The organism is Stenotrophomonas sp. 86156_Sma, from assembly GCF_056481625.1.
Genome location: NZ_CM151157.1, coordinates 2,885,170 through 3,112,442, shown reverse-complemented (window position 1 = coordinate 3,112,442; position 227,273 = coordinate 2,885,170). Strand labels below are relative to the sequence as shown.

Genomic DNA, 227,273 nt, shown 5'->3' with positions numbered 1-227,273 from the left:
GCAGAAGCGGGTCGCGCGCTGCGCTTGCTCGCGAGCCGAGCCTGCGGTCGGCTTCGCGGACTGGTCTGAAAGCAGCCGAGCGTGGGCTCGGCTCTACAAAAAGCGGCCAGCCAGGCTGCTTTTGCTTTTGATCTTCTTTTTTCTTCTCCGTGGGTAGTAGACGCAGCAGAAATCTGTCAACGGCCGGGTGGGTGGGGCTGGCGGGGTATCCGCGGCATGGATGCCGCGGCTAAGCCCCCAGGGACGGGTTCACGGCGTCCCCGCCAGCCCCACCCACCCGGGCAGCCCACAGGAAACCGGCTTTCCGCGATCATCCCAAACCACCCACGAGGGGCTGCGCCGTTGGCTGGAAACCCCCGATTCGTTAGCCGGAAGTTAAAGATCCGTAAGCATTCTGCTGCGATCCCGCAGTCATCTGCATGCAACCGATCGTCATTAGCCTTCGTGACGTTCCAGTCAGGTTCGACGCGGTAAGCTCTCCCTCGATGAGCTCGCAGCATCGCTCATCGAGTGCAGTACGCAGTAGCAATTTGGAGGAATACATCACATGGCAATCGTTCTTTATGTCGGTGGTAGCAAGGATGGCGAGAAGGGCGTGGTGCCCTACGGCTTCAGCAAATCCCGCGCCGACACCGCGCTGGGGCCGGAGTTCTACACGGAGCGGTTCATGGAACTGCAGGGTGTCGGCAAGGTCCGCCTGATGGCCCTGGAAGGCATGCGTGACGAGATCGTCATGCAGCGCGCCGCCCGCCACTACCGCTGACCTCCGCAACACGCGGCAGGGCGCGCCCACCATCGCGCGCCCGCGCCGGCATCCCAGCCCAGGGCCAGTCCGAGCCCTCTTTTCGCCAGGATGCCGGCGTCCACTCCGGCCTCACCGCTGAACCTCGCCCCCTGTCAATGCCTTGTCCGGCTCCGTCGTGGATTGCCAGAATGGGGTCTTCCCGTAACGCGGCACAGACCTGAAGCAATGCACGACGCCAAGAACGCCCAGAGCGCGCTCGCCCAGCAGATCGCCCAGACCATCGCCGACGAGATCGGTGCCCAGTCCGCCCAGGTACGTGCCGCCGTCGGCCTGCTCGACGAGGGCGCCAGCGTTCCGTTCATCGCGCGCTACCGCAAGGAAGTGACCGGGGGCCTGGACGACACCCAGCTGCGCAACCTGGAAGTGCGCCTGACCTACCTGCGCGAACTGGAAGACCGCCGCGCGGCGGTGCTGGCCAGCATCGGCGAGCAGGGCAAGCTCAGCGACGAACTGCGCAACGACATCCTGGCAGCCGATACCAAGAGCCGGCTGGAAGACCTGTACCTGCCGTACAAGCCCAAGCGCCGTACCCGCGCCCAGATCGCCCGCGAGGCCGGTCTGGAGCCGCTGGCCGATGGCCTGCTGGCCGACCCGACGCAGGACCCGCAGGTCTTTGCCGCCGGTTTCGTCGACACCGACAAGGGCGTGGCCGACACCAAGGCCGCGCTGGAAGGTGCACGCGCGATCCTGATGGAGCGCTGGGGCGAAGATGCCGCGCTGGTCGGTGAGCTGCGGACCTGGCTGGGCGAGACCGGCGTGATCCGCGCGCGCGTGGCCGAGGGCAAGGAAACCGAAGGCGCCAAGTACCGTGACTATTTCGAACACGCCGAGGCACTGGCGAAGATTCCCTCGCACCGCTTGCTGGCGCTGTTCCGTGCGCGCCGCGAGGAGATCCTGTTCCTGGAGCTGGACCCGGGCAACGAGGCCGAGGCCGGCCACCAGTACGCCGAAGGACGCGTGGCGCGCAAGGCCGGCATCGCCGATCAGGGCCGCGCCGCCGACCGCTGGCTGCTGGATGCCTGCCGCCTGACCTGGCGTGCCAAGCTGCACACCCATCTGCTGCTGGACCTGTTCAACCAGGCTCGCGAAAAGGCCGAGGCCGAAGCCATCGCGGTGTTCGGCGACAACCTGAAGGACCTGCTGCTGGCCGCGCCGGCGGGCCCGAAGACTGTACTCGGGCTGGACCCGGGCATCCGCACCGGCTGCAAGATTGCCGTGGTCGATGCCACCGGCAAGCTGGTCGCCACCGACACCATCTACCCGCACGAGCCGCGCCGCCAGTGGGAGCAGTCGCTGCAGACGATCAAGCAGCTGTGCGCCAAGCACAACGTGGAACTGATCGCGATCGGCAACGGCACCGCCAGCCGCGAAACCGACAAGCTGGCCGGCGAAGCGATCAAGGCGGCCGCGAACCCGAAGCTGCAGAAGGTAGTGGTCAGCGAGGCGGGTGCGTCGGTGTACTCGGCGTCCGAGTTCGCGGCCAAGGAATTCCCGGGGCTGGACGTGTCGCTGCGTGGCGCGGTGTCCATCGCGCGCCGCCTGCAGGATCCGCTGGCCGAACTGGTCAAGATCGAACCCAAGGCGATCGGTGTCGGCCAGTACCAGCACGACGTGGACCAGTACCGCCTGGCGCGGGCACTGGATGCGCGGGTCGAGGACTGCGTGAATGCCGTGGGCGTGTACGTGAACACTGCCTCGGCCGCGCTGCTGTCGCGCGTGTCCGGCCTGTCGTCCACGGTGGCCGAGAACATCGTGCGCCATCGTGACGACAATGGCCCGTTCAAGCGCCGCAAGGACCTGCTGAAGGTCGCGCGCCTGGGCGAGAAGACCTTCGAGCAGTGCGCCGGCTTCCTGCGTATCGCCGATGGTGACCAGCCGCTGGACGCCTCGGCGGTGCACCCGGAAGCCTACCCGGTGGTCGAGCGCATCGTGGCCAGCACCGCGCGCCCGATCAAGGCGCTGATCGGTGATGGCAGCTTCCTGCGCGGCCTGAAGGCAGAACAGTTCACCGACGACACCTTCGGCGTGCCGACCGTGCGCGACATCCTGAAGGAACTGGAAAAGCCGGGCCGTGACCCGCGTCCGGAGTTCAAGGCCGCGCGCTTCGCCGAGGGCGTCGAGGACATCAAGGACCTGCGCGAGGGCATGGTGCTGGAAGGTGTGGTCAGCAACGTGGCCGCCTTCGGCGCCTTCGTCGATATCGGCGTGCACCAGGATGGCCTGATCCACATCTCGGCGCTCTCCGATACCTTCGTGAAGGACCCGCGCGACGTCGTCAAGGCCGGCGATATCGTCAAGGTCAAAGTGCTGGAGGTGGACGTGGCGCGCAAGCGCATCGCCCTGACCCGGCGCCTGGACGACACCCACGGGCAGGCCACCAGCCGCCCGGGCCAGCGTGATGAGCGCGGCCAGGGGCAGGGGCCGCGCCGCGACGCAGGCGGCCAGAACCGCGGGCCAAACCGGGGCCAGGGCAATGGCGGCCGTCCCGCTCAGTCCGCGCCCCCGGCCAACAACGCCCTGGCCGAGGCCTTCGCCCGCGCCAAGCGCAGCTGAGGATCGTGCCTCCCGTCACGCTTGATTCGTGGCGGGGGACTTGTCGGTTTTCCCCGTGATTGCGCACACTTGCGCCTGAGGGGGGCGTTTGGCCTCCCCGCTGTCGCTGGGGAGGGCCATGACGCCAGCACGACCCGCCGTCTTCGTTGCAGGCCGCAGCGCTCCGCTGCGGCCGGCGCCTGCCCGTGCCGGCAGGGGACCGGATTGATGCCGGGCCAGGGCACCCACGGCAATGGACTGCTGGAGCGCCGCCTGCAGGAGTTGGCGGAAGAGCGTCGCCGCTTGGCGATGATCATCGACGGTACCGCTGCGGGAACCTGGGAGTGGAACGTGCAGACCGGCGAGATGCGGGTCAATGCGCGCTGGGCCGAGATTGTCGGTTACCGCCTGGAAGAGCTGGAACCGATCTGCCAGAAGACGTTCCTGAAGCTGGTGCATCCCGATGACATCGCGCTGTCCGATGCGGCGCTGGATGAGCATTTCGAAGGACGCAGCGACAACTACGCCTGCCTGCTGCGCATGCGCCACAAGAACGGCCAGTGGATCTGGATCCAGGACCGCGGGCGGGTCTTCGAGTGGGACAGGCAGGGCAAGCCGTTGTGGATGGCCGGCGCGCATGCCGATGTCACCGAGCTGCAGCAGGCGAGGCAGGACGCGGCCGAGACCCGGCAACGCCTGCAGGCCGTGGTCGATGCGTCCGACGAGGTAGCGGTGATCGCCACCGATACCGATGGCACCATCACCTTGTTCAACACGGGGGCGGAGCGTCTGCTGGGCTACAGCGCGGCGGAGGTGGTCGGCCAACGGCGGCTCGATGCCTTCCACGATCCGGATGAGCTGAAGGCATGGATGCGACCGCTGGCCGATGTCCATGGCAATCTTCCTGACGTGTTCGAAGCGCTCAGTGCACGCGCCGACGGACAGACCTATTCGCGGCAGTGGATGTTGCTGCGCAAGGACGGCCAGCCACGGCAGGTGCGCCTGTCGATCAGCCGCATGGATGGCGCCGAAGGCGCGCGCATCGGCTATGTCGGCATGGCCATCGACATCACCGAGATCCTGCAGGCGCGCGCCGAAGCACGCCTGTCGGCAGAGAAATTCGCCGGTGCGTTCACGTCGGCGGCGCTGGGCATGGCGCTGGTGTCGCTGGAAGGACGCTGGCTGGACGTCAATGACGCACTGTGCCGGATCCTGGGCTACCCCCGCGAAGAACTGCTGCAGGTTGATTTCCAGCGCCTGACCCACCCCGATGACCTGCAGACCGACCTGGCCCTGGTGCAGGATCTGCTGGCCGGGCGGCGCAGCCACTACCACCTGGAAAAGCGCTATCTCGATCGAGACGGCAAGGTGATCTGGGCGCGGCTGTCGGTGTCGCTGGTGCGCACCGAGCACGGTGAACCGCTGCATTTCGTGTCGCAGATCCAGGACATCAGCGCCCAGCGCAGCAGCGAGCAGCGCCTGTTCGAGAGCGAGCAGCGCAGCCGTATCACGCTTGATGCGGTGGCTGACCTGGTGCTCAGCGTCAGCCTTGATGGCCGCATCGACTACGCCAACGCGGCCGCCGTGCGTACCCTGGCCGGGGATGGCGCGTTGTCGCTGGCCGGACACAAGGTGCAGGACGTGCTGGCGTTGACCACCGAGTACGCGCCCGGTTCGGTATTGGATGTGTCAGTGCTGCTGGACCCGGAGAGCAATGCGGTGGACCTGCACGCCGACCTGCTGCTGCGGCTGGGCACGGCAACGGTACCGGTGGACCTGACCCGCGCCTGGCTGCGCGATGATGAAGGCCATGTGCGCGGTGCAGTCTGGGTGCTGCGCGACGACACCCAGCAGCGCGCGCGCCAGCGCGAAGCCCGGCACCTGGCCGAGATCGATCCGTTGACCGAGCTGAGCAACCGCCGCGGCTTCGAGGTGCACCTGCAGCAGGCGATCACCCGCGTCGAGCGCACCGGCCAGGCAGCCTCGCTGATGTACATCGATCTGGACCGCTTCAAGCCGGTCAACGATACCTGGGGCCATCTGGCCGGCGATGCCGTGCTATGGGCGGTGGCCAGCGTGCTGCGCCATGGCGTGCGCGATTCGGACGTGGTGGCGCGGCTGGGGGGGGACGAATTCGCGGTGATCCTGTCCGGTTGTACGCCACGTCGTGCGGCCCGTATCGGTGGTGAACTGCTGCACACGCTGGCCTCCCTGTCGATTCCGTGGGACCAGGACCGGCTGCATGTGGGTGCCAGCATCGGTATCGCGCCATTGGCGGGTGGGATGAGCGTGGACCAGGCCGTGGCAGCGGCTGATGCCCAGTGTTACCGGGCCAAGGCAATGGGTCGCAACAACGTACAGGTGCAGGGCGAGGCCAGTGAGCTGCCCGGCGATGATTCCGAAGCCGCCGAAGGCTGATCTCAGCCTGTGAGAGGGCGTGCGCGAATACTGCGCGCACATCCACTCATGCAGGTGATCCCATGAAGGTCTGGAACCCGGTTGCGATGCGGGCCTACGCCCCGGCGATGGTTGGCTGGTGCCTCGCGCTGGCCGCCTGCCTGCGTGCGGAACAGCTGCGCGGCGACCTTCACGCGCAGGCCCTGCTGCCGGTACTGCAGGGCGGCGCGGTCGCCCTGCTGGTGTTCACGCTGTCCTGTATCGGTGCCGCCAGCATCGTGCTGTGGCGGACGGGCAGGAACGCGGTGGAGTGATGCGGTGGATGGTCACCGCATCCTCCACGTCATGTTGCGTCAGCGCAGTACTTCATCCGAACTGACCAGCTGCACGTCGTGCATCAGATCGAGGTAAGCCTCGTAGTAGCCCTTGTGCGAGGCACCGACGATCGTCAGCATGCGGGTGCCTGGATGCTGGCCCAGGATGTCGCGCATGTTGGCGACCATGCGCAGGTTGCGGGTTTCCCAGTAGCCCACGTAGTTGCGGCCGAAGCCTTCCGGCGAGGGCTCGACGAGGGTCGCGCCGAAATCGCTGTTGAAGGCCACCATCGCGGCCTCGGGCGTGTTGTAGGCGCGATACATTGCGAGCAATCCATCCGGTTGAGCAAGATTGGCCTCCAGTCGTTCATCGGCCGCCCTGCGCGCTTTGACGAAGGAATTGTCCCAGGCACCGCGTATGGCGGCAGCGTAGGCCTTCTGCTGCGATTCCGGTGTTGGCGAATCTGCAGTGTGGTCGTCGACCGACCACAGGCGCTCCAGCCCCAGGCGTGCCGCAAGTACGCCGGCCACCAGTCCGGCCTCGTTGCGGCGGGCCATGCGCGTGTCGAGGAACTGCACCAGTTCCGGTGTCAGGCTGTCCGAAGCACGTCGCTCTTCCCTGGGCAGCCGCAGCCATTGGACGACTGCCGAGCTGCTTTCGCCCGCGGCCAGGAACACGGCGGCCAATCGGCGCCGCTGGGCAGCGGTTGGCGCCTTCGGCCAATCCGCAAGCAGGCGTTCCATCTCCACGTTGGCGCTGGGCACGTCCAGGCCGGTGGCGGCCTGCGCCGGTGCCGGATCGACGCAGTAGTCCGCTACGCTCTCCGCGTATCGGGCCGGATTGCGGCGCATGAAGTCACACTGCAGGCCGGACAGGTTCTCCACCGCGATCGCGGTGGGCCGCCAGGCTTCCAGGCGCTGCAGCAGAGGTTCCAGCATCGCCGGCGTGAAGGTCTCCGGCAGGCTGGACAGGTGCGGGCTGCCCAGCACCAGCACTTCGTTCGGGCGTCCTGCGGGTGGTCCCTTCAGCTGGTCGGGGTGGAAGGCGGGTCGATAGGCGGCGTCGTTGGCCAGCGCGCTGCTGCTGCACAGGGCCAGGAAGAGAAGGCTGGCAAAGCGAGGGAACATGCGATCTCCATGTCGATAAGCATCCTGCGGGACCTTCATGCTGGTCATTTTCTCCTGCTGGGGAATCCCGCATTGGTCATGTAAACCTTTCTGCCTTGAGCTGCATCCTTCTGCTGAGCGATGCTGCACGCAATGCCCAGGCGATGCAGAAGATGACATTGGACGACTGGACCATCGACAGTCCGCGGCTGCACCTCCGGCCATTCACGCCCGGTGACGCCGACGAGGCATTTGTGGCAATCACACCCGGGCTGACCCGCTATATGGCGTTTGAGCCGCCACCCTCGAAGGAGGCGTTTGCTGCCGTCTGGCGGACGTGGCTGCTTACCATCGCCGACGGGACCGACATCACGTTGGTGATCCGCAGGCGCGGGGATGGGGTATTCCTTGGCCTGGCAGGCCTGCATCGAGCCCGTGAAGCAGAACCCGAACTGGGCATCTGGATCGCAGAAGTGATGCATGGGCACGGCTATGGCCGCGAGGCAGTGGCGGCGGTGTGGTCGGCGGCCTCCGGGCGCCTTCGCTGTGCTGCGTTCCGCTACCCGGTGGCGGAACGGAACCGGTCCAGCCGTGCATTGGCTGAGTCCCTTGGTGGGCAGGCTGTGGCACGTGAGCAGGGCGTGAAGTACACGGCAATCGTCTACCGCATTCCGGCTGCAATGCACAGAGTTGCGACGGACGTCGCGGAATCCCGCTAAAGCGGCCGACGGCGTCGCCGATACTCCCTCTGGATCCCGCTCCAGTCACCCGCCGCAGGACCCCAGGCTGCCCCCGACGGGCGGTCCGCGCAGTGTGTTCCGCCGCTTCCAGATGCCGATCGCACCCGCAGCAGACGTTCTTGGCAGTCGCTCGAGAGGTGCCCGTTGGCACCTGTAGTCCCTGGCAACTGATGTTGCCGCCGGGCATCCCGCCCGTCGGGTCACAACCGCTTACCGGACACCGAGGATCAGACAATGCTCATTCCAGGCTTCACGGCAGGCGCGCAGGCGCCGGCCGAGCTGCATACCCGTTGGTCGCCGTGGCGTGCGCTGCTTGGCGTGCTGGCGCCGCAGCAACGCACCAGCACAGAGGCGGCGATGACCGACCGCGCCGAGCTGGAAGCGCAGGTGGCCGCGCTGCATCGCGTGCAGGCCGTCATCGAGTTCGCGCTCGACGGCACCATCCTGCGGGCCAATGACAATTTCCTGCAGGCGATGGGTTACCGGCTGGAGGAGATCCAGGGCAAGCATCACTCCCTGTTCGTCGACCCCGAGCAGGCGCGCAGCGCGGAATACCGCGACTTCTGGGTGCGCCTGGGGCGTGGCGAATATGACGCCGGACAGTACCGCCGCTTCGGCAAAGGTCTGCGCGAGATCTGGATCCAGGCTTCGTACAACCCGGTGCTGGACCGCCAGGGGCGGCCGTACAAGGTGGTCAAGTTCGCGACCGACATCACCGCGCAGAAGCTGCAGGCGGCCGACTCGGCGGGGCAACTGGCCGCGATCGCCAAATCGCAGGCGGTGATCGAGTTCAGCATGGATGGCCGCATCCTGTCGGCCAATGACAATTTCCTGGCCGCTACCGGCTACAGCCTGGACGAAGTGCGCGGGCAGCACCATTCGTTGTTTGTCGAGCCTGAGCATCGCAGCAGCGTCGAGTATCGCCAGTTCTGGGAGAAGCTCGGGCGCGGCGAATATGACGCCGGCCAGTATCGGCGCCTGGGCAAGGGCGGGCGCGAGGTCTGGATCCAGGCATCCTACAACCCGATCCTGGACCTCAATGGCAAGCCGTTCAAGGTCGTCAAGTACGCCACCGACATCACCGCGCAGGTGCACGAGAACCAGGCCATGCAGCGCGCCGTGGCGCAGACCCGCGAGGTGGTGGCTGCCGCCAAGCAGGGCGATCTGACCCAGCGCGTGGCCACCGCCGACAAGAACGGGTCGATCGCCGAACTGTGCGAAGGCGTGAATTCGCTGGTCGAGGCGATGGCCGCGATCATCGGCCAGATCAAGTTCGCCGCGGACACCATCGCAGTCGGCGCGACCGAAATCGCACAGGGCAACAGCGACCTCTCGCAGCGTACCGAGCAGCAGGCGGCCTCGCTGGAGGAAACCGCTGTGTCGATGAAAGGCCTGGCCGAGACCGTGCAGCGCACGGCCACCAACGCGCGCCAGGCCAGCCAGCTGGCCGGCGGAGCGGCCGACGTCGCCGCACGAGGCGGCACTGTGGTGCATGAGGTGGTCGAGACGATGGCGGTGATCAATGCCTCGTCGCGGCGCATCGTCGACATCATCGGAGTGATCGACGGCATCGCCTTCCAGACCAACATTCTCGCGCTGAACGCAGCGGTGGAGGCTGCGCGTGCCGGTGAACATGGCCGCGGCTTTGCCGTGGTTGCCACTGAGATCCGCGAGCTGTCGCAGCGTTCGGCCAGCGCAGCCAAGGAGATCAAGCACCTGATCGATGAGTCGGTTGCCAATGTGGGCGCCGGCACGGCGCAGGTTGAGAGCGCGGGCCGTACCATGGATGAAATCGTGACCAACGTGCGCCGGGTCAGTGACCTGATGACTGAAATCAGCACGGCCTCGCAGCAGCAGAGCGACGATATCCAGCAGATGAATCATGCGGTCGACCTGATCGATCAGGGCACCCAGCAGAACGCGGCCCTGGTCGAGGAGGCGTCGGCGGCGGCGCGCAGCATGGAAGAGCAGTCGGCGCAGCTGCTGCAGACCGTGGCCAGTTTCCGCGTGCAGGGCGGGGCCGGGCACCGGCACCGAACAGCGGGGCTGCACGCGGTCTAGGCGCGGCGACCGGACGGGTTTTCCTTGCTATCGGTGTCGCCGCGTACGCAGTTGCGACCGGCATGTTTGGCGCGATACAGGGCCTGGTCGGCGCGTTCGACCAGGTCGCGCGGATCGCGGTCTTCGCCGGGTGCCTGCCAGGCCACGCCGATGCTGATGGTGACGGTGGCCTCGGGGGCGGGCAGGGCTGCGGCTTCGACCGAAGCGCGCAGCCGTTCGCCCAGGCCAAGTGCGTGGGCGGCATCGGGCGAGGGCAGGGCGGCGATGAACTCTTCGCCGCCATAGCGCGCCAGCAGATCGTCACCTCGCTGCAGGCAGCCATCAAGAATGGCGGCGACCGACTGCAGGCGACGATCGCCCTCCGGATGGCCATAGGTGTCATTGAGCCGTTTGAAGTGGTCGATGTCGATCATCAGTACCGCCAGCCCGAGTCCCTGGCGGCGTGCGCGGCCACGGGCATTGCCAAGAGATTCGTCGAAGCTGCGGCGGTTGCCCAGCCCAGTCAGCGGATCGCGCCGCGCCAGCGTTTCCAGCTCATCGCGCTGGCGCTGGATCTCCACCTGGCTCAGCACGCTGCGCAGGGCATAACCGAGCATGGCACCAATGAAGCCCACCGTGGCCAGGGTGGGCTGCAGGCGCGCGACCAGCAGCGCCACCATCATCAGCAGCAAGGGCAGCATCAACGGCACGCCGGCGTCGACGATGCGGCGCAGGCTGCGCGATACATCCACCGCCGGATAGCGGCGCTTGCTGGCGGCCATGACGGCCAGCACCACGAACAGTCCGCTGATCAGCAGGTCCCCCCAGTTGCCGTCAGGCAGCTGCGGCTGGCAGGTGTTGATGTAGAACGCCAGCAGGAAGTAGCCCAGCGCGTAGATCGCAAGTGTCCGGAAAAAATCGCGGCGGTCGGGATTGTCCTCGGCCAGGAAGCGGATCAGCGCGAAGCAGAACACCAGGCTGTTCTGTAGGTTGCTCATGGCGTTCAGGCACTGCGTCCACAATGCGGCGTTGAAATGCGCCATCGCCCGCGTGTGCCCGAAGTGCAGCAGCCACAGCAGTGCGATGATCAGCAGGTCCACCGCGCGGATGCAGCGGTTGCCGCCGCCCGGGCTGGCGGCTACGTAGGTCAGGGGGATGCGGTAGAACACGTACAGGATCAGCGAAGACACGGTCATCTGCGCAGGATCGAGGCCGGCCACATTGCGGTACAGCAGGGCGAGCAGGGCCAGCGAGAACAGGCCCACGGCAGCGCCCAGCGTCCGCCATTTGCAGGCCGCCTGGCGGCTGTCACGTGCACGCCGCACGCAGGCCAGTGCAGCCAGCAACGGGGCGGTGATCAGCATCAGGTAGGAGCCGACCGGGTCCTGCGGGCCAACAAAGGCAATGACGAGCGCGTGCGTGACCAGAAAAAACAGTGCCGCACGCAACGTCATGCATTCCCCCGCCCCCAGCTCCGGCTGGGATCACGATAGGCAGAAGCACGTGTGGCTTGCAAGAAAAGTGTGCGCTGCGTCTATTTCGAAGCTTGCCGGAAGTCGCAGTTGTGTTTCAGCATGGTGACGCGGAGCCTTCGACGCGGGCGTACATCCAGAAGTCACGGGGCTGTCCTCGAACCCGCCGGTAAGCGCGCAGCAGGCCTTCGCGCTGCATGCCGAGGCGTTCCAGCACGGCGATCGAGCGGGCGTTGCTGTCCAGGACAGTCGCCTGGATTCGGACCAGAGCGAGTGCGGCATGGCCCCATTCGAGCACCGCGCGCGCTGCGTGCGTGGCCAGTCCCTGACCCTGCCAGCGCGGATCGAGATCATAGGCAAGTTCGCCGCGGCCATGCGACAGGTCGATTCCGTTCAGGCCAACGGTGCCGATCAGCTGGCTGTCGGCGCCCACCAGCGCCCAGCGCTGGTCCGTTGCCGTGGGCAGGTAACCGGCGATCTGGCAGCGCAGTGCTCTTTCGGAAACGTCGCCCCAGCTGGTGTGCTCGGTCACGCCCGGCAGCGAGAGATAGCGGGCCCAGGCGGCAGCATCATCCACGTGCAGTGGACGCAGCCGTGCGGACAGGGTGGCAGGGAGCGTGGGCAGGGCGGGCGTTGGCATCGTCGCCAGTGTCGGCGCCCGGGCCCTGAAAATGCAAAAGGCCAGGTCGGTGACCTGGCCTTTGATGCAGTGGTGCCGGTGAAAGGACTCGAACCTTCATGGGGTCACCCCCGGCTGATTTTGAGTCAGCTGCGTATACCATTCCGCCACACCGGCAGGCAGCGTGCGAGTGTAACCGAGGTCGGCACGGCTTTCATAGTGGGGAGGCCGATCGGGGCGCCTCCTGTCGGCTTCGGCCCTGTCATGGCTATACTGCGGCGGCTTGAATGCCTCCAGGAGCGGTAGCCGATGACAGTGTTGCAGGACCTGAGGGTGCTGGTGGTCGAGAACGACGAGATGAGTGCCGCACTGCTGCAGATGCAGCTGGTGCATGCCGGTGCGACGGTGGTGGGGCTGGCCGCGAGCGTGGCTGAAGCGCTGCGCCTGCTGCAGGCGTCGACCCCGGACGTGGCCCTGCTCGATTACCGCCTGGCCCGCAATGAGACCAGCGAGCCGGTGGCTGCGGCACTGTCGGCGCGCGGAGTGCCGTTCGTGCTGGCCACCGGGATGCAGGCCGAGCAGCTGCCCGAGCCGATGCTGGCCGGCGTGCTGCTGGTGAAGCCCTATCTCTCGGCAGATCTGAGCCAGGCGCTGGTACGCGCAGTGGGCCGCGCCAGCGCCAGCGCCTGATTGGCGCGTGCTGAAGCGGTGGGCGTATCCTGCCCGGGCCTGAATGCTCAGGCCTACAAGGAGAGTGGCATGAAGAGGTGGATCAAGCGCATGGTAGCTGCGGGTGTCCTTTCGATGGCGGTCTTCGGTGGTACGGCCTCTGCTGCGTGGTGTGGCCAGCCCTGTTTCCAGCTCTACAAGAGCTGCATCGCGCGGGGTGGAGAGGTCGAACAATGCCTGCAGGAACAGGCCTTCTGCGAAGAGGCGATGTGCGGCGGCAATCCCTGATCCATGAACCCCGCCCAGGCGGGGTTTTTCATCTGTGCGCGGTGTTCAGCCCGCTTCTTCGTATACGTAGCGGATCTCCTCGCGGTCGTCGAGGATGCGGTACTGCCGCGCCAGGTCATCCGGATCGGGATTGAGCCAGGCATCGAGGTGTTCCTTGCGGATGGGAACGACGCCGCGGTCATGGCCCGCAGCGGCGACGTCGTGCGGAGGCGTGTCGGTGATCGTGGCAAATGACAGGAGGCGACCTTCCGGTCCTTCCCATTCCGCCCACAGGCAGGCCAGCAGCAGGTCGCGCGGGGGATCGGGCCGGAACTCCAGCACCACGTCCTGATCCTTCTCATCGGCACCCAGCGTACGGTCGGCGATGGCATGGCGTGGCACGTGCTCATAGAACGCCTGCACCACCACCACGCCGTGGCGCAGCCCGAACGCACCGCGCCAATAGCCTTCCAGGCTGTCGCGCCGCGCGTTGTAGGTGCCCGGATATAGCACGTCGTTGCGCGCAGGCTTGTCCGGCAGCCGGCACTGGTAGCGCATCGGCTTGATCACGCGTTTGCCGCTCTCGCTGACCATCACCGGTGCGTAGGTACCGGGGAAAATGCGGTTGTCGCGCGGCAGCAGCTGCACCCGGTGCAGGTCTTCCAGCCGAGCCTGCGCACGATCGATGCGGTTGCCGGCCACGCGCAGGTCGTTGCGTGCCTTCTGGGTGGGGCGGGTCGCCAGCGTGGCATTGGCAATATCGCGTCGCTCGCGCTGGCGGGCCAGCTCCGCTTCCAGATCCTGGCGTTCCTGCGCATGCCACTGCTGGATTTTCGCGACGATGTCGCGGCCCTGCTCGGTGCGCGCGCCGGCGAAGCCGTCATCCATCGCCTTGGGAGTTCTGGGGCGCTTCTTGCCAGGATCGTGCGCGTACAGCTCCGCGAATTCTTCCAGCGACAGGATGGCGCCGAACTCGCGCACCAGCTTGGCGTAGTCGGCGCGGATGAGGGCGGAATAGCACATGGGAACTCTGCGGGCGTGGGTCGCAGCAGATGCGACATGGATGAGGCAGGATAGCCCGACCTACAGGGAGATAGCGCATGAATGATTCCGTCGCCTGCCAGTTCCGCGACGCCGTGCCCACGGTCGAAGACTATTGCCAGCTGCGTGTGCTGGCGGGCCTCAGTGCCAAGAGCCAGGAGGCGGCGGCACGCGCGCTGCCCAATACCCTGTATGGCGTGTGTGCCTACCAGGGTAACGAGCTAGTGGCGATGGGGCGCATCGTCGGCGATGGGGGCTGCCACCTGCAGGTCTGCGATATCGCTGTGTTGCCGCGCCTGCAGGGTCAGGGCCTGGGCAAGGAAGTGATGCGTCGCCTGGAGGGCTGGATGCAGGCGAACCTGCCGCCGTCGGCATACGTCAGCCTTCTGGCGGATGGTGAAGCGCACCGGTTGTACGCGCAGTTTGGTTTCGCACCCACCGCACCTGCATCGATCGGGATGTATCGCCGGTTCTGAGGTGTGGCCGAGTTGAAGCCATCCACGCATGGTGTGGATCTACTGGGCCAACCGGCCGCCGGATCCATCCCGGCCCTGCAGTAGATCCGCGCCATGCGTGGATAGGGCCTTCCCAGGAATCACAGGCAAAGAAAAACCCCGGCCGAAGCCGGGGTTTTAAAGAATTGGCGTCCCCACGGGGATTCGAACCCCGGTCGCCACCGTGAAAGGGTGATGTCCTAGGCCTCTAGACGATGGGGACGCACGAAAACTTCAAGTTGTAGATCCTTCGACGGCCTAATGTCGAAGTGGTGGAGCCAAGCGGGATCGAACCGCTGACCTCCTGCATGCCATGCAGGCGCTCTCCCAGCTGAGCTATGGCCCCAATAAAACTCCGGATGATCTGCCGGGAGCAGAGTCCGTTTTGAAACTGGCGTCCCCACGGGGATTCGAACCCCGGTCGCCACCGTGAAAGGGTGATGTCCTAGGCCTCTAGACGATGGGGACGCACGAAAAACTTCAAGTTGTAGAACTTTCGACGGCCTAATGTCGAAAGTGGTGGAGCCAAGCGGGATCGAACCGCTGACCTCCTGCATGCCATGCAGGCGCTCTCCCAGCTGAGCTATGGCCCCGTTTTACCGAGCCGCCTATCATACCTGCGTGTTCACGTTTGTGGAAGCTTTTTTTGAGCTTTTTTCGTTCCGGTTCAACCGCGACCACGAGGGCAGGGGAATCGCAACGCCACAACCTGAATGCCGGTAGGCGGTGAACAAAAAAGACCCGGTTATCGGCCGGGTCCTCGTTGTTCGTGATGAGTGGCGTCCCCACGGGGATTCGAACCCCGGTCGCCACCGTGAAAGGGTGATGTCCTAGGCCTCTAGACGATGGGGACGCAATTCTCATCAATGTTCTTTAGCGACCTTTCGACGGCCTAATGCCGAAAGATTGGTGGAGCCAAGCGGGATCGAACCGCTGACCTCCTGCATGCCATGCAGGCGCTCTCCCAGCTGAGCTATGGCCCCACGTCGCTGAGGAGCGAAATAATAGCCTTGCCCCAGGGGGTTGGCAAGCATTTGTTGCACTTTTCTTCACGTGCGTTGCGAAGCCGATGTCAGTCGCCTTTCGCCGGTGCAGCGTCGTCGGTCAGTGCCGCCAGGATCGGGCACTGGTCCAGCGCGCCGTGACCTGGGCAGGCGTCGACCAGCAGCGAAAGTGCAGAGTGCATGCGTTGCAGCTCCGCCATCCGCTGTGCGATGTCCTGCAGGCGTGCCTGCGCGGTGTCGCGCACGCTGCCCATGTCCTGCGAATGGCGATCGCTCAATGCGAGCAGTTCGCCGATCTCTTCCAGGCTGAAGCCCAGCGCCTTGGCGCGGCGGATGAATCGCAGCCGGCGCAGGTCCTGCTCGCCGAAGATGCGGTAGCCACCCGCCGAGCGGGCCGCGGTCGGCAGCAGCTGCTGTCGTTCGTAGTAGCGCACCGTATCGATCGGTACGCCCGCCTGGCGGGCCAGTTGTCCAATGTTCATGGCAGGATTCCTGCAGGGGCTGCCGACCATTGTGAAGCCTGGAGTCTGGTCGAGAGTCAAGGCTTGGCCCGGGTGCGCGCATTCAGCGCACTTTGCAACTTTCTTCATAGCCCCGCCGATGGACCAGTTCCTACCCTTCGCCTGAACCGGCCGTTCGATGGCCTGCAACGAACCGAGGAGGTGGTCTGTGGAAGGATTCAGGAACGAAGGATTCGTCGAGATCGCGGTGGTTGAATACCCGGGAGGTGATCCGTCTGCCGCCTCCGTACTGGCCGAAATGGCGCACGTTGCCAATCGCCTTGCCCAGCAGCAGCGTCGGCCGTTCAAGCGGGTGCTGGTCACCCGCTGGATCGTGCCGGCCAGCCAGACCGGGGTGCATCGTATTGCGGGTGCGGAAATGCTCGATGCGGCCATCCCGGCTGTGATCGCGGTTCCCGGCCAGATCAGTGCCGGCGCGTGCCTGCGCGCGGACGAGGTCCTGCTGGACTGGCTGCGCGCGCACTATGACGGCGGCAGCCTGCTGGCCGCCGCCAGTGATGGCGTCAGCGTGCTGGCACGCGCCGGGTTGCTGGCCGGGCGTACGGTCAGTGGCCCCGATCTCGGGCGCCATCCAGGCCTGCAGGCGCAGGCCGCGAGCTGGGTGCCGAGCGAGCGGGCGCTGGTGGATGACGGTGACCTGCTGACGGTCGGCGGGGCCCAGGCCTGGCGCTTCCTTGGCCTGCGACTGTTGTACCGGCTGCACGGGCAGGGCGTGGCCAGTGCGGTCGCACAGCAACTGGGCATCACCGTGCCCGCCACGATCCAGCAGGACCTGGAGCGCTTCAGCGCCAACTTCGCACATGGCGATCGTGATGTGCTGAAGGCACAGCGCTGGCTGCACACCACAGCGGCACGCGGCGCCACCCTTGCCGCGATCTGCGAGGTCTCCGGGCTGGAGCCGCGCACACTGCAGCGGCGGTTCCTCAAGGCCACCGGCCTGCGGCCGATCGAATACTGCCAACGGCTGCGCATCGCCAAGGCGCAGACCCTGCTGCAGCAGGGGGCGGGTATCGATGAGGTGGCGTGGGGTGTCGGCTACGCTGATCAGAGTGCTTTCCGCCGGTTGTTCCTGCGCATCGTTGGCATGACGCCGGCCAACTATCGGCGTCACGTCAGCAGCAAGCGTCGTGAGCGGCCCTTGATGCCGTCGGTGGCAGGCAGCCTGCGCGGGCTGCAATCGCCGTCGGTGATGCAACTGGGGCGCAGCGCGGCCTGATGTCGGCGGCATCGTCGCGCTTGCAACCGGAGCGCGACACTTCGACCATGCAGTCAGTGGACGATTGAACAGGTGGTCTGATGTCGAGCGTTGGGCCGGTGCCGATGCCGGTGGTGTTGATTCTCGTGTGCGTAGTGATTGCCATGGCCGTGGCGCGTCTGTGGCCACGCAGGAAGGACGGCATGCCGCTGCCTTCCGCACCCAGCATGGTTCTGGACATGCTGCTGGTGGGCCTGCTGTGTGGTCGCATCAGCTTCGTGGCCTTGAACTTCGCCCTGTATCGCGAGGCGCCGTGGAGCATTCTGCAGATTGCCGATGGTGGCTACCACCTGGTGGTTGTCCTGGTTGCGGGGGCGGCATGGGGGCTGTGGCGGGTGCGCCCATGGCGGGCGTTGCGCGCCCCGGTGCTGGGCGCAGCGTTGGCGGGTGTGCTGCTATGGGCGGGCGGTAGTCAACTGCTGTCCGCATGGCAGGAGCGGCAGATGCCCTTGCCGGTACTGCAGGTTGCTGATCTGCAGGGGGGCAGGGTTGATCTGCAGCAGTTCCGGGGAAAACCGCTGGTGCTGAATCTCTGGGCGACCTGGTGCGGGCCCTGCCGGCGCGAGATGCCGGTCCTGGCTGCGGCGCAGCAGGCGCATGCGGACGTGCAGTTCGTGTTCCTCAACCAGGGTGAAACCCTTGAGGAGGTCCAGGGTTTCGTTGCGCGCGAACGGCTCCTGCTGCACAACGTATTGCTCGATGATGACGCTGCGGCATCCACGGTGCTGGGCGTGCAGGCCTATCCCTCGACCCTGTTCTTCGACGCCGAAGGGCGCCTGCGTGAACTGCACCTGGGCGAACTGACGGCAGCCGGTCTTGAACACAAACTGCGCCGGCTGCGGTAGCCTGCGCGGGCATCTCACTACGGAGTTCCCATGTTGTCGACTTCCCTGCGCACCGCCCCGGCGGTGCTGTTGCTGCCGGTCCTGCTGGCATTGGCCGCCTGCAGCCAGGCACAGACGCCACCGGGCAAGACCGCCGCGGCACCAGCAGCGAGCGCCACAGCCACGGCCAACAAGGGCGATCGCCCTGCGGTGCTGAAGGGCATCGAGAAGCATGGTTTCGAGGTCGTCGCAGAATTCGATGCCCCCGGTGGCCTGCGGGGCTTCGCTGGCGTGGTCGGCGGCCAGCAGCCGGCAGCGGCCTATGTCACCGCTGATGGCAAGCACGTACTGGTCGGCAGCCTGTTCGATGCGGAGGGCAACGATGTAGCCGCTGAGGCCGTTGAAAAGCTGGTGGCTTCGCCGATGTCGGCCAAGATGTGGACCAAGCTGGAAGCCAGCGCCTGGGTGCGTGATGGCAAGGCCGATGCGCCGCGCGTGGTCTACACCTTCAGCGATGCCAACTGCCCGTACTGCCACAAGTTCTGGGAAGCGGCACGGCCGTGGGTCGATGCCGGCAAGGTGCAGCTGCGTCACATCATGGTCGGCGTGATCCGCGAGGACAGCCCGGCCAAGGCCGCGGCGATCCTTGCCGCGCGTGACCCGAGCGCAGCGCTGCTGCAGAACGAGCACGATTTTGATCGCGGTGGCATCAAGGCGCTGCCGAACATCAGCCGCGAGATCGCTGGCAAGCTCGACGCCAATCAGGTGCTGATGATCGAGATGGGCTTCCAGGGCACACCGGGCATCCTGTTCCAGGACGCACAGGGCCAGGTGCAGCGTCGTGCGGGTCTGCCGCAGGGTGCCGATCTGCAGACGGTGCTTGGCCCGCGCTGAGTGGCGCCAGCCCCATGAACACTGCGCAGGCCCGCATGGCAGCATGCGGGCCTGTCGCATTCCATGGCGGGCATTGCGGTTGCGGGCCCGCGCAACAGTGGTTCATCGTCACGTATGAATCGTGACTGACATCAAGCATCCCGCCTTGATTCCAATCAAGGCCAAAAACGACAGGCGGATTAGCCTGTGACGCATGGAATACAGCGTCAATGCGCGATGGATGCCGCGCTCGCCACGCCCTGATCAGGGTCGGCTGGCACAGCCATTCACGACACTCTCACTCTGTGCTTGTTACCCAGACCGCTGCGGTCGCCACCTCTCTGGCAGCGCGGCCTTGATGGCGTCGACATCGGTGCGGGCAGGGCAGTGTCATCGTCCTGTTGCCTGCCATGCGCAGGCTGGCCGGTGTCGTCGACGCAGTATCCGCATTTCCAGCAACGGCAGCACGAGGCCGGAGTGGCGCATGCGTGCGTCCCTTCTGCGTGCTGCGAACAGGGGTCGTCCAGGGAGGATGCAATGCGCGTGGCGGTACTGAGCCTGGCCTGTGTGACAGCACTGGCGATCACGCCGGCGTATGCACAGGTGGATGACAAGGAGGACGCGCAGGCGCTGCGTCGTGAGATTGCGGCCATGCGGCAGGCACTGGAGGGCATGCAGCAGCGCTTGGACCGCCTTGAGCAGCGCGACGCAACCGTTGCGCCTGCTACAGCACAGGCACCCGCCGCCGTGGTCGCGCCTGCCAGCACTGCCAACCTGCTGCACCCCACCCAGGTACCGGGCGTGGCACAGCCGGTGCTGCCGCAGCGCGAATCGGTGGCCGATCCGTCCACCGCCGCGTCGCGACCGGACAGTGCGGCCGGCCCGACCGATCCGGATCTGAAGGGCTTCTTCGCCATTCCGGGTACTGACACGGTGATCCGTATCGGCGGCTACGCCAAGCTGGATGTCATCGCCGATTCGCGTGCAGCGGGGGATGAGGATCAGTTCATTCCCTCGTCGATGCCGGTGGGCGGCAGCCACCGCGATGTCTCCAACTTCAACATCCACGCCAAGCAGACCCGCTTCAGCTTCGAGGCGCGGCGTCCGACCACGCACGGCAACCTGCGCTTCTATCTGGAGAACGACTTCTTCGGCAGTAGTGACGGCTACGAATTCCGGCTGCGCCATGCCTATGGCCAGCTCGGCAATACCTACGCCGGCTATGGCTATTCCAGTTTCATGGATCCGGACAGCCTGCCCGACACATTGGATTTCGCAGGTCCCGGCGGTGCCGGCTACCTGCTGGTGGCAGGCATCCACCACAGCTTTGCGATGGGCAAGGGCAACACCCTGACCGTCGCCGCCGAAGATCCGAAGACCGAACTTGCCGGCGCCAGCGATGAGCGAGCGGCAGTGAACCGCCTGCCCGACGTGACGGTGACCGCGCGCATGGAGCGCGACTGGGGCCACCTGCAGCTGGGCGCGGTGGCACGCAGCCTGGCCTATGACGGCGATGGCGAGCACGACCGGCGAATGGCCGGCGGCCTGCAGCTGAGTGGCTCGGCCTCGGTGGGCGAGCGCGACCTGCTGCTGTTCGGTGCGCTGGGAGGACGCGGCCTCAGCCGCTATACCGCCGACCTGACCGGCTCCGGGCTGGACGCGGTGGTCGGTGCCGATGGCCGCCTCGACGCGTTGGACCTGCACGGCGGCTTCGTCGGCTATACCCACTACTGGTCCGAGTTGTGGCGATCGAACCTGATCTTCGGCCAGCTGACCCTGGAGCGGAACGCCGCACTGGCGGCCGATGCCTTCCGGCAGAGCCGGTACGGCGTATTCAACCTGATCTGGAGCCCCGCGCCGTCCTGGACGATGGGCATGGAGCTGTTGTACGGCCGCCTGGAACAGCAGGGCGGCGCACGCGGCGACACGGTCCGGGTGCAGGGCAGCCTGCAATACAACTTCATCAAATAGGCGCCAGCGGTCGTACGCCAGCGCAACCGTCCCCACGCCCGGTGCTGCCGGGCTCATGCCAGTACCGGAGATCGTCATGGCAGAAGCAAAGAAAATCGGGGTGGTCGGAGCCACCTTCCTCGTCGCCGGCAACATGATGGGCTCAGGCGTGTTCCTGCTGCCATCGAGCCTGGCCAAGATTGGTACCGCCTCGATCTGGGGCTGGTTGATCACCACCGCCGGTGCGCTGCTGCTGGCCTTCGTATTCGCCAAGCTGGGCAAGCTGGCACCGAAGGCCGGCGGTCCCTATGCCTATGCGCGTGACTGGTTCGGGCCCTACATGGGCTTCCAGACCAATACCATCTACTGGTTCGCCAACTGGATCGGCAACGTCGCCATCCCGATCGCGGCGGTGGGCTACTTCAGTTACTTCTTCCCGATCCTGTCCGAGCCGCTGGTGCGCTGCATCGCGGTGCTTGTGCTGGTGTGGGCGCTGAGCTTCGCCAACATGATCGGCCCGGCCTTCGTCAGCCGCGTGCAGACGGTTACCACCAGCTTCGCGCTGGTGCCGATCCTGGGTATCGCCATCTTCGGCTGGTTCTTCTTCGATGCCGACATCTTCAAGGGCGCCTACAACGTGTCCGGTGAATCCAACTTCGGCGCGATCTCCAGTGCCGCGGCACTGACCCTGTGGGCCTTCATCGGCGTCGAATCCGCCTCGGTCACTGCCGGCGTGGTGGAGAATCCGGAAAAGAACGTGGCCCGCGCCACCCTGGCGGGCGTGTTCCTGGCTGCCATCGCCTACATCGCCAGTTCGTCGGTGATCATGGGCATGGTGCCCAATGGCGAACTACAGACCTCCGATGCGCCGTTCGCGCTGGCCGCGGCCAAGGCCGTCGGTGGCTGGGGCGGTGCGCTGGTCAGCCTGTGTGCCTTCATCGGCGCTGCCGGTTCGCTGGGCGGCTGGATCCTGCTGACCGCACAGAGCGCCAAGGCAGCCTCCGATGACGGCCTGTTCCCGAGCATCTTCAGCAAGACCAACAAGGACGACGTACCGGTCAAGGGCGTGCTGATCGTGGCCGTGCTGATGACCCTGGCGGTGCTGGTCACTTCCACCTCGGAAACCGCGTCGGCACAGTTCGACGTGATCACATCGGCGGCGGTGGTGCTGACCCTGCTGCCCTACATCTACTCGTGCGTGGCCTGCTACTTCGTGGTCGAGCGCTCGCACACCCTGGTCCACACCGGTGCGTTCTGGACCCTGACCAGCCTGACCGTCGTGTACTGCCTGTGGGCGATCTACGGCTCGTCGGGAACCATCGTGCAGTACGCGTTCCTGTTCGTGCTGTTCATCACCGTGTTCTATCCCTTCTTCAGCGAGGAGCGCCGCCAGCAGCGGCAGCGCGCCCGCGAGGCCTCGGCGATCAGCGCCGGCGCCCAGCGTTCCTGAGTTAGACAAGGAGAATCAACGTGTACTTCAAGTCCCTGGACTACCCGGTCATTGTCATCGACAACGACTACGAGTCGCCGCGCATCGGTGGCATCCTGATCCGCGCCCTGGTGGAAGAGCTGCGCAGCAACGACCAGCGCGTGCTGTGCGGCCTGAACCTGGATGATGCCCGCGCCGGTGCCCGCACCTACGTGGCGGCCTCGGCGGTGCTGATCTCGATCGACGGCAGTGAAGAGGTGGATGGCGAGTTCCAGCGCCTGACCGCCTTCCTGCGCGAGCAGAGCGCGCGCCGCGCCAACCTGCCGGTGTTCCTGTACGGCGAGCGCCGCACCATCGAGAAGGTGCCGAGCAAGCTGCTCAAGTACATCCACGGTTTCATCTTCCTGTTCGAAGATACCAAGAGCTTCATCTCGCGGCAGGTGATGCGCGCGGCCGAAGACTACATGAAGAACCTGCTGCCGCCGTTCTTCAAGGCATTGATCCACCATGCGGCCGAGTCGAACTATTCCTGGCATACGCCGGGCCATGCCGGCGGCGTGGCGTTCACCAAGTCGCCGGTCGGCCGCGCATTCCATCAGTTCTACGGCGAGAACACCCTGCGCAGCGATCTGTCGATCTCGGTGCCGGAGCTGGGCTCGCTGCTCGACCACACCGGCCCGATCAAGGATGCCGAGAACGAGGCGGCGCGCAACTTCGGTGCCGACCATACCTTCTTCGTCACCAATGGAACCTCCACCGCCAACAAGATCGTCTGGCATGGCACGGTGGCCCGTGGCGATGTGGTGTTCGTCGACCGCAACTGCCACAAATCGCTGCTGCACGCGCTGATCATGACTGGTGCGGTGCCGGTGTACTTCACTCCCAGCCGCAACGCGCATGGCATCATCGGCCCGATCAGCCTGGACCAGTTCACGCCCGAGTCGCTGCAGCAGCGTATCGCCGCCAACCCGCTGGCCAGCAAGGCCTACAAGGCCGGCTCCAAGCCGCGCATCGCGGTGGTCACCAACTCCACCTACGATGGCCTGTGCTACAACGCCGAGAAGATCGCCGACGAGATCGGCAGCGCGGTGGACTTCCTGCATTTCGACGAAGCCTGGTACGCCTACGCTGCGTTCCATCCGTTCTACGAGAACCACTACGGCATGGCCAAGGGCAAGCCGCGCGAGCAGGATGCGATCATCTTCACCACGCATTCCACGCACAAGCTGCTGGCCGCGTTCTCGCAGGCCTCGATGATCCACGTGCGCAACTCGGCGCAGCGCGACCTGGATGCCGAGCGCTTCAACGAGTCGTTCATGATGCACACCTCGACCAGCCCGCATTACGGAGTGATCGCGGCCTGTGATGTGGCCTCGAAGATGATGGAAGGCGATGCCGGCCGTTCGCTGGTGCAGGAAATGCATGACGAGGCGATCGCCTTCCGCCGCGCGATGCTGCATGTCCGCGATGATCTCGGCCGCGACGACTGGTGGTTCAGCGTGTGGCAGCCGACCCAGGTCGAGCGCAGCCTGGACAAGGGCGATACGCCGGCACCGATGGTGGCCAAGCGCGAGGAGTGGTACCTGCAGCCGGATGCGCACTGGCACGGCTTCGAGAACCTGGTGGATGACTATGTTCTGATCGACCCGATCAAGGTGACCCTGCTGACCCCGGGCCTGGCGATGGACGGCAGCATGGGCAAGCTGGGCATTCCGGCGGCGGTGCTGAGCAAGTTCCTGTGGGGCCGCGGCATCACCGTGGAGAAGACCAACCTGTACTCGGTGCTGTTCCTGTTCTCGATGGGCATCACCAAGGGCAAGTGGAGCACCCTGGTCACCGAGCTGATGGCGTTCAAGGAACTCTACGACCGAAACGCACCGCTGAGCCAGGCACTGCCGACGCTGGCTGCTGACTATCCGAATGCCTACGCCGGCTGGGGCCTGCGTGACCTGTGCGACGCGCTGCACGCGTTCAACCAGGAATTCGCCGTGGCCAAGGTGATGCGCGAGATGTACGTGGATCTGCCGACGCCGGTGATGACCCCGGCCGATGCCTACAACCACCTTGTGAAGGGCGAGATCGAACGGGTCGACATCGAGCAGATCAGTGGCCGCATTGCGGCGACCATGCTGGTGCCGTACCCGCCGGGCATCCCGACCATCATGCCGGGTGAGCGTTTCGGTGACAGCGACGAGCCGATCATCCAGTCGCTGCGCATCGCCCGCGAGCAGAATGCGCGTTTCCCGGGCTTCGAGTCGGACGTGCACGGGCTCATCATCGAGAACGACGGCGATGTGACCTCGTACAAGGTGGAGGTACTGAAGGCCTGACCGGCGACGGTCGGCCCTTCGGCGAACGATGGATACCGCGCGCGAGCAACGCATCCTGAAGTTCTCGATCGGGGTCACCATCGCGGTCAGCGTGGTCGGCTTCAGCGGTGGCCTGCTGGTGGGATCGCAGGCCATCCTGTTCGACGGTGTGTACAGCCTGGTCGACGTTGCCCTGACCCTGGTGTCGTTGTCGGTGCTGCGGCTGGTGGCGCGGGAACAGAGCCCGCGCTTCCAGTACGGCTACTGGCACCTGGAGCCGATGGTCGAGGCGCTGGGCGGTGTGATCCTGTCGCTGGCTTGCGTGTATGCGCTGGCCAACGCGGTGATCGGTTTGACCACGGGCGGACACGAGGTGAAATTCGGGCCCGCGCTGTGGTGGGCGGCGCTGCTGAGTGCCAGCAACCTGGCGATGGCGGCGTTCGTCGCCCAGCGGGCGCGGCGCCTGCGCTCGGCGCTGTTGTGGCTGGATGTACGGGGCTGGCTGCTGGGTGGGTTGATGAGCCTGGCGGTAGTGCTGGCCTTCGTACTGGCCCTGGTCCTGCATGGCGGTGAGTGGCACCACTGGGTGCCGTACCTGGATTCGATCGTGCTGGCATTGATCAGCCTGGCGGTACTGCCGGTACCGGCGCGCAGTGCGTGGAAGGCCATGCGCGAAGTACTGCAGGTGGCGCCGGATGATCTGGACCGGCGCGTGCAGCGGGTGATGCAGGCGTTCGTCGCCGAGCGTGGCTATGCCGGTTTCACCAGCCATGTGGCGAAGATGGGGCGGATGCGCTTCATCGAGATCCACGTGCTGGCCGACCCGGCCACGCCGCTGGGTTCAGTGGGCGAGGTCGATGCGATGCGTGACGAGATTGCGGTGCGGCTGGATGCGCGGGGCAGCACGTTCTGGTTGACCATTGATTTCACCGCAGACCCAGCGTGGACGTGACCACGCTTCTGTAGAGTCGAGCTTGCTCGACTGCTTCTGGTCGGTGGAAGTCGAGCAGGCTCGAGTCCACGGGAACGCGCGATCGTTGCGCATGGCGGACTACTCTGTTGCACAGGACCCATTTGACCTCAACCGGAGTTGAGGTCACAGACTGCCGGCATCCCCCACGAGGCGCGCGGCATGAACCTGCTGACCACACCGGACCTCAGCCATGGCCTGCTGGAACTGTTCAATCCACCGGGTCTCTACGATCCTTCGGCCAACGGCTACTCACACGTGGCGGTGGTGCGCCTGCCGGCGCGGGTGATCCATGTCGCAGGGCAGGGCGGCGAGGATGCCCAGGGCCGCCTCTCGCCCAGCTTCGAAGAACAGGTCGGGCAGGCGCTGGACAACCTGCAGACCGCGCTGCGATCGGCGCAGGCAACCCTGGCCGATGTGGCGCGGCTGCGCATCCTGGTGGTCGACCACGATGAGGACCGGCTGGGCATCATTGCCCACCAGGTGCGACGGCGCTGGCCGAACCGCGCGGCGCCCACCTGCACGCTGATCCCGGTGCCGCGACTGGCGTTGGACGGCATGCTGTTCGAGATCGAGGCGGAGGCCTACGCCGCCTAGCGCAGGTAGTACTCCACCGGCACCACCAGTTCCTGCGGTGCCTTCAGTTCATCGGGAATGGGCGGCAGCGGCTGCGCGCGACGGAAGGTCTGCAGTGCAGCGTCATCGAGCATCGGCTGGCCACTGGACTGCTCCAGCCGCAGCGCCAGCAGGCGACCTTCGCGGTCGATGCTGGCCCTGACCCAGGCAGTGCCCTGCTGCCGGCGCGAGCGCGCGGCGGCAGGGTAATAGCGGTAACGCTCCAGCCGCGCCATCAGGCGGGCTTCCCACTGGTCGCTGGCGGCGCCGGCCTGGAAGTCCGCCGGTGGCGCGTCTGGAGCGGGCGGCGCGGCCGTGATCGATGCCGGTGCGGGACTTGCATCGGTCGCGGCCGCAGGCGGGGCGACCGGCAGCGGCTTTCGACCCGTCCCGCCCGTTTCGCTGGCGGCCAACTCGCCCTCGCGCGCGGCGGTGGGCTTCGGTGGCGGGGGCGACTTTGTCGGTTGCGATGCACGCGCCTGCTGCGCCTGGCTGGGGGTATCGGCCTGGCGCTCCTCTACGGGCTGTGGCGGCGTGGCCGGTGCCAGCAGGCGCAGGCTGATGCGCACGTCCTGCTCCGGCGGTGGCAGCATCGGCGGCATTGCAACCCAGTGCACCAACAGCAGCAGGGGCAGCAGGTGCAGGACGACGGTGATCACGATCGCCTGCCAGTGTTGGCCGCGCTCACTCATCGTCCAGCACCCACAGCAGATCGGCATCAGCAGCACCGACGGTTTCACCCGGCGAGGCCAATGCGATCACCAGCGCAGGCGTATCCGGTGGCAGGTAGCCCGGCACCCCGGTGCCGCGCAGCACATGCCAGCGACCGGCTACCAGCAGCGCGGGTGCGGGTGCTGCGGTCAGCACCTGTGCCATGCGCGTGTCGCGGGCCTGTTGCACGGCCAGCATCCCTTCCAGCATCGGTGCCGCGTCTGCGTGCTGGGCCAGAACCACATCCGACAGGCGTTGGCGGGCGGCGGGCACCGGGAACCGCACTGCATCAGCGGACGCCAGGTGGGCGTTGACCTCGACGCGCGCGAGATTGCCGCCGAACAAGGGGATGCCGGCAGCGGTGGCGTCCTGCACCAGCCCGCCGTAGGCGGTCCACGGCCATCGTGTATCCCAGCCCAGCAGCTCCTGCAGGCGTGCACCGTCGGCATGGTTGCCCTTGGCCAGCCAGCGCTGCACCCGCTGCAGGCGCGGCTGGCGTTCGCTGGCAATCATCTCCAGCACCAGCGCGCCTTGTGGACGCTGCTGCTGCAGCGCGTGCAGCAGCCAGCGCTGGGCAGCGTGGTCACCGGCCAGGTCGTGGCGTTCGCCCAGCAGCAGTCGCGGGGCGTTCGCTGCGCGCTTCACGAACGCAGCTTCGTCCAGGGTCTGGCCGCTCGCGAGGTCGAGCACCTTGCCGGGCATCGGCTGCGCGCTGGCCATTGACGCGAGCGCGAGCAGGCACAGCGGCAGCCAGCGACGGCTAGAACGCCACATTGACGCCCATCGAGACGGTACGGCCACGGCCGTTGCCGCGGTCCAGGATCGGGCTGAAGATGCTGTCGATCGAGGCATTGTTGTCATAGGCCTTGTTCTGCAGGTTTTCGATGTTCAGCCACAGGGTGGTGTTGGCCTGGGGCTTGAAGCTGGCGTAGAAGTCCAGCAGCACGCCGGTGCCGCCGGTCTTGCGGGTCTGGAAGAAGTCGTAGCCTTCCTCGGTCGGACCGGAGTACTCGGCGCGCAGGCCGGCCTGCACGCGCTGCTGCCACCAGCGGCCGCCCACGTCCAGCGTCCAGTAGCGGTCGGGCAGGGCGGTGATGTCTTCCAGGTTGACGAACTCGATGGCCGGCGCGCTGGTGCGCGAGCGGGTCCAGCTCAGCGTGGCGTGGTAGTGCTCGCTGGCGTAATGGGCTTCCAGTTCGATGCCGCGCATGCGCACCACGCCGGGGTGGTTCATCCAGCGCGTGGTGGTGCTGAAGTCGTCCACGTCCAGCGCATCGGTCCAGGCAGTGAGTTGCGGATCGCTGTCGATCGGCACCACGAACGGTTCCACTTCCGGCGGATGCACGATCAGCAGGTACTGCGGCTTGATGTAGTCGCGGATGCGGTTGTCGAAGCGGGTGACCCGCAGTTGTGCCAGGTCACCGTCGACCAGCAGCGAGTCGGTGCTGAGGTTGGCGCCGAACTGCAGGTTGCGCGAGCGCTCGCGGCGCAGGAACGGATTGGCGCCGATGCCGTCGGCGACGCTGGCGTCCTCCAGCGGGATCTTCTCGAAGAACATTTCCTGCACGCGCGGCGGCCGCGACGTGCGCGAGACCTCGGCGAACAGCTGCAGCCAGTCGGTGGCCTGCAGTGAAACCGCCAGGCTCGGGCTGAGTGCGCGCTCTGTGCGACGCACGTCGATGTCGCCGCCATTGATCTCCGCGCACTGGCCGGGCACATCCGAGCACACCGGGATGTGACCACGGATGCCGAAGCGGTCCTGGCGCAGTCCTGCGGTCAGGGCATAGATGTCGTACTGCAGCTCCAGCGTGCTGAACACACTGTCCAGCTGGCTGCGACCCTGCGGGTTGGCACCGCGCAGGATGGGCGTATCGGCCACATAGATGTCCGATTGGTGCTTGATGCCGGTGTTCCAGCGCGCCTGCAGTGCACCGATGTCGAAGCGGCTGGTGTTGTCCACGGTCCAGCTGCTCAGGCTGCTGTGGGTGCGGCGGCCGATGTAGCTGGAGTCCTCCACCGGCGGGTAGAACAGCCGGGTCTTGTTGCTGGCGAAGGTCGCACGCAGGTCGATCCACGGCGAATAGGGTGTGTAGTGGTAACTGGCGCGCTGGTTGCGCGCGGAAATCTGCCACGGATAGTTGTGGTAGAAGTCGTTTTCGTAACGCATGTGGCTCAGGTCCAGCCGATGCTGGTCGCTGGGCTGCAGGCGCGCCTTCAACAGCCAGCTGCTGGGCTGCTGGCTGCCCGGATCGGCGTTGTTCTTCTGCCCGCGTGCGGTCGCGTATTCGCTGCTGCGGCTGCTGCTGGCGGCGGCCAGCAGGCCGAACTGGCGGTCGCCTCCCTCTTCGCTGTGGCGCCAGGCACCGGCGAAGGTACGGCCACTGCCGTAGCCGTTGTTGCCGTGGCGGTAGCCCGCACGCAGGCCCCAGTCGCGCCCCTCGCCGAGCAGATCGTCGATGTCCAGCGTGCGGAAGTTGGCACTGCCGGCCAGCGTGCCGGCGCCATCACCACCGGCGACCGCACCGCGCTGCACGTCCACACCGGCCAGCAGGAAGGGATCGACATAGGCGAACGGGCCGCCCGAGCCGTGCCCGGCATTGTTGCGGAAGGTCTGGGTGACACCGTCGATCATGGTGTTGACCCGGCCGGCACCGGTCATGCCGCGGATGTTGACCTGCAGGCCCGGCTGGCTGCGCGAATGGAAGCTGTGGGTGCCGGGCATCGAGCGCAGCAGGCTGTTGCCTTCCTGGCGTTCGGCCATCGCCACGCGCTCGCTGCCCACCGGGGGCGCAAAGCCATCGCGGGTGGCCGGTACATATTGACTGGCGCCGGCACCCGGTGCCTGACCGTGTGCGGTAGTACCCTGCACCCGCAGCGGGCCAGTGCGACGGCTGCCATCGGCGCGTTCAGCCGGCGCCGGCTCCAGGGCGGCACGACGCGCATCGACGAAGCGCGGGCGCAGGCCGCTGCCTGCCAACAGGCGCGACAGGGCCTGCGCATCGTCGAAGTCACCGCGCAGCGCAGGCGCCGAATGGCCCGCGGGCAGCGCTGCGCCGATCACCAGATCGACGCCGGTCAGCCGGCTGTAGGCGTCCAGCGCGGCCGCCAGCGGTTGTGCGGGCAGATTGTAGGTACGGGTGGCGGTCTGTGCGTGGGCACTGCCGGGCAGCAGCGGAAGGGCACTGGTACAGGCCAGCGACAGGGCGAGGACAAGGGGGCGGGGGCACAGCATCGGGGGCTCCAGGGGCTGACGCAGAGCGTCGTCATCCTGGGTAGACGCAGCCGCAGGCCGGATGTCAGGGTCCATCACGCTGTTCCCTGCGTGGCGGCAGCCACACCTGTATGCCCGCGCCGAGGCGCAGCACGCGCACCTGCAACTGAGTGGCCAACTGGTCGCGGTTGCTGGCCGCACCGTCGGCACTGCCAAGCAGGGTGACCGGCTGCTGGCGCAGCTGCTCGCCGACGACCCACGTGTGCCCGCCATGCCAGCGGTCCAGGCCCTGCGTGACGTCGGCCAGTGGGGCCGAGACCCAATGCAGGCGCCGCTCGCGCCAGGCCAATGCTCCGGGGGCGGTCGTTGTTGCATGGGCTGTTGCCTGCCCATCGAAGCGCAGCTGTTCGCCGTGGTCAGCCAGCATGCTGACGTTGCCGCTGTCCACGCGCACGCGATGCTCGGTAACGGTGACCACGCTGCTGTTGCCCTGCACGGCAAGATCGAATGCGGTCCCCAGTGCAGTGACGGTGCCCTGTGGGGTATGCACCTGGAAGGGCCGGTCGGCATCGGCGGCGACCTGGAACCAGGCCTGGCCGCGCTGCAGCTGGAGCTGGCGGCGCTGCCCATCGATGCGCACCTTCACTTCGCTGCCGGGTGACAGCAGGACATGCGAGCCATCCCGAAGGGTCTCCTCGCGGATCTCGCCAGCGGCCGTTCGCAGGACCTGCGCTACGGGCGGCGACACATGGCGGCTGTAGAGACCCAGCGCGCACAGCAACAGAACCGCAATGCCGGCTTCGCGCAGGCGACGGCGTTGCCTGCGCTGCTGTTGCCGCTGCAGGCTGGGCAGCGTCGCACCGGCCTGCCACAGGTGTTGCAGATGCTGGTACTGCGCAGCATGGCGGGGGTCGGCCTGGTACCACTGGTCGAACGCGTTCTCGTCGCGGCCACCGTCGTGCCCGTCCAGCCACCAGCGTGCGGCTTCGCGCGCGATCGCGTCCTGGCTCATGCGCCGGGCACCTGCTGCAGGGCGACCAGTGCGCGCAGCAGATGGCCGTGCGCGGTCTGCCGGCTGATGCCGAGCTGGCGCCCGATCTCGGCCAGCGCCAACTGTTCAACCCGCGCCAGCAGGAACACCTGGCGCGAGCGCGGTGGCAGCGCGGCGATGATCGCGTCGAGGTGGCGCAGCTGTTCGGCGTCGAGCAGTCGCTGCTCGGGCAGCGGCGCAGGATCGGCGATGGCATGCAACTGCGTGTCATCCAGCGCTTCTTCGCGACGGCGCTGGCGTTGCCGGTAATGGTCGGCAATCAGGTTGTGGGCAACACGGTACAGGTACGCGCGGCCGTTGCTCAGCAGGCCACTGGCGGCGGCCTTGACGACACGCAGCCAGGTTTCCTGGACGACGTCATCGGCGTCGCTGCGTTGCGGGAGTTTGCGGCGGACATGGGCGTGCAGCGGCCGGTAATGGGCCGCGCACAGCTGCGCGACATCCGTCGGTTCGACAGGCGTGGACACGGGGCGGGCGACAACTGGGAAAGGGAACAGCCCGCGGCGGCAAGGGCAGCGGCTGCACCTTACAGCAAAAGAGAATCATTTGCATCAACGAGGCGAGCGGCGGACGATGCGCAGCCAGCCGCGGGGGTCATCGTGGGGGGGAATCGCAGTGGATCTGCAGCGCTTCGGTGGGGTTGTGATGCAGCTCGAAGCCGCAGTGCTGCAGGCTGCGCTTCGCTCGTGCGACCGGCTCGGCATACCGGGCGATGCGGCGGTGCTGCCAGCGCGGCGGGGTGAACACGCCCAGGGGCAGCAGCCGCAGCCGCTTGCCGTGCAGTACCAGTGAGACATCGACATGACGGCCATCGATGTCGTGGCCGTTGGCACCGAAGATGGCGTCGACTTCATCCTGGCGCTGCGGATAACAGGCACGGAAGAGGGTGATGCCGAGCCCACGCACCAGGCGGCGGAAGCCACCGAGACGGCTGTGGCTGGGTTCGAAGCCACGGGTGAGCAGTAGCCGCAGCCCCACAGGCAGCATTGCCTGCGCGTCGAGCAGGCGTTGCAGTACCTCTTCTTCCAGTTGGATGCGGGTGGAGGGCCAGCGCGGGGCGATGAGCAGTCCGTGGTGGTTGCCGCGTTGCAGGGTCAGCATCGGTGAAGCTTCGCACGCGGCCGAACAGCCGGGGTAGTGCCGGCCGCTGGCCGGTAGATTCGAATGCCGGCCAGCGGCCGGCACTACCGTGACGATCGTCAGAGGTCGCGGTACTGGATCTGCGAAGCCAGTACGCGCAGGCCGTCGGCATTGCTGGACAGGATGCGCTCTTCGCCAACACCTTTCTGCCGTTTCAGCTGGAAGCCCTGATCCGCAGGCAGTTGTGCGGCGATGGCGTCCATGCGCTGCAGGGCATCAGGGCCGCTGCAGTCGAAGTGGCCCCAATAGACGCCATCGTGGTGGATCTGCAATCGATAGTTCATCGCGGTGTCTCCGGCAGGTCCTGCAGCCAATGGTCGAACATCGCGGTGGCGGCCGCGGCCAGTGGTGCGCCATAGCGACGCGCCTGCGCGCGCAGATCATTCGGATCGATGCCGGCCTGGGCCAGCTCCAGCGTGTGGCCGACCAGCCAACGCTCGAACTGGCGGGCGTCCAGTTCCGGATGGCATTGCAGGGCCAGTGCGTGGTTGCCGATGGCGAAGGCCTGGTGGCGGCAGGGCGGAGTGCTGGCCAGGCGGCGTGCACCGGCCGGAAGTTCGAAGGCCTCACCATGCCAATGCAGCACGGGAATGCCCTGCAGGGCCTGCAGCGGCGAGCGCTGGCCTTCATCGGTCAGCAGCAGTGGCGCAAAGCCGATCTCCTTGCCGCCACTGGGAGCGACACTGGCACCGAGTGCACGCGCCATCAGCTGTGCACCCAGGCAGATGCCCAGGGTCGGCCGCTGTTGTTGCAGCCGGCGCTGCAGCAGGGCGATGCTGTCGGTGACGAAGGGATAGGTCTCTGTGTCATTGGCACTGATGGGGCCGCCCAGCACCACCAGCAGGTCGGCCACTTCGGCCGGATTGAGCGCATCGACGCCGGCCTGCAGCACCTGCAGCTGCCAGCCTTGTGCCAACAGCAAAGGCTGCAGGGTGCCGAGGTCTTCGAAGGCGACGTGTTGCAGAACGACTGCGTGCTTCATGCCGGGGCTCCGCTGTTCGGCCAGTAGAAGCTGTCCGGGGTGGCGCGGGCGCCGAAGATGGCCTGGCCGACGCGGACCACGGTGGCACCTTCCTCGATGGCCACTTCGAAATCACCGGACATGCCCATCGACAGCTGCGACAGGTCAAGGCCGGGCGGGGCGGTGCGTTGCAGCTGGTCGCGCAGTTCGCGCAGGCGCACGAAGCAGGCGCGCACGCGCTCGACGTCGGGGGTGAAGATGGCCAGGGTCATCAGGCCGCGCACACGCAGGCGATCGAAGGCCGGCAGCTGCTGCACGAAGGCCTCGACTGCGTCGGGCTCCAGTCCGTACTTGCTCGGTTCGGCCGAGGTGTTGACCTGCACGAACACATCCAGCGTGCGGTCTTCCAGTTGCAGGCGCTGCTGCAGGGCCTCGGCCACGCGCAGGCTGTCCAGCGCCTGGAACTCGCTGGCGAAGCGTGCCACGTAGCGCGCCTTGTTGGTCTGCAGATGGCCGATCACCGACCAGTGCACGCCCAGGTCGGCCATTGTTTCGGCCTTGCGCTGCGCCTCCTGCACCTTGTTCTCGCCCAGTTCGTGACAGCCTGCGGCCACCGCCATGCGGATGCGGGCGTCATCGACGGTCTTGCTGACCGGCAGCAGGCGCACGCTGGCTGGGTCACGGCCGACACGTGCGCAGGCATCGGCGATGCGTTGGCGCACCGTGACGAGGTTGGCGGCGATCTGTTCAACGGACTGGGCGACGGGCCAGTCGGCAGCGGCAAGGGGCATGCGGGCACCTCCAATGCAGGGTGGCCAGGGTGGGATACACTGGCACAGGACAAGATATATTTTGGCATAGGACAAAATGAAAATCACCGGGCATAGCGCCGAGTCGATCTTCGACAGCATCCGCGACGGCATCGGCAAGGGCCGCTTGCCGGCCGGCAGCGTGCTGCCGCCGGTGCGTGAACTGGCCGAGCAGCTGGGGGTGAACCGCAACACCGTGGCCGCTGCCTACAAGCGATTGGATGCGGCGGGCCTGGCCAGCACGGCGGGCCGTCGTGGCACGGTGGTGCGCGGATTGCCGCCGACGCTGGCGCGCGAGGGCAGCACGCCAGGGCTGGCCCTGCAGGACCTCGCCGGTGGCAACCCGGACCCGCGCCTGCTGCCGAACCTGCGCCTGGCCCCGGCCGCGCCGCGTTTGTACGGCGTAGGCACGGTCGACCCGAGGTTGCAGGCGCTGGCGCGCGCCTCGCTGGATGCGGACTGCCCGGAGGGCTATGCGCTGGAGCTGACCCATGGCGCGGTTGATGGCATCGAGCGCCTGCTGGCGGCGTGGTTGCTGCCAGGAGACCGCATCGCGGTGGAGGATCCATGCTTCCTCGGTAGCCTCAATGTGCTCAATGCTGTGGGCCACGCGCCGTTGCCGGTGGCGGTGGACGCGCATGGCATGCAGGTCGATTCGCTGCGGCAGGCGCTGGAGGCCGGCGCACGCGCGGTGCTGCTGACCCCGCGGGCACACAACCCGACCGGGGCCAGCCTGGATGCGAAGCGGGCACGGGCGTTGCGGCAGTTGCTGGCGGCCTACCCGCAGGTGGCGGTGCTGATCGACGATCACTACGCACTGCTCTCGCAGCAGGCCTATCACTCAGTGCTGCCGCTGGATGGCCGGCGCTGGGCGCTGCTGCGTTCGTTGTCCAAACCACTGGGTCCGGACCTGCGGCTGGCCTGGCTGGCCTGCGATGAGGAGACCGCATCGCGGTTGCGGCTGCGATTGGCGTCCGGCACCGGCTGGGTCAGCCACCTGCTGCAGGATGCAGCGACTTCGGTGCTGGCGTCGGCAACGCAGCGGGCGAAGATCGCCTCGGCGGGTGAGCGCTACCAGCAGCGCCTGCAGTCGCTACAGGAGCTGCTGCGCGCGCATGGCATGCCGACGCCGCAGCCGATGGAAGGATTGAACCTGTGGCTGCCGTTGCCGGCCGACAGCCACCCACAGGTGCTGGCACTGGCTTCGCGCGGATGGCATGTGCGCGCAGGCGAAGTGTTCGCGGTGGCAGCGCCGGGACATGGCCTGCGCATTACGTGTGCGGCGCTGGGATCGGCGCAGCTGCGGCAGCTGGCCGATGATCTGGCGGCGGTTTGTGGACTGTAGAGTCGAGCTTGCTCGACTGCTCGTGCCAACAACAGTCGAGCAAGCTCGACTCTACAAAGGTGAAGCAAAGTCGAGCAAGCTCGACTCTACAAAGGTGAAGCAAAGTCGAGCAAGCTCGACTCTACAAAGGTGAAGCAAAGTCGAGCAAGCTCGACTCTACAAAGGTGAAGCAAAGTCGAGCATGGCTCGACGCTACAAAAGCAGATCAGGGCGCGGCGTTGGCACCCGGGCGCACGTAGTAGGACTGGCCGCTGTCATCGACGAACATCAGCTCCGGCTTGCCCTGCCAGGAGGTGAGCATGGCGCCGGTGTTGTTCTGGTGCTTGACCATCAGGCTGGCGCCACGGTCCGGATTGGCGACGACCTTGAACACTTCGGTGGTGCCGGTGGCATCGTCCAGGGTCAGCAGGGCTTCGCCGCCGCGGTCGCTGGTGCCGTAGCCGCCGCGTTCGGAGCCGTCGGGGCCGAGCAGGATCAGGCCGGACAGGGCGGTGGCGCGCGGCCCCTGGGTGCGGCCCTGGCTGAGCGGATCGGGAACCGGTGCGCCGAGGATCACCCGCGGCTGGCCGCTTGCATCGTGGATGATCAGCCCGCGTGCCTCGATGATGCGCTGTGGCGATTGGCTGCGATGCAGGCTCCAGGCGGTCCAGCCGGAAACAAGCAGGGCGAGGGTCGAGACCACCAGGGTGGTCAGCAGCAGCGCACGGGACATCGGGTCGTCCTTCCTTGGATGTGCCGACGATAGCGGATGCGGACCGGCAATGGCCAGTTCGTTGTGTGACGTTGTGTATCGTCAGTGGAAATCGCGACTGTGGCTGCGCAGTCCCTGCAGCAGTTCATCCAGGCAGTGCATGCGCTGCACGATGACGTGCTGCACGCCATCGACGCGTTCCAGGCGGCCATCGATCTGCATCAGCTGGGTATCGACCAGCACCCGGTGCTGGCGATCAGCCAGGTGCCGCCAGACCACGGCGTTGACCATGCCGGTCTCGTCTTCAAGGGTGAGGAAGGTGACGCCACTGGCGGTCTGCGGGCGCTGGCGCATGCGCACCAGGCCGGCGATGCGCACGCGCCGGCCATGGCCGTGGGCAGCCAGTTGTGCGGCATCCAGGCAGCCACGGCTGCGCAGTTGCGCGCGCAGGAACGAGATCGGATGGCGGCCCAGCGTGGTGCCGGTGCTGCGGTAATCGGCCTGCATGTCTTCCCAGGCGCTGGGCAGGGGCAGTGGCACGCGGGCTTCGGTGGTGGCGCGGGCCTGGTCGAACAGCGGCAACCGGTTTTCCACACCGGAGATATCCCAGCGCGCACGATGGCGATGGCCGCTGAGCCCACGCAGCGCCCCGGCATCGGCCAGCAGGCCCTGCTGGCGGCGGTCCAGAGCGGTACGCTGGCACAGGTCACCCACATCGTCGAACGGGCGCCGCGCACGTTCACGCATGATGGCCTGCACGGCGGGCTCGTTGCAGCCATCGACCAGGCGCAGGCCGAGCCGGATCGCGGCCGGCCCCTTGCTGAAATCCAGCGTGCAGTCCCAGTCGCTGTGGCGCACGTCCACCGGCAACACGCGGATGCCATGCCGGCGCGCATCCTGCAGCAGCTGGTCGGGGCTGTAGAAACCCAATGGCTGGCTGTTGATCAGGCTGGCGGTGAACGCGGCCGGGTGATGGCACTTCAGCCAGCAACTGTTATAGGTCAGCAGGGCGAAACTGGCGGCGTGACTTTCCGGAAAACCGTAGTCACCGAAGCCCTTGATCTGTTCGAACAGGTGCTCGCCGTACTCGCGGCTGAAGCCGTTCTTGAGCATGCCGGCCAGCAGCCTCTCGCGATGCGGTTCCAGGCCGCCACGGCGCTTCCACGCCGCCATCGAGCGGCGCAGGGCATCGGCCTGGCCCGGCGTGTAGCCGGCCGCTTCCACCGCCAACTGCATGACCTGTTCCTGGAACAGTGGCACGCCGAGGGTGCGCGCGAACACGCGTTCCAGCCGCGCTGGATAGAGTGGATTGTCCGGGTCGTTCAACGCGTCAGGACCCTGCTCGCGCAGGATCCTTCGCCGTTCCAGGTAGGGGTGCACCATGTCACCCTGGATCGGGCCAGGGCGCACGATCGCCACTTCGATCACCAGGTCGTAGAAGGTGCGCGGCTGCAGGCGCGGCAGCATCGCCATCTGCGCGCGCGACTCGATCTGGAACACGCCGATGGTGTCGGCGGCGCAGATCATGTCGTAGGTCTTCGTATCCTTGGGAGGAATCGCATCCATGCGTCCTTCGTGCAGGCCATGCTGCTGCAGCATCGCCAGGCATTTGCGGATGGCGGTGAGCATGCCCAGCGCCAGGCAGTCGACCTTCATCAGGCCGGTGGCATCCAGATCGTCCTTGTCCCACTGGATGACGGTGCGGTCGGCCATCGCCGCGTTCTCCACCGGCACCAGCGTCGACAGCGGATGCTCGGAAATCACGAAGCCGCCCGGGTGCTGCGATAGGTGGCGGGGGAAGTCGATCAGTTCGGTGGTCAGCGCCAGCAACCGCCGCATCAGCGGGGTTTCCGGATCGAAGCCGCGCTCGCGCAGGGTCTCCGGCAGCGGCACATGGCCGCCCCAGTGGTCCATCGCCGCGCCCAGTTCGTTGACCTGGTCCATCGGCAGGCCGAGTGCACGGGCCACGTCGCGGATCGCGCTGCGGCCACGGTAGCTGATCGCCACCGCGGTCAACGCCGCGCGCTCGCGGCCATAGCGCTTGAACACGTACTGCAGCACTTCCTCGCGGCGCTCGTGTTCGAAGTCGATGTCGATATCCGGTGGTTCGTCGCGCTCGGCGGAGATGAAGCGCTCGAACAGCAGGTTGCTGCGTGCCGGGTCGATCTCGGTCACGCCCAACACGAAGCACACTGCCGAGTTGGCCGCCGAGCCGCGCCCCTGGCAGAGGATGTCCTGGCTGCGTGCGAAGCGCACGATGTCCTGCACGGTGAGGAAGTACGAGGCGTAGTTCTTTTCCCGGATCAATGCCAGTTCGTGCTCGATCTGTTTGCGTTGTGCCGGTTCGATGCCGCCTTTCCAGCGCCACGGGATGCCGCGCTCGACCAGCACGCGCAGCCAGCTGTCCGGGTCGTGGCCCTCGGGTACCAGTTCACGTGGATAGGTGTACTGCAGCTGCTCCAGGGTGAAGTGGCAGCGCTCGGCGATGCGCAGGGTCTCGGCCAGCAGTTCGGGCGGATACAGCTGGGCCAGCGCGGTACGCGGGCGCAGGTGGCGCTCGCCGTTGGGAAACAGGCGCCAGCCGGCCTCGGCCACGCTGCAGCGGTGGCGGATGGCGGTCAGTGTGTCCTGCAGGGCGCGGCGGCGGCGCACGTGCATGTGCACATCACCACTGGCGACCAGCGGCAGGCGGTGGCGTTCGCCGAAGGCCTGCAGCTGCTGCAGGCGGCGTGCGTCGTCGTGTTCGTGGTGCAGTTCCACCGCCAACCACAGCCGATCATCGAAGCCGGCGCGCAACAGTTCCAGATCGGTGGCGGCCGGTTGCCGGTCCAGCCACAGGCAGAGCAGGCCCTCGGGCAGGCCGAGCAGGTCCTCGCGCAGGCAGCGGTATTCGCCCTTGGCCGCGCGCCGCCGGCAGGTGGTGATCAACTGGCAGAGGCCGGCATAGGCGGCCTGGTCGGTGCACAACAGGGCCAGCTTCGGCCCGTCCTCGACCTGGAATTCGGCGCCGACGATCAGCGCCACGCCATGCGTCTTCGCCGCCTGCCAGGCGCGCACGATGCCGGCCAGCGAGCATTCGTCGGTGATCGCCAACGCGCGGTAGCCCTGGCCAGCGGCGCGCGCGAACAGTTCTTCGGCGATCGAGGCGCCACGCTGGAAACTGAAGGCCGACAGGCAGTGCAGTTCGGCGTAGCCGGGCAGTTCGCTGTGCATGGCGGCTCAGCCGAACCAGCCGTGCAGCATCCACGGCGCATGTGGATCGTTGCGGTCACGGAAGGCCCAGCCGCGCTGGCCATGCGCGGTTTCCACCACGTAGTAATCGCGGCGCGCATCGGCCTGGTCCCACCAGCCCGATTCGATCCGCTCCGGCCCGGTGACGATGCGCAGGCGCGGATCACGCAGCGGTTGCGGCGTGTCCAGCAGCCAGCCCGGACGCAGTGGCCAGTACGACGGAGGCTTGACCGCGGGCTGGGTGCCACTGGCGCGTTCGGGGCGATGGTCGGCCTGCACCGCCAGCGGCTGCACGGCGTCATCGCCGAGCCGCGCACGCAGGCGCTCGCGCAGCTGCGTCCATGGCATCGCCTGTGCCGGTCGGGTATCGAACAGATCCCGCGCAGCGGGCACGAACGGTGGCAGCTGTTCGGCCTGCAGGCGCAGTGCGCGGCTGCCGGCCGGCAGGGCGAACGCTTCCATGCGGTTGCGTGCGATCTCGAACAACAGCGCGGGATCGCGCTCGGGTGCCAGCAGGCCGATGGTCAGCACGCTGGCCGGCAGCAGGTCATGCTCGAAATGCAGGTCGAAGCGCTGCACGCCGCCATCGCGCGAACACAGGAACGCGGCCAGGTCCAGCAGCAGGCGACGCAGCGGGAACAGCAGGGCCTGGCTGGATTCGATCTCGTATTCGAATTCGATGCGCGCATCGAAACGGTCCGGTGGCTGGTAGTAACGCAGTGGCGCGGTGGGCAGGCCGCGCAGCGCATCCAGCTGCTGCAGCACCTCGGGTGAGAAGCGCCGGGCCAGGCTGTCGCGAGGGAGTTCGAGCACCGCACCCAGCGTGCGCAGCCCGGAACGACCGAGCACGGTCACCGCTTCGCTGGGCAGGCCGCAGCGCGGCAACGGCAGCTGCGCCAGTGCCGCTGGCAGCTGCTCCGCATCGATGCCGAGGCCGTCGTGGACGTTGGCCAGCACGCGCGCGGCATGCGCCGTGGGTGCGGCCACCAGGCGGTGGCGGAAACCGAGTTCATGCAGTTCGCCGCGCAGGCGCTTTTCGATCGTCAGCCAGTCACCGAACAGGGCGCGACTGGCGCCGATCTCCATGACCAGCGCGTGCGGAAAATCGAGGCTGACCTGCGAGCTGTAGGCGTAGGCCCAACTGGCCAGCAGCTGCCGGGTGTGCTGTTCGGCGTTCGGGTCGTAATCGTGCAGATGCAGGTCCTGCACCAGTACCTGCGCAGCCGACAGCAGCATGCCCGGGCGCAGCCCCGCTGCGCGTGCAGACGGGCTGACCGCACGCAGTACGCGACGCTGCGCCGGCCCCTGCAGCAGCACCAGTGGCCGCTGCGGATCCGGCTGCAGGCGCAGCACGCTGTCCAGCGCCAGCTGCGGCAACAACAGGCAGGCCCAGTGCATGGCGCGGCCTCAGTGGGCGATGGCCAGCGGCAACGGCTGCGCCGGCGGCAGGCCGCCACGGCACTTCAGCACCCGCACCTGGCCGTGGTCGAGCTGCAGGCGCAGGCTGGCCGGGGAGGGGTTGCGCGCTGCCTGCGCCTCGCGGAACACGAAGCCCAGGCACTGGCCGCTGTCGGCAGCCACCTGCAGGCGGCGCAGTGAGCGGTCGTCGGCCTGGTGTGGCCAGCACAGCACCGCCGCGCAGGCGGCCGAGCGCAGGCACTGCTCGGTGGCCCACAGCGCTTGTTTCGGCGCGGCGTGGATGATCTGCAGCTGGGCCAGGTCCAGCCCGGCCGCCGCCCAGGCCGGGGCATGCGGGCGGTAGGGCGGGGCGACCAGCACGATCGGGCGGTCGCGCTGGCTCAGCTTCGCCAGCGCCGGCCAGACCAGGGCCAGCTCGCCGACGCCGGGCGCGGCCTGCAGCACCTCGCACAGCCCGCTGGCCGGCCAGCCACCGCCGGGCAGGCGTGCGTCCAGCGCCGGATGGCCACTGGCCAGGTGGTCGCTGGCCGGCCCCTGGCGAGCCGGGCCGCGCCACAGCTGGCGCCCGTCCAGCAGCCGGTCGAGGGCGACGACGGCACCCATCAGCCGGTCCTCCAAGGGAGGCGCCGAGCGGGCTGGAAGCGGCAGGAACGGGCGGAAACGGCGGGCATGGCGCGAGTATCGACGAGCCGGTATCAGGGGCTGAGACCGGACATGCTACTCGCCTTGTGAGTAGAATTACTAATGAAATCGGAAGGTTGGGTTTCAGGTTGCTGAAGGGCTAAAGCATCCACGCATGGCGTGGATCTACCAGGGTTCTCTCCAGTAGATCCACGCCATGCGTGGATGGGAAAACGGTGCCGACCAGGGTCGGCACCTACAGGCACGGGCACTCCCGGTTACGGGCGCACCGGCAGCGCGACCGGGCGCAGCGGCGCGGCATCGCCGCCGCGGATCTTCAGCGGGCCGCCGATGAAGGCGAACTCATAGACCTTGTCGCGGGCCAGTTCGTCCAGCGCCACCAGCTCGATGATCGGCGCGCCCTGCTGGGCCAGCAGGTAGGTGTGCAGCGGCACGTAGTCGTCGGACACCTCCGAGGGGAAGGTCTCGAAGCTGAGGTTGTCGGCGCCGACAATCATCGCGCCGCTGTCCTCGACCAGGAAGCGCGCGGCGTCCAGGCCCATGCCCGGCGGGTTGGCCATGTAGGCCTTGGGCTGCTCGAACAGGCGCATGCGGCCGGTGCGGATCAGCACGATGTCACCCTGCTGCAGCTTCACCTGCTGGCGTGCCAGCGCATCCTTCAGGTCCTGGCGGGTGACGCGGTAGCTGTCCGGCAGCATGTCCACGCCCTTGGCGCCGGCCACGTCGATCAGCACGCCACGCGCGATCAGCGGCGGGAATTTCTCGATGCCGGTGACGTTCCAGCCACGGTCGCCGAGGTGCTTGTCGGCCTCGAAGCCGTTCCAGATCTTTCCGTGGATGCCGAAGTGGTTCAGCGCATCGATGTGGGTGCCGGTGTGGCTGTACATCGAGAACGCGGTGCCGGTGTAGCTGCGGGTGAGGTTCATGGTTTCACCCACGCCCATCGGATCATCCATCACCGTGCCGCGCGGGGTGTGGGTCATCCAGAACTGGTAGTGCGGGTCGCCGGCATCCTGCCAGCTGGGCATGCCAACGTAGTATTCGGTGGCCAGATCATAGGCCTTGCCGCCGCTCACCCGCGACAGGATCGCCGCACGCGAGGCCTCGGTGATCAGGTTGAGACGGCCGATCTCGTCCTTCGGCCCCCAGGGGCTGGTGCCGACCTGTTGGCCGGAGGGAACGCGTTCGTGCGCGGACACGGTGGTGGAAGCGGCGGTGCCGGCCAGCAGCAGGGCCAGCGCGGTGGCCAGGGTACGTGAGGTCATGGGGAATCTCCTTGCAGGGTGGGGGACGGTGCGGCTCAGGCCGCGACCAGGTGCGCCAGGGCCTGGCGCAGTTGCGGCAGCGGCAGGGTCTGCAGGCGCAGGCCGTTGCCGCCGATCACGGTGGGAATGGAGCGGATGCCGAGGGTCGCGGCTTCGGCACGGTCAGCCTGCACACGCCGGGCTGCTGCGTCGCTGCGCATGTGGTCAGCGAAGGCGCCACGCGGGTGGCCCAGTGCTTCGGCGATATCCAGCAGTACTTCGGCGTCGCCGATGTTGCGGTGCTGGTGCAGGTGCGCCCACTGCACGGCATCGAACATCGCGCCATGGGCGTCGTTGCCACCGAGCATGCCGGCGGCCTGGCAGGCCAGTGCGCCGAGCCAGCCGGACGGATACTCGAAGTCCTGTGCACGCATGCCTTCGATATCGATGCGCGCGGTGTCTTCATGCGCGGCGCAGTCGGTCCAGTGGCGCAGGATGATCGCCTTGGCGCGCTCCATCGAGCCGAACACCTCGATCATCTGCGCGCGCGAGTCCTGCAGCACGAAGCTGCGGTGACGCACCTGGATGCCGAGTTCGGCGGAGACCTGCTGCAGGCGCGGGGCCAGCACGAAGCACCAGCCGCAGACCACGTCGTGGAAGAAATCGACCACCGGCGCGGCGGTGGCGGGGGAAGGAACGGAAGACATCTGCCTGCCATCGGTGAGAGGGGAGGCGGCAGATTAGGCAGCGCGGCGTGGCTGAAACAGCACGCCGCGGGCAGCTCAGTTTTCGCTGGCGGTTACGAATCCAGGCCAGCGCAGCCGGGCAGCTCGGCGTGCAGGAAATCGATGAAGGCACGCACCTTGGGCTGCAGGTGGCGCGAGGTGGGGTAGACCGCATGCACGAAGCGCGGCGGATAGCGGTGGTCGGGCAGCACCTGCTGCAGTTCGCCACGGGCCAGCGCCGGTGCCGCCAGGAACGAGGGCAGGGCGCCGATGCCCATGCCGGCCACCAGCAGGTCGCGCAGCAGCAGGCTGTTGTTGACGGTGACGCGCGCCGGCAGGGTGATCGTTACCTGCCCATCAGGGCCGAGCAGCGGCCAGCTGCCGGGCGAGTCGGACAGGCTGTAGGCCAGCACGCTGTGCGCCTGCAGATCGTCCACCGCCTGCGGTGCCGGATGCTGCCGCAGGTAGGACGGGGCCGCGCACAGCACCTGCTGCAGCGAGGCCAGGCGGCGCGCCACCAGCCGCGAGTCATCCAGCTCGGCACGCAACCGCAGCGACACATCGAAACCTTCGCCCACCGCATCGAGCAGGCGGTCTTCCATCACAAGGTCCAGCGACAGTTGCGGATGCTGCTGCAGGAAGCGTGGCAGCAGCGGCGACAGCGTGCTCAGCGCGAATGATTGTGGTGCATTGACGCGCAGGCGCCCGGCCACGTCGCCGCGCTGTTCGGCGATGCCACGCTCCAATGCATCCAGCTCGTCGAGCAGCCGGCAGCATTCGCGGTAATAGGCGTGGCCGGTCTCAGTCAGGCTCATGCGCCGCGTGGTCCGCTGCAGCAGCACCACGCCCAGGTGCGCTTCCAGGGTGCGCAGCTGCTTGCTCAGCCCGGCCGGTGACATGCCCAGGTCTTCGGCGGCGCGGGCCAGCCCGCCGCGTTCGACGATGCGGCGGAAGGCACGCATCAGGTTGAAGGAATCCATGCCGGTCCCGGGCGCGATGAGGGCGCCATTGTAGATCCACGCCATGCGTGATGCGTGGATGTGGCAAGTGCGGTGCCCACCAAGGTGGGCATCTACCAGGGGCACGGGTTGCGCCGTTTGTTCAAGCCGGCGCCCCATACGCGGCGCCAGCATGCAGGCCCCTTACTTTCCGGATTGCCCATGAAGCACTGGATGCTCCGCCTGTATGCCCCGTTGTTCCTGCTGGGGTTCGTTGCCGCCGCCGTCGCCTGGGTCGGCCACCTCCACGGCGACCCGCTATGGCTGCTGGCCTTGCTGGCGGTTGCCATCGCGGTCTCGTTCGCTGCCGAACGTGCTTGGCCGTATGACCCCGCGTTCAACCACGATCACGGCGACAGCCTGCGTGACACCCTGCATGCGCTGGTCAACGAGAGCCTGAACCTGCTGTCGATCGCGGCGGTACCACTGCTGGCAGCCATCATTCCGTGGCAGCTGTGGCCGCTGCAGTGGCCGTTCGCGCTGCAGGTGCTGCTGGCCATCATCGCCGCCGACCTCGGCATCACCCTGGTGCACTACGCCAGCCATCGCATCGGCTGGCTGTGGCGGCTGCATGCGGTGCACCACAGCGTGACCCGCATGTATGGTTTCAACGGTCTGATGAAACACCCGCTGCACCAGGCGGCCGAAGCGGTGGGCGGCGTGCTGCCGCTGCTGCTGTTGGGCCTGCCGATGCCGGTAGCCGCGGTGTTGGCGTTCGCCATTGCCATCCAGCTGCTGCTGCAGCATTCCAACGTGGACATGCGTCCCGGCGTGCTGGGCCGGGTGATGGCCTGGGCGCCGCTGCACCGCTTCCACCACATGCGTTACGGCACCGCCGGCGATGTCAATTTCGGTTTGTTCCTGACCGTGTGGGATCACCTGCTGGGGACCGCGTTCGATGCGCCGGGCTATCGCCTGGGCCGGCGTGACCTGGGTATCGGCAGCCAGCCGGACTATCCGCGCGATTATTCCGGACAGCTGCTGGCGCCGTTCCGCGAACTGCCGCATGGCGAGGTGCCGGAGCTGCCGGAAGGTCTACGCAGGCGCGGATGATGGGGCGTGTCAGGCCGCGTGCAGCTGCAGGCCCTGCAGCTGCGCGGCACCGATGCCGAACATGCGGCGCAGGCTGCGTGACAGATGGGCCAGGTCAGCGAATCCGGCCGCATGCGCGCTGTCGGTCAGGCTGTGCCCGCGCAGATGATGCATCAGTGCGCTGCGCAGCCGTTGCCACAGCACCCAGCCGCGCAGGGTCACCGCCAGATCGGACTGGAAGCGTCGATGCAGCTGGCTGGTCGACAGATGTGCCGCCTCGGCGATATCGGTGGCTGGCACCGGCCCGGGCAGGTGCTCGGCGATACGGGACAGCGCGGCCTGCACGCGGCGGTCCAGTGGTTGCGGGCGACTCAGCCGTGCCAGCCAGTCGTGCAGCGCCAGCGCGTTGCCCGGCAGCGCGTGCAGGTGCTGCTGGATCTGCCCGGGATCGGCATGCGCGGGTTCGAGGAACACCGTGCAGCCCGCTTCCGGCGCCGACAGGATTGCGTGCGGCTGGAATGACGGCAGCCACAGCCGTTGGCCCTGCTGCCGTACGCCATCGACTTCGACCTGCCAGGGCGCGGCTTCGCTCAGCAACAGTTGATGGGCGTAGTGCGCGTGCGTATCGCTGCCACCGGCGTGGCCCTGCAGCACGGCCACGTGAGCATCCAGCAGCAGCGTGCCATTCCAGGGCAGGGCGGGAGAGGACATGGAGGAATTGTAGATCCACGCCATGCGTGGATGAACCTCCACCGGAATCGAATATCTCGTGTTGATTTGAAAAGCATCCACGCATGGCGTGGATCTACTGGCCACCAGCCAGCTGTCGAAGGCGGGGCACTGTGGGTTTGCGGGGTGTGAGCCGCATGGATGCGGCGACCAAGGCTACATGGACGTACTTGCGCCGTCCCCGCAGACCCACAGTGCCCCGCCATCCCACGGGATGCGGCATTTGATTCTGCTGTAGCGTTGGCCGTTGCCTCTGCGGGTGCCGGGCGCAGCCCGGCCGTCACCTCACCGCCCCTGCGGATCCGGCCGGTGATGTACGTACTCGACCACGGTGCCATCGGGATGCACCGCATTGAACGCCGCCCCGGTCGGTACCACCTGCAGCGGGAAGATGATTTCAGCGCCAGCCGCCACCAGCTTGTCGTGATAGGGCCGAACGTCATCGACCAGCAGCGTCCCCGTGGTCGAAGTGAACGGCGCCAGCGCCGCCTTGCTGCCCTCGATCAACAGGAACGCACCGACCATCGCCAGACGCAGGCCGGCCTCCGGAAACGGGAACCCGGCATCGGCCACCACGCCCTGCAACTGCTCGTAGAACGCCACGCTGCGCTCCAGCTCACCGGGGGCCACGAACACCCGGATCAGCACGCGCGGCGCGCGCTGGCTGGAGGTATCACAGCGGTCGCGCCAGAGATGATCGAAGTCGCGGTGTACGGTCATGGGCTCGATTCGTGGCCAGGGATCTCCATTATCAGCAGCCTCGCGCGGCGCGCTGATGACCGCCGGTGATGGCCTGATAACCAGTGGCTGGGGTCGGCCTGTGACTTAGGTCCTGTTGACAGGTGTGAACGCCCTCGCACAATCTTCACATGATTGGGTCGCCCTGCGCGGCCCGGACAGGCAGGTTGTCACGCCGGGAGGAGGGTCCCAGGCGCAGACCGGCCCGTCCTTCGGCCTGCGGGACGTTGCCTGGCAACCCCTGCGCGGCATGAACGCTGCACCCTTCGGCGGCACTTTCCCTGGACCGATTGCCTTGGCAACGGAATTACGCCTGCCGATGAAAACGTTTACAAAGCCGCTTGCACTGTCCCTGGCGCTGTCAGCCGCACTGGCCGCCCCGGCCTGGGCCGACCCCGCCGCGTTCACTGTGCTGACCCTGGAACAGGCCCCGACCGCCGAGGCCATGCCGGCCCTGGCCGCCCAGCTGAAGACCCTGCAGGTGGACGCGGTGAGCGTGCGCCAGGTGCAGCGCGGCATCGGCCAGGTTGATCCGCTGCAGGTGCTGGCCGATGGGCTGGGCTACGCGTACCGCTTCATTGCGGCGGGCAAGGACGATGGCCAGACCCAGCGTGGCCAGGCCGTGCTGACCCGGCTGCCGATTGCCGCTGAGTCCGGCCCGGACCAGCCGGGCCTGAACTACCTGCGCCTGGACGATGGTCGCCACACCGTGGCGGTCTACACCGATGCTGGTGCAGGTGCCGCGCAGCTGCCGGCGCTGGTCACGCGCTCGCGGCTGGGCGCACCGGCGGTGCTGCTTGGCGCGGTGGCCGGTGAATCGGCCAAGGCCGCAGGCTTTGATCCGGCGCGTGTGGCGCTGGAAGCGGATGCCAGCTATTTCAGCGACGGCTTCCAGGCCGCCAGCAGTGCACCGTTCAAGGTGGAAGGCAGCGCCCTGCGTGCCACGCTGCTGACCCTGGCCTATGCCGCCGATAAACATGGCGACAGGCCATGGATGGACACCACCCTCAACGCCGATGCGCGCGCTGCGCTGCTGCTGAAGGCGATGACCGAGGATGAGAAGTTCCAGATGCTGCACAGCTACTTCGGGCTGGGCAAGGATGGTGGCCCGCTGCCGGAAGGCGCGGTCGGGTCGGCCGGTTTCGTGCCGGGCGTGGCGCGGCTGGGCATTCCGTCGCAGCAGTCGGCCGATGCCGGCGTTGGCGTGACCAATCCAGGCGGCATCCGCCCGGGCGATTTCGCCACGGCGATGCCGTCGGGCCCGTCCACCGCCTCCAGCTGGAACCGTGCGGTCGCCTTCGCTGGTGGCGCAACGATGGGCCGCGAGGCGTGGCAGCAGCGTTTCAACATCCTGCTGTCGGGCAGCGTCAACCTGCAGCGCGACCCGCGCAACGGCCGCAATTTCGAGTACGCCGGCGAAGACCCGCTGCTGGCCGGTTCGATGGTCGGCGCGCTGATCCAGGGCGTGCAGAGCCAGCACGTGATCTCCTCGATGAAGCACTTCGCGCTGAACGACATGGAGACCCGCCGCAACTTCCACGACGTGCGCATCGGCGAACAGGCCATGCACGAGTCCGACCTGCTGGCCTTCGAGATCGCGCTGGACGCCGGCCGCCCGGGCGTGGCGATGTGCTCGTACAACAAGATCAACGGTACCTACGGCTGCGAGAACGGCTACCTGATGAACCAGGTGCTGAAGCAGGAATGGAAGTTCCCCGGTTTCGTGATGTCCGACTGGGGCGGCGTGCACAGCGGTTCCAAGGCAGCGCTGGCCGGCCTGGACCAGCAGTCTGCCGGTGAAGTATTCGATGCGGCGGTGTTTTTTGATGAGCCGCTGCGCCTGGCCGTGCATGGCGGCGTGGTGCCGCAGGCGCGCCTGAACGACATGGTGGCGCGCATCCTGCGCACGATGTTCCTGCACGGCAACTTCGACAACCCGCCGCAGCACCAGAAGGTCGATGCCGAGGCTGGCTTCGCCGTCGCCCAGCGCACGGTGGAAGAAGGCAGCGTGCTGCTGCGCAATGAAGGCAACCTGCTGCCGCTGGCCGACAGCGTGAAGCGCATCGTCATCATCGGTGGCCACGCCGACAAGGGCGTGATCGGTGGCGGTGGTTCGTCGATGGTGGGCGTGACCGCCAAGGGCACCAACGCGGTGCCGGGCGTGCTGCCGACCACCTGGCCGGGCCCGGTGATCTTCCACCCGTCCTCGCCGCTGGAGTCGCTGCGTGCGGCGCGTCCGGATGCGACCATCGAGTATGTGGACGGCAGCAATGCCGCCGCTGCCGCCAAGGCCGCCGCGCAGGCCGATGTTGCCATCGTGTTCGCCACCCAGTGGGCCGCCGAATCGGTGGACCTGCCGGACATGCAGCTGCCGGACAATCAGGACGCACTGATTTCGGCGGTGGCCAAGGCCAACCCGAAGACCGTGCTGGTGCTGGAAACCAACGGCCCGGTGCGCACGCCGTGGCTGGCGCAGGTGCCGGCGATGCTGCAGGCCTGGTACCCGGGTATCCGCGGTGGCGAAGGCATTGCCGCACTGCTGACCGGCCAGGTCAATCCGTCCGGGCGCCTGCCGGTGACCTGGGTGGTGGACGAATCGCAGCTGCCGCGCCCGCACATCGACGGCCTCGGCTTCAAGCCGGCCAAGCCGTTCGGTGATGTGTTCGATTTCGATATCGAAGGCGCCAACGTCGGCTACAAGTGGATGGCGGCCAAGGGCCTGACCCCGACCTTCGCCTTCGGCCACGGCCTGTCCTACACCTCGTTCGCTTACGAGAATCTGAAGGTGAGCGTGGAAGGATCGCGCCTGGTCGCCAGCGTCGACATCCGCAACACCGGCAAGCGCGCCGGTGCCGATGTGGCCCAGCTGTACCTGAAGCTTCCGGCTGGCAGCACCACGCCGATCCGCCTGATCGGCTACGACAAGGTGACCCTGCAGCCGGGCGAACAGCGCCGCATCCGCATCGAAGCCGAGCCGAAGACCCTGGCTCACTACGATGCGCAGGCCCGCCAGTGGAAGATCGATGGCGGCACCTACCAGGTGCAGCTGTCGCGCAACGCTGCCGAGCCGCTGCAGACGGTGGATGTGCAGCTGGTGGAGCAGGTGCTGCGCTGATGCCTGAAGGCATGGCCCCGCAAGGGGCCATGCAAAAAAGGGACGGAGGGGGATTAAGTCGTTTATGCATAAACGACTTAATCCCCTCCGTCCCCTTTTTTCAGGTGACAAACCACCCGCGCAGGAAATCAATCAGCTGCCGCACCTTCGGTGAGGGCTGCGTGCTGTGCGGGTAGACCGCGTACACGCTCTGCTGCGGGAACCGGTGCTGGCGCAGCACCGGGCGCAGCCGGTCTTGGGCCAGGTCGTCATCGATCAGCCAGCGTGGCAGCACGGTGACCCCGGCGCCGGCCACGGCGAAGGCGCGCAGGCTGCTGGCACCATCCACGCGCACCACTGCGTTGCCCGGGTTGGTGGCAAACAAGGCGTCGCTGCCATCAGCCGCGACGACCGGCACATCGGCCAGGCGCGGATAGCCCAGGCGGGGCAGGGTGCCGAGCTGTGCCGGGTCATCGACAGCCTCGGCAGAGGGCAGGCGTGCCAGCAGGGACGGAGCCGCCACCGCGCACAGTGGATGGCGTTCCAGCTCGCTGGCGTGCAGGCCCGAATCGGGCAGGCGGCCGAGGCGGATGGCCAGGTCGAAGCGTTCGGGAATCAGGTCGGCCGGCGCGGGTGACGTCGACAGGTGCAGCTGCAGAGCCGGATGCCGCGCACGGAAGGCTTCCAGTGCGGGAATCAGGCGCAGCTGGGCGTACTCCGGGGTGGTGGTCAGGCGCAGCACGCCCTGCAGCTGGTGCTGGTCGCGGCGGGCAGCATCGATCGCCGCCTGCGCGGCGTCCAGCGCCTGCACGCAGTGCTGCAGGAACTGTTCGCCGGCCTCGGTCAGGGCCAGGTGGCGGGTACTGCGCAGCAGCAGGGTCACGCCCAGCTCCTGCTCCAGCCGCTTCAGGTTGAAGCTGACCACCGCACGGCTCAGGCCCAGGCGATCGGCGGCAGCGGTCAGGCTGCCGGCCTCGACCACTGCACGGAAGATATCGAAGCGATCGAGGCTGACCATGGCAATTCATTGTCAAAGAAGATTTGACAGTGTTGCAGTTGCTGTCGTGTTTTTCCAACAAGGCCCGCACGGCATGCTGGCCGCTTCCCTGCTGGAGCGTCGCCGATGCCGTCCCCCCGCCTGCGCCATGAGGCCATCTTCCTGCTGGTGTTCGCTCTGGATCTGGTCAACATGTTCATCGCCACGGTGGCCTATCCGGCGCTGGCGGCGGAACTGCATGCCGACGTCGGTACCCTGGCCTGGGTCGGCACCGCCTACATGCTGGGCCTGAGCGTGGTGATTCCGCTGGCGCCCTGGCTGGCCGCACGCTGCGGTGAGCGTCGCCTGCTGCTGGTGGCGTTGCTGCTGTTCGCCGCCTCCGCAGTGTTGGCCGGGGCTGCACCGGGTATTGGCTGGCTGTTGGGCTGGCGCCTGCTGCAGGGCCTGGCTGGTGGCCTGCTGATTCCGGTGGCACAAGCGGCAGCGTACCGACAGTGCACGCCTGACCAGCGTGGCGCGCTGACCCGCCGCATCCTGCTGGTGGCGCTGCTGGTGCCGGCACTGGCGCCTGCGCTCGGTGGGCTGCTGGTGCAGTGGTTGTCCTGGCGCGGTGTGCTCTGGGCCAGCCTGCCGCTGGCCGTGGTGGCGATTGGACTGGTGCTGGCGTGGATGCCGGCCGATGGCGCGCGTAGTGCGCCACGCCTGCAGGCCTATGCGCTGTCCACCGCGATGGCGGCGCTGGGCGCGCTGCTGCTGGCGTTGACTTGGCTGGGCGAGCCCGGACATCGGACCGCCGGTGCCGTACTGCTGTTGATCGCAATGCTGTTGGCGGCGGCTCACCTGCGGCATGCACGGCAGCAGGCGCAGCCACTGCTGCGCTGGTCGCTGCTGTCCCATCGCGGGCTGCGTCTGGCGATGCTGATCTATCTGGCCGTACCCGGTGTGTTCATCGGCAGCCAGCTGGTCAGTACCCTGCAGTTGCACCAGGCCGGCTATAGTGCCGCGCACATCGGCGCGCTGATGCTGCCGTGGGCGCTGGCCTCGGCCATTGCGATCACGGCCAGCAAGCGCCTGCTGGCTCGCTTCGGACCAGCCACGGTACTGCGTACGGGCATGCTTCTGCAGGCCAGCGGCCTGCTGTTGATGGCGCTGCTGCCACACCCGGTCTTTGCCATTGCAGCATGGCTGTTTGCCTTGATGGGCGCCGGCGGCAGCCTGTGCAGCAGCACGGCGCAGACGCTGGCCTTCCATGGGGTCGAGGGCGAAGCATTGGGCGATGCCAGTGCGCTCTGGAACCTCAATCGCCAGCTCAGCTTCTGCTTGGGCACCGCGGCCATCGCGCTGCTGCTGGCCTTGGCCATGCAGTGGCTGCCGGCCCGCGCCACCGGCGTGGCGCTGGGTCTGGCCGCTCTACTTACCCTGCTGCCGATGGCGTTGCTGCGCCGGCCGCAGTTGCTCACCCTTTCGCAACCGGAGAACACCTGATGGATACCACCGCAGAACACGAAGTCCACCACCTGCACGACAAGCTGCAGGCCTGGTTCCGCGCCGACGCCGGCACCGACGCGCTGGAGGACCTGATGGCGCATTTCTGCGCGGACTTCAGCATGGTCGGTATCGCTGGACAAAGGCTGGATCGGAATGCCTTGCAGGCACTGTTCGCGGGTGGCCATGGCGCGCGTCCAGGGCTGCAGATTTCCATCGACGCCGTGCAGGCGGTGGAGGCGCCATCACCGCTGGCGGTGCTGCGCTATCGCGAAGGGCATGCGATCGATGGCGGCGAGCCCGTATGGCGGGAATCGCTGGCGGTGCTGCGGCGGGAAGAGGGGCGTTGGCGCTGGCTGGCGCTGCATGAGGTAACGGCAGCCTGATCGGTAGTGCCGGCCGCTGGCCGGCAACCGCGTACCGTGCCCGAGGTGGATGAAGTTGCCGGCCAGCGGCCGGCACTACCGGTTGCCGACGAACGCAGCAGCTGGTCGCACATGTGCCATCAGTCCTGCCTGCATCCACCGCAGAATGCAAAGCACGCACACACTTCACGGCACGAGGCAGGAGTAGGCTTGAGGCTTTCCTGCCGGGAGGGGTTGTCCATGCGTGTGCGTGCCGTCGCTGTAGCCATTGCCCTTTGCCTGTCCAGCACCGTGCTGGCCGCCGAAACCCCGCCGATGACCCCGGACATCAGCGGCAAGCCCTTCGTTGCCCCTGATGTCGGTCGTGACTACGACAAGCGCGTGGTGATGGTGCCGATGCGCGATGGCACCAAGCTGTATACGGTGATCGTGGTGCCCAAGGGCGCGCGCAATGCCCCGATCCTGCTCACCCGCACGCCTTACGATGCTGCCGGCCGCGCCAGCCGCAGTGATTCGCCGCGCATGCGCGACCTGCTGCCGCAGGGCGACGAGGTATTTGTCGATGGCGGTTACATCCGCGTATTCCAGGACATCCGCGGCAAGTATGGCTCCGAGGGCGATTACGTGATGACCCGGCCGCTGCGCGGACCGTTGAACAACACCAAGGTGGACCACTCTACCGACGCCTGGGACACCATCGACTGGCTGGTGAAGAACGTGCCGGAGAGCAACGGCAAGGTCGGTATGCTCGGCTCGTCGTACGAGGGCTTCACCGTGGTGATGGCGCTGACCGATCCGCACCCGGCGCTGAAGGTGGCCGCGCCGCAGAGCCCGATGGTGGATGGCTGGATGGGCGACGACTGGCTCAACTACGGCGCGTTCCGCCAGGTCAATTTCAACTACTTCGCGATGCAGACCGAGAAGCGCGGCAAGGGCACGCCGCTGCCCAGCCTCGGCTACGATGACTACAGCACCTTCCTGCGTATCGGTTCGGCCGGCGACTACGCGCGTTTCACCGGCGTGGACCAGCTGACCTGGTGGAAGAAACTGGTGGAGCACCCGGCCTATGACGGCTTCTGGCAGGGCCAGGCGCTGGACGCGGTGATGGCGAAAACACCGTTGAAGGTGCCGACCATGTGGCTGCAGGGCCTGTGGGATCAGGAGGACATGTGGGGTGCCAACCACGCCTACCAGGCAATGGAAGGGCGCGACAGCGGCAACAACCGCAACTACCTGGTGATGGGGCCGTGGCGGCACAGCCAGGTGAACTACAGTGGCAGCGAGCTGGGCGCGCTGAAGTTCGATGGTGATACCGCGCTGCAGTTCCGCCGTGATGTGCTCAAGCCGTTCTTTGACCAGTACCTGGTGGACGGTGCGCCGAAGGCGGATACGCCGCCGGTGCTGATCTACAACACCGGCGAGAACCACTGGGATCGCCTGAAGGGCTGGCCACGCAGCTGCGACAAGGGTTGTGCTGCCAGCAGCAAGCCGCTGTACCTGCGTGCTGGCGGCAAGCTGGCGTTCCAGGCACCGGCGGCGGGCGAGGGCGACTTCGAGGAATACGTGTCCGACCCGGCCAAGCCGGTGCCGTTCGTGCCGCGCCCGGTCCGTTTCGGTGACCGCGACATGTGGACCACCTGGCTGGTCAAGGATCAGCGTTTCGTTGATGGTCGCCCGGACGTGCTGACCTTCATCACCGAACCTCTGACCGCGCCGCTGCGCATCGGCGGCGCACCGGTGGTGCACCTGCAGGCGTCGACCAGTGGCACCGACAGCGACTGGGTGGTGAAGCTGATCGACGTGTATCCGGACCAGGAAGCGTCGACGCCGGAGATGGGCGGCTACGAGCTGCCGGTGTCGCTGGCGATCTTCCGTGGCCGCTATCGCGAGAGCTTCAGCGATCCGAAGCCGCTGGCCGCCAACGAGGTGCTGCCGTACCGCTTCGACCTGCCCAACGCCAACCACACCTTCCAGAAGGGGCACCGGGTGATGGTGCAGGTGCAGTCCAGTCTGTTCCCGCTGTATGACCGCAACCCGCAGACCTACGTGCCGAACGTCTACCTGGCCAAGCCCGGCGATTACCAGAAGGCCACGCAGCGGGTCTGGCACAGCGCGGCGCAGGCCAGTTACATCGATCTGCCGGTGTATTGAGGTTGATGAGGTGCGCCGGGTGCGCGATACCCGGCGGTGCGCGATCGTGCCGGCCGCTGGCCGGCATCCGTGATGGTGTGAGAGCGTGTCGACCAAGGTCGACACCTACCAGAGCGGAGCCATTGCAGGTCGATTAGGCGGCTGCGGTCGTGCCGGCCGCTGGCCGGCATCCGTGATGGTGTGAAAGCGTGTCGACCAAGGTCGACACCTACCAGAGCGAAGCCATTGCAGGTCGATTCAGGCGGCCGCGGTAGTGCCGGCCGCTGGCCGGCATCCGCGATGGCGTGAAGCAGAAGCTGCTATCCGACCTTTGAGGGTCCGGTGCGCCAGCGGCTGGGTACCAGGCCGAAACGCTTGCGGAACGCAGCCGCGAAGTTGCTGGGGTGACGGTAGCCACTGGCGGCCGCAGCCTGCTCGACAGTCCAGCCGTCTTCGCGCAGGCCCTGCTCGGCGTGGCGCATGCGTTGTTCGTGCAGGTAGTCGAACACCGAGCAGCCGTACTGCTGGGCGAAATGACGGCGCAGCGAACTTGGGCTCATGCAGGCCAGCTGGGCCAGTTCGATCAGACTATGCGCGTGGCTGGGATCGTCATGCAGGTAGGCACGCACGCGCTCCAGGCGCTCGCGCTGGCCAGCCCGCAGCGTTCGCACATGATCGGTCTGCAGATCCTCGGCCTTCAGCCCAACGGCCAGCAGCTGCAGTGCGACGCCTTCGCGCCACAACGCGTCGATGCCGTCCTCCCATGGGCTTTCGAACAGCTGGCCCAGCACCGGCAGCAGGGTATGCGGAATGGCCCAGTGGCGGCATTCCAGGTGGGTGTTGAGCGCGGTCTCCAACTGTGGCAGCTGGAACAGGTCCGGATCGATCTGGCCGGGCACCATCACGCTGACGCCGCGCATGCGCGTTTCGCCAGGATGCGCACCCGTCATCTCAACCTGTTCGCGGTGGTGCGCGGTCATCGCCGTACCAGCACGCAGGGTGAAACCACCACGTCGCGGAATGCGCACATCAACCTGGCCCTGCAGCATCACGCGGATGGCCAGGCCGGGACTCTGCTGGGCGGTGGCGACATAAGGGAAGCGATTATGGACGTCGGAGGCGATCAGGCTCATGCCGCCGCGCAGGAACTGCTCGTTGACCTCGCCATGGCCGGCCCACTGGTCGTCACGCAGGTGTTCCGGATCGGCGCGGTAATCGAAGCCATGGCGGTGGCCGAAGCGGCGGTAATCAGCAAAAGTGAAATATCGGGACATCGCTCGGCACGTGCTTTGGAGGTGGACGCTGGCATTACCTCGCCCACGCGTTCTGCAATGCAGATGCAGATCCCGTCGTTACCCGTGCAGACATGCTGGGAAGCAGGGGCGTGGGCACTCTGGATAGTGGGGGAACACCAGGTTGAATGGAATGTGTCGAAGAAACTGGAAACGTTTCCCATTGTCGCCTTGATTCGCGCGCTTTTGATTTCAATATGGTCAAAACGATTGACGATTACGGCCAAAGTGAAAATGCCGCCGAACATACGCCAGCGTTTTGCATGCATATCCGTACGCAATTCCATACATCAACTTGAGTTGAGGTTTCATGGCTGGAACGATCACCCGTAGACGCGATGTCGGCCGGGCCATCACGAGCGGGCGCGTAGGGTGGGGCGGTTGGCCATTGCAGGTCACATCGATACCCCCACTGATGGAGAACGCAGATGATTGACTACCAGCTCACCGGCAAGACCGCGATCGTGACCGGCGGCGTGTCCGGTATCGGCCTGGCCGTGGCGCAGACGCTGGCCGCATCCGGTGCCCGTATTTCGGTCTGGGACCTGAAGCAGGATGCAGTCGATGCCACCGTGACGCAGCTGCGCAGTGCCGGTGCACAGGCCATCGGCATTGCGCTGGACGTTACAGACGACGCGGCCGTGGAGGCGGCGGTGCAGCGCACGATCAAGGAACTCGACGGCCTGCATGTGGCAGTCAACAACGCCGGTATCGGCGGGCCGGCCGCAAGCAGCGGTGACTATCCGATCGATGGCTGGCAGCGGGTAATCGACGTCAACCTCACCAGTGTGTTCCTGTGCCAGCGTGCGCAGATCCAGGCGATGCGCACGGCCGGAACCGGTGGCAGCATCATCAACATGGCCTCGATCCTAGGCCAGGTGGGCTATGCCGGTTCCACCGCGTACGTGGCGGCCAAGCACGGCGTGGTCGGGCTGACCCAGACCGCCGCCTGGGAGCATGCGGCCGACGGCATCCGTGTCAACGCGGTCGGCCCGGGCTTCATCAGCACGCCGCTGCTGGAGAAGATGGACCCGAAGGTGCGCGCCACGCTGGAAGGCCGCCACGCGTTGAAGCGGCTGGGCACGGCCGAGGAAGTGGCGGCGCTGGTTGCCTGGCTGGCCAGCGACGACGCCTCGTTCGCGACCGGCACATACTATGCGATCGATGGTGGTTATCTGGCGCAATGATCGAGTGCGTGAAGGTTACGCATGGCGATGGCCAGTAGATCCAGGCCACGCGTGGACGAACGCATGCGGTGAAGAGGGCGTGCCATCGTCTTCACCGCCATCCCACGGCTGCCGAGCAACGCTCCGGGAAACGCCCGGAGCCTGCCCATGGAACTCACCCAGGATGTCTCGATCCTGCTGCGCGTGGCCGCAGCAATGCTGTTCGGCGGCGTGCTCGGTGTCGAGCGCGAGATGGGCAAGCACGCTGCGGGCCTGCGCACCCACATGCTGATTGCCGGCGCTGCTGCGCTGATTGTTGGACTCGGCGATTCAGTGGCAGAGCATTTCCAGCAGGAGCGTTACCGCGACCTGCTGCAGGTCGACCCGGTGCGCCTGATCGAAGCCGTGGTCGCCTGCGTCGGCTTCGTTGCCGCCGGCACCATTCTGCGTGGGTCACGCGAGGATCAGGTCAGCGGCCTGACCACGGCCAGCTCGCTGATCATGGCGGCGGCCATCGGCATCGCCGTGGGCATAGGAAAGTACGTGATTGCCATCGGGGTGAGCGTGCTGTGCGTGCTGGTGCTGGCGGTGATGCGGCGGTTGGAGAAGCGGATTTCGTAGGGAATCTCGAGTTGCCGGCAAGCGGCCGGCACTATCACGGGAGCTAAATGGTCGGACCAATATGGCATCTAGCCCTATGGTCTAATAGGCGCTTCGTCGGAGCGGCGGTTAAATCCGCTGCAAGTGGTCTGATCGAAATCATTATTGGTAATACCAAGAATCGACGACCACGGCGACCCACCGCCTGCGGTGGAGCACATCCCGCCCCAGTCGAGAGCCCTCATGCAGCCCTGGCAACACCTGTACGACCCCGCCGGCAACCTGTGGTTGTCCAGCCTGATCGCGCTGTTGCCGATCGCGTTCTTCTTCGTCGCCCTGGCCGTGCTGCGCATGAAGGGCTGGCTGGCCGGCACGATCACCGTGGCCATCGCGCTCGGCGTCGCCCTGCTGTTCTACCGCATGCCGCTGAGCCAGGCGCTGGGCGCGGCCGGTTTCGGCTTCGTCTACGGCCTGTGGCCGATCGCCTGGATCATCATCGGCGCGGTGTTTCTCTACAAGGTTTCGGTCAAGACCGGGCAGTTCGACATCATCCGCGCCTCGATCCTGTCGGTCACCGAGGACCAGCGCCTGCAGATGCTGATGGTTGGCTTCGCCTTCGGTGCCTTCCTGGAGGGTGCAGCCGGTTTTGGTGCACCGGTGGCGATCACCGCGGCACTGCTGGTCGGGTTGGGCTTCAAACCGCTGTATGCCGCCGGCCTGTGCCTGATCGTCAACACCGCGCCGGTGGCGTTCGGTGCAATGGGCATTCCGATCATCGTGGCCGGGCAGGTCACCGGCCTGGATGCATTCGAGATCGGCCAGATGGCTGGGCGCCAGCTGCCGTTCCTTACGATCATCGTGCTGTTCTGGATCATGGCGATCATGGATGGCTGGCGCGGCATCAAGGAAACCTGGCCGGCAGTGCTGGTGGCCGGTGGTTCGTTCGCCATCGCGCAGTACCTGACCTCCAACTTCATCGGCCCGGAGCTGCCGGACATCACCGCGTCGCTGGCCTCGCTGGTCTGCCTGACGCTGTTCCTGCGCCGCTGGAAGCCGGTGCGGATCTTCCGTTTCGATACCGAAACCAGCGCCGAGGCGGCCGCACAGGCGCTGGAGGCGCCGCGCTACAGCGTCGGCCAGATCGCCAAGGCATGGTCGCCGTTCCTGATCCTCACCGCGATGGTCACGCTGTGGAGCATCAAACCGTTCAAGTCGCTGTTCGCGGCGGACGGCCCGCTGGAAAGCTGGGTGCTGAAGATCCCGGTGCCGGGCCTGGACCAGATGGTGCAGAAGATGCCGCCGATCGTGGATGCACCGCTCAGCTACGAGGCGATCTACAAGTTCGATTGGTTCTCGGCCACCGGCACCTCGATCATCCTCGCCGCGGTGATCGCCATCATCGCGCTGCGCATGCCGGCCCGTTCGGCGCTGCAGGCCTTCGGTGAGACCGTGCGTGAGCTGCGCATGCCGATCTACTCGATCGGCATGGTGCTGGCCTTCGCCTTCATCGCCAATTACTCGGGCCTTTCGGCCACACTTGCCCTGGCACTGGCGCACACCGGTGATGCGTTCCCGTTCTTCTCGCCGTTCCTGGGCTGGTTGGGCGTGTTCCTGACCGGCTCGGATACTTCATCCAACGCCTTGTTCTCGGCACTGCAGGCGACCACCGCGCAGCAGATCGGCGTGTCCGACGTGCTGCTGGTGGCGGCCAACACCACCGGTGGCGTTACCGGCAAGATGATCTCGCCGCAGTCGATCGCCATTGCCTGCGCGGCGGTCGGCCTGGCCGGCAAGGAATCGGACCTGTTCCGTTTCACGGTCAAGCACAGCCTGATCTTCACCACGATGGTCGGCCTGATCACCCTGGCCCAGGCCTACTGGCTGACCTGGATGATTCCCTGAGCCATGCACGGTCAGCCGACCACCCGCTGCGCGCTTCGGGCCACAATGACGCCATGAGCATGCAACGTATTTCGGACAAGGTGGCCGCGCAGCTGCGCGGCCTGGTGCAGGAACATCGGCTGCAGCCGGGTGACCGGCTGCCGGCCGAACGCACCCTGGCGGTACAGCTGGGGGTCTCGCGAACGGCGTTGCGCGAGGCCATCGCGCAGTTGGCCAGCCAGGGCCTGCTGACCGCACGGGTCGGTGGCGGCACCTACGTGGCCGAACCCGCGGCACGCGCGCGGCAGGCGCTGGATGAACCGCTGGCGCCGTACCTGCCGCTGTTCCAGGGCGACCCGGAATACCGCTTCGACGTGCTGGAGATCCGCCACGCGCTGGAAGGTGCCACCGCCTGGCATGCAGCGTTGCGCGCCACCGATGAGGATCGTACGCGCATCGCGCAGGCGTTCCAGACCATGATGGACGCGCACGGCAAGGATGACCCCACCGGCGAAGCGGAGGCCGACGCGGCCTTCCACCTGTCCATCGCGGAGGCCTCGCACAACCTCGTGCTGCTGCAGGTGATGCGCGGGCTGTTCGAACTGCTGCAGACCAACATCTCGCAGAGCCGCGAAAAGCTCTACACCTCGGCGAGGACCTTCTCGCCGTTGTCCGACCAGCACCGCGAGATGATGGACGCGGTGCTGGCCGGCGACCCCGAACGCGCGCGCGCCGCCGCGCATGCCCACCTCGAGTTCGTGCACACCACGCTGCGCACCCTCGATGACAACGAAGCCCGGCGTGCGCGGGCCTCGCGTCTACCTTCCCCACACGGTTGACCCCATGATCATCTCCGCCTCCACCGATTACCGTGCCGCAGCGCAACGCCGGCTGCCGCCGTTCCTGTTCCACTACATCGATGGCGGCGCGTATGCCGAGCACACGCTGAAGCGCAACGTTTCCGACCTGTCCGACATCGCGCTGCGCCAGCGCATCCTGCGCAACATGTCCGACCTGAGCCTGGAAACCGAACTGTTCGGCGAAACGCTGGCAATGCCGGTGGCGCTCGCCCCGGTCGGCCTGACCGGCATGTATGCCCGGCGCGGCGAGGTGCAGGCGGCGCGCGCCGCCGACAGCCACGGCATCCCGTTCACCCTGTCCACCGTATCGGTGTGCCCGATCGAGGAAGTGGCGCCGGCGATCCAGCGGCCGATGTGGTTCCAGCTGTATGTGCTGCGCGATCGGGGCTTCATGCGCAACGCGCTGGAGCGGGCGCAGGCCGCGGGCGTGACCACCCTGGTGTTCACCGTGGATATGCCGGTGCCGGGCGCGCGCTACCGTGACGCGCACTCGGGCATGAGCGGACCGAATGCCTCGCTGCGCCGCATCGGCCAGGCCATCACCCACCCGCACTGGGCGTGGGACGTGGGCCTGTTCGGCCGCCCGCATGATCTGGGCAACATCTCCACCTATCGTGGCAACCCGACCGGGCTGGAGGACTATATCGGCTGGCTCGGCAGCAACTTCGATCCCTCCATCTCGTGGAAGGACCTGGAATGGATCCGCGAATTCTGGAAGGGCCCGATGGTGATCAAGGGCATCCTCGACCCGGATGACGCACGTGATGCGGTCAAGTTCGGCGCCGATGGCATCGTGGTCTCCAACCACGGTGGCCGCCAGCTCGACGGCGTGCTGTCCACCGCGCGTGCATTGCCGGCGATTGCCGATGCGGTGCAGGGCGACCTGAAGATCCTCGCCGATTCCGGCATCCGCACCGGCCTGGACGTGGTGCGCATGCTGGCGTTGGGTGCCGATACCGTGCTGCTGGGCCGTGCCTTCGTCTATGCACTTGCAGCGCAGGGCGAGGCGGGCGTGGCCAACCTGCTGGACCTGATCGCCAAGGAAATGCGCGTGGCGATGACACTGACCGGTGCGCGCCGCATCGCTGACATCGGCCGCGATTCGCTGGTCAGCCTGCCATGAGTGGCCACGATGCCGTGCTGGTGCAGTTGCGCGATGCGGTCGGCAACCGCCATGTACTGACAGGCGACAAGGCCACCCGCCGTTTTCGTCGTGGCTACCGTTTCGGCGACGGCCCGGTGCTGGCGGTGGTGCGCCCGGGGACGCTGCTGGAGCTGTGGCGTGTGCTGCAGGCGGCGGTGCAGGGCGGGGCAGCGATCATCCTGCAGGCGGCCAACACCGGCCTGACCGGTGGCTCGACCCCGGATGGCAACGACTATGGGCGTCCGATCGTGCTGGTCAGCACGCTGCGCCTGACCGGCATCCAGCTGTTGAACGAGGGCCGCCAGGTGCTGTGCCTGCCTGGCGCGACGCTGGACCGCCTGGAGCAGACGCTGGCACCGCTCGGCCGCGAACCGCATTCGGTGATCGGCTCGTCCTGCATCGGTGCGTCGGTACTCGGTGGCATCTGCAACAACTCCGGCGGCGCGCTGGTGCGCCGTGGCCCGGCCTATACCGAACTGGCACTGTACGCGCAGGTCGATGCGCAGGGCCAGCTGCAGCTGGTCAACCATCTGGGCATCGCGCTGGGTGATACGCCCGAGCAGATCCTGCAGCGCCTGCAGGCGGGTGACTACCGTGCTGCAGACGTTGGGGACGGCGATGGCCGCGCCGCCTCCGATCCACGCTACGCCGAGGAAGTGCGCCGGGTCGATGCCGATACGCCGGCACGCTTCAATGCCGACCCCAGCCGCCACTTCGAGGCAGCGGGGTCTGCCGGCAAGCTGGCAGTATTCGCGGTGCGCCTGGATACCTTCGAGAAGGAGGCCGCCGAAGTCTTCTACATCGGCAGCAACCGCACCGACAGCCTCACCGCGATCCGGCGCCAGCTGCTGACCGGCTTCGAACGCTTGCCGATTGCCGGCGAATACATCCACCGCGATGCCTATGACATCGGCGAGCGCTACGGCAAGGACAGTTTCCTGCTGATCGACCGCCTCGGCACCGCCCGCGTGCCGGCCGCCTTCGCACTGAAGAGCCGCGTCGATGGCTGGTTCGAGCGGTTGGGCCTGCGCGGGGTGACCGACCGGGTGATGCAGGTGCTGACCGGCCTGCTGCCCTCGCACCTGCCCAAGCGCATGGGCGAGTTCCGCCAGCGCTATGAGCATCACCTGTTGCTGAAGGTCTCCGCGCAGGATGCAGCGGAAACCGAGGCCTGGCTGCGCGGCTTCTTCGCCGACCATGAGGGCGGCTACTTCCACTGCACGGCCGATGAGGGGCGCAAGGCGTTCCTGCATCGCTTCGCTGTGGCCGGCGCCGCGGTGCGCTACCGCGAGGTACACCGCGACCAGGTGCAGGACATCGTCGCGCTGGACATCGCCCTGCGCCGCGATGATGCCGACTGGTTCGAGCAGTTGCCGGTCGATATCGATGGCCGCCTGCTGCACAAGCTGTATTACGGCCACTTCCTGTGCCACGTGTTCCACCAGGACTACATCGCGCGCAAAGGCGAAGACCCGATGGCGATCGAGCATGCGATGTGGGCGTTGCTGGACCAGCGTGGCGCCGAGTATCCAGCCGAGCACAACGTCGGCCACCTGTACCCGGCCAAGCCGGCGCTGGCCGGGTTCTACAGGCAGCTGGACCCGAGCAATACCTTCAACCCGGGTATCGGCCAGACGTCGAAGGCGAAGGGGTGGGGTGGCTGCGACTGTAGTGGGCATTAGCGGCGCACTCTCTGAAAATTCGGATCTCTTGCATTCATCACTGATCGGGTTCGCACTAGGCTGAGGTCTTGGCTGAAACGGATACAGAACCAATGCAGAGTGCGGATCAGATATGGGCGTCCATCAAAGCGTTGCTTCACGAGAAGAATTGTCTGGATGAAGTGCAGTTGCGACCGGGAGCTTCCGAAAGCGAGCTGGTTGAACTGGAAGCTCAGCTTGGAGTCGCTTTGCCAGATCTGCTCAGGCAGCTGCTGATGATTCACGACGGGCAGGATGGGGCCGGGCTTCTGTTCGGCACTCAGATGCTCTCGTCCATGGAGATCAGGCGGCAGTGGCAGGGTTGGCGTGAGATCGAGGCCGACGGCATGAACGAGGACTGCGCGGAGTTCATGAAGTCCAGTCCTGCGGGGGTGGTGAAGCCGATGTATACCAATGCACGTTGGATACCGCTGACTCACGATGGTGGCGGCAATCACATGGGATTGGATTTCGACCCCGACATTGACGGTGCTGAAGGACAGATGATTGCCTTTGGTGCGGATGAAGACACCAAGTACCTTCTTGCTCCCACTTTCGCTGACTTCGCTGAGAAGGCTGTGGAGTGGATCACTCAGGCAAGCTGGGATGGTGAGAATCTCGAGTCGTCAACTGATGACGGCTTCGCTCCCCCGGCCATTCTCCGTACTGCTGGAGGGGCGTAGTTGGGAGCGCCGTTCTGACAGGTAGTGCGCCGCTTGGGTTCCGGTTGACCGGGCTGGTCGCGATCGTTCCGTTATTCCTGCGCTACCATCTTGATTCCACGAGCAGGAATCTCATCCATGCCCCCCGTCCTTGCCTGCACGACCGTGTGCGTTGCACTGCTGGCCACCCCGATGCTGGCGCTGACGCAGGGCTCGATCCTGCCGCAGCAGCGTGACGCTGCGGGCAACGGGATGGAGCCATTGGGGCAGGTGCTGATCGCCCATGAGACGGGGCCGGCGGGGCTCTATGACTGCACGCGGGACGGCAACTGGTGCGTGCGCGTGCAGCCGGTTGCCAAAGATGGTGACCGGCCGACCGTGCTGGAAGTACTTGAGAAGGAACCGGGCCAGGGCACGCCACACACCTACCACGTCAGCATCGACGTGCCGCAGGAAAGCGAGCTGTCGCTGTGGCCGTGGATCGTGCGGCTGGCACCTGGCGTGGGCAGCGATGAACCGGTGACCGACCCGCAGCAGCGCGCCCGCCAGAATGTGCTGGTGGGTGGCATCGTCACGTTCAGCGCCATGTACTCCGGTGGAGGTGCCGACGCATCCACGCTGCAACTGGCACGCGTGCGCCACCTGCAGGACGACATCCAGGTGGACGACGACGTGTTGACCGTGCCATGGCTGGGCAATGCGATGATCCGCGCCTGTTTCAGCGAACAGGACATCAAGCAGCGCGCAGGTGCCTGCCATGACGAATACGGCTTCTCGGCGAAGCTGGCGCTGGATACGGTCGCCGAGGGCATGCCGGTGCTGCGCTACCAGACCGTGGCGACCCGGTTCCCGGCCGGTGTTTCGCGCTTCGAGGATTCGCTGGCCAAGGGGCCGTTGAAGAAGCAGGATCTGCGCACCGAGCAGGACCCGGCGTGCACCTACACGCGGCTGTTCCGCTTCAGCGATGGGGTGTTCCACCCCGACCAGGCGCTGCCGGACTGCGCGGGGTATACCGAACCCTGAAATGTAGAGTCGAGCCATGCTCGACTGGTTTTCTGCGCGACCCATCCGAAAACCAGTCGAGCATGGCTTGTATGTTCCTCCCGGCTCCTACGCGGTATGTAGGAGCCAGGGTGGAGGGACCGTCAAGCATGCATCTGCGGATACTAGCCGACAGACGAGTCGAGCGATCCCCATCCCGCACACGAACGTCGATAAAGGATCGTACGGCCCCCAAAGGGGATCGTCGATGTAGGCAAGCTAACGTCGGTGCGGTACCACCCCAGCCCCTTAAAGATAGCTGGGAGCCGTACAAATGTCTGATTCTCTCGATATTGGCGTGGACGTGGACTCCAAGGAGTTCGTACCGGCAGTGGCCGACCGCAAGGCCGGCGACAGGATCGCCAACACCCGGGCCGGCATAGCCCAGTGGCTTAACACCTTGCCCCAGCGATGCCGGATTGGCATGGAGGCGACGGGGCGGTATTACGAGTTGTTGGCTCGGATGGCTGGCCAGGCAGGCCACGTTGTCTATGTAATCAATCCACGTCTGATCAAGTACTACGGCCGGGCGACGGGCTCGCGTGGCAAGACGGACGCCATGGACGCCGAAGCGATCGCCCGGTACGTGAAGAAGGAGAACGATCGCCTGCGTGAATACGTACCGCGTACCGACGAGCAGCAGCAGATGCACGATTTGCTGCGCAAGCGGCAGACGCTGGTAAAGACACGCGCGCGCTTGGAGCAATCCTTCGGGGTAAGCAAAAGTGCCCCCGGGGAGCTGTCAGATCTGTTCTGCGCTCTGGCTGGGACGCTGTCCGAGCTGGAAAGCGAACTGCAGCGCTTGGGTCGCGATGGAGAGCATGGCACGCTCTACAAGCGCCTGTTGACCATCCCTGGTATCGGCCCCGCCGTCGCCGCTCACCTGATTTACTACATGACGCGCTGGCCGTTGGCCAACGCCAACGCGTGGATCGCCTGCACCGGCCTGGATCCCCGGCCTAACGAGTCTGGCGGCAGAACGGGACGGCGTCGGCTGTCCAAACAGGGCGCGCCAGTGCTGCGCCAGATGCTCTACATGGCCGCCATGGGGCTCAAGCGGTGTCGTCGGGGGCAACCGCTCTACGACGAGCTGTCAAAACGCGGTCACCCCAGCACCGCCGTCTTCAACATCCTGGCCAGAAAGCTGGCCAGGATCGCCTGGGGTGTCTTCAAAAGCGGCCGGGACTTCGATCCGGCCATGCTGAAGGTGGGTCAAGCCTGCTTCCAGCAGGCTTGACCATGAACATAGGATCTCGACTCTACAAAAGTCCGCTGCCGCGCTTACTCGCAACGCGTGGACGTGATGATGTTGTCCTTGTCCACGAACACGCGTAGGCGGTCCGGGCGGATGTCCTTGGTGGTGATGGTGCTGGGGCCGATCGGGTTGACCAGGCCGGCACCGCTCTCGCGGGACAGGCGACGGATGTTGGGCTCGTTGGCCGGCTGGCCGATCGCCCAGCCCAGCTGGCTGGCGTCGCAGCGGCCACTGCCTTTGACTTCCGGGCCAGGGGTGCTGACGCAGGCCGACAGCAGCAGGGCGGAGGCCGGCAGCAACAGGGACAGACGGAATGCAGACATGTGAGCGCTCCTGCGCAGGGGACGATGGCGGGAACGATAGCACCGAGCGTGCGAAAGGCGTCAGCGCCCCGGTCATTGCCGGCACAGCGTGGTCATTGCATAGTGGGAGGAATAGCTGGCAGTACGCCAGCGGGCAGGCCGGGCCTTTCCGGCGCAGGTGTTGGATACGGTATGACGGCAGGCAGTTTCCGCGGCAAGGACAAGACAATGACGGCCCTGATGTTGTCGTTGCTGGGCGTGGCGTTTGCCGCCTCCGCTGCCGATCCGGAACCCGAGCAGGTCCAATCCCCGGTATTCGGCGCCTGGCGCAACCTGCAGACCGAATCCGGCTACGCGCCGGCGCAGCGTAACCTGGCCTTCGCCATGCTGCCGCAGGCGGCCACCCGCGGCGACCGTTTCGCCATCCTCGACCGCGAGGGCAAGCGGGCGGTGTGCTGCCTGCAGGTGGCCAGCCCCTCGCTGGGCGTCGCTGCGCTGCGCGGGGAGTACCACCTGCCGCAGGCCTGGGTGACGGACCTGAGCAATGGCCGTAGCACTGCACGACCCTATGTGCCGCACGTCTATGCGATGCAGCGGGTGGACGAGCTGGCCGACTACAGCTTCGCCGATGTACCTGGCGCCTACAGCGACCTGGGCGGTCTGCTGATTCCGGAAGGTGCCGCGCTGGAGGCCGACGGCAGTGCCGTGCGCCTGGGGGACAGCCGCTACCCGCTGCAGTTCCAGCGCCAGCCGCACGCCGATGACGATGGCGCGCTGGACCGCTACAGCCTGCAGGCCGGCGAGGGTGCCGCCCCGATCGTGGTTGAAGTGCCGTTCGGCACCTACTGATTGCAGCGTTGCACTGGCTAGAATGCAGCGCGGCGCTGTCTGCCGTGCCTGCTCCGTGAGTCGTGCCGTGTCCTTGCGCCCCTTCCTGCTGTCGTCCCTGCTGCTGTTGTCTGCCTGTGCCAGCGCGCCTCCGCCGCCGGCCCATTCCGATGCATTGTGGCGATTGATTGAACGTGACTGCCAGGGCGCCGAAGGCCCGCGTGGCGATTGCCTGCGGGTGGAGACGGCAGCAGACCGCCGCGATGTGCTGGTCAAGGACGCGCACGGCGACTACCAGTTCCTGCTGATGCCGCTGGACAAGGTCAGCGGCATCGAGAGCCGCAGCCTGTACCAGCGTGGTGCACCCAACTACTTCGGCGCGGCCTGGCTGGCCCGCACCCACACCGAACGGGCGCTGGGCCAACCGCTGCCGCGCAACGTCGCCAGCCTGGCGCTGAATTCACCGCATGGCCGCTCGCAGCACCAGCTGCATATTCACGTGGATTGCCTGCGTGCCGACGTGCTGCAGGCGCTGGACACGCATGCTGCCGCTCTGGGCAGCCAGTGGACACCGCTGCCGGTGCTGCTGCGCGGCCATCAGTACCAGGCACGCCTGCTGCCGGGCGCAGAACTGACCGCCAATCCGCTCAATCTGCTGGCCTACGACCTCGCAGGCGTGGACGACGTCGGCCAGTGGAGCCTGGTTGTGGCGGGCCGGGACGCCGTGCAGGGCGTCCCAGGCTTCATCCTGCTGGCCACCCGTGTGGACGCGGGCACCGGCAACGAGGCCAGCGCCGAAGAGCTGCAGGACCACGCCTGCTCGGTGCTGACCGGTGCCGGCAACGCGCTGGAGCGGGTGCGCTAGTCCAGCACGCTGTGCTTGCTCCGCCACATGGGAGCGGTCAGCGCCAGCAGCTGGCGATCCTGCCAGCCATCCAGATCCAGATGATGGTCGCGCAGCAGGCCTTCCTGCTCGAAGCCGAAGGCCCGCAGCGCGGTGGCGAACGGATCACTGCAGTCCGGTGGCAGCATCACGAACAGGCGATGCAGGCCGACGTCCTCGAACAGGAAAGGACACAGCGCCTGCAGCGCCGCGTCGGCATGCGGGTGCCAATGCTGCAGCGACAGCAGTTCGGCGCTGCGCGCGTGTAGTGATTGCAGCCGTACGTGCAGCTGGTCCAGTACGTTGCCGTGCTCGTCATCGAACACCCCCAGCAGCAGCTGGTCGTTGTCCTGTTCCAGGCGTGAGCGATGCATGTGGGCGAGGAAGCGCGCTTCCTCATCGATGACGGACGGATCGCGGCGGCCGCGCCGGCGGCGGTCATCGAACAGGCGCCAGCGCGGCAGGTCGGCACGCTGGAAAGGGCGCAGGGTGACCGGTGCGGCCTGCAGCTGCAGCAGGTGACGGCGCAGCACCGGGCGCAATGGGGGAAGGAGGGAAGTGGGGTACGGGGTCATCATCCCGGGCACGATGGCCGTGCCTGCAGCCCTGCACCATTCAAAACATTGCAAAAGTGTGGTGGATGGCACTGCGGGTCTGATTCGGTTCAGGCATAAGGCCATCAGGCCTGGTCATTTCCGTTGAAACCCCCCATTCAGGACACTTTCGTTACGGGATCGTTATGCGCCGTACAGGCCGCTGCCCCCGTACCACCACCCGCCCAACTCCCCAGGAAGCCCATGTCCGCCTCCCACAAGGCGCTGCGCCCGCGTCCGCTGGTGCTCGCACTGTCGTCCCTGATGCTGGTCTCGATGCCGGCCTTCGCGCAGGAAAGCGCACCCACCACATTGCAGGAAGTGAAGGTCACCGGCTCGCGCATTCCACGCGCCAGTGTCGAGGGCCCGTCGCCGGTGACGGTGATCAGCCGCGAGCAGATCGATGCGCAGGGCTACCGCAATGCCTTCGACGCACTGAGCGCGCTGACCGAGAACACCGGCAACGTACAGGGCGAGGACTTCGGCAACACCTTCACCCCGGCCGCCAACACCATCAACCTGCGCGGGCTGGGCCCGAACCGCACGCTGGTGCTGGTCAACGGCCGCCGCCAGGCCGACTACCCGCTGGCCTACGAAGGGTCGGTGAACGTGGTCAACCTGGCCAACATTCCCAGTGCGCTGATCGAGCGCATCGAGGTCCTGGCGGCAGGTGCGTCGGCGGTATACGGCTCCGATGCGATCGCCGGCGTGGTCAACATCATCCTCAAGGACCGCTTTGAGGGCGTGGATGTGAACGTGCGCGCCGGTGGCACCCAGCAGGGCGGCGGCGACAACCAGCGCGCGCAGGTGGTCGGTGGTAGTTCCGGCGAGCGTTGGGATGCGCTGTTCGGCTTCGAGTTCGATGTGCGCAAGGCGATCCACGCGCGCCAGCGCGATTTCATGGATTCGCTGGACGATGATCCGGCCGGCAAGGCACCGCAGGCGACCGCGATCGCCTATCGCCGCAATGCCGCCACCGGCCGCAACATCGATCCGGGCGTCACTGGCTGCGACGGGGCGTCTGCCATCTATGGCGGCAGCGTGTTCCGCGCCTTCAACCCTCGCCAGGGCTGGTACTGCGGCAGCAACGAGGCCGCCGCCAGCTACTGGACCGTGCAGACCCAGAAGCGCAACCTCAATGGCTATGGCCTGCTGACCTTCCACGTCAACGAGACCACTGACCTGTTCGCCGATGTCGCCGTGGGCAGCGCGCGGATCTACAACAACACGCGTGCGCCGACCTGGACCTCGGCCCGCAACTACTTCTACAACCAGACCACCGGCAACCTGGAAAGCTGGTACCGCCGCTTCGCGCCGGAGGAAATCGGCGGCCTGCCGCGCAATGCCAACCGCTTCCTGGAAAACTCGTGGTCGTTCAACGTCGGCGCGCGTGGCCAGATCGGCGACAGCGGCTGGGACTATGAGGCGGTCTACAGCCGCTCGCGATACGAGAACCGCACCCGCCGCCCGGTGCTGCTGGCCGGCATCAACGAATACCTGCTCGGCCCGAAGCTGGGTGTGCGCAACGGCGTTGAGGTCTATGCGCCGGATCCGGCGCGCCTGTTCCAGCCGTTGACCCCGAACGAATACGAGGCGCTGTCCGACTACCAGGAAAGCCGTAACGCGGCATGGCTGCAGACCTTCAGCGCCAGCGTCAATGGCCGCCTGTTCGCGCTGCCTGGGGGCGATGCGGCGTTGGCAGCGGTGGTCGAGGCCGGCAGCCAGGGCTACCGCAACCGACCGGACCCGCGCCTGGGCAGCGGCGAGTTCTGGAACACCAGTGCAGGCGTCGGCGCCGGTGGCGAGCGTGACCGCTACGCTGCAGGTGTGGAGCTGCAATTGCCGCTGCTGCAGTCGCTGACCACCACGCTGGCCGGTCGCTATGACCAGTACCGTGCCGGTGGCGAGCACATCGGCAAGGCCACCTGGAGTTTCGGCGTCGAGTTCCGTCCGATCGAGAGCCTGCTGATCCGTGGTACGGCGGCGACCAGCTTCCGTGCGCCGGACATGAACTACGTGTTTGCCACCGAAACCCGCGGCTACAACCCGGGCATGACCGATTACTGGCGCTGCCGCACTGCGGGCCAGTCGTACGACAACTGCGACTACAACGGCCTGTCGATTGATTACAGCAACCGCGCCAATGCGCAGCTGCAGCCGGAATCGGCCAAGTCGTATGGTTTCGGCGTGGTCTGGTCGCCGCTGTCCGGCCTGGATTTCAGCGCTGACTACTACGACATCCGCATCGACAACGAAGTGACCAGCCTCGATACCAGCCGCATCCTGCGTGATGAGGCCGATTGCCGCCTGGGTCGGACGCTGGGCGGCGAAGCGCGCGATATCGGTTCGCCGCTGTGCCAGGACGCCCTGTCGCGGGTGATCCGCAATCCGTCCAATGCCACCGTGCAGCCGGACCAGGTGACCCGCGTGCTGATCAATCCGATCAACGCGGCCTCCGAATCGGTTCGCGGTCTGGACCTGAAGGGCAACTGGCGTTTCGATGCCGGCCGCTATGGCCGCTTCACCACGCGCCTGGCCTACACCGTGGTGCTGGAGCACAAATACCGACAGTTCTCCGATGATCCGGAGCGTGACATCCGCAATTCGCTGGATGACTACCAGTGGCGCAGCAAGGCCAACGGCAGCATCACCTGGAACCAGGGTGACTGGACCACCACGCTGTACGGCAACCGCTTCGGCTCGCTGCCGAAGACCGATGGCAGTGGCCGCATCGCGCCGTACATGACGTACAACGCCAGCGTGTTCCGCCAGTTCGGCGAGAACCTGTCGGTGGGTGTGATCGTCAACAACCTGCGTGACAGCCGCCCGCCGGCGGACAAGAGCGGAGGCGGCTGGCCGTTCTATCCGGTTGGCAACTACGACCCGTATGGCCGCCAGTACTGGGTGCAACTGGACTACCGGTTCCGCTGATTCCGCAGGCGAACGAAAGGCCCAGCATTGCTGGGCTTTTCTTTGTGCAGTGCACCCGTGTTGCCGCTGCGCGCGTGGCATGCTGTGGCGCTACCCGGAGGAGGATGCGCATGGATGTCAGGGTGTGGAGTGTGATTGCAGTGGTGGCCATTGCAGGTTGCAGTGGCAGGCAGGCGGCCAGCGTGGAGGATGCCGCGGAGGTGGCCAATGCCGCGCCTGCGCAGTCTCACGCGCAGCTAGCGGAGCACGCTGGGCCATCGCGCGCGGCAACGGCATCGAGTGCCACGACGGCTGTCGCTGGGCTCGCGCAACCGGAGGGGCACTTCCTCGAGGGCGAGCGCATGCTGCTGAGCGAGGGTGCGGTGTCCGTGCAGAAGAGCGAGGCGCTGCTGGGTTCCGACAAGGCTTTCGCGCAGGCGATCAGCCAGTTCGAGCGCGATGCGGCTGGCCACCCGGAAGTGCAGGACCTGACCCGGCTCTACAGGACGGCCGCGACCCGGCTCATCGGCAGCGACGGCACGCTGGTGTCTTTCGCCTGTGGCTACAGCCTGTGTGTTGGCGAGATCCGAAGCCGTACCGATGAGGATTTCAGTGCCTGGTCCGAGGCGATCGGCACGGACAAGGCGGCCCCGGTCTACAGTCTGACCACGGCGCCGATGACATGGGGCAGGGACCAGCGTGGTGGGCGCTTCGTGTTCTCGGTGGATCCTGCAGCCAACGCCATCACGGGCCCGTAGCCGGCGGATGCCCGGCGCCGCGGCGCGTTACGGAAGCGCCTGCTGCAGGTACGACTCGATGACGTAGCTGAAAGGCTGCTGCTGGCGGTCGCGCAGCAGGGCACGCACTTCCAGGATCACGCCGTGATCGCCTTCGCCCCGCGGCGGCCAGAACGTCTGGTCAGCCAGGGTCTGGCGCTGGAAGCCGAGCGGGCCGACTACGCGACCGAACGGTTCGTCGGTGCTGTCCAGCACCTGGTTCATGGCCGGGCTGAGGTGACCAGGCAGGTACCAGTTGTCGGCCTCGGACAGCACGCGGCTGCCGCAGACCAGCTGCACGCGGCGATAGCGCAGGTCGGTACCCGGCTTCACGCCCAGCGCCTGCAGCACGTCGGCGGGGGCAGGCTTGTCCTGGCCGTGTATGCGCACGGCGCGCACCCGCGCCTGTTCGGCCAGGCCGTGCTCGGCGCACCAGTGTTCCAGCGTGGCGGTGGCGCTCTGCCCGGACAGCACGCGCTGGTGCAGGCGCTCGACCAGCGCAGCCGGGGCGATGCGCTGCTGGCCCGGCGGCGACTGCAGCGGCGCAGCGGCCGCAGCATCAGTGGCGGACAGGCTGGCGATCGGAGCGGCGGCAAGCAGGGACGCGGCCTGCCAGCGGCGGAGACGATCGTGGCGGTCGGACGGGCCCATGTGGCATCACAGCGGAAACAGGCGCCCATGTTACCCGTTCAGGGGTGTGCACGGCGTGGCTGCGACCGGTTGTCGCAGGGGGAATCATCGTTCTGGTGAATGCGTGCCATCCAGATATTTCGTTGGCCGATGGCTGCGGCGAGGCGCACGATGGCGCCATTCTTGGCATTTCGGGAGTTCCCGATGACCCTCCAGTTCATCCACGGCGGTGTCGACCGCGACGGCGCGCAACTGCATTTCCACATCCGTGATGGCCGCATCAGCGGGCTCAACGGCCATGCCACGCCCGACGATGGGGCGGAATGCGTCGATCTGAAGGGCTTCTCGGTGCTGCCCGGGCTGGTCGACGGCCACATTCACCTGGACAAGAGCTTCGTCGGTGACCGTTGGCACCCGCATCAGCCAGTGAACAGCCTGCGTGAGCGGCTGGCGGTGGAAAAGGCGGCAGTGGCGGCTGCGGCGCCGATGGTCGATCGCGCCGAGGCGCTGATTCGCCAGTGCAGCGGCTTCGGCACAGTGGCGATGCGCTGTCATGTTGATATCGATGGCAGCACCGGCCTGGGCCACCTGGAAGCGGTGCGCGAGGCCGCGCTGCGCTGCGCCGGCATCATGCGCATCCAGCTGGTGGCGTTCCCGCAGGCCGGGGTGATGTCCTGCGCGGGTACAGCAGCGGTGCTTGAGCAGGCCCTTGCAGCGGGTGTGGACGTGCTGGGCGGCATCGATCCGACCACGCTCGATGGCGATGCCGAGGGCCAGCTGGCACTGTTGTTCGGCCTGGCCGAGCGCTATGGCGTGCAGCTGGACATCCACCTGCATGAGCCTGGCGAAACCGGCCTGGCCCAGCTGCTGCGTATCGCCGCGCGGACCCGGGCCGCCGGCCTGCAGGGAAGGGTGGCGGTCAGTCATGCTTATTCGCTGGGCGAGGTGCCGCTGGCACGCGCGCTGCAGGTGGGCGAGGCGCTGGCGACGGCGGGTGTGGCGATCATGAGCAACGCGCCGGGCGATCATCCGTTCCCGCCGCTGCGCGCGTTGCATGACGCTGGTGTGCGCGTGTTCGCCGGGAACGACAACATCCGCGACTGCTGGTGGCCGTATGGCAACGGCGACCTGTTGCAACGCGCGATGCTGCTGGGCTACCGCTCCGGCTTCCATACCGATGCCGACCTGATGCTGGCGCTGGACATGGTGACCACCCATGCCGCGCAGGTGATCGGGCTGCCGCAGTACGGTCTTGTGGAAGGGCATCCGGCCACTTTCGTGGCGGTGCGTGCCGACCACGGCCCGGCCGCTGTGGCCGCAGTGCCGGTGGAGCGACGCGTGGTAGTTGATGGCCGTTGGCTGTAGATCCAGGCCATGCGTGGATGAATGTGGCCGCGCGGTGGTTCCATCCACGCATGGCGTGGATCTACCCACGACGCCACGCCAGTTCCGGTTGCGCCGAGCCATGCTCGGCAGCTTTTCAGGCGTAATCGTCGGCGCGGGTGGCGACAAATTCCTCAAGCCACGCCAGCAGATGGGCGATGTCGATGAGCTCGCCCTGCTCGATGCGCTTGAGCAGCAGCGTGCTGGCGCCGATCTGCAGGCTGCTGTCGGCATAGCGCAGCACCGCGTCGATACCCCAGGCATCGGTGACCTGCATCCAGGCCAGGCCCGGCACGCGCTGGGCCAGGGTGTCACCGAACGCCACGCCCAGTGCTTCCCAGCCATCGCAGTCGTCGCGGTCGATCAGCTCGGCATCGACCACGCGCTGCAGCGTGGTGGCCGCCAGCGGCCACTGCACCGGCAGGGTGGGAAAGCCGGCGGCCACGCGCGCGGCGATCAGCGAGCGCTGGTGCTGCAGATGCGTCTGCAGGGCAGCGGGCAGGGGATCGAAGCGGGTGGGGATTTCGTCGGACATGGCGAGGCGCCGTGGGGCACGGAAACAGGCACTGTAGCCAGAGATGTAGTGCCTTGGTGCGGCAGGTCTGATCAGATATCGATGATCAATGCGCGAACTCTGATTGCTCCCGCAGGTGCAGCATCAAGGTCCGTATACGTCATTCTGCGCGGCTCAATCGTCCTCTCATGGGCTCAGTTGGACTTTAGCGCTTGCTGGATGATGAGCTCCTCGAGGGCTTCAAGCAGATGATTGATCTCGATGGCCTCGCCTTCTTCGACGCGCTTGATCAACAGGGTGACGGCGCTGACGATGCTGTTGGCCTCTCCATAGCGGAGAACCGCATCGACGCCCCAGGCATCGGTTACCTGGGTCCAGGCAAGTTCCGGTACACGCTGTGCTAGACAGTCACCGAATGCGACCCCTAGTGCTTCCCAACCGTCACAATCATCGCGATCGATCAGTTCTGCATCGACTACGCGTTGCAGCGTGCTCGGCAGCAGCGGCCATTGAACAGAAACGGTGGGGAACGCAGATGCGACGAGGGCAGCAACCTGTGCACGCTGCTGCTGCATGTGCGCGATGAGTGCAGGTGGCAGCGGATCGAACCGCATGTCGGCTTCGTCCTTCGGAGCAGGGGTCAAAGTAACCTGGTACGTGCTGGTCATAGGCGGGGTAATCCGGAGAAGGGCGTTCACCACCCTATCGCCCAGACTTTGGGTACGCCATCAGTGGGCCGTTTGCGACAAGCATGTATTTGCTGGCGCACCAGTGCCCTTTTCGATGCCGGATGCTCGTTTCCATCCACGCATGGCGTGGATCTACCGTGGTCAATCCGGTTCGCGCTGCACCTGCCGCCACAGCTCGCTGGCCAGTGCGCGCACGGCATCATCGGCGTCCGCGCGATGCAGCAGGCCGATCTCGTAGTTGTCGATCACCGGCAGCTCGCGCTCTCCATCGATGATGCGGTGCTCGCGGGTGACCGCGCGGCGTGGCAGCAGGCTGACGCCGATGCCATCGGCCACCGCACCCTGGATGCCACTCAGCGACGAACTGGTGAAGGCGATGCGCCAGCGCAGGCCCAGCGCCTCCACGGCGTGGATCATCTCGTCGCGGTACAGCCCGCGTGGCGGGAAGGTGACCAGTGGCAGCGGGTCCTGCTGCAGGCAGCTGCTGCGCAGGCTGTCGATCCAGTGCATCGGCTCGCGCCGGCAATGCACCGCCTGGCGGCTGTTGCGGCGTTGCTTGACCAGCACCAGGTCCAGCTCGCCGTGGTCGAAGCCCTGCGCGAGGTCACGGCTGAGGCCGCTGCTGATCTCCAGTTTCACCTGTGGATGGCGGCGGCTGAAAGCGGCCAGCATGCGTGTGGTCTGTGCGTTGACGAAGTCCTCGGGGACACCGATGCGCACCGCGGTTTCCACGGTGGCGCCGGCCAGCGCCTGTGCCATTTCCTCGTTCAGGTCGAGCATGCGCCGCGCGTAGCCGAGCAGGGTGTGGCCGGCATCGGTGGGGTGTACGTCGCGGTGGCCGCGTTCGAGCAGGCGATGCCCGGCCAGTTCCTCCAGCCGGCGCACCTTCTGACTGACCGTGGACTGGGTCGAATGCAGGCGCGTGGCCGCCGTGGTGAAGCTGCCGCAGTCGGCCACCATCACCAGCGCCCGCAGCAGGTCCAGTTCGAACAGAGTTCTATTCGATTTGGCACTGTCTTGCATTTGAACATTTCACTTCTGGATGCGCGTGACGACTTCTACCATGCAGGGGAGGGGGCAGCAAGCACCGCGCCCCGGTTGTACCGGCATCGCCCGCAGTGCTCGCCGCACAGGAGAACCGAAGATGCGAATCCATCGTTGCCATCGCTGGCCCGCTCCGGTGGGGCGCCTGTTGCTGCTGTGCCTGCTGGCGATGGTCATTCCAGCCTGTTCGGCCACCGCGGGCTCGGCCGATGCCCGCCTGCGCGATGCCGCCGCTCGCGGCGATGCCGAGGCAGTGCGTGGGGCGCTGGAGGACGGCGCCGATCTGGAGGCGCGTGATGGCCAGGGCCGTACCGCGCTGCTGCTTGCCACGCATGGCAACAATGTAGACGCCGCGCGTGAACTGATCGAAGCCGGCGCCGACGTCAATGCCAAGGACGCCATGCAGGACAGCGCCTACCTGTACGCCGGCGCGCGTGGACTGGACGAGATCCTGGCGATGACCCTGGCGCATGGCGCCGACCTGCGCAGCACCAACCGCTACGGCGGCACCGCCTTGATTCCCGCCGCCGAGCGCGGCCACGTCGCCACCGTGCGCACGCTGCTGCGTGCCGGCGTCGCTGTAGACCATGTCAACCGCCTGCACTGGACCGCGCTGCTGGAGGCCATCCTGCTTGGCGATGGCGGCGCGCGCCACGTGCAGATCGTGCAGCTGCTGCTGGAGGCCGGCGCCGACCCCGAGCTGGCCGACGGCGACGGTGTGACGCCGCTGGCGCACGCGCGCCAGCGCGGCTATACCGGAATTGAAACCCTGCTGCGCCAGCACGGCGCGGTGCGCTGAAGACTGTTCCCTTCCACCCGCACGCTGGGCGTGCCCATCAGGATGCTGTCCATGTTCCGTTCCCGTCCGTTGTCCCTTGCCATCCTCCTTGCGGTGGCACCGCTGTCGGCGTCTGCCGCTGAGCGCGCCGACCTGCTGATCCGCAATGCCACCGTGGTCGATGTCGAGCACGCCAGCACCCTGGCGGGGCAGAGCGTGGTGATCCGCGGCGAGGACATCGTCGCCGTCGGCCCGGATGCGCAGCTGCGCAGCCAATGGAGCGCGGCCCGCCAGATCGATGCCAAGGGCAAGTACCTGATCCCGGGCCTGTGGGACATGCACGTGCACTTCGGTGGTGGCCCGGCGCTGATTGAAGAGAACAAGGCGCTGCTGCCGCTGTACATCGCGCACGGCATCACCACCGTGCGTGACTGCTCCGGCGATCTGCCCGAGCAGGTACTGCAGTGGCGCGGCGAGATCGCCAAGGGTGCGCTGTTCGGTCCGCGCCTGCTCAGTTCGGGCGCGAAGATCGAAGGCATCAAGCCGGTCTGGAAGGGCACGATCGAGGTGGGTAGCGAGGCTGACGCCGACAAGGCGATCACCCGCCTGCAGCACGACAAGGTTGATTTCGTGAAGATCACCGACAGCACGCTGAAGCCGGAACTGTTCCTGTACTCGGCCAGTGCTGCGCGCAAGTCCGGCTTCAAGGCCTCGGGGCATATTCCGATGGCACTGACCGTGGAGCAGGCGATCGATGCGGGCCTGGCCTCGATCGAGCATCTGGATTACGCATTCAAGGCCGGCAGCAAGGACGAAGCGCAGATCGCCGCCGACTTCGGTGCCGGTCGCATCGACCGCGCCGAAGCCAACCGCCGCCTCGACGCCAGCTTCGATCGTGATACGGCGATGCACGCCTACCGCGATTTCGCCAAGCGCGGCGTGTTCGTGACCCCGACCCTCAACGGTGGCCGCATCCTCGATTTCCTTGACCAGGATGACCACGCCAACGATCCGTACCTGGCCTACATCGGCCCGGGCCTGCGCGCGACCTACCAGTGGCGCGTGGACCGCGCGGCGAAGGCCACGCCGGCACAGATCGAAGCGCGCCACGCGCAGTACCACCAGGTGGCCGCGGTGCTGCCGATGCTGCAGGAAGCCGGTGTGACGATCATTGCGGGCACCGATGCGGGCTTCCTCAACTCGTTCAACTTCCCGGGCATCGCCCTGCATCAGGAACTGCAGCTGTTCGTGAAGGAGGGCCTGAGCGCATCGCAGGCGCTGTCGGCCGCAACCCGTTCCGGCCCGGCCTGGTTCGGCCAGATGGACCGTTACGGGGGTGTCGCGCAGGGCAAGGCCGCCGATCTGGTGCTGCTGACCGCCAACCCGCTGCAGGACATTGCTGCCACCGAAAAGATCGACAGCGTGATCCTGCGCGGCAACGTGCATGACCGCGCCGCGCTGGACAAGATGCTGGCCGACACCAAGGCCAGGGTCGCAGCGTGGAATGCCGAGGCGGCCAAGGCCAACTGATTGCGGGGCTGGGCAGAATCCACGCATGGCGTGGATCTACCCGTACCATCAGTAGATCCACGCCATGCGTGGATGATGCGGCCGATGACCTAACGCGGCGCCGGCCGCATTCCATGCAATTGCGGCAGCGCGGCCTTCATCGCATCGATGAAGGCGCGCAGCCGCGGCGGCTGCTGGCGCGCGGCGGGAAACACCACGTGTACCGGCAGTGCCGGCGCCTGCCAGTCCGGCAGCAGCTGCACCAGCCGCCCTTGTGCGAGATCGTCGGCGACCAGCCAGGCCGAGACCACCGCTGCGCCCAGCCCCGCACATGCGGCCTGCTGCACCACGAACAGGTTGTCGCTGAGCAGGCGCGGGCTGATCGACAGCGTATGCGCGCGGCCCTGTGCGTCATGCAGCAGCAGGCGTTCGCGGTAGTAGGTGACCAGCGAGATCCACGGCAGTGACTGCGCCTGTTCCGGCGTACTGACTGCTGTGGCGTCCACCAATGAGGGCGCTGCCACGACGATGCGCGGCACTTCGGCGAGCGGTAGTGCGACCATGCGCGGTTCGTCGACGGGGCCCACCCGCACCGCGCAGTCGATGCCTTCTGCGATGAAGTCCGGGCGCCGATCCTCGAGGATCCACTCCAGGCTCAGCTGCGGGTGCTGGGCGAGGAACGCGAGCATGGTCGGCAGCAGCTGCGCCTGGCCGAAGGCGTGCGGCACCATCACCCGCAAACGTCCACGCAGCGTTTCCGGTTCGCCGTGCAGTTCGGCCTGTAGCGACTCCCATTCGTCGACCACGCGTTGCGCATGACGCTGGCAGCGCAGGCCATCCTCGGTCAGCTGCAGGCCGTGGGTGGAGCGCTGCAGAAGGCGCAGGCCTAACTGCCGCTCCAGGGCCTGAAGGCGGCGGCTGACCGTCGGCTGGGTGGTGCCCAGCTGCACGGCCGCAGCAGACAGGCTGCCGGCATCGACGATGCGCAGGAAGGTGCGCAGCAGATCCAGACGATCGGCGCCGGTGGCGAGGTCATTCATGCGCTTTGCGTATGAAGTGTATGTGCGGAAGCCTACTACAGACGCCTCGCGAATACCGGCAGGATACGCCCACTTCCCCCACCGGACTCTCCCATGTCTACCCCCTCGCTGTCCGTCGCTGCGGCACCAACGACCGCGCCTTCCACCCCGTTGGTGCTGGCGATGGCGGCCGGCGCCGGCTTCTCGGTCGCCTCGCTGTACTACAGCCAGCCGATGCTGGGCCTGATCGCCCAGGACCTCGGCGCAGGTGAGCGCGACGCCGGCCTGGTGCCGACCCTGACCCAGCTCGGCTATGCGCTGGGTATCCTGCTGCTGGCACCGCTGGGCGACCGCTTCGACCGCCGCAGCCTCATTCTGCTGAAGTCCGCATTGCTGGCGCTGGCACTGGGCGCCGCAGCGATGGCCGGGCACCTGCCGGGCCTGCTGATGGCCAGCCTGCTGGTCGGGCTGATGGCTACGCTGGCGCAGGACATCGTGCCGGCCGCTGCGGTGCTGGCGCCGGATGCACAACGCGGACAGATCGTCGGCCGGGTGATGACCGGCCTGCTGCTCGGCATCCTGCTGTCGCGCGTGATCAGTGGCGTGGTGGCTGAAGCATGGGGTTGGCGCACGCAGTTCGTACTGGCCGCGGTATCGGTGGCGGCGATGGGCGCGGTGATGGCGCGTGCGCTGCCGCGTTTCGCACCGACCAGCACACTGCGCTATCCGGTGTTGTTGGGTTCACTGCTGGCGTTGTGGCGCGAGCAGCCACAGCTGCGCCGTGCGGTGGCCAGCCAGTCGCTGCTGGCGGTGGGCTTCAGCGCGTTCTGGTCAACCCTCGTGCTGATGCTGCATGCACGGTTGGGGCTGGGTAGTGCCGCAGCGGGTGCATTCGGCATTGCCGGTGCGGCCGGCGCATTGGCCGCGCCGTTTGCGGGTCGATTCGCCGATCGCTTGGGTTGCCACGCCGTGGCGCGGCTGGCGATCGCGGTGGCGCTGCTGGGCTTTGGCCTGCTGTTGACCGAGTCGTGGCTGCCGTCCGCTGCGCTGCTACCGCTGCTGGTGGTGAGCGCGCTGCTGTTCGACTTCGGCTTCCAGTCGGCGCTGGTGGCGCACCAGACGTTGGTCTACGGACTGGTGCCGCCGGCACGCAGCCGGCTCAATGCGTTGCTGTTCACGGGCATGTTCATCGGCATGGCCGCCGGTGGTGCGCTGGGCAGCCTGGCGCTGGCGCAGTGGGGTTGGAACGGCGTGGCCTGGCTGGCGGTGGTGTGCGCGGGTGGCAGCCTGCTGCTGCGTTTGAGGTAAGGATGGTGTTCGGCAGGGCTTGCAGCCCTGCACCTGCTGGAAGCTGGAGCAACAGCAACAGCAACAGCAACAAGCAACAGCAACAGCAACGGCGGGTTTCCTGTGGGGTGGTGGGGCGGTGTCGGAGTGCGGGGACGCCGCAAGTACGTCCTTGTAGGCTTGGCAGCCGCATCCATGCGGCTGACACCCCGCACTCCGACACCGCCCCACCTCTGACAGATTCCGGTGGCTGTTGGTAGGTGTCGACCTTGGTCGAAATATCTGTCAGATATCGAATGAGTCATCCACGCATGGCGTGGATCTACTGTGTCGACCAAGGTCGACACCCACCAGGGCAATACGCCGTTCCGACAGATCGCGGCCAACTGTCGAAGGCGGGGTGGGTCCGGTTGCGGGGGCGTGAGCCGCATGGGCCCGAGGCATGCCTTGGGCGGGTTGGGCAGGACGCCCAACCCCGGTCTTGCCGTGTGCGCAGGACTGCGCACACGAGCAAGCGGCGACCGAGCTTACATGGGTGAGGGCGCTTTGCTTGCGAAGCACGGCTTCGCAAGCGCCCGAACGCACAGCCGCCAGCGGCTGGGCCGGGCCCCGAAGGGGGGACTTGCAGCGCCCCCCGCAACCGGACCCACCCCGCCATCCCATGGAAAGCCCGCTGTTGCTGTTGTTGCTCCTGAGGTTGCCGGCCAGCGGCCGGCACTACCGCAGGTGCAGGGCTGCAAGCCCTGCCGAACAACCCCCTAATCGTGACCGCTGTCGTCCAGGCTGATGATCCCGCGCCGCAGCGCCTGGGTTACCGCATGCGTGCGATCACCCACGCCCAGCTTGTCCATCAGGCTCTTCATGTGCGCCTTCACCGTCTGCTCGGAAATCTGCATGCGCTCGCCGATGCGCTTGTTCGACAGGCCCCCGGCCACATGCCTCAGTACCTCGGTTTCGCGCGGCGACAACCGGTCTTCCACCACATGCGCGGCGATGCTGGCCGCCACCGCCGGGGGAATCGGTGCGCGGCGGCCGCCAGCGACCATGCGGATCGTATCGACCAGCTCATGGCGCAGCATGTCCTTCAGCAGATAGGCGCTGGCGCCGGCCTGCAGTGCCCTTACCGCACGTACGTCACCGCGGTAGGTGGTCAGCACGATGATGCGCGCGCGCGGGTCCATCGCGCGGATCCGCACGATGGCTTCCACACCATCCAGCCGTGGCATCTGCAGGTCCATCAGCACCACGTCGGGCTGCAGCCGCTGGTAGCAGGCGATGGCTTCCTCGCCATCGGCGGCTTCGCCGAGCAGGCGCAGATCGGGTTGTGCGCCCAGCAGCGCCGCCAGGCCGTCACGCAGCAGCGGGTGGTCGTCGACCACCAGCACGCCGATCGGGGCAGGGGACTCAGTCATGGTTTGCTTTACTCCAGGGCCAGCGCCAGCGCGATGGGCGGCGGTGATACAGGCGCCGGGCGGGAACCGCCAGCGCGACTTCGGTCCCCAGTCCGGCGCGGGTCCACAGCTGTAGTTCCGCACCGAGGCGCTGCGCACGCTCACGCATGCCCTGCAGGCCCCAATGACCATGGCCGGCATTGTCGTCGGCGATGCCGACGCCATCGTCGCGCACGTGCAGCAGGAAGCACCGCGTGCCGTAGGACAGCTCCACTTCGATGGCGCTGGCGTTGGCATGACGCAACGCATTGCGGATCGCCTCTCGCCCGATCAGGAACACTTCTTCGGCCGCGTCGGCCTGCAGCGGTGGGGTTGCACCTTCCACGGTCAGGCGAAGTGGGTTGGTGCCATGCCCGGCGTACTCGGCATGCACATCGGCCAGTGCCGAAGCGAGGTCGCGGCCAGCGAACGGTCCCTCACGCAGGGCATTGACCCGCTCGCGGCCCTCGGCCAGGTTACGCTCTGCCAGTTGCATCGCCGATTCCAGCTGGCCGCGTACCGGCTCCGGGGTCTGCGGCGACTGGCTGATCGCGTGCAGGCGCAGGATCAGGCCCTGGCTGCCCTGCAGCAGGGTGTCGTGCAGGTCGCGTGCGATGCGTTCGCGTTCGCCATTGCGTTCCTGCAGGCGCGCGCGGAACAGCGCGGCCAGCTGCCCGCTGCGGATGCGCACCGCCATCACCAGCAGCGCGAGGATCGCGGCCGCACACAGCAGCTTGAACCACACCGTCTGCATGAAAGTGGGGGCGATGCGGAAGCTGCGACTGGCCGGTGCAGTGCTCCAGATGCCGTCTTCGTTGGCGGCTTCCACCTCGAACCGGTAATTGCCCGGGGCGAGGTTGGTGTAGTACGCCCGCGTGCTGCTGCCGGCATCCTGCCAGCCGTCGTCGACGCCGGACAGGCGATAGCGGTAGCGGTTGCGCTCCGGGCGCGCCAGCGACAGCGCCACGTAATCGATCTGCAATTGGCTGGTGCCGGCCGGAAGGCGCAGGCCATCGCGCAGTGGCTCGTGCTCACTGCCATACAGCACTTCGCCGATGCGCACGCTGGGCGCCATGGTGTTGACGTGCGAGCGGGTGGTGTCCAGCCAGGCCAGGCCCTGGTTGGTGGCCAGCCACAGCAGTCCGTCATCGGCCAGCGTGGCGGTGGCGATCGGTCCGCTCTGCAGGGCGATGCCCGGCATGCCATCCACTGCATCGAACAGGCGTGGCGTCACCGGCAGCCCGGTCCGCAGCGTCCGTCGCAGCTCATCGCTCCCCAGCCGGACCAGGCCACGGCTGCCATTGAACCAGAGGTGTCCGTTCGGATCGGCCACCATGCCGGTGATGCCTTCCAGTACACCGGCCATGTCGGTTCGCACCGGAACGAAACGACCGTTGCCAACGCGCGCAGCCAGACCGGCTTCGCCGGCGACCAGCAGCAGGTCCTGGTGATGCAGCATTGCGGTGATCGGCCCGACCGACAGGCCCTGGCTGGCATCGAAGCTCTCGATGTGGCCCGCGCTCATCCGGCGCAGGCGGCCGTCGGCATAGCCGAGCAGCAGCTGGCCATGGGCATCCAGCGCCAGCGATGAGCAGGCCTGCTCGGGCAGGCGGACCTCGCGCTGCCATTGGCCATGCAGGTAGTGCAGGACGCCGCGTTCACCCGTGCATACCCAGGCCTGCGCGTCGTCGGGGAACAGCAGGGCGTGCAGCGGTTGCCCGGTGAACGGGGCCGGCAGCGGGATCAACGAGGTGTGGCCGGCGACCGTGCGCGCAAGATTGACCCAGTCGAACTGCCAGATCGGCGTGGGTGCCTGGCGCGCGGCGGCCTGCAGCTGCGGGGCACTGCCATCCAGCAGAGTGCGCCGCAGATCGTAGGGTTTGAGGTCTTCGCCATAGCCATACACGCGGCCATCGCTGGCCCGCACCAGCGAGCGGTAGGGATCACTCGGGCCCACTGCCAGGGTGTGCACGCTGCGTGCGCGGAAGCGGTTGAGGCCGAGATTGGTGCCGACCCAGAGATTGCCTTCGCGATCGACGATGATCGGCACCGCGGAGGTGGCGGTCAGCCCGTGCGGCGAATCGAAACGCTCCATGCGCACGGCGCGGCTGCCGTCGAAGGTGATGCGGGCGACGCCGCCGTGCGGGCTCATCGTGGCCCATAACGCGCCATCGGCAGTGAACTGCAGGCGTGCAGCAACCAGTTCCGGAAGACGCCGCGCTTCACGTTCGCTGGCTGCCAACAGGCCCTGCGCGTTGGCCAGGGGTGAGGTGCCGCGCACCCGGTCGGCCAACCACACTTCACCCTGCGGGCTTTCGGCCAGCGTTGCCATCTGCGAGACCGCGATGCCGGTGTCCTCGAACGTGGTCTGGCCGGCCGCACGCATCCAGATCTTCAGGTCGGCCAGCACCCAGAACCTGCCCCGGCTGTCGTGCAGCACCCACTGCACACGGCGCTCGGGCAGGCCGGCTGCGGCCGGCAGTGGCTGCCAGCGCTGTCCATCAAAGCGGCGCAGCCCGCCATTGATCGCCGCCCACAGCTGGCCCTGGCGATCCTGGCTGAAGCGTGGGACCACGCCGACCGGCACCCCCTGCTCGCGGCCGTAGTTGTGCAGCCTCCCCTGTGCGAACCGGCTGATGCCGGCCTGGAAGTAGCCGATCCACAGGGCATCGTCGGCGGCATGCGCCAGCGTGACCATGTTGGTGGACGGGAACTGGCTGCCGACGGGCGCTGCCTGCCGTTCGAAGCGACGGCCATCGAAGCGGTACAGGCCCGAGCCGGTGGCCAGCCACAGCAGGCCGTCGCGGTCCTGGGTGATGTCCCAGATATCGCCGGGTGCACCCTGGCCGACCCGCCACGCGGTGTGCTCGTAACCGGGCAGCCCGCCGCTCACCGGCGGGCGCTGCACGGCAAAAGCGGGCAGGGCGGTCCACAGCAGCAGGCACGTCAGCAGCGTCGGCAGGCGACGCAGGAACGGGAAGGGGCGGCCACGCATGGCGCGCATTCTGGCAGGTGCGGGGCAGTCCGGGGTGACCCGAACGGGGTAGGCGGCGGCCGCCGCGGTCGGTTATCACGCCGGCATGCCCTGTGGAGCCCGGCCATGCAGCGCCTGTTCGTGATGTTCCCCGACCGCGGGCCGGGCATCGGCCTGCTGTGGCTGCGGCTGTGCCTGTCCGCGGCACTGTGCACGCCCGGCACGCATGCGGGCGGGTGGTCGGCGCTGTGCCTGCTGGCAGTGCCGATGCTCACGCTGGGTGTGTTGACGCCACTGGCCGTGCTGATGGCGGCCGTGGGCCTGTTCGCGCAGCAGGCGCCGTGGTCACAGGTGGTGCTGCCCTTGGCGCTGTTGATGTTGGGCCCTGGCGCCTATTCACTGGATGCGCGGTTGTTCGGTCGTCGCCTGCTCGGGCGTCGGCCTCCCCCATTCGGGTAGGTGCTGGCCTCGACCGACGGGGGTAGGGCATCGTGCGGCGGCCACGCACCATGGGGCACCCCCTCGCGGCGTCCCGCATGGCCACCGTCTTTTCGCCCGATCCGCCCGCCGTGGCGCTGGCACCGCAGCAGGCCGCCGCATTGCAGCGCGCCCTGCGCTATGTCGATGAGCACCTGTCGCAGCCGCTGCGGGTGACCGAGCTGGCCGCAGCCGCCTGCGTCAGCCGCTTCCATCTGGTGCGCCTGTTCCGGACCGGTACCGGCGCCAGCCCGCTGCGCTACGTGCGCCGTCGCCGCATCGAACGTGCGCGCCAGTTGTTGCCGGTCGCGCAGCTGCCGATGTCGTGCCTGGCGCAGCAGCTGGGCTTCTTCGACCAGAGCCATTTCGTCCGCAGCTTCCGCGCCGAGACCGGCTGCAGCCCCGGCCAGTACCTGGCCGGCGATGCGGCCCTGTTGCTTCCCCCTGATCGTGTTTCCAACGGAGTCCAACCATGAACCTTGCCACCGCCACGCCCGCCCCGGCCCTGTTGTCGCCCACCGACCATGCCCTGGTGCTGATCGACTTCCAGTCGCAGATGGCATTCGCCACCCACACCATCGATATCTCCGCGCTGCGCAACAACGTGTCGTTGATCAGCAAGGGCGCCAAGGGCTTCAACGTGCCGGTGCTGCTGACCACCGTCGCCGAAGCGTCGTTCTCCGGCCCGATGTTCCCGGAACTGCCGGAGATCTTCCCGGGCCAGACGGTGTTCGACCGCACCTCGATGAACACCTGGGAAGACCAGCCGGTGATCGACGAGATCAACCGCATCGGCAAGCGTCGCCTGGTTGTTGCCGGCCTGTGGACCAGCGTCTGCATCGTGGGACCGGCGCTGTCGGCGCTGGCACAGGGCTTCGAGGTGTATGTGATCACCGATGCCTGCGGCGATGTCAGCGAAGAAGCCCACGAGCGTGCGATCACCCGCATGGTGCAGGCCGGTGCAGTGCCGATGACCAGCGTGCAGTACCTGCTGGAGCTGCAGCGTGACTGGGCGCGTGGCGAGACCTACGAGCTGACCACCGGCATTGCCCGCGACCATGCCGGCGGCTATGGCATCGGCATCCAGTACGCCAAGCGCATGTTCGGCGCGCAGGAAGGCGGGCACTGAGCATGCTGGCTGGCCATGGCCTCGACCTGGCCCTGCTGATGCTGCGCGTGGCAGCCGGGGGATTCCTGCTGCCCCACGCGCTGGGCAAGCTGTTCGGTTGGTTCGGCGGTCCTGGGCTGGCCGGTTTTGCCGGCGAGCTGCGCGGCTTCGGCCTGCCAGCGGTGGCACCGCTGCCGCTGCTGCTGGCCCTGCTGCAGGTGCTGTCAGGGCTGGCCGTGCTGCTGGGCTGGCAGACCCGCGTCGCCGCGCTTGCAGCGGCGGCCTTCATCGGCTTCATCGTACTGTTGGCCCTGCCCAAGGGCTGGTTCTGGATGCGCGGCGGCAGTGAGTACCCGTTGATGTGGACCACGGTACTGCTGGCCCTCGCGCTGACCGGGCCCGGCGCCTGGGCACTGGACGGCCAACGCCTTCCGGGAGATCTCGCATGAGTCACGATCCACTCGATCACGGCCGCCGCAACGTGGTGCTGGCCGGCAGCGCCGCGGTGGCGCTGGGCCTGGCCGGCCGTGCCGGTGCCGCACTCGATTCCACTTCCAAGGAGCGTCGCATGAGCACGCTGGTCATCCGCAATGCCCGCATCACCACCCTTGACCCACAGCAGCCGCATGCACAGGCGCTGGCCGTGCAGGAAGGGCGCATCGTTGCCGTCGGCAGCGACGAGGAGATCATGCGTGGCTGGGGCAATGAAGCGACCCTGATCGACGCCCAGGGCCGGCGCCTGCTGCCCGGCCTCAACGACAGCCATACCCACCTGATACGTGGTGGCCTGAACTACAACCTGGAACTGCGCTGGGACGGCCTGCGTTCGCTGGGCGATGCCTTGGACATGCTGAAGGCGCAGGTCGACCGCACGCCTGCACCGCAGTGGGTGCGCGTGGTCGGTGGTTTCACCGCCACCCAGTTCAACGAGAAGCGCCTGCCCACGCTGCAGGAGCTCAACGACATCGCGCCGGACACGCCGGTGTTCCTGCTGCACCTGTACGACCGGGCGCTGCTCAACCGTGCCGCGTTGCGCGCCTGCGGCTATACCAAGGACACCCCGGATCCGCCGGGCGGGCAGATCGTGCGTGATTCGCTCGGCAACCCGACCGGGCTGCTGCTGGCCAAGCCCAACGCGCTGATCCTGTACGCGACCCTGGCCAAGGGTCCGAAGCTGCCGATCGAGTACCAGGCCAATTCCACCCGTCATTTCATGCGTGAGTTGAACCGTCTCGGCATCACCTCGGTGATCGACGCCGGCGGTGGTTTCCAGAACTACCCCGAGGACTACCAGGTCATCGAGCAGCTGCACCGCGATGACCAGCTGACCGTGCGCATCGCCTACAACCTGTTCACCCAGAACAAGGGCAAGGAAGTGGATGACTTCCGCGGATGGAGCGAGATGCTGCAGCCGCGGCAGGGTGATGACCTGCTGCGCCACAACGGTGCCGGCGAGATGCTGGTGTTCTCGGCGGCCGACTTCGAGTTGTTCAACGAGCCGCGCCCGGAACTGCCGCCGGAGCTGGAACCGGAACTGCACGATGTGGTGAAGCTGCTGGTCGAGAAGCGTTGGCCGTTCCGCATCCATGCGACGTACGACGAGAGCATCACCCGCGTCCTCGATGTGTACGAACAGGTCAACCGCGAGGTGCCGTTCGATGGCCTGCACTGGTTCATCGATCACGCCGAAACCATCACCCCGCGCAACATCGAGCGCATCCGTGCGCTGGGTGGCGGCATCGCCGTGCAGCATCGCATGGCCTATCAGGGCGAAGCCTTCGTCGAGCGCTACGGCGTGCAGGCGGCGCGGCATACGCCGCCGGTCAAGCACATGCTGGCCGAAGGCGTGCCGGTCGGTGCTGGAACCGATGCCACCCGTGTGGCCAGCTACAACCCATGGGTGGCGTTGTCCTGGCTGGTGACCGGGCGCACCGTCGGCGGGCTGGCCCTGTATGGCGATGAGAACCTGCTCGAACGTGAGCAGGCACTGCGCCTGTGGACCCAGGGCAGTGCCTGGTTCTCCGGCGACGAAGCAGTGAAGGGTACGTTGAAGGCCGGCCAGTTGGCCGATTTCATCCTGCTCTCGGCCGATTTCTTCCGCGTGGATGATGCGCAGATCGCCGACATCACCAGCGTGTTGACCGTGGTCGGTGGCCGCATCGTGCATGCCGACGCCGACTATGCAGGGCTTGCGCCGCAGCTGCCGCCGGCGATGCCCAACTGGTCGCCGGTCAACCGGTTCGGTGGCTACCACGTCGGCGGTGCCGCCACCGGATTGGCCGCCGCCCATCGCCACCATCACGGTGTGGCCTGCAGCACTCACGGTGCTCATGGTCATGCTGCACGGCACGCGGCGCCCACCGATGACCTGACCGCGTTCTGGGGCGCGATGGGATGCTCGTGCTTCGCGTTCTGAGCCTGGCATTGCTGGCCGCACCGTCGCTGGTGCAGGCCTGCGACGGCGGTCATTGCAGCGCGGCTGGGGACGGCCAGCTGCAATGGGACGCATCGCTGCGGGCGCGTGGCCTGTACTACGACCCGACCCGGTTCGGCATTGGCGGCAGCGAGGATGGCTATGGCCTGCTGCGCGCGCTGGCCTCGGCCACCTATGTGGAAGACAGCTGGCAGGCGAAGTTGCAGCTGGGTGTGCATGGGGAGAATGGCAAGGCCGGCGGCCCGGGTCGCACCGACCGCAGCGCGCTGGATGTGCAGCAGGCGTACTGGCGCTGGCAGCGCGATGGCTTCCATCTGCAACTCGGCCGGCAGGAAGCCGGCTATGGCAGTTCACGACTGCTGTCGGTGCGCGACGGGCCGAACATTCGCCTGGCGTTCGACGGTGCGCGTGTGGGTTGGAAAGGCCGCCTGGGTACGCTTGATCTGATGGCATTGCGGCCAGTGGAAAACCGACCGGGTGCCTTCGATGATCGCGGCGAACACGGCGCCCACCTGTGGGGTGCCTATGCCACCACGGCGCGCGGGCAGCGGGCGGGTCAGTGGGATCTGTACCTGCTGGACTACCGCCGCGACGGCGCGCGCTTCGCCGCGGGTGTGGGTACCGAACGTCGGCAGACCGTGGGCGCGCGCTGGTTCGGCCAGGCCGGTGCACTGGACTGGAACAGCGAGCTGGTGGCGCAGGGCGGTGAACTGCGGACGACCGCCGGCACCCTCGATATCCGCGCCTGGACGCTGGCGACCGATACGGGGTGGCGCTGGACGAACCTGCCGCTGCAGCCGCGGCTGGGGTTGAAGGCAGACATCGCCAGTGGCGATGGCAACCTGCATGACGGCCGGCTGGGAACCTTCAACGCCTTGTTCCCGAAATCGGCCTACTTCAGCGAGGCCAGCCTGCTGGCCCCGGCCAACCTGATGGACCTCCAGCCAACCCTGACCCTGCGCCTGCACGACGCGGTGACGACGGAACTGGGCGTACAGATGGCCTGGAAGCATCGTCGTGCCGATGCGGTCTACACCACGCCGGCACCGCTGGTGGCGTTGCCAGGCAGCGCCGGTGGCGCGCGCCGCATTGGCAATCAATACAAATCCGAAACACGCTGGCAGGCCAGCGAACACTGGCAATGGCAGCTTCAGCTGGCCTGGGGCGATGCCGGTCCTGCACTGAAGCAGGCCGGAGGCCAGGACACGCTGTTCGCCTCGATCGTTGGAGCATGGCAATGGTGAACGCAACCGCGTCGCAACCCCCCGCACAGGCCGCAGGTGCCTGGTCCCCGCTGAAGATCCGGATGTTCCGCTCGATCTGGCTGGCGATCCTGGCCAGCAACATCGGCACCTGGGTCAACGATGTGGCCGCTGCCTGGGTGATGGCCGAGCGTACCGGCTCACCGTTGATGGTGGCGCTGGTGCAGTCGGCCACCACGGTGCCGATCGTGCTGCTGGCGCTGGCCGCCGGCACCCTGGCCGACATCGTCGACCGCCGCAGGTACCTGCTGGCCACCCAGGGCTGGATGCTGCTGGTCGCCGCGGTGATGGCGGCGCTGACCGCGATGGACATGCTGACGCCGCAGCTGCTGGTGCTGCTGACCTTCTGCATGGGCTGCGGTGCGGCGATGGCGATGCCGGCACAGGCCGCGATCGTATCCGAACTGGTGCCGCAGCCGATGCTGGCCTCGGCGGTGGCGCTGAACTCGATCGGCATCAACATCGCGCGCTCGATCGGCCCGGCCATCGGTGGTGTGATCGTCGCCCAGCTCGGTGCGGTCTGGGCATTCGGCTTCAACGCCATCACCTTTGCCGCGATGCTGTTCGTGGTGTGGGGCTGGAAGCGCGACCCGAAGCAATCCAGCCTGCCGCCGGAAGGCTTCGGTGCCGGCCTGAAGGCGGGCCTGCGCTATGCCAGCCGCGCCGGGCGCCTGCAGGCGGTGTTGATCAAGTCGGTCGGCTTCTTCTTCTTTGCTGCAGCAATGAATGCACTGCTGCCGGTGGTGGTACGCGGCCAGATGCAGGGTGGGGCGGGGCAGTACGGCATGCTGCTCGGCTGCATCGGGATCGGTGCCGTGGGTGGTGCGTTGTTGCTGCCGAAGCTGCGCGCGCAGATGGATCGCGACCTGCTGGTGCTGCTGGCCACGCTGTCGCTGGCGCTCAGCCTGGTCGGGCTGGCGCTGACCCGCAGCTGGTACGTGCTGCCCTTGGTGATGCTGATCAATGGCTTTGCCTGGATCACCGTGCTGTCGTCGCTGCAGATTGCCGCGCAGACCGCAGTGCCAGCGTGGGTACGGGCGCGTGCACTGGCGCTGTACATCATGGTGTTCTCCGCTGGCATGGCGGCCGGTGGCCTGAGCTGGGGCGCGCTGGCGCAGCGCACCTCGCCGGAGCTGGCGTTGCTGGTGGCGGCTGCCGGCGCGGTGATCGGCGGATTGCTGGTGTGGCGCGTGCGCATCGCTGGCACCGAGGATCTGAACCTGCGTCCGGCCGGGCACTGGCCGGCACCGGAACTGTCGGTGCCGGTATCCAACGATCGCGGCCCGGTGCTGGTGACCATCGAGTACCGCATTGACGATGCTGATCGAGCCGCGTTCCTGGCACAGATGCGTGCGCTGGGCACGATCCGCCGCCGCGATGGCGCGGTGGTCTGGGGTGTGGTGGAGGACGTGGCCAGCCCGGGCATCCACCTTGAGTATTTCGTGACCCCGTCGTGGCTGGAGCATCTGCGCCAGCACGAACGCATCACCGCCGATGACAAGGCGATCCAGGAAGTGCTGCGCGGGCTGCATCGCGGTGAGCGTGCACCGGTGGTGCGCCACTTCGTGGGCGGGCATGACCCGCTGCCGAAGACCGGGGTCCCGCACCACCACAGCGATATCTGATCCAAAAAGGGGACGGAGGGGATTAAGTCGTTTGTGCACAAACGACTTAATCCCCTCCGTCCCCTTTTTGCGCGATCAATCCATCCCGATCCTGCGCAGCCGGCCAGCGGCCGGCTCTACCACAGGGGCGGCGGCGCTGGGTGGCGCCGCCGCAGTGCCTCACCCGCGTGCGAACGCCAGCAGGTCGGCGTTGAATCGGTCGGCGTGGGTGACGGTCAGGCCGTGCGGCGCACCGGCGTACACCTTCAACTCGGCGTCCTTGATGATCTGCGAGGACAGCTTGGCCGAGGCATCGAATGGCACGATCTGGTCGTCATCGCCATGCACCACCAGCGCTGGCACATCGATCTTCTTCAGGTCCTCGGTGTAATCCACTTCCGAGAATTCGTGCACGCAGTCGTACTGGCCCTTGACGCCGCCGAGCATGCCCTGCAGCCAGAACGAATCACGCATGCCCTGGGTAACGCTGTTGCCGTCGCGGTTGGCGCCGAAGAACGGCGTGGTCAGGTCCTTGAAGAACTGCGAGCGGTCACCGCCGGTGCCCTTGCGGATGCCGTCGAAGACCTCCAGCGGGGTACCGGCCGGGTTGGCATCGGTCTTCAGCATCAGCGGCGGCACGGCGCCGACCAGCACCACCTTGGCCACGCGCTTGCTGCCGTGGCGCCCGATGTAATGGGCTACTTCGCCGCCACCGGTGGAGTGGCCGACCAGGATCGCGTCCTTCAGGTCCAGCGCCTCGAGCACGGCGGCCAGGTCGTCGGCGTAGGTGTCCATGTTGTTGCCGTCCCAGGTCTGGCTGGAGCGGCCGTGGCTGCGACGGTCGTGAGCGATCACGCGGAAGCCGTTCTGGCCCATGAACAGCATCTGCGGGTCCCAGGCATCGGACGACAGCGGCCAGCCGTGCGCGAACACGATCGGCTGGCCGGTACCCCAATCCTTGTAGAAGATGCGCGCGCCGTCGGCGACGGTGACGAAGTTGCTCATTGTGGTTTCCTTGACGGAAGGGAGGGAGGGCGCTGGCGTGGATGCCGGTGCCTTCGGCAGTACAGCGCAGCGCCAGACCCACGACTTGCACGGCTGTGCTGGATTACGCCGGATGTGACGTGTATCGCTCTGGCACGAAGCCGTGCCGGCATCGAGGATGGCGGCAGCCCTGACGAGGAGCCTGCAATGTCGAACGCGTGTTGGAGCCCGCTGTTGTACCTGCTGCTGGCGACGGGGGCGCATGCTCAGACCAACGTCTACAAATGTGTGGACGGGCCGCATCCGGTCTACCAGCAGACGCCGTGCCAGGGGCGCGCGGAATGGCGCTGGGAGGTGCCGGCGGAGCCGCCCTCGACAGGTGCGAGCGCGGCCAAGGCAGCGAGCCCAGCTTCAATGCGTCCGCGTGTGGTGCAGCAGCGGCGTGCGCGGGCTGCAGTGATACCGATCAGCGCGGATCCCGCCGCCTGTGAGCGCGCGCGGCAGCATCGTGGGAAGGTGCTGGCCAATGGCAAGCGCATGGACTTCGTGCAGCGCCGGCAACTGGACGATGCCGTGCATGAGGCGTGCCGTTGAAATGGAATGGTGCCGGAAACGACAACGGCGCCCGTAGGCGCCGTTGGACGGCACGCCAGGCGCTGGACCTCAGCGACCGTCGCTGGCGGCCGCCGGTGCCGGCGAGGGTACGGTGTCCGGCTTGGGCAGGCTCAGCTCCGGGTTGCCCTGTTCGGCCTGCAGGATCTGGATGCGGCGCTGCAGGGAATCCAGCTGGCTGTTGGTGCTCTGCACGTCGCTGCTCAGGCTGACCGCCTGCTGCTGGGCCTGCTGCAGGGCAGCGCTGACCTGGGCCGACTGTGCCTGCTGCTGTTCCATTTCCTGCTGCAGGGTGCGCAGGCGCTCCTCGTTGTAGGCCACCAGGCGCTCCGTATAGCGCTTGCCGGCTTCCAGTCGGGCGGTGTCGATGTAGACCTGGGCCAGCTGCTCTGACTGCTGCGCGAAGGTGCGGTAGACACGCTCGGCGTTGTCGACGGCATCGGTCTTGATCACCCGCCAGAAGTTCTTCTCCTGGAACAGGGCGACGTAGTAGGTCAGGGTGTTGGCATTGAACAGCAGGCTGGCGCCGTAGTTGCCGTTGTAGGTGGTGCGCAGCTCGGTCAGCTGGCGGGCATCCATCAGCTGCTTGAGCTCGTCAACGGTGTTGCGCACCACCGGTGCGGTACGTGCGGCCGGCTCTGCGGCTGCTTCGCGGTCGCCACGGGCAGCCATCGCCGCCGGTGCCACCAGCATCATGGCCACGGCCAGCAGTGCCGCGCCGCGCGCGTGCCGGGCGAAGACCGCGCCCCCTGAAGTTTCTCGCATGTCTAGACCATCCACGGATGAGTGTGGGTTGAGATGAAGGTGGTTCCCCGCCGGGAGTCTAGCATGTGCGCGGGCGCCGCCAAGGGCGCCCGTCACGGGTCAGTAGACCAGCTGTGCGGGCGTGCACTGGATGGACTGGACATGCACATCCGTACGGCCCAGTTCCAGGCCCAGCACCTGCGCCAGCAGCGAGCGCAGCAGGGAGCCGACGCTGTTGAGCAGCGGCTTCAGGACGTCCAGGGCGGGCTTCAGCAGGAAGCACAGCAGGCCCGAACAACTGACCGGGCCATTGCCGGGGGCGGTGACGCCGTCGCCGGCGAACTGGTCCAGGAAGCCGTCGTGGGCGGTCTGCAGGTAAGACGCGAGGTTCTGCGTCATGCAGTTGTTGTAGGCCTGGTCGCTCAAGGAAATCAGCAGGCTTGCACACCGGTTGACGGTCAGTCCGCCGAGCAGGCTACCCAGCAGTGCCGGCAGCACGCCCAGCCCTTCGCCAGTCACAGCCGTGCGATAGCCTTTCCAGACCGAGCCATCCTCCCAGCATGTGAGCAGGCCCACCAGGCAGGGTTTTGGAACACCCTTGGGTACATCCCAAGTGCCCAAAGGCTTCAACCCCCGCGTCTGGTCGCCAAGTTCAAGCAGCTTGATGGACGCATCGACGTCGTAGCGATTGCGACCAACGTTGGCTGCTTTCAGGTAGCGATCGGCCAACTGCGCTGCGGTCGAGCCCTGGCTCATGCCATCGTCGCGCGGATCGAGCACGCCGGACAGTACGCGCAGCAGTTCGCTGACCAGCTCGGACACGGCGGTGCCCACCTCCAGGGAGTTGACCTGGGTTGAACCGGTCGCGCCGGCGGGGAGGGTGAGGCTTTGCGTGTCGGTCAGCGTATTGACCTTGATGCTGTCATTGATCAACGGGGCGCCGAGCAGTGTGAGCATCTGTTCCTTCTGCAGGGTGTCGCCACAGACATTCTGCTTGGAGAACCGCTCGCTGTCGGCCACCTTGCCGACGCAGGCGCGCAGCACGGAAGACTCGACCTTGATCGTCGCCGTGGGAGGCGTGCTGCCACATTGCAGGCTGGTCAGGGTCGCCATTGCATTGGTCACGTCCGCATGGACCGGCAGCTTCAGGCGGATGCCCAGCAGTGAAAGCACGCCGCCTGCAACGGGAATGTTGTTGGTGTCGATGTCGAGGAAGACACGGATCTGCGCGTTGTAAGCGCGCGCGCCAACGCCACCGATGGCGATGGACGGCGGTTCCACCACAGCGGCTTGGGCATTGACCAGGCCCAGCAGGTTGAGTTCATCGACCGAAACCGCACGACCGCCATTGGCGATGCTGATGCTGGTGCCGATCAGGTCCAGCACATTGACATCGGCCTGCAGCGCGCTGGAAATTGTTCCATCCGGCGCGACCACGCGTGCGAACAGGCCGCCACCGCTGTCATCGGAGCCGAGTTTCACCTCCAGCTGCTTGAGGTCGATGCCCTTCACGACCAGGGCATTCTCCAGTGCACTCAGGTCCACGTGGGCAACGCCCTGCTGGGTGAGCAGGTCAACGGTCGCCTGAAGGATCTTGCCCAGCTTGACCTTGCGGCCGGCCAGCAGATTGTTGAACTCCGCCACGCCCATGTTGACGTCGATCGGAATGCCCAGTGCCTGCAGCAGTCCATTCGGGGTGATATGCGCCTGTGCAAGGCCGTCGTAGCCGAGCAGGGTGGTCTTGTCGAGGTCGGCGCCCACCAGTTTCAGGACATTTCCCAGTGGCGTGTTGCCATTGATGCGCAGCAGTTGCGAGCCGACACTGAAAACCGCCGTGGGTTCTGCACGGCGCGCCACCGCCTGTGCGGTCACGGTCGGCAGGCTGCTGTTCTGCCCGAAGAAGGGAAGCACCGCGCGGCGGGTGATGACACGGACGGCGTTGCGTTGATTCGCTGCATCGACGACCGGGCTGAAGTGCCCTTCGGTGGCACGGGTCACGTTCCAGTTTCCGCAGCGGATTTCCAGGCTTCCTGCGAAGGTGTTCTGGGTGAGTGCGCTCTGCCGCGCAGCACTGTTGTCGCTGTTGTCCGAGGTGCACAGTTCCAGCCGTTGCGCTCCGGCCAGTGCGGCCAGATCAGCGACTTTCTGTGCATCGCGCTTGGCCCAGAACAGGTAACCGATCTCGATCAGGCCCAGCATCGCCAGCAGCGCCAGCATGACCAGCATCATGGTGATCGACATGCCGCCCCGTGGGCGGCTGAAACTGAACTGGCGTGGGCGTTTCATGGCCTACCTCAGCGTCCGGATGAGGATGATCCCTTGGACTTGGCGACATCGGCTTCAAAGAAGTCCGGGATCTCGTGTTCGAAGCTCTTCATGTAGCGGGCGTAACTCAGCGTCGCCTGGTCGCCGAGGATCGGCAGGTGCTGTCCGGCCTGTTGGCCCGATGCCTGCAGGCGGAACAGGTTGCGCGTGGTATCGCCGATCTGGCTGCGGCCGGGCCGCGGAGCTGCAGTGCTGCCGTCGGTGTTGGCCACTGCTGCAGGCGCCGCCTGCGGCACCGGTGCTGGCGGGGCCGCCAGGTCCACGGTGGGCAGTGACTCGGACTGCAGCGGCTGCGAAGCCGACGCAGCCGGCGTGCTGCCGCCAAGCATCTGCCCGGTCAGCGGCTGTTGCTGCGCCTGCACGGCGGCGGCCGGCAGCAGGCAGATCAGAACGGGCAGCAGGCGTCGGGTCAGGGGCGTCGCGGTCATGGTGTGTTCCCGTTCGGGTGGTCGGAGGCGCTGAAGCGTTCCAGCATCGAGGGCGGCAGGCGCTGCGGATCGCGTTCATCGCGGCTGTCGCGGCGCGGTTCCGCCGCCAGTCGCGTGGCGCCGGGCGGGTTGCCGGCGGCATCGCTGGCGAGAGCACGGGCAGCGGCCGGCACGACTGCGGCGGCTGCCGCTGCGGCCTGGCGCTGCTGCAGGCGGGCACGGATCTGCGCCGCCTGCTGCTGGATGCTGAGCCGGGTCTCTTCATTGAGGTTCGCTTGCTGGGCGAGGCGTTCGGCAGTGGCGGTGTCGCCCCGCAGTACCGCCCAGAGGGCGAGGTTGGCGGTGGCCTTGGCATTGCCCGGTGACAGCTCCAGCGCCTTGGCCAGGGGTTCGCGCGCGCGCTCGAACTGCCCGGCGCGCAGCCGCGCATAGCCCAGGTCGCCGAGATAACTTGTATTCAATGGCTGCAGTTCGGTCGCCCGCGCCAACGCCTGCTCACTGCCGGCGTCGTCGTCGCGGCGCGCGGCAATCAGGCCCAGGCCATGGGCGGCCGCGGCGGCCTGGGCGCCACTGGAAAGATCGCGGTACAGGGTGACCGCGGCATCGGCCTGGCCGGTCTCGCGCAGCGCGTCGGCCTGCAGCAGGCGCAACGCCGGCGGATCGCCGTAGCGCTGGCGGAAGGCGTCGACGTGGGCGAGCGAGGCATACCATGCGCCTTGCTGCTGCATGCGCTCGATCAGCTCCAGGTAGGCATTGCGGCTGTCCTGCGGCGCCGGTTCGGGCGCGGCCAGGCTGGGCGCGCGCAGGTACTTGGGCGTGGTCGATGCACAGCCGCTGGCGCCGGCAACGGCAGCCAGGGCAACAATGAGGCAGGAAGTGCGCAGGGCAGGCATCAGGGGGACCCCATCTTGGACATGGTGGTGGCCAGCGCGACCAGCGCCGGACCGGCAAGGACCAGCATCAACGCTGGCAGCAGGGTCAGCATCATCACCACGGTCATCTTCACCGAGAGCTTGCCGACCTTTTCCTTCAGCGTGTTGCGACGCTGTTCGCGCAGGCGGATGCTGAACTGCCGCAGGGGCTCCTGCACCGCGCCGCCATGGGCGTGCACCTGCAGGATCAGCTGCATCAGGCTGGTCAGGTCATCGTCGGCATAGACCTCGCTCAGCCGGCGCAGGGACTGTGCGCGCGTGCGGCCGTGGGTATAGGCGATGTTGGCCTCCTGCAGCTCGCCACCGAGGACCGGCAATGCATCGCGCAGCTTGTCGCCGAGCGTCTGCAGGCTCTGGTCCATGCTGAAGCCCACGCCTTGCAGCAGACGCAGCAGGTCGATCAGCAGCGGCAGCTCGTTGTCGACCGCTCGTCGGCGCCGTTTCACCCAGGAGGAGAGAACGAACTTGGGCAGCAGCAGGCCGGCGGCGAGGGCGCCGATGATCACCATGATCCTGGCCAGCCCGGTGACGCTGCTGAATGTCAGCACCAGTACCAGCACCAGAACGGCCAGCAGCAGGCGCAGGCCGAGGTAGATGGCCGTACCGCGGCGGGTGTTCCACCCGGCCAGATCCAACAGCAGCCGGTCTTCATTGGCCAGCAACGCCGTTTCCAGGCGGCCGCCGCTGAGGGCACGGCCGAAGCGTTCCAGCCAGCCCAGCGAATCGTGCCGCGCAGGCTCGGTGTCACGGGACGCCTCGCGCGGCTGCAGGGCGGTCTTCAAGGTGGCCGTTGTACGTTGCTCACGATGGCTGCGTACCCAGCCGCCGATACCGAGCAGGGCGATACCGGCGGCCAGCACGAGCAGGGAGAGGGCGAACCAGGCGCTGGCGCTCATCGGTTGTCTCCGGCGGGGCGAAGGGGGTTCATAGCGACTTGGCCAGGCGATACAGCAGGAAGCCACCGACAAGTTCCATGCCCAGTGCAAGCAGCAGGATCTTGTGGCCGAGCGGATCGTGCAGCACCGGCTGGAAGAAGTCCGGGCTGGTGATCGCCATCAATACCGCGCAGGCCGGTGGCAACAGGCCCAGCACCCACGCTGACATCCGCGTCTCCGAGGTGGTCGCTGCAAGCTCCTGCTGGGCCTGTTCCAGATCGCGCATGAAATCGCCCATGCGCTGCAGGATCTGGTCGGAGCGCCCGCCAATGCGCACGCTGACACCGATCACCACCGACAACACCTTCAGCACATCCATGCGATAGGGATGCGAGGCCTGTGCGAGTGCACGGTCCAGCTCCATGCCGCTGCGTGCAAAGCGCACCGTGGTGTCCAGTAGCCCGCGCAACGGCGCGCTCGTCTGCATCGACGCAACCTGGAACGCGGCCTGCAGGCTGTTGCCCAGTGCGGTCAGCCGCACCAGGTTGTCGAGGAAGTCCGGCAGCTGATGCAGCAGTTGCGCACGCAGCTTCGTGGTCCGCCGCATCACCCACAGCCAGCAGCCAAGCAGGTACAGCAGCAGGGTCAGCGGAAACATCCAAGCGGTGCCCAGCCGCAGCATCGCCACCACCGACAGTATCAGCCCCGGTACCAGCAGCATGATGGGAATTTTCCAGCCGGTCTGCAGCCCTGCGCGCTGCAGCAGGCCATCCAGCGGCAGCACGCGGCGCCCGGCGCTGGCGGGCCGCGCCGGGTCGTTGGCAGCGGTGACGGACGGCCCGGCGGGTGCTCCGCTCGTGGCGCTTCCGCGCGAAAGCTGCTGCTCGGCGTGCCGCATTGAAACCTGGCGCTGCTCACGGCTGCTGGCCGTGCCCCACAGCCAGGCTGCCAGCGCCAGCAGCACCGCGATGATGCTCAGCATGCCCAGCAGCGCGCCGGTTCCCATGCTCAGAAGTCTCCGTAGAGCGATTCGCGCAGCTGCTGGCGGAACGGCTCCAGCTTGTGCGAGTGCGGATGGAAGCCCAGCCCGACCCAGCGATCGATCTCTTTGCCGTTGCCGTCGATCTGCAGTTCGTGGCGGAACATTTCCTGGGTGGTGATCAGGTTGTCGCTGACACCGGTGATCTCGGTGATCGAGACCAGCACGCGGCGCCCGCTGCCCAGGCGCGAGATCTGCACGATGAAGTCGATGGCACTGGCGATCTGCCGGCGCAGGCTGTCCTCGCTGCCCTGGAAGCCGGCAAAACCGGCCAGCATCTCGATCCGGTACAGGCAGTCGCGGGGCGAATTGGCGTGGATGGTGGCCATCGAGCCGTCGTGGCCGGTGTTCATCGCCTGCAGCATTTCCAGCACCTCGGCACCGCGCACTTCGCCGACGACGATGCGGTCGGGGCGCATGCGCAGGCTGTTGCGGACCAGATCGCGGATGCTGACCGCACCGTGCCCTTCGGCGCCGCCGATACGGCTTTCCAGGCGAACTACATGCGGGTGGTTGAGCGAGAGCTCGGCGGTGTCTTCGACGGTGATCACGCGCTCGTTCGCGGGGACGTAGCTGGCCAGGGCGTTCAGCAGCGAAGTCTTGCCCGAGCTGGTGCCGCCGGACACCAGGATGTTGCAGCGACCCAGTACCATCGCCTTCAGCAAGGCCTGCATCGGCGCATCGAAGGTGCCCTTGGCCAGCAGTTCATCGGGGGTGAACGGGTCCTTGCGGAACTTGCGGATGGACACCATCGGTCCATCCACCGCCAGTGGCGAGATGATCGCGTTGAGACGGCCGCCGTTGGGCAGGCGCGCATCGACCATCGGATTGGAGTCATCCAGGCGGCGCCCAAGCGGGGCGAGGATGCGGCGCAGGATGCGCAGCAGATGCGTATCGTCGGTGAAGCGCTGGGTGGCCCGCTTGAGCTGGCCGCCCTGGGACACGTGCACATCCTTGAAACCGTTGATCAGGATGTCTTCGATGGACGGGTCGTGCAGCAGGTCGTCCAGCGGGCCGAAGCCGGTCAGCTCCTTGACCAGGCCGTCGGCAACCACCTGCATCTCCTCTTCGTTGATCGGGATGCGCCATTCCTGGATGAATCCCACCGTCTGCACCTGCACCCAGCGGGCGATTGTGTCGGGGGCCCAGGAATCGATGTCGATGCGCTCGTCCTCGATGCTGTTGAGCAGGTGCTCATGCGCGGCCGACAGCACCTTCTGGTACTGCTCGGTCTGCGCGAACGGCTGATGGCCCGGCGAGCTTTCGGGCAGCACCGGCCGGGCAACGGCATGCGGGAACGGGGTTACCTTGTCTTCCATTGCGATCCACCCAGGGCAAGGGAGAGTCTTTCCCGCAGGCCCTGCGCCTGGACCGGGCAGGCAGCCGGATCCAGGCGCGAAACCAGCGGGGCGAGGGCACGCAGGTAGGGGTCGCGCGGCGCATCCTGCAGCAGCAGGTGGCCCTGGCTGGCAGCCAGGCGCACGCGCGGTCGTTCGGGAAGCGTGGCCAGCAGGGGAACCTCGAAGCGGCGCGCGATCTGCTCCGGGCTCATGCCGCTGCTGTCATCGTGGCGGTTGATCACCAGCTGCAGGCGCTTCTCGCGTTCGCGCTGCCCGGCAAGATGCTTCAGTGCCTGGTCGAGCGACACCAGCGTGGCAATGGAGGCATCGGTGACCAGCCAGATCTCGTCGGCCTGGTCCAGCAGCAGCGGCGGAAGCTGACGCAGCGGGCAGCCACCGGCATCACACAGCACGCTGGCGAACACGGTGCGCAGGCGCTGCAGCAGCGCACCCGGATCGGACGGCGGTACCGCATCGCTGCCGCTGGCGCGGTCCAGCAGCACCAGCCCGGAATCGTGACGGGCCATGGCCGTACGGGCGAGGGTGGCGTCGATGCGGCTGGCGTTGCGCAGCGCGTCTTCGTAGTGGAAGCGGCTGTCCAGGTTGAGGTACAGGGCGAGGTCGCCCGAAGGCTGGGCCAGCTCCATCAGCAGGCCATCCTGCTGCAGTGCCTCGCCCTGTGCCAGTGCACGGGTTTGCTGTGCCAGCACCGAAAGATGCGCGGCCAGCGTACTGGTGCCGACCCCGGCGCGCACGCCCAGCAGGACGATCAGGCGGGCCTTGTGCGCCTGCTGCGCGGCGGCAGCCGGTCGTGGTGAGAGGGCGCGACGCAGCGCGGCCTCGATGCCGACGTTGTCGCTGTCCAGGTCCAGCACATCACGCAGGCCCGCCCGCAATGCGATGACAACGCCTTCCACCTGGCCGGCACTGGTGGCACCGACTGCAACCAATGCCAGATCCGGCTCGGTCTGCTGCAGTTGCTGCGCCAGCACGCTGGAGGCGGCCGCATGTTCCGGGCGGAAGTCGAGCAGCACAAGGCTCTGCGGCCCGCGTTGCAGGTCCTGGGCGGAGGTCGGGGTGCTGCTGTCCTGCCAGTGCAGGGTGGTGGTTGGCGGCAGTTTCGCCGCCAGCCGGGGCAGCAGTTCGCGATCCATTCCGTACAGGACCAGGTTCATCGGCGGTCCTTGCGGATGCAGCGGCTGGGCAGTGGCGTAGGGCATGGGCGTGGTATCGCAGGCATCATGGAATCAGCGTGAGAAGCCGGGCACCGGGTCCTGGCTGATAGGACCCAGCAGCCAGGCGCCCCATTCGGGCATGTGCGGCTTGGCCTCGCGGTCGCCGGGCAGCGGCAGCTCGGTGTTGCGTGCCAACGGCTTCACCAGGCGTGGCGTGACGATGATCACCAGTTCCTTGTCCTGGCGCTTGTAGTCGAAGTTGCGGAAGAACGAGCCGATGATCGGCAGGTCACCCAGCAGCGGGATCTTGCCGACGCTGGAAACCACGTTGGAACTGACCAGGCCACCGATCACGAAGCTCTCGCCATCGCCCAGTTCGACCGTGGTGTCGGCGCGGCGGGTGGTGATGGAGGGAATCTGCACGCCGTTGAGCGCGATGGCGTTGCTGTAGTCCAGGTCGCTGGCTTCCGGTGCGACTTTCAGGGCGATGCGGTTCGGTGCCAGTACCGTCGGTGTCACGGTCAGGCCGATGCCGAAGGGCTTGTAGGTGATGGTGGTGGTGCCCAGCCCCTGCGGTTCCAGGATCGGCAGCTCGCCGCCGGCCAGGAAACTGGCGCTCTGCCCGGACAGCGCGACCAGTGTCGGCTCGGCCAGCACACGCGCCATGCCATTGCTCTGCAGCAGGTCGACGTCGGCATTCCACAGGCCCTTGGTCGAGCCGAACACCAGGCGGAAGGCCGAAGAAATGGGCGATTCGGCTTCGTTGCCGGAGTTGCCTTCCTTCATGCCGGGCAGGATGCCGGTGTTGCCCGGCAACTGGCCGCCCGGGCGGGCGAAGCCGTAGGCGAAGTTGCCATTGCGGTTCTGGAAGCTGATGCCGATCTGCTTCAGTGCGGTCTTGTTGAACTCGACCACCTTGACCTCGACCTGGACCACGCCGCCGCTGCTCACCGTGGATGCGTCGGCAAGCAGGCCATCCTTGCCCAGGGCCATGGCGGCAGCCTTCTGCTCCTGCATGTGCGACAGCACGCTCTCGGTGCTTCCCTGCAGCAGGCCCTGATTGTCCTGCTGGGTGAATACCAGCCCGTTCGCGCCGGCGTCGGCCGCACCCTGCACCGCACTTTGTACCCGCACCTGCAGGCGCTGTGGTTCGGTCTGCTTGCGGTGCCAGAGCAGGAGCGTGGTGGTGCCCGGCGCCTTGCCGACCAGCAGGGCCTGGCGCTGGCCGCGCAGCATCACGATATCGGCCACGCCCGGATCGGCAATGGCGACCCGCTCCAGATCGCCCGGCAGCGTCCAGGGGCGCTGCTCACGCGCCTGCAGCACCAGGTCGTCGGCGGCCACGCTTGTCGCCGGTGCCAGCAACACCAGCAGCAGGGCCAGCCAGCGCTGGCGGGGGGAAGGGCGTGGACTGCGGCGACGTTCGGTCATGGATGCGCTCGATGCAGGTCAAAGGGAACCACGGGGGGCGGAGCTGTCACCTCGGATGATTTCGATGCCCGATGCGCGTGGGGCGCTGCGCCGTGGTGCGGGTACGCGTGCCGGGGCATCCTGGGTGCTGCGCGCGGGCGCGTTGCTGCGGCCGGCCAATGCATCGCCGTCGATGCCGGCGAAGGCGTGATTCTCTGGCCGCTGCAGCGCAAGCTGCTGTTCCGCATCCAGGCCACGCAGGGGATCAATCACCCCGCGTGCCTGCGGGAACAGCGCCAGATCGGGCTGGCCGGAATCGGCAGGGTTGCGCAGGGCGAGGAACAGCTTGCCCTGCTGCGCACCCAGCAGCAGCCGGTTGGCATCGGCCACCGGCACCGCCAGTACCGCGCTGCGTGCCGGCTGGGCGGTCCCGCTGCCCGTGCTCTGGGTGCTGCTGCTTCCGGTGATGTCGGCGGCGCGCGGATCGTTGCGGCCATCGGCCTCGTTGCTGGCAACAGCGTCATGGTTGGCCGGGGCGATGTCCTGCTGGCCATAGCTGAGCACGCGCAGGCGCGACAGCAGCAGGCGCGTCTGTGCTGCGTCGGCCGGGCCGCCGGCAGTGGATTGGGCAGTGCGCAGGTTGAGGAACACGTCGACGAAATCACCGGGCAGGATGCGGTTGCCGGCCCCCACCAGCTCGTCGACCGGGACCGCGAGTGCGCGTTCCCCGGGGCGCAGTTGCAGCGAGAATCCCTGCGCGAGTGCGTTGCTGCTGATCGCTGTGCCTTCGGCGATGTCCTGCACAGGCACCTTTCCGACCACGGCGGAAATGCTGGTGGCGGCACCGGCAACCGGGGCGCTGCGCTGTGCGAGACGCAGTCCGTTGGCAGAGATCGGTTCGCCGGCCGGCAGTCGCGCCACCGCTTCCACCACGGTGATCGCCTGGGCTTCGCTCTGCGTCATCGGGGCAACCGTTGCCGGTGCGGCCTGCTTGCGCCCGATCATCAAGGCGATCACCGCCAGCAGCACGGCCAGCCCGATCAGGGCGACGGCAGCAATGCGGGTCAACTTGAGCATGGAACCGTCTCCTGTACCGAACGTCAGTTGCCGCTGCCGAGGTCGAGCTGAGCGACCGCGACGCTGCGGATGGGAGCCCGCATCACCCACTTGTAAAGCGTGGCGGTGCCGGGCAGGAAGGGATGGCTTGCGTAGTCGTAGCTGACCGTCACGGTCATGCACTGGGCGCTGGCCAGTCCGGCGCAGGGGGCCTGCGCGGAGACCAGAATGGCGTTGTTTCCGCCATTGCTGCAGTCGACCGGCTGACCCGAGAAGTTCAGCAGCCACTGCATCGAACTACGCGCTGCAACGCAGGCGGCAGTACGGCGTTCGTTGGCACTGCCATAGCGCAGCGATGCACGTGCACCCTCGGCCGAGGCGGTTGCCAACGTCTGCTGGGCCGCCATGATCATTACGCCGGAGAACGTGAACAGCAGCAGCGGCAGCAGGCCCAGCATCAACATCAGCGCGAACTCGATGCTGGCCGCGCCACGTTGCCGGCGTCGGTTGTGGATGTTCATGCCACACCTCCGTACGTGCTGATGAGGACCCAGGCGATGGCGGATACCGCCAGGTAGGCGGCGTAGGGAATGCCTTGGCGTCCCTGGCGGGCGCTCTGCATCCCGCGCAGCGCCGGGTGCGAATGCCATTGCGAACTTGCCCGATGCATATGGGCTTGAAGGCCGATGGGCAGTACTGGACCCAACCGTCGCGATACCAGCACCAGTGCGGCATGTGCGCCCGCTGCCAGGCTGGCCGCGATCCAGATCGGCAGCAGTGCCTGCCAGCCCAGCATCAATCCCAGTACCGAAAAGAATTTGACATCGCCGGCGCCCATCCAGCGCACTGCGTGGAAAGGCAGCAATGCGACCAGGCCGAGCGCCGCGCCGGCAACGTGGGAAGCCCACGGCAGGCGCGGCGCGTTGAACTGTCCGGCGATGAGCACGACAACGGTGATCGCGCATGCGGACAGCAGCCAGGCGTTGGGCACCCGACGGGCGTACAGATCGCTGATCGCGATCCGCAGGCACACACCGATGGCCAGCAATCCCAGCAGTGTCATCGCACCCTCCATTGTCCGTCAGTGGACGCTCAGCAGTTGCTGTCCCTGATCAGCCTGGGACGCGGCTCAGGCCGGCGTGTTGCCCGATGCCTTGTCGGCAAGCTTGGTGAGATTCTCAAAGAGCGTTTCGAAGAAATCCTTGATCTGCGTGCTGCCCAGTGCGATCAGGACACCCGCAATCACAGCCGCCAGCAGGCCGTACTCGAGTGCGGTGACGCCATCTTCTTCCTTCAGGAACTTGCGGATCGATGCGTTCATGACGTTTGTCTCCCTCTACCTGTCTGCTACAGGACACCTGTTGGGCGGTGGCCCGGCTCCGCCGGGATCGTCCGTGGACCTCCGCACGTCCTGGCGGAGGAGGCACGGCGGGATGGACCCGCTGTGCTCAAGCAGGGTGATCGTTTCCAGGCGGGACGCCGTTCGCGCAACCGCGACCGCGCGGCGCGGGGCCGGTGGTCGACGTGTCGAGCGATACGTGCATGGTCATGCTGTCCCCCTGGGTGCGGTCATTATCAAAGACCGGATCACCGTGTTATCGACTTTGCCTGAATGGCGGCCGGCTGCAACCGGAACCTATATGCAAATTCGGCAGAATCCCATTGCTCCTTAATTTTCAAGCCGGGTTCTGTGACGGAAATCCGTTCGCCCGCACAACGATTCATCGACGTGCAGATAATGTGAGGCAGGCTTCAGGTCGCATGCGAAAACTGTGCCAAACACGACAATCTGATTTTCACCTCTGTATCCATCTTATTCAACGCGGTGCAGATGTTTACCCCGTTGAATTATCGGGCATACTCGCATTCAAGTACTCGCGTTTCTTTTGGGGTGCGCACCTTGGCGGCGCGCATCCCGGTGATGGAAGAGATTCCATGAGAGGTGCGCGCCCTGTCAGGCAGTGGGGGCCGTACCGCACGGCGGATAATCGGGGGGACGACACTGTCATGGTCGATGGTGGGGTAGGAGACAGCGACGACAGCGGCCTGCGGTCGATCGACCTGGCGACGCTGAGCGGCGTGCTTCGTGTATGTGATGTCGAACTGCTTCTGCTCGATGGCAATGGGCCGCGGGCGGCCTTCGCGTCACGCGTGCACGAGGAGGCGTTGTTCTGCAGCATCAGCTGTGGATTCCATTGCCGTGGACGTTTCATGCTGCCGCCGGACTGGGCGATGCTGGGGTATCTGCATGCGACCGATGAAACCCTGAGCTGGTGCCATGGCGTACCGCTTGCCCCTGGGATGGCGCTGACCGTGATGCCCGAGGGCATCAGCGAGTTCACCCTGAGCCCGGGCACGCACATGACCTTGATGCTGGTGCCGGTGGCACGGGTGCAACGCAAGCTGACCGAACTGAGCCTGCGCAGCACGCCGCCGGCCGGACAGGCGCTTTCACTGTTCAATCTCGCCAGCGAGGCCGCCCCGCTGGCACAGCATTACCAGCAGCTGCACCTGCAGCTGGGCCAGGGCACGGGCCTGCAGCCGGAAGAAACCGAGCGGCTGCTGCACGAACACGTGCAGGCACTGCTGGGTGCGGGTTCCGCCGAACGCCCGGGTTGCAGCCGTGCGCGGCGCACGCATTATCTGATCGCACAGCGGGCGGAAAACTTCATGCGCCTCAACCTGCGCCGCAATATCTACATGAATGAGATCTGCGACGCTGCCGGTGTCAGTGAGCGGGGGCTGCGCTACGCGTTCGAGGACCTGTTCGGTACGTCGCCCAATCGTTACCTGTCGATGCTGCGCCTGTGCGCAGCCTGCCGCAGCCTGTCGATGGCCGATTCCAGCCGCCGTTCGGTCAAGGCCATCGCCCTCAGTTGTGGCCTGTGGGACCTGTCGCGTTTCGCCGACAACTACCGCAAGGTCTTCGGTGAACTGCCGCGTGACACGCTGATGCGCGCACCCGCGCAGATCGGCCAGCCCGCCTGATCCAGGCCCCATAAGGGTTTCCCGGCGGTTCCTGCCGGAATTGCATATCCGCTTGCCGATATGGTTGCCGCTTCTGCATAACCGGCTGCCGATTCCGACCGTGGATTTGCCGGAATGCGCGATTGCCGTGCCGGAATGAAGTGCGCAGCCGCCGTTGCAAACGCTGAAATGTCAGTCACCTGCCTAACGGCAAGTCCACTGACATTCCAGTTGTTCGCCTACGGGGGAAATGCTCATGAACCGCATCTACCGGCGTGTATGGAACCGCCAGCTCAATGCTCTGGTTGTGGCCTCGGAACTGGCCACCGGCGATAGCGGCGGCAGCGCCGCCCGCGATCCGCGCAGTGTCCTGCTGATGCCGACCGCACTGGCCCTGGCCCTGCTGTGTGCGCTGGCCAGCGGGAATGCAGGAGCATCCGAATCCAATCAGTCGCTGCGTGATCTGCAGGCACTGGCCGCGAAGTACGCGCAGCCGATGCCGGTCAAGGTCGACGCAGAAGTCGCGCTGGCCGCGGCATCGCGCCAGGCGCAGAGCAGTCCGGCGATCAGCGCAGACGCGCGTGTGGGCCTGCAGCTGAGTACGACCTCGCTGCCGATCGTGCGCGACGTGCTGCCGGCTACCGTACAGGTGAAGCTGGCGGCGAACGCCGCGCCGAAGCAGGTCGCGGTTCCTGCACTGGCCGCCGATGTTCGCGCCAATGTCGGGCTGGGGCACGCAGCGTCCAATGTGGCGAAGATTGATGCCTCACTGGCGGCCAACGTTGCGCCGTCCGCGCATGCGCCGCTCGGTGTGGCTGCGGATGCGCAGGCGAAGGCCAGGGTTGGCATCGCCGGTGCCCAGGTGGCCTCGATCGATACCGGTGCCAAGGCGGCCGCCGCTGTTGCTGGCGCATCCGCTGGCTCGCTGTCCGGCCTCAAGGCGTCCGTTGACGGCAAGGTGGATTCGCAGCTGAAGCTGGCGGGCCACCAGATCGATGGTCAGGGGCAGGTCAAGGCGACGGCGGCGGTCACGTTGCCGGCAAAGGAGGAGCTGCCGGGCGAGACCCATGATCGTGCGATCACCGCAGCTTTCGATACCGGTGTTGCCGGCAAAGTGCGCGTGCAGGCGCCCGATGGCCAGGAAGTCGTGGCCGACCGCAATCTGAAGCTGGCCGGCCAAGCGACTGTGGCAGCGCAGAACAGCGCACTGGGCGTGGGTGGCCTGGTGGGCGGCGTTGTCGGCGCGGCAGGTGGCGCCGTGGGTGGCGTGCTTGATGGCACCGTCGGCAACACGGTTGGTGCGGTGGGCGGAGCAGTGGGCAGCACGCTCAATGGCGCCGTTGGCACGGTTGGTGCAGTCGGCGGCACTGTGGGTGGTGCGCTCAACGGCACGGTCGGTTCGGTCGGCAGCACCGTCGGCGGCGCACTCAATGGTGCGGCTGGCACGGTGGGTGCAGTTGGTGGCGCCGTGGGCGGCACGCTCAACAATACAGTGGGTGCGGTGGGCAGCACCGTCGGCGGTGTACTCAATGGCGCTACAGGTGGCAGCACCGGCGGCCTCGGTGGCCTGCTGGGCGATACGCTTGGCAATGTCGGCGGCGCCGTCGGCAACCTGCTCAATGGCAACCTCAACGGCACCATCGGCAATCTCGGCAGTGCCGTAGGCGGCCTGGTCGGCGGCACCCTCGGCGGTCTCGGCCTGACCAAGCCCTCGGCGATCCCGCCGACCAGCCCGAAGGCGCCGGCTCCGGCCGATCCGAACGCGGGCCTGATCATCGGCACCGGTGGCCTGGTCGGCAATGTCGGGCAGCTGATCGGCCCGACCACCACCAGCCTGTTCGGCGGCAACGGCTACCTGAGCAACGGCAACCTCAAGCTCAGCAACGCCAACGTGATGCAGACCTACTCGACGGTCAATGTGCTGGGCCTGCCGGTGGTCAACCTGTCGCCGGTCGGCAGCACCCTCAATGGCCTGGGCGGCGCCGTCACCGGCGGCAGCTCGCACCTGACCCTGATCGGCGGTGTCACCTCCGACAGCTACATCTACAACATCAACAACGGCAATCCGGGCGGCCTGCTCGGGCTGCTGCTGCCGAAGGATTCGCCGGCATGGGCGGCCAAGTGCCTGGATATTGTCCTCGCCGACATCTCCTGCTGGGCAGTCAATGCGGCGCAGGACTACCAGGTGCTGATGGGTGACGGCGCCTTTGCCAACGGTTCGAAGGAAGTGGTGATCGGCGCCAATGCCCGCCACGAACTGCCGAAGGTCGATGCCAACGTCGCCTTCCCGGGTGCAGGCACCAATGACCCGAGCAACCCGACCGGCGTGCCGACCGCGGACTACGCCGCACGGATGGGCCATTCGGTGATCGTCGGCGACAGCGCGTTGGGCACGGCCAACGGGCAGACCCTGCTCGGTGCCGAGGCGACCTCTAACCAGGCCAATTCGGTTGCACTGGGCTACCGTTCGGCCGCGCTGCGCGGTGCCCAGGCCAGCTACAGCGCCTATGGCCTTACTGCGCCGCAGGTCTCGGCCGGTGAAGTGTCGGTGGGTACCGCCGGTGGCGGCGAGCGCCAGATCACCAACGTGGCCGCCGGTAGTGTCAATACCGATGCGGTCAACGTGGCCCAGCTGAAGGGTGCCATCAGCCTGATCGATGATGTGGCGGCCGCTGCGGTGACCTACGATCTGGACGGTGCCGGCAATCCGAACTATCGCCGCGTCACGCTCGGTGCGGGCACCGGCACTACCACCATCGGCAACCTGGCCGGCGGTGCGGTCACCGCCGGCAGCCTGGAAGCGGTCAATGGCGGCCAGTTGGCGGCGACCAATGCGGCCATCGCCAGCTTCTTCGGCGGTCGCGCAGCCTTCGATCCGGCCAGCGGTGCATTCACCGCACCACTGTTCGAGATCAGCACCATCTCCACCGGCGGTGCGATCGCCAAGGGCCTGTATGAGAACGCCACCGATGCCTTCGCCGCGGTCGATGGTTCGCTGGTCAATCTCAACACGCAGATCACCGACATCCGCAACGGTGGCACCAAGTATCTGCGGGTGAACTCGACCGGTACCGAGGCACTGGCCAGCGGCGCCGACTCGATCGCGGTCGGTACCAACGCCCGCGCCACCGCCGCCAACAGCATCGCGGTGGGTGCCGGCAGCCTGGCTGACCGTGCCAACAGCGTGTCCATCGGTGCCGCCGGTGCCGAGCGTCAGGTCACCAACCTGGCTGCGGGTACCGCCGCCACCGATGCGGTCAATGTCGGCCAGCTGCAGGCGTCGGAACAGGGGGCACTGCGCTATGACCTCAATGGCGATGGCAGCGTCAACTACGCCAGTGCCACGCTCGGCCAGACCGGCACGGCCACCACGCTGCGTAATCTCGGCCCGGGCCAGGTCAGTGCCACCAGCAGCGAGGCCATCAACGGCGCCCAGCTGTTTGCGGCCAACCAGGCCGTGGCCACCCACCTCGGTGGTGGCGCAGCGGTCAACGCCAGCGGCGTGCTGACCGCACCGACCTACTCGATCAACAACGTCGCCGCCAACGGCACCGTGACCAAGGGCAGCTACAACGACGTCGGTACCGCCTTCGATGCGGTCAGCAACTCGCTGGCCAACGTCGCCGACCAGACCGGCGAGATCGACAAGCTGGCCGTGAAGTACGACGTCGATGGCAGTGGCAACGTGCTCAACAGCGTGACGCTGACGGGTACCGGCACCGGCGCGGTGAAGATCACCAACGTCGCCGCCGGCAGCATTCTGGCCGGCAGCAGTGACGCCATCACCGGCGACCAGCTGTTCAGCACGAACAGCACCATCGCCAACTACTTCGGTGGCACCACCGCGTACAACGGCACCACCAACGTGTGGACCGCGCCGAAGTTCAGCATCTCCAGCATCGCCACCGACGGCACCTTCACCAGCGGCGACTACAACAATGTCACCGCCGCCTTCACTGCGGTGGACGGCTCGCTGAAGGTCCTCAACCAACGCATCACCAACAACAGCGGTGGCAGTGCCTATCTGGCAGTGAACTCGACCGCAGCGCCTGCAACGGCTGCCGGTGCGGAAGCGGTGGCGGTCGGCCCGCAGGCCAGTGCGGCCGGTGCCAACAGCGTGGCGGTCGGCAACGGCGCCAGCGCCAGTGCCGGTAACAGCGTCGCCCTGGGTGCCGGGTCGGTGGCCAGCGTCGGTGCGCAGAGCGGCTACACCGGCGCCTATGGCCAGACCGGCGCCAGCAACTCGGCCGGTGAGGTTTCGGTCGGCAGCACCGGCAGCGAGCGCAAGATCACCCATGTCGCCGACGGTTCAGATACGTACGACGCAACCAATGTCGGCCAGCTGAAGAACGGCGTGAACTACGCCATCGACGAATCGAAGAAGTACACCGACCAGAAGATCCAGAACATCACCAACGTGGCCGGCAGCTTCCGCGCCAACAACACCAACAACCTGGCCGATCCGTCCGCCAGCGGTGCCAACTCGGCTGCAGGTGGCGCTGGCTCCACCGCCGCCGGTGCCAACTCGACCGCGCTGGGCAATGGCTCGCAGGCGCAGGCCGACAACTCGGTGGCGCTGGGTGCGGGTTCGGTGGCGAACCGGGCCAACACGGTCTCAGTGGGTGCCGCCGGTGCCGAACGCCAGGTGGTCAACGTGGCCGACGGTTCGCAGGCTACCGACGCGGTCAACGTACGCCAGCTGCAGGCCTCGCAGCAGGGTACGATCCGTTACGACACCACGGTGAACGGCGCGACCAACTACAACAGTGTCACGCTGGGCAGCACCAACAGCGGCCCGACCACGGTGCGTAACGTCGCCGCCGGCACCGCCGGTACCGACGCAGTCAACGTCGATCAGCTGAAGTCGGGCATGGCGCAGACCCTGGACTGGTCGAAGGCCTACACCGACGAGCGCATGGGTGGCTTCGAGCGCGACCTGCGCAAGACCGACAACCGCGCCTCGGCCGGTATCGCCTCGGCAATGGCCACCGCAGCACTGCCGCAGCCCAGCGAAGCGGGCCGCAGCATGGCCTCGGTCGCCGCCGGCAGCTACAACGGCGAATCCGGCGTTGCGGTCGGCATCTCCGGTGTCTCCGAAGGAGGGCGCTGGATCTACAAGTTCAGCGGCTCGACCAACAGCCGTGGCGAGGCCGGTGTGGCCGTCGGTGCCGGCATCCAGTGGTGATCCCCGCCGCCGGGCCGCACGCGCGGCCCGGCATCGCGGAAACGTCCAAAGGGGGAATGACATGAAACAGCATCGCATCGCCCGCACCGGCCAGATGGCCGCAGTGCTGGGCCTGGTCCTGGGAATGGGCCTGCTGGCCGCCTGCCGCAGCCATGCGCCGGCCGCCGAGGGTCCTGCCGAAACCACCGCCGTGCAGTTCCCGGAGGCCTCGAAGGCCTCGTTGAAGGAAGGCATCTATCCCGACGTCGCCGACCTGCGCCGTTTCGCGCCGGGCATGAGCAAGCGCCAGCTGTACACGCTGCTGGGCACGCCGCATTTCAATGAAGGCATGTGGGGCGTGCGCGAGTGGAACTACCTGTTCAACTTCCGCACCGCACAGGGGGCCGAATACTTCACCTGCCAGTTCCAGGTCCGCTTCGACAGCAAGGGCATTGCCCAGGGCGGCTACTGGAAGCCTGAATCATGTGCGGCGGTGCTGGACCCGCCGCGGCCGCCGGCCCCGCCTGCACCGGCGCCGTTGCCGGAGCAGCCGTTGCGCCTGTCCGCCGATGCGCTGTTCGGTTTCGACAGCGCGGTGCTCAGTGCCGAAGGCCAGCAGGCCGTGCAGGGCGTACTGGCGCAGGTGCGCGAGGCCAGTCAGGTGCAGTCAATCCGGGTGACCGGGTATACCGACCGTATCGGCAGTGACAGCTACAACCAGGCACTGTCGCAGCGACGTGCCGAGGCCGTGCGCAGCGCGCTTGTGCAGGGCGGCGTGGCTGCAGCCAGCATCAGTGCCGAAGGACGCGGCGCGGCCGAGCCGATCGTGCAGTGCGAGCAGCGCAACCGTCGCGAGCTGATCGCCTGCCTGGCGCCGAACCGGCGCGTGCAGATCGCGGGTGTGGCGCAGCCACGCTGAGAATCCTGCGCCGGGGCAAGTCCCCGGCATCCCGAGTCCCCCCTGACCGCCGGCAGGACGTGGCCACGTCTCCCCCGTTGTCCACGCCTGCCGGCGGCTCAGGTTTTCCATGGTGCACGCGATGAACGCCCAATTCCTGCCTCTTTCCATGAAGACGGAAACCACACTGAGTGTGTACGGCCAGCTCGGCAATCATGCGGTGGTGCGCATTCCCGGGCGGCGACTGCCGGGATTGATCCTGCAGGCCGATACCGTGGCCGGCTTCCTCGCCCAGCTGCAGGAAGCCCAGGCCTGCCTGCGCAGTGGGCGCGCGCAGCGCACCGACGCCGAGCTGGACATGCTGATCGACGTGCTGCAGCAGTGGTATGCGCTGATTGAATCGCGCCTGGCGGACGCCGGCGAGGCGCTGTAGTAGAAAAAGGGGACGGAGGGGATTAAGTCGTTCTTGCCCCGGCTGTGCCGGAAACGACTTAATCCCCTCCGTCCCCTTTTTTGTATCAGGCGCGGGCGCGGACCAGCCAACAGGCGGCATCGACGCGCACACGGTCGCCTTCGATGAAGGGCGCGAACGCGGCCAGCGCCTTGTTTCGAAGTGCGTCGGCGCGGTCTTCGGGCAGGTTCCGCAGCGCCAAGCCCAACGGGCCCAGCTGGCCGACATAGGTCGGCAGTTCATCGCGGGCAATCGAGCACGGCAGGTCTACCGCGACCAACTCCACATCCTTCCAGCCGGCGGCCTGCAACAGACGCTGCACGCGCTGGCCATCGGCAAAGGCGAACTGGCCGGGTGCTCCTGGCACGCGTGGGGGTAGATCGAGTTCATCGCCAATGGCACGCTCGGCCGTCGTCATGAATGGGTTCTCCTCTGCGCTGCGCCAGGCGATGAAACGCAGGCCGGCACCCGGTCGCGCGGCGTGGTGCAGGTTGGCGAAGGCCGCGCCGGTATCCTCGAAGAACATCACACCCAGCCGCGACTGGATCCAGTCGAAGTGCGCGGAGGGCAGCGGATGCTGCTGCGCATCGGCCAGGATGAAGTCCGCGTCCAGTCCTGCCGCTCCGGCGCGCTGGCGGGCCAGCGCCAGCATCGGCGCGGAGATGTCCAGGCCGGTGCAGTGTGCCGCCGGGCGCGCAGCGGCCGCGGCCAGCAGGCTGGCCCCGGTACCGCAGCCGATGTCGAGCAGTTGCGTGACGGTATCCGGAAGTTCGGCCACCAGCAGGTCGGCCATCGGCTGGAACAGGCCGTCGAGAATGGCCTGCTGTGCGACCCAGATCTGGCCGCCTGGGCCATTCCAGAGCGCATTCTGATCAACGGGGGATGTACTGGTCATGGCCTTGTCCTGCCGGGTAGTTGCCCATAGGTTGGCGCTTGAAGGTCACTTGAGGTCAAGCCCGTGCGTGAACTGGATATCGGCGAGGTGGTCAAGCGCAGTGGCGTGCCGGCCTCGACCCTGCGCTACTACGAACAATTGGGCTTGTTGCAGGCCCTGGGCCGTCGCGGTCTGCGTCGGCAGTATGACGAGCAGGTGCTGGAACGGCTGGCACTGATCGGTCTCGGCCAGGCGGCCGGGCTGTCGCTGCAGCAGATTGGAGCATCGCTGCCGCCGCAGCGCGGATGCCTCACGCTGGACCGGGAGGCCCTGCTGGCGCAGGCTGATGTGCTGCAGCAACAGATCACCCAGCTGCAGCGGGTGCGCCGCCATCTACAACGCGCGGCGGCCTGCCCGGAAGCGCAGGATGCGCGCCAGTGCGGTTCGTTCCGTAAGTTGCTGCGGGCCCAGCAGCGCCTGGCGGGTGGGTGAGAGAAGCGCATCCACGCATGGCGTGGATCTACTGCACCACGACCTCGGTAGATCCACGCCATGCGTGGATGAATCAATCGCGGGTACTGACTTCCCAGGTGGCGTGCAGCACGCCCGGCACATGCTCCATCCGCGCCAGCACCACGTCCAGCTCATCGGCACTCACGGCGGTACTGACCAGCACCGCGATCACATCGGTGGGCGCGTCGGCATGCTCGACCACCTGCACATCACCGACCGGATACTGCGCCGCTTCCAGCGCATCGACCAGGCGCTCGCGCACGCGCGGCACGGCTTCGGCATCCACGCTCAGGCGCACTTCGTAGGTCGCTTCGGTGGCGGCCTCGTTGATCGGGATGCGGTTGATCGCATTCACCAGCGGCCGCAGCAGGGTGTTGCCAGCGATGATCAGCACGGTCAGCAGCACGCCTTCGGCCAGCATGTCCGCGCCGGTACAGCTGCCGACCGCCGCCGAGCACCACAGGGTGGCGGCGGTGTTCAGGCCGCGCACGTTCATGCCTTCCTTCATGATCACGCCGGCGCCGAGGAAGCCGACCCCGGAGACCACGTAGGAGATCACCCGCACCGCCTCGGCACTGCCGGCGATGCGCATGCCCAGGTCGACGAAGGCGGCGGCGCCGACCGCCACCAGCACGTTGGTGCGCAGGCCGGCGGTGCGTTGCCGGTACTGGCGCTCGGCGCCGATCAGCGTGCCGAGCACGAAGGCGGCCAGCAGGCTGACCACGGTGTCGGCGAAGGGGCCGGCCTGGAAGGTTTCAATGAAGCGCATGGCCGGAGTCTACCCGGTCGAGGTGACAGTAGATCCACGCCATACGTGGATTTCGAGGGGGCCAGAAACGACTTAATCCCCTCCGTCCCCTTTTTGCGGGTCAGTCGGTGTCCTCGACGCGCTCGCCCATCAGTTCGCGCTGGCGCTTGTCCAGTTCCTCGGCGTAGCGCTTGCGCACGAAGGCTTCGGACACCACGCCAAGCACCTGGCCGTCGGCGGCGACCACGGCCAGTTCGTCGGCCTGGGTGTGGTCGAAGCGCTGCATCACGGTGACCACGTCCGCGCTCGGCAGCAGTGACACGTCGCGGTTTTCCGCCAGTTCGCCGATCATGGTCTCGGGCTTCACGCCGTCGCCGTAGACGCGCGGAATCTGCACGATGCCGGCGTAATGGCCTTCGCTGTCGATCAGGATCACGCGGCTGCCCGAGCCCAGCGGGAAGCGCTGACGGAAGGCGGCGGCGTCGAGGTCGGCCGGCGCGGTGGCCACGCCCTTGCGCATCAGCCGACCGGCGTTGAGGTTCTGCACCCAGCCCACGTCGCGGGCGCTCTTGATGGTTTCACCGCGCAGGTGCATGCGCCAGGTCGAGAACGAATAACCGAACCACTGCCGCACGAGCGTGCTGGAGACCAGCACCGCGCTCATCACCACGCTGGTCAGCAGGAAGTCGTGGGTGCCTTCCAGCACGAGCATGGCCATGGTCATCGGTGCGCCGACCACGGCGGCGGCCAGTGCGGCCATGCCGGCCAGTGCGGCCGAAGTTGCATCAATCACCGGCACGCCGGTGGCCATCGCCAGCAGGCCGGCGAACAACGCGCCGACCAGGGTGCCCATGAACAACGAGGCGAAGAACAGGCCACCGCGGAAGCCGAAGCCCAGCGAGATGCCCGAGGCCAGGCACTTCAGGGTCAGCAGGCCGCCGATCCAGATCAGTGGCAGATGCGTGGTCAGGTCCAGGTGCAGCGCGCCATGGCCGGACGACAGCACCTGTGGGCTGGCCAGTGCCAGCGGAATCAGCAGCAGGCCGCCCACCACCGGCCGGCCCCACAGCGGCAACGGGCTGCGCTTGACCGTGCCTTCGATGGAGGCGATCAACCGCATCACCGCGATGCCGACCATCGCGCAGCAGCACCCCAGCAGACCGTAGATGGCGTAGTCGGCGGCGCGGACATCAATCGTCGAGGCTGCCGGCAGCAGGTAGGCCTCGATGCCGGCCTGGTCGGCCACGAACGCGCCGGCCAGTGCGGCGACGGCGACCGGGGCGAGTGCGGCCGGGGTATAGGCGCCGATGACGATCTCGAAGGCGTAGAACGCGCCGGCCAAGGGTGCACCGAAGGCGGCGGCGATGGCACCGGCGGCACCGGCGCCGACCAGGATGCGCACGTCGTTGCGGCGCAGGCGCATCACCCGGCCCAGCTGCGAGCCGCTGCCCGCGCCCATCTGCGTATACGACGCCTCCAGCCCGACCGAGGCGCCGCAGCCGTTGGACAGCAGAGTCTGGGTCAGCACGATCAGGTTGTCGCGCATCGACATGCGGCCGCCGTGCAGGGCGTTGGCTTCCACCGCATCGAGCAGGGGCCGCTTGAGCCGGGTCGCGGCCAGGCTGACCAGGCCGACCAGCAGGCCACCCAGTGGCAGTACCAGCAGCGCGGTCCAGGTCAGCGAGGGCAGGGAACTCAGGCGCATGCCTTCGTCCAGCCCATACAGGGTGCCCTGCAGCGAGCGTGCGATGCCGGACTGCAGCAGGGTCAGGTAGCCGGCGATCAGGCCGACCAGCAGGGCAAGCGCAATGAACCACAAGTCGCTGCCGCGCAGGCGCAGGCGCAGGCCCTGGAAGGCCAGATGCAGGCGCGATGGCGAAACAGGCAATGACATGGTGGCGGCATGATACGCCGCCACCGTGATCGCCGCCGTCACTGCATCGGGCGGTTACCGGCTCAGAAGCGGTAGCGGCCCTGCAGGTAGAAGGTGCGTGGCGCGGCCACCATGCGGCCGGCGTTGCCATCGACGTTGCGGGTGTACCAGCGCTTGTCGGCCAGGTTGTTCACGCCCAGCGCGATCTCGCTGTCACCCAGTCCCGGCACCTGCCAGGCCACCTGCGCGTTCCACAGGCGCACGCCCGGCACGCGGCCCACGCGCGCATCGGCGCTCTCGGCCCAGGTGTTGGCGGCGTCGGAGAACTGGCCGCTCTGGTGGGTGCTGGAGACATTGAAGGTCCAGCCGGCCAGTGCATAGCGTGCGCCGACGCTGTCGGTGTCGCGCGAGTAGAACGGCACGTCCAGGCCACGGTTGTCGCCGGACTGCTGGATCGCCTTGGTCCAGGTGTAGTTGGCGTACAGCTCCAGACCGGCCAGTGCGCTGTCTTCGGCGAAGCGGTACTCCAGCGCGCTTTCCACGCCCTTGTGGTCGGTGTCGCCGATGTTCTGGAAGGTTGGCGGGGTGATGCCCGGCACCTGCAGGATCTGGTTGTCGAAGCGCATCTTGAACACGGTCACTTCCGCGCGCAGTGCACCGTCCTGCCAGCGCGCACCGAGTTCGGTGGTCTTGGCGATTTCCGGGTTCAGCGGGTTGCTGGCGGTCTGCGAATTGAGCTGGATGTTCTGCACCGGCCCGAACGAGGTGGTGTAGTTGCCGAACACGGTCAGCTGTGGAGTCAGCAGGTAGGCGATGTTGAGCGAGGGCAGCGCCTTGTCGTTGCGGCTGCTGAAGGTCGCCGCGCCCCCGGCCTGGCGGCGGTCCATGTCGATCCACTCCATGCGCACGCCCGGGGTAATGCGCCACTGGCCGATGGCGATGCGGTCGTCAATGTAGAAGGCATGTGCGTCGGTGGCGTTGTCGAAGCGGTTGGTGGCGCTGGCCACGCCGGTACGGCGGGTGACGGTGTAGCTGCGGTCGTTGCCGCGCTCGCGCAGGAAGCGGTAGCCGGCGGTGATGTCATGCACCGTGCTGCCCCAGTGCAGGCGCTGGGTATAGCGCGGCTCGATGCCCAGCACGCGGTAATCGCGCGGCTGCACGGTCAGCTGGGTATTGGCCGCGTTGATCAGCGAGCTGGCACGGCTGCTCTCGTTGTAATAGGCCAGCACCTCGAACACGCTGTTGTCCGACAGCGTGTTGGTGTAGCCCAGGTCGATGCCGGTGCGGTGGCCCTTCCAGAAATCGGTGGGGCGGGTGTTCTGGAACGGGTCGGCCTCGTACTGGGCGCGGGTCAGGCCGCCCGGGGTCAGCGAGCGTACATCGTAGTAGGAGAGCTTGGCGCGCAGTTCCTGCTGCTCGTCGATGGCGTAGGCGAACTTCAGCGCGAGGTCGTTGAAACGGTCATCGCTGCCCTGGCGCCAGCCGCGGCCGTCCTGGCCGGAGTACAGCAGGGCGGCGCCCAGGCCGTTGTCGCCGGTGCCGCCGAGGAAGGCGTTGTACTGGGTGCTGTCACCGCCGCCATGGTCGTAGGCGGTGTAGCGCACGCCCGCTTCGCCGTGCAGGCCGGCCCCGGTGGGAATGGCACGGGTGCTGAAGTTGATGATGCCGCCCACGTTCTGCGGGCCGTAGCGCACCGCGCCGCCGCCGCGCACCACGTCGATCGATTCGATGTTGGACAGGCTGGTCGGCGCGAACGACAGCTGCGGCTGGCCATACGGCGCCACCGCCAGCGGTACACCATCCAGCAGTACAGTCGAGCGCGGCGAGTAGCGCCCGGTCAGGCCGCGCACGCCGATGTTGAGCGACACCGAGCTGCCGGCGGTACCGGAGTTGTCGGTGACCTGCACGCCCGGGATGCGGCGCATGGCATCGCCGATGCTGGCCGCGCCACTGGCCTCGATGCGCTGGCGGTCGACCACCGTGCGGGCGCCGGCGAAGCGCTTGACGCTGTCATGCAGGCCGGTGCCCAGCCAGCTGCCGGAAACCTGGATGCTGTCCAGCGTGGTGGCGCCGTCCTGGGCGAAGGCGCTGGCGGCCGGAATCAGGCACAGGGCGAGGGCGGCAGCCAGTGGCAGGCGGGCCGTTTGCGGGGCGTGGGTGGGCATCGGTGCGGGTTGTGGAAGGTCGTAAATGAGAATTATTGCTGATTCCATTCGCCAATGGAATGCGCCTCCGGTTCATGCTGATGGGCCGGTGGTAAAGTGGGTGATTGCTTCCTGACTCGCTGAGATCTGCCATGTCCCAAGCCGCTTTCTACCCCGTCGGAACCCCTGGCCAGCCGTGGGGAGCGGCGGAACGGGAGGCGTGGCGTGGCCGCCAGCAGCGCCTGCGTCGCTACGACGAGGAGGTGCTGCCGCGCATCGAGGCACTGGCTTCGCGCTTCGACAAGGTGGCCTATGGCCAGCTCGACTACGCCGGCGAGACCTACACCCTGTTCGCCCTGCGCAGCCGCGACTGGAACCCGGCGCTGCCGGCCGCGCTGGTCACCGGTGGCGTGCACGGCTACGAGACCAGCGGCGTGATGGGCGCGCTGGAGTTTCTCGAAAAGCACGCCGCCGATTACGCCGGCAAGGCCAACCTGCTGGTGGCACCGTGCGTGAATCCGTGGGGCTTCGAGCGCATCAATCGCTGGAACTTCGATGCGATCGACCCGAACCGCAACTTCCGCGCCGATGGCCCGGCCCGCGAGTCGACCGCGCTGATCGAACTGATCGCACCGATCAAGGGCCAGTTCGTGCTGCACATCGACCTGCACGAAACCACCGACAGCGACGAGAGCGAGTTCCGCCCGGCGCTGGCCGCGCGTGATGGCAAGCCGTTCGAGCCGGGCCTGATTCCGGATGGTTTCTACCTGGTGGACGACAGTGAGGCCCCGCAGGCGGCCTTCCAGCAGGCGGTGATCGCCGCAGTGGAAAAGGTTACTCACATCGCGCCGGCCGACGACAAGGGCGAGATCATCGGTTCGCCGGTGGTGGCCCATGGCGTGATCGAGTACCCGCTGGTGAAGCTGGGCCTGTGCGCCGGCATTACCGGGGCGAAGTACACCACCACCACCGAGGTCTACCCGGACAGCCCGCGGGCGACCCCGCAGCAGTGCAACGACGCACAGGTGGCGGCGGTGTGCTCGGCGCTGGATTACGCGCTCGCCCATCGCTGATCGGTTCGGTAGTGCCGGCCGCTGGCCGGCAGCCACGGGACAATGAGATTGCCGGCCAGCGGCCGGCACTACCTCAGCCCAGCGCGTCGGCCCACCAGAGTGCGGCTGGGCCTGGCGGCGTGTCGCGGCGCCACAGCAGGTCGCTGTGGATGCGCCGTGGCCAGCCGGGCAGTACCAGTTCCACCAGCCGCCCGCGGTCGTAGCGCTGTACCAGTGCGCGCGGTAGTTCGGCCCAGCCGAGGCCGTCCTCGGCCATTTCCATCACCATCAGGTAATCGGTGGCGGTCCAGGCCAGGCCAGTGACCACGCGGGATTGATCGACTTCCGCGCTCAGGCGCACCTGTCTATGCCGCGCCAGCTGTGCGGCGGCGCGACGGCCAGCGCTGGCCAGCGGATGCTCGCGCGCCACATACACCGACAGCTCGCTGTGGTGCGCCAGCGGACGTGCCACCAGTCCGTCCGGATAGTGCTCCTGCCGTGGCAGCAGACCCAGCGCGGCGCGTCCGTTGCTCACCAGTTCCAGCACGTCCTCGCCCTCGGCATCCAGCCATTCCAGCTCGATCTCCGGGAACGCCTCGGCGAAGCGTTGCAGCACCCGTTGTTCCGGGTCCAGTTGGTAGACGTCGGAGAATGCCACGGTCAAGCGCGGCTCGACCGGCGCGGCCAGGCGTACGCTCAACTGCTGCAGGCGGGCATCGGCAGCCAGGATCTCCTGCGCGTGGCCAAGTACCTGTCGCCCGGCCTCGGTCAGCTGCGGGTAGCGCCCGCTGCGATCGAACAGACTCACGCCCAGGTCGGTTTCCAGGTGGGCAATGGCGGTACTGACTGTCGACTGGGTCTTGCGCAGGCGTCGCGCCGCAGCCGAGAACGAGCCCAGCGCCGCGGCTTCCACGAAGGCCTGCAGGGATTCAGGGGAGTAGGGCACTGATCCATCGCTCCTGTCGATGGAATCCATTTTGATACCACCGTAAAAGGCGATGATACTGGCTTCCGTCGCCCCCGTCTGCGGGGCGTTCCGGACCCTCCACGCTCGGCGTGGATCCATTGATGAGGCGGCGTGGTCCCCGCGCTGCAAGGAGCTTCACATGTCCCGTACTGTTCCCGCCCGTGGCGCGCTGGTCGCCTGGGCCTGCCTGACCGTGGCGATCGTCGCCGAAGTGGTCGGCACCTCGTTCATGGCCCATGCCGCCCGCGATGGTGGCTGGACCGGTTACCTGATCATGGCCGGCGCGCTGGCGCTGTCCTACTTCTTCCTGGCGCAGTCGGTGCGCCGCATCGCCGTGGGCGTGGCCTATGCGGTATGGGAAGGCCTCGGCCTGACCCTGCTCACTGTGGTCGGCCTCACCGTCTTCGGCGAGAGCCTGTCGCTGCAGCAGCTGGCTGGCCTGGTGCTGGCAGTGGTCGGCATCGTCTGCGTCACCCTTGGGGAGGCGCACTGATGAATACCTTGGCGTTGTTTTTCGTGATCTGTTCGGCCCTGATCGACGTCGCCGCCAACATGATGGTGGCCAAGTCGGAAGGCTTCCGCCGCTGGCGCTGGGGCGTAGCTGCGATTGTCATGGTCTGGATCGCCTTTGCCCTGCTGGGCCAGGCCGTGCGTTACATGGATCTGGCCACCGCCTATGCGATGTGGGGTGCGATCGGCGTGATCGGTACCGCCACCTGCGGCCGCCTGTTGTTCGGCAACCGCCTGCGCCCGATCGGTTGGGTCGGCATCGGTCTGGTTACTGTTGCAGTGCTGCTGCTGAGTACTGCGAAGTGATGCATCGTTGCGCCAACCAAGGTTGGCGCCTACCAGAACCACGGTTGGCATCTACCAGGGTGTGAGCCGCCGCAGGCAAGCGCCCCGGGGAGGATATCTCCGGGGCGTTGCTGTTTCTGAAGCACTCAGAAGCGTGCGGTGAAGTTCAGCCGCGTGGTGCGCCCCGGGCCCGGCATCAGGCTCATCGCCAGCGTGTCCATGTAGTAGGTGTTGCGCAGGTTGCTGACCACCAGCTCCACTTCGCTGCGCGGCGTGAACTGCCAGCGTGCGTAGAAGTCATAGATCGCGGTCGGCAGGTAGATGTTCTGCAGGCCGGTCGAGCCGGTGGTGTTCCAGGGCTTGTCCAGTTCGTGGGTGGGGCCGCTGTTGTAGGTGCGGCGGATGCCGGTATCCAGTCGCTTGTCGAACAGGCGGAAGCCCAGCGTGCTGTGGATCGAGTACTTCGGCGGGTTCTGTGCGTTGACGAACGAGGTGCCGAAGCCGCCGTCCACGCAGTCCGGGGTAGTGTCCAGTTTGCTCCACTTCGCATACGGGTCTTCGCGCAGGCGCTTGGCGGTGGCCGCATCGCAGGTGCGCGCGCGCTGGTAGTAGCTGGCCGACAGGTCCAGGTAGGCGATGCCGGCGTCATAACCGGATTGCAGCTCATAGCCGGACACGGTGTAATTGTCGACGTTGTCGACGTAGAACGCCCAGTTGCTGGAATCGAAGCGACGGGTGATCGCGTTGTCGATATCGTTCTTGAACCAGGCGACCTTGAACGCCAGGCGATCACCGTCACGCCAAAGGTCCTGCTTGAGCAGGCTGAAGCCGATGTCCCACGAGCGGTTCTTCTCCGGCTTGAGGTCGGCCACCGGTGCCGAGGTGCTGTTGCCCAGCGTCGACTCGAACAGGCTGGGCATCTTCCAGCCCTGCGCGTACTTCACGTAGAAGAACATGTCCTCGTCGAAGTTGAAGCGTGCTTCGGCATAGGGCGCGAAGCCGTGGCCGGAGCGCCGGATCGCCGGCTTGTAGCCCCAGGCAGTGGGAATCTGCTTGGTATAGAAGCCGTTGGCGCCGCGCGGATCGGGAATGAAACCGTCGAAATCGTAGGCCTGGCCCAGCGTGCTGTCGCCATAGGGCGTAGCGCGCAGCGAGTCATAGGTGTAATTGCCCTGGGCATCCGGGTACCACTCCTTGTACCAGCCGGGCAGCAGCTGGCCGCCCTTGCTCAGGCGCGCGAAGGTGTAGCGCAGGTCGCGCGATTCACTGACGAAGGCCACGCGGTTGCGATCGCGGGTGCGGTAGTCGGTGAAGCGGCCGCCCGCGGTCAGCGACAGCCAGTCCCACGGCTGCCACTGCAGTGATGCCACCACGCTGGCTTCGCGGCGCGTGCCCGAGCGCAGGTAGCGGTTGTTGTTGAAATCCACCGGCAGCACCGGTGAGTTGGGTGCAGTGTCCTCGTGCTGGAAGGACGCGCCATAGCGCAGCGTCCAGTCGCCTAGATCATTGCTGAAGCGCGTGGTGTTGCTGCTGTCCACGCCCCAGCGCTGGGTCTTCACGTCCGACTGCAGTCCCGGGCCGTAGGTTTCGCCCAGCGTGTCCGGCATCTGGTCGTTGGGCACGTCCTTGAACAGCGGCGTGTTGGCGATGTTGCTGTTGAACATGCGGCTGGTGGCGGTGGTGAACCACAGCGTGCTGCTCAGGTCCAGCCACGGATGTGCCTCGGGCCGGTAGCGGTGGCGCAGCGAGGTGGCGTTGACCCGCATTTTTCCCGGCTCGAACTGGAACATGGTGTTGGCCTTGTCCACGTAGGTCACCCATTCGTTGGACTCGCCCACGCGTCCGATCGCCGACGGCATGATCTCGCCGAAGCTGGAGTTGAAGTAGCGATGGCTCAGCTCCAGGCGTTGGTCCGGACTGGGCGTCCAGGTGAATTTAAGCAGTGCGGATTCGTTGTCGGTATGCGTGTTGAGCACTTCATCGCCCGGATGGAAGAGCTTGGACACCGCCTGGCTGGACATGCCGGTACCGCCGCTGGACAGGTGCTGGTTGTCGTAGCGATGCGCGCCGTTGCTGCCGGCGAAGAAGTTGCCCTGGCGGCGCCGCGCGTAGGCCGCGACCAGCTGCCAGTCTTCGCCGCGCTGGGCGAAGGCCACGCTGCCATTCCAGTCGCGCGGGTCGCGCAGGCTGTTGCGGTTGTCTCTGCCGCGCGCGATCTGCTTGAAGGTGCGGGTGCGGTCGATGCTGTTGTCGGCCACGCCGCCGCGCATGCGCAGGCCCCAGGTCTGGCCATCATCGAGGATGTCATCGACGTTCAACGTTTCCATGTAGACCACGCCGCCGATCGCGCTGGCGGCGTTGGCGGCCAGGCTCGGTCCCTTTTCAATGCTGACCGCACTGATCAGATCGGGATCGAGATAGCTGCGCTGCTGCACGCCGGCATAGCCGCGGTACACGTCGATGGCCTGCTGGCCGCCGTCGATGATCACCGGCACCCGGTTCTGGCCCTGCAGGCCGCGGATGTTGACGTCCAGCGCACCGCCGTTGCGAACGTCAGCGGTGTGCACGCCCACCGCACCGGCCAGCACGTCGCCGATCGACTGGCCGCGGAAGCGTTCCAGTTGCTGATGGTCCAGGTGCACGCGCGAGCCGCTGTCACGGTAGACCGCATCGGCATCGGCGAGGCCCCACGGTGAAGCGCCTTCGCCGGCCTGGCCAGCCACGCGCAGGGTGCCGATCTGGCGTACCCCGGCTTCAGCGGTGGGTGCCGCCTGCAGCACCACACCGCTGGCATCACGCTGGAAGGCCAGGCCGGTGCCGGCCAGCAGCTGCGCCAATGCTGCGTCAGTACCGAGCGTGGCCTGCACGCCGCTGCTGTGGCGGCCGCGGGTCAGGCGCGCATCGGCAGCGATCGACAGGCCCGACTGCTGGCCGAACGCGGTCAGGGCCTGGTCGAGCGGGCCGGGCGCAATCTGCCAGCGGACCGCAGCGGCGGTCTCCTGTGCATGGGCCGAGGCAGGCAGCAGGCAGGGGGTCGCCAGGGCCATGCACAAGGCGATGGCCAGGGGGCGAGGGGAGGGGCAGGACAGTTTCATGGGGGCGGCAACATCCGCAATGGGTTCCCTTGTAGGGCCCGGTGAGCGCGCAGAAAGGGAACCGCGATTTCAAAGCGAACGCACGACGGTCCACCACGGCCAGCGCTGCTCGACACGGATCGGCAGGGCGCGGGCCAGCAGATGCAGCGCCTGGGTGCTGTCCAGGCGTGGCAGTACTGCCGTGACCTTCAATGCGGCGAGCGCCGGATCACAACCCAGATAGCCCTGATGGTGGCGGGCCAGCTCATCGATGACGCGGATCAAAGGCGTGTCCTGTACCTGCAGGCGTCCGTCCTGCCAGTCACCGCGCAGAGGATCGGCAGCGACCGTTGTGAGCCCGCCCATCGGGCCGATCCGCACCGCGTCTCCCGCAGCCACATCCAGCGCCGCACCGAACATCGGCAGGCAGCGCACCGCGCCCTCGAATACATCCAACCGGCTGTCCTGCGCCTCGCGACCGACCGCGCAGCGGGTACCCATTGGCTGCAGGCGTGCGCCCGGTACATGCACGGTCAGGGGCAGGCCGGTGAATGCAGGATGGTGGCCGGTCTGCAGCAGCAGCTCGCCACGCAGCAGATGCAGGCCGCGGCGGCCGCTGCCGATGTCGATGGTGATTTCGCTGTCGGCGTTGAGCCACAACTGGCTGCCGTCGATCAGCGTCCACTGCCCGGTATGCCCGGCAGCGGTGCGCTGTGTCTGCAGGCCGCGTTGTTCGCGCAACCCGTGCAGGCCGAGCAGGGAGACCGCACCGATGCTAAGGGCGCCACCGAGGCTGCGAAGCGCGCGACGGCGGCGACGTCCGGCAGCATCGAGTGCCGTGGCAGCAGCCGGTGCCGACAGTGGAGCAAAGGACTGCCAGACCGACTCGACCCGACGCCACGCATCGGCGTGGCCGGCATCAGCCTGCAGCCATGCGCGCCAGCGGTACTGCTCGTCATCGGTCCAGCCCTGCTCGCGCAGCGCGAACCACTCTGCCGCCTGCTCCAGTGCCGGGTTGGCCAGCGCGGTGCTCATGCTGTCGCGTCGCCGGACAGGCGCAGGCAATGCAGCATCGCCTGCGCCATGTATTTCTTGACCATGCGCTCGGATACGCCCAGTTGTTGGCCGATCTCCGCATAGCCCAGACCGCACAGTCGTGCCAGCAGGAACGCACGGCGTGGCCGCTCGGCCAGGCCGGCCAGCATGTCGGCGATGGCGTGCAGCAGCTGCAACGCCTGCGTGCGCTCCTCTGCGGATGGATGCACCGGCTCCGGCTGCGCGGCCAAGGCCGTCAGGTAGGCGCGCTCCAGATCCGCGCGCTGCCAGTGATTGACCAGCAGCGCGTGCGCGATGGTGCTGAGATAGGCACGCGGCAGGCGCAGTTCGGACGGATCGACACGACGGCTGAGCAGGCGCACGAAGGTGTCCTGGGTCAGGTCGGCGGCGCAGTCGGCGTTGTGGGTGCGGCGGCGCAGCCAGCCCAGCAGCCAGCCATGGTGTTCGCGGTAGAACCCCGCCAGCGCGGTGCTGGAGGCGGCGGGCACGGCCATCGGCATCGATCATTAATGAGAATGATTCCCATTATAGGATGATCGAGCGGTGTACGACAAACCCTGCGCACGTGGCAGCAGGCCGGAGGCGTGCATTTGCGATGCCCGCCGGGCTCGCCGACACTGCGGTCTTTCCACAAGGAGTGCCCGCATGTTCAGCCACATCACCGTTGGAACCAACGACATGGACGTCGCGCATCGCTTCTACGATGCCCTGTTCACCGCATTGGGCGCCCGTCCCGGTGTCTTCGATGAGAAGGGGCGCCTGGTGTATTTCAAGGACGGCCGCATGTTCATCGTCACCGCACCCATCGACGGTCAGCCCGCATGCCATGCCAACGGCGGCACGATTGGTTTCACCCTCGACAGCGCCGATGCCGTGCGTGGCTGGCAGGACGCCGGTGTCGCCCACGGTGGCACCGCCATCGAAGACCCGGCCGGCATCCGCACCATGGCCGGGCGCCAGCTGTTCCTGGCCTACCTGCGCGACCCGGATGGCAACAAGCTGTGCGCGGTGCATGTGATGTCGTGATTGGACAGTACGCGCGTGGCCGCGTTGCACGCGGTCCGCGCGCGGCTGCGCTCGCAGGCACGCTTCGGCGCGCGCGTGATAGCACGGAATGGTGGGCCGGGCCTGTGACCGCAGGCCGCAACTTCATGCTCTGTCCACTGCGGTTCAGCCAGAATCGGTCGGCTAACCCTTTGATCTACCGGAGAACGCCGCCCCATGGAAGTACTGGAGCCGCAACAATCCCCGGTGCGCACCCTTCGACCTGTGTTCGCCTTCGCGGCGATCGTTGTCGTGGCGTTCGCGCTGTTTGTCAGCCTGTTCCCGCTCGGTGCGGGCCGCCTTCTGGTCAAGGCGCAGGACTGGGCCGCACTCAATGTCGGCTGGTACTACCTGCTGGCGATGACCCTCTACCTGGTGTTCGTGGTCGGCGTGGCGCTGTCCAAGTACGGTGGCATCAAGCTCGGTGCCGACCATGACGAGCCGGAGTTCAGCTATCTCTCCTGGGCCGGCATGCTGTTCGCCGCCGGCATCAGCATCACCCTGTTCTTCTTCTGCGTCTCCGAACCGCTGACCCACTACCTGCAGCCGCCGCAGGGCGATCCGGCGGCCGGTGAGGCTGGTGCGCGCCAGGCCATGCAGCTGCTGTTCCTGCACTGGGGCCTGCATGGCTGGGGCGTGTTCGCGCTGGCGGCGATGGCGATGGCCTACTTCGCCTACCGCCACAACCTGCCGCTGGCGCTGCGTTCGGCGCTGTACCCGCTGATCGGCAAGCGCATCAATGGCCCGATCGGCTATACCGTGGACGCGCTGGGCATTGTCGCCACCGTGTTCGGCATCGGCGCCGACATGGGCTTCGGCGTGCTGCACCTCAACGCTGGCCTGTCGCACCTGTTCAACATCCCGCACTCCAACCTGGTGCAGATCATCCTGGTGGTCAGCATGATGGGCGCGGCGGTGGCCGTGGCCGTTTCAGGCGTGGAGAAGGGCGTGCGCTGGATGGCCAACATCAACATGCTGCTGGCGATCGCGCTGGTGCTGTTCATGCTGTGCGCCGGCCCCACCCAGTATCTGCTCAGCACGCTGATGCAGAACCTGGGCGACTACCTCGGCAGCGTGGTCGGCAAGAGTTTCGACGTGTACGCCTATGGCGGCCGACCGGAATGGCTGGGCGGCTGGACGGTGTTCTACTGGGCCTGGTGGATCGGCTGGGCGCCGTTCGTCGGCCTGTTCATCGCCCGCATCTCGCGTGGCCGCACCATCCGCGAATTCGTGTTCGGCGTGCTGCTGATCCCGCTCGGCTTCACCCTGGCGTGGCTGTCGATCTTCGGCAACAGTGCACTGGACCAGGTGCTGCACCATGGCCAGCAGCAACTGGCGCAACTGGCGGTGGATGATCCACCCACCGTGCTGTATGCCCTGCTGGATGGGTATCCGTGGAGCAAGGCGGTGATCGCGGTGACGGTGTTCGTCAGTTTCATTTTCTTCGTGACATCGGCTGACTCCGGCGCGGTGGTGCTGTCCACGTTGTCCTCGCATGGCGGGGCGCCGGAGGATGATGGTCCGCGTTGGCTGCGCGTGTTCTGGGGCACGGTGATCGCGGTGCTGACCGCCGGGTTGCTGCTGGCCGGCAGCATCGATGCGCTGAAATCGGCGGTGGTGCTGGCGTCGCTGCCGTTCTCGGCGGTGTTGTTGCTGATGATGTGGGGCCTGACCCGCGCCTTCAGTGACGAATCGCACCGCAAGCGCGCGCTGCAGTACCGTCCCTCGCCGCTGATCGGTGACGACCGCCACCACCAGGGCTGGCGCCAGCGCCTGAGCCAGGCCATGCACTTCCCGGTGCGCGACCAGGTCTACCGCTTCATGGACGACACCGTGAAGCCAGCGATGGAGGCGGTGGCCGAGCAGCTGCGCGGGCAGGGCTGGGATGTGGCCACGCGGTTCGAGGCCGGCGACATGGAGCTGACGGTGAACCACGGCGAGCAGCAGGACTTCCTGTACCGGGTGATCCTGAGTGGTTACCTGACCCCGTCGTTCGCCGCACAGCAGCTGCGCAACCAGCGCTACTACCGCGCTGAAGTGCACCTGTTCGAAGGCAGCCAGGACTACGATCTGGTGGGGTACAGCCGCAAGCAGATCATCAACGACATCATCAGCCAGTACGAACGGCACCTGCAGTTCCTGCACCTGAGCCGTTGATGCGGTGGGTGCGGACCGTTGGTCCGCACACCCCTTTGCCCCATCAGAACCGGTAGCGCGCCCCCAGCGAGACGAACTGCCCGCGCAGGTTGTACTGGCTGATGTCGAAGCCGTTGGAGCCACCGGCCGGGTCGAACGGCGGGTCCTTGTCGGTCAGGTTCAGCACCGACAGCGACAGCGTGGTGTTGGGAATACCTTCGTAGGCGACGTAAAGATCCAGCTGGTGATACGGCTTGATGCGGTCACGCAGCCCCGGGTTGCTGGTGACCGTCGCCACACGCTGGTCGTAGCCACTCACGTACTGCAGGCTCAGCGTGCTGCTCCAGTCGCCCACCGCCCAGTTCAACGACGTGGTGCCGCGGGTGCGCGGCAGTGCGCCGTGGCGGTTGTTGCCGGCCCCGTCATAGGGCGCCTGGCCGGCCACCAGCGGCTGCTTGAAGCTGAGCAGGTGGGTCCAGCTGCCGGCGACGGTGAAGTTGCCCCAACCGTCGGTGCGGAAGGTACGGCTGGCGTCCAGGTCCAGCCCCGAGGTGGTCAGTTCGCCCTGGTTGGCGTACTGGTTGGTGATGAATTGGATGCGTCCGTTCTCGCGTTGTACGCGGCCCGGGAACAGGGTCGGGTTGTCGACGATGAACTGCGCACTGTCAGGCTTGACCAGGTTGTCCTGTTCGATGCGGTACCAGTCCAGGCCGATGCTGGTATCGCCATCCGGCGACCACACCGCACCCACGTTGAAGTTACGCGAGCGCTCGGCCTTCAGGTCCGGGTTGCCGGTGCGGATGTTGGTCACGCCGCGGCTGCCACCCGGTTGCAGTGGGTCGAACGGATCGATCACCGAGCCGTAGCTGACGGTCTGGCCCGGAGCAATCTCCGGCAGCGACGGCGCACGGAAGCCACGCGAGAACGAGCCGCGCAGCAGCAGGCTGTCCAGCGGCTGCCAGCGCAATGCCACCTTCGGCGAGAACGCCTTGCCGAAGTCGTCGTAGCGGTCGCCGCGACCGGCCAGCTGCAGTTCCAGCGTGCGGTGCAGCGGCACGCTCAGTTCGGCGTAGGCGGCACTGACCTGGCGCTCGCCGTTGACCACATTGATGGCCGGGCGCAGCTCGGTGCCCGACAGCACCTGCGCGCTGGTGCGCGCGTCCAGTGATTCCTTGCGGAACTCGGCGCCCCAGGCGAAGCCGACCGCACCGGCCGGCAGCTCCCACAGCGGGGTCGACGCCTTTACGTTCAACGAGTGCAGCTTGTACCAGCCGGGGCGTTTGGTCTGCAGGCGCAGTGCATCCAGCGCCCCCGGCGTGCTGGACGGGTTGAGGAAGTCGTAGCTGCCATCGCGCAGGATCTGCTCGAATGCGTAGCGGTTGACGAAGTTGTCGACGTACTCGCGCTGTGCACTCTGCGAGGTCAGCGCTGCCACTTCCCAGTCCCAGCGCTCGCCACTGCCACGCACGCCGGCCAGGGCACGGTAGAACACCTGGGTGTTGTCCTTCAGGCGCGGGCCGAGATCGAAGAAGGTGTACTCGAACGGCAGCGGCGTGCTGCCCGGGTTGTTCGGGTGGCCGACCGGCAGCACCGCCGGCACATCGATCAGGGTGCCGGTGGCCGGGTTGTAGGCACGCAGGCCCGGCCCGACGGTCAGTGGCGCGCTGAAGATCTGGTCGGCCTTGTTGTGGCTGTACAGCACATCGGCGAAGGCCTCGACGCTGTCATTGAAGCGGTAGGTCGCACTCAGCGACGCCTGCAGGCGCTCGGCGCCGGGCTGCAGGGTCTTGAACGGCTGCGCATTGAAGGCGCAGGCCTGGCCGGGCAGGGTGCTGCCGAAGTCGCTGTACGGGCGCAGCTGGCTGCCGTCGGGGCAGTTGGCGAACGGTTGCGGCGCACGCGGGTTGCTCAGCCAGTTGCCACCGGCAGTGGACCAGCCGGCAAGGCGACCACCGGGCTTGTCGCGGAAATCGCCGCTGCGGGTATAGGCACGGTCATCGCCATCAAGGCGGTCGCGCTTGAGCAGGTCCAGCCCGAACAGCACGTTCCAGCCCTGCTGTTCCAGATCACCGAAGCCGGCCAGCAGGTTGGCCTTGCGTTCGTTCAGGCCGCCCTGGGTGGCGGTACCGAAGCCGCCGCCGACTTCCACGCCCTGGAAGTTCTTGCGCAGGATGATGTTGATGACGCCAGCGATGGCGTCGGAGCCGTACACCGCCGAGGCGCCATCCTTCAGCACTTCGATGCGCTCGACCGCACTGATCGGCAGTGCGTTGAGGTCGACGAAGGTGTCCTGGGTATTGAGTGCGAAGCCGAAGTTGGACACCCGATAGCCGTTGACCAGCAACAGCGTGTTCTTCGGCGACAGGCCGCGCAGGCCGATCGAGGCCGAGCCGGCGGCGAAGCTGCCGGTATACTGTTCGTCGAAACTGTTGCCGGCATTGGCCGACAGGTTGCGCAGCACGTCGGTGAGGGTGGAGCGGCCGGTCTGCTCGATCTGTTCGCGGCTGACGATCTGCACCGGGTTGGGCCCGGCGGTATCGCTGCGTTTGATGTTGGAGCCGGTCACCAGCACAGTGCCGAGGGTGGTGCTGTCCTTGCCGGAATCGGCGGTTTCAGCGGCGCCGGCAGCGCCGGCGGTGAGGCCCAGCGCGATCGCGCCGGCAAGCAGGTTCAGGGTGGTGCGGTACATGGAAGCGACAACGCCGAACTGGGGAGGAGCCGTCAGTACCGCACGCAGGTACATGCGCCTTCCAATGACGAAAGCGCATTCAGTTATACATCACAGGTTCTTAACGAAAGTCTGTGGCCTCGGTGGGGCGGTCTGTGCTTCGGTGGGTGCGGACCGTTGGTCCGCACTCCTCCTGCGGGTCGGATCCCTTTCCAACGGAAAAGGATCCGACCCCGGTTGTCCGGCCATCACGGCCGCAGCAGCACCTTGCCGTTGCGGCCCGAACCCGCACCGGCCTTTGCCGCCTGGGCGATGTCGTCCAGTGCGAAGATCTGCTCCACCGGCAGGGTCAGTTCGCCGCTCGCCGCGCGCTTCAGCAGTTCGCCAACCAGCCGGCGCTTGTCCTCCACCGCCATCGCCTGGCTGACCTTGCTGCCCCAGAAGCCCTTCACCGTGGCTTCCTTGTAGATCAGGCCGCCGGCGGGAATGCGCATGGGTTCGCCGCTCATCACACCGAACGACACCAGCGTGCCGTGGTGGCCAAGCAGGTCGACCAGATCACCGCTGGCATCACCGCCGATGGAATCCACTGCGGCCGCCGCCTGCGCTTCGCCGGTCGCTGCGCGCACGCGATCCTTCCAGCCGTCCACTGAGGTGTCGAACACATGATCGATGCCCAGCGCTTTCAATTGTGCGACCGCATCGGCATTGCGCACCAGGTTGGCCACATGCACGCCACGCGCCCGCGCCAGCATCGCCAGCGATTTGCCCACCGCGCCGTTGGCAGTGTTCTGCACCACCCACTGGCCCGCCTCGACGTGCAGGAACTCCAGCAGCATCAGCGCGCTCAGCGGCATCGCGATCAGCTGCGCGGCCATTTCGTCCGGGATCGCCTCCGGCATCGGAATCACCATGCGTGCAGGTGCGATGAAGGCCTCGGCCCAGGTGCCGTGCACCGAGGCGGCGGCAACCCGCTGGCCGACCTGCAGGCCGTCGACGCCATCGCCGAGTGCATCGACCACGCCCAGTGCTTCACTACCACCGATCGCCGGCAGCGTCGGCTTGTAGCCGTAGAGGCCACGCACGGTCAGCAGGTCGTGGTTGTGGATCGAGGCCAGCACGGTGCGGATGCGCACTTCGCCGGGGCCGGGCTCGGGCAGGGCGGCATCGGCAGTGACAAGGACGTCGGCCGGGTCGCCGAAGGAGGGGTACTGGGCAGCGCGCATGGGCGGTGTTCCGGGGAAAGTTGATGTTGTACCGAACTGGGGACGCAGGCGTTGTCGACAAGGCGCCGCAGGTGCAACACGGCATCCTGCGACTGATCGTCGCGACATGTTCTGATTACCGCATCTTGTGTTGACGGACTGGAATATCCCCACTATGTTGTGTCCGTCACTCCCGGTCAGCCGCCGCCGCCGGACATGCAGCAAACGTCCCGCGGCCCGCCCCTGAAGGCTTGCCGTGTCGACGCGGCCGCCATCGTGCGGACCCAGATCGCCCCCACGGCCCGGATACCGGCCGCAGGCGCAGGCTGTTGCCGACGATCTGGTGTTCCCGCGCTTTGGCATCCCACCCCGACCGCCCCGTGCGCCGGTATCGCGTGCAGGGCCGCCATGGCATCGACCGCCAACGCGCGTGCGAGCCTGGAGTTTCACCACCATGACCGACAGTACCTTCCGCGTGGCCGATCTGGCCGGCGCTGGCGACGCCTTGCGCGCCGGTGGCGAGCGCGTGCCGACCTGGATCACCAAGGAGGCCGGCAACCGTCGCCTGCCGTTCGAGGCCGAGCGCCTGCAGCGCAGCATCGACGCCGTGCATGCCGAGTTCCCGCAGCTGGATGTGAGCGACTACCGCCGCGTGGTGCAGGCGATGGTCGAGCGCAAACCGAGCATCAGCGCCGATGATCTGGTCGATCTGCTGATCCGCGAGGCCGAATCGCGCGTGGACCTGGTCGCGCCGGAGTGGGAACAGTTTGCAGCGCGCATCTACCTGCGCCGCCTGTACAAGCGCGCCAGCCGCAACCGCTTCTACGACGTCGGCCTGAAGTACGGCTCCTACGTGGGCCTGCAGGAAAGCCTGGCCGATCGCGGCATCTACAGCAACGACATCCTGCGCTGCTACTCGAAGGAAGAATTGCAGCAGGCCGGCGAGATGATCGACCCGGAACGCGATCGCCTGTTCGCGTACAACGGCCTGTACCTGCTGGCCACGCGCTACCTGGCCAGCGACCGCAGCCGCGAAGTCTACGAACTGCCGCAGGAGCGCTGGCTGACCATTGCGCTGTACCTGATGCAGGAGGAAAAGCCGCGCGAGCGGCGCATGCAGCTGGTCGGAGAGGCGTACTGGGCACTGTCGAACCTGTACATGACGGTGGCCACACCGACCCTGGCCAATGCCGGCAAGGTGGGCGGGCAGTTGTCGAGCTGCTTCATCGACACGGTGGACGACAGCCTGCAGGGCATCTATGACTCCAACACCGATATCGCCCGTGTTTCGAAACACGGCGGCGGCGTTGGTGCCTATCTGGGCTATGTGCGCAGCAGCGGCGCGCCGATCCGTGGCGTGGCCAATTCCTCCGGTGGCGTGGTGCCGTGGATCAAGCAGCTCAACAACACAGCGGTGTCGGTTGATCAGCTCGGCCAGCGCAAGGGCGCGGTGGCGGTGTACCTGGACATCTGGCACCGCGATATCGAAGCCTTCATGGACCTGCGCCTCAACAACGGCGACCAGCGCCTGCGCGCGCACGATGTGTTCACCTCGGTCTGCGTGCCCGACCTGTTCATGGAAGCGGTCGAGCGTCGCGCCGACTGGTACCTGTTCGACCCGCACGAGGTGAAGCAGGCCAAGGGCTGGTACCTGCAGGACTTCTACGACGAGAAGCGTGGTTCGGGCAGCTTCCGTGACCGCTACGCCGAGCTGGTGGCCGATGAGCGCATCAGCCGCCGCACGGTGAAGGCCATCGATCTGTTCAAGCGGATCATGCTCAGCCAGCTGGAGACCGGCAACCCGTTCCTGTTCTACCGCGACGAGGTCAACCGCCGGAACCCGAACAAGCACGCGGGCATGATCTATTCCAGCAACCTGTGCACCGAGATCCTGCAGAACATGAGCCCGACGCGGATGATCCAGGAGATCGTCAGCGGCGACCAGATCGTCACCACACGCCGGGCCGGTGACTTCGTGGTCTGCAACCTGTCCTCGATCAACCTCGGACGTGCGATCAGTGCACCGGATGACCTGCTGGCCACCGACGTGCTGGAGCGCCTGATCCCGATCCAGGTGCGCATGCTCGACAACGTGATCGACCTCAACGCATTGCCGGTGCCGCAGGCCACGATCACCAATCGCAAGTACCGCGCCATCGGCCTGGGCACGTTCGGCTGGCACCACCTGCTGGCGCAGCAGGCGATCCAGTGGGAATCGCCGGATGCCGAAGCGCTGGCCGACCGCCTCTACGAGCGCATCAACTTCCTGACCATCCAGGCCAGCGCGCAGCTGGCGAAGGAAAAGGGCAGCTACCCGATGTTCGCCGGCAGCGATTGGCACAACGGACGCTACTTCAGTGACCGCGACTACAACGGCGCGGCCTGGGACAGCCTGGCCCGCGAGGTCGCCACGCACGGCCTGCGCAACGGCTGGCTGTTGGCGGTGGCGCCGAACATGAGTACGGCACAGATCGCGGGTTCCACCGCCTCCATCGACCCGATCTACAGCGCGTTCTACTACGAGGAAAAGAAGGATTTCCGGCGGCCAGTGGCCGCGCCGGGCCTGTCGCTGGAAACCTGGCCGTACTACGAGAAGGGCGCCTACAAGGTCGACCAGTTCGCCAGCGTGCGCCAGAACGCACGCCGCCAGCGCCATGTCGACCAGTCGATCAGCTTCAACCTGTACGTGCCCAGCACCATCCGCGCCAGCACGCTGCTGGAGCTGCACCTGAGCGCCTGGCGCGAAGGCCTGAAGACCACCTACTACGTGCGCTCCAACGACATCGACATCAGCGAATGCGAGTGGTGCTCCAGCTGATCAATGGTAGTGCCGGCCGCTGGCCGGCAACCCCGCGATCTTCGGTAGTGCCGGCCGCTGGCCGGCAACACGATAGAAAGAGAACGAAGGCAGAAACCCATGGCAACCCCCCTCGACCGCATCAAGATCCTCGAACCGCGTCATCCCAACCGCAGCACCGGCATCATCAACGGCCGCACCAGCGGCATCCTCAACTGGAACGACATTCCGTACCCGTCGTTCTATCGGGCCTACAAGGAGCTGTCGACCAACTTCTGGATTCCCGATGAGGTCGACATGAAACTCGATGCCCGCCAGTACGGCGAGCTCAACGCACGCGAAAAGAACGCCTACGACTCGATCATCGGCCTGCTCGCCACGCTCGACTCACCGCAGACCCGCTTCATCTACAACGTGGCCGAGTACATCACCGACCCGGCTGCGCATGCCAACGCGGCGATCATCGGCCAGCAGGAAGTGATCCACAACGAGAGCTACAGCTACGTGCTGGCCTCGATCACCGACCTGCCGAACCAGAACCGCATCTTCGAGATCGCCCGCACCCACCCGACCATCATCAAGCGCAACGCACCGATCATGGGCGCGTATGACGACTTCATGCGCGAGAAGACCGCCGAGACCCTGCTGAAGTCGCTGATCCAGTCCTCGATCCTGGAAGGCATCAACTTCTATTCCGGTTTCGCCTACTTCTACAACATGGTGCGGCAGAACCGCATGAACGGCACCGGCAAGATCATCAGCTTCATCAACCGCGACGAGCTGGCGCATACCAAGTTCATCAGCGAGCTGATCCGCGCCATCATCGGCGAGAACCCGGAGCTGCAGACCAACGAGCTGACCGCCTACGTGCACCAGTCGTTCGAGTATGCGATCGAGCTGGAGACGCAGTGGTCGTCGGAGGTGCTGGACGGTATCGACGGCATCGACGTGGACGAGATGGTGCGCTACGTGAAGTATCGCGCCAACAAGATGGCCGGCATGCTCGGCATCGAGCGCCTGTACAGCGACACCACCGACAACGTGATGCCGTGGATCAAGGCCTACGCCGACAACTTCACCGAAACCAAGACCGACTTCTTCGAGATGCGCAATGCAAGTTACAAGAAGACCAACGTCGACAACGGCTTCGACGACCTCTGAGCCCAGCGAATCGCTGAGCATTCTGCTGGTGGTCGCCTCGTTGAGTGGCAACACCCGCGAGCTCGGCCGGCAGATTGCCGAGCGTTGCCGCGCAGCAGGCCACGCCGTGCACTGGCACGAGGCCGACGACCTGCGGCAGGCGCCGCCGCTGGCCGCCGGCGAGGCCGATCTGGTGCTGCTGGGCTGCTGGACCGACAACGCCGGCCGCACGCCGGCGGAGATGAAGGCGTGGGTGGCCGGCATTGCCGAGCGCGGCGAGCGGCCACGGCAGCTGGCGGTGTTCGGTACCGGCGAAACGCAGTGGGGACAGGAGTACTACTGCGGCGCCGTGCACCGGCTGATCCGCTACTTCCGCAGCGACTACCCGCCGCTGGAGATCGAACAGATGCCGCATGGCGTTCGCCATGCCGCGGCCATCGAGGCCTGGACCGACGCGGTCCTGGCCCATTACTGGAGCAACACCGATGCAGATCATCGACGCCACCACGCCTGAGCAGTTCCAGCAGCTGCTGGCCGAACATCCGAGGGTGCTGGTGGATTTCCACAAGGACCAGTGCCCAGGGTGCCGGATGCTGGAGATGTCGCTGCACCGCGTGGCGACCAGCAGTGCAGGGCAGGGCATCACCCTGCTGCGCGTGCAGCTGGAAGTGCTGGGTGAAGCGTTCTTCAGGGGACTGGGGTTGCGGCAGACGCCGACGCTGTCCCTGTTCCGTGACGGCGACGAACGCACCCGCCTGGCCGGGTTCCAGTCGCCGCAGCAGATTGAAGCCGCCATTGCGCTGCATCTGTAGAGCCGAGCCATGCTCGACTGCTGTTCGCGCGGTGATGGAATGAGTCGAGCATGGCTCGACTCTACAAAGGCATCCACGCATGGCGTGGATCTACTGGCGGGATTTGCTTTCTGTAGAGTCGAGCCATGCTCGACTGCTTTGCGCGCGGTGTGCGATGAGTCGAGCATGGCTCGACTCTACAACGGCACCCACACATGGCGTGGATCTACTGGCCGCTGAAGGTATCCACCAGCAGCTTCACGTTCAACGCCACGATCACGAGTGCGATCACCCAGGCGATGCTGCCCAGCCAGCGCGGGGCCACCAGCGCGCCCATCGTCACCTTGTCGGTCACGATCCGCACCAGCGGGATGATCGCGAACGGCAGCTGCATCGACAGCACCACCTGGCTCAGCACCAGCAGCTTCACCGCGCCCTGGTCGCCGAACAGCATGATCACCACCACCACCGGAATGATCGCCAGCGCCCGCGTGATCAGCCGCCGCAGCCACGGCGGCAGACGCAGGTGCAGGAAGCCTTCCATCACGATCTGCCCGGCCAGCGTGGCGGTCACCGTCGAGTTCAGGCCCGAGGCCAGCAGCGCAATCGCAAACAGTGTCGCCGCCGCGCCTACGCCGAGCATGGGCGCCAGCAGCTGGTGCGCCTGCTCGATGTCTTCCACATCAAATCGGCCATTGGCATGGAACACCGCCGCCGCCAGGATCAGGATGCTGGCGTTGATGAACAGTGCCAGGGTCAGTGCAAGGGTGCTGTCGGTCACTGCCCAGCGCAGCGCGCTGCGTCGGCCTTCATCGGTGCGCGGGTAGGCACGGGTCTGCACGATGGACGAGTGCAGATAGAGATTGTGCGGCATCACCGTGGCACCAATGATGCCGATGGCGATGTACAGCGCGTGCGGATCAGTTACCACCTGCGCGCGCGGAATGAAACCGCCCAGCACTTCCATCACCGGCGGTGCGGCCAGCGCGATCTGCACCATGAAGCAGGCGAAGATCACCATCAGCAATGCGATCACGAAAGCTTCCAGCGCACGGAAACCGCGGTTCATCAGCAGCAGCACCAGCAGCGTGTCCAGCGCGGTGATCACCGCGCCCCACAGCAACGGCAGGTCGAACAGCAGCTTCAGCGCGATCGCGGTGCCGATCACCTCGGCCAGGTCGCAGGCGATGATCGCCGCCTCGCACAGCGCCCATAACGCCAGGTTCACCGGCTTCGGGTAGCGGGCACGGCAGGCCTGGGCCAGGTCCATGCCGGTAGCGATGCCGAGCCGCGCCGACAGCGCCTGCAGGATCACCGCCATCAGGTTGGAGATGAGGATGACCGACAGCAGCAGGTAACCGAAGCGCGAACCGCCGGCGAGGTCGGTGGCCCAGTTGCCCGGGTCCATGTAGCCGACCGAGATCATGTAGCCCGGGCCGAGGAAGGCCAGCAGGCGGAACCACCAGTGGCCCTTGTCGGGCACCGCCACCGAGGCGTTGAGCGCACCCAGGCTGGCCGAAGTGGAGGCCGAAGGGTCGCGGGGTGCCAGAGTGCTCATGGGTTCGAATATAGCTCCTGCTATAGTCATTAGCAATGTGAAACAATCGTCTTTATCGCGTTACTGGTCCAGAATTCAGGTTCAACACCGGAACTACCGGAAGGACAGGCGCAGGCGTGGGCAAGACCGACGATTCGACATCGCTGAAAAGCACCCCCCTGATCGAGGCCGAGCGCCAGGTCGAGAGCTTCCGGCAAGTGCGTGAGGCGCACCGTATGGAGCTGGTGGAGGACTATGTCGAGCTGATTTCGGACCTGCTGGCCGACGGCGGCGAGGCCCGCCAGGTCGACATCGCCACCCGCCTGGGCGTGGCCCAGCCCACCGTGGCGAAGATGCTGCGGCGTCTGGCCCGCGACGGTTGGGTGGTGCAGCGACCGTATCGTGGCGTGTTCCTGACCCCGGAAGGCGAGGCGCTGGCGCATGCCAGTCGCCAGCGTCATCAGACCGTGGAGCGTTTCCTGCTGGCGCTGGGCGTGGACCCGGATACCGCACGGCGCGATGCCGAGGGTATCGAGCACCATGTAAGCGAGCAGACGCTGGCGTTGTTCGAAGCGTTCGTGCGCAAGGCCGAGGGCGAGGCGCCGTAACGGTAGCGCCGGGCCATGCCCGGCGGCTGTTCGCGCGGTGATGGAATGAGTCGAGCGTGGCTCGACTCTACAGATCGGGCGGACAATGGGCTTGCTGCTGCGCGCACGCCCGTTTCGTCCATTCCTTCAACACGGGCTGCAGGCCTTCGTAACGCCGGCCTTGCCAGCCATTGGCCAGCACCTTGCCGTCGGCATCGATCAGCACCAGATTCGGCGGTGCCAGCCCGGCCAATGCCTGCAGTGCCGGCATGCGCGCGGCGCGGCGCGGGTCCAGCACCGGCCACGGCATGTCCTGCGCGTGCATGTAGCGGCGCAGCGCGGCCTCGCTCTCATCCAGGCTGACGTACACCACTTCGGTATCGGCGCCGGCCTCGCGCAAGGCGTCACGCACGCTGCGCAGTGTGGGTACGAAGGCATGGCAGGGCGCGCACCAGTCGGCGCCGAAGTACAACGCCACCAGCTTCGGTGGCGATGACCACTGCATCGGTCGCAGCGAGCGCTGTTCCGGCCGCATCAGCGAGGCCGAGACCTGCGCATGCAGGTCCGCAGCCATCGCCGGTGCGGCCAGCAACACGGCACAGGCCAGCAACAACGCTCCTAGTGGATCAGAACGCATAACGCAGGTTGACGTACCACGAGCGCGCGAAGCGCGGCCCGTAGACATAGTCGCTGTCGCGCAGCGCGCCCACTTCCAGATCCTTCTGGCGCTGGTCGAACACGTTCTTGACGCCTGCGGCCACCGACACTTCCTGCTGCGCCTGCGCGCCCAGGTGACGGTGCCAGCGCGCACCCAGATCGGTCACCAGGAATGAACGCGTGCGGTGCAGTTCGCCCAGCCGGTTGTTCAGCACCGACATCGGGCCGGTGTGGCGCAGCGCGACGAAGGTCTCCCACGGCTCGGCCGGCATCCAGCTGAGCTGGGCCAGGCCGGTCCAGCGCGGGGTCTTCAGGTAGTCCCGGCTTTCAATCACGGTGTCGCCGCCGTCGCCGGTGTCGTCGAAGATGCGCTGCGGTTCGCGGAAACGCGAGCGGTACCACGATGCACCCGCGGTCAGGCGCCACTGCGGCGACGGCTGCCAGCCGAGGTTGGTTTCCGCGCCCAGCACGTTGGAACCGGACGCGTTGTAGCGCAGCTGACTGAGCTGTCCGTCATCGCCGCGCTGGATCTCGCCCAGTGCGAAGGTGTCGCGGATGCGCGCATACGAGGCGGTGGCATCCCAGCTCCACACCGGATTGGCCGGGTCAGATCGCCAGTCGAAGCCGAACAGGGTGGTCAACGCGCGCTCTTCCTTCAGGCCGTCGGTGTTGCGCACGCGCACCTGTTCGCCACCCAGCGTATCGACATGCACATCCTCGACGAAGATCTCTGGGGCACGGAAGCCGGTGGCAATGCCGGCGCGCCACTTCAGGTTGGGCGTGGCCTGCCAAGCCAGCGCGATGCGCGGCGAGAACACCGCGCTGTCCAGCTCCGAGCTCTTGTCCACGCGCGCACCCAGCACCAGGTCGACGTTGTCGCGCAGGCTCCACTCGTCCTGGATGAAGGCGCCCAGGTTGTGAAAGGTAGCGTCCTCCAGCACTGCCAGCCGCTGGCCGTCACCGGTGCGGTTGTCGTCGCGCAGCGCCTCGTGCTTGTACTGCACGCCGAAGGCCAGCGCGTGCGCCCCCAACCGCCAGTTCAACTGGCTGTCGATGTAGTGCAGCGGGTTGTGGGTGCGGCCGTACTGGCGCCACGACCGCGAGGCCGCGCTGCCGGCCACGTTCGGGTCCAGCTGCGACGGGTCATAGCCAGGCGCAGACGGATCGGTGACCACGTCGCCCAGGCCGCCATAGAAGCTGTCACGGTCGATGTCGGCGAAGGCATAGGCCAGGCGGAAATCAACGTCGGCATTGATCTCCTGATCCCACGACACGCTGCCGCGCCGGTACTTCGTATCCAGCGATTCGGCGATGTTGGCCAGGTATTCGGGCTGGTCCAGGCGATTGCCGCCGCGGCGGGTTTCATCGGTCACCTGCAGGTCCAGGCGCAGCCGTGTGCCCGGTGTGGGCGCATACCAGGCCTGCAGCCCGCCGACCTTGAGGTTCTTGCGGGTGATCTCGGTGTAGCCGTCAGCGTTGTAGTCGATGCCGCTGTTCCAGTTGCGCTGGGCGATCACCGACAGCCCGGCATCGGCGTCCTTGGCCACCAGGTCCAGCCGCACGTCGGCGTTCTTCTGCGGCGTACCCTTCAAGACATCCACGCCGGCCTGCACATGGCCACCGCTGCGCGCCGGCAGCGGCGGGATCAGGTTGATCACTCCGGCCACCGCGCCCGGGCCGTACAGTGCCGAGCCGCCGCCCTTGACCACTTCGATGCGGTCGACGAAGCCTGCCGGGATCTGTTCCAGGCCGTACACACTGCCCAAGGTGGACAGCAGCGGGATGCCATCGAACAACAGCTGGTTGTAGGCGCCGGGCAGGCCCAGCAGTTGTACTTCGCTGGTGTTGCAGTTCTGGCAGTTGCTTTCCACGCGCAGGCCATTGATCAGTTCGGCGGCACGCGAGAAGTCGGTGGCCGCGCGCAGCGCGATGTCTTCCTTGCGCAGCACTTCGGTGCGGATCGGGACATCGGACAGCAGGCGTTCGCTGCGGGTGGCAGTGCTGACCTTGACCTGCACGCGGTCCAGCTCGGTCGGCTTGGGTGTGGCTGCCAGCACGGGCAACGGCAGGGTCAGGGCGATGGCGGCAGCCAGAGGCAGCCGGCGGGAAAGGGGTCTGGAAACGGGCATGAGGGCGTCGTCCTTGGGAGAGGAAAGGCGGCGAGGGCGACCTGGCTGACGCATATGAAAGCAGAGGGTCATAGATATAGCAATTGCTATATAAATAAGTCCATGCAATCACGAAGCCGAAAGCAGGATCAGAACATCGCGGACGACCATGTTATAACATTACAATTAGGCGCCAGAACCCTGCCGGATGTCATGCCCGGCAGGGTGCGAGGGAAATCGAGGAACGCCGCCCCGGTCTGGCCCCGGGGCGGCGAGGGGATTACCAGGCGGCGCGCAGGCCCACCTGGGCACCGTGGTTGCGATAGCCGCTGTCGCCACGCTGCACACGCAGGTCACCCCATGCGCTCCAGCGTTGGCCTAGCTGCAGCTGGGCACCGGCCTGCACTTCGTAGCGGTTCTCCGGCGTCTTCGCGCTCAACGACTCACTGTTGAAGCGCATGGCCTCATCGCGCTCGCCACGCAGCCAGTTCGCTGCCAGGAACGGCTGCACGCGGTTGCCCTGCAGCGCGCTCTGGCCAAACAGGCGTACGCCGAGGCGGCTGTTGAGGCCGCCGCCGCGACCATCCTCGACCGTGGTGCCATTGCTTTCGATCAGGCTGTCACCGTCGTAGTCGGTCCAGGTCAGCTGCGCCTGCGGCTGCAGGTACAGCGTGCTGGCCTCACTGCTGCGGATGGCCCAGGCGTAACCGGCTTCCAGCGATGCGCTGCGGGTCCTGGAGTCGTAGGTCTCGCGGGTGATGCCTTCGCCCTGCACCTCGTTGTCGAAGCGTGCTGCCTGCAGCCAGCCGTCCACATACAGGCCGGCACTGCTCTGTGCATCCTGCACCCAGCCCAGGTAGACACCGGCCGACTTGCCCTTGACCTTGCCGCGGGTGCCATAACCGCTCAGCGTCGACACCGCCTGCGTGGTCGCCTCGCCGGTGCCCAGCATCACGCCGACCTGGCCACGGCCATCGCCCCAGCGCCAGACATCGCTGCCCAGCTGCAAGGTGTTGATGTGGGTACGGGCATCGACCTGGCCGGCCACGTTCGCCTGCAGCTGGTCACGCCCGGCGCGCACCCAGGTGCCGATGCGGGCGCGGTCGAAGCCGGGCTCGCCGCGGTCATGGCGACGCAGCTGGAACATCTGCACGGCCGCGGCCTGGTTGGCCAGGTAGGCGCCCGGTTCCGGACGCAGCACGGGGACCGGATCGACGGGATTGACCGGATCAATGGGATCGATGGGATCGACCGGGTCCACAGGATCGACCGGATCCACCGGACCAGTGCCCTGGCATTCCGGCAACGCCGGATTGATATCGCACGGGTTGCCGGTATAGGCCGAGGTCAGGTACCAGTTACCGTTGGCGGTGCCGGGCATGCCCTTGCGCAGGAAATACTCGTACATGCCGCCGATGGCGCGGCCCTGCATGGCAAAGGTTGCGGTGGAGGTGCCATCGACCTGCACCAGCGGAATGCCGTTGACGGTCTGCGCACCGGCGCCGTTGATGTTGTTGACCACGATCCGGGTGCTGCCGCTGGCATCGCCGGTGACGTGCACCTTGGAGGTTGGCGCATCATCGCCGGCCATCACCGTATTGAAGTGCAGCGTGCCGCCCTGGCCGACATAGTTGCCGTTGACGGTCAGCTGGCGGAACTCACCCGGCCCGAGCAGGATGTCGCTGCCCGCGCCGAGGGTGAGGTTGCCGACGTTGCTGTCACCGGACAGCATCCAGCGGCCGCCCTGGTCGACGATGACGTCGGCCGGGCCGAGGATGCGGCCGGTGAGGTCGAGGCCGTTGAGCAGGCTGATCTTTGCGGTGGCGGTATCGGCGATGGTGATATCGCCGTTGAGCGTGGAGGTGCGGGCGGTGAAGTCGAGCAGGGCGTTGTCGCGCGCTTCGATCATTACGCCATTGCCGCCGGTAAGCGTGGCGCCGTTCTGAGCGGTGATGCGGACGGTCTCGTCACCGCTGCCGCGGGTGACGAGGATCGCGCTGCCGGCGGTTCCGGTGACCGAGGATCCATCGATTGTCAGTCCCCACTCGCTGAAGTTCTCCGCAAATCTTGTATCGCCGTTGTAGTTGACGGAGATGCCGTTGGTATCCCCTTTGACGGACGTCCCGGCGTTGAGATTGACCGTGGCGCCGGTGACGAGAATTCGGCTGTTGAACAGGGTGGCTTCGCTATCGAGGCGACCACCAGCCGATGCGGCGAAAGAGATGCCTCCTGTTCCGGCGACGGTGCTTCGAATCAATGTCACATGAGAGCGCGGAAGCGCAGAAGCACCCACACTCGTGGACAGCGTGATACGGCCGTCAATATTCGAGTCCTGGATGACGGCGTTGCTGTTGACCAGGCTGTTTATGCCTCCGCCGGTGACCGTAGCGTTCTGGAGTGAAACGGAGGCAGGGGCGTTGTTCGCATAGCGGCCCGTGATCGTGGACGTTCTGGCGTTCTGGACGATCAGCGTTCCACCATTGACGGAGAATGCCTCACCTTCCAGCGCGCTTCCTGACGTGACGGTTACTGTCTGCCCGGGATTGACGGTCGCTGCACCGGTAGAGCCTGCGGCAGTGAAGAGCAATGAGGCGACCACGGCCAGGCCAAGTCGTGAGCGCTCTGGGGGAGTGGACGCAAGCATTGGCGTGAACTGCATCATGCGCATGGGTGTTTCTCCTTGAAGCTTATTGGGGTGGACCCGCATCCGCAGGACCGGAGGCGGCACTGTGCGGATCGGGTCTTGCCTGGGCCATGCAATTAATCTGAAACGACTGCAGCGGCACTTGCCGGATTCAAACCCCGTTCAATAACTCACCAAACTGAATGGAGCGCGTGGTCTGAATAATTCAGCGTGCGTGAGAGCGCAGTGAATGGCGCGTGCAGGATGCTCAAACTGCGCATCTGCAATCCAAATCCGTGACAGCGGCCACAGTTCATCGGCGCTGTGGCGCTGCGTGGCGGGCTTCATGGAGCTGAGGCGGGTCAGAGCCCTTTCCTCTGGAAAGGGATCCGACCCAGGGGCCTCGATCAGCCGCGGCGGAACGCGGCGGGGGTACGGGCGCCGACGATGATCATGCGGATCATCGTGGAGATCTGTTCGACCAGCTCCGGATCCTTCTCCGGCGGCAGGTCCATGGCGGTGGCACCCATCGCGAACACCAGCCGGGTGATGGCCTTGGCCACCAGTTCCGGGGCATGCAGTACGGCGCCATCCAGTGCGGCCAGGCGCACCAGGTCGTGCTGCAGCTCTTCCTCGAAATAGTGCAGCTCGCGTTCGACCGCGTGCTTGAAGTCGTCCGAGCCGACTGCGCCCTCGCGCAGCAGCACGTGCAGCAGCTTGTCGTCGGCGCGCAGCTGTTCCATGAAGGTCTCCACCGAGACCCGCACCACGCTGGTGGCGGTGGAGGTGGCGCGCTGCCGGGCCTCGCCGATGATGGTGCGCAGCGAGCGGCCGGCCGCATCGATGAGCGCCACGGCCAGTTCGTCCATGTCGCGGAACTGCCGGTAGAAGCTGTTCGGCGCGATGCCGGCCTCACGTGCCACTTCGCGCAGGCTGAGCGTGGACAGGCTGCGGTGCGGCCCGATCAGTTTCAGGGCAGCAGCCAGCAGATCCTCGCGGCTCACCGTACGGCGGGCCGGGCTGTTGGCATCTTCGGGCGTCGACAAGGCGGTGGCGGCGGCCATGGGGGTTCCGGTGGGGCGAGGCTGAATCATACCCAATCCGGTTCAATATACACATGTATACACAGGTGTATGTGCGCCCGTATAGTGCGCACATGAGCGCTGTCGTCCGTCCGTCCCTGTTCTCTCCGTACCGCTGGGTCTCGCCGTCGCTGTTCGATTTCTGGGCGGGCCAGCTCAATCCCCTGTGGACCCTGCGCGAGCCGGTGGCCCGCCTTGTCCGGCGCGAGCCGGCCGGGGAGGGCGCGGCGACCCTGGTCCTGCGCACCAACCGGCACTGGGCCGGCATGCGCGCAGGCCAGCACGTCACCCTCGGCGTCGAGATTGAAGGACGCCTGTGGCAGCGCAGCTACAGCCCCACCGCACTGGGTCGGCGCCAGCTGGCGATCACCGTCAAGGCGGTCGATGGCGGCCGGGTCAGCCAGCATCTGGTCAATCATGCGCAGCCGGGCGAACTGTTCCGCCTCAATGCCGCCTTCGGCGAATTCCATATGCCGGCCGCGGCGCCAGTGCTGCTGCTGGCGGCCGGCAGTGGCATCACGCCGATGCGCAGCCTGCTGCGCGACACCTGCCAGCGTCCGCTGGCGGCGCCGCTGGACCTGTTCTACTGGGAGCGCACCGCTGCCCATCTGCAGTTCCGTGATGAACTGCAGGCGCTGGCCGCAGCGCATCCGAACCTGCGCGTGCATCTGCTGACCACCCGCGAGGGTGAGGCGCCGGCCGCGCGTGTCGATACCCATGATCTGCAGGTGGCCGGCGATGACACGCCGTTGGCGCAGCGCCATGTGCTGGCCTGCGGCCCGGACGGCTTCGTTGCCGCTGCGCGCGAGCGTCTGGCGCACCAGGTGGCCGGTTTCCAGGCCGAAGCGTTCACACCGCCGGCGCCGCTGCGCGATGCCAGCAGCGAAGGTGAGGTGTCGCTGACGCTTGCGCGCAGTGGCCGCCAATTGAGCGTGCCGCGTGGCCGCTCGCTGCTGGAAAGCCTCGAAGCCCACGGCATCAAGCCCAAACACGGCTGCCGCATGGGTATCTGCAACAGCTGCAGCTGTGACCGCGTCAGTGGCGCCACCCGCCACCTGCGCACCGGCGACCTGCAGTCCGAATCGGCACAGCCGGTGCGGATCTGCGTGAGCGCACCGACCACCGACCTGACCCTGGATCTCTGAGGACGCCTGCCATGACCCGCGCTACCGACCGTGCCCTGAGTACTGCCGAGATGCATGCCTTCGGTGAGGAACTCGACGCGATCCGCGACCGTGTGATCGGCAGTCTCGGCGCCTCCGATACCCGCTACATCCGCCGCGTGGCCGCCGCCGTGCGCTGGTTCGGCGTGGGTGGCCGTGGCCTGCTGTTCCTGGCGGCGTTCTCGCCACTGTTCTGGATGCCGCTGCTGTGGCCGGCCGCGATCACCGGCACGCTGCTGCTGGCGCTGTCGAAGATCCTGGAGAACATGGAGCTGGGCCACAACGTCATGCACGGCCAGTTCGACTGGACCGGCGACCCCAAGCTCAACGGCAACACCTACGAGTGGGACATCGTTGCCACCGCCGACAACTGGCGCAAGACCCACAATTTCCGCCACCACACCTACACCAACGTGCGTGGCATGGACGATGACATCGGCTACGGCCTGCTGCGCATCTTCCCGGAACAGCGCTGGAAGCCGTTCTACCTGCTGCAGCCGATCATCGCGCCGATCTTCGCGCTGCTGTTCCAGTGGGGCGTGGCCGCGCAGGACCTGCGCCTCGGCCGCTGGCTGAAGGGCCGCATCAGTGGCCGTGCGATGTGGATGCAGACCCGCCCGGTGGCGCGCAAGATGCTGCGCCAGGTGCTGAAGGACTACGTGTTCTTCCCGCTGCTGGCCGGTCCGTTCTTCCTCACGGTGATGCTGGGCAACCTGGTCGCCAACGGCCTGCGCAACATCTGGACCTACGTGATCATCTTCTGCGGGCACTTCACCGCCGAATCGGAAACCTTCCCGAAGGAGTGCCTGCGCAATGAGTCGCGCGGTCACTGGTACCTGCGCCAGCTGCGCGGTTCGTCGAACATCAGTGGCGGTTTCCTGATCAACGTGCTGTCGGGCAACCTCAGCCACCAGATCGAGCACCACTTCTATCCGGACCTGCCGGCCAACCGCTATGCGGCCATCGCCAAGGAAGTGAAGGACATCTGCCGCCGTTACGGCCAGCACTACAACAACGGCTCGCTGCCGCGCCAGTTCGGCCAGGTGGTCTGGCGCATCCTGCGCCACGCGTTCCCGAGCAAGCCGCGCCGCCTGCCGATGTCGGACATCATGTCCGCACCGGCATCGGCCAACGCGGGCTGATCGACTCAGCCCGCTTTCGCCAGATCCGCCTGCTCGCGGTCCAGGCGTCGCAGGAACACCTGCATTTCCTTGCGTGCCTGCTGGTCGCCCTTGCTGCCGGCCACGCTCAGCCCGCGTTGCCACGCTTCGCGCGCCGCCTGCGGCTGGCCACTGGCCAGCCAGGCCTTGCCCAGCAGCTTCCACGCCGCCGAATACTGCGGATCAAGGACCACGCAACGGCCCAGATGGGTCGCTGCGCGCACCGGGTTGCCGGCATCCAGCCAGCCCTTGCCCAGGCCGAAGCGCAGCAGCGCGCCGTCCTTGCCGCTGGCGAGCATGCATTCCAGAGCCTCGATGTTCATCAGCGCACCTCCACCAGCAGCTCGGCCGGTCCCGGCTGGAAGCGGCCGCGATGGAACAGCAGTGGCGCGCCGCCGTTCTCGTGCACTTCGATGATGCGGCCGGCCAGCAGCAGGTGATCGCCCACCGGCCACTGCGCATGGCGGGTGCAGGTGAGGTGCGCTACCGCACCGGCGATGCGTGGCGGGGCGTCCTCGTCGTCATCCAGCAATGCCAGACCGTCGAAGCGGTTGCGTACCTGCGGATCGGCAAAGCGCCGGGCCAGTGCTTCCTGGTCGGCCGCCAGCACGCTGATCGCAAAGCGGGTGGCGCGCTGGAAGGTGGAAAGACTCTGCGCGTGCAACGCCAGGTTCCACAGCACCAGTGGCGGCTGCAATGACACCGGCACGAACGAATTGATGGTCAGGCCGATGGGCTTGCCCTGCGCATCGCGCGCGCAGACGATGGCCACGCCGGTAGGAAAGTGGCCGAGCAGCCGCCGCAGGGCACGGGGCGGCATCTCGACCGACGGCACCGGGGCCGGGGCGGGGAAGACCCCCGCCCACGGCCCGGCGTACGGCAGTGTCTCGCCGCTCATGAGGCCCGGGCCTGGCGGTAGCGCCGGCCGACCTCGGCCCAGTTGATGATGTTGAAGAACGCACCGATGTAGTCCGGGCGGCGGTTCTGGTAGTGCAGGTAGTAGGCGTGTTCCCAGACGTCCAGTGCGAGGATCGGGGTATTGCCGGACAGGCCGACCGTTGCACCCATCAGCGGGCTGTCCTGGTTGGCGCTGCTTTCGACTTGCAGGCGGCCGTCGCGATCGCTGGTCAGCCAGGCCCAGCCACTGCCGAAGCGGGTCTGCGCGGCCTTGGTGAAGGCCTCCTTGAAGGCATCGAAGCCACCCAGATCGCGGTTGATGGCGGCGGCCAGCTCATCATCGGGCGTGCCGCCGTTGGCGCTGAGCACGGTCCAGAACAGGCTGTGGTTGGCGTGGCCACCGCCGTTGTTGCGGACTGCGCCACGCTGCGCCTCCGGCACGGCATCGAGGTTGGCGATCAGCGCCTCGACCGGCTGTTCGGCGAGGCCGGCCTGCTCGATGGCGGCATTGAGGTTGTTGACGTAGGTCTGGTGGTGCTTGCTGTGGTGGATCTCCATCGTGCGCGCATCGAAATGCGGCTCGAGGGCGTCATAGGCATAGGGGAGCGGGGGAAGCGAGTACGACATCGAAGCAATCTCCGTGGGGAAGGCCAGAGGGGGCTGGCCGTGGGGAGACTGTTATCGCACCTCAACATTGGTTGAGGTCAATAGATCAAGAGGTCAAGGCCGAGGCATGGTAGTGCCGGCCGCTGGCCGGCATTCAGCGACGGTCGGGTTGCCGGCCAGCGGCCGGCACTACCAGAACCCGCTTTCCGAACCCTCACCGGCGCGCTGATGCGCTGCCCGCGCTCGCAGGAAACTGTCAGGAGGGGGCGGGGGCCGCTGGACAGGACCGTTGGCGCCAAGGATGGCGCCATCGAGCACCATGGAGGGGCTTTTGCGTGTCCTGGCCAGCGGCCCCCGCCCCCTCCCACACGGATCAACAAAAGCGCCGGCAGGCGAACCCGCCGCCAGCGCTTTCATCAACTCAGCTCAACCAGTCCTTGCACGCGCCATCCACCTGGTCACCGCATGCCTGCTGCATCCGCTGCTGCAGCCGTGCCAGCGTCTCCGCACCCTGGTGCTTGCCGCTCCACGCCTTCAACTGCCCGGCCAGGCGCTCGAAACGCTGGCGGGTACGCTGGTGGTAACCCGACGGCTGTGCCTCCAGCTCGGCGATCAGCGACGCGGTGGCCTGCTCGATGCGCGGTGCATCGTCCGGCGCCAGCTTCAGCAGGCCTTCCACGTACAGCACGCCCCATTGCACGCGGGTGGCCGGGCCCTGCGCACCATCGTAGGCGCGCTTCAACCACTCCAGCGCCCCGGCGGTGTCGCCGCGTTGCTCGGCCAGTTCGGCCAGTTCGGGCATGTAGTAGTACGGCTGCTCGCTGCGCTTCAGCTCGGCCAGCAACAGTGCCTCGGCACCCGCGTCGTCCCCTACCTCGCGCAACGCGTACACCGCGCTGCTGATCGTGGCCTGGCGTGCATGCGCATCGGTGGCGGCGGCATCGGCAGCGGCCACGCGCTGCTTGACCCGCTCGACCAGCGCCGCGGGCAGTGCGCCCTTGGGCTGCTGCTGGCGGGCCAGCGATACTTCGGTCAGCGCACGCGACAACGCGTCGTCGGCGCGATCACCGCGCTCGGCATCGGCGCGCTCCAGTGCGACCAGCAATTGCTGGCCCAAGGTGTTGGACGTGGCCGGGCCTGCACTGGCCTGCTTGACCAGCTGCACGCCTGCATAGCCGAGCAATTCACGGTTGCGGCGCACTTCCGCCGGTTGTGCCAGTACGGCCTGCAGCAGCTCGCGCACTTCGGTGGGCGAGGCATCGGGCTTTTCGGCTGTAGCCAGAGCCAGCAGGGCGAAACGGCGCTGCAGGGCGGCGTCGGGTGCCGCCTTGGACAACTGGCGCAGCACGTCCTGGCTCCTGCGCTCGCCGGCCAGGCGGTTGGCGTCCACTTCCCAGCCGTAGTCGCCCAGCACCTGCCAGTCTTCGGCGGCCAGTCGGTCCGGTGTTGCCAGTGCGGTGGCCAGGGTGGCGGCAACAGCACTGCGGCGGCCTGCAGCGACGGTCAGGGCCCGGGTCAGTTCGGCGGCGTCATTGCCACCCGCCACGCGGGTGATTTCGTTGCGCTGTGGGTCCAGCACGATCAGGGTCGGATAGCCGCGTACGCCGAAGCGTTCGCCCCAGGCCTGCGCACCTTCCTCGTCGCCATCCAGGTAGACGGGAACGAATTTGCTGGTCAGCGCGATGAAGGCCGGGTCCTTGAACAGGCCCGCCTTGAGCTGGTTGCATGGCGGGCACCAGACCGCACCCCAGTACAGCAGCACCGGCTTGCCGCTGTCGGCGGCTTCGGCGAAGGCATCGTCCACATCGCCCTGGCGCCAGGCGATGGCGGATGCCGGCGCGGGTGCCTCGGCAGAGTTGGCGGTGGATACCGGGGCCGGGGTGCAGGCGCTCAGCGCCGAAGCCAGCAGCAACACGGAAAGCGCGACGCGCATCGGCAGCATCTCGAAGGGCAGGGTGACAGGCCATTGTAGGAACCGCCGGGGAGCCTGCTGATTCAGTTTGCTTATGACAGGCGTGCCGCAGGGCATGACGCCCACCGGGCATTGCCGGGCGGATGCCTTCAGGCCGCTGCCCGCACCATCTGCTGGTACACCAGCCCGTTGATCTCGCCGACCTCGCCATCCAGCACAAAGCCATAGCGCAGGTAGGTAGGCACTGCATTGAGCGAGGCGCGCACCGTCAGTACCGGCTCGCGTACCTGCGGCAGCACGGCTTCGAACAAGGCATGGCCGATGCCCTGGCCCTGGCAGGCGGGGTCGACGAACAGCATTGCCAGGTGCCGGCCCTCCTTCAGTTCGACCACGCCGATTACGCGCGCATCCTGCTCGGCCACCAGGATGTGGTTGTCACCCTGCAGGCGTGCACCAAACGCATCGGCTGCAGCGACACTGCCGAAGGTGGCGATGCCGGCCGCGCTGAGCGAAGGCGCCACCGCTGCAGTGAACGCAGCCAGGCACACCGCGCTGATCGCGGGCAGGTCATCGACGTGGGCAGGGCGGATCGTCAGCATGTAGTGTTCTTCCAGTGGTGGGCGGCGCGTCATCGTTGCCGCAGACCTGCAGGCTAAGCTGGCGCCATGAGTGAATTCAATCCCGCCCATGCTTCGTTGTTTCCTCAACAAGGACTGAGCGTGGGCCTGATGACGCCGGTTGCGGCGCATGGACTGGCCGACCCGGAGGAGGCACGGCGCATCGCACGGCTGGCCGATGATCTTGGCTTCGCCGCGCTATGGACGCGCGACGTGCCATTGATGGTGCCGCAGGGCCCGGATGCAACAGCGAGTGCGCTGGATGACCCGTTCCTGTGGCTGGGCATGCTGGCTGCAGCGACCGAGCGCATCGTGGTCGGCAGCGCAGCCATTGTGCTGCCGCTGCGGCAGCCGTTGCAGGTGGCGAAGTCGGCGCTGAGCCTGGACCGGATCAGTGGCGGACGTTTCGTGCTCGGGCTGGGTTCGGGTGACCGCCCGGAAGAATTTGCCGCGTTCGGCGAGGATCTGGAGGGTAGGGCGGCGACGTTCCGTGAGCGCTGGACGTTGTTGCGCGCAGCGCTGTCACCGGAGGCCGATGAGCGGACCGCCGTACTGCAGGCGACCGGTGGCTTCGATGTGCTGCCGGCACCGGCGACGCGCATTCCGATGCTGGTGGTGGGTACTGCGCGGCAGAGCCTGCAGTGGATCGCGCGTGAGGCCGAAGGTTGGGCCACCTATCACCGCGAGGAGGTTGCGCAGGAAGGACGCATCGGCCTGTGGCAGCAGGCGCTGGTGCAGCGCGGCGGGGCAGGCAAGCCGTTCGTGCAGTCGATGCAGCTGGACCTGCAGGCGGATCCGCAGGCGCCCGCCGAGCCATTGCCGCTGGGCCTGAAGGTCGGCCGCGACGGGCTGCGCGACTATCTGCGGCGCGTGCATGCGCAGGGCGTGGCGCATGTGATGTTCAATCTGGTCGACAACGGGCGGTCGATGGGCGCCGTGCTGCGCGAGATCGGCGAGCAGGTTCTGCCGGATGTGCTCCGGTAGGTGTCCACCTTGGTGGACACGTTCCAGCAGTCGAGCACGGCTCGACTCTACATGGGGTTCGCATCTGCGTATCATTCGCATTTGATATCCCGATGCCGGAGCTCCGCGTGACCCAACGTTCCCCCATGCACCCGACTGGACGCCTGTTCGCGGCGGTCGCTTTCATCGAGGCCGTGACCTGGGCCGGCCTGCTCATCGGCATGTGGATGAAATACGGCCCGATGGCCAACGTGGCGCTGGTGAAGTTGTTCGGACCCCTGCACGGCGTGGCGTTCCTGGTCTATGTGGCGGTGACGCTGTTCGCGGCAGTGCGCCTGCGTTGGCCGTGGTGGGCCAGTGCCCTGGCCCTGCTGGCGGCGATCCCGCCGCTGGTGACGCTGCCGCTGGAGTGGTGGTTCAAGCGCCGTGGTCTGCTGGGCCTGCGTGCAATGCGCTGAACCCACTGTTGCATGCCCATTCAAGAGAATGGGTATCAAATGCAAATACGAGCCGTTATCATTTAAGGATGGCATCGGGCCCTGAGCAGGACCGGTGCCGGGCGGGGGCGTACAGACGCGCCCGGCCATCCTTTCCTGTTACGGCTGGTGTTTCATGCACGCACGTCCCGTCGTTCCCGGCTTGCCGGCGCTGGTGTTGGCTGCCCTGATCGGCACCATGGCGATGATGTCCTTCGTCGCCGTAATCGGCCCGGTGGTCCGCATGCTCGGTTTGTCCGAGTGGCATGCCGGCCTGTCGGTCACCGCCGCCGGTGTGTTGTGGATGCTGGCCGCGCGCCCCTGGGGCCAGCTCAGCGACCGCATCGGCCGCAAGCGCGTGCTGATGCTGGCGATGAGTGCCTACACCGTGGTCTACATCGCGCTGGCGGTGTTCATCGACGTGGCCCTGCAGGCGGTGCCGCCTGTGTTGGTATCGGTGCTGGTGCTGGTCGGTGCGCGTGGCCTGATCGGCCTGTTCTACGCCGCGGTGCCTCCTACCGCTGCCGCGCTGATCGCCGACAAGGCACCGACCGGGCAGCGTGCGAAATTCCTCGCCCGCCTGGGCAGCGCCAACGCACTGGGGATGGTGCTTGGCCCGGCCGCCGCTGGCTGGCTGGCCTATACGAATCTGTCGCTGGCGCTGTATGTGGCCGCATTGTTGCCGCTGCTTGCGCTGGCATTGCTGGCGTGGCGGTTGCCGGCCACACCGCCGGTGGAGAGCGCTGCTGCGCAACGCCGCCAGCCGATGAGCCGTCTCGATCCACGCCTGCGCCTGCCACAGCTGGCGGCGTTCATCGCCATGGTCTCGGTGACCATCGCGCAGGTCACGGTCGGCTTCTTCGCAATCGACCGCCTCGGCCTGGATGCAGCGGCGGGCGCGCGCATGGCCGGCATTGCACTCACAGCGGTTGGCGTCGGCCTGATCCTGGCGCAGGCGCTGGTGATGAAGCTGGAGGTGCATCCGCGGCGCTGGATCATCCTGGGTGCGTTGATTTCCGGCATCGGTTTCGCTTCGGTGGCCGGCGTGCAGCAGGCCTGGCAATTGCCGGCGGCCTACGCGCTGGCCGCGTTCGGCATGGGTTTCGTATTCCCCTCGTTCCAGGCGCTGGCCGCCGATGCGGTGGAGGCGCACGAGCAGGGCGCCGCGGCCGGCACGGTGGCGGCCGCGCAGGGGCTGGGCATGGTGGCCGGGCCGATGCTCGGCACGCTGTTGTATCGCGGCGGGCCCAGCCTGCCTTACCTGCTGGTCGGCGCGCTGCTGCTGTTGCTGTGCGCGCTGGCCGCCGCGTATCGGATGAAGGAGACCCCATGAACGATTCCCTGATGCAGGGCGCGTGGCCGGAGGCTGCGCCGCCGGCCGTGGATACCATCGACGACGCCTCGCTGTTCCTGTTGCAGCATGCGGGTCAGCATGTGCATGCGCGCGGTTGCCGCGCCGCGCTGCCGAGTGGCGCGCTGGCAACCCTGGCTGAGCGTGTTGCGGAGTTCTTCGCGCAGCAACGCGGCGGGCCGGGGCTGCTGGTCGGCGCGGTGCCGTTCGAGCCGCGTGCTGACGATGCGTTGTACCAGCCCGAGCGCCTGTTGCCTGCGCTGGCATTGCAACCGCAGTCCGCACCGCCGCTGGACGGCGCCCTGCGGGCCGAGCCTGTGCCACAGGACTATGCGTCAGCGGTTGCCGCGGCGGTGCAGGTCCTGCGTGCGCCCGAGCAGAACCTGCACAAGGTGGTGCTGGCGCGCAGCCTGTTGGCACGCACCCGCCAGGCGCTGTCGCCGGACGTGCTGCTGGCACGCCTGGGCGCGGATCCGTCGGTGGCGACCTACGCGGTGCCGTTGCCGGTGGAGCTGGGCCAGGCGCCGGCGTGGCTGGTGGGGGCAACCCCGGAACTGCTGCTGCGCAAGCGCGGTGCCGAACTGCTGTCGCATCCGCTCGCCGGTTCAGCACGCCGCAGCGCCGATGCTGCCGAGGACGAGCGTGCCGCGCAGGCGCTGCTGGCCTCGACCAAGGACCATGACGAGCATCGCCATGTGGTGGACGCCATCGTCGAGGGCCTGGCACCGTACTGCAGCCACATCGATGCACAGCCACGGCCGATGCTGCATGCCACCGCCAGCATGTGGCACCTGGGCACCCGCATCCATGCCACCCTGAAGGATCCGCAGACGTCTGCCGCCGAACTGCTGGCACAGCTGCACCCCACGCCGGCGGTCTGCGGTACGCCGCGGCTGGCGGCACTGCAGCGCATCCGCGAACTGGAACCGGTGCCGCGCGGCTTCTACGCCGGCGCCGTGGGCTGGCTGGATGCGCAGGGTGACGGCGACTGGTACGTGGCGATCCGCTGCGCACGCCTGCAGGGCACGCAGCTGCGCCTGTATGCCGGTGCCGGCATCGTCGCCGAATCGGAACCCGAGGCCGAGGTGGCCGAAACCGCGGCGAAGTTCGCTGCCCTGTTGAACGCGCTGGGTGTCCAGGAATCCGCGCCCGTCATCGAGCCTGCCGCATGACTACCTCCACTGATTCCTCCCGCCTGCCACTGCAGCAGGTGTGGCCTGATGAACTGATGGCGCGCTATCGCGAGGCCGGCCACTGGCGGGGCGAGACCTTCCCGGCGTTCCTGCGCGAGCGCGCGGAACGCTACGCGGATGACATCGCGGTGGTCGCCGGCGATGTCCGCCTGAGCTACGCGCAGCTGTGGCACGAAGCCGGTCGCATCGGTGCCGGACTGCTGGCACTCGGCCTGCAGCCCGGTGAGCGGGTGCTGGTGCAGCTGGGCAACACCGCCGGATTCATCACCACCGTATGCGGACTGTTCCGTGCGGGTCTGGTGCCGGTATATGCGTTGCCGGCGCATCGCATCACCGAACTGGTGCACTTCGCCAACAAGGCCGAGGCCAGTGCCTACATCACTGCCGACCTGCACGATGGCTTTGATCATCGCGGGCTGGCGCGGGCGCTGCAGGCCGAGGTGCCGGCGCTGTGCCACGTGGTCATCGATGGCGATGCGGCGGAGTTCACCGCGCTGGAGGCGCTGCAGGGCGATCGCAGCGAGCTGCCGGCCGACCCGGACCCGCAGTCGGTGGCGTTCCTGCAGATCTCCGGTGGCAGCACCGGCCTGTCCAAGCTGATCCCGCGCACGCACGACGACTACATCTACTCGTTCCGCGCCAGCAATGACCTCTGCGGCATCGACCGCGACAGCGTCTACCTGGTCGCGCTGCCGGCCGCGCACAACTTCCCGATGAGTTCGCCCGGCTTCTTCGGTGCGCTGTATGCCGGCGCCCGCGTGGTACTCAGCCCCGGTCCCGGCCCGGATGCGGCCTTCCCGCTGATCGCCCGCGAACAGGTGACCTGCTGCGGACTGGTGCCGCCGCTGGCGCTGCTGTGGGCGCAGGCGGCGGCAACCACTCCGCACGATCTGTCCAGCCTGCAGGTACTGCAGGTGGGCGGCGCCAAGCTGGTGCCGGAAGCTGCGCGGCGCGTGATCGACGGCCTGGGCTGCACCTTGCAGCAGGTGTTCGGCATGGCCGAGGGCCTGGTCAACTACACCCGCCTGGATGATCCGGAGGAACTGATCGTGGCCTGCCAGGGCCGTCCGATCAGTCCGGACGACGAAGTGCGCGTGGTCGATGACCACGACCAGCCGGTGACTGAGGGTGAAGTGGGTCATCTGCTGACCCGCGGCCCGTACACCATCCGTGGTTACCACAACGATGCGGTGGCCAACGCGCGCTCGTTCACCGACGATGGGTTCTACCGCACCGGTGACCGCGTGCAGCAGTTGCCCGGCGGCTATCTGGTGGTGCAGGGCCGTGCCGGTGACCACATCAACCGCGCGGGCGAGAAGATCTCCGCCGAGGAGATTGAAGATCACCTGCTGGCCCACCCCGGCGTGTTCGACGCCGCCGTGGTCTCCATTCCTGACGAGTATCTCGGTGAGCGCAGCTGCGCGTTCGTGATCCAGCAGGGGGAGCCGATCAAGGCGCCGGCACTGAAAGCCTGGATGCGTACCCGCGGCCTGGCCGCCTTCAAGGTGCCGGACCAGGTCGTGTTCGTCGACAGTTTCGATACCACTGCGGTCGGCAAGATCAGCCGCCGCGAACTGCGTGCGCAGCTGCGTGCGCGTCATCTGCAACAGACAGGAGGAACGCGCTGATGGCGCTGCCCCGTATCACCAACTATCCCTTGCCGACCGCTGCCGAACTGCCGCAGGCGCGTGGCCCCTGGCGCCCGCAGCGTGATCGTGTCGCACTGCTGGTGCACGACATGCAGCGCTACTTCCTGGCCGCATTCGATGCCGGGAACGCACCGCTGCGGCCGGCGGTGGACAACATCGCGCGCCTGCTGGCGCATTGCCGCGCGCAGGGTATTCCGGTGTTCTACACCGCCCAGCATGGCGATCAGGACCGCCGTGACCGCGGCCTGCAGGCTGACCTGTGGGGGCCGGGCATGCGCCGCAGTGCCGACCATGAGCCGATCATCGAGGCACTGGCACCGCAGCCGGGCGAGCATGTGCTGGTGAAGCACCGCTACAGCGCGTTCCAGCGCAGCAACCTGGAAACGCTGATGCGGGTGCGCGGCCGTGACCAGTTGCTGGTGACTGGCGTGTACGCCCATATCGGCTGCACCGCGACCGTGGTGGAGGCGTTCCAGCGCGATATCGAGGCGTTCATCGCAGCCGATGCGGTGGCGGACTTTTCGCGTGCCGATCACGATCAGGCGCTGCACTGGATCGCACGCACCTGTGGCGTGCCGATGACCACCGATCAGTTGCTGGAGGTGCTGTGATGGCTGCCACGGGTGATGCGCTGGATCTGGAGCGGATGCGTACCGACGTTGCGCGCGTGCTGGAGTGCACGCCGGCCGAGATCGGTGACGACGACAACCTGATCGACCTGGACCTGGACTCGATGCGCATGCTCGGCCTGGTCCTGGCCTGGGGCAACACCGGGTTGCCGCTGGAGTTCTCGCAGTTGGCCGAACACACCACGCTGCGCCAGTGGTGGGGTGTGGTGCAGAAGCTGCAGGCCGCGCAGAACGCATGAACGCCGCTGTGCTGGCCACGCCGGTGGCACTGACCGAGGCCCAAGCCGGACTGTGGTTCGCGCAGCGGCTGGCACCGGAGAATCCGTCGTTCAATACCGCGCATGCCGTGTGGATCGACGGTCCGCTGGATGTGGCCGCGTTCGTCGTCGCGGCAGACCAGGCAGCGGGCGAAGCCCAGGCCTTCGCACTGCGCTTTGCCGAGGGGGCCGACGGCCAACCGCTGCAGTGGCATGACCCGGCACATGTGCCGCTGCTTTCGCTGCGCGATCTATCCGTCGAGGCCGAGCCGGCATCGGCGGCGCGTGCCGTGATGCAGGCCGACCGGCTCAGCGCGGTCGATCCGACCCGCGACCGCATAAGCCAGCAGGTGTTGTTCGATCTGGGTGGGCAGCGCTGGGTCTGGTATCTGCGTGTGCATCACCTTGCAGCCGATGGCTATGGCATGGCGCTGTTCACTGATCGCGTATGCGCCTTGTATGCCGGTCGTGCGGGTGAGGCACTGCCGGGACTGGCGGGCGTGCTGGCCGATGATGCCGCGTATCGTGCTGATCCGCGGCGCGAGCAGGCCGGGCAGTGGTGGCGTGAGTACATACTGGGCGCACCGGCAGGCGTGGGCCTGGCGGGCACCGTGGCGGCCAGCGACGATGCGCTGCGCTGGGTGCAGCCGCTGGATGTGGGGTTCCGAGAGCAGCTGTTGCAGGCCTCGGTGCGTTGGCTGCAGCCCTGGCCGGATGTGCTGGCCGCGTTGTCGGCCGAGTACCTGCGGCGGATGAGCGCTGCCGATGAAGTGGTGCTGGGCGTGCCCTACATGGGGCGGCTCGGCAACGCGTCGGCGCGGGTGCCGGCGATGGTGATGAACGTGCTGCCGCTGCGCGTGGCGGCCGGCGAGGGCAGCGTCGAGGCCTTTACCCGCGGCCTGGGCCGGCAGCTCAGCCAGGGCCGCAAGCACGGCCGTTACCGCGGTGAGCAGTTGCGCCGGGACCTGGGCCTGGTCGGCGCGCAGCAGCGCCTGCACGGTCCGCTGGTGAATGTGCAGCCGTTCTACAAGCCGCTGGCACTGAACGGCGTGCGGGCGACGCTGGAGGTGCTGTGCACCGGGCCGGTGGATGATCTGACGCTGGGCTTCCGTGGCGACGGCCAGCACCTGCTGGATCTGGAGATCGAGGCCAATCCCGCGTTGTACAGTCGGGACGATGTGGAGGCGCACGCGACGCGGTTGCTGCATTTCGTGTCGGCGGCGCTGGAGGCCGAAGACATCGCAGCGGTGCCGCTGGCCACCGTCGCAGAAGCGCAGCAGGTGGTGCATGGTTTCAATGCCACCGCGCATGCGCTGCCACAGACTACGTTGGTTGAACTGCTGCAGCAGGGCATGGATCGTGATCCGCATGCGCCTGCGCTGGTGTTCGGCGACACTACGCTGGACTACGCAACGCTGGAAGCGCGGAGTTTCGCGCTGGCGGCACAACTGCGCGCGATGGCGGTCGGTCCGGGCAGTGTGGTGGCGGTGGCATTGCCGCGCTCGCTGGAACTGGTGATCGCGCTGGTGGCGGTGCTGCGTGCGGGTGCCACCTACCTTCCGCTGGACCTTGCCCATCCCGATGAGCGCCTCGCGCGTATTCTCGCCTCGGCGCAGCCGGCGTGCGTACTGGCTGCGGCAGAGGTATCGGCGCGCATGGACGGCGTGCCGGTGCTTGCCCCCGACCAATGGACCGCGCTGAGTTTCGCAGCACCGTGGGCCGATCCGGCGCCCAGCGATGCAGCCTATGTGATCTATACCTCCGGTTCGACCGGCGAGCCGAAGGGCGTGGTCATCGAGCACCGTGCCATCGTCAATCGCCTGCTGTGGATGCGCGAGCACTACGGCATCCGTTCCGATGACCGTGTTCTGCAGAAGACCCCGGCCACGTTCGATGTCTCGGTCTGGGAATTCTTCCTGCCGCTGCTGTGCGGCGCGACGCTGGTGGTGGCGGGCCCGGACGCGCATCGCGATCCGACCGAGCTGGCACGGCTTGTGCGTGCCCACGACATCACCACCGCACATTTCGTGCCGTCGATGCTCGACGCGTTCCTTGCCGCGCCGGCCTCCGAAGGCCTGCAGCTGCGCCGCGTGTTCACCAGTGGCGAGGCGCTGGACGCGTCGTTGCGTGATCGTTTCCATGGGCGCGTGCAGGCCGAACTGCATAACCTGTATGGCCCGACCGAAGCGGCCGTGGACGTGAGCTACTGGCCGGCTTCGGCGCAGGACCGCTCACGGCCGGTACCGATCGGCTTCCCGGTCTGGAACACCCGCCTGTACGTGCTGGACGCGCGGATGCAGCCGCTGCCGGTGGGTGTGCCGGGCGACCTGTATCTGGGGGGCGTGCAGCTGGCGCGCGGCTATCTCGGTCGCGATGACCTGACCGCCGAACGCTTCCTGGCCGATCCCTTCCTGCCAGGGGAGCGCATCTACCGTACTGGCGACGTGGCGCGCTGGCGCAGTGACGGCGCAGTCGAATACCTGGGCCGCAGCGACCATCAGGTAAAGCTGCGCGGCCTGCGCATCGAGCTCGGTGAAATTGAAGCGGCATTGCGCGAGCTGCCGGGCATGGATCGGGTGGAGGTGCTGCTGCGCCAGGACGCTCCCGGTGACGCCAGGCTGGTGGCCTACGTGCCTTCGGCACTTGCCGATGCGGCGACGCTGCGCAGCCATCTGGCCACGCGGGTGCCGGACTACATGGTGCCGTCGGCCTTTGTCGGCGTGGAGTACTGGCCGGTGACCGCCAACGGCAAGCTGGACCGCAACGCGCTGCCGAAACCACCGCAGCAGGAAGCGGGTGGACTGTTGCCGCGCACGCCTCTGGAACAGGAACTGGCCGCGCTGTTCGCACAGGCGCTGGGCCGCGAGACACCGGTGGCGGTGGATGCGGACTTCTTCAGCCTCGGCGGCGACTCGCTCTCGGCGGTGCACCTGCTGCTGGCCATCGAAAAACGCTGGCGCTGTGACCTCGGCCTCGGTGCCTTGTTCGCGCAGCCGACCGTGGCCGCATTGGCGACGCGCATTGCCGAACCGCCGGCGCTGGCCGACCACGCATTGGGGCCGGTGATCTCGCTGGCTGCGACTGACGCTGATGGGCCCATTCCGTTGTTCGTGCTGCACCCGGCCGGTGGCATCGCCTGGAACTACCGGACGCTGGCGCGCGCCCTGCAGCCGGCACGCCCGGTATATGGCCTGCAGTCGCCCGCGCTGGATCCGAAGCAACCGTTGCCGTCCAGCATCGAAGCCATGGCCAATGACTATGTGCAGCGGGTGGTCACGCTGCAACCGAAGGGACCGGTGCATCTGCTGGGCTGGTCGGTGGGCGGCATCCTCGCCCAGGCGATGGCGGTGCGTCTGCATGAAATCGGGCGTGAAGTCGGTGAACTGGTGCTGCTCGACGCCTACCCCAGCGAATGCTGGCGGGCTGAGCCGGAACCCGATGCCATCGCCGCATTGCGTGCGCTGCTGGCGATTGCAGGCCATGACCCGGAGGCGCATCCGGAGCTGGACAGTCGTGAACGCATTCTTGGTTTCCTGCGCCGTGGCGGTAGTGCGCTCGGCAGCCTGCCGGATGTAGTGCTCGATGGCGTGGTGCGTGCGGTGACCGGCACCAACCGGTTGATCCGCGAGCACATCCACCAACCGTTCGACGGCACGCTGGTGCACGTGCGCGCTGGCCGGGATCATCAGGCGCGGCCGCAGCTGCAGTCGGCACTGTGGCGCACGCACGCGCGCAGGGTGCAGGCGCTGGAACTGCCGTTCCTGCATGCCGAGCTGACCGGACGCGATGCGGTGGCGCAGCTGGCACCGTGGTTGTCGGCGCGCCTGCGCCACTGGGATGAGCAACAGGAGATCGCAACATGCAGTTGACCGGCTTTGAAGGTCGCGTGGCACTGGTGACCGGCGCCGCCGGTGGCATCGGCGAGGCCCTGGTACGGCTGTTGGCCGAGGCCGGCTGCACGGTCGTGGCAACCGATCGCGAGGCGCCCGTGGTAGCGGATGCACGTGTGCAGGCGTTTGCGCTCGACGTGACCGACAGCGCGGCGGTGGACGCCCTGGTGGATCGTGTGGAAGCCAGCATTGGGCAGATCGGCCTCGCCGCAAGCGTGGCGGGTGTTCTGCATGTGGGAGCTGTTGCGGAGACCACGGATGCCGATTGGCGCCGGGTGTTCGCAGTCAATGCCGATGGTGTGTTCCATGTTGGCCGTGCGCTGGCGCGGGTGATGTCACCGCGAGGCCAGGGCGCGATCGTCACCGTCAGTTCGAATGCCGCCGGCGTGCCGCGGCACGGCATGGCCGCCTATGCCGCGTCCAAGGCCGCCGCCACGATGTTCACCCGCTGCCTCGGGCTGGAGCTGGCGCCGCTGGGCATCCGCTGCAACATCGTCGCCCCGGGTTCAACGCTGACCCCGATGCAGACCGGCATGTGGCAGGACGAGCACGGCGCCGAGCGGGTGATCGCCGGCAACCTGGAGACGTACAAGGCCGGCATCCCGCTGCGCAAGCTGGCGACCCCGGAAGACATTGCCCATTCGGTGATGTTCCTGCTCTCCGAGCAGGCCGGGCACGTGGCGATGAGCGATCTGTACGTCGACGGCGGCGCCACCCTGCGCGGGTGAGTCCTGCTGATGCCGTCCGCTGGCCGGCAATCCATGGTCCCTGGTAGTGCCGGCCGCTGGCCGGCAATCCATGGTCCCTGGTAGTGCCGGCCGCTGGCCAGCAGCCCATAGTCTCCGGTAGTGCCGGCCGCTGGCCGGCAACCTCATTCAACTTCAGACATCTCCGAACATCCATCGAGGCATGGCCTGACGTTCAACGCGCAATGATCGCTCCACCATGGGGCATGAGCAGCCACCGCCTCCGCCTGGGCCGACGTTCCATTGTCGGTCAGGTCTACGTTCTGACAACGACGACACATCAGCGCCGCCGGCTCTTTGAAAGCGAAGCTGCAGTGGCATGTGTAATCGACCAGTTCCATTACATCGAACGTCGGGGGCTGGTGCAGTCACTCGCATGGGTCGTCATGCCGGATCACGTCCACTGGATGTTCGAGCTGCGCGGAGGTCCCCTTTCAGGCATTGCGCGCCGAATGAAGTCGTCGAGCGCGCTTGCCTTGAATCGCCTGGCTGGCCGTCGAAGTACGGTATGGCAGCCTGGCTACTTCGACCACGCCGTGAGGGCCGAGGAGTCGCTGGCGCGGCAGGCGCTGTACATCCTGGGGAATCCGGTACGCGCCGGTCTTGCCGAGCAGATCGGCGAGTACCCGCATGCGTGGTCGGCCTGGACGTGATGCCGGCCAGCGGCCGGCACTACCAGGCTTTCGAGCGAGACGGTTGCGGCAATACACGTTGCAGTCAGGGCTGCGTCAGGCGGTAGACCAGTACACGGTTGTCGTTGTCGTACGGGCTGTCGCAGGATTGGCCCTGCATGCGGCAGTGGCGGGCGATGAAGTCGTTGTCGTTGCCGATCAGCAACAGCACGTCGTTCGGATGCTGCGGGTCGAGCGCTGGCAGTACGTCCATGGCTTCCCACTTTTCCGAGAGCAGACCGGCATGCGGGCCGCGCTTGGTGTCCAGGTCAAGGCCGGCACGCGCGAGCTGCGGGCGGTCGAGCAGGTTCAGCAGTTCATCGCTGCGTGCGGGCACGATCCCTGACTTCAACGTGGTGTCCGCCGCATCAGCCAGCACCGAGGTCGTGCCGGTTTCATAGGCGCTGCCGGCCAGATTGCTGGCATCGGCCACATCAACAAGCAACACCGACTTGTAGACGATCGGGTCGTCGCCGTCCTTGCCCAGGCCATTGCCATCACGGGCCAGCAGCAGGAATCGGTGCGCGTCCAGTGCGCGCAGCTCGCTCTGCGCGGCAGTGCGGTCCAGCTTGCCCTTGCCGTCGTGCGCGTAGGCGGGCAGGGCCATCACGTAATGGCCGATAGGTTGCTGTGGCGTCGGCGAGGCCGTCACGTCATAGACCAGCACGCGGGTGTTGATGCGCCCGGCCGCGTTGCCTTTTGCGCTGTCCTGCAGCGTCGCGCTCTGAAGGGCCACGAACAGGCGGGTACCGTCGGGGGACAGGCCCATGCCTTCCACGCCCTGGTTGTTGCGCCGGCCAGTCTGCGGCGCCGCCAGCGAACCGAAGGCGGGCTTGCCATCGCGCTGCGGACGGATCGCCGGCGGCGCCATGATCACGCCCTGCAGCTGGCCCTGTGCATCGAAGTAGTAGACGTTGGCGGTGTACTCATCGCCGATGTAGAAGTGGCCATCGGCGGTGAACTGCAGCGACTCCGCATCCAGCGAGACCTTGCCCGCGCCTGCGCCGCTGGCCGGTGAGGGCAGCACCACATCGCGCTGGGTGATCGTGTGCTCACCCGGGTCGGCACCGGTGAACGGCTGCCCCTTGAAATCCTTAAGTACCACGCCCTTGTCGGGCACCATGCTCAGCGTGCCAAGCGCAGGCCTGCCCGGGGTAACGTCGATGCGCAGCGGCATGCGCTCCACGCGACCGGCGTAGTCGTAGAACAGGCCGGCCTCGGGATCATTACGACCGCGGTCGGGCAGGGTCCAGAGCACGCCTTCGTAGCCGCTGGCGGTGCGCTTCCAGGTGCCGGGCTGCACCGCCAGCGACGAGAACGAGCCCAGCGTATCGCCGAGGAAGTCCACCGTGCCCGCGGGCAACCCTCCGGCAGCGACCAGGCCCTTGTCCACATAGGTACGACCGCCCAGCTGCAGGGTGCGCGGTGGTGCACCCGTTGCCTCATGCGGAGCGGAGTATCCGCTGGCGGAGAGGGTGGCCAGCAGCAGGGCGGTCGTGAGCATCAGTGGACTCCGGGCGGAAGATCAGAAGCGAAGGTCGATCGTACCGAACACCTGGCGCGGTGCCGAGGCATGGAACACGTACAGCTTGCCGGCCGGGTCGCTGGGTGCGAACACGCTCGAATCCAGGTTGCTGGCGTAGCGCTTGTTGGTCAGGTTGGTCACGTTGAACGACAGGCGCATGCCCTTGGCGAAGCCGACCTCGCCGAAGTCATAGCCACCGGCGAGGTCGAACACGGTGAAGCCGCCGAAGCCCTGGTCGTTGGTGTAGGTGTAGAAGCGCTCGCCGGTGTACTTGCCACGCAGGCTGGCGAACCAGCCGTTGTCGCGCCAGGTGATCTCGGTGGCCAGCAGCTGCTTGGGCGTGTCGGTCTGGATCTTGCCCTTGATCTGCTGCTCGACACCGGCCTGCACGTAATTGGAGGCGTAGGTCGAACGGTTCAGCGAGGCCGAGGTGTACCAGCTGAAGTGCTCGTTCGGGGTCCACAGCACGGTCAGCTCGGCACCGCGGCTGTCGACGCCGCCGACGTTGTAGAAGCGGTTGCCGCAGGTCGGGCCGACCGGCTGCCGCGAATCGCAGGGGTTGTACTGCAGCAGGCGGTTGTCGAAGCGCACGCTGTAGGCCGCGATCGAGGCCTGCAGGGTATCGGTGACGAAGCGGTAGCCGGCTTCGAGTGAGCGCGACTCCTCCGGTTTCAGGTTGCCCTGTGCGTTCCAGGTGGCCTGGCTGACCGCCTGCGGACCGAGCTTGAAGCCGCCCTGGAACATGGCGATGTTCTCGGCATAGCTGGCGAAGATCTCGTGGTGCTCGGACAGGCGGAAGTTGGCGCCGATGCTGGGCAGGAAATTCTTGCTGGCCTTCAACGAACCGGTGGCGAACTGGTTGTTGGAGGTCGGCGAGATCGGCGTCTTCGCGTCGCCCGGCAGTGCCTGTGCATCGGAGGTGGCGTGCGGGCTCTTGGCGCCGAACTCCAGGGTCAGGCGGTCATCGAGCAGGCGCCAGGTATCTTTCAGGAAGAACTGATGGGTCTTCCAGCGCGTGCGCTGGGCGAACACGCCGACGTCGGAGGGCAGGGTGTTCATGCCGCTCAGGTCACGCGGGCCGTCCACCGCAGTCTGGTAGCGCTCGGCGCTGCTGGTGTTGCGCTCGTACCAGACGCCGCCTTCGATGCGATGTGCGCCCAGCTCCCAGTCGAAAGACAGCGTGCCGCCGTCACGGTCGATGGTGTAGATGGTGTTGCGGAAGATGATCGGGATTTCCTGCGCGGTGCCCTTGTTCGACCACGCGCCGCTGTTCCAGTTGTGGCCTTCGCCGCGGTCATCGTGGTGGTAGGCCAGGGCGCGCAGGCTGAAGCCATCGGCCAGGAAGAAGTCGCCGGCCAGGTAGTAGAGGTTGTCATCGCGCAGGATCTGCCCGGCAGTGAATGCACCATCGGCATCCTTGTCCGGACCGCTGCTGTCGCACTTCTTCGCGTTGAAGCTGGCGGTATTGCAGTAGGCCTTGGCCACGGCCTTGTTCCAGTCCGGCGCGTAGCCGCCCCAGTCCCAGCCCAGGCCGCGCGACATCTCGTCCTTGGACAGGTAGAAGTAGTCCGCCTGGGTGGTGCGCGAGGTATCGACGAAACCGGTGATCTGGCCGCGGCCAAAGTTCCACACGCCCTTGGCGTTGAACTGCTTGGTGGTGGATTTGTTGTAGGCGGTCTGGTCGTTCCACAGATCGGAGACGGCATTCATGCCGGAAACGTAGCCGGAGAAGCCGTTGTACTCGCCGCTGTCCACGCGCACGAAGGTGCGGCGGTTGGCATCGCTGCCGAAGGTCTGCACCACGCGGCCACCCAACTCCTGGGCTGGGCGGTCAGAGGTATACGAGATGGTGCCGCCGAGGTTGCTGGTGGACGGCGTGCCGAGGCTGCCGATGCCCACCGCCAGTTCCGCGCCGGCCATGTTCTCGCTGATCAGCGCACGGTTGATGGTCAGGCCGTTGTAGTTGTTGTACGCGCCGTCGCCCAGCGGCACGCCGTCGAGCGTGTAACCGAGACGGGTGGAGTTGAAGCCGCGCAGGCTCAGTGTCATCGACTGCTCGTTGGTGCCCAGCGCATCGGCCGACTGCGCGTTGACGCCAGGCAGTAGATTGAGCGTCTTCTGCAGGCTGGTGCCCGGCGGCAGGATGTCGAGGTTCTCGCGGGTGATGCGCTGCACCTGGCGCGCTTCACCGCTGCCGATCACAGAGACTGCATCGAGGTTGGTCGCGGAGGGCGTGCTGGAGGTCGGGGCAGCATCCTGCGCCCAGGCCGCGGGAGCGAGCGCGATCGACAGCGCAGCGGCCAACAAAGTCTTCGTCATGTTACGGACACTCAGGCAGGCACGAGCCACCGCACGTGCGCGGAGCTCATGGAGTTCAAAAGGGGAGACAAGCGATGCGACCGGTGGCGCTGCAGGCGCCGTGGATCAACGTGAAAATGGTGCGCTAGACAGATGACTGTCTGGTGACATGTTCATTCGTTGTGAGGCGCCTACCAAGACGGGTAGTGCCGGCCGCTGGCCGGCAGCCACGTGGACCCATCTGGCAATGTGCAGCTGCCGGCCAGCGGCCGGCACTACCAATCGGTGTTCAGCGCGGCTTGCGCGTACGCTTCGGCTTCGCGGTATCTGCACCGCTGGCGGCACCATCCTGCAGCGCCTGCAGCCAGGACAGGGTGTCCACGTAGTCGATGAAATGCCGCAGGTAGCCAGGGCTGGTCGCCTGCATCGTATCCAGCATGCGTTGCACCAGCACCGCCGAGTTCAACGGACCGCCATCGGCCGGGGCCTCGGTGCGCAGCGAGCGGCGTACCTGCAGTTCGCTGCGCAGTTCCGACCACTCGCGCTGCACCTGCTGCAGCATCGGCACCTGCGGGTAATGCGGCAGCGAACGCGATCCCGCATCGAGATCGCGCACCAGTGCGCGCAGGCCCTCCAGTGCGGGCGGCTTACTTGGCATCCGCGGCCTTGGGCTTGGGAATCGGTGCGATTTCCACGCGACGGTTGCGCGCGCGGCCATCTTCGCTGGCATTGGAGCTGACCGGCTGCTCGCTGCCGAACGCGGCGGCAAACACCGCATCGGCCGGTACGCCATCGGCAATCAACGTGCGGGTCACGGTCAGCGATCGCTGCGCGGACAGCTCCCAGTTGTCGGCGAAACGCCGGTTGCCTTCGCGCACCGGCGCGTCATCGGTGAAGCCGCTGACCATCAGGATCTCTTCGCGCGTCCCCAGATAGGCGGCCAGCGGTGCGGCCAGGCTGCGCAGCAGCTCCTGGCCTTCCGGCTGCAGCTGGTCCGAGTTCAGCGCGAACAGCACGCTGCCGCTGATACCGATGCGGCCATCGACCAAGGTCACGCGACCGGCGGCCAGCGGGCCGGCCAGCGCCTGTTCCAGCGTCTGCAGTCGCTTGGCTTCGGCCTGGCGCTGCTTCACTTCCTGGTCCAGCCGCTGCGACAGCTCCAGCTGCACGGCGACCACGCCAACCAGGATCAGCACGAACGCGCCCAGCAGCACCGACATCAGGTCGCCAAAGGCGGCCCAGATCGGGGCGTGCGAACCGCCGTCGACCTCCAGCTCGTCGCTCATGCGCTGCCGGCCTTGCCGCGGCGCGTGGCCAGCTGCTGCAGTTCTTCCATCACCTGCTTCTGCGACAGCAGGCTGAGGTCGACCACCTCGCGCGCCTGCGCCACGTAGTAGGCCAGCTGCTCGTCGCTGCGCGCCAGCGAGGCATCCAGTGCGCCGCCGATCTGTTCCAGGCGGCCGGACAACTCGGTGGAGGCGCTGCCGAACTGCGCAACCGCATCGCCGAAGGCGCCAGCCAGCTGGCCGACGTCACCGGCGCTGCCGCTGAGCGCTGCGGCAATGCCATCCAGCTTGCCGGTCTCGGCGGCGATATGGTCGGTGAAGCGGTTGCCGACGCGTTCCAGCAGCTCGGCCGAACCACCGACCAGCGCGTCCACGGCGGTGCGCTGTTCGTGCGAGGCATGGTTGATCGCATCCAGCAGGGTCTGCACGGTGGCCAGCAGGCGGCCGCGCTCTTCCAGCATCGCGTTGTCGCGCACCAGGCTCTCGGAGAGCGTGCTGCGCAGCTCGTTGATGACGTCGGCGGCGGCCTTCGGCGCAGCGGCGGCGGTCTGCAGCAGGGTGGACACTTCCGCCAGCGTGGCGCTGGCCTGGGCGCGGCCGTTCTCGCCGATCTGCTGTGCGGTGGCCGCCAGCGTGTCGCAGACCTGCTGCTGCTGCGCGGCCAGGCGTTCACCGTTGGCCTGCAGGCGCTCGGCCAGATCGGCGGAAACGTGCTGCAGGGCATCGCTCCAGCGCTGCAGGCGCTGTTCGTCGCCGGCCTGCAGCTGGGCCTGCAGCGCGGCGTGGGCCTGCTGCAGTTCGGCACTGACCGCATCCCAGCGTGCCTGGCGCTGCTGCTCGCGGCTGTCCAGGCGGGCCTGCAGTTCGGCGTGCGCGGTCGCGGCGGCGGCCTGCGCGGCCTGCCACTGCTGCGAGCGCTGCTCTTCATGATCCTGCAGCAGCGACTGGCTGGCGCTGTGATGCTGTTCCAGTGCCTGCAGCAGCGCCTGCGCACGCGCGTCCAGATGCTCGCTGGTGGCCAGCAATGCCTGCTGCTGGCGTTCGACCAGCGCGGTATTCAATGCCTGCTGCTGTTCGGCGGCGGCGCGCCAGGCCTCGGCATTGCCGCTGGCATCGGCATGCAGGCGCTCGCCGATGCGTGTCACCAGTGCTTCGGCCTGCGTGCCCTGGCCATCGCTGAAGGCCTGCAGGTGCTGACGCAGATCACTGACCAGTGCCTGCTGTGTCTGGCTCTGTTCACTCAACGCCTTGGCCCAGCTGGCCTCGGTCGCCACGCGGCTGCGCTCGAAGCCTTCGCTCAGGCCAGACAACTGCTGCTGCACCGCCTGTTCGACACGGGCATGCAGCGCCTCGCCATGGTGGGCCAGTCCGGCCAGGGTGGTCTCGGCCATCGGCTGCAGCGCGCCACCGATGGCGGCGGCGCTGGCCTCGGCACCCTCGCGCAGCGACTGCTGCAGCGAGACGGCCAGGCGTTCCTGCAGCGCCTGGCTCTGGGTCAGGAACTCGGCCTGGCCGGCCAGCAGGCGCTCATTGGCGGCCGCACTGTGCTGTTCGAAGGTGCTGGTCATCGCCTGCAGGCGGTCGACCAGCGCCGGCAGCGCGGCGGACTGTGCCTGCAGCAGTCGCAGCGACTCGGCGCGCTGCCAGGCCTGCGAGTACGGGTGCAGGTCGCCGGCAATGGCACGGTCCAGCTGCTGCACGGCCTGCAGGCGGTCACGGCGCAGCAGCGCCGCCAGCAGGCCGAGCATGGCCGAACTGGCAACACCGGCGATCGAGGTGCCGAACGCCACCGCCAAGCCCTGCACCGGCGAGGCCAGCGAGCCGCGGATGGCGGCCATGTCGGTCGCGCTCTGCAGGGCCAGGCCAGTGCCGCGCAGCGTGTCCATCATGCCGAGCAGGGTGCCGAGCATGCCCAGCAGCACCAGCAGTCCAACCAGGTACGGGGTCAGCACCGGCGCGGGCAGGGCGGTGCGCTCGCCTTCCACGCGCAGGCGCACGGCGTTGCGCAGGCCCACCGGCACGCGCTCCAACCAGGGCGCAAGGCTCTCCTTCGCGCTGGACAGGTCACTCAGTGCGCTGCGCAGGCCGTTGCTGGCCTGCCGATAGCGGTACAGCTCCACGCCACCGGCGATGTAGCAGGCCGCGATGATTGCCGCTACCGCTGCACCCAGCGGATGCACCGAAACGTAGCCAATGCCGATCCAGCACACGGCCAGCAGGCCGACAAGGAAAACAACGACATGGAAAGCAGTTCTGGACATGGTGTTCCGGTCAGTGGGAGCGCAGGGCGTCTTGCAGCCCTTCGATCGGGTGGAAGCGCAGCTGCAGCTCGGCAAGCAGCAGGGTGCGCATGTCATGGCGGAAGGCCGCGCGCCAGCCGGACTGGCCGTGCACGCGTTCAAAACGGGCGCCGAGCACCGCCGGCGCAGTGGCCAGCAGGCTGTGCTCGCGCGGGGTGAGGGTCTGTTCCATCACCGCATCGACCTCGGCCAGCCGTGCCAGCTCGGGTGAGACCTGCACCAGCTGGTCGCGCAGGCGGCCGCGCAGGCGTCCGGTGGCGGTCTGGATGGCCTGCTGCAGTACCCGGTAGCGCTGGCGCAGCGAGGCGAAGTTGGGTGCGGCGGCGGCTTCGGCCAGGTCCAGCAGGCGCTCGGCCTCGGCATCCTCACTGATCGAGGCCAGCAGGCTGGCATGGGCCTGGGCGCAGTCGTCCAGCACATCCCCGGCCGCTTCGGTGGCCTCACCCGGCTCGGGCAGGCGTCCGCCGAGCGCCCCGGACAGGGCCACGGCACGGCTCCAGTCCACCCATTGGCCGAGGCGATCGGTCAGGGCGGGACTGCTGGCCGGCATCGCGCCGTCGCTGAGACGGGCGAGCAGGCGGAGGAATTCCGGTCCACCCAGGACCGGCTGCGCTGCGTTCGCCATCAAGGGGTGAGGGGCCAAAAACCGTTGATTTTACAACCAGATGACCCGGCCTGGATGAAGGCGGGGCCGGGGGAGGGGACCCGCAGGCGCGACAAGGCTTAGAATGACCGGCTGCACCCATCCCGTTCGACCCTTGGAGTACCCAATGACTGTTGCGCAGTTCTACCCGATCGGCACCCCCGGACAGCCCTGGGGCGACGCGGAACGCGCACAGTGGCGGGCCCGCCAGCAGCGCCAGCGCAGCTACCACGACGACGTGGTGGCCGCCCTTGAACGCCTGGACGACAGCTTCGATGTGATCCAGTACGGTCAGCTGGACTATGCACCTGACCATTACCCGCTGTTCGCCGTGGTCAACCACGACTGGAACCCGGCGCTGCCGACCGCGCTGATCACCGGCGGCGTGCATGGCTACGAGACCAGCGGCGTGCATGGCGCCCTGCAGTTCCTGGAACAGCAGGCCGAGCGTTACCTGGGCCGGCTGAACCTGATCGTGGCGCCGTGCGTCAGCCCGTGGGGCTACGAGCGCATCCAGCGCTGGAACCCGGATGCCATCGACCCGAACCGCAGCTTCCGTGACGGCGGCCAGATCGAAGAGGCCGCCGCGCTGATGCGCTGGGTGGCTGAGCGCAAGCCGAACCTGCTGGTGCACCTGGACCTGCACGAGACCACCGACAGCGACCTGCACGAGTTCGATCCGGCGCGCTGCGCCCGCGACGGCAAGCCGTTCGAGCGCGACACCATTCCGGATGGCTTCTACGTGATCGGCAACAGCGAAGATCCGCAGGCCGAGTTCCAGAAGGCCCTGATCGCCGCAGTGGCGCCCATCACCCACATCGCCCCGGCAGACGCCGAAGGCAACCTGGTCGGCCTGCCGCTGCAGTCGCCGGGCGTGGTCTGGGGTGAGTCGCGTTCGATCGGCGCCTGCGCCGGCTTCACCGACGCGCGCTTTGCCACCACCACTGAGGTCTACCCGGACAGCCCGCGTACCAACCCGCAGGAATGCAATGATGCGCAAGTGGCGGCGGTGTGCGCAGGCCTGGATTTCGCCCTGACGAAGTAAGGCACGTGGGTGTGCAAGCGGACCCGGCAGGTTCCTGCACGATGCGCCGGGTCATAGGATCGATTGTCGGGTTACGATCGGGCGATGACCACGATCAAGATTCTGCTCCGGCCATCACTCGTGTCGGTCCTGGTAGCGACGACCGCACTCGGTGGATGCAAGCTGTCGGCGCTCGATCTGACGCCGCCGCGGGTGATCCAGCTGTCCTGCAGCAGCACAAGCGCCACGCACCAGGCGCCGATGGTGTTGATCCTGGACTCCGGCCGGGCATCGGTGGTCTGGGTCAACCGTCCGAGCGCGCGCGCGGGCAAGCTGGAGGTGGAGGCGAACCTGTATCGGCTGGATTTTCCTTCGATCGCTGGCGCGGGCAGGCTGCAGGCGGTGATCAACCGCTACGACGGTAGAATGGCGTTGAGCGGGCCCGGCACAGATGTGGCCGGCGCTGCCCAGCCGCAGATGTCCTGTGAGGTACAGCCTGTGCAGCCCAAGGTATGAACATGCCCGATACATCGTCTGATCTGATTGCCGTGCTTACCGGCGACCTGGTCAAGTCCACGGAGATGGACGCGGCCACCATTGATGACGTCCGTGAAGTGATTTCCGTTGCCGTGGCCCAGGCCATGGAGTGGCCTTTGCCGGGCATTGTCGGCCCCGAGTTCTACCGGGGCGACGCCTGGCAGCTGGCGGTCACCCAGCCGCACGGTTTCCTGAGGTTGGCGACCTGGATCAAGGCCAAGCTTGCCGCATCGGAGTCGCGGGCGCGCACGCGGATCGCGATTGGACTGGGTACGGTAGAGGCATTGGACCGGAAGGCGGTGTCGCGTTCGCTGGGTGAGGCATTCGTGCTGTCCGGTCGGTTGCTTGAATCCATGGGGCGCACGCAGGACATGGACGTAGCCCTGCCAGTACAACGGGAGGATCTGTACTGGTTACCGGCAGTGGTGTCTGCCTGCGATGTTATTGTCGCGCGCTGGACACGCAGTCAGGCTGAGGTGGCGTCGTTGTTTCTGATCCCCGATGCCCCCTCGCAGTTGGAAGCTGCCAATGCGTTGAACCGGCACCGACAATCGGTGAACCGGGTCTATCACGATGCTGGCGTCTTTGCCTTGCTGGCGCTGATCACCGCGGCTGAACGTGCACTGATGCAGCCGTACGGGAGCGTTCACGGTTCTGGAAAAGCAACTAAATAGCGTTGCTTTGGCTTAAGCAACTAAATTTCGTTGCTTTTCGCGGCGACTTGGCTATCGCGACGCGAGCCACAGGAAGGACTCACAGGCAGAAAGGACATGCTTGAAACGCTGCTCGTACTGTTGACCGCTCACCTTGTCGCCGATTTCGTGCTGCAGACCACGAAGATGATCGCGCGCAAGCAGGAACTGCATGGCCTGCTGCTGCACGTAGCAGTGGTGCTGCTCGTCATCGCCGCGCTGACCGGTTCAATCAACCCATGGGTCTATCTCATCATCGGTTTCAGCCATGCGGTGATGGACTGGATCAAGGTGCATTGGCTCCCCGATGGCGTGCACGCATTCGTCATTGACCAGTTGGTGCATATCGCCTTCATCGTGTTGATCGCGTTGATGTTCCCTCACGTTGCCCGCGATGGCTGGTACGGGATGATCCCGACCCAGGTCCAACTGTTGATGTATCAGGGCATGTCGATCGCGAGCGGCTTGATCCTGGTGGTCAACGTCGGCGGCGTCCTGGTGGAGAAGCTGCTTGCGCCGTTCACGGCAGGACTCAATATGGGAAGCGCCGAATCGGCGCCTACGACCGCAGCCGTGCAGGGCGACGATCACAAGGGCATGCAGACCGCAGGGCGCTATATCGGGCGGCTGGAAAGAGGCTTGATCTTCATGTTCCTGCTGCTGGGCCAGCCGGAGGGCGTGGGGTTGATGCTGGCCGCCAAATCGGTGCTGCGCTTCGCCGACCGGCAGGCGCGGGCACACACCGAATATGTGATCATCGGTACCATGCTCAGCTTCGGTTGGGCCATCGCCGCAACCATGTTGACCAAGCTCGCCATCTCGCATTGGCGCTAGCGGCTGCGGCGTTGTGGCGCCGGGCCATGCCCGGCGGGTCGGGCGCGAGCTAACCCAGCAGGATCACGCCCCACACCGTGCCGACCATCAGCAGTGCGGTGGTCTGGGCGGCGCTGCCCATGTCCTTGGCGTTCTTGGACAGTGGGTGGTGGTCAAGCGAGATGCGGTCGACCACCGCTTCGATGGCCGAGTTCAGCAGCTCCACCAGCAGGCTGATGAAGCAGACCGCCAGCACCACGGCGCGTTCGACCTGGCTGATGTCCAGCAGGAACGCGGTGGCGATCAGCAGCGCATGCAGCAGCAACAGCTGCCGGAAGGCGGCTTCGCCACGGAAGGTGGCGATGAAGCCGTCGCGCGAATGGATCAGCGTGTAGAAGATGCGGCGAAGGCCGGTCTTGCCATGCGGGTATTTACCGCTGTCCTTGAGGGAGGGTGGCTGCATGCCGGTCCTGCCATGAAGTGATCTCACGACAGGATGTGCAGGCGGGCGTCGGGAAAGCGTCGGACGCCCGTTGGATTTTCCTTCAGCCGGCCTGGCGCTGCGCCTGGATGGTCTGGTCGAGGGCATCCAGATCGTCCGTCGGCGAGGCCAGCCATGCCGGGTACGCCTCGGTCTCGACGAAGGCGGAGGATCGCAGCACATCATCGAACGCCGGATTGTCCTTCTCCGCATGGCGCAGCAGGCCGGACATCAGCCCACAGATGCGGACGGCCGCCTGGAAGGCGCCCTGCACCGAACCGGCCGGCTCGGTGACCGTGTTGAGGAAGGCCGCATAGGCCGGGCCATCGAACACGAAATCCTCGCGGTTCTTGAACGCTTCGCCGCTGAGGTTGGCTTCGCCGGAGACGTGCCGGGAGAATCCCCAGGACCAGATGTCGAGGAAGCGCAGGTCATCCAGCATCCGGCGCGCATCGTCATTCAGTGGAACGGCGCCGGACAGGGCGTGTTCCAGCGTGACTGCCGCGAAGGGCTCGGTGCCCTCGTGGGCCAGGAAATCGCTCAGGCAGCGCAGCGCACAGGGATGATGCGGGTCCAGTTGCAACGCCCGGTAGATCACGCGGGCGCCTTCCACATGGCGGCCCTGGGCGATGAAGATGTTGAGCGCGTGGTGGGCGAGCTGGTCGGCGTTGAGGTCGGCAATCCGGGTCATCGGGTCTGGCTGGCATGGACGAACGGTGGGCGCCAGTCTGACAGATCACTCATTCGGCCGGGCTGCGTGAATCGCGCATCGAGTAGATCACCGAGAAGATCTTCCAGCCCCGCTCGGTGCGGACCAGTTGCCACATCTCCTTGCCCCAGTTGGTTTTCACTCCATCGTCGTGGAAGCTGTAGTCAAGCGACACCGAGGCCACATCGCCATCCGTTTCGATCTTCGTGTTGGAGAATTTCTCCTCCTTCGGTTTCGGCGACGCAACGACGCCGTCGATCAGCGCGATGAAGTTGTTGGCGGGAATCTGCCGTGCCTTGATCGCATCGGGCTTGGCCTTGCGGATGTCCTGCAGGCGCACATCCTCGGAGACAAACTGCCAGCCGATGTCTTCCGCCTTGTCCGAGAAGAACAGGTCCATGTAGGTCGGCTTGTCCTTGTTGATCAACGAGGTGCGGAACGATTCGACCACCTGTTCGATGGCTTTTTCATCAGCTGGACTGTGGGCTGGGCTGTTGTTGCCGGCATGGCCTGGCGACGCTGACAGCAGAAGCGCGAGGAGGGCGAGTGGTGCTCTTGATGTCTGCATCTGCAGCTTCCGGGGACAAGGGGATGCTGCCGGGACGTTTCGTCACATCAGTGCCCCGGCGCATCCCCTCATTCAACGATGCAGCGCGTCGATGATCAACCCGGTAGCAATCTCCACCAGCAGGTACTCGCTATCGGACTGCCGGACCCAACGCTGGTCGCGGCCCGGCTCGCGCAGGTGGTAGCGCGCATAGTCATCCACCCAGTAACGGCGGTCCACTTCCGCCCATGGCAGGCGCTCGCCGCGGCGCCAGGCCTTCTTCTGCCAGCCTGGCGGCGGCGCATCACGATTGTGCGGGCCACCGGCGTGCGGCGGTGGCCCGTTGCCGCGCGCGTGGTGCGGCGGATCGGCGAAGGCCGGTGCCGCGGCCAGCGCGGCAGCCGTGGTCAAAGCAATGGCGAACAAGCGTGCGGTGTTCATCGCAACCTCCGGGCCTTGCCGCTGCATGCGGCGTCGTGCCGTGGAGTATGGATCAAGGAATGTGAACGGACTTTTGAGCTGTCACCGTAGCAGCAGGGCGCATTCCACGGCGTTGCAGCTGGCGGCTCGGGCACGACGCCGCCGCCTCCGGCATGGCCGCCTCAAGCGCGCTCGCGCGCCTCATACCAGTTGCGTGACCGGTTCACGATCTTCACCACCGAAAGCATCACGGGGACTTCAATCAGCACCCCCACCACCGTAGCCAGCGCCGCACCGGAGTGGACGCCGAACAGGCCCACGGCCGTCGCAACCGCCAGTTCGAAGAAGTTGCTGGCGCCGATCAGTGCCGACGGCCCGGCCACGCAATGGGCCACACCCAGGCGCCGGTTGAGCAGGTACGCCAGGCCGGAGGTGAAATAGACCTGGATCAGGATCGGGACCGCGATCACCGCAATCACCAGCGGCTGCTGCACGATCTGCTGGCCCTGGAACCCGAACAGCAGCACCAGCGTCAGCAGCAGCGCCAACAGTGACAGTGGCCCCAGCCGGCGAAGCGCCGTCTGCAGCCCGGATTCGCCATGGCGTGACAGGATCCAGCGCCGCAGCACCGCAGCCACCAGCACCGGCGCCACGATGTACAGGACGACCGACAGCAGCAACGTATCCCACGGCACGGTGATGGCCGACAGCCCCAGCAGCAGCGCCACCACGGGTGCATAGGCCACCACCATGATCGCGTCGTTCAGTGCCACCTGGCTCAGCGTGAAGTTGGCATCGCCGCGGCACAGGTTGCTCCACACGAACACCATGGCCGTGCACGGCGCGGCGGCCAGCAGGATCAGGCCGGCGATGTAGCTGTCGATCTGGCCGGCGGGCAGCCAGTCCGCAAAGACGTGGCGCAGGAAGAGCCAGCCCAGCAGCGCCATCGAGAATGGCTTCACCGCCCAGTTGATGAACAGCGTCACCCCGATGCCTTTCCAGTGCTGGCCCAGCTGGCGCATCGCACCGAAATCCACCCGCAGCAGCATCGGGATGATCATCAGCCAGATCAGCACCGCCACCGGCAGGTTGACCTTGGCCACTTCAGCCGCCGCCAGGGAGGAGAAAGCACCGGGCAGGAAGTGCCCGAGCAGCGTGCCGACGATGATGCACAGCGCGACCCAGAGCGTCAGGTGGCGCTCGAACAGGCCCATGGGTGCCGCTGTGCTCATGGCGTGCGCGCTGCCGGCAGCAGGTGGCCGATCTGGTCCAGCGCCTGCTGCAGCATTCCGCGGTCTTGCCACACGTGCCCGGGCAGCGCCAGCAGGGCCTGCACGCGCGCCTTCACGATGGCATGCGCATGGGCGAAGGCGGCAGCCTTGTCGGCATCGCTGCCCTCTGCCTCGGCCGGGTCCGGCAGGCCCCAATGGCTGCGGATGAAGTCACCGAACACCACGGGGCAGGCTTCCGCTGCCGCCGCATCGCAGACGGTGATCACAAGATCCATGGGGGCGGAATCAGCGAACTCATCCCAGGATTTGCTGCGCAGTCCCGCGACCGGGATGCCTTCTGCGCGCAGCTGTGCAAGCGCGAACGGATTGACCTGGCCGGTCGGGTGGCTGCCGGCACTGTAGGCCTTGAAGCGGTCGCCGCCCCATGCGCGCAGGGTGGCTTCGGCCAGCACGCTGCGGGCGCTGTTGCCGGTGCAGAGAAACAGGATGGAGCGGGACATGAAGGCGTTTCCGTATCAGCAGCTGCAGGGATTGCCCGACGGCGTGCACTGTTCGCTGGGCGAACCGGCGCAGCAGTTGTGCGTGAGGTACTCGATCAGGCCGGTCATTGCGCTGAAGTTCGCGCGGTAGCAGACGTGGCGGCCCTGGCTCTCGCTCTCGACCAGGCCGGCCTGTACCAGTTCCTTCAGGTGGAAGCTGAGGGTGGCGGGAGGAACCTGGAGGGCTGTGGCGATGTCGCCGGCCATGCGACCGGCCGGGCCGGCTTCGACCAGCAGGCGGAAGGCTGCCAGGCGGGTGGCGTGGCCGAGTGCGGTGAGCGCAGCGATTGCATTTGATGTTTCCATATTTCTAGAATAGTCGAATGAACAAGTCGATCACAAGTCCTTCGCTGCCCCATCTGAGGGAGGCTTCGCTTCCCCAGCCAGATCACCAGCGGTTGGCGGCCGAACGCCAGGGACCGCCACGCATCCTGCTGCTGTATGGCTCACTGCGTCCGCAATCGTTCAGCCGCAAGCTGGCACTGGAGGCCGAACGCCTGCTGCAGCATCTGGGCTGCGAAACGCGCGTGTTCGATCCACATGCCTTGCCGCTGCTGGACAGCGTGGACAAGGGGCATCCGGAAGTGCAGCGACTGCGCGAGTGGTCGCACTGGTCGGAAGGGCAGGTGTGGGTCAGCCCGGAGCGGCACGGCACGGTGACCGGCGTGTTCAAGAACCAGATCGACTGGCTGCCACTGGAAGACGGCAGCGTGCGGCCGACCCAGGGCAGGACGCTGGCGGTGATGCAGGTCTGCGGCGGTTCGCAGTCGTTCAACACGGTCAATACGCTGCGGGTGCTGGGCCGCTGGATGCGCATGTTGACCATTCCCAACCAGTCGTCGGTGGCCAAGGCCTGGCAGGAGTTCGACGAAGACGGGCGGATGAAGCCCTCGCCCTACTACGATCGCGTGGTGGATGTGGTCGAAGAACTGGTGAAGTTCACGCTGCTCACCCGCGGCCGTGCCGACTACCTCGTGGACCGTTACAGCGAGCGGAAGGGCGATGCGCTGGCGGTCGAGCTGGCGCGGGCGGCGGGAGCGACCGGCGTCTGAGGGAGATGCCGAATCGCGCACGATTCCAGTTCAGGTAGCCGGCGCAGGCTGCAGGGCTTCCAGCACCCGGCAATCGGCCACGCGCCCGCTGGGGCAGTTGCCGATCATCCGCTGCAGTTCGCCCTGCAGCGTCTGCAGGTCGGCAATCCTGCGCGCGATGTCGGCAATGTGCGCCTTCACCACGTCATCCACCGAACTGCATTGGTGCTCGCGTTGTTCGCCGAAGGCGATCAGCTCGCGGATCTGCTCGATGGCGAACCCCAGCTCGCGCGCACGGCGCACGAATGCCAGCCGCCGTTGGTCCTGTGCGTCGTAGCAGCGGTAGTTCCCCTGCGAACGCAGCGGCGGCTGCAGCAGGCCGATCTTTTCGTAATAGCGGATGGTCTCTGCCTTGGTGCCGGTCTGGCGGGCCAACTGGCCGATGGTGAGTGGGGCTGTCATGGGCTTGACCTTGTAGGCGCTACAAGGTTGATAAAGGCAGCTCCCTTTCATTTCAAGCCCGGGCGCGCCCGGCGGAGCGCCCCCATGGACCAGTGCTGCGGCCACAAACGCCAGGAGCTGGCATCGATAGCGCTGCACAGCGCCCAGCGGCGGGTGCTGGTGGCGGTGCTGGCAATCAACCTGGCGATGTTCTTCATCGAGTTCGGCGCGGGCCTTGCCGCGCGATCCAGCGCCCTGCAGGCCGACGCGGTCGACATGCTGGGGGATGCCATCGTCTATGGCCTGAGCCTGTGGGCGGTAAACCGGGGCCCGCGCTGGGAGGCGGGCGCGGCGCTGGCCAAGGGTCTGCTGATCCTGGCCTTCTTCGTGTTCATCGTGTTCGAAGTGGCCGGCAAGCTGGTCAATGGGGTGCCACCGTCCAGCACGCTGATGCTGGTGTTCGGTGGCATTGCCCTGGTGGCGAACCTCACCTGCCTGGCGCTGCTATGGCGATTCCGCAGGTTGAACATCAACATGAAGAGCACGTTCGAGTGCTCGCGCAATGACGTGGCCGCGAACCTGGGCGTGCTGGTGGCCGCGGGTGGCGTGGCCATGACCGGGCGCGGCTGGCCGGATATTGTCGTTGGCGCAGTGATCGCCCTGTTGTTCCTGAGGTCGGCAGTGGGCGTGATCGCTGAAGCGTGGCCGGCATGGCGGGCAGCACGCCGACAGTGACTCAGTTGCGGTGGTGCCTGCTTGGGCAGACTGCCACCTGTTGGCTGCGCTGATCGATCAGCACCACTGCTTCCTGCAGCGCATGGGCACCCACCACCGCTTCGGGATAGTGGTCGGACACCCGTACGTGCAGCCCCTGCAGCGCCAGGCCGCCGATCAACACGGGAACATCCAGCTGTGCATGTCCGCCATCGACCTCGCCGTGACTGAGGGTCAGTCGATCCCCGGTGGTCACTGCGGCACCGGCTGCCCGCCGAAAGAGTGCCGTGGGCAGCACCATCGCGACGTTGGCGCCGGTGTCCAGCTGCGCCTCTGTGGTCACTGTTCCAATCGTCACCGGGATGCGGAAGGCGCGTGAGTAGGCGAGCGTGTCCGGTTGCGCGGGCAGGAGGTTGATGTCGCGGCGGAACTGCAGGCGCCGTTGCGGGTAGTCGATGATCAGCACACCATCAGCGAAGAATCCGCGCGCAAGGATGCCGTCGAAAGCTGCGTCTTTTGATTGCCGTGCATTGTAGTCGCGGGTGAGCGCGATCACGTCGCTGCGGCGCAGCCCGTCGAGCGCCAGGGTGTTGATGCGCACCGTATCGGCCTCGGCTGTCTGTACGCCGTCGGAGTGGCGGGTGCTGGCGTCCGCTGGCAGCGCCAGTTGACGCACCAGGCGGGCGTCCGCGCGGGCCATGCCGCTGGCGCCGGTATCGATGGCGAAGCGGTACGGGCCGCTGCCGTTGACCTGCACCTGCACATGGATGCGCCCGTCGACGATGTCGAAGGGAACGTCGATGATGCGCTCGCCCGGGCGGGCGGCGAGGGAACAGGCGCTCTCCAGCACGGGTGAGGCGAGGATGGGCGCAGCTAACGGCCACAGAGTGAAGATGGCAATGCTGCGCCAACGGCGAGTGCCGAGTGCGCTATGGCGATGCGGGGGAACGCGCCTCATGATCCTGTTCCATGGGTGTCCAGGATCTTCTGATGCGTGAGGGATGCAGGCGGTTGCAGGTTTTTCCTGCTCCGCAGGCTGCTCCGAAAGCTGTCGCGGCAATCGGCTGGATCTGGAATCCGCGCGGGTGGAAATGTGACCGATGTCGCGGGCCTTGACTTGAATATGTCACCGTCTTCAACGATAAAGGCGGCATGTGGCACTGCCGCATTCCGGACCAGGGACGATCCGAAGCATGACGTGATGGGGCTCTACCCCCGCGTTCTCGTTCCCGCCGGCGCTGTGTTCGTCCAGGAAGGAGAACAGGGATGTTGGAACGACTGAAGACCCTATCGCGTGCCGTGCTGGCGATTGTTGCCGTCGGCTTCGTCGCCCCTGCTGTGGCACAGGCGCAGGAAAGCAAGATCACCTGGCGTATTTCGCAGCCCGGCGGCGATGCGACCCAATACAAGACCCAGCAGGCGGCGGTGGCCGCCATCAAGAATCTGCCGGCGCCCAGCCCGTTCCCGCCGGAGTTCCAGTTCGGCTGGCAATCTGTCGACAAGATCAAGTCGAAAGTCGTGGACTTGAACGGAAACACGTCGATCACCTACTGGATGGGGAAGACGCAGCCCTCCGACCCGGACTGGTCCTACATCGGGCGTGACATATTCCCGACGGAAGAGGCGATGGTGGCCGATTTTCTTGCGGACCAACAAGCCAGCAATCCCGTGTGCCCCGGGGCGGCGGTCACTCCGTCTGGCGATTGGTTTGCGGCTTCGCCCGATCAGGAAGGTGTCATCGAGTCACGCTACTACGATCTGACTTCAATGGCTGGCAACAATACGGCTGAATCGCCCTGCACCCCGTATACCGGGACGGTTGCGGTCGCGCGTACCCGGCGCTTGAACTGCCCGATTCCGCTCACGCAGTGGTCCAACAAGCACAGCGCATGCGTCAGCGAAGAGTTCGTTGCGACCATCACTTCGAAGTCGCAGAAGTGCGACAAGGACGGCGGCAACGGTAGCTGCCCCATGTCCCGCAACGATACAGCGGCGAACATGAGTCCGATTCCCGACAAGGACCCGGCCTCCAACGGCGGTACCTGCGACGGCAATGTCGGCAACCCATGTGATGTTAAAACTGGCGAGAAGTACGAGATCGCGCCGGACTTCGACCTGGGCTGGATCGCGCTGACGCGCTTCTATCACTCCGGCATTTCCACGTCCTCCGGTGGCTTCGGTTATGGCTGGACCCATTCGCTGGGCGCCCACCTGGCACTGGATGGCGCTGACAGCGTTGGCATCATTGAAAGCACCGGTTTCCAGCGTGTATTCAAGAAGATCGGCCAGGCCTATGAGGCGGACGACGACAGTGGTGATCGTCTCGTCCAGAACGGTAACTGGACGCTGTATTCGGCGGGCTCCATCTCGACCTTCGGCGCGGACGGGCGTCTGGTCGCCAAGCGCTTCGCGGATGGCACGTCGCTGACCTATATCTACGATGACAGCGATCGCCTTGCGGCCGTCACCCACAGCAGTGGCCGCACGCTGGAGTTCGTTTACCAGTCCAACGACTACGAGGCGCTGATCAGTTCGGTACTGGTCGAAGGCATTGCGCTCGCCACCTATACCTACACGCCGCAGAACCAGGTTGCCACGGTGGCCTATGCGGGTGGCGGTTTGCGCACGTATCACTATGAGAATCAGGACTTCCCCCAGCACCTGACCGGCATCACCGCCGAGGACGGCCGGCGCTACAGCACCTTTACCTATGATTCCATCGGTCGTGTGATCTCCAGTCAGCATGCGGGTGGTGCCGATGGCGTGACGCTCGCCTACAGCCCCAACGGCGGTGCGGTCGTGACCGATGCGCTGGGGCGGCAGACCGACTACACCCTGACACCCGGCGGCGATAGCGCTCCGTCGCGCAAGGTGACCGGCCTGACCGATTTGCAGGGAACCGTCAGCCGAACCTACTACGACCAGAGTGTCGACTTCCGCCGTCGCCTGGATACCTACACCGATCGTCGCGGCATCCAGACCAAGCACACCTATGCGCAGGGCACCGATGCGGCGAGCGGTCGTGCCGTCAGCATCCATACCGTGACCGAAGCGGTCGGCCTGCCCGAGCAGCGGGTGGTGACCACCGCGCGCGACGTCGAAACCAATGCGGTACTGACCACCCGGATCGGTAGCCGCGAAACCCGCACGGCCTTCAATTCCCGACGCCAGCCGACGGCCAACACGGTGACCGACACCGCTTCCGGTCAGACGCGCATCACCAGCTACACGTACTGCGAAGCCGCTGATGTGGCAGCGGCAGGCAGCTGCCCGGTGGAGGGGCTGCTGAAGAGTGTGGATGGCCCGCGCACGGATGTGGCCGATGCCGTTACCTATGCCTATTACTCGGCGGATGATGCAGGGTGCGCGACCGGAGGTGCCTGCAGCTATCGCAAGGGCGACCTGCGCAGCGTGACCAATGCGCTGGGCCAGACGGTCGAGACCTTGGCCTATGACGCGTTCGGGCGGCCGTTGTCGGTCAAGGACGCCAACGGCGTGGTCACCGATTACACGTACCATGCTCGCGGCTGGCCGACCTCGATCACCGTACGCGGCGCGACCACTGCCGAGGATCGGGTCACCCAGCTGAGCTATTGGCCGACGGGCCAGGTGCAGAAGATCACCGAGCCGGATGGCAGCAGCGTTTCCTACGTCTACGATGCTGCGGTGCGCTTGACCGACATCGAGGACAACGCAGGCAACACGATTCACTACACACTGGACAATGCCGGCAACCGCCTCAAGGAAGACACGCTGGACACCGGTGGCACGCTGCGCCGAACCCTGGCACGCACGTTCAACACGCTCGGCCAGCTGACCGCGCTGAAGGACGCAGGCAATCACGCCACCGGCTTTGCCTACGATGCCAACGGCAACCTGCAGACGGTGACCGACGCACTGCAGCGCGTGACCAGCCAGCAGTACGACCCGCTGAACCGCCTGGCCCAGACCCTGCAGGACGTGGGCGGCGTGGCGGCGGAGATCCGCAGCCAGTACAACGCGCTGGACCAGGTCACCCAGGTCACTGATCCGAAGGGCCTGCACACCACCTACGCCTACAACGGCTTCGGTGATCTGACCGGACAGGTCAGCCCGGACAGTGGCGCCAGCAGCTACACCGTGGACGCGGCAGGCAATCGCAAGACCGTTACCGACGCGCGCGGCGTCACCGCCACCTATCACTACGATGCACTCAACCGGCTGATCGGCATCGCCTATCCGGACCCCAATCTGGACGTGGGCTACAGCTACGACGTGGCGCCCGCTGCGTGTACTGCCGACGAGCGCTTTGCCAAGGGGCGCCTGGGGCAGGTGCTGCACGCCAATGGCAGCACCCAGTACTGCCATGACCGCTTCGGTCAGGTCACCCGCAAGGTGCAGACGCTCAATGGGGTGGCCAGTACCCTGCGCTATGCCTACAGCAAGTCGGGCCGCCTGACTGCGTTGACCTACCCCGATGGCAGTGTGGCCGACTACGTGCGCGATACCCAGGGGCGCATCAGCCAGATCGGACTGACCCGGCCCGGCCAAGCCCGCCAGATCGTGGTGAACAACGTGACCTACGCGGCCTTCGGCCCGGCGACCGGTTGGACCTATGGCAACGGCCGCCAGCTGCAGCGTCCGCTGGATCTGGACTACCGCCCTCAGGCGGTGCATGACCCGGCCGCAGGCGGCCTGTCGCTGGGCTATGGCTATGATCCGGTAGGTTCGATCACCGAACTGAAGAACGGCACAGGCTCGACGGTGCTGGCCAAGTACGCTTACGACGCGCTGGGTCGCCTGACACAGACCCAGGACGGTACGACCGGCACACCGATCGAAACCTATGCGTATGACGCCACCGGTAATCGCACCGCGCTGACCACCTCGGCAGGTACCGCCAGCTACACCTATCCCGCAAGCAGCCACCGCCTGACTGCGGTGGATGGCGAGGCGCGCACCCATGACGCAGCGGGCAACACCACCAGCATCGGCAGCAAGACGTTCAACTATAACGACGCCAATCGCATGAACGCGGTGAAGCAGGGTAACGCCACACTGGAGAGCTACGGCTACAACCATCGTGGCGAGCGCGTGCTGCGTACCCCGGCCGGTGGCGCAGCGCAGATCACCCTGTATGACGAGGCGGGGCAATGGCTGGGCAACTACTCGGTCACGGGCCAGGCGCAGCAGCAGGCCATCTGGCTGGACAACTATCCGGTGGCGCTGATCAATGTGCCGGGCACCGGCGTGCCGGAGTTAGCCTACGTCCAGCCGGATCATCTGGGCACACCGCGCGTGGTGATCGACCCGGTGCGCGATGTCGCGATCTGGGAGTGGAGCAACAAGAGCGAAGTGTTCGGTAATCAGATTCCGAGTGCCGACCCGGATGGTGATGGTGTGGCGTTCGAGCTGGCGCTGCGCTTCCCGGGCCAGCAGGCGACGGATGCGAGTGGGTTGTTCTACAACAATCAGCGGGAGTATGACCCGGTAGTTGGGCGGTACTCGCAGAGTGATCCAATTGGGTTGGAAGGCGGAATTAGTACATTTGCCTATTCCGAATCTGATCCCGTGCTGAACATCGATCCATTCGGTGAGATGTCGGGACGTCGCGGGGAACGAAATCAGACGCGCTCGCCGGATGGGACCAACAATCCTGGAAAAAAGTGGAAGGATGATCCCAAACGCCCTGGATGGGGATGGCAGAAGGACTCCAATACGGGAAAGTCAACCTATAAGAGGAAGCCGTCGTTTCTGCTTCCACCCAAGGCAATCGGACCCACGCTCGCACTCAGAGTTGCTCTTCAGGTTGCTTGCGAGAATGGAGATGTTAACGCGTGCAAGACCCTGTGCAGTCTCTTTCCAGAGGTTTGCGGGGCGGTAGACTTCACAGAGCCGAATGTAGCAATGTGCCCTACGGATGGTTCGACGTCACTGCTCTTCTAGATGAACTGCAAGATGGGCTATGTTTCATCTGGAAAGGGCCGGGAAGATCTTCGCTTGCTGGCAGGGATGCTGGCGCTGACTTGAGGCTTACTAGGTGAAGAGGTTGCATGCGCGTGCGGTCAAGGAAATGGAGGTAGTCACTCCTGCCGGGATGAGGAAGATGGTGCTGGGCCTGTTTCATCGTCGGCATGATTACGGCGACTTTGACCTTTTGGAGGTTGTGGCTGAACTTCACAAGCTTGGGATATCAACACTGAAGCAGTTGAGGCTCCTTCTAAAAAGGCACCGTCGTTCAATTCTCCATGATGAGAAAAGGAAGATGTCTCGCGCCGAAACTGCGCACCTTCTTTCGCAATTCGATTCGCGAGGTATCGACTCGCACACTAACACTGCCTGGTTTGCGGTTCCTGGTGTTGTGCGAGAGGCCCTTGAAAAGGAGTTTGGCTGGGAAGTGGTGAAACAGTTCCATGAATACGAGCCGGAGGAGGGCTGCGATCAAGAAGGGACAGAGTGAGTTTGCGCACGTATCAATCTTCGCTGTTTTCGCTTCAATTCCATTTCGTTGGATGCGATGCGGCCTATGAATTCGGTTCTGATGAGGTTGGCGTGCCCAATAGCGTCCTTTTTGTGAGAATGGCTCTTGGCGAGGCTAGGCGCCAGGGGCTCCGTGGTTGTTTCCCCGGAGTTCCAGTCTATGAACCAAGATTTCAACTCCCTTGAATGGTGTGACGCCACGTTGCTGGCCATCAACATCGACAGAAGCAATCCTGGCGTATGCGACGAGGTAAGGGTGCGAGCGCGTTGGCCGGATGGCCGGCAGGCAACCGTTTGCTTCTCGGAAGCCTACGGGTGCTCGGCGCTCATGAACTTCGGCGTACTGGGTGACGAGGGAATTGAGTTTGCCATGGTGGATGATGACGAGCCGGGACTCGCTGATCTTCTTGATCGTTGGAAGGCGGTCGGCTATCCGCTGTCCGGTCTGAAGTGTTTTCGTATCGAGACCAGCTCGACCGGAAGCGTCATTCTCATCTACGCCAGGACATGGCGGATCGAGAATCAGCCGATGGCGGACGCGGTGCCCTGAAGGACATCCCGTGCCCAGGTTCCTCACCCCCGACGAGGTCTCCCTCATCCACAGGCTGCTGCCGGAGACGACCGAGCTGTCCGAACGGTTGTTGAAGGATCTGGCGCTCGCTCAGGTGGAGGATGTGGGTGTCGTCGGATTCGGGGGCGTGGTGTTCCTGTCCAGCACGACCCGGCTTTTCGGCAGTGACATTGCTACGGCCATGCTTGCCGATGCTGACGGCGTGCCGGTGAGAGTCACCCTGTGCCTGGATAATCACGATCAGCTCTTCGAGCTGGAGCTGTGGAAGGTGGACTTCTCGCCGATCATCGGCGTCGATCTGAGAAGCGCTTTCAGCGAGCACTGATGCCTGCTGAAAGCGGTCCTCGCTGAAGGCCGTGGCGCATGGCATTCACCCTTCAGGCTGCAACCGCCCCACCGCCTGCGCGCACAATGACTGGCTGGCCAGTACCAACCCCTCCATCACCCGGTCGCCCACGTACTCTTCCGGTTCGCCGTTCTGGCGGGTGCGCTCCGCCGCCAGCAGCATTACCAGCACCACACGCAACCCGCTCAACGCGCAATCGGCATCGGCCAGGGCCAGGCAGCGGCCGGGGAGTTGATGCCGCTCCGGCCACCGTTGGCCATCGGCCGCCGCACCGGAGCCGATGCGGTTGAGATTGGCAATGAAGGTGTTCCTGTCCACTGCGGGCGCAGCCTGTGGCGAACCGTCGTCGTGGGCGGTACTGCGATAGGCGTGCAGATGGGGGAAGTCCGATTCGTTCATGGCAGAGCTCCGTGCAGGGCAATCGGTAACCGCCACCCGAAAGGTGGCGGGCGGTACGTGGTTCGAATCCGGGTTGGCTTCAAGCCGGCGGGCGCGAACGCCCCCAACGCACCGCCCGCCATAGCCGGCAGACGGATTGCCAGCCGGCGCCACGCATGGTGACGCCGGCTGGCAAGCGCACTTACTCAAAGCCAACACGGGATTCGAAGCCCGGCCACCCTTTTCCGGTGGCACGCCATCTGAGCCCCTGGCGCTGTGCAATGCCAATCAGAAGAGCTGCAAACATCAGTCGATTGGAGACGCTTTCGGCATTCTCCCACGCTGTTAAGCACTGCCAGCGCGGGCTGGCGCGGTGATCCGCCCGAACCGTGCAATCTGCGACAGGCGTCGAGGTTGGGAAGCGGGAGGGAGCGAGTGGGGAGGGGCGATGGCGACAGGCTCTGCGGGGAGGGAGCCTGAGTCGAGCCTGGCGGGGCCCCAGCAGCGCCAAAGCGTGACGTGCGACTCGGGTTGACGTTCCCAGCCACCAAGCGCAGGCTGGTCCGGCACGTTTCCTAACCAGAAGGAGACTTATGACTGCGACCGCTTCGCTGCACCCAACCCCCGACACCCAGGGCCGTTCGCGCCTCTGGAGTGTGTTCTGGCTGCAGGGCGTCATTCCCAGCAACATTCTGTGGGCCGTGGCCCTCTGGGCGTTGGCCAACCAGCGTACGTCGCTGCTGCTGGGGGTGTTCGCCGTGTTGCTGCTCTATACCGGCTGGATCATCCCGGCGGTGTGGCGGGCGGCGCCCACTGCGCACAACCCCAACCTGGGCGTGGCCGCGCGCGGGCTGACCGTGGCCTGGGGGCTGAACACCGTGCTGGTGATCTTCTTCCTGACCCTGCAGCTGGTGGCTCAATAGAACTGAACAGGCTCGCCGCCCCGGTCGAAGGCGGCGAAGCGGCCGATCTGACCGTCATGGATGGCGTTGACCATCAGCTGCAGCGGGCGGGCGGCTTCGTCACTGTTGGGCGCGAAACCGCCACGGCCGTCCAGCGCCGCCACGAAGACCAGGTCCCAGTCGATGCCGGTGGTGGTCGACTCGGCCGCCAGCGCCTGGAAGCTGGGTACCTCGGTCGGCAGCTTGTCCACGCACAGCACCGGCGACAGGGTGCCGCCCTCGCGGCGGTCATGCCGGTCGCGCTGGTCGCTGGTGGGCGATTCGGGCAGCTCGGCGCGCACGAATACGAACAGCAAGCGTTGCGGTTCAGCCTGCTGGCCTGCGGCGTGCAGCAGCTGCTGGAAATCGTTCATCATCATGAGGGTTGTCACACGCCCGCTGCACGGAAAGCCGCATGCTGCCATAACGCATGCCGCGTGGGGCCGAAGACGATTGATTTAAGTCATGCCCATGGAACTGACGGCCGCGTACTCTGGCAATCGTTCCAGCAGACAAGGGTTTCCGGGCCGTTCCGGGCGCAGGCAAGACGGTGGAGCAACAAGGTGGACCAGCCATGAGCCAACTCACCGACGGTTTCGGACGCAGCTTTCCGTACCTGCGCCTGTCGTTGACCGAAGCCTGCAACTTCCGTTGCAGCTACTGCCTGCCCGACGGTTACCAGGCCGATGGCCGCCCGCGCTTCCTGCAGGTGGATGAAATCGCGCGCCTCGTGCGTGCGTTCGCCGCGCTGGGCATGAGCAAGATCCGCCTGACCGGTGGCGAGCCCAGCCTGCGCAAGGACCTGGACGAGATCATCGCCTCCGTGGCGGCGGTGCCGGGCATCCGCAAGGTGGCCATCACCACCAATGGCACGCTGCTGCCGCGGCGCCTGCCGGGCTGGCACCGCGCCGGCCTGACCGCGCTGAACGTGAGCATGGACAGCCTGCAGCGCGAACGCTTCAAGACCATCACCGGGCATGACCGCCTGCCGGAGATCGAACAGGGCCTGGCCCTGGCGCAGGCGTTGGGCCTGCCGGCGATCAAGCTCAACGCGGTGCTGTTGCGCGGCCTGAACGACGACGAGCTGCCGCAGTGGATGGACTACCTGCGCGACCGCCCCTTCAGCGTGCGCTTCATCGAACTGATGCGCACCGGCGACAACGAAGCCTATTTCCAGCGCCACCACCTGCGCGCCGACCTGGTGATCGAGCAGCTGCTGGCCGCCGGCTGGCACGAGCGTCCGCGCGCGGCCGATGCCGGCCCGGCGCGGGAGTTCGGGCATCCAGACCATCGTGGCAGCATCGGCATCATTGCCCCGTATTCGCGTGACTTCTGCAAAGGCTGCAACCGCCTGCGGGTGACCGCGAAGGGCGACCTGCGGCTATGCCTGTTCGGCGAGTTCGGCGTGCCGCTGCGCCCGCTGCTGCAGCGCGACGACGACCACGACGCGCTGCTGGCACGCATCACCACACAGCTTGGCCTGAAAGCGGCCGGGCATGGACTGCACCAGGGCCAGACCGGGCTGACCCCGCACCTGGCCTCCATCGGAGGATGAGCAACACGATGAGTGGGGAATTGAATGCGGCCTTCCACATGGCCGATGTCCGCGACAAGCGCATCACCCGCCGCCGTGCGGTGGCGGTGGGCGAGCTGCATGCCGGCCCGGTGGCCTATCCGCTGATCGTCGAGCGCCGCCTGCCCAAGGGCGATGCGCTGGTGATGGCCGAAATTGCCGGCCTGCAGGGCGCCAAGATGGCCTCGATGCTGATGCCGCTGTGCCACCCGCTGCCGCTGGAACTGGTGCAGGTGTTCTGCGCGCCGGTACCGGAACGGCAGGCGATCCGCGTGTGGTGCGAGTGCGCCAGCGAGGCGCGCACCGGCGTGGAGATGGAGGCGCTGGCTGGCGTCAACGCGGCACTGCTGACCCTGTACGACCTGAGCAAGCCAGTAGAGCCGGCACTGCGCATCGAAGGCATCCGCCTGCTGTTCAAGGAAGGTGGCAAGCGCGGTGTGTGGCTGCACCCCGACGGCATGGACGATGCCGAGCGCGCGCGTTTCAAGCCGCGCGCGCCGAAGGGGTTGGAGGGCGCCGCCTGCGCGGTGATCACGCTGAGTGATCGTGCCAGCGAAGGCACGTATGAAGATGTGTCTGGCCCGACCCTGGTGACCGGCGTGAAAAAGCTGGGCGGCGAGGTGGTGACGGCCGAGGTGTTGCCCGATGGCATCGAGCCATTGGCGGGCCGCCTGCAGGCGTTGGCCGCCGATGGCGTGCGCCTGTGCCTGTGCACCGGCGGTACCGGGCTGGGCCCGCGTGACCTGACGCCGGAGGCGCTGCGTTCCTTGAACGCACGGCCGGTGCATGGCCTGGCGCAGATGGTGCGGGCACTGAGTGCGCAGCACACGCCGATGGCCTGGCTGAGCCGCGCCGAAGTGGTGCAGCTGGGCAACATGCTGGTGTTCGCATTGCCCGGCAGCCCGAAGGCGGCGGCGCAGTGCCTGGACATCCTGGCGCCGGTACTGGGCCACGCCCTGGCGATGGTCGATGGTGGTGGCCACTGATGATTGCCTACAGCGAAGCCCTGCAGCACCTGCTGGACGCGGCCACGCCGCTGCCGGCCGAGCACCTGCCGCTGCATGAGGTCGCTGGTCGCACTCTGGCCAGTGACATCGTCAGTGGGCAGTCGCTGCCGCCGTTCGACAATTCGGCAATGGACGGCTTCGCGCTGCGCGCCAACGGCGCGACGTTCGAGGCCGGTACCGAATTCGTGGTGCAGGGTTGGCAGGCGGCCGGCGATGCCGGTGCCGAAGGCGGCGAGGGTGCCTGGGAAATCATGACCGGTGCGCGCATGCCGGTTGGGCTGGATACGGTGGTACCTGTCGAGAACGTGGAGATCCTTACCAGCGAGGACGGCCGCCCGACCCGCATCGCATTGAAGGGCACGGTGAAGCCGGGCCAGAACGTACGCCTGCGCGGCCAGGATGTCAGCGACGGCGAGCGTGTGCTGCAGGCCGGGCAGGTACTGGATATCAATGCCCGCACCCTGCTGCACGCCATTGGCGTGGGCCAGGTGGCGGTGGTGGCGCGGCCGAAGGCGGCAGTGATCGCTACCGGCAAGGAGTTGGTGACCGAGGCGGCGCAGACGCTGGAATCCGGTCAGATCCGTGACAGCAACCGTCCGTACCTGGTCGGCCGCCTGCAGGCCGCAGGTGCCGAGGTGGTCTGGCAGGGCACGGTGGGTGATGACGTGGCCGCGTTCAATGCGGTGCTGGATGACGTGCTGGCTGCTGGCGCGCAGCTGCTGATCAGTACCGGCGCCGTGTCGGCCGGCCGCTACGATTTCGTTCCCGATGCGCTGCGTGGACGTGGTGCGCGCATCGTGTTCCACAAGGTGGCGATCCGCCCGGGCAAGCCGTTGCTGTTCGCGGTGCTGCCCAACGGCGCGCTGTATTTCGGTCTGCCCGGTAACCCGGTTTCGGCCGCCGTGGGCCAGCGCTTCTTCGTGGAGCCGGTGCTGCGCCGCCTGCTGGGGCTGGCACCGGAACCCGTGTTGCAGCTGCCGCTGCAGGCCGACGTGCGCAAGCCGCCGGGCCTGCGCTTCCACGCGCGTGCGCGGGTGGAAGTGGACGGTCAGGGGCGCCTGAGTGCGCGCGTGCTGTCCGGGCAGGAGTCGTTCCGTTTGATGTCCATGCTGCAGGCCAACGCCTGGGTGGTGCTGGAGGCCGAGGGAGACCTGGCCACCGCTGGCACCTACGTGCGCGTGCAGGGCTGGGGTCACCATGACCCGGTGCAGCTGGCGAGCCAGGAGTCGTGATGAAACAGGTGAATCTGCAGTTGTTCGGTGCGTTTTCCGATCTGGATGCCAGCCGCGAGATCGCCGTGGAGGTGGCTGGTGGCACCGTGGCCGATCTGCGCCAAGCGCTGCGCGAGCTGCTGCCGACGCGTTGGCCGGGTTTCCGCGCCGGCCTGCTGGACTACTCGGCATTTGCCGACCAGCAACGCGTGCTGCGTGACCACGAGGCGCTGCCCGACGATGGCTGGGTGGCGATCCTGCCGCCGGTGAGCGGGGGCTGAGCGATGAGCGAGAAGAAGATCATCGCCAAGGTGGTGGACCGCGCGCAGGCGGCGATCGATCCTGCCGAGGGCATCGCTGCGGTGTCCGATCCGGGTTTCGGTGGCATCGATGTGTTCATCGGCAAGGTGCGCGACGTCAACATCGGCCGGCCGGTGAACGGGATTACCTATGACCTGTTCGAGCCGCTGGTGCTGAACGAGTTCAAGCGCTTGGCCGCCGAGGTCGAGGCGACGTTCGGTCCGAAGCTGAAGCTGTATGTGGCCCATGCCAAGGGCCGGTTGGGCATTGGCGATGTGGCGGTGGTGGTGGCTGCGGGCAGCCCGCACCGTGACGAGGCCTTCCGGGCCTGCCGGCAGTTGATCGAGGTGGTGAAGCACCAGTGCCCGATCTGGAAGCAGGAGCATTACGAGGACGGCGACAGCGAGTGGAGCGAGGGTTGCAGCCTGTGCCATGCGGACAGCGAACCCGCACATGCCCATGACCATGCGCACGACCACCACCATTGAGCCCGCTGCAGCCACGCATGGCGTGGCTCTACCACCGAATGTCTGGATGGCCGTGGGGTTCAGTAGATCCACGCCATGCGTGGATGCGGCCTTCCCGATGAATCCGGCCGACGCAGCCACGCATGGCGTGGCACTACTGCGATGAGCATCAACGGCATCGTGCTGGCCGGCGGCCTGTCCAGCCGGATGGGGCGAGACAAGGCGCTGCTGCCGTGGCAGGGGCGCACCCTGCTGGAACACATGCGTGGCCTGCTGTTGCAGGCCGGCGCAGAACGGGTCTGGGTGAGCGGTGACTATCCGGCCTTCGGCGGCATCCCCGATCAGGTAGCGCGCTGGGGCCCCTGGGTGGACTGCACAGCGTGATGCAGCAGATGCCCGACAGCCGGGCCTGGGTGGTAGCGGTGGATACGCCGTTGCTGGCGCCACGGCTGCTGCAACGGCTGGCTGCCGAGGGGCGGGGCGCGTGCACGATCTTTGACGGGCATCCCTTTCCCATGCGGTTGAATGTGGACAATGCCACTCGTAGCGTGCTGGCCGCGATGTTGGATGATGCGGACGGGCCGCGCTCGGTACAGGCCTTCCAGCGCCGCCTGCAGATGCACGCGCTGCTGCTGGAAAGCGTTGACGAAGCCTGCCTGGTCAACTGCAATACCCCCGAACAATGGGAGGATGTTGCGTCATGAAAGTGCAGTTGCAGGACCAATCAGTACGGCTTCGCCTGGACGAGGCCGAACTGGCGCGCCTGCTGGCCGGTGAATCGGTCGAGAACATGACCCGCTTTGGCGGCATCGAGGGCTGGGGCATGGCGGTGTCGCTGCATGGCGGCGATCAACCGGTGCTGCTCGATGGCGGCACCTTCTGCCGCCTGGTACTGCCGCGCCTGGCCGTCGAGGCCTTGGCGGCGCGGTTGCCGTGCCGGGATGGCCTGCCGTTCGACATTGCCCTGGAAGATGGCAGCCAGCTTCAGCTGCAGTTCGATGTGGACGTGCGCGACAGCGTGCGCCAGCGCGGGGTGACCCGCCGCACCACCGCTTCATCGGTTTGACATTTGTCAGGGGCACGGCGGAAACCGGCCCCTGATTGATCCAGATCAACCCCGTCGTTGTTGCTGCGCGGCCTAATGGCTGCATGACGACGGGTCACAACTTGAAACGCAGTACCCACGTCATTCCACAGCCTTGGAGCCATGTATGACCGTCGGTAGCGATCCTGTTGTCCGCAGCACTGCCCGTCCGGGTCGCGTCATCAGCGACTGGACGCCGGAGGACCCCGGCTACTGGGCGCGCACCGGCAAGCGGGTCGCCACCCGCAACCTGGTCATCTCGATTCCCTCGCTGCTGCTGGCCTTCTCGGTCTGGGTGCTGTTCTCGGCGGTATCGATCAGCCTGCCGAAGATCGGCTTCAACTTCAGTACCGACCAGCTGTTCTGGCTGGTGGCGCTGCCCAGCCTGTCCGGCGCTACGCTGCGCATCTTCTATTCGTTCGTGATTCCGATCTTCGGTGGCCGCCGCTGGACCGCGCTGTCCACGGCCTCGCTGCTGGCGCCGACGCTCTGGCTCGGCTTTGCGGTACAGGACCCGGCCACGCCGTACGGGGTGTTCGTGGCCATCGCGATCCTGTGCGGGTTCGGTGGCGCGAATTTCTCGTCGTCGATGTCCAACATCTCCTTCTTCTACCCCAAGCAGAAGCAGGGCCTGGCGCTGGGCCTGAACGCCGGCCTGGGCAATGTGGGCGTGTCCGTGGCGCAGGCGGTGATCCCGCTGGTCATCACCGTGGGCGTGTTCGGTGCGCTGGGTGGTGCACCGCAGCCCACGATGGAGGGTGGGGCGCCGTTGTTCCTGCAGAACGCCGGCTTCATCTGGGTGCCGGCGATTGCGCTGTGCGCCATCGCGGCCTGGTTCGGCATGAACGACCTGACCAGCGCCCGCTCGTCGTTCTCCGAGCAGGCGGTGATCTTCCGCCGCAAGCACAACTGGCTGATGTGCTGGTTGTACATCGGCACCTTCGGTTCCTACATCGGCTTCTCGGCCGGCTTCCCGATGCTGGTGAAGAGCCAGTTCCCGGATGTGAACCCGCTGGCCTACGCCTTCATCGGCCCGCTGCTGGGTGCGTTGATGCGTTCGGTGGGCGGCAGCATGGCCGACCGCTGGGGTGGCGCACGCCTGACCTTCTGGGTGTTCGCGCTGATGATCGCGGCCGTGTTCGGCGTACTGCACTTCCTGCCCAGCGATGGCCGGGGCGGCAACTTCCATGGCTTCCTGCTCAGCTTCATGGCGCTGTTCGTGCTCAGTGGCATCGGCAACGGCACCACGTTCCGCATGATCCCGGTGATCTTCCGCACCCTGCATGAGTGCTGGTCGGCCAACGACAACGCCGAGGGCAAGGCTGCTGCTGCCCACCAGGCCAGCATCGAGTCGGCCGCGGTGGTCGGCTTCTCCGGTGCGATCGGCGCCTATGGCGGCTTCTTCATTCCCAAGAGCTACGGCTCGTCCATCACCTTGACCGGCAGCCCCGACATGGCGCTGTACGGATTCGTTGTTTTCTACGTCACCTGCCTGGCCGTGACCTGGTGGTGGTACTACCGGCGCGGTGCCGAGACACCCTGCTGACGACATGAAAACGCACCGCAGCCAGATGACACACACAGCCACGATGCCGATGTCCGCAAAGGGAGACCCCCGATGAGTTATTTCCTCGATCGCTTGCAGTTCTTCAAGCGTGACCCCCAGACCTTTGCCGATGGCCACGGATTCGCCAAGAGCGAGGGCCGCGACTGGGAAAACAGTTACCGCGCCCGCTGGCAGTACGACAAGATCGTGCGTTCCACCCACGGCGTTAACTGCACGGGTTCGTGCAGCTGGAAGATCTACGTCAAGAACGGCCTGGTCACCTGGGAAACCCAGCAGACCGACTACCCGCGAACGCGCCCGGACCTGCCCAACCATGAACCGCGTGGCTGCCCGCGTGGCGCCAGCTATTCCTGGTACCTGTACAGCGCCAACCGGCTGAAGTACCCGCTGATCCGCGGCACGCTGCTGCGCCTGTGGCGCGAAGCACGCAAGAGCAAGGCCCCGGTCGACGCCTGGGCCAGCATCGTGGAGGACAAGGAGAAGGCGCGTTCGTACAAGACCCGCCGCGGCATGGGCGGCTTCGTGCGCCTGCAGTGGGAAGAGGCCAACGAGATCATCGCCGCCTCCAACCTGTACACGGTGAAGCAGTACGGCCCGGACCGCGTGGTCGGCTTCTCGCCGATTCCGGCGATGTCGATGGTGTCCTACGCCGCCGGCGCGCGTTACCTGTCGCTGCTGGGCGGCGCCTGCCTGTCCTTCTATGACTGGTACTGCGACCTGCCGCCGGCCTCGCCGCAGATCTGGGGCGAGCAGACCGACGTGCCCGAATCGGCCGACTGGTACAACAGCCGCTACATCATCGCCTGGGGCTCGAACGTGCCGCAGACGCGCACGCCCGATGCGCATTTCTTCACCGAGGCGCGCTACAACGGCACCAAGACGGTGGCGATCTGCCCGGACTATTCCGAGCTGGCCAAGCTGACCGACCATTGGCTGCACCCGAAGCAGGGCACCGATGCGGCGCTGGCCTTCGCCTTCGGCCATGTGATCCTGCGCGAGTTCCACGTCGATTCGCCCTCGCAGTACTTCCAGGACTATTGCCGCCAGTACTCGGACATGCCGATGCTGGTGCGCCTGGAGCGCCGCGACGACGGTCGCCTGGTGCCGGGCCGTTTCCTGCGTGCCAGTGAACTGGGCGGGCTGGGTGAAGCCAATAATCCGGACTGGAAGACGCTGGCTTTGGACGAGACCAGCGGCCAGATCGTGGTGCCCAATGGCTCCATCGGTTTCCGCTGGGGCGAGAAGGGCAAGTGGAACATCGAGGAGAAGGAAAGCAATGGCGCCGATACGCGCCTGCGGCTGAGCCTGGCCGACGCCCATGAGGGCATCGAGGCGGTCAGCTTCCCGTACTTCGGTGGCATCGAGTCGGAGGGCTGGACCGCTGCGCCGGCCGACGACGTGCTTGAGCGCAACATCCCGGTGCGTCGCCTGGCCCTGGCCGAGGGTGGCGAGACCCTGGTGGCCACGGTCTACGACCTGCTGCTGGCCCAGTACGGCGTGGACCGTGGCTTTGGCGGCGGCAACGTGGCATCGAGCTTCGACGACATGGTGCCGGGCACGCCGGCCTGGCAGGAGCGTATCACCGGCGTGTCGCGTGGTGAGGTGATCGAGATCGCCCGCGAGTTCGCGCGTACCGCCGACAAGACCCATGGCCGTTCGATGATCATCGTCGGCGCCGGCATGAACCATTGGTTCCACAACGATATGAACTACCGCGGCCTGATCAACATGCTGATCATGTGCGGTTGCGTGGGCCAGACCGGTGGCGGCTGGGCGCATTACGTGGGCCAGGAAAAACTGCGCCCGCAGACCGGCTGGCAGCCGCTGGCCTTCGGCCTGGACTGGAGCCGGCCACCGCGTCACATGAACGGCACCTCGTTCTTCTACTTCAACACCGGGCAATGGCGCTACGAGAAGCTGCAGGTGGATGAGCTGCTTTCGCCGCTGGCGGATGCGAGCAAGTACAGCGGCAGCCTGGCCGACCTGAACCTGCGCGCGGTGCGCATGGGCTGGCTGCCCTGTGCGCCGCAGCTGGACCGCAACCCGCTGCAGCTGGTACGCGAGGCCGAAGCGGCGGGTGTTGCCCCGGCCGACTACGCGCTGGGCAAGTTCAAGGACGGCTCGCTGGACTTCGCCTTCGCCGATCCGGACGCGCAGCAGAATCACCCGCGCATGATGTTCATCTGGCGCTCGAACCTGTTGGGTTCGTCGGGCAAGGGCCACGAGTACATGCTGCGGCACCTGCTCGGCACGCGTCATGGCCTGCAGGGCAAGGACCTGGGCGAGATGGGGGCGATCAAGCCGGAGGAAGTGACGTGGCGTGACGAGGCACCGGAGGGCAAGCTGGACCTGCTGGTCACGCTCGACTTCCGCATGTGCACCACCGCGCTGTACTCGGACATCGTGCTGCCGACCGCGACCTGGTACGAGAAGGACGACCTCAACACCTCGGACATGCACCCGTTCATCCACCCGCTGTCGAAGGCGGTGGATCCGGCCTGGGAATCGCGCAGCGACTGGGAGATCTTCAAGGAGGTTGCCCGCACCGTGAGCGAGATGGCGCCGGGCGTGCTGGGCGTGGAGAAGGACCTGGTGCTGGTGCCGACCCTGCATGACACCCCCAACGAGCTGGGCATGCCGTTCGGCGTGACCGACTGGAAGAAGGGCGAGTGCGAGGCCATCCCGGGCCAGACCATGCCGTCGATGACGGTGGTGGAGCGCGACTACCCGAACCTGTACCGCAAGTTCACCTCGCTGGGCCCGCTGCTGGACAAGCTGGGCAACGGCGGCAAGGGCATGAGCTGGGACACGAAGCACGAGGTCGAATTCCTCGGCAAGCTCAACCACACCGTGCACGACGCGGGCGTGAGCCAGGGCCGTCCGGCCATCTCGACCGCGATCGACGCGGCCGAGGTGATCCTGCACCTGGCACCGGAGACCAACGGCCATGTGGCGGTGAAGGCCTGGGAATCGCTGGGTACCTTCACTGGTCGCGAGCACACTCATCTGGCGGTGGGCAAGGAGCACGATGCGATCCGCTTCCGTGACATCCAGGCGCAGCCGCGCAAGATCATCTCCTCGCCGATCTGGTCGGGCCTGGAGGACGACAACGTCAGCTACAACGCCGGCTATACCAACGTGCACGAGCTGATTCCGTGGCGCACGGTGACCGGTCGCCAGCAGTTCTACCAGGACCATGAGTGGATGATCGACTTCGGCGAGGCCTTCATGGGCTACCGGCCGCCGGTCAACACGCGCACGGTGGAGCCGCTGCTGAACCAGCGCCCGAACGGCAACAAGGAGATCGTGCTGAACTGGATCACCCCGCACCAGAAGTGGGGCATCCACAGCACCTACAGCGACAACCTGATCATGCAGACACTGTCGCGCGGTGGCCCGATCGTGTGGTTGAGCGAGGATGACGCGCGCAGTGCCGGCATCGTCGACAACGACTGGATCGAGCTGTTCAACGTCAACGGTGCGATCGCCGCGCGTGCGGTGGTCAGCCAGCGCGTGATGCCGGGCATGGCGATGATGTACCACGCCCAGGAACGCATCATCAACGTGCCGGGCTCGGAGATTTCCGGGACCCGCGGTGGCATCCACAACTCGGTGACCCGCATCGTGCTCAAGCCCACCCACATGATCGGCGGCTACGCGCAGCTGGCGTACGGCTTCAACTACTACGGCACGTGCGGCACCAACCGCGACGAGTTCGTGATCGTGCGCAAGATGGACAAGATCGATTGGTTGGACGATGAACAAGGAAGTTCGAGTGTCGCGGGCGCAGGACGCGCAGGAGCGACCGATGAACAGCCCGCTGGCGCTTCGGCATCGGCCAGCAAGGAGGTGGTGTGATGAAGGTCCGTGCACAGATCGCGATGGTGCTGAACCTGGACAAGTGCATCGGCTGCCATACCTGCTCGATCACCTGCAAGAACGTCTGGACCTCGCGCGAGGGCGTCGAGTACGCCTGGTTCAACAACGTGGAAACCAAGCCGGGCATCGGCTACCCGAAGGAATGGGAGAACCAGGACAAGTGGAACGGCGGCTGGGTGCGTACCCGCGCAGGCAAGCTGGTGCCGCGTGCCGCGTGCCGCGTGCCGGTGGCCGTTGGCGCATGCTGGCCAAGATCTTCGCCAATCCGGATCTGCCGCAGATCGACGACTACTACGAGCCGTTCGATTTCGACTACCAGAACCTGCACACCGCCAAGGACAGCCAGCACCAGCCCACCGCGCGGCCGCGCTCGCTCATCAGTGGCGAGCGCATGCAGAAGATCGAGTGGGGCCCGAACTGGGAGGAGATCCTGGGTTCGGAGTTCAGCAAGCGCTCGCGCGACTACAACTTCGACCAGGTGCAGAAGGAGATCTACGGCGCCTTCGAGAAGACCTTCATGATGTACCTGCCGCGCCTGTGCGAGCACTGCCTGAACCCGGCGTGCGTGTCGGCGTGCCCGTCGGGCGCGATCTACAAGCGTGAGGAAGACGGCATCGTACTGATCGACCAGGACAAGTGCCGCGGTTGGCGCATGTGCGTGTCGGCGTGCCCGTACAAGAAGATCTACTACAACTGGAAGAGCGGCAAGTCGGAGAAGTGCATCTTCTGCTACCCGCGCATCGAGATGGGCGAGCCGACCGTGTGCTCGGAAACCTGCGTGGGCCGCATCCGCTACCTGGGCGTGATGCTGTACGACGCCGACCGCATCGCCGAGGCCGCCTCGGTGGCCGCCGAGAAGGACCTGTACCAGGCCCACCTGGACATCTTCCTGGACCCGAACGATCCGGCGGTGATCGCCGCCGCGCGCGCCGAGGGCATCCCGGACAGCTGGCTGGATGCGGCCAAGCAGTCGCCGGTGTACAAGCTGGCGATCGACTGGAAGCTGGCGCTGCCGCTGCACCCGGAGTACCGCACGCTGCCGATGGTCTGGTACGTGCCGCCGCTGTCGCCGATCCAGTCCGCCGCCGAACGTGGCCGCGTGGGCATGAGCGGCGAGCTGCCGGACGTGGCTTCGCTGCGTATTCCGATGCGCTACCTGGCCAACCTGCTGACGGCCGGTGACGAGGCGCCGGTGGTGCGTGCGCTGGAGCGGCTGATGGCGATGCGTGCCTGGCGCCGGGCCAAGAACGTGGACGGCGTGGAAGACACCGCCGTGCTGGAACAGACCGGACTGAGCATCGCCCAGGTGGAAGAGATGTACCGCTACCTGGCCATTGCCAACTACGAGGACCGTTTCGTGATTCCGACCGGCCACCGCGAGTACGCCAACGATGCCTTCGGCGAGCGTGGCGGCTGCGGCTTCACCTTCGGCAACGGCTGCAATGGTGACAGCCCGGCCGACCTGTTCGGCCAGCGCAAGAGCACCACCTTCGTGGTGGACAAGGGCCCGAACCACCGCCGCAAGGAGGTGGTGTGATGAGCGTGCTCAAGCTGGTCGGGGTGCTGCTGGACTACCCCCGCGAGGAACTGTGGCAGCACGGCGAGGAACTGCTCGCCGCCTGCGACGACCCGGCGCTGAATGCCGCCCGCCGCCAGCAGCTGCGCAGCTTCGTGCAGCAGCTGCTGGGCACCGATGCGCTGGATGCGCAGGCGGCGTGGCTGGCCAGTTTCGACCGTGGCCGCTCGATGAGCCTGCTGCTGTTCGAGCACATCCATGGCGAGTCGCGCGACCGCGGCCAGGCAATGGTCGATCTGGTCGAGACCTACCGCCGCAACGGCTTCGAACTGGATGCGCGCGAGCTGCCGGACTACCTGCCGCTGCTGCTGGAGTTCCTGGCCCATCGCCCCGGCAGCGAGGCCCGCGAGTGGCTGCACCACATCGGCCATATCGCCGGGATGCTGGCGGCGCGTGCCGCCGAGCGCGAGCTGCCGCACCGGGTGCTGTTCGAGATCCTGGTCGAGGCCGGCGACGGCAAGGCCGATCTGCAGGCGCTGCGCCAGCGTGCCAGCGAGGAAGTCCGCGACGATACCGCCGAGGCCATGGACCGCTTGTGGGAGGAGGAGGCGGTGCGCTTCGGCGCCGAAGCCCCTGCCGAAGACTGCAAGCCGCCCGTGCGTTCACCGGCCCGTCCTTCGCATCGAGAGGTCCAGCCATGAGTTACTCCCTGCATCAATTTGCCTTCCAGTACTACCCGTACATCGCCGTGGCGGTGCTGCTGATCGGCAGCTGGGCCCGCTACGACAAGGCCATGTACACCTGGCGCACCGGCTCCAGCCAGATGCTGTCGGACAAGGGCATGCGGATCGGCAGCAACTGCTTCCACATCGGCATCCTGGCCATCCTCGGTGGCCACCTGGTCGGCCTGCTGACCCCGCATGCGGTGTACGAGCACTTCATCACCTCGTCGCAGAAGCAGATGCTGGCGATGGTGGTCGGCGGTGTGTTCGGCGCGCTGTGCTTCATCGGCATCAGCATCCTGCTGGTGCGCCGCCTGTTCAATGCGCGGGTACGGGCTACCGGCAGTTTCGGTGACACCCTGGTGCTGGTGCTGCTGTTCGCCCAGCTGTGCCTGGGCCTCTACAGCATCCGCATCTCGTCCGGCCACCTGGACGGTGGGGTGATGGTGCAGCTGGCCGAATGGGCGCAGCACATCGTGACCTTCCGCGCCGGTGCCGCCGACTACATCGAGGGCGTCAGCTGGGTCTACAAGACGCACATCTTCCTGGGCCTGACCCTGTTCCTGATCGCGCCGTTCACCCGCCTGGTGCACGTGTGGAGCATTCCGATCAGCTACCTGTGGCGGCCCTACCAGGTGGTGCGCCGCCGCCAGGCCACGCTGCGTTACGGTCCGCGGGAGTAAACCATGGGCAGCCTGCCGAAATTCCTGCCGATCACCGTGATCGACTCCGCCGCACCGGTGCCTGCCGAGGCGCATTCGCACCACCACGACGCGGCAGAGCAGGGGCCGCGCTCGCTCGGGCAGCCGGCACCGTGCCGGCTGTTCGTGGACGAGACCGCGATCAGCGAGGCCGACATCGCCCGCGAGATGCAGCACCACCGGGCGATGCGCCCGGAACAGTCACGCGCCGAAGCGGCACGTGCACTGGTGGTGCGCGAGCTGCTGCGTCTGGAAGCGCAGCGGCTGGGCCTGCAGGCGCCGGAGGGCAACCGGGTCAGCGACGAGGAAGTGCTGATCCAGCAACTGCTGGAAGACGCGATCGAAGACCGCGTGCCGACCGACGAGGACTGCCGCCGCTACTTTGAACAGAACCCGGAGCGCTTCCGCTCGCCTGACCGCGTGCGCCTGCGCCATATCCTGCTGGCGGCGCCGGCCGACGACGTGGCCGGGCGCTTCGCCGCACGCACCGAAGGCGAGCGGCTGGCCGGACTGCTGAAGGAGTCGCCGCACCTGTTCGCCGATTTCGCCCTGCGCCATTCGCGCTGCCCCTCCAGCAGCGAGGGCGGCGACCTGGGCTGGTTGCAGCGCGGGCAGACCACGCCGGAGTTCGACCGCCAGGTGTTCCGCCTGCGTGAGGGCCTGGCCGGGTTCCCGGTGGAGTCGCGCTGGGGCTACCACGTGGTCTGCGTCGATGCCCGCGAGGAGGGCCAGCCGCAGCCATTCGAGGCGGTGCTGCCGCAGCTGCGTGACTATCTTGAACTGCAGGTGCGCCAGCGCGAGGTGCAGGCTTACCTGCTGCAGCTGCAGGAACGCTACCCGGTGCGCGGGCTGGACGAGATCGAAGCCGACGCGGATATCGGCTGACCCCCATTGAACGAGGAGACCCCATGAACCAGGCCCTTGCCCCCGCCAGTGCCGGGCAGCAGCAACGTGCGCTGTGGCTGAGCACGTTCGCCTTCACCGTGTGCTTCGCGGTGTGGATGATCTTTTCAATCATCGGCATCCAGATCAGCCAACAGCTCGGTTTGAATGACACCCAGTTCGGCCTGTTGATCGCCACGCCGGTGCTGACCGGCTCGGTCAGCCGCGTCTTCCTCGGCATCTGGTCCGACCAATTCGGTGGCCGCAAGGTGATGGTGCTGGTGATGCTGTGTGGCGCTGTGGCTACCTGGATGCTGACCTACGCGCAGACCTACACCCAGTTCCTGATCGCCGCGCTGTGCGTGGGCATCGCCGGTGGCAACTTCTCGGTAGGCGTGGCCTATGTGTCGAAGTGGTTCCCGGCCAGCAAGCAGGGCACTGCGCTGGGCATCTTCGGTGCCGGCAACATCGGCTCGGCGGTGACCAAGCTGCTGGCACCGCTGGTGATGGTGGCGGCCGGCTGGACCATGGTTGCCAAAGTATGGGCTGTAGCGCTGGCGGTCACCGCGGTACTGTTCTTCCTCTTCAGCAAGGAAGACCCGTCGCTGGAGCAGCGCCGCCGCGAAGGCGTGAAGCCGGTCCCGTTCGCGGAGCAGATGGCGCCGCTGAAGAACCTGCAGGTGTGGCGGTTCTCGCTGTACTACTTCTTCGTGTTCGGCGGCTTCGTGGCGCTGGCGCTGTGGCTGCCGCACTACCTGGTGGGCGCCTATGGCATGGACGTGGGCCACGCCGGCATGCTGGCGGCGTGCTATTCGATCCCGGCCAGCCTGTTCCGCGTGGTCGGTGGCTGGATGTCGGACCGGATGGGCGCGCGGCGGGTGATGTACTGGACCTTCGGCGTGTCGGCCATCTGCACCTTCCTGCTGGCCTACCCGGATACCGAGTACGTGGTGAAGGGCATCCACGGCCCGATCCACTTCCATCTGGCCATCGGCGTGGTGATGTTCACCGTGCTGGTGTTCGTGCTGGGCTTCTTCATGTCGCTGGGCAAGGCAGCGGTCTACAAGCACATTCCGGTGTACTACCCGCAGCACGTGGGTGCGGTGGGCGGCGTGGTCGGGATGATCGGTGGGCTGGGTGGCTTCATCCTGCCGATCGTGTTCGGGGCATTGAACGATGCCGTGGGCATCTGGAGCAGCTGCTTCATGCTGCTGTTCGTGCTGGTGGCGGCTGCACTGGCATGGATGCACTTTGCTATTCGCCGCATGGAGCGCCGTCACTTCCCGCAGATCGACCGCGAGACCGACCTGCCCGAAGCCATCGATGCGGCCGCCGCCGAGCGGGTGCGCTGCAGGTAAAGGGGGTTGCCGGCCAGCGGCCGGCACTACCGGAACGGTGCGCGGTGGGTGGAGGGGGTGCCGGCCAGCGGCCGGCACTACCGGAATGGTGCGCGGTGGGTGAGGGGGGTGCCGGCCAGCGGCCGGCACTACCGGGTAGCGTGTGAGAGGGTAGTGCCGGCCGCTGGCCGGCATGAACCGACCGATGCGCCACGCTTGATTTCAATCAGGGCCACGCGAAGAGGAACACCCGAAGATGTGTGCCATGAGCTTCCACGTCGATGAGAGTGAGGACACTGCGCTGCAGGCAGCATTGCTGCGGCAGCCCCGGCATGTGCTGTTCCCGGCGGCTGACCAGTTCAGCACGGGGTTTGGCGAAAGCGGCTGGCGCGCCGCCGTGCGCGCCAGCAATGAGCACCTGATCCCGCGTGGCTTGACGCTAGGCTTCCAGGCCGGTCGTGGTGGTCGCGATGTGCCGCCACTGGCGTATCTGGACACCTTGCTGCTGGCCCTGCAGCTGCAGGCCGATGCCCTGGCCGAGGACCGCGAAGTGGTGGCGATGGTGTTGCAGCTGGGATTGGCCGAGACGTTGCCGCCGCCGCAGCTGGGCCAGCTGCTGGACGCGGTGCCGCAGCACCTGCGCACGGTGGCGCGCCCGCAGGTGGAGGTGCGGCTGGACGCCGGCAGCGCGCTGGCGCCGGCGCAGCTGCGCGCGGTGGGCTGCACCCGCCTGAACGTGATCGATCGTGCCGATGCGCCGGGGCCGACCCTGCTGGCACAGGCGCGGCAGGTCGGCTTCACTGCGCGCTACTACCAGCTGCGCGTGCCCGCCTGTGAGGACACCGGTTTCATCGAACGTTTGCATGAGGTGCTGGCCGAAGCACCCGAGCGCATCCTGCTGCCGGCACCGTGCGCGCTACCGCAGCGTCCGTCGGCAGCGCATTGGCTGCAGGCCTGGCGCCTGCTGCGCGATGCCGGTTATGAACCCATCGGCGGTGACCACTACCAGCGTGGTGACCTGCCCAATCCGCATGGGCCCGGCGATGGCCAGCGCCACTGCGACCTGGCCGGCGTGCCGCGCCGTGATCGCAGTGATTTCATCGGGCTTGGCCTGTCCGCCTGCAGCCAGATCGGCGAAGTGTTCTACCGGCTGGAGGACGAGCTGGGTGAATGGCGGGCGCGCCTGCAGTCCGGTCACATGGGCGTGGCCGCGGGCCTGATCCTGTCCGAGGACGAGCGGCTTGCGGCCGAGGTGGCACAGAGCTTCGCCTGCGACCATGCGCTCGATGCGGCTGCATTCGAGTGGCGTAATGATGAACCCTTCGAGGAATGCTTCGCCGAACAGCTGCCGGCGCTGTCGCCGCTGCTGGCGCGCGGCTGGGCGCAGTGGGATGCACGCGTGCTGCGGCTGGCCGAAGAAGGGCGGTTGCTGTGGCGTATGATGGCCTCATGCTTCCGGCCGGCGGCCGCCAACGCTTGAGTCCTGCCCCGATGTCTTCAACTCCGCCTTCCCAGGGTCGCCTCGGCCGGGCCACGCCGAACCCCGCCGCCGCCGATGATGGCGACGCGCTGCACTTCTGCAGTACCTGTGCATTTTCCGATGCCTGCATGTCGCAGGGTTATGACAAGACCGCGCTGGGCGATCTGCATGTGCTGGTCGACCACGTCGGCCCGTTCCATGCCGGCGACTACATCTTCCGCGCCGGTGAGTCGTTCGATTCGATCGCTGCGGTGCGCGCTGGCATGGTCAAGACCTTCGTCGATGACAGCCAGGGCAACGAGCAGGTGCTGGGCTTCAGCCTGCCGGGCGAAGTGATCGGCCTCAATGCGATCCACGGCTCGCGCTTCCCCTGCAATGCGGTGGCGCTGGACACCGTGCACCTGTGCCGCATCTCGTTCCCCAAGCTGAGCCTGCTGGCCACACGCATGCCGGGGCTGCAGGCCAAGCTGTTCAGCCTGCTCAGTGCGGAGATCGGCAAGGTCGCCACGCTGGCCGCGAATCACCGTACCGAAGAGCGCATGGCGGCGTTCCTGCTCGACATGTCCGAGCGTTACGCGCGGCGCGGTTTTTCCGCCACGCGCTTCAACCTGACGATGGCGCGTACCGAGATCGCCAACTACCTGCGGATGGCGCCGGAAACCGCCAGCCGCGTGCTGCGCCGCCTGAGCGATGATGGGATCATCGCGGTGAAGCAGCGCGAGATCCTGCTGCTGCAGCCCGAGCGCCTGGCGGCGCTGGCGGTGGCCGACGAATCCGATCCGAACTGAACCTGGCCGGGAGCCGACGATGAAACGCGCTGGACTGTTGTTGCTGGGACTGCTGGCCACGCTGCCGGCCTGGGCCGCCGAGCTGACGGTGTCGGCGGCATCGAGCCTGACCGAGAGCTTCCGTGAACTCGGCACCGCCTATGAGAAGGCACACCCGGGAACCAAGGTCGATTTCAACTTCGCCGCGTCCGGCGTACTGCTGCAGCAGATCAGCCGTGGCGCGCCGGTGGACGTGTTCGCCTCGGCCGATGAAACAACGATGGACCAGGCACAGCAGCAGGGCCTGTTGGCGGCGGGCACCCGCGAGGTATTCGCGGTGAACGCGCTGTGGGTGGTGGTGCCGCCGCAGGCCAGGGTCGCGCCGCGTAGCTTGAAGGACCTGACCGGTGCCGGCGTGCAGCGCATCGCACTGGGCAACCCGGAAAGCGTGCCGGTCGGTCGCTACGCCAAGGGCGCGCTGGAAGCGGCGGGCCTGTGGCCGTCGGTGCAGGGCAGGATCATCACCACCCAGAACGTGCGCCAATCACTGGATTACGTGGCGCGCGGTGAAGTGGATGCCGGCTTCGTCTATGCCACCGATGCGCAGGCGATGCCCGACCGGGTGCGCCGCGCCTTCGCGGTGCCGGTGTCGGGGCGCATTGCCTATCCGTTGGCGGTGACCAAGGCCAGTGCGCAGCCGGCCGAGGCCAAGCGGTTTGCCACGTTCGTGCGTTCGGCGCAGGGCCAGGCGATCCTGGCCAGGCATGGGTTCGGCAAGCCCTGAGGCATGGATCTCGACTGGAGTGCACTGGGGTTGTCGCTGAAGGTGGCCGGCTGGGCCACTGCGATCAATCTGGTGCTGGGCGTTGGTCTGGGCGCGCTGCTGGCGCGCCGTCGCTTTCCCGGTCGCGAGCTGCTGGATTCGGTGTTGACCCTGCCGATGGTGCTGCCGCCGACGGTGCTAGGGTATTACCTGCTGGTGCTGATCGGCCGCAACGGCCCGATCGGCGCGTGGCTGCAGTCGTGGTTCGGCATCAACCTGGTGTTTACCTCGCAGGCTGCAGTGATCGCCGCCGCAGTGGCCTCGCTGCCGCTGGTATTCAAGCCGGCACGCGCGGCGTTTGAGGAAGTGGACGGACAGCTGGAGCAGGCCGCACGCACGCTTGGTGTGTCCGAAGCGGCGGTGTTCTTCCGCATCACGCTGCCACTGGCCTGGCGCGGCATCCTCGCCGGCCTGCTGCTGGCGTTTGCACGTGCGATGGGCGAGTTCGGCGCCACTTTGATGGTGGCTGGCAGCATTCCGGGCCGCACGCAGACATTGTCGATCGCCATCTACGAAGCGGTGCAGGCCGGTCAGGACGGCAAGGCCAACGCACTGGTGATCCTGACCTCGGTGGTGTGCATCGTGATCCTGCTGCTGGCCGCACGGCTGGTGGGCGGGCGTCGCCGGGAGCTGCGTGATGTGGCTTGATCTGCGGGTGCAGCGTCGGCTGCAGGCGGCCGGCCAGGATTTCGTGCTGGACGTGTCGCTGCAGTGCACGCAGCGGCAGGTAGTGCTGTTCGGGCCCTCGGGCGCCGGCAAGAGCCTGACCCTGAAGGCAGTGGCCGGGCTGCTGAGGCCGGGCCAGGGCCACGTGCGCCTGCAGGGGCAGACCTTGTTCGATGCGGCGGCCGGCGTGGACCTGCCACCGCAGCGTCGTCGGCTGGGCTATGTCTTCCAGGACTATGCGTTGTTCCCACACCTGAGCGTGCGCCAGAACGTGGCGTTCGGTCTGCAGAAGGGATGGTTGAATCCGAGGGCTGGCCAGCGCTTCGATGCGGTGGAGCAGTGGCTGCACGCATTCCGCATCGACGCGGTGGGCGACCTGCTGCCCTCGCAGGTATCCGGGGGACAGCGCCAGCGCACTGCACTGGCACGCGCCCTGGTGACACAGCCGCAGGCGCTGCTGCTGGATGAGCCGTTCTCCGCGCTGGATCATGACCTGCGCCAGCACCTGCGCCAGGAGCTGGAAACCGTGCTGGACAAGACTGGTATTCCGTTGCTGTTGATCAGCCACGACCCGCAGGATGTGGCCATGTTCGGCCAGCAGGTGGCACGCGTAGTGGATGGCCGCATTGTCGGCGGTTGATCCGTGATGGACGCACGGGCGATGGTTGGTTAAGTCTGATGGTAGTGCCGGCCGCTGGCCGGCAACCACGGATTACGGAGCAGCCGGCCAGCGGCCGGCCCTCCCGGTTCAGGGGTTCCGCGACGCACAGGCGAGGGATGGTTGCATCTGATGGTAGTGCCGGTCGTTGGCCGGCAACCACGGAATCCGGAGCAGCCGGTCAGCGGCCGGCTCTACCGGTTCAGGGGTTCCGCGACGCTCAGGCGATGAATGGCTACATCTAATGGTAGTGCCGGCCGCTGGCCGGCAACCACGGATTCCGGAGCAGCCGGCCAGCGGCCGGCTCTACCGGTTCAGGGGTTTCGCGACGCACGGGCGATGGTTGACTACAGCTGATGGTAGTGCCGGCCGCTGGCCGGCAACCATGGAATCCGGAGTAGCCGGCCAGCGGCCGGCTCTACCAGTCCAGCGTTCGCGCAATCCAGTGGAATGGATCAATACAGCTCGCAGTGCGTGCGGCCTTCGCCCCGCAGCGCGTCCCAGTGCCCTTCGCCACCGACCGCATCGATGGCCTCGCGCACCGCGCCTTCCAGGTGGCTCTTGTTACCGCACAGGTACAGATGCCCGCCGCGGGCCAGCACATCGCGCACTTCATCGCCGCGCTGCTGCAGCACATGCTGCACATAGACCTTTTCGGCGCCATCGCGCGAGAACGCGGTATGCAGGCCGGCCAGCACGCCACGTGCGTGCCAGTCCTGCAGCTGCTCGCGATACAGGTAGTCGTGCTGGCTTTGCTTCTCGCCGAACACCAGGTGCACTTCGCGTTGGCAGGCGGTGGCCTGCAGCTCCTGCATCAGGCCCATCAGCGGCGCGATGCCGGTGCCGGTGCCGACCAGCAGAAGGGGAGCTTCGCCGGTATCTGGCAGATGGAAGCCGGGATTGGAGCGGCAGTACACACGGGCATGGTCGCCGCCGTGCAGCAGGCTGCCGGTGGCAGTGCCGAAGCGCTCGCGACCGCGCAGGGTGTAGCGTACTTCGCGCACGCACAGGCTGAGTTGGTCGTTGCAGGGGTGCGAGGCGATCGAATAGGCGCGCGGCAGTCGCGGTGACAGTAGTTCGCGCAGCCGGGCCAGCGGCACGCTGTCCGGCGTGGCGTGGTCCTGCAGCACGTCCAGCACGTCCAGCCCGTGCAGGTAGGCTTCGAGCTCGCGCTTCTGGCTGACCTTCAACAGGCCCTTCAGCACCTCGCTGCCGCCGAGCTTGGCCAGTTCGCGCAGCACGCCCTTGCTCAGCAGGCGCAGCTCGCGGTCATGCAGGGCGGCCACGGCGGCGGTGTCGCCGTACCAGGTGGCCAATGCCTGCAGCAGGGCAGGGTCGTTCTCGGGTACCACGTGCAGGGTGTCGCCCGCGCGGTAGGCCATGCCACTGCCGGCAATGTCCAGCTGCAGGTGCCAGGCGGCCGGGTCGCTGCTGTTCAAGCGGCGGCGTTCGAGAATGGGGGCGGCAAAGGCGTTGTCTTCGCCATAGGCGGTGACCTGCAGGCGCAGGTCCTGGCCAGCACTGAGGTCGCCATCCAGCACCTGGCCGAGGACCGGCTGCCATTGCTGGAAGAACTGCTCGTAGCCCAGGTCGGCATCCACGCGGTGCAGCAGCGGCTGCGCCTTACGCTCGCTCAGCGCCGCATCCAGCGCCTTGGTGAAGCCACAGAAGCTGGGGTAGCCGGTGTCACCAAGGCCGAACACCGCATAGCGCAGGCCGCTCAGCGTCGGAGTCTGGCGCAGTGTTTCGAAGAACTGCTCGCCGTTGGCCGGCGGTTCGCCATCGCCGAACGAACTGGAAATCGCCAGCAGCACATCGCCCTGGCCGAGGCTGGCCACGTCGATGTCATTGAAGGGGAGCACCTTCGGCGCGTGCGGCTGCAGGTCCGCGCCCAGGCGCTGGGCCAGGGCGCGGGCATTGCCCGACTCGGACGCGAAACCCACCAGCAGGCGGCTGAAGGGCGTACTGGTCGGGAGGGCGTTCACGCGGCCTCGTAGAAGTCGTCGAACTTTTCCTTGCTGAACTCGACCAGGTCGTAGTTCTGCATCAGGTCGTTCACCACGCGGCGGATGCTGATGTACGAGGTGATGTTGCCGTCGGCGTCGAACAGCGGTTGCACGGTGGTGTCGACCACGTAGAGCACGCCACCCTTGCCAAGGTTGGGAACGATGCCGGTCCAGGTCTTGCCGGCCTTGATGGTGTCCCACATGTCCTTGTAGACCGCCTTGGGCACGTCCGGATGGCGCACGATGCTGTGCGGCTGGCCGATCAGTTCCTCGCGGGCGAAGCCGGTAAGCGTGCAGAACAGGTCGTTGGCGTAGGTGATGTTGCCCTGCAGGTCGGTGGTGGAGATCACCATGACGTTCTGCATGGCATTCAGCAGCTGGGCGTTGTCGGGGGTGTAGCTCATCGCAGGTCCTTTGGATGCCGGTAACGCCGGCGTATTGGGTTCCTGCATAGAGATACGCCCGCGCGGTGGCGGGCGGTTTGACATTGGTCAAGCGGGTGGCTAGATCGGCTGCGACCGGGTGTCGCAGGGGGGGGCCGCCGGGCATGGCCCGGCGCTATCAGGGTGGCGGTACAAGTGTAGCGCCGGGCCATGCCCGGCGAAGAGGTATCAGCCCATCAGATAACGCAACACACCCGCAGAAACCACGCCGATCAACACCGTGGGCAACATTGAAAAGCGCGTGGCGACCAGTAGCGTGATGGCGAGCGCGGCCAGATCAGCCGGCTTGTCGGCAACGAAGTCCGGGGCGATCACCGAGATCAGCACGCAGCCCGGCGCGGCTTCCATCACCGTCACCGCGCGCTTGCTCAACGTGCGGTTACGCAGAGCGAGAAAGCCGACGATGCGGGTCAGGTAGGTCGCCGCGGCCATCAGCACGATGGTCAGCACCGAGGTCCAGTGGATCAGTCCGTTGAAGATCATGCCGCGTCCTCCGCCAGCAGCCAGGCCGCGGCCAGGCCGGCCAATGCGCCGCTGGCCACGTACCACGCGCCCGGGATCAGCAGATAGGTGGCCGCGGCCACCACCAGGCTGACCAGCCACGGCCGCGCGGCCTTCATGCCCTGCCACATGCCGCGCAGCAGCACCAGGAACACGGCCGGGAAGGCCATGTCAAAACCATAGGCGTGGATGTCGCCCAGCATCGGGCCGACGATCGCGCCCAGCGCGGTACAGGCTACCCAGACCGTGTACAGGCCGGCCGAGACGCCCAGGTAGTAGGAAAGGCTGAAGCCGAGCGCACGGCGGCGCGCATCGGCCACGCCCATCGCCCAGCTTTCGTCGCACATGAAGAACAGGGCCGGCAGCACGCGACGGCGCGGCAGATGCTGCAGCAGCGGGGCCAGGCTGGCGCCCATCAGCAGGTGGCGGCTGTTGACCAGCGCGGTGATCGCCACGATCAGCGCGATATGCGGCGGCGAGGTCCACAGTTCGACGGCGGCGAATTCCGAGCCGCCGGCGAAGTTGAGGCCGGTCATCAGCGGCACTTCCAGTGCGCTCAGGCCCTTCTGCGCGGCCTGGGCGCCGAGCACCAGGGCAAAGGGAATGAAGCCGATCATCACCGGCACGGCAGCGCGCAGTCCGCGCAGGAATTCGGCACGCGGCGCGGTATCGCAGGTGTCGGGCAGGGGGAGGGTGGTACGGGCGTCCATGGAACGGCACAACGAGGTGGGGGTGGCCCATGCTAGCGGTCCAATCGCGAAATCGGGTTGCGTTGATGCCATTCAATTCGGGAATATTGAGATTCCATGCGGCGAAGGTCGCCAAAGGTGAAATCCCGTGCAGTATCAGCTCGACAACCTCGATCGCCGCATCCTCGATGCCCTGCAGCGTGACGGACGGCTGCAGAACCTGGAGCTGGCCCGGCTGGTGGGCCTTTCGCCCTCGGCCTGCCTGCGGCGGGTGCGGCTGCTGGAGGAGGGCGGCTACATCGACCGCTACGTTGCCCTGCTGAATGAGGCCAAGGTGGGGCGTGGCTTCACGGTGTTCGTGCGGGTCTGGCTCCGCGGGCAGGACGAGGACACCACCAATCACTTCATCAACAGCATCAAGTCGTTCCCGGAAGTGCTTGAATGCCATCTGATGGCGGGCGACTGCGATTTCCTACTGCGGGTGGCGGTGGCCGATCTGGATGCCTACCGGCAGTTCCAGATGCAGCACCTGAACCGGATTGCCGGGGTGCAGAACACCAAGACCGAGATCCCGATGCAGCGGATCAAGCAGACGACCCAGTTGCCGCTTTGAGGAATGGGTGGTTTCCGGCCGGGTTGCACCCGGCACCCGCGGTAGTGCCGGCCGCTGGCCGGCAACGTCAGGAGCAACAGCAACAGCAACGGCAGGCCTACTGAGGGATGGCGGGGTGGGTCCGATTGCGGGGGACGCTGCAAGTACGTCCATGTAAGCTCGGTCGCCGCATCCATGCGGCTCACGCCCCCGCAACCGGACCCACCCCGCCTTCGACAGTTCCCCGCGATCTGTCGGAACGGCATGAGCTGCTCTTGGTGGGTGTCGACCTTGGTCGACACGATTTGGTCGGCACGGGGTCGGATCCTGTTGCGGCGCAACGGGCTCTGCCCCAGGCGTGGATGACGTGGTCTGTTCGACTCATTGATGCCTGATGCATGACTGGCTTCATGGAGCCAGTTGCGCTACCAGCCGTGGGCGGCGGTCATCGCAATGACATGTGCCCCCGGTACGGTTTGAGCCCGCTTGCTGGTCGCGCGCGGGTCGGGGTTCCGGTCGTGGCGCGCGTCCACTGCAGCTGCTGTCGCTGCCGAGGGTCATGTGTTCTACGTCAGGGGGCTGAATGGACACCATGCGGTCAGAAATTGGAAGGTGGCCATCGCCGCATGGCTGCTGCTGTCCTTTGCCGCTGTGGCGCAGGACGGTGTTCATGCCTACGACATCCCTGCGCAACCGCTGGAGCAGGCGGTCGAGCGCTTCAGCGTCATCAGCGGGTGGTCGGTGATGTACCCGGGCGATCTTGCCGCGGGCCGTAGCAGCCATGCGCTGCGCGCCAGCCTCGCGCCGCTGCCTGCCTTGCAGATGCTGCTGCAGGATTCCGGTATCGAGGCCGAGGTGATCGGCGAGCAGCGCGTGGTGCTGCGCCGGGGCACGCCCGCGGCAGCCGAACCCGGTATTGGCGCCGAGCTCCCGGATGCCGAACGTCGACGTCGCTACGGTGGCCTGCAGCAGCGGCTGCGTGCGGCGTTCTGTGACGACCCCGAGATCGCGCCCGGCCGCTATGCCGCAACGCTGCGCTTCCGCGTCGACGGCGAGGGCCGGGTGCAGCAGCCCGAGCTGCTGTCGGGCAGCGGAAGTGCCCGCCGCGATGCGCGCCTGCTTCACGCGCTGCACGGCCTGGTACTGGCGCCCGATGCCGCCGCGCTGCCGCAGCCGGTGACCCTGCAGATCCGACCTTCCGGCACCGACCACGACTGTGGCCGGCGCGCGCCCCTTCCATGACTTCAAGGATTCGAACATGAGCAACGGTACGGCTGGGGCAGTTGACCTGATGGACCACCTTCTGGGGGCCTACGACGAGCTGAAGCGCCGCCTGGTGCGCAAGCTGGGCTCGGAGGAGCTGGCCGGCGATGCGCTGCAGGACACCTGGATGCGCCTGAGTGCGCGCCGTGACCGCCTGGATGCGGTGCAGAACCCCGCGGCCTACCTGCTGCGCATGGCGATGAACACGGTGATCGACCGCCAGCGTGCCGACCACCGCCTGCTGAGCCTGGAAGAGGTGGATACGCTGATGGAGATGGCCGACCCTGCACCGGGCCCGGCGCAGGCGGCCGAACTGGATTTCGCGCTGGAGGACATGGTCGGCCTGCTGCAGCGCATGCCCGAGCGCCGACGCCGCATCCTGCTGGCGATCCGCGTCGATGGCCTGCAGCAGCGCGACGTCGCCGACCAGCTGGGCGTGTCGCTGCGGCTTGTGCAGCGCGAGCTGAAAGCGGCCCAGGACTACCTGGCCGAGCGCAGCGGACAGGGGCGTCAGGTGCGGTTCTGAGCGGCGGCATCCGTCTACACTTTGACGCCGAGCAGAACCCCGCAGCGTGCGGGTCCGGCATGAGCCCCCATGGATCCTGACGATCGCCCGCAACGCCCGCTGGATGCCGTCGAGCGTCAGGCCCACGCGTGGGTGGTGCGGCTGACCTCGGGCGAGGCGACCGCCGCCGATGGGCGCAGGTTCCGCGAGTGGTGCGAGGCTGACCCGCGTCATCGGGAAGCATTCGGCCGTGCGCGCCGGCAATGGGAGCAGGTACGCCTGGCAGGCGAACAGCTGCCCGCCGCTGCGCGCCAGCCGGTCGCGCCGACGCCGTCCCAGCGCTGGAGCCGGCGCGCCTTCCTGGGCGCCGCGATTGCCGCACCGGCCAGCCTGGTGGTGGTGGCGGCGATCCGCCCGCCGCTGGGGCTGTGGCCCTCGGTGACGGCGATGGCGGCCGATTTCCACACCGGCACCGGTGAGCGACTGCAGATCGCGCCCTTGCCGCAGCTGAAGATCGAACTGGATACACAGAGCAGCCTGCGCCGTCGTTCGGACACGCTAGGCGAAGGCTTCGAGCTGGTGCAGGGCCAGGCCGCGATCGAAACCCAGGCAGGCCTGCGCCTCGCCCTATTCGCGGGGCCGGGCTGCGTGATCGCCGATGAAGGTGCGGTGCGCCTGGACGTCCGCAACACCCACGGCCAGGTACGGGTGACCTGCCTGCAGGGCAGCGCCCGCATCGAGCACCCGCAGGGCCGCCTGCAGCTGCAGGCGGGCCAGCAGACCCAATACGACGAGCGCCTCAGTGGCGTGGTGGCCGAAGCCCTGGCCTCGGAAGTGAGCGCCTGGACCGAGGGCATGCTGGTGTTCCGTCGCGCTCCATTGCGCGAGGTGGTGGATGAAATCAACCGCTACCGCCGCGGCAAGGTGCTGCTGGGCGAATCGGCATTGGCGCGGGCCCCGGTCAGCGGCCGCTTCCGCATCGATGATCCGGACGCGGCGCTGGAGCAGCTGCGACTGACGATGTCGCTGGATCTGCGTCGCTTTCCGGGTGGCATTGCCGTCCTTGGTTAGGTGAAGACGCTGGCCGTGCGCGCCGCGCAGGGCTGTTGCAAGCAAGGAGACGCCAAGGATGCGCAACGAGACCATCGGTGTGCTGGATCTGCGCCGCAACCTGTCGGCGCTGCTGGAAACCACGCAGCGACGGCCTTTGATGGTGCATCGCTATGGATCGCCGTGGGTGTGCGTGGTATCCGATGCGCAATGGCAGCAACAGGCCGTTCTGCTGGAGTTCGATCCGCAGTCCCACCCGTTGGCGATGCTGTTGCGGCTGCAGCAGCAGGTGCTGCCCCTCGCTGAGGCCGGCACGCTGCCGCCTGCGGCGATGGCGCGCGTGCTGCTGCTGATGGGCATGCACGGCATCGACGATCTCGTGCAACTGCACGAACAGGTGCAGCACCATCGTCTTTGGCACTGGTTCGTGGCCGGCACCCATGGCGTGATGGATGGCTGGCAGCTGCCGGCGCTGCGTGTTGCGATGGCGTCATGGTGCGATGACGTGGATATGTCCAATGCGCTGACAACGTTCGCCGCACGCAGCGATGTGGCGATACTGGCGCGCCGTTGCGGGGGCGAAGCGCCGCGACTGGAGCGCGAAGCCTGCAGGCAGATGACGCTGCGATGACGTTGCTGATGAAGCGCCACGCAGCGCACAGAGACGCATTCGCGTTGTCGCTTCGCCTGCCTTGCTGACGTCTTCTCCAGAGTACGACGCACCACGCGTCGTGGAGCACGGGCGGCGCCGATGGCAGATAGTCGCAGGATCAGCATGCTGGAACTGGATCGCCACCTGAGCCAGTCGCTGGAGCAGGCTCGGCACACGCCTGTGAACGTGCAGCGCTATGGGCACTCGTGGGTCTGGGTGCTGTCCAGTGATGCCTGGGCCGATGCGGCGCGCTGGGCGGCACTGGACAGCAGCGCGCATCCGCTGGCCGCGCTGCGGCGCGCCCTCGATCTGCAGCTGCGGCCCTGGCCCGAAGCGGCCATGAACGCGCTGCCGCTTGACGCGGGCGATGTGCGGCAGCTGCAACGTGCGGCGTTGCTGGTGGTCGTGCGTGATCTCAACAGTGCGCAGCGCGTGTACGACGACCTGCGCTACCACCAGGCCTACCGGATGTTCATCGGCCTCGATCATGGAACAGCGTGGTCGCCGATGCAGTGCGTACGCCTGCTGCAGGCCTGCGCGCACCCGTTGCTGCGCGGCTGCATCGACGATGCGCTGGCCAGCGTGCCACAGCACTTGTTCGAGTCTGCATGTGTACCTGCGGCACGTGCTGCGCCTGCACAGGCACACGCGCAGCGAATAGCAGGCGGATGTTTATCGTACTGACACATGCACCGCTGACCATGGCACAGCGGTCTCTTCCAGGATGACGAGGGCGGAACAATGGCAAGGCAGGTGGGTGGTCGCAGGGCTCGGCAGCAGGGCTTCAGCCTGATCGAGATCATGGTGGTGGTGGTGATCATCGGCATTCTCGCGGCATTGATCGTGCCGCGGTTGATGGACCGTCCCGACCAGGCGCGCGTGGTGGCGGCGCGCCAGGACATCGCGGCGCTGATGCAGGCATTGAAGTTGTTCAAGCTGGACAACGGTCGCTATCCCAGCGCCGAACAGGGCCTGCAGGCGCTGGTGAAGCCGCCGCAGGGCAGCGGTGCGATGCCGGTGACACCGTATCTGGATCGCCTGCCGAATGACCCATGGGGCCATCCGTACCAGTACCAGATTCCCGGAACCCATGGCGACATCGATGTGTTCTCGCTGGGTGCGGACAGCAAGCCCGGTGGCGACGCCGGGAACGCGGACATCGGCTCCTGGCAGCTGTGAGGCGTGCAGATGACAGCCCGGACGCGTTCGGTCCCGTGCACCCGCCAGCGCGGCATGGCGGTGATCGTCGCCCTGCTGGTGGTGGCATTGGTGGCGGTGATTGCCACTGCACTGCTGACCCGGCAGTCGGCACAGCTGCGTGCGCTGCGTGGCGACCAGCTGCGTGCGCAGGTGCGCATGGCGGTCGATGCCACCCTGGAGCGCGCGGCGCAGCAGCTGCGTGACGATGTAAAGGAGCAGTTGACCACGGTGCGCAGCGGCCGTTGGGCGCGTCCACTGACGCTGCAGGCGCCGCTGCCGGTGCAGTTGCAGCTGGTCGATGCACAGTCCATGTTCAACCTGCGCAACCTGCTGGCCTATGGCAAGCCGGACCCGGAGGCACGGCGCGCGTTCATCTCGCTGTGTGCCGGGCAGGGACTGGGGCTGGGTGCCTGTGCATCTGCTGCCGACCACATTCAGGCGCGGCTGCGTGATGGCGACCTGCAGGCGCAGGCGCCGTTGCCGCGTGAATCGCTGATCGAGCAGGCCCTGGCGGGCGCCGACCCAGTGGCGGTGCAGGCACTGGCACGGCGCACCGTGGTGCTGCCGGCCCAGACCCTGGTCAATGCCAACACCAGTGACATCAGCGTGTTGCAGGCGGTCACTCCCGGCGTGGAGCCGGGGCGCCTGCAGGCGCTACTCGGTGAGCGCGACGGTGGCCACTGGCTGCTCAACCGCGGCGATATCGCCAATCGACTGCAACTGAGCAACGCGCAGATGGCCGTGGTGCCGCTTGGCATTCATAGCGAGTGGTTCCTTGCCGTCGGCCAGGTACAGGCCGATGGCAATGCGGTCGACTTCCGGGCCCTGATCTGGCGCGAGTACCGCGATGACAGTGTGCGCGTGCAGCGTGTGTGGACGAGGATTGGAGCATGAGCGTGCAGCTGAGGGTGCGCCTGCCGGCGCTGGAACACCTGCGCGCCGACAGTACGGTCGAGTGGGCGCAGATGCACAAGGGTGGGGTGCTGGCCCATGGCCGCGAGGGCTTGGCCGTGCTCGGGCAACGTCATCCGCAGGCCGAGGTGCTGGCCTGTCTCGATCCGCAGGACCTGATCCTGCTGGAACTGCAGCTGCCGCCGCTGTCGGGCCGCAGGCTGCAGGCCGCATTGCAGGGCGAAGTAGAGGCGATGCTGCTGGATGACCTGCAGGAGGTGGCGCTGGCACACGGTGCACAGGCGGCTGACGGTACCGTTCCGGTGGCCTGGCTCGGCCAGCAGGCGGTCCTGCAGGCGCAGCAGCTGCTGGCCTCGTGCGCACTGCAGCTGCAGGCGCTGTATCCGACGCCGCTGCTGCTGCCGTGGCAGGACGGACAGGCCACGCTGCAGGTCAGCGGCGAGCACCTGCTGGTGCGCAGCGGGCGCGATCGTGGGTTCGTCCAATGGTATGGCGGACGTGACGCGTGTGCCGTGATGCAAGCCCTGGCCGTGCGCCTGCAGCAGGCCGGCGTGCAGGCCGTGCAATGGATCGACAGCGTGCCGTCGGCGTGGCCGGAGAACCTGCCGGCCACCGTGGTCGCGCATGAACGGCAGGCATGCGGACCCGTGCCAGCGTGGTCGTTGCCACTGCCGGGTCGCAGCAGGCAGGCACCCCGCGTGGCGATCGGCCTCGCATTAGCGGCGGTGTTGCTGGCTGCGCTTGGGCTGCAGCTGCAGGTCTCGCGCTGGCGCAGCGAGGGCGAGGCGTTGCAGCAGGACATGGTGCGGCAGTTCAGCTCGCACTTTCCGGAGATCACCGATGTGGTGGACCCGGTGCTGCAGGCGCGGCGCGCGCTGGCCGTGCCGTTGCCGGCGCCGCCGTTGCCACCGGTGCAGCGGCAGGTCGCAACGACGCTGCAGGCGATTCCGGAGTTGGGCGGCCAGGTGCGCGGCCTGCGCTATCAACCCGGCCAGCTGGAACTGGAGCTGGACGCCGATATGCAGGCAGCAGCCAATGACGCACAGCGGCTGGAGCGGTGGCAGCAGGCGGCGCAGGCGCAGGGCCTGCAGCTGGCGCGCGAGGCCGGTGGACGCCTGCGCGTGAGCGGGGGCGGACAGTGACCGCCAGAGCCGTGCGCCTGGGCGAGGGTGTGGCCGGTCTGCAGCGACGCTGGCAGCACCTGCCGCCGCGCGACCGCTGGATGCTGTGGGTGATGGTGCTGGCGCTGCTGGCAGCGGGGCTGTGGTCATTCTGGCTGGAGCCGCTGCTGAAACAGCGTGCGTACTGGCAGGCTGAGCTGCCGCGGCTGCAGGCGCAGGCGCGCGCACTGGCGCCGCTGCTGCGTGCACGCGAACGCCAGCAGCAGGTGCAGGGGCAGCGCCCGACGCTGGCCGCGCTGCGTAATGGAATCAAGTCCGCCGGCCTCGCCGATGGACTGCATGTCGAAGCACGCGACGGGCGTTGGCACCTGCAGGTGCAGGCCGTACCTGCTGACGCACTGTGGAACTGGCTGCTGCCCGTGCTGGCCGATCCGGCCATCGAACTGCAGCAACTGCAACTGACACGCACAGGGGATGCGAACATGCCGGCGGCACGGATATCCGGAAACATCGTGATGGCACTCACTGCGGGTGGCCATTCATGAGGGCGATGCGCAGCCTTGCCTGCAGCACTGTACTGGCCCTGATCGTGGGTGGCGCTCACGTTGTTGCACCGGCACAGGCGCAGGAGGCCCCCGATGAACCGGTGCAGTTGAACCTGGTGGATACCGATATCGGCGGCGTACTGCGCATGGCGGCGCGCTTCACCGGTCGCCAGTTCCTGGTCGACCCGCGGGTGACCGGCAAGATGACCGTGGTCTCCGATGGCCCGGTCAGCCGTTCCCAGGCCTACCAGCTGCTGCTGGGCGCACTGCGCATGCGTGGCTTTGCCGTGGTCGAGAACGGCGGTGTCAGCCGGGTGGTGCCGCAGGCCGAGGCCAAGCTGCTCGGTGGCCGTGTGGGCGCGGGCGGGGCCGGCGGCGAGGTGGCCACGCGCACCTTCGCGCTGCGCTACGAGAACGCAGCCGCGCTGGTGGCGGTGCTGCGGCCGATGATCAGCCCGGACAATCCGATCACCGCCAACCCGGGCAACAACACCCTGGTGATCACCGACTATGCCGACAACCTGGAGCGCATCGCGCGGGTGATCGCCAGCGTCGATACACCGGCTGGCATGGACACCGATGTGGTGAAGCTGCAGCAGGGTATTGCCGTTGACGTGGCAGCGATGGTCGCGCCGTTGCTGGATGCGCAGGGCGCCGAGCCCAGCCAGAAGGTGGTGGTGATGGCCGACCCCCGCAGCAACAGCGTGCTGCTGCGTTCCAGCAGCCCGGGCCGAACGCGCCTGGCGCGGCAGTTGGTGGAGAAGCTGGACCGCGCGCAGGACGAGTCCGGCAACCTGCATGTGGTCTATCTGCGCAATGCCCAGGCCAATCAGCTCGCCGGCGTGCTGCGCGGCGTGGTGGCCGGGCAGAGCGATGCACCGGCAATGGGCAGCAACGAAGGCATCACGCCACTGCCGGGTGACGCCAACCGCGCCACACCGTCGCAGCCGTCTCAGTCACAGCAGGCCAAGACCGGTGGCAATGCACTGGAATCACAACGGCTGGATCCGAATCGCCGTGATCCGATCGACGCCGGCAGTACCGGCTTCAGCCAGAACGGCATTTCGGTGCAGGCCGACGTGGCCACCAACACGCTGCTGATCTCGGCGCCGGAGCCGGTCTACCGCAACCTTCGGCGGGTGATCGACCAGCTCGACCAGCGCCGTGCACAGGTGCTGGTGGAAAGCCTCATCGTGGAGGTCAACCAGACCGACGCGGCCGAACTGGGCGTGCAGTGGATGCTGGGCAATGGCCGCACCTTCGGCGGCACCCACTTCGGCGGCACCACCGGTGGCAGCGGGCTGAACACCACCGCACGCACCACCCTGGACGTGCTGCCCAAGGATGGCCTGAAGATCGGCGTCATCGACGGCACCATCAACCTGCCCGGCGTCGGCCAGATCCTCAACATGAAGGCGTTGGCCAACGCGCTGCAGAGCAAGGGCGGTGCCAACATCCTGTCCACGCCGAACCTGATGACGCTGGACAACGAAGCGGCCAGCATCATGGTCGGGCAGACCGTGCCGTTCGTCAGCGGCCGCTACGTGACCGACGGTGGTGGCGGCAGCAACAACCCGTTCCAGACCATCGTGCGCGAGGACGTGGGCCTGAAGCTGCGGGTGCGCCCGCAGATCTCCGAGGGCGGCACGGTGAAGCTGGACATCTACCAGGAAGTCAGCAGCATCGACGCGCAGAGCGCGAACAGCACGGCCGGCATCATCACCAACAAGCGCGCCCTGGATACCAGCGTGCTGCTAGACGATGGCCAGATCATGGTGTTGGGTGGCCTGCTGGAAGACAGTGTGAGCCACGGCCGTGATGCGGTGCCGGGGCTGGGAAAGATCCCGGTGCTGGGCGCCTTGTTCCGCAGTGATACCCGCAAGCGCGCCAAGACCAACCTGATGGTGTTCCTGCGCCCGCACGTGGTGCGCGATCCGGCCGCCGGCCAGCGCCTGACCCGCGACCGCTACGACTACATGCGCAACGCGCAGGCCGGTGCGCAGCCGGTGCAGAGCTGGGCGCTGCCGGCGCTGTCGGCACCGCAGCTGCCGCCGCAGGACCTGTCTGTACTCGGCCAGGGCAATGCACGCGATGGCCAGGGCCAGCCGCTGCAGAACAGCAGCCTGGCGGCGCTGTACCCGTCCGG

At 66.8% G+C, this 227,273-nt stretch carries 203 protein-coding genes, 7 tRNA genes and 2 pseudogenes (1 of these 212 running past the window's edge); 116 read left to right on the top strand and 96 right to left on the bottom strand.

From position 1 onward, the window contains the following. Window positions 1–547 precede the first annotated feature (547 nt). The 4 genes from ACZK33_RS14415 to ACZK33_RS14400 all read left to right on the top strand — a co-directional run bounded on the left by ACZK33_RS14415 (window position 548) and on the right by ACZK33_RS14400 (window position 6,048). Window positions 548–763, top strand: a complete 216-nt coding sequence (locus ACZK33_RS14415) for a hypothetical protein (protein WP_005410085.1) — start codon at window positions 548–550, stop codon at window positions 761–763. A 207-nt stretch (window positions 764–970) separates the two neighbouring features. After that, complete coding sequence (locus ACZK33_RS14410) at window positions 971–3,358, top strand: Tex family protein (RefSeq protein ID WP_423175152.1); 2,388 nt, start codon at window positions 971–973, stop codon at window positions 3,356–3,358. A gap of 207 nt (window positions 3,359–3,565) precedes the next feature. After that, entirely contained in the window at window positions 3,566–5,755 is a 2,190-nt protein-coding gene (locus tag ACZK33_RS14405) for a PAS domain-containing protein (RefSeq protein WP_423175153.1), read from the top strand. A gap of 62 nt (window positions 5,756–5,817) precedes the next feature. Beyond that, entirely contained in the window at window positions 5,818–6,048 is a 231-nt protein-coding gene (locus ACZK33_RS14400) for a hypothetical protein (RefSeq protein WP_049400551.1), read from the top strand. A 39-nt stretch (window positions 6,049–6,087) separates the two neighbouring features. Here ACZK33_RS14400 and ACZK33_RS14395 read toward each other — a convergent pair whose 3' ends face one another. Continuing rightward, window positions 6,088–7,176: a DUF5694 domain-containing protein gene (locus tag ACZK33_RS14395; protein WP_032129389.1), complete on the bottom strand. Its 1,089-nt coding sequence runs from the start codon at window positions 7,174–7,176 to the stop codon at window positions 6,088–6,090. Window positions 7,177–7,271: 95 nt separating this feature from the next. On the opposite strand from ACZK33_RS14395, the gene ACZK33_RS14390 reads away from it, so the two are divergent. Together ACZK33_RS14390 and ACZK33_RS14385 are read left to right on the top strand one after the other, a co-directional pair. Next, complete coding sequence (locus ACZK33_RS14390; protein WP_239669684.1) at window positions 7,272–7,874, top strand: GNAT family N-acetyltransferase; 603 nt, start codon at window positions 7,272–7,274, stop codon at window positions 7,872–7,874. Window positions 7,875–8,129: 255 nt separating this feature from the next. Further along, window positions 8,130–9,956, top strand: coding sequence for a methyl-accepting chemotaxis protein (locus tag ACZK33_RS14385; RefSeq protein ID WP_423175154.1), 1,827 nt, complete (start codon window positions 8,130–8,132; stop codon window positions 9,954–9,956). Here ACZK33_RS14385 and ACZK33_RS14380 read toward each other — a convergent pair. The 3 genes from ACZK33_RS14380 to ACZK33_RS14370 all read right to left on the bottom strand — a co-directional run bounded on the left by ACZK33_RS14380 (window position 9,953) and on the right by ACZK33_RS14370 (window position 12,203). Then, window positions 9,953–11,389: a GGDEF domain-containing protein gene (locus ACZK33_RS14380; protein ID WP_423175155.1), complete on the bottom strand. Its 1,437-nt coding sequence runs from the start codon at window positions 11,387–11,389 to the stop codon at window positions 9,953–9,955. The two genes, ACZK33_RS14385 and ACZK33_RS14380, sit on opposite strands and share 4 nt — an antisense overlap. Before the next feature lie 115 nt (window positions 11,390–11,504). Further along, entirely contained in the window at window positions 11,505–12,047 is a 543-nt protein-coding gene (locus ACZK33_RS14375; RefSeq protein ID WP_423175156.1) for a GNAT family N-acetyltransferase, read from the bottom strand. Window positions 12,048–12,117: 70 nt separating this feature from the next. Further along, window positions 12,118–12,203: transfer RNA gene (locus ACZK33_RS14370), tRNA-Leu, on the bottom strand. A 132-nt stretch (window positions 12,204–12,335) separates the two neighbouring features. Between ACZK33_RS14370 and ACZK33_RS14365 the strand changes: the two genes are divergently transcribed. Further along, window positions 12,336–12,716, top strand: coding sequence for a response regulator (locus ACZK33_RS14365; RefSeq protein ID WP_032129385.1), 381 nt, complete (start codon window positions 12,336–12,338; stop codon window positions 12,714–12,716). A 69-nt stretch (window positions 12,717–12,785) separates the two neighbouring features. Further along, window positions 12,786–12,983: a hypothetical protein gene (locus tag ACZK33_RS14360; RefSeq protein WP_423175157.1), complete on the top strand. Its 198-nt coding sequence runs from the start codon at window positions 12,786–12,788 to the stop codon at window positions 12,981–12,983. Window positions 12,984–13,028: 45 nt separating this feature from the next. Here the strand turns inward: ACZK33_RS14360 and ACZK33_RS14355 are convergent, their stop codons facing one another. Continuing rightward, window positions 13,029–13,985 carry an SOS response-associated peptidase family protein gene (locus ACZK33_RS14355; protein WP_423175158.1) on the bottom strand — a complete coding sequence of 319 codons (957 nt, stop codon included), beginning with the start codon at window positions 13,983–13,985 and terminating at the stop codon, window positions 13,029–13,031. 77 nt (window positions 13,986–14,062) lie between these two features. Here ACZK33_RS14355 and ACZK33_RS14350 point away from each other — a divergent pair, with 77 nt between their 5' ends. Continuing rightward, entirely contained in the window at window positions 14,063–14,479 is a 417-nt protein-coding gene (locus ACZK33_RS14350; protein WP_010484960.1) for a GNAT family N-acetyltransferase, read from the top strand. Between the two features lie 165 nt (window positions 14,480–14,644). Here ACZK33_RS14350 and ACZK33_RS14345 read toward each other — a convergent pair. The 7 genes from ACZK33_RS14345 to ACZK33_RS14315 all read right to left on the bottom strand — a co-directional run bounded on the left by ACZK33_RS14345 (window position 14,645) and on the right by ACZK33_RS14315 (window position 15,983). After that, window positions 14,645–14,720 (bottom strand) — tRNA-Glu (locus ACZK33_RS14345). Window positions 14,721–14,767: 47 nt separating this feature from the next. Next, window positions 14,768–14,843 (bottom strand) — tRNA-Ala (locus ACZK33_RS14340). Between the two features lie 46 nt (window positions 14,844–14,889). Beyond that, a tRNA-Glu gene (locus ACZK33_RS14335) sits at window positions 14,890–14,965 on the bottom strand. A 49-nt stretch (window positions 14,966–15,014) separates the two neighbouring features. Continuing rightward, a tRNA-Ala gene (locus tag ACZK33_RS14330) sits at window positions 15,015–15,090 on the bottom strand. Window positions 15,091–15,274: 184 nt separating this feature from the next. Beyond that, a tRNA-Glu gene (locus ACZK33_RS14325) sits at window positions 15,275–15,350 on the bottom strand. Between the two features lie 54 nt (window positions 15,351–15,404). Then, window positions 15,405–15,480: transfer RNA gene (locus tag ACZK33_RS14320), tRNA-Ala, on the bottom strand. Between the two features lie 89 nt (window positions 15,481–15,569). Further along, window positions 15,570–15,983, bottom strand: a complete 414-nt coding sequence (locus ACZK33_RS14315; protein ID WP_423175159.1) for a heavy metal-responsive transcriptional regulator — start codon at window positions 15,981–15,983, stop codon at window positions 15,570–15,572. 187 nt (window positions 15,984–16,170) lie between these two features. Here ACZK33_RS14315 and ACZK33_RS14310 point away from each other — a divergent pair, with 187 nt between their 5' ends. From ACZK33_RS14310 to ACZK33_RS14275, 8 genes are all read left to right on the top strand, one after another. Beyond that, a complete protein-coding gene (locus ACZK33_RS14310; RefSeq protein WP_032129381.1) occupies window positions 16,171–17,238 on the top strand; it encodes a GlxA family transcriptional regulator in 1,068 nt (355 codons plus the stop codon). Between the two features lie 80 nt (window positions 17,239–17,318). Beyond that, window positions 17,319–18,122: a TlpA disulfide reductase family protein gene (locus ACZK33_RS14305; protein ID WP_423175160.1), complete on the top strand. Its 804-nt coding sequence runs from the start codon at window positions 17,319–17,321 to the stop codon at window positions 18,120–18,122. A gap of 30 nt (window positions 18,123–18,152) precedes the next feature. Beyond that, on the top strand, window positions 18,153–18,995 hold the full coding sequence (gene dsbG / locus ACZK33_RS14300; RefSeq protein WP_049422839.1) for a thiol:disulfide interchange protein DsbG: 843 nt from the start codon (window positions 18,153–18,155) through the stop codon (window positions 18,993–18,995). A 516-nt stretch (window positions 18,996–19,511) separates the two neighbouring features. Continuing rightward, window positions 19,512–20,945: a DcaP family trimeric outer membrane transporter gene (locus ACZK33_RS14295; protein WP_423175161.1), complete on the top strand. Its 1,434-nt coding sequence runs from the start codon at window positions 19,512–19,514 to the stop codon at window positions 20,943–20,945. Window positions 20,946–21,021: 76 nt separating this feature from the next. Next, window positions 21,022–22,374 (top strand): arginine/agmatine antiporter, encoded by a 1,353-nt coding sequence (gene adiC / locus ACZK33_RS14290; RefSeq protein WP_006461445.1) that lies wholly within the window; start codon window positions 21,022–21,024, stop codon window positions 22,372–22,374. A gap of 20 nt (window positions 22,375–22,394) precedes the next feature. Then, window positions 22,395–24,683, top strand: a complete 2,289-nt coding sequence (locus tag ACZK33_RS14285) for an Orn/Lys/Arg family decarboxylase (RefSeq protein WP_329810521.1) — start codon at window positions 22,395–22,397, stop codon at window positions 24,681–24,683. A gap of 28 nt (window positions 24,684–24,711) precedes the next feature. Further along, entirely contained in the window at window positions 24,712–25,614 is a 903-nt protein-coding gene (locus ACZK33_RS14280) for a cation diffusion facilitator family transporter (RefSeq protein ID WP_201116558.1), read from the top strand. A gap of 180 nt (window positions 25,615–25,794) precedes the next feature. After that, window positions 25,795–26,229 (top strand): RidA family protein, encoded by a 435-nt coding sequence (locus ACZK33_RS14275; RefSeq protein WP_423175162.1) that lies wholly within the window; start codon window positions 25,795–25,797, stop codon window positions 26,227–26,229. On the opposite strand, the gene ACZK33_RS14270 is transcribed toward ACZK33_RS14275, so the two are convergent. The 9 genes from ACZK33_RS14270 to ACZK33_RS14230 all read right to left on the bottom strand — a co-directional run bounded on the left by ACZK33_RS14270 (window position 26,226) and on the right by ACZK33_RS14230 (window position 34,112). Beyond that, window positions 26,226–26,939 (bottom strand): energy transducer TonB family protein, encoded by a 714-nt coding sequence (locus tag ACZK33_RS14270; protein WP_049398426.1) that lies wholly within the window; start codon window positions 26,937–26,939, stop codon window positions 26,226–26,228. The two genes, ACZK33_RS14275 and ACZK33_RS14270, sit on opposite strands and share 4 nt — an antisense overlap. Beyond that, entirely contained in the window at window positions 26,932–27,732 is an 801-nt protein-coding gene (locus ACZK33_RS14265; RefSeq protein WP_423175163.1) for a ChaN family lipoprotein, read from the bottom strand. The genes ACZK33_RS14270 and ACZK33_RS14265 overlap by 8 nt, the downstream gene beginning before the upstream one ends. Further along, the gene (locus tag ACZK33_RS14260) at window positions 27,719–30,190 is read right to left on the bottom strand and encodes a TonB-dependent receptor (protein WP_423175164.1); all 2,472 of its coding nucleotides are present in this window, start codon (window positions 30,188–30,190) and stop codon (window positions 27,719–27,721) included. The genes ACZK33_RS14265 and ACZK33_RS14260 overlap by 14 nt, the downstream gene beginning before the upstream one ends. Window positions 30,191–30,254: 64 nt before the next feature. Continuing rightward, window positions 30,255–31,181: a FecR family protein gene (locus ACZK33_RS14255; RefSeq protein WP_423175165.1), complete on the bottom strand. Its 927-nt coding sequence runs from the start codon at window positions 31,179–31,181 to the stop codon at window positions 30,255–30,257. After that, window positions 31,178–31,687: an RNA polymerase sigma factor gene (locus ACZK33_RS14250; RefSeq protein WP_423175166.1), complete on the bottom strand. Its 510-nt coding sequence runs from the start codon at window positions 31,685–31,687 to the stop codon at window positions 31,178–31,180. The genes ACZK33_RS14255 and ACZK33_RS14250 overlap by 4 nt, the downstream gene beginning before the upstream one ends. 127 nt (window positions 31,688–31,814) lie before the next feature. After that, the gene (locus tag ACZK33_RS14245; protein ID WP_423175167.1) at window positions 31,815–32,321 is read right to left on the bottom strand and encodes a hypothetical protein; all 507 of its coding nucleotides are present in this window, start codon (window positions 32,319–32,321) and stop codon (window positions 31,815–31,817) included. Between the two features lie 98 nt (window positions 32,322–32,419). Continuing rightward, window positions 32,420–32,644 (bottom strand): hypothetical protein, encoded by a 225-nt coding sequence (locus ACZK33_RS14240; protein WP_423175168.1) that lies wholly within the window; start codon window positions 32,642–32,644, stop codon window positions 32,420–32,422. Further along, window positions 32,641–33,342 carry a glutamine amidotransferase gene (locus tag ACZK33_RS14235; protein WP_423175169.1) on the bottom strand — a complete coding sequence of 234 codons (702 nt, stop codon included), beginning with the start codon at window positions 33,340–33,342 and terminating at the stop codon, window positions 32,641–32,643. Before ACZK33_RS14235 ends, ACZK33_RS14240 begins: the two co-directional genes overlap by 4 nt. Continuing rightward, window positions 33,339–34,112, bottom strand: a complete 774-nt coding sequence (locus tag ACZK33_RS14230; protein ID WP_423175170.1) for a YggS family pyridoxal phosphate-dependent enzyme — start codon at window positions 34,110–34,112, stop codon at window positions 33,339–33,341. The genes ACZK33_RS14235 and ACZK33_RS14230 overlap by 4 nt, the downstream gene beginning before the upstream one ends. Before the next feature lie 76 nt (window positions 34,113–34,188). On the opposite strand from ACZK33_RS14230, the gene ptsJ reads away from it, so the two are divergent. Continuing rightward, window positions 34,189–35,475, top strand: a complete 1,287-nt coding sequence (gene ptsJ / locus ACZK33_RS14225; RefSeq protein WP_423175171.1) for a MocR-like B6 salvage transcription factor PtsJ — start codon at window positions 34,189–34,191, stop codon at window positions 35,473–35,475. 205 nt (window positions 35,476–35,680) lie between these two features. Here ptsJ and ACZK33_RS14220 read toward each other — a convergent pair whose 3' ends face one another. The 7 genes from ACZK33_RS14220 to ACZK33_RS14190 all read right to left on the bottom strand — a co-directional run bounded on the left by ACZK33_RS14220 (window position 35,681) and on the right by ACZK33_RS14190 (window position 44,452). Further along, window positions 35,681–36,187 (bottom strand): hypothetical protein, encoded by a 507-nt coding sequence (locus ACZK33_RS14220; protein WP_006373615.1) that lies wholly within the window; start codon window positions 36,185–36,187, stop codon window positions 35,681–35,683. Window positions 36,188–36,268: 81 nt separating this feature from the next. Next, window positions 36,269–39,379, bottom strand: coding sequence for an error-prone DNA polymerase (locus ACZK33_RS14215; RefSeq protein WP_423175172.1), 3,111 nt, complete (start codon window positions 39,377–39,379; stop codon window positions 36,269–36,271). Between the two features lie 6 nt (window positions 39,380–39,385). Next, window positions 39,386–40,795 carry a Y-family DNA polymerase gene (locus tag ACZK33_RS14210; protein ID WP_423175173.1) on the bottom strand — a complete coding sequence of 470 codons (1,410 nt, stop codon included), beginning with the start codon at window positions 40,793–40,795 and terminating at the stop codon, window positions 39,386–39,388. A 9-nt stretch (window positions 40,796–40,804) separates the two neighbouring features. Continuing rightward, the gene (gene imuA, locus ACZK33_RS14205; RefSeq protein WP_032129603.1) at window positions 40,805–41,419 is read right to left on the bottom strand and encodes a translesion DNA synthesis-associated protein ImuA; all 615 of its coding nucleotides are present in this window, start codon (window positions 41,417–41,419) and stop codon (window positions 40,805–40,807) included. Between the two features lie 296 nt (window positions 41,420–41,715). Then, complete coding sequence (locus ACZK33_RS14200; protein ID WP_065724548.1) at window positions 41,716–42,723, bottom strand: cyclase family protein; 1,008 nt, start codon at window positions 42,721–42,723, stop codon at window positions 41,716–41,718. 35 nt (window positions 42,724–42,758) lie between these two features. Then, window positions 42,759–43,409, bottom strand: coding sequence for a DsbA family oxidoreductase (locus ACZK33_RS14195; protein WP_132810350.1), 651 nt, complete (start codon window positions 43,407–43,409; stop codon window positions 42,759–42,761). Window positions 43,410–43,501: 92 nt separating this feature from the next. After that, a complete protein-coding gene (locus tag ACZK33_RS14190) occupies window positions 43,502–44,452 on the bottom strand; it encodes a LysR family transcriptional regulator (RefSeq protein ID WP_180846283.1) in 951 nt (316 codons plus the stop codon). Window positions 44,453–44,587: 135 nt separating this feature from the next. Between ACZK33_RS14190 and ACZK33_RS14185 the strand changes: the two genes are divergently transcribed. Next, the gene (locus ACZK33_RS14185) at window positions 44,588–45,478 is read left to right on the top strand and encodes a sterol desaturase family protein (protein ID WP_423175174.1); all 891 of its coding nucleotides are present in this window, start codon (window positions 44,588–44,590) and stop codon (window positions 45,476–45,478) included. 9 nt (window positions 45,479–45,487) lie between these two features. On the opposite strand, the gene ACZK33_RS14180 is transcribed toward ACZK33_RS14185, so the two are convergent. Further along, a complete protein-coding gene (locus ACZK33_RS14180) occupies window positions 45,488–46,192 on the bottom strand; it encodes an AraC family transcriptional regulator (protein WP_423175175.1) in 705 nt (234 codons plus the stop codon). Between the two features lie 279 nt (window positions 46,193–46,471). After that, the gene (locus ACZK33_RS14175) at window positions 46,472–46,906 is read right to left on the bottom strand and encodes a VOC family protein (protein WP_049422820.1); all 435 of its coding nucleotides are present in this window, start codon (window positions 46,904–46,906) and stop codon (window positions 46,472–46,474) included. Window positions 46,907–47,243: 337 nt separating this feature from the next. On the opposite strand from ACZK33_RS14175, the gene ACZK33_RS14170 reads away from it, so the two are divergent. Continuing rightward, complete coding sequence (locus ACZK33_RS14170; protein WP_423175176.1) at window positions 47,244–50,039, top strand: beta-glucosidase family protein; 2,796 nt, start codon at window positions 47,244–47,246, stop codon at window positions 50,037–50,039. Between the two features lie 100 nt (window positions 50,040–50,139). Here the strand turns inward: ACZK33_RS14170 and ACZK33_RS14165 are convergent, their stop codons facing one another. After that, window positions 50,140–51,036, bottom strand: a complete 897-nt coding sequence (locus ACZK33_RS14165; RefSeq protein ID WP_423175177.1) for a LysR family transcriptional regulator — start codon at window positions 51,034–51,036, stop codon at window positions 50,140–50,142. 105 nt (window positions 51,037–51,141) lie between these two features. Here ACZK33_RS14165 and ACZK33_RS14160 point away from each other — a divergent pair, with 105 nt between their 5' ends. The 3 genes from ACZK33_RS14160 (at window position 51,142) to ACZK33_RS14150 (ending at window position 55,016) form a co-directional block, all read left to right on the top strand. Beyond that, a complete protein-coding gene (locus ACZK33_RS14160) occupies window positions 51,142–52,500 on the top strand; it encodes an MFS transporter (protein WP_197617179.1) in 1,359 nt (452 codons plus the stop codon). Then, entirely contained in the window at window positions 52,500–52,886 is a 387-nt protein-coding gene (locus ACZK33_RS14155; protein WP_423175178.1) for a DUF4440 domain-containing protein, read from the top strand. The genes ACZK33_RS14160 and ACZK33_RS14155 overlap by 1 nt, the downstream gene beginning before the upstream one ends. Window positions 52,887–53,105: 219 nt before the next feature. Then, entirely contained in the window at window positions 53,106–55,016 is a 1,911-nt protein-coding gene (locus tag ACZK33_RS14150) for a CocE/NonD family hydrolase (RefSeq protein ID WP_032129613.1), read from the top strand. A gap of 299 nt (window positions 55,017–55,315) precedes the next feature. Here ACZK33_RS14150 and ACZK33_RS14145 read toward each other — a convergent pair whose 3' ends face one another. Further along, complete coding sequence (locus ACZK33_RS14145) at window positions 55,316–56,269, bottom strand: helix-turn-helix transcriptional regulator (RefSeq protein ID WP_049398445.1); 954 nt, start codon at window positions 56,267–56,269, stop codon at window positions 55,316–55,318. A 446-nt stretch (window positions 56,270–56,715) separates the two neighbouring features. On the opposite strand from ACZK33_RS14145, the gene ACZK33_RS14140 reads away from it, so the two are divergent. The 9 genes from ACZK33_RS14140 (at window position 56,716) to ACZK33_RS14100 (ending at window position 66,578) form a co-directional block, all read left to right on the top strand. Further along, window positions 56,716–57,474 carry an SDR family NAD(P)-dependent oxidoreductase gene (locus ACZK33_RS14140; RefSeq protein WP_049398446.1) on the top strand — a complete coding sequence of 253 codons (759 nt, stop codon included), beginning with the start codon at window positions 56,716–56,718 and terminating at the stop codon, window positions 57,472–57,474. A gap of 147 nt (window positions 57,475–57,621) precedes the next feature. Next, entirely contained in the window at window positions 57,622–58,074 is a 453-nt protein-coding gene (locus tag ACZK33_RS14135) for an MgtC/SapB family protein (RefSeq protein ID WP_005410036.1), read from the top strand. A 222-nt stretch (window positions 58,075–58,296) separates the two neighbouring features. Beyond that, a complete protein-coding gene (lldP, locus tag ACZK33_RS14130) occupies window positions 58,297–59,955 on the top strand; it encodes an L-lactate permease (protein WP_423175776.1) in 1,659 nt (552 codons plus the stop codon). A 53-nt stretch (window positions 59,956–60,008) separates the two neighbouring features. After that, entirely contained in the window at window positions 60,009–60,773 is a 765-nt protein-coding gene (lldR, locus tag ACZK33_RS14125; RefSeq protein ID WP_423175775.1) for a transcriptional regulator LldR, read from the top strand. A 4-nt stretch (window positions 60,774–60,777) separates the two neighbouring features. Beyond that, window positions 60,778–61,917, top strand: a complete 1,140-nt coding sequence (gene lldD / locus ACZK33_RS14120) for an FMN-dependent L-lactate dehydrogenase LldD (protein ID WP_423175773.1) — start codon at window positions 60,778–60,780, stop codon at window positions 61,915–61,917. Further along, on the top strand, window positions 61,914–63,620 hold the full coding sequence (dld, locus tag ACZK33_RS14115; protein ID WP_423175771.1) for a D-lactate dehydrogenase: 1,707 nt from the start codon (window positions 61,914–61,916) through the stop codon (window positions 63,618–63,620). The genes lldD and dld overlap by 4 nt, the downstream gene beginning before the upstream one ends. Before the next feature lie 92 nt (window positions 63,621–63,712). Continuing rightward, window positions 63,713–64,321: an SMI1/KNR4 family protein gene (locus ACZK33_RS14110; RefSeq protein WP_423175769.1), complete on the top strand. Its 609-nt coding sequence runs from the start codon at window positions 63,713–63,715 to the stop codon at window positions 64,319–64,321. Window positions 64,322–64,438: 117 nt separating this feature from the next. Beyond that, window positions 64,439–65,323 (top strand): hypothetical protein, encoded by an 885-nt coding sequence (locus tag ACZK33_RS14105; protein ID WP_423175767.1) that lies wholly within the window; start codon window positions 64,439–64,441, stop codon window positions 65,321–65,323. 292 nt (window positions 65,324–65,615) lie between these two features. Then, complete coding sequence (locus ACZK33_RS14100) at window positions 65,616–66,578, top strand: IS110 family transposase (protein WP_478453501.1); 963 nt, start codon at window positions 65,616–65,618, stop codon at window positions 66,576–66,578. Between the two features lie 44 nt (window positions 66,579–66,622). Here the strand turns inward: ACZK33_RS14100 and ACZK33_RS14095 are convergent, their stop codons facing one another. Then, window positions 66,623–66,919, bottom strand: a complete 297-nt coding sequence (locus ACZK33_RS14095) for an I78 family peptidase inhibitor (RefSeq protein ID WP_006373100.1) — start codon at window positions 66,917–66,919, stop codon at window positions 66,623–66,625. Window positions 66,920–67,090: 171 nt separating this feature from the next. Here ACZK33_RS14095 and ACZK33_RS14090 point away from each other — a divergent pair, with 171 nt between their 5' ends. Continuing rightward, window positions 67,091–67,747: a decarboxylase gene (locus ACZK33_RS14090; protein WP_423175738.1), complete on the top strand. Its 657-nt coding sequence runs from the start codon at window positions 67,091–67,093 to the stop codon at window positions 67,745–67,747. Window positions 67,748–67,814: 67 nt separating this feature from the next. Further along, window positions 67,815–68,591 (top strand): CDP-diacylglycerol diphosphatase, encoded by a 777-nt coding sequence (locus ACZK33_RS14085; protein ID WP_125895867.1) that lies wholly within the window; start codon window positions 67,815–67,817, stop codon window positions 68,589–68,591. On the opposite strand, the gene ACZK33_RS14080 is transcribed toward ACZK33_RS14085, so the two are convergent. After that, the gene (locus ACZK33_RS14080; protein ID WP_121503533.1) at window positions 68,588–69,187 is read right to left on the bottom strand and encodes a GNAT family N-acetyltransferase; all 600 of its coding nucleotides are present in this window, start codon (window positions 69,185–69,187) and stop codon (window positions 68,588–68,590) included. The genes ACZK33_RS14085 and ACZK33_RS14080 overlap by 4 nt on opposite strands. Before the next feature lie 219 nt (window positions 69,188–69,406). Here ACZK33_RS14080 and ACZK33_RS14075 point away from each other — a divergent pair, with 219 nt between their 5' ends. Further along, entirely contained in the window at window positions 69,407–72,133 is a 2,727-nt protein-coding gene (locus tag ACZK33_RS14075; protein ID WP_423175737.1) for a TonB-dependent receptor plug domain-containing protein, read from the top strand. A gap of 104 nt (window positions 72,134–72,237) precedes the next feature. After that, complete coding sequence (locus ACZK33_RS14070) at window positions 72,238–72,870, top strand: hypothetical protein (RefSeq protein WP_478453498.1); 633 nt, start codon at window positions 72,238–72,240, stop codon at window positions 72,868–72,870. A gap of 27 nt (window positions 72,871–72,897) precedes the next feature. On the opposite strand, the gene ACZK33_RS14065 is transcribed toward ACZK33_RS14070, so the two are convergent. Next, a complete protein-coding gene (locus ACZK33_RS14065) occupies window positions 72,898–73,539 on the bottom strand; it encodes a hypothetical protein (protein ID WP_049398456.1) in 642 nt (213 codons plus the stop codon). A gap of 183 nt (window positions 73,540–73,722) precedes the next feature. On the opposite strand from ACZK33_RS14065, the gene ACZK33_RS14060 reads away from it, so the two are divergent. Further along, window positions 73,723–74,883 (top strand): amidohydrolase family protein, encoded by a 1,161-nt coding sequence (locus tag ACZK33_RS14060; RefSeq protein ID WP_423175733.1) that lies wholly within the window; start codon window positions 73,723–73,725, stop codon window positions 74,881–74,883. 115 nt (window positions 74,884–74,998) lie between these two features. On the opposite strand, the gene ACZK33_RS14055 is transcribed toward ACZK33_RS14060, so the two are convergent. From ACZK33_RS14055 to ACZK33_RS14045, 3 genes are all read right to left on the bottom strand, one after another. Then, window positions 74,999–75,436 carry a DUF3806 domain-containing protein gene (locus ACZK33_RS14055; RefSeq protein ID WP_253143706.1) on the bottom strand — a complete coding sequence of 146 codons (438 nt, stop codon included), beginning with the start codon at window positions 75,434–75,436 and terminating at the stop codon, window positions 74,999–75,001. Between the two features lie 173 nt (window positions 75,437–75,609). Next, window positions 75,610–76,083, bottom strand: a complete 474-nt coding sequence (locus ACZK33_RS14050) for a DUF3806 domain-containing protein (protein WP_423175731.1) — start codon at window positions 76,081–76,083, stop codon at window positions 75,610–75,612. Between the two features lie 162 nt (window positions 76,084–76,245). Then, a complete protein-coding gene (locus ACZK33_RS14045; RefSeq protein WP_423175729.1) occupies window positions 76,246–77,127 on the bottom strand; it encodes a LysR substrate-binding domain-containing protein in 882 nt (293 codons plus the stop codon). Window positions 77,128–77,248: 121 nt separating this feature from the next. Here ACZK33_RS14045 and ACZK33_RS14040 point away from each other — a divergent pair, with 121 nt between their 5' ends. Further along, entirely contained in the window at window positions 77,249–77,947 is a 699-nt protein-coding gene (locus ACZK33_RS14040) for an ankyrin repeat domain-containing protein (RefSeq protein WP_153855569.1), read from the top strand. Window positions 77,948–77,998: 51 nt separating this feature from the next. Continuing rightward, the gene (locus tag ACZK33_RS14035) at window positions 77,999–79,456 is read left to right on the top strand and encodes an amidohydrolase family protein (protein WP_423175728.1); all 1,458 of its coding nucleotides are present in this window, start codon (window positions 77,999–78,001) and stop codon (window positions 79,454–79,456) included. Between the two features lie 89 nt (window positions 79,457–79,545). Here ACZK33_RS14035 and ACZK33_RS14030 read toward each other — a convergent pair whose 3' ends face one another. After that, window positions 79,546–80,475, bottom strand: a complete 930-nt coding sequence (locus tag ACZK33_RS14030; RefSeq protein ID WP_032128095.1) for a LysR family transcriptional regulator — start codon at window positions 80,473–80,475, stop codon at window positions 79,546–79,548. A gap of 93 nt (window positions 80,476–80,568) precedes the next feature. Here ACZK33_RS14030 and ACZK33_RS14025 point away from each other — a divergent pair, with 93 nt between their 5' ends. Further along, window positions 80,569–81,762 carry an MFS transporter gene (locus tag ACZK33_RS14025; RefSeq protein ID WP_423175725.1) on the top strand — a complete coding sequence of 398 codons (1,194 nt, stop codon included), beginning with the start codon at window positions 80,569–80,571 and terminating at the stop codon, window positions 81,760–81,762. A gap of 737 nt (window positions 81,763–82,499) precedes the next feature. Here ACZK33_RS14025 and ACZK33_RS14020 read toward each other — a convergent pair. Further along, window positions 82,500–83,153: a response regulator gene (locus ACZK33_RS14020; protein WP_032128093.1), complete on the bottom strand. Its 654-nt coding sequence runs from the start codon at window positions 83,151–83,153 to the stop codon at window positions 82,500–82,502. Next, entirely contained in the window at window positions 83,146–86,175 is a 3,030-nt protein-coding gene (locus tag ACZK33_RS14015; RefSeq protein ID WP_423174924.1) for a sensor histidine kinase, read from the bottom strand. Before ACZK33_RS14015 ends, ACZK33_RS14020 begins: the two co-directional genes overlap by 8 nt. Before the next feature lie 96 nt (window positions 86,176–86,271). On the opposite strand from ACZK33_RS14015, the gene ACZK33_RS14010 reads away from it, so the two are divergent. The 7 genes from ACZK33_RS14010 (at window position 86,272) to ACZK33_RS13980 (ending at window position 93,051) form a co-directional block, all read left to right on the top strand. Beyond that, entirely contained in the window at window positions 86,272–86,604 is a 333-nt protein-coding gene (locus ACZK33_RS14010; RefSeq protein ID WP_032128091.1) for a hypothetical protein, read from the top strand. Between the two features lie 50 nt (window positions 86,605–86,654). Further along, window positions 86,655–87,098, top strand: coding sequence for a helix-turn-helix transcriptional regulator (locus ACZK33_RS14005; protein WP_053091059.1), 444 nt, complete (start codon window positions 86,655–86,657; stop codon window positions 87,096–87,098). Then, window positions 87,095–87,751, top strand: coding sequence for a hydrolase (locus ACZK33_RS14000; RefSeq protein WP_423174923.1), 657 nt, complete (start codon window positions 87,095–87,097; stop codon window positions 87,749–87,751). The genes ACZK33_RS14005 and ACZK33_RS14000 overlap by 4 nt, the downstream gene beginning before the upstream one ends. 2 nt (window positions 87,752–87,753) lie before the next feature. Further along, the gene (locus ACZK33_RS13995) at window positions 87,754–88,179 is read left to right on the top strand and encodes a DoxX family protein (RefSeq protein WP_423174922.1); all 426 of its coding nucleotides are present in this window, start codon (window positions 87,754–87,756) and stop codon (window positions 88,177–88,179) included. Window positions 88,180–88,298: 119 nt separating this feature from the next. Further along, the gene (locus ACZK33_RS13990; protein ID WP_423174926.1) at window positions 88,299–90,146 is read left to right on the top strand and encodes an amidohydrolase; all 1,848 of its coding nucleotides are present in this window, start codon (window positions 88,299–88,301) and stop codon (window positions 90,144–90,146) included. Continuing rightward, window positions 90,125–91,408 (top strand): alginate export family protein, encoded by a 1,284-nt coding sequence (locus tag ACZK33_RS13985; RefSeq protein ID WP_423174921.1) that lies wholly within the window; start codon window positions 90,125–90,127, stop codon window positions 91,406–91,408. Before ACZK33_RS13990 ends, ACZK33_RS13985 begins: the two co-directional genes overlap by 22 nt. Next, on the top strand, window positions 91,402–93,051 hold the full coding sequence (locus ACZK33_RS13980) for an MFS transporter (protein ID WP_423174920.1): 1,650 nt from the start codon (window positions 91,402–91,404) through the stop codon (window positions 93,049–93,051). Before ACZK33_RS13985 ends, ACZK33_RS13980 begins: the two co-directional genes overlap by 7 nt. A gap of 159 nt (window positions 93,052–93,210) precedes the next feature. Here the strand turns inward: ACZK33_RS13980 and ACZK33_RS13975 are convergent, their stop codons facing one another. Beyond that, window positions 93,211–94,035, bottom strand: a complete 825-nt coding sequence (locus tag ACZK33_RS13975; protein ID WP_049423090.1) for an alpha/beta fold hydrolase — start codon at window positions 94,033–94,035, stop codon at window positions 93,211–93,213. 186 nt (window positions 94,036–94,221) lie between these two features. Here ACZK33_RS13975 and ACZK33_RS13970 point away from each other — a divergent pair, with 186 nt between their 5' ends. Then, on the top strand, window positions 94,222–94,608 hold the full coding sequence (locus tag ACZK33_RS13970; protein WP_071229094.1) for a hypothetical protein: 387 nt from the start codon (window positions 94,222–94,224) through the stop codon (window positions 94,606–94,608). 69 nt (window positions 94,609–94,677) lie between these two features. Here ACZK33_RS13970 and ACZK33_RS13965 read toward each other — a convergent pair whose 3' ends face one another. From ACZK33_RS13965 to ACZK33_RS13905, 13 genes are all read right to left on the bottom strand, one after another. After that, on the bottom strand, window positions 94,678–95,391 hold the full coding sequence (locus ACZK33_RS13965; RefSeq protein ID WP_478453492.1) for a DUF2968 domain-containing protein: 714 nt from the start codon (window positions 95,389–95,391) through the stop codon (window positions 94,678–94,680). 99 nt (window positions 95,392–95,490) lie between these two features. Further along, window positions 95,491–97,656, bottom strand: coding sequence for a TadG family pilus assembly protein (locus ACZK33_RS13960; RefSeq protein WP_423174918.1), 2,166 nt, complete (start codon window positions 97,654–97,656; stop codon window positions 95,491–95,493). An 8-nt stretch (window positions 97,657–97,664) separates the two neighbouring features. Beyond that, complete coding sequence (locus tag ACZK33_RS13955; RefSeq protein WP_032128080.1) at window positions 97,665–98,123, bottom strand: DUF3613 domain-containing protein; 459 nt, start codon at window positions 98,121–98,123, stop codon at window positions 97,665–97,667. Next, on the bottom strand, window positions 98,120–99,016 hold the full coding sequence (locus tag ACZK33_RS13950) for a tetratricopeptide repeat protein (protein ID WP_329913302.1): 897 nt from the start codon (window positions 99,014–99,016) through the stop codon (window positions 98,120–98,122). Before ACZK33_RS13950 ends, ACZK33_RS13955 begins: the two co-directional genes overlap by 4 nt. Next, complete coding sequence (locus ACZK33_RS13945) at window positions 99,016–99,951, bottom strand: type II secretion system F family protein (RefSeq protein WP_032128078.1); 936 nt, start codon at window positions 99,949–99,951, stop codon at window positions 99,016–99,018. The genes ACZK33_RS13950 and ACZK33_RS13945 overlap by 1 nt, the downstream gene beginning before the upstream one ends. A gap of 28 nt (window positions 99,952–99,979) precedes the next feature. Then, on the bottom strand, window positions 99,980–100,936 hold the full coding sequence (locus ACZK33_RS13940; RefSeq protein ID WP_423174917.1) for a type II secretion system F family protein: 957 nt from the start codon (window positions 100,934–100,936) through the stop codon (window positions 99,980–99,982). 2 nt (window positions 100,937–100,938) lie between these two features. Then, entirely contained in the window at window positions 100,939–102,288 is a 1,350-nt protein-coding gene (locus tag ACZK33_RS13935; RefSeq protein WP_049398477.1) for a TadA family conjugal transfer-associated ATPase, read from the bottom strand. Next, entirely contained in the window at window positions 102,273–103,529 is a 1,257-nt protein-coding gene (locus ACZK33_RS13930) for a CpaE/TadZ family protein (protein ID WP_032128075.1), read from the bottom strand. The genes ACZK33_RS13935 and ACZK33_RS13930 overlap by 16 nt, the downstream gene beginning before the upstream one ends. Before the next feature lie 27 nt (window positions 103,530–103,556). Then, window positions 103,557–104,915 carry a type II and III secretion system protein family protein gene (locus ACZK33_RS13925; RefSeq protein ID WP_049423074.1) on the bottom strand — a complete coding sequence of 453 codons (1,359 nt, stop codon included), beginning with the start codon at window positions 104,913–104,915 and terminating at the stop codon, window positions 103,557–103,559. 18 nt (window positions 104,916–104,933) lie between these two features. After that, window positions 104,934–105,971 (bottom strand): Flp pilus assembly protein CpaB, encoded by a 1,038-nt coding sequence (gene cpaB, locus ACZK33_RS13920; protein WP_423174916.1) that lies wholly within the window; start codon window positions 105,969–105,971, stop codon window positions 104,934–104,936. Window positions 105,972–105,994: 23 nt separating this feature from the next. Then, window positions 105,995–106,471, bottom strand: a complete 477-nt coding sequence (locus ACZK33_RS13915; protein ID WP_049398481.1) for a TadE/TadG family type IV pilus assembly protein — start codon at window positions 106,469–106,471, stop codon at window positions 105,995–105,997. After that, window positions 106,468–107,013, bottom strand: coding sequence for an A24 family peptidase (locus ACZK33_RS13910; RefSeq protein WP_032128071.1), 546 nt, complete (start codon window positions 107,011–107,013; stop codon window positions 106,468–106,470). Before ACZK33_RS13910 ends, ACZK33_RS13915 begins: the two co-directional genes overlap by 4 nt. A 66-nt stretch (window positions 107,014–107,079) precedes the next feature. Further along, the gene (locus ACZK33_RS13905) at window positions 107,080–107,271 is read right to left on the bottom strand and encodes a Flp family type IVb pilin (RefSeq protein ID WP_019337868.1); all 192 of its coding nucleotides are present in this window, start codon (window positions 107,269–107,271) and stop codon (window positions 107,080–107,082) included. 686 nt (window positions 107,272–107,957) lie between these two features. Between ACZK33_RS13905 and ACZK33_RS13900 the strand changes: the two genes are divergently transcribed. The 4 genes from ACZK33_RS13900 to ACZK33_RS13885 all read left to right on the top strand — a co-directional run bounded on the left by ACZK33_RS13900 (window position 107,958) and on the right by ACZK33_RS13885 (window position 115,412). Further along, window positions 107,958–108,938, top strand: coding sequence for an AraC family transcriptional regulator (locus tag ACZK33_RS13900; protein ID WP_032128070.1), 981 nt, complete (start codon window positions 107,958–107,960; stop codon window positions 108,936–108,938). 235 nt (window positions 108,939–109,173) lie between these two features. After that, window positions 109,174–114,102: a YadA-like family protein gene (locus ACZK33_RS13895; RefSeq protein ID WP_423174915.1), complete on the top strand. Its 4,929-nt coding sequence runs from the start codon at window positions 109,174–109,176 to the stop codon at window positions 114,100–114,102. Between the two features lie 61 nt (window positions 114,103–114,163). Beyond that, entirely contained in the window at window positions 114,164–115,000 is an 837-nt protein-coding gene (locus ACZK33_RS13890) for an OmpA family protein (protein WP_423174914.1), read from the top strand. Window positions 115,001–115,121: 121 nt separating this feature from the next. Beyond that, window positions 115,122–115,412 carry a DUF6959 family protein gene (locus ACZK33_RS13885; RefSeq protein ID WP_019659952.1) on the top strand — a complete coding sequence of 97 codons (291 nt, stop codon included), beginning with the start codon at window positions 115,122–115,124 and terminating at the stop codon, window positions 115,410–115,412. A gap of 85 nt (window positions 115,413–115,497) precedes the next feature. Here the strand turns inward: ACZK33_RS13885 and ACZK33_RS13880 are convergent, their stop codons facing one another. Next, window positions 115,498–116,325, bottom strand: coding sequence for a class I SAM-dependent methyltransferase (locus tag ACZK33_RS13880; protein ID WP_423174913.1), 828 nt, complete (start codon window positions 116,323–116,325; stop codon window positions 115,498–115,500). A gap of 63 nt (window positions 116,326–116,388) precedes the next feature. On the opposite strand from ACZK33_RS13880, the gene ACZK33_RS13875 reads away from it, so the two are divergent. Next, window positions 116,389–116,796, top strand: coding sequence for a MerR family transcriptional regulator (locus ACZK33_RS13875; RefSeq protein WP_423174912.1), 408 nt, complete (start codon window positions 116,389–116,391; stop codon window positions 116,794–116,796). A 73-nt stretch (window positions 116,797–116,869) separates the two neighbouring features. On the opposite strand, the gene ACZK33_RS13870 is transcribed toward ACZK33_RS13875, so the two are convergent. The 3 genes from ACZK33_RS13870 to ACZK33_RS13860 all read right to left on the bottom strand — a co-directional run bounded on the left by ACZK33_RS13870 (window position 116,870) and on the right by ACZK33_RS13860 (window position 121,603). Continuing rightward, complete coding sequence (locus ACZK33_RS13870; protein ID WP_005409984.1) at window positions 116,870–117,586, bottom strand: MgtC/SapB family protein; 717 nt, start codon at window positions 117,584–117,586, stop codon at window positions 116,870–116,872. 100 nt (window positions 117,587–117,686) lie between these two features. Then, window positions 117,687–119,459, bottom strand: a complete 1,773-nt coding sequence (locus ACZK33_RS13865; RefSeq protein WP_423174911.1) for a chloride channel protein — start codon at window positions 119,457–119,459, stop codon at window positions 117,687–117,689. A gap of 62 nt (window positions 119,460–119,521) precedes the next feature. Next, a complete protein-coding gene (locus tag ACZK33_RS13860; RefSeq protein ID WP_423174910.1) occupies window positions 119,522–121,603 on the bottom strand; it encodes a TonB-dependent receptor family protein in 2,082 nt (693 codons plus the stop codon). A 131-nt stretch (window positions 121,604–121,734) separates the two neighbouring features. Here ACZK33_RS13860 and ACZK33_RS13855 point away from each other — a divergent pair, with 131 nt between their 5' ends. Further along, window positions 121,735–122,655, top strand: a complete 921-nt coding sequence (locus ACZK33_RS13855) for a M14 family metallopeptidase (protein WP_423174909.1) — start codon at window positions 121,735–121,737, stop codon at window positions 122,653–122,655. 73 nt (window positions 122,656–122,728) lie between these two features. Here the strand turns inward: ACZK33_RS13855 and ACZK33_RS13850 are convergent, their stop codons facing one another. Next, complete coding sequence (locus ACZK33_RS13850) at window positions 122,729–123,580, bottom strand: LysR family transcriptional regulator (RefSeq protein ID WP_423174908.1); 852 nt, start codon at window positions 123,578–123,580, stop codon at window positions 122,729–122,731. 160 nt (window positions 123,581–123,740) lie between these two features. Here ACZK33_RS13850 and ACZK33_RS13845 point away from each other — a divergent pair, with 160 nt between their 5' ends. Both ACZK33_RS13845 and ACZK33_RS13840 read left to right on the top strand, forming a co-directional pair. Beyond that, window positions 123,741–124,094, top strand: coding sequence for an SMR family transporter (locus ACZK33_RS13845; RefSeq protein ID WP_010485170.1), 354 nt, complete (start codon window positions 123,741–123,743; stop codon window positions 124,092–124,094). Further along, window positions 124,094–124,417 (top strand): DMT family transporter, encoded by a 324-nt coding sequence (locus tag ACZK33_RS13840; protein ID WP_014037506.1) that lies wholly within the window; start codon window positions 124,094–124,096, stop codon window positions 124,415–124,417. Before ACZK33_RS13845 ends, ACZK33_RS13840 begins: the two co-directional genes overlap by 1 nt. A gap of 125 nt (window positions 124,418–124,542) precedes the next feature. On the opposite strand, the gene ACZK33_RS13835 is transcribed toward ACZK33_RS13840, so the two are convergent. The 3 genes from ACZK33_RS13835 to ACZK33_RS13825 form a co-directional block, all read right to left on the bottom strand. Continuing rightward, window positions 124,543–127,491 carry a TonB-dependent receptor gene (locus tag ACZK33_RS13835; RefSeq protein ID WP_423174907.1) on the bottom strand — a complete coding sequence of 983 codons (2,949 nt, stop codon included), beginning with the start codon at window positions 127,489–127,491 and terminating at the stop codon, window positions 124,543–124,545. Window positions 127,492–127,560: 69 nt separating this feature from the next. Then, complete coding sequence (locus tag ACZK33_RS13830; RefSeq protein WP_478453486.1) at window positions 127,561–128,505, bottom strand: FecR family protein; 945 nt, start codon at window positions 128,503–128,505, stop codon at window positions 127,561–127,563. Continuing rightward, window positions 128,502–129,020, bottom strand: a complete 519-nt coding sequence (locus ACZK33_RS13825; RefSeq protein ID WP_423174905.1) for a sigma-70 family RNA polymerase sigma factor — start codon at window positions 129,018–129,020, stop codon at window positions 128,502–128,504. Before ACZK33_RS13825 ends, ACZK33_RS13830 begins: the two co-directional genes overlap by 4 nt. Window positions 129,021–129,171: 151 nt before the next feature. On the opposite strand from ACZK33_RS13825, the gene ACZK33_RS13820 reads away from it, so the two are divergent. Beyond that, window positions 129,172–129,552 (top strand): VOC family protein, encoded by a 381-nt coding sequence (locus tag ACZK33_RS13820; RefSeq protein WP_423174904.1) that lies wholly within the window; start codon window positions 129,172–129,174, stop codon window positions 129,550–129,552. A 195-nt stretch (window positions 129,553–129,747) separates the two neighbouring features. After that, the gene (betT, locus tag ACZK33_RS13815) at window positions 129,748–131,727 is read left to right on the top strand and encodes a choline BCCT transporter BetT (RefSeq protein WP_049400600.1); all 1,980 of its coding nucleotides are present in this window, start codon (window positions 129,748–129,750) and stop codon (window positions 131,725–131,727) included. A 43-nt stretch (window positions 131,728–131,770) separates the two neighbouring features. Here betT and ACZK33_RS13810 read toward each other — a convergent pair whose 3' ends face one another. Both ACZK33_RS13810 and ACZK33_RS13805 read right to left on the bottom strand, forming a co-directional pair. After that, the gene (locus tag ACZK33_RS13810; RefSeq protein ID WP_423174903.1) at window positions 131,771–134,449 is read right to left on the bottom strand and encodes a TonB-dependent receptor; all 2,679 of its coding nucleotides are present in this window, start codon (window positions 134,447–134,449) and stop codon (window positions 131,771–131,773) included. Window positions 134,450–134,622: 173 nt separating this feature from the next. Beyond that, window positions 134,623–135,600: a zinc-binding dehydrogenase gene (locus ACZK33_RS13805; protein WP_423174902.1), complete on the bottom strand. Its 978-nt coding sequence runs from the start codon at window positions 135,598–135,600 to the stop codon at window positions 134,623–134,625. Between the two features lie 433 nt (window positions 135,601–136,033). Between ACZK33_RS13805 and ACZK33_RS13800 the strand changes: the two genes are divergently transcribed. The 4 genes from ACZK33_RS13800 (at window position 136,034) to ACZK33_RS13785 (ending at window position 140,328) form a co-directional block, all read left to right on the top strand. Continuing rightward, a complete protein-coding gene (locus ACZK33_RS13800; protein ID WP_423174901.1) occupies window positions 136,034–138,397 on the top strand; it encodes a ribonucleoside-diphosphate reductase subunit alpha in 2,364 nt (787 codons plus the stop codon). A gap of 99 nt (window positions 138,398–138,496) precedes the next feature. Further along, the gene (locus ACZK33_RS13795) at window positions 138,497–139,537 is read left to right on the top strand and encodes a ribonucleotide-diphosphate reductase subunit beta (protein ID WP_423174900.1); all 1,041 of its coding nucleotides are present in this window, start codon (window positions 138,497–138,499) and stop codon (window positions 139,535–139,537) included. A 25-nt stretch (window positions 139,538–139,562) separates the two neighbouring features. Then, window positions 139,563–140,030 (top strand): flavodoxin, encoded by a 468-nt coding sequence (locus ACZK33_RS13790; RefSeq protein WP_080356501.1) that lies wholly within the window; start codon window positions 139,563–139,565, stop codon window positions 140,028–140,030. Then, window positions 140,002–140,328 (top strand): thioredoxin family protein, encoded by a 327-nt coding sequence (locus tag ACZK33_RS13785; protein WP_032130003.1) that lies wholly within the window; start codon window positions 140,002–140,004, stop codon window positions 140,326–140,328. The genes ACZK33_RS13790 and ACZK33_RS13785 overlap by 29 nt, the downstream gene beginning before the upstream one ends. 205 nt (window positions 140,329–140,533) lie before the next feature. Here ACZK33_RS13785 and ACZK33_RS13780 read toward each other — a convergent pair whose 3' ends face one another. After that, window positions 140,534–141,865, bottom strand: coding sequence for an Nramp family divalent metal transporter (locus ACZK33_RS13780; protein WP_423174899.1), 1,332 nt, complete (start codon window positions 141,863–141,865; stop codon window positions 140,534–140,536). 116 nt (window positions 141,866–141,981) lie between these two features. Between ACZK33_RS13780 and mntR the strand changes: the two genes are divergently transcribed. Beyond that, window positions 141,982–142,452 carry a manganese-binding transcriptional regulator MntR gene (mntR, locus tag ACZK33_RS13775; protein WP_006372477.1) on the top strand — a complete coding sequence of 157 codons (471 nt, stop codon included), beginning with the start codon at window positions 141,982–141,984 and terminating at the stop codon, window positions 142,450–142,452. Between the two features lie 67 nt (window positions 142,453–142,519). Here the strand turns inward: mntR and ACZK33_RS13770 are convergent, their stop codons facing one another. The 4 genes from ACZK33_RS13770 to fabR form a co-directional block, all read right to left on the bottom strand. Then, on the bottom strand, window positions 142,520–143,068 hold the full coding sequence (locus ACZK33_RS13770; RefSeq protein ID WP_423174898.1) for a thioredoxin-like domain-containing protein: 549 nt from the start codon (window positions 143,066–143,068) through the stop codon (window positions 142,520–142,522). After that, window positions 143,058–145,217 (bottom strand): TonB-dependent receptor plug domain-containing protein, encoded by a 2,160-nt coding sequence (locus ACZK33_RS13765; RefSeq protein ID WP_423174897.1) that lies wholly within the window; start codon window positions 145,215–145,217, stop codon window positions 143,058–143,060. Before ACZK33_RS13765 ends, ACZK33_RS13770 begins: the two co-directional genes overlap by 11 nt. 259 nt (window positions 145,218–145,476) lie before the next feature. Continuing rightward, the gene (locus tag ACZK33_RS13760; RefSeq protein WP_423174925.1) at window positions 145,477–147,840 is read right to left on the bottom strand and encodes an autotransporter family protein; all 2,364 of its coding nucleotides are present in this window, start codon (window positions 147,838–147,840) and stop codon (window positions 145,477–145,479) included. A 386-nt stretch (window positions 147,841–148,226) separates the two neighbouring features. Beyond that, the gene (gene fabR / locus ACZK33_RS13755) at window positions 148,227–148,883 is read right to left on the bottom strand and encodes an HTH-type transcriptional repressor FabR (protein WP_005409961.1); all 657 of its coding nucleotides are present in this window, start codon (window positions 148,881–148,883) and stop codon (window positions 148,227–148,229) included. Between the two features lie 92 nt (window positions 148,884–148,975). Here fabR and ACZK33_RS13750 point away from each other — a divergent pair, with 92 nt between their 5' ends. Together ACZK33_RS13750 and ACZK33_RS13745 are read left to right on the top strand one after the other, a co-directional pair. Beyond that, a complete protein-coding gene (locus ACZK33_RS13750; protein ID WP_423174896.1) occupies window positions 148,976–150,046 on the top strand; it encodes a ferredoxin reductase in 1,071 nt (356 codons plus the stop codon). Between the two features lie 11 nt (window positions 150,047–150,057). Then, window positions 150,058–151,206 (top strand): fatty acid desaturase family protein, encoded by a 1,149-nt coding sequence (locus tag ACZK33_RS13745; RefSeq protein ID WP_088026244.1) that lies wholly within the window; start codon window positions 150,058–150,060, stop codon window positions 151,204–151,206. Between the two features lie 5 nt (window positions 151,207–151,211). Here the strand turns inward: ACZK33_RS13745 and ACZK33_RS13740 are convergent, their stop codons facing one another. The 5 genes from ACZK33_RS13740 to ACZK33_RS13720 form a co-directional block, all read right to left on the bottom strand. Then, entirely contained in the window at window positions 151,212–151,547 is a 336-nt protein-coding gene (locus ACZK33_RS13740) for a tetratricopeptide repeat protein (RefSeq protein WP_032129997.1), read from the bottom strand. Further along, complete coding sequence (locus ACZK33_RS13735) at window positions 151,547–152,122, bottom strand: flavin reductase family protein (protein WP_033833194.1); 576 nt, start codon at window positions 152,120–152,122, stop codon at window positions 151,547–151,549. Before ACZK33_RS13735 ends, ACZK33_RS13740 begins: the two co-directional genes overlap by 1 nt. Further along, complete coding sequence (locus ACZK33_RS13730) at window positions 152,119–152,748, bottom strand: superoxide dismutase (RefSeq protein WP_423174895.1); 630 nt, start codon at window positions 152,746–152,748, stop codon at window positions 152,119–152,121. The genes ACZK33_RS13735 and ACZK33_RS13730 overlap by 4 nt, the downstream gene beginning before the upstream one ends. Before the next feature lie 400 nt (window positions 152,749–153,148). Beyond that, window positions 153,149–154,669, bottom strand: coding sequence for a thioredoxin family protein (locus ACZK33_RS13725; RefSeq protein ID WP_132810301.1), 1,521 nt, complete (start codon window positions 154,667–154,669; stop codon window positions 153,149–153,151). Between the two features lie 119 nt (window positions 154,670–154,788). Continuing rightward, window positions 154,789–155,238 carry a GNAT family N-acetyltransferase gene (locus ACZK33_RS13720; protein ID WP_423174197.1) on the bottom strand — a complete coding sequence of 150 codons (450 nt, stop codon included), beginning with the start codon at window positions 155,236–155,238 and terminating at the stop codon, window positions 154,789–154,791. A 66-nt stretch (window positions 155,239–155,304) separates the two neighbouring features. On the opposite strand from ACZK33_RS13720, the gene ACZK33_RS13715 reads away from it, so the two are divergent. The 10 genes from ACZK33_RS13715 to ACZK33_RS13670 all read left to right on the top strand — a co-directional run bounded on the left by ACZK33_RS13715 (window position 155,305) and on the right by ACZK33_RS13670 (window position 167,063). Further along, window positions 155,305–156,240 carry a TIGR03571 family LLM class oxidoreductase gene (locus tag ACZK33_RS13715; RefSeq protein ID WP_423174198.1) on the top strand — a complete coding sequence of 312 codons (936 nt, stop codon included), beginning with the start codon at window positions 155,305–155,307 and terminating at the stop codon, window positions 156,238–156,240. Window positions 156,241–156,365: 125 nt separating this feature from the next. After that, window positions 156,366–156,677 carry a DUF3817 domain-containing protein gene (locus tag ACZK33_RS13710; RefSeq protein WP_032129991.1) on the top strand — a complete coding sequence of 104 codons (312 nt, stop codon included), beginning with the start codon at window positions 156,366–156,368 and terminating at the stop codon, window positions 156,675–156,677. A gap of 154 nt (window positions 156,678–156,831) precedes the next feature. After that, complete coding sequence (locus tag ACZK33_RS13705; RefSeq protein ID WP_423174199.1) at window positions 156,832–158,028, top strand: MFS transporter; 1,197 nt, start codon at window positions 156,832–156,834, stop codon at window positions 158,026–158,028. Then, window positions 158,025–159,218, top strand: coding sequence for an isochorismate synthase (locus ACZK33_RS13700; RefSeq protein ID WP_423174200.1), 1,194 nt, complete (start codon window positions 158,025–158,027; stop codon window positions 159,216–159,218). The genes ACZK33_RS13705 and ACZK33_RS13700 overlap by 4 nt, the downstream gene beginning before the upstream one ends. Further along, window positions 159,215–160,867 (top strand): (2,3-dihydroxybenzoyl)adenylate synthase, encoded by a 1,653-nt coding sequence (locus tag ACZK33_RS13695; RefSeq protein WP_423174201.1) that lies wholly within the window; start codon window positions 159,215–159,217, stop codon window positions 160,865–160,867. Before ACZK33_RS13700 ends, ACZK33_RS13695 begins: the two co-directional genes overlap by 4 nt. Beyond that, window positions 160,867–161,499 carry an isochorismatase family protein gene (locus ACZK33_RS13690; protein ID WP_317217382.1) on the top strand — a complete coding sequence of 211 codons (633 nt, stop codon included), beginning with the start codon at window positions 160,867–160,869 and terminating at the stop codon, window positions 161,497–161,499. Before ACZK33_RS13695 ends, ACZK33_RS13690 begins: the two co-directional genes overlap by 1 nt. Beyond that, on the top strand, window positions 161,499–161,756 hold the full coding sequence (locus ACZK33_RS13685; RefSeq protein ID WP_049401311.1) for a phosphopantetheine-binding protein: 258 nt from the start codon (window positions 161,499–161,501) through the stop codon (window positions 161,754–161,756). Before ACZK33_RS13690 ends, ACZK33_RS13685 begins: the two co-directional genes overlap by 1 nt. After that, the gene (locus tag ACZK33_RS13680; protein ID WP_423174202.1) at window positions 161,753–165,643 is read left to right on the top strand and encodes an enterobactin synthase subunit F; all 3,891 of its coding nucleotides are present in this window, start codon (window positions 161,753–161,755) and stop codon (window positions 165,641–165,643) included. The genes ACZK33_RS13685 and ACZK33_RS13680 overlap by 4 nt, the downstream gene beginning before the upstream one ends. After that, entirely contained in the window at window positions 165,634–166,392 is a 759-nt protein-coding gene (locus tag ACZK33_RS13675) for a 2,3-dihydro-2,3-dihydroxybenzoate dehydrogenase (protein ID WP_423174203.1), read from the top strand. Before ACZK33_RS13680 ends, ACZK33_RS13675 begins: the two co-directional genes overlap by 10 nt. A 224-nt stretch (window positions 166,393–166,616) precedes the next feature. Beyond that, window positions 166,617–167,063, top strand: coding sequence for an REP-associated tyrosine transposase (locus ACZK33_RS13670; RefSeq protein WP_423174204.1), 447 nt, complete (start codon window positions 166,617–166,619; stop codon window positions 167,061–167,063). Between the two features lie 64 nt (window positions 167,064–167,127). Here ACZK33_RS13670 and ACZK33_RS13665 read toward each other — a convergent pair whose 3' ends face one another. The 6 genes from ACZK33_RS13665 to ACZK33_RS13640 all read right to left on the bottom strand — a co-directional run bounded on the left by ACZK33_RS13665 (window position 167,128) and on the right by ACZK33_RS13640 (window position 175,115). After that, window positions 167,128–168,585 carry an esterase-like activity of phytase family protein gene (locus ACZK33_RS13665; protein WP_423174205.1) on the bottom strand — a complete coding sequence of 486 codons (1,458 nt, stop codon included), beginning with the start codon at window positions 168,583–168,585 and terminating at the stop codon, window positions 167,128–167,130. A gap of 21 nt (window positions 168,586–168,606) precedes the next feature. Continuing rightward, complete coding sequence (locus ACZK33_RS13660; protein ID WP_423174206.1) at window positions 168,607–170,925, bottom strand: TonB-dependent receptor; 2,319 nt, start codon at window positions 170,923–170,925, stop codon at window positions 168,607–168,609. A gap of 268 nt (window positions 170,926–171,193) precedes the next feature. Then, window positions 171,194–171,622, bottom strand: coding sequence for a DUF2894 domain-containing protein (locus tag ACZK33_RS13655; protein WP_423174207.1), 429 nt, complete (start codon window positions 171,620–171,622; stop codon window positions 171,194–171,196). Beyond that, window positions 171,552–172,190 (bottom strand): OmpA family protein, encoded by a 639-nt coding sequence (locus ACZK33_RS13650; protein WP_046986176.1) that lies wholly within the window; start codon window positions 172,188–172,190, stop codon window positions 171,552–171,554. Before ACZK33_RS13650 ends, ACZK33_RS13655 begins: the two co-directional genes overlap by 71 nt. Continuing rightward, a complete protein-coding gene (locus ACZK33_RS13645) occupies window positions 172,187–174,451 on the bottom strand; it encodes a DUF802 domain-containing protein (RefSeq protein WP_423174208.1) in 2,265 nt (754 codons plus the stop codon). Before ACZK33_RS13645 ends, ACZK33_RS13650 begins: the two co-directional genes overlap by 4 nt. A 10-nt stretch (window positions 174,452–174,461) precedes the next feature. Beyond that, the gene (locus tag ACZK33_RS13640; protein ID WP_423174209.1) at window positions 174,462–175,115 is read right to left on the bottom strand and encodes a DUF3348 family protein; all 654 of its coding nucleotides are present in this window, start codon (window positions 175,113–175,115) and stop codon (window positions 174,462–174,464) included. A 145-nt stretch (window positions 175,116–175,260) separates the two neighbouring features. On the opposite strand from ACZK33_RS13640, the gene ACZK33_RS13635 reads away from it, so the two are divergent. The 4 genes from ACZK33_RS13635 (at window position 175,261) to ACZK33_RS13620 (ending at window position 178,220) form a co-directional block, all read left to right on the top strand. Further along, a complete protein-coding gene (locus ACZK33_RS13635) occupies window positions 175,261–176,178 on the top strand; it encodes a M14 family metallopeptidase (RefSeq protein WP_032129976.1) in 918 nt (305 codons plus the stop codon). Window positions 176,179–176,262: 84 nt separating this feature from the next. Then, window positions 176,263–176,673 (top strand): hypothetical protein, encoded by a 411-nt coding sequence (locus ACZK33_RS13630; protein ID WP_336685600.1) that lies wholly within the window; start codon window positions 176,263–176,265, stop codon window positions 176,671–176,673. Next, the gene (locus ACZK33_RS13625) at window positions 176,670–177,368 is read left to right on the top strand and encodes a hypothetical protein (RefSeq protein WP_152907374.1); all 699 of its coding nucleotides are present in this window, start codon (window positions 176,670–176,672) and stop codon (window positions 177,366–177,368) included. Before ACZK33_RS13630 ends, ACZK33_RS13625 begins: the two co-directional genes overlap by 4 nt. 96 nt (window positions 177,369–177,464) lie before the next feature. Further along, window positions 177,465–178,220: a DUF3307 domain-containing protein gene (locus tag ACZK33_RS13620; protein WP_336685601.1), complete on the top strand. Its 756-nt coding sequence runs from the start codon at window positions 177,465–177,467 to the stop codon at window positions 178,218–178,220. Between the two features lie 49 nt (window positions 178,221–178,269). Here ACZK33_RS13620 and ACZK33_RS13615 read toward each other — a convergent pair whose 3' ends face one another. The 7 genes from ACZK33_RS13615 to ACZK33_RS13585 all read right to left on the bottom strand — a co-directional run bounded on the left by ACZK33_RS13615 (window position 178,270) and on the right by ACZK33_RS13585 (window position 182,433). Continuing rightward, on the bottom strand, window positions 178,270–178,662 hold the full coding sequence (locus tag ACZK33_RS13615) for a diacylglycerol kinase (RefSeq protein ID WP_121503474.1): 393 nt from the start codon (window positions 178,660–178,662) through the stop codon (window positions 178,270–178,272). A gap of 82 nt (window positions 178,663–178,744) precedes the next feature. Continuing rightward, the gene (locus ACZK33_RS13610; RefSeq protein ID WP_423174210.1) at window positions 178,745–179,371 is read right to left on the bottom strand and encodes a hypothetical protein; all 627 of its coding nucleotides are present in this window, start codon (window positions 179,369–179,371) and stop codon (window positions 178,745–178,747) included. 49 nt (window positions 179,372–179,420) lie between these two features. Continuing rightward, window positions 179,421–179,957, bottom strand: coding sequence for a Cif family virulence factor (locus ACZK33_RS13605; RefSeq protein WP_423174211.1), 537 nt, complete (start codon window positions 179,955–179,957; stop codon window positions 179,421–179,423). Between the two features lie 72 nt (window positions 179,958–180,029). Next, on the bottom strand, window positions 180,030–180,377 hold the full coding sequence (locus tag ACZK33_RS13600; protein WP_049423027.1) for an RcnB family protein: 348 nt from the start codon (window positions 180,375–180,377) through the stop codon (window positions 180,030–180,032). A 161-nt stretch (window positions 180,378–180,538) separates the two neighbouring features. Further along, complete coding sequence (gene arsB / locus ACZK33_RS13595; RefSeq protein WP_423174270.1) at window positions 180,539–181,570, bottom strand: ACR3 family arsenite efflux transporter; 1,032 nt, start codon at window positions 181,568–181,570, stop codon at window positions 180,539–180,541. Between the two features lie 14 nt (window positions 181,571–181,584). After that, complete coding sequence (locus ACZK33_RS13590; protein ID WP_369353121.1) at window positions 181,585–182,088, bottom strand: arsenate reductase ArsC; 504 nt, start codon at window positions 182,086–182,088, stop codon at window positions 181,585–181,587. Window positions 182,089–182,103: 15 nt separating this feature from the next. Beyond that, complete coding sequence (locus ACZK33_RS13585; RefSeq protein ID WP_049423024.1) at window positions 182,104–182,433, bottom strand: ArsR/SmtB family transcription factor; 330 nt, start codon at window positions 182,431–182,433, stop codon at window positions 182,104–182,106. A gap of 17 nt (window positions 182,434–182,450) precedes the next feature. Between ACZK33_RS13585 and arsH the strand changes: the two genes are divergently transcribed. After that, on the top strand, window positions 182,451–183,179 hold the full coding sequence (arsH, locus tag ACZK33_RS13580) for an arsenical resistance protein ArsH (RefSeq protein WP_423174212.1): 729 nt from the start codon (window positions 182,451–182,453) through the stop codon (window positions 183,177–183,179). A gap of 30 nt (window positions 183,180–183,209) precedes the next feature. Here the strand turns inward: arsH and ACZK33_RS13575 are convergent, their stop codons facing one another. Beyond that, on the bottom strand, window positions 183,210–183,620 hold the full coding sequence (locus ACZK33_RS13575; protein ID WP_423174213.1) for a MerR family transcriptional regulator: 411 nt from the start codon (window positions 183,618–183,620) through the stop codon (window positions 183,210–183,212). Between the two features lie 84 nt (window positions 183,621–183,704). Here ACZK33_RS13575 and ACZK33_RS13570 point away from each other — a divergent pair, with 84 nt between their 5' ends. Then, window positions 183,705–184,334 (top strand): cation efflux transmembrane domain-containing protein, encoded by a 630-nt coding sequence (locus ACZK33_RS13570; RefSeq protein ID WP_423174214.1) that lies wholly within the window; start codon window positions 183,705–183,707, stop codon window positions 184,332–184,334. 1 nt (window position 184,335) lies between these two features. Here the strand turns inward: ACZK33_RS13570 and ACZK33_RS13565 are convergent, their stop codons facing one another. Then, window positions 184,336–185,271, bottom strand: a complete 936-nt coding sequence (locus ACZK33_RS13565; RefSeq protein WP_423174215.1) for an aspartyl protease family protein — start codon at window positions 185,269–185,271, stop codon at window positions 184,336–184,338. Between the two features lie 308 nt (window positions 185,272–185,579). Between ACZK33_RS13565 and ACZK33_RS13560 the strand changes: the two genes are divergently transcribed. From ACZK33_RS13560 to ACZK33_RS13545, 4 genes are all read left to right on the top strand, one after another. Next, window positions 185,580–190,238, top strand: a complete 4,659-nt coding sequence (locus ACZK33_RS13560) for an RHS repeat-associated core domain-containing protein (RefSeq protein WP_423174216.1) — start codon at window positions 185,580–185,582, stop codon at window positions 190,236–190,238. Window positions 190,239–190,332: 94 nt separating this feature from the next. Further along, a complete protein-coding gene (locus ACZK33_RS13555; protein WP_478453473.1) occupies window positions 190,333–190,752 on the top strand; it encodes a hypothetical protein in 420 nt (139 codons plus the stop codon). 180 nt (window positions 190,753–190,932) lie between these two features. Further along, window positions 190,933–191,322, top strand: a complete 390-nt coding sequence (locus ACZK33_RS13550; RefSeq protein ID WP_423174218.1) for a hypothetical protein — start codon at window positions 190,933–190,935, stop codon at window positions 191,320–191,322. 10 nt (window positions 191,323–191,332) lie between these two features. Next, on the top strand, window positions 191,333–191,668 hold the full coding sequence (locus ACZK33_RS13545) for a DUF6984 family protein (protein ID WP_049444665.1): 336 nt from the start codon (window positions 191,333–191,335) through the stop codon (window positions 191,666–191,668). A gap of 45 nt (window positions 191,669–191,713) precedes the next feature. On the opposite strand, the gene ACZK33_RS13540 is transcribed toward ACZK33_RS13545, so the two are convergent. Continuing rightward, window positions 191,714–192,088: a hypothetical protein gene (locus tag ACZK33_RS13540; protein ID WP_423174219.1), complete on the bottom strand. Its 375-nt coding sequence runs from the start codon at window positions 192,086–192,088 to the stop codon at window positions 191,714–191,716. A gap of 572 nt (window positions 192,089–192,660) precedes the next feature. Here ACZK33_RS13540 and ACZK33_RS13535 point away from each other — a divergent pair. Next, on the top strand, window positions 192,661–192,990 hold the full coding sequence (locus ACZK33_RS13535; protein ID WP_293799637.1) for a hypothetical protein: 330 nt from the start codon (window positions 192,661–192,663) through the stop codon (window positions 192,988–192,990). On the opposite strand, the gene ACZK33_RS13530 is transcribed toward ACZK33_RS13535, so the two are convergent. Continuing rightward, window positions 192,984–193,388, bottom strand: a complete 405-nt coding sequence (locus tag ACZK33_RS13530; RefSeq protein ID WP_329809946.1) for a ribonucleotide reductase subunit alpha — start codon at window positions 193,386–193,388, stop codon at window positions 192,984–192,986. The two genes, ACZK33_RS13535 and ACZK33_RS13530, sit on opposite strands and share 7 nt — an antisense overlap. A 194-nt stretch (window positions 193,389–193,582) precedes the next feature. On the opposite strand from ACZK33_RS13530, the gene moaA reads away from it, so the two are divergent. The 19 genes and pseudogenes from moaA (at window position 193,583) to ACZK33_RS13435 (ending at window position 213,630) form a co-directional block, all read left to right on the top strand. Next, complete coding sequence (gene moaA, locus ACZK33_RS13525; RefSeq protein WP_423174220.1) at window positions 193,583–194,563, top strand: GTP 3',8-cyclase MoaA; 981 nt, start codon at window positions 193,583–193,585, stop codon at window positions 194,561–194,563. An 8-nt stretch (window positions 194,564–194,571) separates the two neighbouring features. Then, window positions 194,572–195,567 (top strand): bifunctional molybdenum cofactor biosynthesis protein MoaC/MoaB, encoded by a 996-nt coding sequence (moaCB, locus tag ACZK33_RS13520; protein ID WP_329809947.1) that lies wholly within the window; start codon window positions 194,572–194,574, stop codon window positions 195,565–195,567. Further along, a complete protein-coding gene (locus tag ACZK33_RS13515; RefSeq protein ID WP_423174221.1) occupies window positions 195,567–196,820 on the top strand; it encodes a molybdopterin molybdotransferase MoeA in 1,254 nt (417 codons plus the stop codon). Before moaCB ends, ACZK33_RS13515 begins: the two co-directional genes overlap by 1 nt. Continuing rightward, window positions 196,820–197,080, top strand: a complete 261-nt coding sequence (locus ACZK33_RS13510) for a MoaD/ThiS family protein (RefSeq protein WP_329809949.1) — start codon at window positions 196,820–196,822, stop codon at window positions 197,078–197,080. The genes ACZK33_RS13515 and ACZK33_RS13510 overlap by 1 nt, the downstream gene beginning before the upstream one ends. A 3-nt stretch (window positions 197,081–197,083) precedes the next feature. Further along, on the top strand, window positions 197,084–197,587 hold the full coding sequence (locus ACZK33_RS13505) for a molybdenum cofactor biosynthesis protein MoaE (RefSeq protein WP_329809950.1): 504 nt from the start codon (window positions 197,084–197,086) through the stop codon (window positions 197,585–197,587). A 141-nt stretch (window positions 197,588–197,728) separates the two neighbouring features. After that, window positions 197,729–198,270: pseudogene (gene mobA / locus ACZK33_RS13500) on the top strand (molybdenum cofactor guanylyltransferase). Beyond that, window positions 198,267–198,632 (top strand): hypothetical protein, encoded by a 366-nt coding sequence (locus ACZK33_RS13495; RefSeq protein ID WP_423174223.1) that lies wholly within the window; start codon window positions 198,267–198,269, stop codon window positions 198,630–198,632. Before mobA ends, ACZK33_RS13495 begins: the two are co-directional and overlap by 4 nt. A gap of 145 nt (window positions 198,633–198,777) precedes the next feature. After that, window positions 198,778–200,196 (top strand): NarK family nitrate/nitrite MFS transporter, encoded by a 1,419-nt coding sequence (locus ACZK33_RS13490; RefSeq protein WP_423174224.1) that lies wholly within the window; start codon window positions 198,778–198,780, stop codon window positions 200,194–200,196. 72 nt (window positions 200,197–200,268) lie between these two features. Next, window positions 200,269–204,075, top strand: a complete 3,807-nt coding sequence (locus tag ACZK33_RS13485; RefSeq protein WP_423174225.1) for a nitrate reductase subunit alpha — start codon at window positions 200,269–200,271, stop codon at window positions 204,073–204,075. Continuing rightward, window positions 204,075–205,633, top strand: a pseudogene (narH, locus tag ACZK33_RS13480) (nitrate reductase subunit beta). Before ACZK33_RS13485 ends, narH begins: the two are co-directional and overlap by 1 nt. Then, entirely contained in the window at window positions 205,633–206,313 is a 681-nt protein-coding gene (narJ, locus tag ACZK33_RS13475) for a nitrate reductase molybdenum cofactor assembly chaperone (protein WP_040007589.1), read from the top strand. The pseudogene narH and the gene narJ overlap by 1 nt, the downstream one beginning before the upstream one ends. Then, window positions 206,310–207,017, top strand: coding sequence for a respiratory nitrate reductase subunit gamma (gene narI / locus ACZK33_RS13470; RefSeq protein ID WP_423174226.1), 708 nt, complete (start codon window positions 206,310–206,312; stop codon window positions 207,015–207,017). The genes narJ and narI overlap by 4 nt, the downstream gene beginning before the upstream one ends. Before the next feature lie 3 nt (window positions 207,018–207,020). Further along, window positions 207,021–207,920, top strand: a complete 900-nt coding sequence (locus tag ACZK33_RS13465; protein WP_423174227.1) for a peptidylprolyl isomerase — start codon at window positions 207,021–207,023, stop codon at window positions 207,918–207,920. Between the two features lie 23 nt (window positions 207,921–207,943). After that, the gene (locus ACZK33_RS13460) at window positions 207,944–209,275 is read left to right on the top strand and encodes an MFS transporter (protein WP_423174228.1); all 1,332 of its coding nucleotides are present in this window, start codon (window positions 207,944–207,946) and stop codon (window positions 209,273–209,275) included. A gap of 244 nt (window positions 209,276–209,519) precedes the next feature. Then, window positions 209,520–210,734: a coproporphyrinogen III oxidase gene (locus ACZK33_RS13455; protein WP_423174229.1), complete on the top strand. Its 1,215-nt coding sequence runs from the start codon at window positions 209,520–209,522 to the stop codon at window positions 210,732–210,734. An 11-nt stretch (window positions 210,735–210,745) separates the two neighbouring features. Then, on the top strand, window positions 210,746–211,522 hold the full coding sequence (locus tag ACZK33_RS13450; protein ID WP_012511268.1) for a helix-turn-helix domain-containing protein: 777 nt from the start codon (window positions 210,746–210,748) through the stop codon (window positions 211,520–211,522). A 19-nt stretch (window positions 211,523–211,541) separates the two neighbouring features. Continuing rightward, complete coding sequence (gene modA, locus ACZK33_RS13445) at window positions 211,542–212,285, top strand: molybdate ABC transporter substrate-binding protein (RefSeq protein ID WP_423174230.1); 744 nt, start codon at window positions 211,542–211,544, stop codon at window positions 212,283–212,285. Between the two features lie 3 nt (window positions 212,286–212,288). Then, a complete protein-coding gene (modB, locus tag ACZK33_RS13440; protein ID WP_423174231.1) occupies window positions 212,289–212,972 on the top strand; it encodes a molybdate ABC transporter permease subunit in 684 nt (227 codons plus the stop codon). Further along, window positions 212,962–213,630 (top strand): sulfate/molybdate ABC transporter ATP-binding protein, encoded by a 669-nt coding sequence (locus ACZK33_RS13435; protein WP_423174232.1) that lies wholly within the window; start codon window positions 212,962–212,964, stop codon window positions 213,628–213,630. The genes modB and ACZK33_RS13435 overlap by 11 nt, the downstream gene beginning before the upstream one ends. A gap of 473 nt (window positions 213,631–214,103) precedes the next feature. Here ACZK33_RS13435 and ACZK33_RS13430 read toward each other — a convergent pair whose 3' ends face one another. The 4 genes from ACZK33_RS13430 to ACZK33_RS13415 all read right to left on the bottom strand — a co-directional run bounded on the left by ACZK33_RS13430 (window position 214,104) and on the right by ACZK33_RS13415 (window position 217,308). Then, window positions 214,104–215,633 carry a diflavin oxidoreductase gene (locus ACZK33_RS13430; RefSeq protein ID WP_423174233.1) on the bottom strand — a complete coding sequence of 510 codons (1,530 nt, stop codon included), beginning with the start codon at window positions 215,631–215,633 and terminating at the stop codon, window positions 214,104–214,106. Continuing rightward, complete coding sequence (locus tag ACZK33_RS13425; protein WP_005409905.1) at window positions 215,630–216,058, bottom strand: PAS domain-containing protein; 429 nt, start codon at window positions 216,056–216,058, stop codon at window positions 215,630–215,632. The genes ACZK33_RS13430 and ACZK33_RS13425 overlap by 4 nt, the downstream gene beginning before the upstream one ends. A 207-nt stretch (window positions 216,059–216,265) precedes the next feature. Then, window positions 216,266–216,580, bottom strand: a complete 315-nt coding sequence (locus ACZK33_RS13420) for an AzlD family protein (RefSeq protein WP_049462743.1) — start codon at window positions 216,578–216,580, stop codon at window positions 216,266–216,268. Continuing rightward, window positions 216,577–217,308: an AzlC family ABC transporter permease gene (locus ACZK33_RS13415; protein ID WP_423174234.1), complete on the bottom strand. Its 732-nt coding sequence runs from the start codon at window positions 217,306–217,308 to the stop codon at window positions 216,577–216,579. The genes ACZK33_RS13420 and ACZK33_RS13415 overlap by 4 nt, the downstream gene beginning before the upstream one ends. Window positions 217,309–217,435: 127 nt before the next feature. On the opposite strand from ACZK33_RS13415, the gene ACZK33_RS13410 reads away from it, so the two are divergent. The 11 genes from ACZK33_RS13410 to gspD form a co-directional block, all read left to right on the top strand. Continuing rightward, window positions 217,436–217,900, top strand: coding sequence for an Lrp/AsnC family transcriptional regulator (locus tag ACZK33_RS13410; RefSeq protein ID WP_005413654.1), 465 nt, complete (start codon window positions 217,436–217,438; stop codon window positions 217,898–217,900). Window positions 217,901–218,440: 540 nt separating this feature from the next. Beyond that, window positions 218,441–219,121: an STN domain-containing protein gene (locus ACZK33_RS13405; protein WP_182266214.1), complete on the top strand. Its 681-nt coding sequence runs from the start codon at window positions 218,441–218,443 to the stop codon at window positions 219,119–219,121. Between the two features lie 16 nt (window positions 219,122–219,137). Continuing rightward, complete coding sequence (locus tag ACZK33_RS13400) at window positions 219,138–219,668, top strand: RNA polymerase sigma factor (RefSeq protein ID WP_032128154.1); 531 nt, start codon at window positions 219,138–219,140, stop codon at window positions 219,666–219,668. Window positions 219,669–219,737: 69 nt separating this feature from the next. After that, window positions 219,738–220,718 carry a FecR family protein gene (locus ACZK33_RS13395; protein WP_182266213.1) on the top strand — a complete coding sequence of 327 codons (981 nt, stop codon included), beginning with the start codon at window positions 219,738–219,740 and terminating at the stop codon, window positions 220,716–220,718. Between the two features lie 58 nt (window positions 220,719–220,776). Further along, a complete protein-coding gene (locus tag ACZK33_RS13390) occupies window positions 220,777–221,328 on the top strand; it encodes a hypothetical protein (RefSeq protein ID WP_153855492.1) in 552 nt (183 codons plus the stop codon). 144 nt (window positions 221,329–221,472) lie between these two features. Further along, window positions 221,473–222,033 (top strand): hypothetical protein, encoded by a 561-nt coding sequence (locus tag ACZK33_RS13385; protein WP_232527985.1) that lies wholly within the window; start codon window positions 221,473–221,475, stop codon window positions 222,031–222,033. Between the two features lie 57 nt (window positions 222,034–222,090). After that, a complete protein-coding gene (gspG, locus tag ACZK33_RS13380; protein ID WP_014037416.1) occupies window positions 222,091–222,528 on the top strand; it encodes a type II secretion system major pseudopilin GspG in 438 nt (145 codons plus the stop codon). A 9-nt stretch (window positions 222,529–222,537) separates the two neighbouring features. Next, window positions 222,538–223,443, top strand: a complete 906-nt coding sequence (gene gspK, locus ACZK33_RS13375; protein ID WP_423174235.1) for a type II secretion system minor pseudopilin GspK — start codon at window positions 222,538–222,540, stop codon at window positions 223,441–223,443. Next, the gene (gene gspL, locus ACZK33_RS13370; protein WP_423174236.1) at window positions 223,440–224,603 is read left to right on the top strand and encodes a type II secretion system protein GspL; all 1,164 of its coding nucleotides are present in this window, start codon (window positions 223,440–223,442) and stop codon (window positions 224,601–224,603) included. The genes gspK and gspL overlap by 4 nt, the downstream gene beginning before the upstream one ends. Then, entirely contained in the window at window positions 224,600–225,127 is a 528-nt protein-coding gene (gene gspM / locus ACZK33_RS13365) for a type II secretion system protein GspM (RefSeq protein WP_423174237.1), read from the top strand. The genes gspL and gspM overlap by 4 nt, the downstream gene beginning before the upstream one ends. Further along, on the top strand, window positions 225,124–227,273 hold the 5' portion of the coding sequence (gspD, locus tag ACZK33_RS13360) for a type II secretion system secretin GspD (protein ID WP_423174238.1). It continues 232 nt past the right edge of the window; the window shows 2,150 of its 2,382 coding nt (coding positions 1–2,150); it begins with the start codon at window positions 225,124–225,126; the stop codon falls past the right edge of the window. Before gspM ends, gspD begins: the two co-directional genes overlap by 4 nt.

Coding starts and splice junctions, on each gene's coding strand:
- ACZK33_RS14395 (WP_032129389.1), bottom strand. CDS start 7,176: ATGTTCCCTCGCTTTGCCAGCCTTCTCTTCCTGGCCCTGTGCAGCAGC.
- ACZK33_RS13985 (WP_423174921.1), top strand. CDS start 90,125: ATGCTCGTGCTTCGCGTTCTGAGCCTGGCATTGCTGGCCGCACCGTCG.
- modA (WP_423174230.1), top strand. CDS start 211,542: ATGAAACGCGCTGGACTGTTGTTGCTGGGACTGCTGGCCACGCTGCCG.
- ACZK33_RS14060 (WP_423175733.1), top strand. CDS start 73,723: ATGACCCTCCAGTTCATCCACGGCGGTGTCGACCGCGACGGCGCGCAA.
- ACZK33_RS13905 (WP_019337868.1), bottom strand. CDS start 107,271: ATGAACGCATCGATCCGCAAGTTCCTGAAGGAAGAAGATGGCGTCACC.
- ACZK33_RS14400 (WP_049400551.1), top strand. CDS start 5,818: ATGAAGGTCTGGAACCCGGTTGCGATGCGGGCCTACGCCCCGGCGATG.
- ACZK33_RS13670 (WP_423174204.1), top strand. CDS start 166,617: ATGAGCAGCCACCGCCTCCGCCTGGGCCGACGTTCCATTGTCGGTCAG.
- ACZK33_RS13800 (WP_423174901.1), top strand. CDS start 136,034: ATGACCGACAGTACCTTCCGCGTGGCCGATCTGGCCGGCGCTGGCGAC.
- ACZK33_RS14260 (WP_423175164.1), bottom strand. CDS start 30,190: ATGCTGTGCCCCCGCCCCCTTGTCCTCGCCCTGTCGCTGGCCTGTACC.
- fabR (WP_005409961.1), bottom strand. CDS start 148,883: ATGGCCGCCGCCACCGCCTTGTCGACGCCCGAAGATGCCAACAGCCCG.
- ACZK33_RS13485 (WP_423174225.1), top strand. CDS start 200,269: ATGAGTTATTTCCTCGATCGCTTGCAGTTCTTCAAGCGTGACCCCCAG.
- arsH (WP_423174212.1), top strand. CDS start 182,451: ATGAACAAGTCGATCACAAGTCCTTCGCTGCCCCATCTGAGGGAGGCT.
- ACZK33_RS14030 (WP_032128095.1), bottom strand. CDS start 80,475: ATGAATGACCTCGCCACCGGCGCCGATCGTCTGGATCTGCTGCGCACC.
- ACZK33_RS14005 (WP_053091059.1), top strand. CDS start 86,655: ATGGGGCACCCCCTCGCGGCGTCCCGCATGGCCACCGTCTTTTCGCCC.
- ACZK33_RS13605 (WP_423174211.1), bottom strand. CDS start 179,957: ATGCAGACATCAAGAGCACCACTCGCCCTCCTCGCGCTTCTGCTGTCA.
- ACZK33_RS14220 (WP_006373615.1), bottom strand. CDS start 36,187: ATGTCCCGTGCGCTGCTGCTGACCACCCTGGTGGTCTCGACCCTCGCC.
- moaCB (WP_329809947.1), top strand. CDS start 194,572: ATGAGTGGGGAATTGAATGCGGCCTTCCACATGGCCGATGTCCGCGAC.
- ACZK33_RS14245 (WP_423175167.1), bottom strand. CDS start 32,321: ATGCTGACCCTGCAACGCGGCAACCACCACGGACTGCTCATCGCCCCG.
- ACZK33_RS13625 (WP_152907374.1), top strand. CDS start 176,670: ATGAACATGCCCGATACATCGTCTGATCTGATTGCCGTGCTTACCGGC.
- ACZK33_RS14055 (WP_253143706.1), bottom strand. CDS start 75,436: ATGTCCGACGAAATCCCCACCCGCTTCGATCCCCTGCCCGCTGCCCTG.
- ACZK33_RS13780 (WP_423174899.1), bottom strand. CDS start 141,865: ATGAGCACTCTGGCACCCCGCGACCCTTCGGCCTCCACTTCGGCCAGC.
- ACZK33_RS14315 (WP_423175159.1), bottom strand. CDS start 15,983: ATGAACATTGGACAACTGGCCCGCCAGGCGGGCGTACCGATCGATACG.
- ACZK33_RS13955 (WP_032128080.1), bottom strand. CDS start 98,123: ATGACCGCGACGCCCCTGACCCGACGCCTGCTGCCCGTTCTGATCTGC.
- ACZK33_RS13450 (WP_012511268.1), top strand. CDS start 210,746: ATGTCTTCAACTCCGCCTTCCCAGGGTCGCCTCGGCCGGGCCACGCCG.
- ACZK33_RS13415 (WP_423174234.1), bottom strand. CDS start 217,308: ATGGACGCCCGTACCACCCTCCCCCTGCCCGACACCTGCGATACCGCG.
- ACZK33_RS14155 (WP_423175178.1), top strand. CDS start 52,500: ATGGATACCACCGCAGAACACGAAGTCCACCACCTGCACGACAAGCTG.
- ACZK33_RS13600 (WP_049423027.1), bottom strand. CDS start 180,377: ATGAACACCGCACGCTTGTTCGCCATTGCTTTGACCACGGCTGCCGCG.
- ACZK33_RS14375 (WP_423175156.1), bottom strand. CDS start 12,047: ATGCCAACGCCCGCCCTGCCCACGCTCCCTGCCACCCTGTCCGCACGG.
- ACZK33_RS13710 (WP_032129991.1), top strand. CDS start 156,366: ATGCACCCGACTGGACGCCTGTTCGCGGCGGTCGCTTTCATCGAGGCC.
- ACZK33_RS14360 (WP_423175157.1), top strand. CDS start 12,786: ATGAAGAGGTGGATCAAGCGCATGGTAGCTGCGGGTGTCCTTTCGATG.
- ACZK33_RS14135 (WP_005410036.1), top strand. CDS start 57,622: ATGGAACTCACCCAGGATGTCTCGATCCTGCTGCGCGTGGCCGCAGCA.
- ACZK33_RS13420 (WP_049462743.1), bottom strand. CDS start 216,580: ATGATCTTCAACGGACTGATCCACTGGACCTCGGTGCTGACCATCGTG.
- ACZK33_RS13515 (WP_423174221.1), top strand. CDS start 195,567: ATGATTGCCTACAGCGAAGCCCTGCAGCACCTGCTGGACGCGGCCACG.
- ACZK33_RS14175 (WP_049422820.1), bottom strand. CDS start 46,906: ATGACCGTACACCGCGACTTCGATCATCTCTGGCGCGACCGCTGTGAT.
- ACZK33_RS13615 (WP_121503474.1), bottom strand. CDS start 178,662: ATGCAGCCACCCTCCCTCAAGGACAGCGGTAAATACCCGCATGGCAAG.
- ACZK33_RS14045 (WP_423175729.1), bottom strand. CDS start 77,127: ATGCAAGACAGTGCCAAATCGAATAGAACTCTGTTCGAACTGGACCTG.
- ACZK33_RS13570 (WP_423174214.1), top strand. CDS start 183,705: ATGGACCAGTGCTGCGGCCACAAACGCCAGGAGCTGGCATCGATAGCG.
- ACZK33_RS14275 (WP_423175162.1), top strand. CDS start 25,795: ATGAACCTGCTGACCACACCGGACCTCAGCCATGGCCTGCTGGAACTG.
- ACZK33_RS13900 (WP_032128070.1), top strand. CDS start 107,958: ATGGTCGATGGTGGGGTAGGAGACAGCGACGACAGCGGCCTGCGGTCG.
- ACZK33_RS13945 (WP_032128078.1), bottom strand. CDS start 99,951: ATGAGCGCCAGCGCCTGGTTCGCCCTCTCCCTGCTCGTGCTGGCCGCC.
- ACZK33_RS14065 (WP_049398456.1), bottom strand. CDS start 73,539: ATGGGCCCGTCCGACCGCCACGATCGTCTCCGCCGCTGGCAGGCCGCG.
- ACZK33_RS13575 (WP_423174213.1), bottom strand. CDS start 183,620: ATGACAGCCCCACTCACCATCGGCCAGTTGGCCCGCCAGACCGGCACC.
- ACZK33_RS13705 (WP_423174199.1), top strand. CDS start 156,832: ATGCACGCACGTCCCGTCGTTCCCGGCTTGCCGGCGCTGGTGTTGGCT.
- ACZK33_RS13590 (WP_369353121.1), bottom strand. CDS start 182,088: ATGTCCCGCTCCATCCTGTTTCTCTGCACCGGCAACAGCGCCCGCAGC.
- ACZK33_RS13455 (WP_423174229.1), top strand. CDS start 209,520: ATGAGCTTCCACGTCGATGAGAGTGAGGACACTGCGCTGCAGGCAGCA.
- narJ (WP_040007589.1), top strand. CDS start 205,633: ATGAGCGTGCTCAAGCTGGTCGGGGTGCTGCTGGACTACCCCCGCGAG.
- ACZK33_RS14150 (WP_032129613.1), top strand. CDS start 53,106: ATGCGTGTGCGTGCCGTCGCTGTAGCCATTGCCCTTTGCCTGTCCAGC.
- ACZK33_RS14015 (WP_423174924.1), bottom strand. CDS start 86,175: ATGCGCGCCATGCGTGGCCGCCCCTTCCCGTTCCTGCGTCGCCTGCCG.
- ACZK33_RS13640 (WP_423174209.1), bottom strand. CDS start 175,115: ATGGCGAACGCAGCGCAGCCGGTCCTGGGTGGACCGGAATTCCTCCGC.
- ACZK33_RS13810 (WP_423174903.1), bottom strand. CDS start 134,449: ATGTACCTGCGTGCGGTACTGACGGCTCCTCCCCAGTTCGGCGTTGTC.
- ACZK33_RS14050 (WP_423175731.1), bottom strand. CDS start 76,083: ATGACCAGCACGTACCAGGTTACTTTGACCCCTGCTCCGAAGGACGAA.
- ACZK33_RS13610 (WP_423174210.1), bottom strand. CDS start 179,371: ATGACCCGGATTGCCGACCTCAACGCCGACCAGCTCGCCCACCACGCG.
- ACZK33_RS13910 (WP_032128071.1), bottom strand. CDS start 107,013: ATGACACTGCTGGGATTGCTGGCCATCGGTGTGTGCCTGCGGATCGCG.
- ACZK33_RS14020 (WP_032128093.1), bottom strand. CDS start 83,153: ATGACTGAGTCCCCTGCCCCGATCGGCGTGCTGGTGGTCGACGACCAC.
- ACZK33_RS13490 (WP_423174224.1), top strand. CDS start 198,778: ATGACCGTCGGTAGCGATCCTGTTGTCCGCAGCACTGCCCGTCCGGGT.
- ACZK33_RS13995 (WP_423174922.1), top strand. CDS start 87,754: ATGCTGGCTGGCCATGGCCTCGACCTGGCCCTGCTGATGCTGCGCGTG.
- ACZK33_RS14145 (WP_049398445.1), bottom strand. CDS start 56,269: ATGTCCCGATATTTCACTTTTGCTGATTACCGCCGCTTCGGCCACCGC.
- ACZK33_RS13840 (WP_014037506.1), top strand. CDS start 124,094: ATGAATACCTTGGCGTTGTTTTTCGTGATCTGTTCGGCCCTGATCGAC.
- ACZK33_RS14200 (WP_065724548.1), bottom strand. CDS start 42,723: ATGACCTCACGTACCCTGGCCACCGCGCTGGCCCTGCTGCTGGCCGGC.
- ACZK33_RS13965 (WP_478453492.1), bottom strand. CDS start 95,391: ATGCGAGAAACTTCAGGGGGCGCGGTCTTCGCCCGGCACGCGCGCGGC.
- ACZK33_RS14075 (WP_423175737.1), top strand. CDS start 69,407: ATGTCCGCCTCCCACAAGGCGCTGCGCCCGCGTCCGCTGGTGCTCGCA.
- ACZK33_RS13915 (WP_049398481.1), bottom strand. CDS start 106,471: ATGAACATCCACAACCGACGCCGGCAACGTGGCGCGGCCAGCATCGAG.
- ACZK33_RS14165 (WP_423175177.1), bottom strand. CDS start 51,036: ATGGTCAGCCTCGATCGCTTCGATATCTTCCGTGCAGTGGTCGAGGCC.
- ACZK33_RS14235 (WP_423175169.1), bottom strand. CDS start 33,342: ATGAAGCACGCAGTCGTTCTGCAACACGTCGCCTTCGAAGACCTCGGC.
- ACZK33_RS14240 (WP_423175168.1), bottom strand. CDS start 32,644: ATGAACTATCGATTGCAGATCCACCACGATGGCGTCTATTGGGGCCAC.
- cpaB (WP_423174916.1), bottom strand. CDS start 105,971: ATGCTCAAGTTGACCCGCATTGCTGCCGTCGCCCTGATCGGGCTGGCC.
- ACZK33_RS14215 (WP_423175172.1), bottom strand. CDS start 39,379: ATGCACAGCGAACTGCCCGGCTACGCCGAACTGCACTGCCTGTCGGCC.
- ACZK33_RS13870 (WP_005409984.1), bottom strand. CDS start 117,586: ATGCGCTTCATTGAAACCTTCCAGGCCGGCCCCTTCGCCGACACCGTG.
- ACZK33_RS13645 (WP_423174208.1), bottom strand. CDS start 174,451: ATGTCCAGAACTGCTTTCCATGTCGTTGTTTTCCTTGTCGGCCTGCTG.
- ACZK33_RS13980 (WP_423174920.1), top strand. CDS start 91,402: ATGGTGAACGCAACCGCGTCGCAACCCCCCGCACAGGCCGCAGGTGCC.
- ACZK33_RS13805 (WP_423174902.1), bottom strand. CDS start 135,600: ATGCGCGCTGCCCAGTACCCCTCCTTCGGCGACCCGGCCGACGTCCTT.
- ACZK33_RS14025 (WP_423175725.1), top strand. CDS start 80,569: ATGTCTACCCCCTCGCTGTCCGTCGCTGCGGCACCAACGACCGCGCCT.
- modB (WP_423174231.1), top strand. CDS start 212,289: ATGGATCTCGACTGGAGTGCACTGGGGTTGTCGCTGAAGGTGGCCGGC.
- ACZK33_RS14090 (WP_423175738.1), top strand. CDS start 67,091: ATGACGGCAGGCAGTTTCCGCGGCAAGGACAAGACAATGACGGCCCTG.
- ACZK33_RS13660 (WP_423174206.1), bottom strand. CDS start 170,925: ATGACGAAGACTTTGTTGGCCGCTGCGCTGTCGATCGCGCTCGCTCCC.
- ACZK33_RS13750 (WP_423174896.1), top strand. CDS start 148,976: ATGAGCGCTGTCGTCCGTCCGTCCCTGTTCTCTCCGTACCGCTGGGTC.
- ACZK33_RS14195 (WP_132810350.1), bottom strand. CDS start 43,409: ATGTCTTCCGTTCCTTCCCCCGCCACCGCCGCGCCGGTGGTCGATTTC.
- ACZK33_RS13760 (WP_423174925.1), bottom strand. CDS start 147,840: ATGCTTGCGTCCACTCCCCCAGAGCGCTCACGACTTGGCCTGGCCGTG.
- ACZK33_RS13785 (WP_032130003.1), top strand. CDS start 140,002: ATGCAGATCATCGACGCCACCACGCCTGAGCAGTTCCAGCAGCTGCTG.
- ACZK33_RS14080 (WP_121503533.1), bottom strand. CDS start 69,187: ATGATGACCCCGTACCCCACTTCCCTCCTTCCCCCATTGCGCCCGGTG.
- ACZK33_RS13700 (WP_423174200.1), top strand. CDS start 158,025: ATGAACGATTCCCTGATGCAGGGCGCGTGGCCGGAGGCTGCGCCGCCG.
- ACZK33_RS13720 (WP_423174197.1), bottom strand. CDS start 155,238: ATGCTGACGATCCGCCCTGCCCACGTCGATGACCTGCCCGCGATCAGC.
- ACZK33_RS13895 (WP_423174915.1), top strand. CDS start 109,174: ATGAACCGCATCTACCGGCGTGTATGGAACCGCCAGCTCAATGCTCTG.
- ACZK33_RS14410 (WP_423175152.1), top strand. CDS start 971: ATGCACGACGCCAAGAACGCCCAGAGCGCGCTCGCCCAGCAGATCGCC.
- ACZK33_RS14170 (WP_423175176.1), top strand. CDS start 47,244: ATGAAAACGTTTACAAAGCCGCTTGCACTGTCCCTGGCGCTGTCAGCC.
- ACZK33_RS14365 (WP_032129385.1), top strand. CDS start 12,336: ATGACAGTGTTGCAGGACCTGAGGGTGCTGGTGGTCGAGAACGACGAG.
- ACZK33_RS13565 (WP_423174215.1), bottom strand. CDS start 185,271: ATGAGGCGCGTTCCCCCGCATCGCCATAGCGCACTCGGCACTCGCCGT.
- lldD (WP_423175773.1), top strand. CDS start 60,778: ATGATCATCTCCGCCTCCACCGATTACCGTGCCGCAGCGCAACGCCGG.
- ACZK33_RS14010 (WP_032128091.1), top strand. CDS start 86,272: ATGCAGCGCCTGTTCGTGATGTTCCCCGACCGCGGGCCGGGCATCGGC.
- ACZK33_RS13970 (WP_071229094.1), top strand. CDS start 94,222: ATGTCGAACGCGTGTTGGAGCCCGCTGTTGTACCTGCTGCTGGCGACG.
- ACZK33_RS14380 (WP_423175155.1), bottom strand. CDS start 11,389: ATGACGTTGCGTGCGGCACTGTTTTTTCTGGTCACGCACGCGCTCGTC.
- ACZK33_RS14415 (WP_005410085.1), top strand. CDS start 548: ATGGCAATCGTTCTTTATGTCGGTGGTAGCAAGGATGGCGAGAAGGGC.
- ACZK33_RS13385 (WP_232527985.1), top strand. CDS start 221,473: ATGCTGGAACTGGATCGCCACCTGAGCCAGTCGCTGGAGCAGGCTCGG.
- ACZK33_RS14280 (WP_201116558.1), top strand. CDS start 24,712: ATGGATACCGCGCGCGAGCAACGCATCCTGAAGTTCTCGATCGGGGTC.
- ACZK33_RS13890 (WP_423174914.1), top strand. CDS start 114,164: ATGAAACAGCATCGCATCGCCCGCACCGGCCAGATGGCCGCAGTGCTG.
- ACZK33_RS13930 (WP_032128075.1), bottom strand. CDS start 103,529: ATGCCCTACGCCACTGCCCAGCCGCTGCATCCGCAAGGACCGCCGATG.
- ACZK33_RS14070 (WP_478453498.1), top strand. CDS start 72,238: ATGCGCATGGATGTCAGGGTGTGGAGTGTGATTGCAGTGGTGGCCATT.
- ACZK33_RS14110 (WP_423175769.1), top strand. CDS start 63,713: ATGCAGAGTGCGGATCAGATATGGGCGTCCATCAAAGCGTTGCTTCAC.
- ACZK33_RS13510 (WP_329809949.1), top strand. CDS start 196,820: ATGAAACAGGTGAATCTGCAGTTGTTCGGTGCGTTTTCCGATCTGGAT.
- ACZK33_RS13425 (WP_005409905.1), bottom strand. CDS start 216,058: ATGAGCTACACCCCCGACAACGCCCAGCTGCTGAATGCCATGCAGAAC.
- ACZK33_RS13885 (WP_019659952.1), top strand. CDS start 115,122: ATGAACGCCCAATTCCTGCCTCTTTCCATGAAGACGGAAACCACACTG.
- imuA (WP_032129603.1), bottom strand. CDS start 41,419: ATGGGTGCCGTCGTCGCCCTCGACCGGCTGCTGGACGGGCGCCAGCTG.
- ACZK33_RS13855 (WP_423174909.1), top strand. CDS start 121,735: ATGTCCCAAGCCGCTTTCTACCCCGTCGGAACCCCTGGCCAGCCGTGG.
- ACZK33_RS13960 (WP_423174918.1), bottom strand. CDS start 97,656: ATGAAACGCCCACGCCAGTTCAGTTTCAGCCGCCCACGGGGCGGCATG.
- narI (WP_423174226.1), top strand. CDS start 206,310: ATGAGTTACTCCCTGCATCAATTTGCCTTCCAGTACTACCCGTACATC.
- ACZK33_RS14255 (WP_423175165.1), bottom strand. CDS start 31,181: ATGAGCCAGGACGCGATCGCGCGCGAAGCCGCACGCTGGTGGCTGGAC.
- ACZK33_RS13695 (WP_423174201.1), top strand. CDS start 159,215: ATGACTACCTCCACTGATTCCTCCCGCCTGCCACTGCAGCAGGTGTGG.
- ACZK33_RS13765 (WP_423174897.1), bottom strand. CDS start 145,217: ATGCCCGTTTCCAGACCCCTTTCCCGCCGGCTGCCTCTGGCTGCCGCC.
- ACZK33_RS13400 (WP_032128154.1), top strand. CDS start 219,138: ATGAGCAACGGTACGGCTGGGGCAGTTGACCTGATGGACCACCTTCTG.
- ACZK33_RS13665 (WP_423174205.1), bottom strand. CDS start 168,585: ATGCTCACGACCGCCCTGCTGCTGGCCACCCTCTCCGCCAGCGGATAC.
- ACZK33_RS13735 (WP_033833194.1), bottom strand. CDS start 152,122: ATGAGCGGCGAGACACTGCCGTACGCCGGGCCGTGGGCGGGGGTCTTC.
- ACZK33_RS14385 (WP_423175154.1), top strand. CDS start 8,130: ATGCTCATTCCAGGCTTCACGGCAGGCGCGCAGGCGCCGGCCGAGCTG.
- ACZK33_RS14230 (WP_423175170.1), bottom strand. CDS start 34,112: ATGCCCCTTGCCGCTGCCGACTGGCCCGTCGCCCAGTCCGTTGAACAG.
- ACZK33_RS13435 (WP_423174232.1), top strand. CDS start 212,962: ATGTGGCTTGATCTGCGGGTGCAGCGTCGGCTGCAGGCGGCCGGCCAG.
- ACZK33_RS13560 (WP_423174216.1), top strand. CDS start 185,580: ATGTTGGAACGACTGAAGACCCTATCGCGTGCCGTGCTGGCGATTGTT.
- gspL (WP_423174236.1), top strand. CDS start 223,440: ATGAGCGTGCAGCTGAGGGTGCGCCTGCCGGCGCTGGAACACCTGCGC.
- ACZK33_RS14295 (WP_423175161.1), top strand. CDS start 19,512: ATGCGCGTGGCGGTACTGAGCCTGGCCTGTGTGACAGCACTGGCGATC.
- dld (WP_423175771.1), top strand. CDS start 61,914: ATGAGTGGCCACGATGCCGTGCTGGTGCAGTTGCGCGATGCGGTCGGC.
- ACZK33_RS13795 (WP_423174900.1), top strand. CDS start 138,497: ATGGCAACCCCCCTCGACCGCATCAAGATCCTCGAACCGCGTCATCCC.
- arsB (WP_423174270.1), bottom strand. CDS start 181,570: ATGGGCCTGTTCGAGCGCCACCTGACGCTCTGGGTCGCGCTGTGCATC.
- ACZK33_RS13395 (WP_182266213.1), top strand. CDS start 219,738: ATGGATCCTGACGATCGCCCGCAACGCCCGCTGGATGCCGTCGAGCGT.
- ACZK33_RS13585 (WP_049423024.1), bottom strand. CDS start 182,433: ATGGAAACATCAAATGCAATCGCTGCGCTCACCGCACTCGGCCACGCC.
- adiC (WP_006461445.1), top strand. CDS start 21,022: ATGGCAGAAGCAAAGAAAATCGGGGTGGTCGGAGCCACCTTCCTCGTC.
- ACZK33_RS13845 (WP_010485170.1), top strand. CDS start 123,741: ATGTCCCGTACTGTTCCCGCCCGTGGCGCGCTGGTCGCCTGGGCCTGC.
- ACZK33_RS13685 (WP_049401311.1), top strand. CDS start 161,499: ATGGCTGCCACGGGTGATGCGCTGGATCTGGAGCGGATGCGTACCGAC.
- ACZK33_RS13505 (WP_329809950.1), top strand. CDS start 197,084: ATGAGCGAGAAGAAGATCATCGCCAAGGTGGTGGACCGCGCGCAGGCG.
- dsbG (WP_049422839.1), top strand. CDS start 18,153: ATGTTGTCGACTTCCCTGCGCACCGCCCCGGCGGTGCTGTTGCTGCCG.
- ACZK33_RS13540 (WP_423174219.1), bottom strand. CDS start 192,088: ATGAACGAATCGGACTTCCCCCATCTGCACGCCTATCGCAGTACCGCC.
- ACZK33_RS13975 (WP_049423090.1), bottom strand. CDS start 94,035: ATGAGCAACTTCGTCACCGTCGCCGACGGCGCGCGCATCTTCTACAAG.
- ACZK33_RS14035 (WP_423175728.1), top strand. CDS start 77,999: ATGTTCCGTTCCCGTCCGTTGTCCCTTGCCATCCTCCTTGCGGTGGCA.
- ACZK33_RS14100 (WP_478453501.1), top strand. CDS start 65,616: ATGTCTGATTCTCTCGATATTGGCGTGGACGTGGACTCCAAGGAGTTC.
- ACZK33_RS13730 (WP_423174895.1), bottom strand. CDS start 152,748: ATGTCGTACTCGCTTCCCCCGCTCCCCTATGCCTATGACGCCCTCGAG.
- ACZK33_RS13950 (WP_329913302.1), bottom strand. CDS start 99,016: ATGCCTGCCCTGCGCACTTCCTGCCTCATTGTTGCCCTGGCTGCCGTT.
- ACZK33_RS13650 (WP_046986176.1), bottom strand. CDS start 172,190: ATGAGCGACGAGCTGGAGGTCGACGGCGGTTCGCACGCCCCGATCTGG.
- ACZK33_RS13940 (WP_423174917.1), bottom strand. CDS start 100,936: ATGGGAACCGGCGCGCTGCTGGGCATGCTGAGCATCATCGCGGTGCTG.
- ACZK33_RS13465 (WP_423174227.1), top strand. CDS start 207,021: ATGGGCAGCCTGCCGAAATTCCTGCCGATCACCGTGATCGACTCCGCC.
- ACZK33_RS14190 (WP_180846283.1), bottom strand. CDS start 44,452: ATGGCGTGGATCTACAATGGCGCCCTCATCGCGCCCGGGACCGGCATG.
- ACZK33_RS14180 (WP_423175175.1), bottom strand. CDS start 46,192: ATGGCGTGGATCTACAATTCCTCCATGTCCTCTCCCGCCCTGCCCTGG.
- ACZK33_RS13680 (WP_423174202.1), top strand. CDS start 161,753: ATGAACGCCGCTGTGCTGGCCACGCCGGTGGCACTGACCGAGGCCCAA.
- ACZK33_RS13990 (WP_423174926.1), top strand. CDS start 88,299: ATGAGCACGCTGGTCATCCGCAATGCCCGCATCACCACCCTTGACCCA.
- ACZK33_RS13635 (WP_032129976.1), top strand. CDS start 175,261: ATGACTGTTGCGCAGTTCTACCCGATCGGCACCCCCGGACAGCCCTGG.
- moaA (WP_423174220.1), top strand. CDS start 193,583: ATGAGCCAACTCACCGACGGTTTCGGACGCAGCTTTCCGTACCTGCGC.
- ACZK33_RS13865 (WP_423174911.1), bottom strand. CDS start 119,459: ATGTCATTGCCTGTTTCGCCATCGCGCCTGCATCTGGCCTTCCAGGGC.
- ACZK33_RS14185 (WP_423175174.1), top strand. CDS start 44,588: ATGAAGCACTGGATGCTCCGCCTGTATGCCCCGTTGTTCCTGCTGGGG.
- ACZK33_RS14265 (WP_423175163.1), bottom strand. CDS start 27,732: ATGTGGCGTTCTAGCCGTCGCTGGCTGCCGCTGTGCCTGCTCGCGCTC.
- betT (WP_049400600.1), top strand. CDS start 129,748: ATGGAAGTACTGGAGCCGCAACAATCCCCGGTGCGCACCCTTCGACCT.
- ACZK33_RS14095 (WP_006373100.1), bottom strand. CDS start 66,919: ATGTCTGCATTCCGTCTGTCCCTGTTGCTGCCGGCCTCCGCCCTGCTG.
- ptsJ (WP_423175171.1), top strand. CDS start 34,189: ATGAAAATCACCGGGCATAGCGCCGAGTCGATCTTCGACAGCATCCGC.
- ACZK33_RS13880 (WP_423174913.1), bottom strand. CDS start 116,325: ATGACCAGTACATCCCCCGTTGATCAGAATGCGCTCTGGAATGGCCCA.
- ACZK33_RS13655 (WP_423174207.1), bottom strand. CDS start 171,622: ATGGCCGCGCGCGCAACCGTCGCGTGGAAATCGCACCGATTCCCAAGC.
- gspG (WP_014037416.1), top strand. CDS start 222,091: ATGGCAAGGCAGGTGGGTGGTCGCAGGGCTCGGCAGCAGGGCTTCAGC.
- ACZK33_RS13495 (WP_423174223.1), top strand. CDS start 198,267: ATGAAAGTGCAGTTGCAGGACCAATCAGTACGGCTTCGCCTGGACGAG.
- ACZK33_RS13860 (WP_423174910.1), bottom strand. CDS start 121,603: ATGCCCACCCACGCCCCGCAAACGGCCCGCCTGCCACTGGCTGCCGCC.
- ACZK33_RS14350 (WP_010484960.1), top strand. CDS start 14,063: ATGAATGATTCCGTCGCCTGCCAGTTCCGCGACGCCGTGCCCACGGTC.
- ACZK33_RS14305 (WP_423175160.1), top strand. CDS start 17,319: ATGTCGAGCGTTGGGCCGGTGCCGATGCCGGTGGTGTTGATTCTCGTG.
- ACZK33_RS13740 (WP_032129997.1), bottom strand. CDS start 151,547: ATGAACATCGAGGCTCTGGAATGCATGCTCGCCAGCGGCAAGGACGGC.
- ACZK33_RS13830 (WP_478453486.1), bottom strand. CDS start 128,505: ATGAGCACCGCGCTGGCCAACCCGGCACTGGAGCAGGCGGCAGAGTGG.
- ACZK33_RS13835 (WP_423174907.1), bottom strand. CDS start 127,491: ATGAAACTGTCCTGCCCCTCCCCTCGCCCCCTGGCCATCGCCTTGTGC.
- ACZK33_RS13390 (WP_153855492.1), top strand. CDS start 220,777: ATGCGCAACGAGACCATCGGTGTGCTGGATCTGCGCCGCAACCTGTCG.
- ACZK33_RS13535 (WP_293799637.1), top strand. CDS start 192,661: ATGACTGCGACCGCTTCGCTGCACCCAACCCCCGACACCCAGGGCCGT.
- ACZK33_RS13935 (WP_049398477.1), bottom strand. CDS start 102,288: ATGGAAGACAAGGTAACCCCGTTCCCGCATGCCGTTGCCCGGCCGGTG.
- ACZK33_RS13460 (WP_423174228.1), top strand. CDS start 207,944: ATGAACCAGGCCCTTGCCCCCGCCAGTGCCGGGCAGCAGCAACGTGCG.
- lldR (WP_423175775.1), top strand. CDS start 60,009: ATGAGCATGCAACGTATTTCGGACAAGGTGGCCGCGCAGCTGCGCGGC.
- ACZK33_RS13820 (WP_423174904.1), top strand. CDS start 129,172: ATGTTCAGCCACATCACCGTTGGAACCAACGACATGGACGTCGCGCAT.
- ACZK33_RS13690 (WP_317217382.1), top strand. CDS start 160,867: ATGGCGCTGCCCCGTATCACCAACTATCCCTTGCCGACCGCTGCCGAA.
- ACZK33_RS13620 (WP_336685601.1), top strand. CDS start 177,465: ATGCTTGAAACGCTGCTCGTACTGTTGACCGCTCACCTTGTCGCCGAT.
- ACZK33_RS14160 (WP_197617179.1), top strand. CDS start 51,142: ATGCCGTCCCCCCGCCTGCGCCATGAGGCCATCTTCCTGCTGGTGTTC.
- ACZK33_RS14105 (WP_423175767.1), top strand. CDS start 64,439: ATGCCCCCCGTCCTTGCCTGCACGACCGTGTGCGTTGCACTGCTGGCC.
- ACZK33_RS14000 (WP_423174923.1), top strand. CDS start 87,095: ATGAACCTTGCCACCGCCACGCCCGCCCCGGCCCTGTTGTCGCCCACC.
- ACZK33_RS14040 (WP_153855569.1), top strand. CDS start 77,249: ATGCGAATCCATCGTTGCCATCGCTGGCCCGCTCCGGTGGGGCGCCTG.
- ACZK33_RS13745 (WP_088026244.1), top strand. CDS start 150,058: ATGACCCGCGCTACCGACCGTGCCCTGAGTACTGCCGAGATGCATGCC.
- ACZK33_RS13675 (WP_423174203.1), top strand. CDS start 165,634: ATGCAGTTGACCGGCTTTGAAGGTCGCGTGGCACTGGTGACCGGCGCC.
- ACZK33_RS13630 (WP_336685600.1), top strand. CDS start 176,263: ATGACCACGATCAAGATTCTGCTCCGGCCATCACTCGTGTCGGTCCTG.
- ACZK33_RS14140 (WP_049398446.1), top strand. CDS start 56,716: ATGATTGACTACCAGCTCACCGGCAAGACCGCGATCGTGACCGGCGGC.
- ACZK33_RS14405 (WP_423175153.1), top strand. CDS start 3,566: ATGCCGGGCCAGGGCACCCACGGCAATGGACTGCTGGAGCGCCGCCTG.
- ACZK33_RS13725 (WP_132810301.1), bottom strand. CDS start 154,669: ATGCTGCCGATGCGCGTCGCGCTTTCCGTGTTGCTGCTGGCTTCGGCG.
- ACZK33_RS13925 (WP_049423074.1), bottom strand. CDS start 104,915: ATGACCGAACGTCGCCGCAGTCCACGCCCTTCCCCCCGCCAGCGCTGG.
- ACZK33_RS14270 (WP_049398426.1), bottom strand. CDS start 26,939: ATGAGTGAGCGCGGCCAACACTGGCAGGCGATCGTGATCACCGTCGTC.
- lldP (WP_423175776.1), top strand. CDS start 58,297: ATGCAGCCCTGGCAACACCTGTACGACCCCGCCGGCAACCTGTGGTTG.
- ACZK33_RS13715 (WP_423174198.1), top strand. CDS start 155,305: ATGAGTGAATTCAATCCCGCCCATGCTTCGTTGTTTCCTCAACAAGGA.
- ACZK33_RS14355 (WP_423175158.1), bottom strand. CDS start 13,985: ATGTGCTATTCCGCCCTCATCCGCGCCGACTACGCCAAGCTGGTGCGC.
- ACZK33_RS13825 (WP_423174905.1), bottom strand. CDS start 129,020: ATGGCCGTGCCCGCCGCCTCCAGCACCGCGCTGGCGGGGTTCTACCGC.
- ACZK33_RS14210 (WP_423175173.1), bottom strand. CDS start 40,795: ATGCACTGGGCCTGCCTGTTGTTGCCGCAGCTGGCGCTGGACAGCGTG.
- ACZK33_RS13770 (WP_423174898.1), bottom strand. CDS start 143,068: ATGCGTTCTGATCCACTAGGAGCGTTGTTGCTGGCCTGTGCCGTGTTG.
- ACZK33_RS13550 (WP_423174218.1), top strand. CDS start 190,933: ATGAACCAAGATTTCAACTCCCTTGAATGGTGTGACGCCACGTTGCTG.
- ACZK33_RS13530 (WP_329809946.1), bottom strand. CDS start 193,388: ATGATGATGAACGATTTCCAGCAGCTGCTGCACGCCGCAGGCCAGCAG.
- gspK (WP_423174235.1), top strand. CDS start 222,538: ATGACAGCCCGGACGCGTTCGGTCCCGTGCACCCGCCAGCGCGGCATG.